At 64.1% G+C, this 230686-nt stretch carries 186 protein-coding genes, 8 other RNA genes and 6 pseudogenes (2 of these 200 running past the window's edge); 133 read left to right on the forward strand and 67 right to left on the reverse strand.

Annotated elements, in window-relative coordinates; translation table 11 throughout:
* A protein-coding gene (glnE, locus tag VC212_RS03800; RefSeq protein ID WP_323514437.1) for a bifunctional [glutamate--ammonia ligase]-adenylyl-L-tyrosine phosphorylase/[glutamate--ammonia-ligase] adenylyltransferase crosses the window boundary here: on the forward strand, positions 1-1188 show its final stretch. Its footprint begins 1638 nt before the window's first position; 1188 of the gene's 2826 nt are visible here — the last part of the coding sequence; its start codon lies beyond the left edge, outside the window; the stop codon is at positions 1186-1188.
* Positions 1189-1381: 193 nt separating this feature from the next.
* Here glnE and VC212_RS03805 read toward each other — a convergent pair whose 3' ends face one another.
* The 6 genes from VC212_RS03805 to VC212_RS03830 all read right to left on the reverse strand — a co-directional run bounded on the left by VC212_RS03805 (position 1382) and on the right by VC212_RS03830 (position 6911).
* Positions 1382-1759: a cyclophilin-like fold protein gene (locus VC212_RS03805; RefSeq protein ID WP_236699303.1), complete on the reverse strand. Its 378-nt coding sequence runs from the start codon at positions 1757-1759 to the stop codon at positions 1382-1384.
* Between the two features lie 141 nt (positions 1760-1900).
* Positions 1901-2929, reverse strand: a complete 1029-nt coding sequence (locus VC212_RS03810; RefSeq protein ID WP_323514436.1) for an alpha/beta hydrolase — start codon at positions 2927-2929, stop codon at positions 1901-1903.
* A 522-nt stretch (positions 2930-3451) separates the two neighbouring features.
* Positions 3452-4009, reverse strand: a complete 558-nt coding sequence (locus tag VC212_RS03815; RefSeq protein ID WP_323514435.1) for a VUT family protein — start codon at positions 4007-4009, stop codon at positions 3452-3454.
* Positions 4010-4550: 541 nt separating this feature from the next.
* Positions 4551-5054 (reverse strand): hypothetical protein, encoded by a 504-nt coding sequence (locus VC212_RS03820; protein WP_323514434.1) that lies wholly within the window; start codon positions 5052-5054, stop codon positions 4551-4553.
* Entirely contained in the window at positions 5051-5914 is an 864-nt protein-coding gene (locus VC212_RS03825) for a DUF2145 domain-containing protein (RefSeq protein ID WP_323514433.1), read from the reverse strand. Before VC212_RS03825 ends, VC212_RS03820 begins: the two co-directional genes overlap by 4 nt.
* A 49-nt stretch (positions 5915-5963) precedes the next feature.
* Positions 5964-6911, reverse strand: a complete 948-nt coding sequence (locus tag VC212_RS03830) for an ELM1/GtrOC1 family putative glycosyltransferase (RefSeq protein ID WP_323514432.1) — start codon at positions 6909-6911, stop codon at positions 5964-5966.
* Between the two features lie 134 nt (positions 6912-7045).
* On the opposite strand from VC212_RS03830, the gene VC212_RS03835 reads away from it, so the two are divergent.
* The 3 genes from VC212_RS03835 (at position 7046) to VC212_RS03845 (ending at position 8854) form a co-directional block, all read left to right on the forward strand.
* Positions 7046-7636 carry a malonic semialdehyde reductase gene (locus tag VC212_RS03835; protein WP_323514431.1) on the forward strand — a complete coding sequence of 197 codons (591 nt, stop codon included), beginning with the start codon at positions 7046-7048 and terminating at the stop codon, positions 7634-7636.
* Positions 7637-7934: 298 nt separating this feature from the next.
* Positions 7935-8012, forward strand: a non-coding RNA gene (locus VC212_RS03840) — sX9 sRNA.
* A gap of 125 nt (positions 8013-8137) precedes the next feature.
* Positions 8138-8854 carry a YceI family protein gene (locus tag VC212_RS03845; RefSeq protein ID WP_082473606.1) on the forward strand — a complete coding sequence of 239 codons (717 nt, stop codon included), beginning with the start codon at positions 8138-8140 and terminating at the stop codon, positions 8852-8854.
* A 94-nt stretch (positions 8855-8948) separates the two neighbouring features.
* Here VC212_RS03845 and VC212_RS03850 read toward each other — a convergent pair whose 3' ends face one another.
* The 3 genes from VC212_RS03850 to VC212_RS03860 form a co-directional block, all read right to left on the reverse strand.
* Positions 8949-9377, reverse strand: coding sequence for a hypothetical protein (locus VC212_RS03850; RefSeq protein WP_323514430.1), 429 nt, complete (start codon positions 9375-9377; stop codon positions 8949-8951).
* Between the two features lie 585 nt (positions 9378-9962).
* Positions 9963-10751, reverse strand: coding sequence for a siderophore-interacting protein (locus VC212_RS03855; RefSeq protein WP_323514429.1), 789 nt, complete (start codon positions 10749-10751; stop codon positions 9963-9965).
* A 647-nt stretch (positions 10752-11398) separates the two neighbouring features.
* On the reverse strand, positions 11399-11941 hold the full coding sequence (locus VC212_RS03860) for a PadR family transcriptional regulator (RefSeq protein WP_323514428.1): 543 nt from the start codon (positions 11939-11941) through the stop codon (positions 11399-11401).
* Between the two features lie 188 nt (positions 11942-12129).
* Between VC212_RS03860 and mdcA the strand changes: the two genes are divergently transcribed.
* The 11 genes and pseudogenes from mdcA (at position 12130) to VC212_RS03915 (ending at position 21085) form a co-directional block, all read left to right on the forward strand.
* On the forward strand, positions 12130-13776 hold the full coding sequence (mdcA, locus tag VC212_RS03865) for a malonate decarboxylase subunit alpha (protein WP_323514427.1): 1647 nt from the start codon (positions 12130-12132) through the stop codon (positions 13774-13776).
* Between the two features lie 9 nt (positions 13777-13785).
* Positions 13786-14103, forward strand: coding sequence for a malonate decarboxylase acyl carrier protein (mdcC, locus tag VC212_RS03870; RefSeq protein WP_323514425.1), 318 nt, complete (start codon positions 13786-13788; stop codon positions 14101-14103).
* A gap of 122 nt (positions 14104-14225) precedes the next feature.
* A pseudogene (locus VC212_RS03875) lies at positions 14226-14303 on the forward strand (malonate decarboxylase acyl carrier protein); the annotation flags it as partial.
* A gap of 119 nt (positions 14304-14422) precedes the next feature.
* Positions 14423-14500 (forward strand): annotated as a pseudogene (locus VC212_RS03880) (malonate decarboxylase acyl carrier protein); the annotation flags it as partial.
* A gap of 136 nt (positions 14501-14636) precedes the next feature.
* The gene (locus VC212_RS03885; RefSeq protein ID WP_323514572.1) at positions 14637-15539 is read left to right on the forward strand and encodes a biotin-independent malonate decarboxylase subunit beta; all 903 of its coding nucleotides are present in this window, start codon (positions 14637-14639) and stop codon (positions 15537-15539) included.
* Positions 15530-16234, forward strand: coding sequence for a biotin-independent malonate decarboxylase subunit gamma (gene mdcE / locus VC212_RS03890; RefSeq protein WP_323514424.1), 705 nt, complete (start codon positions 15530-15532; stop codon positions 16232-16234). The genes VC212_RS03885 and mdcE overlap by 10 nt, the downstream gene beginning before the upstream one ends.
* A 2-nt stretch (positions 16235-16236) precedes the next feature.
* Complete coding sequence (mdcG, locus tag VC212_RS03895) at positions 16237-16878, forward strand: malonate decarboxylase holo-[acyl-carrier-protein] synthase (RefSeq protein WP_323514423.1); 642 nt, start codon at positions 16237-16239, stop codon at positions 16876-16878.
* Positions 16875-17744, forward strand: coding sequence for a triphosphoribosyl-dephospho-CoA synthase MdcB (mdcB, locus tag VC212_RS03900; RefSeq protein ID WP_323514422.1), 870 nt, complete (start codon positions 16875-16877; stop codon positions 17742-17744). The genes mdcG and mdcB overlap by 4 nt, the downstream gene beginning before the upstream one ends.
* Before the next feature lie 178 nt (positions 17745-17922).
* Positions 17923-18843, forward strand: a complete 921-nt coding sequence (gene mdcH / locus VC212_RS03905; RefSeq protein WP_323514421.1) for a malonate decarboxylase subunit epsilon — start codon at positions 17923-17925, stop codon at positions 18841-18843.
* Between the two features lie 87 nt (positions 18844-18930).
* Positions 18931-20286: an SLC13 family permease gene (locus VC212_RS03910; protein WP_323514420.1), complete on the forward strand. Its 1356-nt coding sequence runs from the start codon at positions 18931-18933 to the stop codon at positions 20284-20286.
* Positions 20287-20365: 79 nt separating this feature from the next.
* Positions 20366-21085: a GntR family transcriptional regulator gene (locus VC212_RS03915; RefSeq protein ID WP_115561158.1), complete on the forward strand. Its 720-nt coding sequence runs from the start codon at positions 20366-20368 to the stop codon at positions 21083-21085.
* Between the two features lie 215 nt (positions 21086-21300).
* Here the strand turns inward: VC212_RS03915 and VC212_RS03920 are convergent, their stop codons facing one another.
* The 5 genes from VC212_RS03920 to VC212_RS03940 all read right to left on the reverse strand — a co-directional run bounded on the left by VC212_RS03920 (position 21301) and on the right by VC212_RS03940 (position 25451).
* Positions 21301-21621: a hypothetical protein gene (locus tag VC212_RS03920; RefSeq protein WP_323514419.1), complete on the reverse strand. Its 321-nt coding sequence runs from the start codon at positions 21619-21621 to the stop codon at positions 21301-21303.
* Between the two features lie 157 nt (positions 21622-21778).
* The gene (locus VC212_RS03925; RefSeq protein WP_115552828.1) at positions 21779-22402 is read right to left on the reverse strand and encodes an HAD hydrolase-like protein; all 624 of its coding nucleotides are present in this window, start codon (positions 22400-22402) and stop codon (positions 21779-21781) included.
* 93 nt (positions 22403-22495) lie between these two features.
* The gene (locus tag VC212_RS03930; RefSeq protein WP_055853034.1) at positions 22496-22915 is read right to left on the reverse strand and encodes an STAS domain-containing protein; all 420 of its coding nucleotides are present in this window, start codon (positions 22913-22915) and stop codon (positions 22496-22498) included.
* A complete protein-coding gene (locus VC212_RS03935) occupies positions 22912-23343 on the reverse strand; it encodes an ATP-binding protein (protein ID WP_055853031.1) in 432 nt (143 codons plus the stop codon). The genes VC212_RS03930 and VC212_RS03935 overlap by 4 nt, the downstream gene beginning before the upstream one ends.
* Positions 23340-25451 carry a SpoIIE family protein phosphatase gene (locus tag VC212_RS03940; protein ID WP_161961571.1) on the reverse strand — a complete coding sequence of 704 codons (2112 nt, stop codon included), beginning with the start codon at positions 25449-25451 and terminating at the stop codon, positions 23340-23342. The genes VC212_RS03935 and VC212_RS03940 overlap by 4 nt, the downstream gene beginning before the upstream one ends.
* A gap of 136 nt (positions 25452-25587) precedes the next feature.
* Between VC212_RS03940 and VC212_RS03945 the strand changes: the two genes are divergently transcribed.
* The 5 genes from VC212_RS03945 (at position 25588) to VC212_RS03965 (ending at position 33766) form a co-directional block, all read left to right on the forward strand.
* Entirely contained in the window at positions 25588-26187 is a 600-nt protein-coding gene (locus tag VC212_RS03945) for a hypothetical protein (protein WP_161963000.1), read from the forward strand.
* On the forward strand, positions 26184-27506 hold the full coding sequence (locus VC212_RS03950; RefSeq protein WP_323514418.1) for an XVIPCD domain-containing protein: 1323 nt from the start codon (positions 26184-26186) through the stop codon (positions 27504-27506). The genes VC212_RS03945 and VC212_RS03950 overlap by 4 nt, the downstream gene beginning before the upstream one ends.
* Positions 27507-27893: 387 nt before the next feature.
* On the forward strand, positions 27894-28895 hold the full coding sequence (locus tag VC212_RS03955; protein ID WP_055853020.1) for an arabinogalactan endo-1,4-beta-galactosidase: 1002 nt from the start codon (positions 27894-27896) through the stop codon (positions 28893-28895).
* A gap of 601 nt (positions 28896-29496) precedes the next feature.
* Positions 29497-32184 (forward strand): pyruvate dehydrogenase (acetyl-transferring), homodimeric type, encoded by a 2688-nt coding sequence (gene aceE, locus VC212_RS03960; RefSeq protein ID WP_055853017.1) that lies wholly within the window; start codon positions 29497-29499, stop codon positions 32182-32184.
* A gap of 124 nt (positions 32185-32308) precedes the next feature.
* Positions 32309-33766 carry a hypothetical protein gene (locus VC212_RS03965; protein ID WP_323514417.1) on the forward strand — a complete coding sequence of 486 codons (1458 nt, stop codon included), beginning with the start codon at positions 32309-32311 and terminating at the stop codon, positions 33764-33766.
* Positions 33767-34387: 621 nt separating this feature from the next.
* Here the strand turns inward: VC212_RS03965 and VC212_RS03970 are convergent.
* The 4 genes from VC212_RS03970 to VC212_RS03985 form a co-directional block, all read right to left on the reverse strand.
* Complete coding sequence (locus tag VC212_RS03970) at positions 34388-34534, reverse strand: hypothetical protein (protein ID WP_323525942.1); 147 nt, start codon at positions 34532-34534, stop codon at positions 34388-34390.
* A 69-nt stretch (positions 34535-34603) separates the two neighbouring features.
* Positions 34604-35128, reverse strand: coding sequence for a DUF4411 family protein (locus VC212_RS03975; protein ID WP_323514416.1), 525 nt, complete (start codon positions 35126-35128; stop codon positions 34604-34606).
* Positions 35121-36233 carry an ImmA/IrrE family metallo-endopeptidase gene (locus VC212_RS03980; RefSeq protein WP_323514571.1) on the reverse strand — a complete coding sequence of 371 codons (1113 nt, stop codon included), beginning with the start codon at positions 36231-36233 and terminating at the stop codon, positions 35121-35123. The genes VC212_RS03975 and VC212_RS03980 overlap by 8 nt, the downstream gene beginning before the upstream one ends.
* A 591-nt stretch (positions 36234-36824) precedes the next feature.
* Positions 36825-37529 (reverse strand): transposase, encoded by a 705-nt coding sequence (locus VC212_RS03985; protein WP_323514415.1) that lies wholly within the window; start codon positions 37527-37529, stop codon positions 36825-36827.
* 333 nt (positions 37530-37862) lie between these two features.
* Here VC212_RS03985 and VC212_RS03990 point away from each other — a divergent pair, with 333 nt between their 5' ends.
* Entirely contained in the window at positions 37863-38342 is a 480-nt protein-coding gene (locus VC212_RS03990) for a hypothetical protein (protein ID WP_323514414.1), read from the forward strand.
* A gap of 140 nt (positions 38343-38482) precedes the next feature.
* Here the strand turns inward: VC212_RS03990 and VC212_RS03995 are convergent, their stop codons facing one another.
* The 4 genes from VC212_RS03995 to VC212_RS04010 form a co-directional block, all read right to left on the reverse strand.
* Positions 38483-38791, reverse strand: a complete 309-nt coding sequence (locus VC212_RS03995) for a hypothetical protein (RefSeq protein WP_323514412.1) — start codon at positions 38789-38791, stop codon at positions 38483-38485.
* A gap of 180 nt (positions 38792-38971) precedes the next feature.
* Entirely contained in the window at positions 38972-41446 is a 2475-nt protein-coding gene (locus VC212_RS04000) for an XVIPCD domain-containing protein (RefSeq protein ID WP_323514411.1), read from the reverse strand.
* A complete protein-coding gene (locus tag VC212_RS04005; RefSeq protein WP_323514410.1) occupies positions 41443-41874 on the reverse strand; it encodes a hypothetical protein in 432 nt (143 codons plus the stop codon). Before VC212_RS04005 ends, VC212_RS04000 begins: the two co-directional genes overlap by 4 nt.
* Before the next feature lie 167 nt (positions 41875-42041).
* On the reverse strand, positions 42042-42767 hold the full coding sequence (locus VC212_RS04010) for a hypothetical protein (RefSeq protein WP_323514409.1): 726 nt from the start codon (positions 42765-42767) through the stop codon (positions 42042-42044).
* A gap of 376 nt (positions 42768-43143) precedes the next feature.
* Between VC212_RS04010 and VC212_RS04015 the strand changes: the two genes are divergently transcribed.
* The 8 genes and pseudogenes from VC212_RS04015 (at position 43144) to VC212_RS04050 (ending at position 47838) form a co-directional block, all read left to right on the forward strand.
* A complete protein-coding gene (locus tag VC212_RS04015; RefSeq protein WP_323514408.1) occupies positions 43144-43416 on the forward strand; it encodes a hypothetical protein in 273 nt (90 codons plus the stop codon).
* On the forward strand, positions 43413-43835 hold the full coding sequence (locus VC212_RS04020; RefSeq protein WP_323514407.1) for a SymE family type I addiction module toxin: 423 nt from the start codon (positions 43413-43415) through the stop codon (positions 43833-43835). The genes VC212_RS04015 and VC212_RS04020 overlap by 4 nt, the downstream gene beginning before the upstream one ends.
* 86 nt (positions 43836-43921) lie before the next feature.
* Positions 43922-44551 carry a hypothetical protein gene (locus VC212_RS04025; RefSeq protein ID WP_323514406.1) on the forward strand — a complete coding sequence of 210 codons (630 nt, stop codon included), beginning with the start codon at positions 43922-43924 and terminating at the stop codon, positions 44549-44551.
* A 14-nt stretch (positions 44552-44565) separates the two neighbouring features.
* Positions 44566-44778 carry a hypothetical protein gene (locus VC212_RS04030; RefSeq protein WP_323514405.1) on the forward strand — a complete coding sequence of 71 codons (213 nt, stop codon included), beginning with the start codon at positions 44566-44568 and terminating at the stop codon, positions 44776-44778.
* A gap of 362 nt (positions 44779-45140) precedes the next feature.
* Positions 45141-45548: a hypothetical protein gene (locus VC212_RS04035; protein ID WP_323514404.1), complete on the forward strand. Its 408-nt coding sequence runs from the start codon at positions 45141-45143 to the stop codon at positions 45546-45548.
* 36 nt (positions 45549-45584) lie between these two features.
* Positions 45585-46115 carry a hypothetical protein gene (locus VC212_RS04040; protein WP_323514403.1) on the forward strand — a complete coding sequence of 177 codons (531 nt, stop codon included), beginning with the start codon at positions 45585-45587 and terminating at the stop codon, positions 46113-46115.
* Positions 46116-46316: 201 nt separating this feature from the next.
* Positions 46317-46739: pseudogene (locus VC212_RS04045) on the forward strand (XVIPCD domain-containing protein); the annotation flags it as partial.
* Positions 46740-47499: 760 nt separating this feature from the next.
* Positions 47500-47838 (forward strand): hypothetical protein, encoded by a 339-nt coding sequence (locus VC212_RS04050; protein WP_323525943.1) that lies wholly within the window; start codon positions 47500-47502, stop codon positions 47836-47838.
* Between the two features lie 114 nt (positions 47839-47952).
* Here VC212_RS04050 and VC212_RS04055 read toward each other — a convergent pair whose 3' ends face one another.
* Together VC212_RS04055 and VC212_RS04060 are read right to left on the reverse strand one after the other, a co-directional pair.
* Positions 47953-48753, reverse strand: coding sequence for a hypothetical protein (locus VC212_RS04055; RefSeq protein WP_323514401.1), 801 nt, complete (start codon positions 48751-48753; stop codon positions 47953-47955).
* 63 nt (positions 48754-48816) lie between these two features.
* Positions 48817-50946 (reverse strand): ankyrin repeat domain-containing protein, encoded by a 2130-nt coding sequence (locus VC212_RS04060; RefSeq protein WP_323514400.1) that lies wholly within the window; start codon positions 50944-50946, stop codon positions 48817-48819.
* A gap of 283 nt (positions 50947-51229) precedes the next feature.
* Here VC212_RS04060 and VC212_RS04065 point away from each other — a divergent pair, with 283 nt between their 5' ends.
* Both VC212_RS04065 and VC212_RS04070 read left to right on the forward strand, forming a co-directional pair.
* Positions 51230-52150 (forward strand): hypothetical protein, encoded by a 921-nt coding sequence (locus tag VC212_RS04065; protein WP_323514399.1) that lies wholly within the window; start codon positions 51230-51232, stop codon positions 52148-52150.
* A 143-nt stretch (positions 52151-52293) separates the two neighbouring features.
* Positions 52294-52611: a hypothetical protein gene (locus tag VC212_RS04070; protein ID WP_115512671.1), complete on the forward strand. Its 318-nt coding sequence runs from the start codon at positions 52294-52296 to the stop codon at positions 52609-52611.
* Positions 52612-52946: 335 nt separating this feature from the next.
* Here the strand turns inward: VC212_RS04070 and VC212_RS04075 are convergent, their stop codons facing one another.
* A complete protein-coding gene (locus tag VC212_RS04075; protein WP_323514398.1) occupies positions 52947-54536 on the reverse strand; it encodes an SDR family oxidoreductase in 1590 nt (529 codons plus the stop codon).
* Positions 54537-54931: 395 nt separating this feature from the next.
* Here VC212_RS04075 and VC212_RS04080 point away from each other — a divergent pair, with 395 nt between their 5' ends.
* The 4 genes from VC212_RS04080 (at position 54932) to VC212_RS04095 (ending at position 58662) form a co-directional block, all read left to right on the forward strand.
* Positions 54932-55576 (forward strand): hypothetical protein, encoded by a 645-nt coding sequence (locus VC212_RS04080; protein ID WP_323514397.1) that lies wholly within the window; start codon positions 54932-54934, stop codon positions 55574-55576.
* Positions 55577-55579: 3 nt separating this feature from the next.
* Positions 55580-56569 (forward strand): XVIPCD domain-containing protein, encoded by a 990-nt coding sequence (locus VC212_RS04085; protein WP_323514396.1) that lies wholly within the window; start codon positions 55580-55582, stop codon positions 56567-56569.
* Between the two features lie 182 nt (positions 56570-56751).
* Complete coding sequence (locus VC212_RS04090) at positions 56752-57543, forward strand: SPFH domain-containing protein (protein WP_323514394.1); 792 nt, start codon at positions 56752-56754, stop codon at positions 57541-57543.
* A 144-nt stretch (positions 57544-57687) separates the two neighbouring features.
* Positions 57688-58662, forward strand: a complete 975-nt coding sequence (locus VC212_RS04095; protein ID WP_323514393.1) for a glutathione S-transferase family protein — start codon at positions 57688-57690, stop codon at positions 58660-58662.
* 21 nt (positions 58663-58683) lie between these two features.
* On the opposite strand, the gene VC212_RS04100 is transcribed toward VC212_RS04095, so the two are convergent.
* From VC212_RS04100 to VC212_RS04120, 5 genes are all read right to left on the reverse strand, one after another.
* On the reverse strand, positions 58684-59145 hold the full coding sequence (locus VC212_RS04100; RefSeq protein WP_311240181.1) for a DUF4126 family protein: 462 nt from the start codon (positions 59143-59145) through the stop codon (positions 58684-58686).
* 288 nt (positions 59146-59433) lie between these two features.
* The gene (locus VC212_RS04105) at positions 59434-60363 is read right to left on the reverse strand and encodes a CPBP family intramembrane glutamic endopeptidase (protein ID WP_323514391.1); all 930 of its coding nucleotides are present in this window, start codon (positions 60361-60363) and stop codon (positions 59434-59436) included.
* A gap of 24 nt (positions 60364-60387) precedes the next feature.
* Positions 60388-60873 (reverse strand): helix-turn-helix domain-containing protein, encoded by a 486-nt coding sequence (locus VC212_RS04110; protein ID WP_323514390.1) that lies wholly within the window; start codon positions 60871-60873, stop codon positions 60388-60390.
* A gap of 287 nt (positions 60874-61160) precedes the next feature.
* On the reverse strand, positions 61161-62111 hold the full coding sequence (locus tag VC212_RS04115; RefSeq protein WP_323514570.1) for an alpha/beta hydrolase-fold protein: 951 nt from the start codon (positions 62109-62111) through the stop codon (positions 61161-61163).
* 277 nt (positions 62112-62388) lie between these two features.
* Positions 62389-63024 (reverse strand): YiiX/YebB-like N1pC/P60 family cysteine hydrolase, encoded by a 636-nt coding sequence (locus tag VC212_RS04120; RefSeq protein ID WP_323514569.1) that lies wholly within the window; start codon positions 63022-63024, stop codon positions 62389-62391.
* Positions 63025-63234: 210 nt separating this feature from the next.
* Here VC212_RS04120 and VC212_RS04125 point away from each other — a divergent pair, with 210 nt between their 5' ends.
* The gene (locus VC212_RS04125) at positions 63235-63570 is read left to right on the forward strand and encodes a DUF3817 domain-containing protein (RefSeq protein WP_161964603.1); all 336 of its coding nucleotides are present in this window, start codon (positions 63235-63237) and stop codon (positions 63568-63570) included.
* Between the two features lie 168 nt (positions 63571-63738).
* Entirely contained in the window at positions 63739-65709 is a 1971-nt protein-coding gene (locus tag VC212_RS04130; RefSeq protein WP_323514389.1) for a S9 family peptidase, read from the forward strand.
* Between the two features lie 58 nt (positions 65710-65767).
* On the opposite strand, the gene VC212_RS04135 is transcribed toward VC212_RS04130, so the two are convergent.
* The 3 genes from VC212_RS04135 to VC212_RS04145 form a co-directional block, all read right to left on the reverse strand.
* The gene (locus tag VC212_RS04135) at positions 65768-67024 is read right to left on the reverse strand and encodes a VWA domain-containing protein (RefSeq protein ID WP_323514388.1); all 1257 of its coding nucleotides are present in this window, start codon (positions 67022-67024) and stop codon (positions 65768-65770) included.
* 279 nt (positions 67025-67303) lie between these two features.
* The gene (locus VC212_RS04140) at positions 67304-69619 is read right to left on the reverse strand and encodes a DPP IV N-terminal domain-containing protein (RefSeq protein ID WP_323514386.1); all 2316 of its coding nucleotides are present in this window, start codon (positions 69617-69619) and stop codon (positions 67304-67306) included.
* A 392-nt stretch (positions 69620-70011) separates the two neighbouring features.
* Positions 70012-70087: non-coding RNA, sX9 sRNA (locus VC212_RS04145), on the reverse strand.
* A gap of 126 nt (positions 70088-70213) precedes the next feature.
* Here VC212_RS04145 and VC212_RS04150 point away from each other — a divergent pair.
* Positions 70214-71635, forward strand: a pseudogene (locus tag VC212_RS04150) (GAD-like domain-containing protein); the annotation flags it as partial.
* A gap of 5 nt (positions 71636-71640) precedes the next feature.
* Here VC212_RS04150 and VC212_RS04155 read toward each other — a convergent pair.
* Positions 71641-71716, reverse strand: a non-coding RNA gene (locus VC212_RS04155) — sX9 sRNA.
* 125 nt (positions 71717-71841) lie between these two features.
* Positions 71842-72933, reverse strand: a complete 1092-nt coding sequence (locus VC212_RS04160) for a DUF1615 domain-containing protein (protein ID WP_323514385.1) — start codon at positions 72931-72933, stop codon at positions 71842-71844.
* 647 nt (positions 72934-73580) lie between these two features.
* Between VC212_RS04160 and VC212_RS04165 the strand changes: the two genes are divergently transcribed.
* The 4 genes from VC212_RS04165 to VC212_RS04180 all read left to right on the forward strand — a co-directional run bounded on the left by VC212_RS04165 (position 73581) and on the right by VC212_RS04180 (position 77273).
* Positions 73581-75455: a GGDEF domain-containing protein gene (locus VC212_RS04165; RefSeq protein WP_323514384.1), complete on the forward strand. Its 1875-nt coding sequence runs from the start codon at positions 73581-73583 to the stop codon at positions 75453-75455.
* Positions 75456-75571: 116 nt separating this feature from the next.
* Entirely contained in the window at positions 75572-76051 is a 480-nt protein-coding gene (locus VC212_RS04170; RefSeq protein ID WP_323514383.1) for an Rrf2 family transcriptional regulator, read from the forward strand.
* Positions 76052-76162: 111 nt separating this feature from the next.
* A complete protein-coding gene (locus VC212_RS04175; protein ID WP_323514381.1) occupies positions 76163-77062 on the forward strand; it encodes an NAD(P)/FAD-dependent oxidoreductase in 900 nt (299 codons plus the stop codon).
* Positions 77063-77197: 135 nt separating this feature from the next.
* A non-coding RNA gene (locus VC212_RS04180) (sX9 sRNA) lies at positions 77198-77273 on the forward strand.
* 4 nt (positions 77274-77277) lie between these two features.
* Here the strand turns inward: VC212_RS04180 and VC212_RS04185 are convergent.
* Entirely contained in the window at positions 77278-77820 is a 543-nt protein-coding gene (locus VC212_RS04185; RefSeq protein WP_323514380.1) for a hypothetical protein, read from the reverse strand.
* A gap of 308 nt (positions 77821-78128) precedes the next feature.
* On the opposite strand from VC212_RS04185, the gene VC212_RS04190 reads away from it, so the two are divergent.
* Positions 78129-78467: a hypothetical protein gene (locus VC212_RS04190; protein ID WP_323514379.1), complete on the forward strand. Its 339-nt coding sequence runs from the start codon at positions 78129-78131 to the stop codon at positions 78465-78467.
* Between the two features lie 146 nt (positions 78468-78613).
* Here VC212_RS04190 and VC212_RS04195 read toward each other — a convergent pair whose 3' ends face one another.
* On the reverse strand, positions 78614-79147 hold the full coding sequence (locus VC212_RS04195) for a hypothetical protein (protein ID WP_323514378.1): 534 nt from the start codon (positions 79145-79147) through the stop codon (positions 78614-78616).
* Between the two features lie 66 nt (positions 79148-79213).
* Positions 79214-80065 (reverse strand): SAM-dependent methyltransferase, encoded by an 852-nt coding sequence (locus VC212_RS04200; protein WP_115512657.1) that lies wholly within the window; start codon positions 80063-80065, stop codon positions 79214-79216.
* Between the two features lie 479 nt (positions 80066-80544).
* Between VC212_RS04200 and VC212_RS04205 the strand changes: the two genes are divergently transcribed.
* Positions 80545-81420, forward strand: coding sequence for a DMT family transporter (locus tag VC212_RS04205; protein WP_055850474.1), 876 nt, complete (start codon positions 80545-80547; stop codon positions 81418-81420).
* A 154-nt stretch (positions 81421-81574) separates the two neighbouring features.
* Here the strand turns inward: VC212_RS04205 and VC212_RS04210 are convergent, their stop codons facing one another.
* On the reverse strand, positions 81575-82345 hold the full coding sequence (locus VC212_RS04210; RefSeq protein ID WP_323514377.1) for a transporter substrate-binding domain-containing protein: 771 nt from the start codon (positions 82343-82345) through the stop codon (positions 81575-81577).
* A 298-nt stretch (positions 82346-82643) separates the two neighbouring features.
* Between VC212_RS04210 and VC212_RS04215 the strand changes: the two genes are divergently transcribed.
* Entirely contained in the window at positions 82644-82859 is a 216-nt protein-coding gene (locus tag VC212_RS04215; RefSeq protein ID WP_323514375.1) for a hypothetical protein, read from the forward strand.
* Positions 82860-83294: 435 nt separating this feature from the next.
* On the opposite strand, the gene VC212_RS04220 is transcribed toward VC212_RS04215, so the two are convergent.
* On the reverse strand, positions 83295-85067 hold the full coding sequence (locus tag VC212_RS04220) for an expansin EXLX1 family cellulose-binding protein (RefSeq protein WP_323514374.1): 1773 nt from the start codon (positions 85065-85067) through the stop codon (positions 83295-83297).
* A 565-nt stretch (positions 85068-85632) separates the two neighbouring features.
* Here VC212_RS04220 and VC212_RS04225 point away from each other — a divergent pair.
* Positions 85633-86544: a CorA family divalent cation transporter gene (locus tag VC212_RS04225; RefSeq protein ID WP_055850483.1), complete on the forward strand. Its 912-nt coding sequence runs from the start codon at positions 85633-85635 to the stop codon at positions 86542-86544.
* A 159-nt stretch (positions 86545-86703) separates the two neighbouring features.
* Here VC212_RS04225 and VC212_RS04230 read toward each other — a convergent pair whose 3' ends face one another.
* Positions 86704-87399, reverse strand: coding sequence for an AIM24 family protein (locus VC212_RS04230; RefSeq protein ID WP_012437307.1), 696 nt, complete (start codon positions 87397-87399; stop codon positions 86704-86706).
* 238 nt (positions 87400-87637) lie between these two features.
* Here VC212_RS04230 and VC212_RS04235 point away from each other — a divergent pair, with 238 nt between their 5' ends.
* Positions 87638-89704 (forward strand): NHL repeat-containing protein, encoded by a 2067-nt coding sequence (locus tag VC212_RS04235; RefSeq protein WP_323514373.1) that lies wholly within the window; start codon positions 87638-87640, stop codon positions 89702-89704.
* Between the two features lie 501 nt (positions 89705-90205).
* Here VC212_RS04235 and treA read toward each other — a convergent pair.
* Positions 90206-91879 carry an alpha,alpha-trehalase TreA gene (gene treA, locus VC212_RS04240; RefSeq protein ID WP_323514372.1) on the reverse strand — a complete coding sequence of 558 codons (1674 nt, stop codon included), beginning with the start codon at positions 91877-91879 and terminating at the stop codon, positions 90206-90208.
* Positions 91880-92358: 479 nt separating this feature from the next.
* A pseudogene (locus tag VC212_RS04245) lies at positions 92359-92736 on the reverse strand (DUF72 domain-containing protein); the annotation flags it as partial.
* Between the two features lie 222 nt (positions 92737-92958).
* Here VC212_RS04245 and VC212_RS04250 point away from each other — a divergent pair.
* On the forward strand, positions 92959-93975 hold the full coding sequence (locus tag VC212_RS04250) for a hypothetical protein (RefSeq protein ID WP_323514371.1): 1017 nt from the start codon (positions 92959-92961) through the stop codon (positions 93973-93975).
* Between the two features lie 384 nt (positions 93976-94359).
* Here the strand turns inward: VC212_RS04250 and VC212_RS04255 are convergent, their stop codons facing one another.
* Both VC212_RS04255 and VC212_RS04260 read right to left on the reverse strand, forming a co-directional pair.
* Positions 94360-95277: a GAF domain-containing protein gene (locus VC212_RS04255; protein ID WP_323514370.1), complete on the reverse strand. Its 918-nt coding sequence runs from the start codon at positions 95275-95277 to the stop codon at positions 94360-94362.
* A gap of 777 nt (positions 95278-96054) precedes the next feature.
* Positions 96055-98934: a pitrilysin family protein gene (locus VC212_RS04260; RefSeq protein WP_323514369.1), complete on the reverse strand. Its 2880-nt coding sequence runs from the start codon at positions 98932-98934 to the stop codon at positions 96055-96057.
* Between the two features lie 518 nt (positions 98935-99452).
* Between VC212_RS04260 and VC212_RS04265 the strand changes: the two genes are divergently transcribed.
* Positions 99453-99526, forward strand: a non-coding RNA gene (locus VC212_RS04265) — sX9 sRNA.
* Between the two features lie 7 nt (positions 99527-99533).
* Positions 99534-102233 (forward strand): PAS domain S-box protein, encoded by a 2700-nt coding sequence (locus VC212_RS04270; RefSeq protein ID WP_323514568.1) that lies wholly within the window; start codon positions 99534-99536, stop codon positions 102231-102233.
* Between the two features lie 610 nt (positions 102234-102843).
* On the opposite strand, the gene VC212_RS04275 is transcribed toward VC212_RS04270, so the two are convergent.
* Together VC212_RS04275 and VC212_RS04280 are read right to left on the reverse strand one after the other, a co-directional pair.
* Positions 102844-104976 (reverse strand): methyl-accepting chemotaxis protein, encoded by a 2133-nt coding sequence (locus tag VC212_RS04275; RefSeq protein ID WP_323514567.1) that lies wholly within the window; start codon positions 104974-104976, stop codon positions 102844-102846.
* A gap of 359 nt (positions 104977-105335) precedes the next feature.
* A complete protein-coding gene (locus tag VC212_RS04280) occupies positions 105336-106811 on the reverse strand; it encodes a cellulase family glycosylhydrolase (protein ID WP_323514368.1) in 1476 nt (491 codons plus the stop codon).
* A gap of 211 nt (positions 106812-107022) precedes the next feature.
* On the opposite strand from VC212_RS04280, the gene VC212_RS04285 reads away from it, so the two are divergent.
* From VC212_RS04285 to hemC, 8 genes are all read left to right on the forward strand, one after another.
* Positions 107023-108510, forward strand: a complete 1488-nt coding sequence (locus VC212_RS04285; protein ID WP_323514367.1) for a SulP family inorganic anion transporter — start codon at positions 107023-107025, stop codon at positions 108508-108510.
* A gap of 246 nt (positions 108511-108756) precedes the next feature.
* Complete coding sequence (locus VC212_RS04290) at positions 108757-109737, forward strand: GGDEF domain-containing protein (protein WP_323514366.1); 981 nt, start codon at positions 108757-108759, stop codon at positions 109735-109737.
* Between the two features lie 151 nt (positions 109738-109888).
* Positions 109889-111538, forward strand: a complete 1650-nt coding sequence (locus VC212_RS04295) for a M28 family metallopeptidase (RefSeq protein WP_323514364.1) — start codon at positions 109889-109891, stop codon at positions 111536-111538.
* 748 nt (positions 111539-112286) lie between these two features.
* The gene (mdoH, locus tag VC212_RS04300) at positions 112287-114224 is read left to right on the forward strand and encodes a glucans biosynthesis glucosyltransferase MdoH (protein WP_055850522.1); all 1938 of its coding nucleotides are present in this window, start codon (positions 112287-112289) and stop codon (positions 114222-114224) included.
* Between the two features lie 250 nt (positions 114225-114474).
* Positions 114475-115143 (forward strand): alpha/beta hydrolase, encoded by a 669-nt coding sequence (locus tag VC212_RS04305; RefSeq protein WP_115561203.1) that lies wholly within the window; start codon positions 114475-114477, stop codon positions 115141-115143.
* 4 nt (positions 115144-115147) lie between these two features.
* The gene (locus tag VC212_RS04310) at positions 115148-116200 is read left to right on the forward strand and encodes a histidine kinase (RefSeq protein WP_323514363.1); all 1053 of its coding nucleotides are present in this window, start codon (positions 115148-115150) and stop codon (positions 116198-116200) included.
* 30 nt (positions 116201-116230) lie between these two features.
* Positions 116231-116968, forward strand: a complete 738-nt coding sequence (locus VC212_RS04315) for a LytTR family DNA-binding domain-containing protein (RefSeq protein ID WP_161961577.1) — start codon at positions 116231-116233, stop codon at positions 116966-116968.
* Positions 116969-116998: 30 nt separating this feature from the next.
* A complete protein-coding gene (hemC, locus tag VC212_RS04320; protein ID WP_323514362.1) occupies positions 116999-117913 on the forward strand; it encodes a hydroxymethylbilane synthase in 915 nt (304 codons plus the stop codon).
* 415 nt (positions 117914-118328) lie between these two features.
* Here the strand turns inward: hemC and VC212_RS04325 are convergent, their stop codons facing one another.
* The gene (locus tag VC212_RS04325; RefSeq protein ID WP_055850532.1) at positions 118329-119129 is read right to left on the reverse strand and encodes a DUF481 domain-containing protein; all 801 of its coding nucleotides are present in this window, start codon (positions 119127-119129) and stop codon (positions 118329-118331) included.
* Between the two features lie 277 nt (positions 119130-119406).
* On the opposite strand from VC212_RS04325, the gene VC212_RS04330 reads away from it, so the two are divergent.
* Positions 119407-120372, forward strand: coding sequence for a YafY family protein (locus tag VC212_RS04330; protein ID WP_104617524.1), 966 nt, complete (start codon positions 119407-119409; stop codon positions 120370-120372).
* A gap of 408 nt (positions 120373-120780) precedes the next feature.
* On the opposite strand, the gene VC212_RS04335 is transcribed toward VC212_RS04330, so the two are convergent.
* Entirely contained in the window at positions 120781-121146 is a 366-nt protein-coding gene (locus VC212_RS04335; protein WP_323514361.1) for an ankyrin repeat domain-containing protein, read from the reverse strand.
* A gap of 5 nt (positions 121147-121151) precedes the next feature.
* Positions 121152-121721 (reverse strand): lipocalin family protein, encoded by a 570-nt coding sequence (locus VC212_RS04340; protein ID WP_115552877.1) that lies wholly within the window; start codon positions 121719-121721, stop codon positions 121152-121154.
* A gap of 361 nt (positions 121722-122082) precedes the next feature.
* On the opposite strand from VC212_RS04340, the gene VC212_RS04345 reads away from it, so the two are divergent.
* The 4 genes and pseudogenes from VC212_RS04345 to VC212_RS04360 all read left to right on the forward strand — a co-directional run.
* On the forward strand, positions 122083-122394 hold the full coding sequence (locus tag VC212_RS04345) for a hypothetical protein (RefSeq protein ID WP_115552878.1): 312 nt from the start codon (positions 122083-122085) through the stop codon (positions 122392-122394).
* Between the two features lie 69 nt (positions 122395-122463).
* Complete coding sequence (locus VC212_RS04350) at positions 122464-124557, forward strand: prolyl oligopeptidase family serine peptidase (RefSeq protein WP_115552879.1); 2094 nt, start codon at positions 122464-122466, stop codon at positions 124555-124557.
* Positions 124558-124687: 130 nt separating this feature from the next.
* Positions 124688-125155 carry a hypothetical protein gene (locus VC212_RS04355; RefSeq protein WP_238691740.1) on the forward strand — a complete coding sequence of 156 codons (468 nt, stop codon included), beginning with the start codon at positions 124688-124690 and terminating at the stop codon, positions 125153-125155.
* 136 nt (positions 125156-125291) lie between these two features.
* Positions 125292-125567 (forward strand): annotated as a pseudogene (locus VC212_RS04360) (AAA family ATPase); the annotation flags it as partial.
* 304 nt (positions 125568-125871) lie between these two features.
* On the opposite strand, the gene VC212_RS04365 reads toward VC212_RS04360, so the two are convergent.
* Positions 125872-127056: a pyridoxal phosphate-dependent aminotransferase gene (locus tag VC212_RS04365; protein ID WP_115552881.1), complete on the reverse strand. Its 1185-nt coding sequence runs from the start codon at positions 127054-127056 to the stop codon at positions 125872-125874.
* Between the two features lie 109 nt (positions 127057-127165).
* Between VC212_RS04365 and VC212_RS04370 the strand changes: the two genes are divergently transcribed.
* The 8 genes from VC212_RS04370 (at position 127166) to hslU (ending at position 135725) form a co-directional block, all read left to right on the forward strand.
* A complete protein-coding gene (locus VC212_RS04370) occupies positions 127166-129277 on the forward strand; it encodes a S9 family peptidase (RefSeq protein ID WP_323514359.1) in 2112 nt (703 codons plus the stop codon).
* A 415-nt stretch (positions 129278-129692) separates the two neighbouring features.
* Positions 129693-130091, forward strand: coding sequence for a YbaN family protein (locus VC212_RS04375; RefSeq protein WP_115527006.1), 399 nt, complete (start codon positions 129693-129695; stop codon positions 130089-130091).
* Between the two features lie 39 nt (positions 130092-130130).
* Positions 130131-130382: a lipoprotein gene (locus tag VC212_RS04380; protein ID WP_115512632.1), complete on the forward strand. Its 252-nt coding sequence runs from the start codon at positions 130131-130133 to the stop codon at positions 130380-130382.
* The gene (gene dapF / locus VC212_RS04385; protein WP_323514358.1) at positions 130372-131223 is read left to right on the forward strand and encodes a diaminopimelate epimerase; all 852 of its coding nucleotides are present in this window, start codon (positions 130372-130374) and stop codon (positions 131221-131223) included. The genes VC212_RS04380 and dapF overlap by 11 nt, the downstream gene beginning before the upstream one ends.
* On the forward strand, positions 131223-131894 hold the full coding sequence (locus VC212_RS04390; protein ID WP_161961578.1) for a DUF484 family protein: 672 nt from the start codon (positions 131223-131225) through the stop codon (positions 131892-131894). Before dapF ends, VC212_RS04390 begins: the two co-directional genes overlap by 1 nt.
* 75 nt (positions 131895-131969) lie before the next feature.
* Positions 131970-132872, forward strand: a complete 903-nt coding sequence (gene xerC / locus VC212_RS04395) for a tyrosine recombinase XerC (protein WP_323514357.1) — start codon at positions 131970-131972, stop codon at positions 132870-132872.
* An 816-nt stretch (positions 132873-133688) separates the two neighbouring features.
* Positions 133689-134240 carry an ATP-dependent protease subunit HslV gene (gene hslV, locus VC212_RS04400; protein WP_005997221.1) on the forward strand — a complete coding sequence of 184 codons (552 nt, stop codon included), beginning with the start codon at positions 133689-133691 and terminating at the stop codon, positions 134238-134240.
* Positions 134241-134357: 117 nt separating this feature from the next.
* Positions 134358-135725, forward strand: coding sequence for an ATP-dependent protease ATPase subunit HslU (gene hslU, locus VC212_RS04405; protein ID WP_115512627.1), 1368 nt, complete (start codon positions 134358-134360; stop codon positions 135723-135725).
* Positions 135726-135954: 229 nt separating this feature from the next.
* Here hslU and VC212_RS04410 read toward each other — a convergent pair whose 3' ends face one another.
* The 5 genes from VC212_RS04410 to VC212_RS04430 all read right to left on the reverse strand — a co-directional run bounded on the left by VC212_RS04410 (position 135955) and on the right by VC212_RS04430 (position 139950).
* Positions 135955-136410 (reverse strand): nucleoside deaminase, encoded by a 456-nt coding sequence (locus VC212_RS04410; protein ID WP_008571705.1) that lies wholly within the window; start codon positions 136408-136410, stop codon positions 135955-135957.
* Positions 136407-136907 (reverse strand): GNAT family N-acetyltransferase, encoded by a 501-nt coding sequence (locus tag VC212_RS04415; RefSeq protein ID WP_115512626.1) that lies wholly within the window; start codon positions 136905-136907, stop codon positions 136407-136409. The genes VC212_RS04410 and VC212_RS04415 overlap by 4 nt, the downstream gene beginning before the upstream one ends.
* Before the next feature lie 150 nt (positions 136908-137057).
* A non-coding RNA gene (locus VC212_RS04420) (sX9 sRNA) lies at positions 137058-137132 on the reverse strand.
* Positions 137133-137215: 83 nt separating this feature from the next.
* Positions 137216-138304, reverse strand: a complete 1089-nt coding sequence (locus VC212_RS04425; protein ID WP_323514355.1) for an HlyD family secretion protein — start codon at positions 138302-138304, stop codon at positions 137216-137218.
* Positions 138301-139950, reverse strand: a complete 1650-nt coding sequence (locus tag VC212_RS04430) for an MFS transporter (protein ID WP_323514354.1) — start codon at positions 139948-139950, stop codon at positions 138301-138303. Before VC212_RS04430 ends, VC212_RS04425 begins: the two co-directional genes overlap by 4 nt.
* A gap of 87 nt (positions 139951-140037) precedes the next feature.
* Here VC212_RS04430 and ubiE point away from each other — a divergent pair, with 87 nt between their 5' ends.
* From ubiE to VC212_RS04485, 11 genes are all read left to right on the forward strand, one after another.
* Complete coding sequence (gene ubiE / locus VC212_RS04435) at positions 140038-140799, forward strand: bifunctional demethylmenaquinone methyltransferase/2-methoxy-6-polyprenyl-1,4-benzoquinol methylase UbiE (RefSeq protein ID WP_046965330.1); 762 nt, start codon at positions 140038-140040, stop codon at positions 140797-140799.
* A 196-nt stretch (positions 140800-140995) separates the two neighbouring features.
* Complete coding sequence (locus VC212_RS04440) at positions 140996-141886, forward strand: GGDEF domain-containing protein (RefSeq protein WP_055850582.1); 891 nt, start codon at positions 140996-140998, stop codon at positions 141884-141886.
* A 110-nt stretch (positions 141887-141996) separates the two neighbouring features.
* Positions 141997-143946, forward strand: a complete 1950-nt coding sequence (locus VC212_RS04445; protein ID WP_323514566.1) for a M1 family metallopeptidase — start codon at positions 141997-141999, stop codon at positions 143944-143946.
* 464 nt (positions 143947-144410) lie between these two features.
* Entirely contained in the window at positions 144411-145130 is a 720-nt protein-coding gene (locus VC212_RS04450) for a hypothetical protein (protein ID WP_115552941.1), read from the forward strand.
* A gap of 3 nt (positions 145131-145133) precedes the next feature.
* The gene (locus VC212_RS04455) at positions 145134-145763 is read left to right on the forward strand and encodes an HAD family hydrolase (protein ID WP_323514353.1); all 630 of its coding nucleotides are present in this window, start codon (positions 145134-145136) and stop codon (positions 145761-145763) included.
* An 841-nt stretch (positions 145764-146604) separates the two neighbouring features.
* A complete protein-coding gene (locus tag VC212_RS04460) occupies positions 146605-148620 on the forward strand; it encodes a methanol/ethanol family PQQ-dependent dehydrogenase (RefSeq protein ID WP_323514352.1) in 2016 nt (671 codons plus the stop codon).
* Complete coding sequence (locus VC212_RS04465) at positions 148617-150392, forward strand: quinoprotein dehydrogenase-associated putative ABC transporter substrate-binding protein (RefSeq protein ID WP_323514351.1); 1776 nt, start codon at positions 148617-148619, stop codon at positions 150390-150392. Before VC212_RS04460 ends, VC212_RS04465 begins: the two co-directional genes overlap by 4 nt.
* Positions 150393-150417: 25 nt before the next feature.
* Entirely contained in the window at positions 150418-151068 is a 651-nt protein-coding gene (locus VC212_RS04470; protein ID WP_323514350.1) for a c-type cytochrome, read from the forward strand.
* Entirely contained in the window at positions 151065-152135 is a 1071-nt protein-coding gene (locus tag VC212_RS04475; RefSeq protein ID WP_323514349.1) for a beta-propeller fold lactonase family protein, read from the forward strand. Before VC212_RS04470 ends, VC212_RS04475 begins: the two co-directional genes overlap by 4 nt.
* A gap of 35 nt (positions 152136-152170) precedes the next feature.
* Entirely contained in the window at positions 152171-153277 is a 1107-nt protein-coding gene (locus VC212_RS04480; RefSeq protein WP_323514347.1) for an S-(hydroxymethyl)glutathione dehydrogenase/class III alcohol dehydrogenase, read from the forward strand.
* A gap of 10 nt (positions 153278-153287) precedes the next feature.
* Positions 153288-155720 carry a TonB-dependent receptor gene (locus VC212_RS04485; RefSeq protein ID WP_323514346.1) on the forward strand — a complete coding sequence of 811 codons (2433 nt, stop codon included), beginning with the start codon at positions 153288-153290 and terminating at the stop codon, positions 155718-155720.
* 621 nt (positions 155721-156341) lie between these two features.
* On the opposite strand, the gene VC212_RS04490 is transcribed toward VC212_RS04485, so the two are convergent.
* From VC212_RS04490 to VC212_RS04500, 3 genes are all read right to left on the reverse strand, one after another.
* Complete coding sequence (locus VC212_RS04490; protein ID WP_115584715.1) at positions 156342-158315, reverse strand: sigma-54-dependent Fis family transcriptional regulator; 1974 nt, start codon at positions 158313-158315, stop codon at positions 156342-156344.
* Between the two features lie 226 nt (positions 158316-158541).
* Positions 158542-158618, reverse strand: a non-coding RNA gene (locus VC212_RS04495) — sX9 sRNA.
* Positions 158619-158940: 322 nt separating this feature from the next.
* A complete protein-coding gene (locus VC212_RS04500; protein WP_005990298.1) occupies positions 158941-159873 on the reverse strand; it encodes a carbohydrate kinase family protein in 933 nt (310 codons plus the stop codon).
* 275 nt (positions 159874-160148) lie between these two features.
* Here VC212_RS04500 and VC212_RS04505 point away from each other — a divergent pair, with 275 nt between their 5' ends.
* From VC212_RS04505 to VC212_RS04545, 9 genes are all read left to right on the forward strand, one after another.
* Entirely contained in the window at positions 160149-161195 is a 1047-nt protein-coding gene (locus tag VC212_RS04505) for a rod shape-determining protein (RefSeq protein ID WP_006452025.1), read from the forward strand.
* Between the two features lie 166 nt (positions 161196-161361).
* Positions 161362-162735, forward strand: a complete 1374-nt coding sequence (gene mreC, locus VC212_RS04510) for a rod shape-determining protein MreC (protein ID WP_115559689.1) — start codon at positions 161362-161364, stop codon at positions 162733-162735.
* The gene (gene mreD / locus VC212_RS04515) at positions 162732-163217 is read left to right on the forward strand and encodes a rod shape-determining protein MreD (protein WP_115512611.1); all 486 of its coding nucleotides are present in this window, start codon (positions 162732-162734) and stop codon (positions 163215-163217) included. The genes mreC and mreD overlap by 4 nt, the downstream gene beginning before the upstream one ends.
* 3 nt (positions 163218-163220) lie before the next feature.
* A complete protein-coding gene (mrdA, locus tag VC212_RS04520; RefSeq protein ID WP_055850609.1) occupies positions 163221-165281 on the forward strand; it encodes a penicillin-binding protein 2 in 2061 nt (686 codons plus the stop codon).
* Positions 165278-166396 (forward strand): rod shape-determining protein RodA, encoded by a 1119-nt coding sequence (gene rodA / locus VC212_RS04525; RefSeq protein ID WP_055850614.1) that lies wholly within the window; start codon positions 165278-165280, stop codon positions 166394-166396. The genes mrdA and rodA overlap by 4 nt, the downstream gene beginning before the upstream one ends.
* A 318-nt stretch (positions 166397-166714) precedes the next feature.
* A complete protein-coding gene (locus tag VC212_RS04530; protein WP_055850617.1) occupies positions 166715-168106 on the forward strand; it encodes a glycosyl hydrolase family 28 protein in 1392 nt (463 codons plus the stop codon).
* A 433-nt stretch (positions 168107-168539) separates the two neighbouring features.
* Positions 168540-169679 carry a lytic murein transglycosylase B gene (gene mltB / locus VC212_RS04535; protein WP_055850620.1) on the forward strand — a complete coding sequence of 380 codons (1140 nt, stop codon included), beginning with the start codon at positions 168540-168542 and terminating at the stop codon, positions 169677-169679.
* A complete protein-coding gene (locus VC212_RS04540) occupies positions 169676-171076 on the forward strand; it encodes a septal ring lytic transglycosylase RlpA family protein (RefSeq protein WP_055850623.1) in 1401 nt (466 codons plus the stop codon). Before mltB ends, VC212_RS04540 begins: the two co-directional genes overlap by 4 nt.
* Before the next feature lie 254 nt (positions 171077-171330).
* Positions 171331-172536 (forward strand): D-alanyl-D-alanine carboxypeptidase family protein, encoded by a 1206-nt coding sequence (locus VC212_RS04545; protein WP_055850627.1) that lies wholly within the window; start codon positions 171331-171333, stop codon positions 172534-172536.
* A 408-nt stretch (positions 172537-172944) separates the two neighbouring features.
* On the opposite strand, the gene VC212_RS04550 is transcribed toward VC212_RS04545, so the two are convergent.
* The gene (locus tag VC212_RS04550; RefSeq protein ID WP_055850630.1) at positions 172945-174006 is read right to left on the reverse strand and encodes a lipid A deacylase LpxR family protein; all 1062 of its coding nucleotides are present in this window, start codon (positions 174004-174006) and stop codon (positions 172945-172947) included.
* A gap of 304 nt (positions 174007-174310) precedes the next feature.
* Between VC212_RS04550 and VC212_RS04555 the strand changes: the two genes are divergently transcribed.
* From VC212_RS04555 to VC212_RS04575, 5 genes are all read left to right on the forward strand, one after another.
* Positions 174311-175300 (forward strand): CsgG/HfaB family protein, encoded by a 990-nt coding sequence (locus VC212_RS04555; RefSeq protein ID WP_055850633.1) that lies wholly within the window; start codon positions 174311-174313, stop codon positions 175298-175300.
* 267 nt (positions 175301-175567) lie between these two features.
* A complete protein-coding gene (locus VC212_RS04560; RefSeq protein ID WP_055850635.1) occupies positions 175568-175846 on the forward strand; it encodes a YbeD family protein in 279 nt (92 codons plus the stop codon).
* The gene (gene lipB, locus VC212_RS04565; protein ID WP_055850636.1) at positions 175834-176532 is read left to right on the forward strand and encodes a lipoyl(octanoyl) transferase LipB; all 699 of its coding nucleotides are present in this window, start codon (positions 175834-175836) and stop codon (positions 176530-176532) included. The genes VC212_RS04560 and lipB overlap by 13 nt, the downstream gene beginning before the upstream one ends.
* A 14-nt stretch (positions 176533-176546) precedes the next feature.
* Positions 176547-177560 (forward strand): lipoyl synthase, encoded by a 1014-nt coding sequence (lipA, locus tag VC212_RS04570; RefSeq protein WP_055850638.1) that lies wholly within the window; start codon positions 176547-176549, stop codon positions 177558-177560.
* Between the two features lie 359 nt (positions 177561-177919).
* Positions 177920-180079 carry a carboxy terminal-processing peptidase gene (locus VC212_RS04575; RefSeq protein ID WP_193552426.1) on the forward strand — a complete coding sequence of 720 codons (2160 nt, stop codon included), beginning with the start codon at positions 177920-177922 and terminating at the stop codon, positions 180077-180079.
* A 185-nt stretch (positions 180080-180264) separates the two neighbouring features.
* Here VC212_RS04575 and VC212_RS04580 read toward each other — a convergent pair whose 3' ends face one another.
* The gene (locus tag VC212_RS04580; protein ID WP_323514345.1) at positions 180265-181008 is read right to left on the reverse strand and encodes a sulfite exporter TauE/SafE family protein; all 744 of its coding nucleotides are present in this window, start codon (positions 181006-181008) and stop codon (positions 180265-180267) included.
* Positions 181009-181183: 175 nt separating this feature from the next.
* Between VC212_RS04580 and VC212_RS04585 the strand changes: the two genes are divergently transcribed.
* Positions 181184-182068 (forward strand): LysR substrate-binding domain-containing protein, encoded by an 885-nt coding sequence (locus VC212_RS04585; protein ID WP_115512601.1) that lies wholly within the window; start codon positions 181184-181186, stop codon positions 182066-182068.
* A gap of 54 nt (positions 182069-182122) precedes the next feature.
* Here VC212_RS04585 and VC212_RS04590 read toward each other — a convergent pair whose 3' ends face one another.
* A complete protein-coding gene (locus VC212_RS04590; RefSeq protein WP_323514344.1) occupies positions 182123-182989 on the reverse strand; it encodes an endonuclease/exonuclease/phosphatase family protein in 867 nt (288 codons plus the stop codon).
* Positions 182990-183156: 167 nt separating this feature from the next.
* Here VC212_RS04590 and VC212_RS04595 point away from each other — a divergent pair, with 167 nt between their 5' ends.
* From VC212_RS04595 to gnd, 8 genes are all read left to right on the forward strand, one after another.
* On the forward strand, positions 183157-184212 hold the full coding sequence (locus VC212_RS04595; RefSeq protein WP_055850650.1) for a bifunctional nicotinamide-nucleotide adenylyltransferase/Nudix hydroxylase: 1056 nt from the start codon (positions 183157-183159) through the stop codon (positions 184210-184212).
* Positions 184213-184337: 125 nt separating this feature from the next.
* The gene (locus tag VC212_RS04600) at positions 184338-185741 is read left to right on the forward strand and encodes a nicotinate phosphoribosyltransferase (protein WP_055850652.1); all 1404 of its coding nucleotides are present in this window, start codon (positions 184338-184340) and stop codon (positions 185739-185741) included.
* 22 nt (positions 185742-185763) lie between these two features.
* Positions 185764-186864, forward strand: a complete 1101-nt coding sequence (locus VC212_RS04605; RefSeq protein WP_055851390.1) for a hypothetical protein — start codon at positions 185764-185766, stop codon at positions 186862-186864.
* On the forward strand, positions 186857-187921 hold the full coding sequence (locus VC212_RS04610; RefSeq protein WP_055850655.1) for a DNA methyltransferase: 1065 nt from the start codon (positions 186857-186859) through the stop codon (positions 187919-187921). The genes VC212_RS04605 and VC212_RS04610 overlap by 8 nt, the downstream gene beginning before the upstream one ends.
* Before the next feature lie 73 nt (positions 187922-187994).
* Positions 187995-188777, forward strand: a complete 783-nt coding sequence (locus tag VC212_RS04615) for a DUF2242 domain-containing protein (protein ID WP_055850657.1) — start codon at positions 187995-187997, stop codon at positions 188775-188777.
* Between the two features lie 124 nt (positions 188778-188901).
* Positions 188902-189219 carry a glycine zipper 2TM domain-containing protein gene (locus VC212_RS04620; protein ID WP_323514343.1) on the forward strand — a complete coding sequence of 106 codons (318 nt, stop codon included), beginning with the start codon at positions 188902-188904 and terminating at the stop codon, positions 189217-189219.
* A gap of 153 nt (positions 189220-189372) precedes the next feature.
* Positions 189373-190776 carry a hypothetical protein gene (locus VC212_RS04625; RefSeq protein WP_236699268.1) on the forward strand — a complete coding sequence of 468 codons (1404 nt, stop codon included), beginning with the start codon at positions 189373-189375 and terminating at the stop codon, positions 190774-190776.
* Positions 190777-190797: 21 nt separating this feature from the next.
* The gene (gene gnd / locus VC212_RS04630) at positions 190798-191739 is read left to right on the forward strand and encodes a phosphogluconate dehydrogenase (NAD(+)-dependent, decarboxylating) (protein WP_055850661.1); all 942 of its coding nucleotides are present in this window, start codon (positions 190798-190800) and stop codon (positions 191737-191739) included.
* 335 nt (positions 191740-192074) lie between these two features.
* Here the strand turns inward: gnd and VC212_RS04635 are convergent, their stop codons facing one another.
* Complete coding sequence (locus VC212_RS04635) at positions 192075-193136, reverse strand: oxidoreductase (RefSeq protein ID WP_055850664.1); 1062 nt, start codon at positions 193134-193136, stop codon at positions 192075-192077.
* A 149-nt stretch (positions 193137-193285) separates the two neighbouring features.
* Here VC212_RS04635 and VC212_RS04640 point away from each other — a divergent pair, with 149 nt between their 5' ends.
* The 5 genes from VC212_RS04640 to folK all read left to right on the forward strand — a co-directional run bounded on the left by VC212_RS04640 (position 193286) and on the right by folK (position 198729).
* A complete protein-coding gene (locus VC212_RS04640; RefSeq protein ID WP_055850667.1) occupies positions 193286-193657 on the forward strand; it encodes a BON domain-containing protein in 372 nt (123 codons plus the stop codon).
* A 715-nt stretch (positions 193658-194372) separates the two neighbouring features.
* Entirely contained in the window at positions 194373-196184 is a 1812-nt protein-coding gene (locus VC212_RS04645; protein ID WP_055850670.1) for an ATP-binding protein, read from the forward strand.
* Positions 196181-196621, forward strand: coding sequence for a response regulator (locus VC212_RS04650; RefSeq protein WP_055850673.1), 441 nt, complete (start codon positions 196181-196183; stop codon positions 196619-196621). The genes VC212_RS04645 and VC212_RS04650 overlap by 4 nt, the downstream gene beginning before the upstream one ends.
* A gap of 3 nt (positions 196622-196624) precedes the next feature.
* Complete coding sequence (locus VC212_RS04655; RefSeq protein WP_115512591.1) at positions 196625-198127, forward strand: hybrid sensor histidine kinase/response regulator; 1503 nt, start codon at positions 196625-196627, stop codon at positions 198125-198127.
* A 92-nt stretch (positions 198128-198219) separates the two neighbouring features.
* Positions 198220-198729 (forward strand): 2-amino-4-hydroxy-6-hydroxymethyldihydropteridine diphosphokinase, encoded by a 510-nt coding sequence (folK, locus tag VC212_RS04660; protein ID WP_323514342.1) that lies wholly within the window; start codon positions 198220-198222, stop codon positions 198727-198729.
* Between the two features lie 147 nt (positions 198730-198876).
* On the opposite strand, the gene VC212_RS04665 is transcribed toward folK, so the two are convergent.
* Positions 198877-198952: non-coding RNA, sX9 sRNA (locus VC212_RS04665), on the reverse strand.
* Between the two features lie 61 nt (positions 198953-199013).
* Positions 199014-199751, reverse strand: coding sequence for a pteridine reductase (locus tag VC212_RS04670; RefSeq protein ID WP_323514341.1), 738 nt, complete (start codon positions 199749-199751; stop codon positions 199014-199016).
* Here VC212_RS04670 and VC212_RS04675 point away from each other — a divergent pair.
* Together VC212_RS04675 and VC212_RS04680 are read left to right on the forward strand one after the other, a co-directional pair.
* On the forward strand, positions 199750-201003 hold the full coding sequence (locus tag VC212_RS04675) for a class I SAM-dependent methyltransferase (protein WP_323514340.1): 1254 nt from the start codon (positions 199750-199752) through the stop codon (positions 201001-201003). The two genes, VC212_RS04670 and VC212_RS04675, sit on opposite strands and share 2 nt — an antisense overlap.
* On the forward strand, positions 200991-201404 hold the full coding sequence (locus VC212_RS04680) for a VanZ family protein (RefSeq protein ID WP_323514339.1): 414 nt from the start codon (positions 200991-200993) through the stop codon (positions 201402-201404). Before VC212_RS04675 ends, VC212_RS04680 begins: the two co-directional genes overlap by 13 nt.
* Before the next feature lie 235 nt (positions 201405-201639).
* Here the strand turns inward: VC212_RS04680 and VC212_RS04685 are convergent, their stop codons facing one another.
* Both VC212_RS04685 and VC212_RS04690 read right to left on the reverse strand, forming a co-directional pair.
* Positions 201640-203685: a TonB-dependent receptor gene (locus VC212_RS04685; protein WP_323514338.1), complete on the reverse strand. Its 2046-nt coding sequence runs from the start codon at positions 203683-203685 to the stop codon at positions 201640-201642.
* A 192-nt stretch (positions 203686-203877) separates the two neighbouring features.
* The gene (locus tag VC212_RS04690; protein WP_323514337.1) at positions 203878-204738 is read right to left on the reverse strand and encodes a 2OG-Fe(II) oxygenase; all 861 of its coding nucleotides are present in this window, start codon (positions 204736-204738) and stop codon (positions 203878-203880) included.
* A gap of 187 nt (positions 204739-204925) precedes the next feature.
* Between VC212_RS04690 and VC212_RS04695 the strand changes: the two genes are divergently transcribed.
* From VC212_RS04695 to VC212_RS04795, 21 genes are all read left to right on the forward strand, one after another.
* A complete protein-coding gene (locus VC212_RS04695) occupies positions 204926-206398 on the forward strand; it encodes a hypothetical protein (protein ID WP_323514336.1) in 1473 nt (490 codons plus the stop codon).
* Between the two features lie 78 nt (positions 206399-206476).
* Complete coding sequence (locus VC212_RS04700) at positions 206477-209131, forward strand: TonB-dependent receptor (protein ID WP_115527043.1); 2655 nt, start codon at positions 206477-206479, stop codon at positions 209129-209131.
* A 158-nt stretch (positions 209132-209289) separates the two neighbouring features.
* Positions 209290-210111, forward strand: a complete 822-nt coding sequence (locus VC212_RS04705; RefSeq protein WP_323514335.1) for a type II secretion system protein N — start codon at positions 209290-209292, stop codon at positions 210109-210111.
* On the forward strand, positions 210108-212183 hold the full coding sequence (gene gspD / locus VC212_RS04710) for a type II secretion system secretin GspD (protein ID WP_323514334.1): 2076 nt from the start codon (positions 210108-210110) through the stop codon (positions 212181-212183). The genes VC212_RS04705 and gspD overlap by 4 nt, the downstream gene beginning before the upstream one ends.
* Positions 212184-212187: 4 nt before the next feature.
* Entirely contained in the window at positions 212188-213681 is a 1494-nt protein-coding gene (gspE, locus tag VC212_RS04715) for a type II secretion system ATPase GspE (RefSeq protein ID WP_323514333.1), read from the forward strand.
* Complete coding sequence (gene gspF / locus VC212_RS04720) at positions 213668-214867, forward strand: type II secretion system inner membrane protein GspF (RefSeq protein ID WP_323514332.1); 1200 nt, start codon at positions 213668-213670, stop codon at positions 214865-214867. The genes gspE and gspF overlap by 14 nt, the downstream gene beginning before the upstream one ends.
* Before the next feature lie 27 nt (positions 214868-214894).
* Complete coding sequence (gene gspG / locus VC212_RS04725; RefSeq protein ID WP_323514331.1) at positions 214895-215359, forward strand: type II secretion system major pseudopilin GspG; 465 nt, start codon at positions 214895-214897, stop codon at positions 215357-215359.
* A gap of 66 nt (positions 215360-215425) precedes the next feature.
* The gene (locus VC212_RS04730) at positions 215426-215869 is read left to right on the forward strand and encodes a GspH/FimT family pseudopilin (RefSeq protein ID WP_323514565.1); all 444 of its coding nucleotides are present in this window, start codon (positions 215426-215428) and stop codon (positions 215867-215869) included.
* Positions 215853-216230: a type II secretion system minor pseudopilin GspI gene (gene gspI, locus VC212_RS04735; protein WP_323514330.1), complete on the forward strand. Its 378-nt coding sequence runs from the start codon at positions 215853-215855 to the stop codon at positions 216228-216230. Before VC212_RS04730 ends, gspI begins: the two co-directional genes overlap by 17 nt.
* Positions 216227-216829, forward strand: a complete 603-nt coding sequence (gene gspJ, locus VC212_RS04740) for a type II secretion system minor pseudopilin GspJ (RefSeq protein WP_323514329.1) — start codon at positions 216227-216229, stop codon at positions 216827-216829. The genes gspI and gspJ overlap by 4 nt, the downstream gene beginning before the upstream one ends.
* Positions 216826-217818, forward strand: a complete 993-nt coding sequence (gene gspK, locus VC212_RS04745; protein ID WP_323514328.1) for a type II secretion system minor pseudopilin GspK — start codon at positions 216826-216828, stop codon at positions 217816-217818. Before gspJ ends, gspK begins: the two co-directional genes overlap by 4 nt.
* Entirely contained in the window at positions 217815-218903 is a 1089-nt protein-coding gene (gene gspL, locus VC212_RS04750) for a type II secretion system protein GspL (RefSeq protein WP_323514327.1), read from the forward strand. The genes gspK and gspL overlap by 4 nt, the downstream gene beginning before the upstream one ends.
* Entirely contained in the window at positions 218900-219358 is a 459-nt protein-coding gene (gspM, locus tag VC212_RS04755; protein ID WP_323514326.1) for a type II secretion system protein GspM, read from the forward strand. Before gspL ends, gspM begins: the two co-directional genes overlap by 4 nt.
* Positions 219355-220071, forward strand: a complete 717-nt coding sequence (gene gspN / locus VC212_RS04760) for a type II secretion system protein N (protein ID WP_323514325.1) — start codon at positions 219355-219357, stop codon at positions 220069-220071. Before gspM ends, gspN begins: the two co-directional genes overlap by 4 nt.
* A 400-nt stretch (positions 220072-220471) precedes the next feature.
* Positions 220472-221194: a GntR family transcriptional regulator gene (locus tag VC212_RS04765; RefSeq protein WP_181113212.1), complete on the forward strand. Its 723-nt coding sequence runs from the start codon at positions 220472-220474 to the stop codon at positions 221192-221194.
* 43 nt (positions 221195-221237) lie between these two features.
* A complete protein-coding gene (locus tag VC212_RS04770; protein WP_055850720.1) occupies positions 221238-222512 on the forward strand; it encodes a sugar MFS transporter in 1275 nt (424 codons plus the stop codon).
* Between the two features lie 40 nt (positions 222513-222552).
* Positions 222553-223620, forward strand: coding sequence for a LacI family DNA-binding transcriptional regulator (locus VC212_RS04775; protein WP_055851407.1), 1068 nt, complete (start codon positions 222553-222555; stop codon positions 223618-223620).
* Between the two features lie 6 nt (positions 223621-223626).
* Positions 223627-224655 carry an SIS domain-containing protein gene (locus VC212_RS04780; RefSeq protein WP_323514324.1) on the forward strand — a complete coding sequence of 343 codons (1029 nt, stop codon included), beginning with the start codon at positions 223627-223629 and terminating at the stop codon, positions 224653-224655.
* A gap of 2 nt (positions 224656-224657) precedes the next feature.
* Positions 224658-225812 carry an N-acetylglucosamine-6-phosphate deacetylase gene (nagA, locus tag VC212_RS04785; RefSeq protein ID WP_323514323.1) on the forward strand — a complete coding sequence of 385 codons (1155 nt, stop codon included), beginning with the start codon at positions 224658-224660 and terminating at the stop codon, positions 225810-225812.
* Between the two features lie 321 nt (positions 225813-226133).
* Positions 226134-227498, forward strand: a complete 1365-nt coding sequence (locus VC212_RS04790; RefSeq protein ID WP_323514322.1) for a S41 family peptidase — start codon at positions 226134-226136, stop codon at positions 227496-227498.
* 903 nt (positions 227499-228401) lie between these two features.
* Positions 228402-230686, forward strand: the 5' portion of a protein-coding gene (locus VC212_RS04795) for a TonB-dependent receptor (protein WP_323514564.1). It continues 292 nt past the right edge of the window; the window shows 2285 of its 2577 coding nt (coding positions 1-2285); its start codon is at positions 228402-228404; its stop codon lies beyond the right edge, outside the window.

A 230686-nucleotide genomic window follows, 5' to 3' on the forward strand; every position in this document is an offset into this window, starting at 1 on the left:
CGCCTGGTCGATGTGCTCTCACGTAGTGCGCTGCTGGCCGAGCGCCTGGCCGCGTACCCGTTGCTGCTGGACGAGTTGCTCGACACCCGCATCAGCGGACCCTTGCCGGATCGCGCGGCCCTGCGTGCGGCATGTGCCGACACGCTGCAGATCGACGATACCGAAGCAGCCTTGCGTGAACTCAACGAGCGCCGGTTGGCGCTGAGCTTTCGCATCGCGCTGGCCACGCTCGATGGCCGTCAACTTGCGGTGGACAGCACCCGGCAACTGGCCTGGCTTGCCGAGGCGGTGGTGCAGACCGTCCTGCAGCTGGCGCGCGTCGAACTGGTCGCCGCGCACGGGCAAGTGCCCGGCGGCACGTTCGCCATCATCGGTTACGGCAGCCTGGGTGGGCTGGAACTGGGCTTCGGCTCGGATCTGGATCTGGTGTTTCTCTACGATCATCCGCGCGCGGTGGAAAGCTCCGACGGCAAGCGGCCGCTGGAAGCCGGGCGCTGGTTCGCACGGTTTGCGCAGAAGGTGATGGCGTTGCTCGCTGCCGAAACCGGCGCGGGCCGGCTCTACGACATCGACGTGCGGCTGCGTCCGGACGGCGGCAAGGGCGCGCTGGTGTCGTCGCTGGCCAGCTACCGCGAGTATCAGCGCGAACGCGCCTGGACCTGGGAGCATCAGGCGCTGGTGCGCGCACGTGCGGTCGCAGGCGATCCCGCGCTGTGCGAGGCGTTTGCACAGGTACGCCGCGAGACGCTGGCGCGCGTGCGCGACACTGCGCTGCTGCACGAAGACGTGCGCAAGATGCGCGCACGCATGCGCGCTGAGCTTGATCGCAGCGATGCTGGCCGGCTGGATCTAAAGCAGGGCGCCGGCGGCCTGGTCGATCTGGAATTCCTGCTGCAGGCCGGTGTGCTCGGCCAGGCGGCGCAGCATCCGCCGTTGCTGCAGGTCTGCGACACGCCCGCACTGATCGATGCACTGGTGCAGGCGCAGTGGTTGCCCGCGTCTGCCGCGCAAGCGCTGCACGACGCACATGCCACGCTGGTGGATGCCGGGCTGGCCTGCACGCTGGACCGGCGCCCGCGCCTGATCACGCCAACTGCCGCCATCCAGCAGGCCACCGGCAGCATCTTTGCGATTGCGCAGGCGCAAGGCCTGGCGTTCCCGCGTGGCAGGGACGCACCGCGTGGGTGAGGCATTACGCGCTGGTGTGCAGGTGATTCACAGTGCCACCTGCGTGCTGCCGCTGCCGCTGGCGCAAGACGCCAGGCGCAGGAGTGGCTCAGCAGGAGATTGAGGCCCGCGTCGGCAAGCGGGTCCGGCAAGGCCTGCAGCAGCGGCAGCAGGCCATGTGCAGCGCAGCTGATGCGTGTCGTGATCGGCCGCTTCAGTGCGGCGGCGGTGCCGCAGCCGCGGGCGCCGCACGTGCGATGGTCGCAGTGAAGCTGGCCGAGCGTGTCAGCGCCTGTGGGTTGGACACGATCCGCCCCAGCCGCACCAGATCGCGCGATGGCGTGTAGCCGCGGTAGAACACCGCCAGGTTGCCCCATGGCACGTAATACATCAGGTCGCCTACCTGTGCCGGGCCGGCAGGGCCAACCGCGCTCAGGTCGAGCTTGGACGGCAGGTAGCTGATCTTTTCGCTGCCATGGAAGTCTTCGAACGGCACGGTCATCGGTAACCGCGCGAGCAGGTCGCGCGTGGCCGAGTGATCGACCAGCTCCGCTTCGACGACGTCATCGCCGATGGTGAGGGTGATACGCATCGTGCGCTCCGGTGTATGTGGGGTGGCCGCTGCTGGTGGCGTTGCAGCCGAGCAGGCGGTGACCAGGAAAGCGCACCCCAGTAACAGGGTGCGCACGCAGGCGCTGGGGCGAAGGATCGGCATCGGCGCTGTCCTCGTGGATTACTGCAGGTGCTTGCGGAAGAACGCGGTGAGCGTGTCGAACGGAATCAGATCCATGCGATCGTACAAGTCCACGTGCCCTGCGTCCGGCACGATCACCAATCGCTTGGGCTGGCCAGCCAGACGGTACGCCTCTTCGCTGAACTCGCGCGAATGCGCCTTCTCGCCGGTAATGAACAGCATCGGCCGCGGCGAGATGGTCTCGATGTCGTTGAACGGATAGAAGTTCATGAACTTGACGTTGCTGGTCAGCGTCGGCCGTGTGGTGTGCTCGGGCGACTGGCCCTTGGGCGTGTACTGTCCGCGCGGTGTCCGATAGAAATCGTAGAACTCGCGTTCGATCGGGTTGGACTCCGGCGTCAGCGCCAGGACCGTGCCGCCGGTGTATTCCACCGGCTCGCCGCTGAATTCAACCGAGCGTTGTTTGGCGGCCGCGGCGATGATCTGCTTGCGCTGCGCCAGGCTGAGCCCATGACGCAGGCCGTTGCGGTTGGCCGCGCCCATGTCGTACATGCTCACCGTGGCGATCGCGTGCATGCGTGGGTCGATCTTGGCCGCGCTGATCACAAAGCTGCCACTGCCGCAGATACCCAGCGCACCGATCTGCTCGCGATCGACAAACGTCTGCGTTTCCAAGAAATCCACTGCCGCACTGAAGTCTTCGGCATAGATGTCCGGCGACACCGCGTTGCGCGGTTGCCCTTCGCTTTCGCCCCAGAACGACAGGTCCAGGGACAGCGTCACAAAGCCCTGTTCGGCAAGTTTGGTGGCGTAGAGATTGGCGCTCTGTTCCTTGGTCGCACCCATTGGATGCCCCACCACAATGGCCGGATGCCGCTTGCCGGTGTCCAGACCCTTGGGGACGAACAGGTTGCCGGCCACGGTCATCTGGTACTGATTCTTGAAGGTGACCTTTTGCACGGTCACCGTCTCGCTGGTGTAGAAGTTATCGGCACCGTTGGACATGTCTGCTCCTAGCGTTGGGAATGAAACAAGCAAGAGCACCAGAAGGAAGATGCGCAGTTGCATGGTGTGGCTCTCATGAAAGGTGCACGCCGCCCGCAGCTATGTGCCGCTGTGGTTGCGTTGGCCGGTGGATGAAGGGATGACGTGTGCGGCCAACGGGCGACGCCCGTGCGGGCAGTGGCATGGCTGCAGCAATGCCCTTTGCGATGTCACCGATGACCGCGCTGCATCACCGTGTGCGAGCGCTACGCCGCGATGCATGCAGCCTCACGCCGCTGGTATGGTTACTGCGCCTTTTTGCGTGCCTACCTGCTGCAGCCGGTGGGCGTTGCTGCCGCCGTGGTGCGTCTTGCGGTGGCCTAATGTAGGTCAAGCGATGCGCCAGAGCATTGCCGCCACGTGCATGCCTTCATGTGGCCGTTTCATGAGTGCTGCGATGTGCCGTGCGCATGGCAACGTGGGTCGCCTTGGCTGCCATGCACGCGGTATGTGCTGATGCGTACACAGACTGGGTGTCCGTGGCGGTGGCAAATCGTTTACAGCGCAGATGCCCAAGCGCGCAAGGCGCGAGAGCGCAACCGTAATTCAGCTATTCGCCCGAGGCGCACTGCGCCAGAGCAACGCGCGGAACGGCCCGAGCAAGAACACGCCCATGCCCAGTTTCACCGCCAGATCGCCCGCGGCCCAGCTCACCCACGGCAGCGATGCACCGGCAAAGGCGATGCTCCAGAAGAGTGCGGTATCCAGCGTGGCGCTGCAGGTGGTGGCCACGATCGGCGCACGCCACCAGCTACCGTTGCGCAACCGGTCGAACACGGTGATATCCAGCAACTGTGCCGCAATAAACGCCGTGCATGAGGCCGCCGCAATGCGCGGCGTCGCCAGCCAGATCGACAACAGCACCGCCAGCGCGAACCCGCACCAGGCCACCGTACGCGCTGCGCGTGGGCCAAAGCGGCGATTGATCAGGTTGCTGACCAAAAACGCCAATGGGTACGAGAACGCACCCCAGGTCAGCCAGTCGTTGATCGGGTACTGCACCAGGATGTTAGACAGCAGCACCACCGCGCCCATGGCCACTACCGCCCATGCCAATGCGCGCGCAGTGAGCGGGGTGTACGGCGTCGGCGAGGTGTTGGGCATGGCGGTGCGGCAGTGACAGAGCAACGCGGATTATCCGCGCGTTGGCGCAGGCGGACCAGTGCGCAGAGCCGCACGTAGAATCCACGGCGGCGGCTGCAGGTTGAAACCGTGTGTTGATGAGGGGATGGCCGCCAGCACGCTGGAGTGACGCCGTATGAATCGCTTGCGTTCGCGCGACCGCGATGCCTGATCGATCCACCGTGCCGCAGCACTGTCGTTTGACCGCATGCGGCGCGCCATCAGTGCCAGCAACGCCCGAACGCACACGCCACCAAGACATCGCCAATTCGCATACACACCGTTGCCACCTGCGGCGCGATTGGCACGCTGGCAACTGCGCACGTGCCAGGCATCGTGCGCTACGGGTCTGCGACTGCGCACGCTGTATGCATCGGTGACCATCAACACGTCTTCGCGCAGGTAGTTCGGCAGATGGTGGAAGATGCAGCGCGCACCGCGCGTAGCGCCGTAACCGCAGACGGGAGGCGTCAGTAACGCCCCATCCTGGCCGACGACAGCGTCTGCAAGCAGCTTGCCGGCATCACCAGGTCTTGCTGCTGTTCTGCGCAGCGGATTCTGCGGTCGGCACGAACGCCAGCGCCTGGCCTTGTGGCGACTGCACCGTCCAGCCGGCGCCGGCCGGGCTCGGCTGGAAGGTCACCGTCTCGCCAACGCGAAAGCCCGCAGCCGGGTCGTCCTCGCGCGCCGGCCAGCGCAGCAGGGCGGTGTTGTCCGCTTTTTCTGGATCCTGCAACTGCACTTCGCAACCGCCGTCGGTGGTTTTTTCCACCGACTTGACCCGCATCGGCGGCAACGGCCCTGCGGAGGCCTTGTTCGATGCATGATCGAGTGCTTGCGAGCCTGCCATCGCACTATGGCCCAGCGCCAACGACACGAAGTACGGTGCGGAGATCACCAGAATCGCCGACATCGCAGAGGCGTCGCCGCGGGTGATCGTGGTCAAGCCTGCGTTGGCCGGCATCGGCTGACCGAACAAGACGGCGAGCAACAGCCCGAGGACGGTAAATCGAGAAGGGATGTTCATGGAGACGCTCCGTGCGTGGCGACGCGATGTGGAATGGACTGGTCCTGCTGCAGCACCTGTTGTTGCTGCAGGAAATCGAACACCGACTCGACCGTGATCACCGAATAATTTCCGGAGATGCGTTCGCTGGCAGGATGGTCGGTTACCGCCGCATTGGCGACGAAAAAACGTGCGCCAATGCGCTTGCTCAGATCGAGATGCAAGCGGGTGGGTTGGTAACCGTTGTGCTTGAGCCAGGCTTGCGCGCTGCGTCGATCGCTCACCGGCGCAGGTGTCGCATCTGCTGCCGTGGTTGCTGCCATTGCCGCCGCCAGCACCTCGAGCACCCATTGGTTGGAGTTCTGATAATCGGTGGAGAACGGGTAGGCAATTATGCTGTAGCGCGCCTCATGCAGCGCATGCGCCAGCGTGGCCGGGTCCTGCAGCAAGGTACGTAGCTGCCGCTGCAGTGCCGGTGCCAGCACGCCGACGCGCAGATCTGCAGTGAGGGCAGTTTCGCCGATGAAGTTGCTCAGACCTTCGTGATATAGCGCGGAGTTGTCCGATTTGCAGTGATTGAGCAGGTGCTTCACCCGCCATGTGCCGTCGTCCTCGCGGAGTGCGAATGCCAGATGGCTGTGTTTCAACCCATAGCGGCTCAGATCCTGGCCGCCGCGTGCCAGCAGCACCACCTGCGCGCCGTCCACGGCGTCCAGCGTCTGCTGGGTGAATCTGGCCATGTCGAACATCGCCGCCAGTGTGGCGGGGGTCGGATAGTGCGGGGTGCAGACCGGCGCGGCAAAAGCGGGCAGTGCGCCCGTCAAGGCGATGAGCAACGACGCCGTCGCAAGCCACCTGCGCTGCTTGTGTTCGAATTGCATGGGGGTCGATCGTCCGTGTGGTTGCCCCGTGACAGCCACGGCTGAACCATCATACGTGCAGGCGCTCGCGCACCAGCGCGGCGATGCGCTGAGTTTCGCGCAGCGGTTGAAGGTGCGACGGCGTTACGAAGACATCCGCTGCATCGCATAAACGGCCATGCGACTGCAGTGCCCGCACGTACGTGGCAACCCGGCCTTGCGCCTGTTCGGCAAACGCCGCCGTTACCGGTACCCGCGTGGCGCAGGCTTCGGAGAGCAGGTTGACCGAGTCGGCGCTGGCCACGGTCGCATCGGCCCAGCCCAGCAGGCCGGCGTACGGGTTGGGGCCGTCGCGGTCGTCGCACCACAGCAAATGCGGTAAGCCGCTGCAGATCGCGCGCAACGGGGCGATCGCCTCCGGCGGCGTGCGGCGTGAGACGGTGATCAGCAGGCTGCCGCCGGCCGCGCGCAGTTGCTCTCGCAGCGGCGTGCACAGCGCGGTCAGCTCCTGCGTTGTCCATGGCACCTGCGCGGTGGGTCCGCCGACCAGCAGCGCCAGCCGCGGGCCGGGCAGGCGGCCCAGTGCCGGGAACGCGGCGCGCCCGTCCGCCAGCCAGGCATCGTCCACCGGATGCAGGCTGCCGAGCAGGGTGAGCACGTTACTGCCGCGCAGCGCGTCGTGCTCGGGCACGATCAGCAGATCCCAGTGGCGGGCATCCAGGCGCGGGTCCAGGATCTGCACGCTACGGCTGCCGCGCGCGCGCAGCAGCCGGGTGGCCAGCGCTGCCTGGCGGCCACAGCCGATGGCCAGGGCGGGGGGCTGCTGCAGTTGCTGGGCAAACGCTGCGCCAAACGCGCGTTTTGCGCCGGGTAGCAGACGCGGTGCCGCCCAGCGCCAGGGCGGCTGCGAGTGCAGATGGATCGGCTGGAAGGCCTCAGGTTGCAGTGCCCGCGCCAGTGCTTCGGCCTGGCGCGCATTGCCGGCGCGGCCGTCGCTCAGCGCCCAGGTCACCGCCATCGTTTCAGATCCGACATAGATTTGTTTCAGATTGAACGCGTGTGGCGGCAATCGCGCCACTCTACACTGCGGGTCTTCACACTGGTGCCGACGCCGCAGCTTACCGTCCCGCCACCCCTTCTTCTGGAGTGCTCATGTCCGACTCGCTCAACGCCACCGCACTGGATCAGCTGTTCCGTACCGCCCGCACGCAAAACGCGTTTGCCGACACGCCGGTCAGTCAGGACGTGCTGCGTGAGCTCTATGAGCTGGTGAAGTGGGGCCCCACCGCCGCCAATAGCTCGCCGGCGCGCTTTGTGTTCGTGACCAGCGCCGAAGGTAAGGCCAAGCTCAAGCCGGCGCTGTCCGAAGGCAATGCGGCCAAGACGCTGGCCGCGCCGGTCACGGTGATCGTGGCGCACGACGAAGACTTCCACGAAAAGCTGCCGTACCTGTTCCCGCATGCCGATGCCAAGAGCTGGTTCGACGGCCCGCGCGAGGGTCGCACCGAATCGGCGTTCCGCAACGGCTCGCTGCAGGGCGCCTATCTGATTCTGGCTGCGCGCGCGCTGGGTCTGGATGCCGGCCCGATGTCGGGCTTCGACAACGCCAAGGTGGATGCGGCGTTTTTCGCCGGCACGCCGATCAAGTCCAACTTCCTGATCAATCTTGGCTACGGCGACCCGGCCGGGTTGTTCCCGCGTTCGCCGCGCCTGAGCTTCGATGAAGCTGCGCGCTTCGAGTGATGGTCTGCATCACTGAGGCGCGCCGTGTGTGATGCATGCGGTGTGACATCAACGCTGCGGCGCGTCTGACGGCATCATCGCGCGTCGTCATGTGTGCTACCCGGTGCCGATCGCTTTTTTTCTGCATTGTTGTGTGTCGTCGATGAAGCGATTGCGCTCACCCTCAAGTGAGCGCGGCCGATGCTCGGAAACGGTGGATGCCACATGTCCACTGCGCTTTTGAGCCTGCGGTTCTTGGAGTCGTCAACAAAACCGCTGCGCTCGCCGCCAGACGGGCGCGGCAGGTGCTCGGTGCGGGATGTGCCACTCGGTACACTCCGGTTCCGAGCGCGCCGTCCACACCCACCTGACGAATGCTCGCTACGGTGTGTTGGCCGCTCTTCGTCGCCTGACCACTGTGTGCAAGATATGGTTGCCGCTTACAGTTTCCTGCAGTCCTCGTCCGTCTGCATCTGTCCCATCCGCGTTGATCCAACGCGTCTCTCATCACATGGAGTTCCAATGAAAACCACCCACAAACTGCTGCTGCCGCTCGCCCTGACCCTGGCCATCGCCGCCTGCTCCAAGCCGGCCGACAACGCCGCCGCGCCGGCCGCCGAAACCCCCGCCGCCACCGCGCCGGCCGATGCCGCTGCCGCCACTCCGGCTCCGGCTGCCTCGACCGCTCCTGCGGTGGAAGTGGCCTCGGGTACCTACACCCTGGACCCGAGCCACACCGACGTGCTGGCGCAGTGGAGCCACTTCGGCTTCTCCAACCCGAGTGCGCATTTCGGCAATGTCGACGGCACCCTGGTGTACGACGCGGCCGACGTGACCAAGTCCACCGTGCAGGTGACCCTGCCGCTGTCCGGCTTGAACAGCTTCACCGCCAAGTTCGACGAGCACCTGAAGAGCGGTGACTTCTTCGACGCGGCCAAGTTCCCGACCGCCACCTTCAAGAGCACCAAGGTCGAATCGGCAGGCGCCAACAAGCTGACCGTCACCGGCGACTTGACCATCAAGGATCAGACCAAGCCGGTCGTGCTGGACGTCACCCTCAACGGTGCCGGCGAGCACCCGATGAAGAAGGTGGCGGCTGCCGGTTTCGACGCCACCACCACGATCAAGCGCAGCGACTTCGGCGTGGGCCAGTACGCCCCGAACGTCAGCGACGAGGTCAAGATCCGCATCACCACCGAAGCCCTGCAGGCCAAGGCCGGCGACGCTGCTGCGAAGTAATTAAGCGGTTGCTTGCATTAGGGCCCGCCATTGGCGGGCCCTAATTTTTTCTGGCAAATTTCAAGTGTCTAAGCTTTGAGAGAGTCGTCTCTGATCAGATGGTTTGCTCGATTGGAAGTAGATAGATCTGAACGCTGTGATCGCCGAACGTCGCAGTCGTATTTCCCGCAATATTCATTTCCGCAAGGGTTTTCCCTTTTGCGTCTGCCAGAACAAGTGCGTAGATGTCCCCAAATCGTGGGTCGGTACGGATGATTGATGCTTTTACGCGGTATTTTCTGTTGTCGGGTAGAACCAAGATGGGCGAAATTTCGCCAGGACTTAGCTCAAGGTCAACGTCTCTTCCGCTCAAATCACCTCGTACCTTCACCTCTAATATCTGCTTCTTCGGTATTGCCCGATGAAGGGCGGTGGTGTCTTCTTGCTGAGCCGAGTAAGCAGCGATAGGCGATGCTGCAAAGAGCGCAATGCAAACGGCCCCTCTCAAATAGCGGCGACGTTGATCTGCCTTCATATCTTTCATGGGAAGCCTCTCGAGTGAGTAGGTCCATCCGGTGGCAGGCACCTATTAGATAAATATCTATGGGGTCCTGACGCTTGCGTTCTAGCAAGAGCACTTATGACTGTCAATGGCTGTTGTGTTCGCCTGCTTGACGTTGTGGTCGAATGTAAATTCGCACTTTTGATAATCGTGCTGGCCGGTGTTCTTTGCATCTCATGCCGTCTTCCAAGCCGCGTTCGTACGTATCAAGCCCCCACGTCATGCTCGAATATTTTTGAACAGCTTGAGCCTGTCGCGACTGAGCATCGATGCGTTATCAATCTTGAAAGTGTCACCGTGGATCGGTGCGCAACCGCGCGCGATGTCATCCGGAGGCCATGCTGCCAAACCAGGCGCGGAACCATCCCTGGTCATATCAAGGTGCATGCGCCGTACTACGCCTTGAAGGCGGTGATACGTCAGAACCGCCGCGATCAAGGCGGTTCTCGCAAGTCAGTCCAGTACTGATGCCTTGAGGTCTCTAACTCCGAACGTCGACAGCTCGCCAGAGGCGAATTAGTTTTTTGGCTACCCTCGATTGATCGCCAGAGGCGGGAACATTTGGCCTCACTCCCCGGCCGGATCCGCCTTCCAGTATCCCTTTGCGCGGATCCACTCCTTGTCCACGCCGATGTGCTCTTCCACAAACTTACGCATGGCCCGCGCGCGCATCGATTCGGCGCCGATCCAGTAGAAGGTGTCGCCGTCGTGCGGCTCGTAATCGCGCAGGCTGTCTTCCAGCAAGGTGCTGCTGGCCGCATCGAAGCCGTTGCGCTCCAGCCAGTACACAGCGACATCGGCGGCGCTGATCAGCTCCTGTCGCTCGTCTGCATCGGCCACTTCGATAAAGACCTCTGCCTGCATGTCGGCCGGCATCGACTCCAGCCAGCGACTGATCGCGGGCAGCGCGGTTTCATCGCCGATCAGCACGTAATGGTCGAAGTCGTCTGCCACCAGAAACGAGCCGCGTGGGCCGCCGATCTTCAGCGCATCGCCGGGCTGCGCCTGTGCGGCCCAACTGGATGCCACACCGTCGCCATGCAGCACGAAATCGATACTCAGCTCGCCGCTCTGCGGATCGAACGCGCGCGGGGTGTAATCGCGGCCGGGCGAGGGCAGTGCGCCTTCGGCGTAGCGCGGTCCTTCCGGGGTCATGGTCGGCAGCACGAAGGCGCCATCGGCATTGGGGAAAAACAGTTTGACGTGGTCGTCCGGCGCTTCGCTTTGAAAGCCGGCCAGTTCGCTGCCGCCAAAGACAATGCGGCGCATCTGCGGAGTGATCGACTCGCAACGGACCACTTCCACGGAGCGCAGGCGCGAGTCGCGACGAAGTTGGGTATTGGTGTGTGCAGCCATGGGGGTGCGATTCCTGATGGTGTCGCGCACAGAGGCGCGGCGTGGGGGTGGTAGCAGGTACGGCGGTGACACGATGGATAGTTAGGAGTGGCTAACAAGACGACTGCGCTCAGGGCCAGGCGGGGCCGCAGGTGCTCGGTGCGGTATGTAGTCCTCGTAGGCTCTGGTTCTCTGTGCGCTGTCCATGTCTAGTTGACGATTGGTTGCTGGTTTTTACGGCTCTGAAACTTGCTGAGTGCAAAGACACCGCTGTTTTTCTACCCGCTTCGAGGTGTTTCTTCCTGCAGGTGGAGAAGGTGACGCGTAGTTGTAGGTGGAGGAGGTTGAGCGACATCTTGTGTTGTTGGAATGTTCGTGAGGCTTCGCGCCGTACCCTCACCCCAACCCCTCTCCCGAGGGGAGAGGGGCTTTAGCAACGCTCGCAAACCGGGCGACGGAACGAACAGCCAACGGAACTTCCGATCAACAGAACAGCCACTCAACTCAACAGAACGCCCGATCAACAGAGCAGCCAATCAACTCAACAGAACGACCGATCAACAGCACCGGCCAGCAGACTCGCTGTTGCAACATCGCAACATCGCAACATCGCAACATCGCAACATCGCAACAACGGCCAACGGCTGCCGTCGACGCTGCAACACCCCTCAGTGCTCGTCCTGCTCCATGCCGTCGGCGGCGGCGTTGAGCAGTGCGGCAATCCGTTCGATGTCTGCTTCGTTCCATTGGCCGTGGCGTGCAAACAGGCCGTGCTTGATGCGGTGGATTGCCTCGCGGATGGGTTCGGGTGTCTGCGCCTTGATCAGCTCGCGTGCGCGGCGATGGGTGCGCGCCAGTGCGGCATCCAGGGCGTCGCGTTGATCGGCGGCGTAGCTGCGGCCGGCGTCGGTGATCCGATACTGCTTGCGGCCCTGTTCCAGATCGGTCTGCACCCAGCCGTCGGCTTCCAGCTGCGCCAGCGCCGGGTAGATCGCGCCGGCGCTGGGCGTGTACAGGCCTTTGAACAGCGCGGTGATCTGCCGCATCAACTCGTAGCCGTGGCGTGGGTGCTGTTCGATCAAGGCCAGCAGCAGCAGGCGCAGATCGCCATGCCCCAGCGGCCGGATGCGCGCACTGCCGCGCCCGGAGACGTTGCCGTCGGCGGCATCCAGATCGGCCAAGACCGCTTGGTGGCGGGTTTTCGGTTTCATTCGATATATCGAAGCATGCGAAAACGATATATCGAAGTGCGGGCGGCCGCAAGCACTTAGCTGTCGCATTGCTGACCGTTCGTCGTCTCCTCATCCACCGATGCTGCAACGCGTCTAGACAGCACCTCTTTCCATAATTACGATGTAATTACTTCGACATTACGGGCTCGGCCCGGTGAGGCAATGCGATGAGTCGACAGTGGGACACCCAGGCCGAAGGCCGGCGCAGGCGCTTGCAGCGTGCCGCCGCGCTGGCGCCGCAGGGCCGCGTGGTAGCCGCCACCGATGTGGTGGCGCTGCTGGAGGCGGTGATCGAGCCCGGCGACCGCGTGTGTCTGGAGGGCAACAACCAGAAGCAGGCCGATTTCCTGGCACGCTGCCTCACCGAGGTGGATCCCGCGCGCGTGCACGATCTGCACATGGTGCAGTCGGTTCTGTCGCTGGCCTCGCACCTGGATGTGTTCGAGCGCGGCATCGCCAAACGTCTGGATTTTTCGTTCTCCGGCCCGCAGGCCGCGCGTCTGGCTGGATTGGTGAGCGAGGGCCGCATCGAGATCGGCGCCATCCACACCTATCTGGAATTGTTCGGCCGCTATTTCATCGACCTCACCCCGCGCATCGCGTTGATCACCGCGCAGGCCGCTGACCGCCACGGCAATCTCTACACCGGACCCAACACCGAAGATACGCCGGTGATTGTGGAGGCCACCGCGTTCAAGGGCGGCATCGTGATCGCGCAGGTCAACGAAATCCTCGACACCTTGCCGCGCGTGGATATTCCGGCCGATTGGGTGGACTTCGTGACCGAAGCACCCAAGCCCAATTACATCGAACCCTTATTTACCCGCGACCCGGCGTTGATCTCCGAGATCCAGGTGTTGATGGCGATGATGGCGATCAAGGGCATCTACGCCGAGTACGGTGTGGACCGGCTCAATCACGGCATCGGCTTCGACACCGCCGCCATTGAATTGCTGTTGCCCACCTACGCCGAATCGCTGGGATTGAAAGGCAAGATCTGCCGGCATTGGGCGCTGAATCCGCATCCGGCGCTGATCCCGGCGATTGAATCGGGCTTTGTGCAGTCGGTGCATTCGTTCGGCTCCGAGTTGGGCATGGAAAACTATATCGCCGCGCGCCCGGATGTGTTCTTTACCGGCGCCGACGGCAGCATGCGGTCTAACCGCGCGCTCTCGCAGACCGCCGGCTTATACGCCTGCGACATGTTTATCGGCTCTACATTGCAGATCGATTTGCAGGGCAATAGCTCCACTGCCACGCGCGACCGCATCGCCGGGTTTGGTGGCGCGCCCAACATGGGCTCGGATGCGCGCGGCCGCCGCCATGCCAGCGCTGCCTGGCTCAAGGCCGGGCGCGAGGCCGCACGACCGGGCGAGATGCCGCGCGGTCGCAAGCTGGTGGTGCAGATGGTGGAAACCTTCCGCGAGCACATGGCGCCGGCGTTCGTCGACAAGCTTGATGCCTGGGAACTGGCCGAGCGCGCCAACATGCCGCTGCCGCCGGTGATGATTTACGGCGATGACGTCAGCCATGTACTGACCGAAGAAGGCATCGCCAATCTGTTGTTGTGCCGCACGCCGGAAGAGCGCGAGCAGGCGATTCGTGGCGTGTCCGGTTACACCGCCGTGGGTCTCGGACGTGACAAACGCATGGTGGAAAACCTGCGCGATCGCGGTGTGATCAAGCGGCCGGAAGATCTGGGCATCCGTCCGCGCGATGCCACGCGCGACTTGCTTGCCGCGCGCACGGTCAAGGACTTGGTGCGCTGGTCCGGTGGGTTGTACGACCCGCCGAAACGTTTCCGCAATTGGTAAGGGCTCAGCATGGAAACCCTGCGATATCGCTTTGACGGCCAGCACGGTGCGCGCACCGGTCTGGAGCATGCGCTGGTCGGCGTGGTCGCCTCCGGCAACCTGGAAGTGCTGGTCGAGCGCGTGCCGCTCGACGGCGCGATGGAAATCGAGATCCTCACCGCGGCCCGCGGCTTCGGCACGATCTGGCAGGCGGTGCTAGGCGACTTCGCCGCGCGCCATCCGCTGCGCGATGTGCGCATCAGCATCAACGATGTTGGTGCAACGCCGGCAGTGGTAAGTCTGCGTCTGGAACAGGCAGTCGATGTTCTGCAAGGAGATGCGGCATGAGCCTCGTGCATCGCACAGACACAGACACCTCCGTAGGAGCGCGCCCGGGCGCGACGGGCGTTCTCGGTAACGCCGCAATCGCGCCCAGGTGCGCTCCTACAGCACAAATCCGGAGGCGCGTAGATGTTGGCGCAACGCCGGCAGTGCTGCGTCTGCGTCTGGAGCAGGCAATCGATGTTCTGCAAGGAGATGTGGCATGAGCTGCCATGTCAGAGATACAGACAGCTCCGTAGGAGCGCACCCGGGCGCGACCGGCGTTCTCGGTAACGCCGCAATCGCGCCCAGGTGCGCTCCTACAGCACACATTCGGAGGCGCGTAGATGTTGGCGCAACGCCGGCAGTGGTGCGTCTGCGACTGGAGCAGGCAATCGATGTCCTGCAAGGAGATGCCGCATGAGCTCCCATGTCAGAGACACAGATACGTCCGTAGGAGCGTACCCGGGCGCGACGGGCTTGCCCGATAACGCCGCGGTCGCGCCCAGGTGCGCTCCTACAAATGCAATCCGGAGGCGTGTATGAGCACCACCATTCCCATGGCCGAGCGCAGCTATTACGAAGCCGATGCCCGCGAGCGTATCGACGGGCTGCTGGACGCCGGCAGCTTTCGCGAATTCGTCGGCCCGCGTCGCCGCCTGGTCAGCCCGCATCTGGCGCAGCTCGACGTGCCGGGCGCCTTCGACGACGGTATCGTTGTGGGCGAGGGCAGCTTGCGTGGCCGCAGCGTGTTGATCGTTGGCCAGCAGGGCGCCTTTATGGGCGGTGGCGTGGGTGAGGTGCACGGCGCCAAGCTCACCGGTTTGCTCGAACGCGCGGCAGCCACGCATCCGGCAGCAGTGCTGTTATTGCTCGACACCGGCGGCGTGCGCTTGCACGAAGCCAATGCCGGCCTGATCGCCATTTCCGAAGTCATGCGTGCCACGCTGGATACGCGCGCGGCCGGCGTGCCGGTGCTGGCGTTGATCGGTAGCGGCAATGGCGCATTCGGTGGCATGGGCATCGTGGCGCGCTGCTGCAGCGCCGTGATCATGTCCGAAGAAGGCCGCTTGTCGTTGTCCGGCCCGGACGTGATCGAAACCGTGCGCGGCGTAGAAGAGTTCGACGCCCGCGACCGCGCTCTGGTCTGGCGTGTGACCGGTGGCAAACACCGCTACCTGCTGGGCGACGCGCAGACCTTGGTGGCCGACCGCATCGTGGCGTTTGCCGATGCAGCGGCCAGCACGCTGGACGCACTTGTCGAACCCGAAGGCGATGCTGCATTACAGGCCTTGGAGCGCGCGCATCATCAACTGTCTGCGCGCATCGATGCTTATGGCGATTGCCGCGACGGCCTGGACATCTGGGCGCGCCAAGGCATCGCCGATCCGCAGCGGCTGCCGCTGCTGGACACCGACGCCTTCCTCGCGGCCACTGCAGATCGGAGCGCGCCATGGAACTGAGCCAACTGCTCGACCAGCTGTTTCCGCTCGGTCACGCCATCGCGCGCAATGAGGATGTGCTCACCGGCAGCGCGACCACGGCCGCAGGCGAGGTCACGGTGATCGGCACCGCCAACAAGCTTGAAGTGGGCGTGGACCACGCGTTGGCGCTGGCCGCCACCGTGCTGGCCAGCACCCGCGCGCATCCGCAGCGGCCGATCGTGATGCTGGCCGACACCGCCGGGCAACGTCTGGCACGTCGCGATGAATTGCTCGGCATCAATGGCTACTTCGCGCATCTGGCGCGTGCGCTGGATCTGGCACGCAGGCGCGGCGCGCGACTGGTCACGCTGGTGTATGGCGAAGCGGTGAGCGGCGGATTTCTGTCGTTCGGTTTGATGGCCGACCGCATCCATGCGTTGCCGGATGCGCAGGTGCGCGTGATGGATCTGCGTGCCATGGCTCGTGTCACCAAGCAATCGGTGGATACCTTGCAGGCGCTCAGCAAAAGTTCGCCAGTGTTCGCGCCGGGCGTGGAGAACTATGTGCGCATGGGCGCGGTGCAATCGCTGTGGGACGGCGATCTGGCGCAGGCGCTGCTCGATGCATTGGCTGCGCCCGTCGATGGCGATCAGCGTCGCGCACTGGGCGCGCAACGCGGCGGCCGCACGCTGGCGCGCGAGGTTGCCGCCGCCGTGGCAGCGGGCGAGGCCTGAGAATGGCCGGCCGCCACGCCCTGGTGTGGTTACGCGACGATGCGCACTGGCAGGCGCACACGCCAGGTGCCCACTCGCGTTTGCAGCAGTGGTTTGCCGCCGGCTTGCCGGCAGTGGTGGCGCGTGGCGACGGCAGCGAGGCGCCGGGCAATTTGCGCCTGGGCGTGCCGTTGCCGCCCAACGAAGGCAAGCAGCGTCTGGCATTGCGTGCCAACGTTGTGGAAATCGCACGCTGCAGTGAGCCCCTGTCGTTGGATGCCGTCATCGCGCACGCACCCGGCGAGGTGCAGCCCGCGTTGCAGGCATTGCGCGCGCACGCGCAGGCTGATGCGCTGCATCCGCGCGTGTTCGGTAGCTTCGCGTGGCAAGCGTTGACGGGCTTGACCTATGTGCACGCGCAATCGGATCTGGATCTGCTGTGGTCCATCGAGACGTCCGAGCAGGCGCAAGTAGTGGTTGCCTTGTTGCAGCGCTGGGAACAACGCCACGGCATGCGTGCCGATGGCGAGTTGCTATTCCCCCACGACATCGCGGTGAACTGGCGCGAGTACGCCAGTGACGCGCAGCAGGTGCTGGTGAAATCCGGCAACGGCTGCTGCTTGTTGCCGCGCGCTGCGTTGTTTCGGTTAAGGAGCGCGGCATGAGCGCGCAGGTCCAACACCTGCAGCATGTGGATGTGCCCGCAGTGCCGCGCGACGTTGCGCACCGGCTCGGCCGGCTCGCCGTCGGCGCGCTGCATGCGGAGTTGGCCTGCGCGCCCAAGCCCGGGCTGGTGACGCCGTTCGACAGCGGTAGCCACAGCGACATGGATGCCTCCACGTTCTTGCGCAGTCTGTTCGCATTGCGCGGCTATTTTATCGCCATCGCACAGGCCGGCAGCGACAACGCACCCTTTGCACGGCTGCGCGATCTGGGCATCGCGGCCGAGGCGGCCATGCTGCGCGCCACCGGCGGCATCAATACCCACCGTGGCGCGATCTTCAGCCTTGGCCTGCTCACCGCACAGGCCGCACGCCTGCGCGGCGCGCATGGCCAGCGGCCATCTGCCGATGCGGTCTGCAACGGGGTACAGGTGTGGGGCGCGGCGTTGTGCGCTGCGCCGCTGGACCCACGCAGCAATGGCCAGCGCATGCGCGCGCAGTACAAGGTGGCTGGCGTTCGCGAGCAGGCCGCAGCCGGCTACCCGCTACTGCGCGAGATCGCGCTGCCGAGCCTGCGCGCCGCGTTGGGCACTGGCGCCACGCAGGAGGCCGCGCTCGCGCAGACCTTGATGCAACTGGTCGCGCATGTCGACGATCTCAATCTGCTGCATCGGGGCGGCGCAGACGGTCTGGCCTATGCCAAAGCGCAGGCGCGGCGCTTTCTCGATGACGGCGGTATTGCGCAACCCTACTGGCGCGATCGGCTATCGTCGATCGGCAAACAATTCGTGGCGCGTCGGCTCAGCCCCGGTGGTAGCGCGGACCTGCTGGCCTGCGCGTGGTTCCTGCATCGGCAGGAGACGTTGTGAGCAGGCGCGCGTCCAGTGTCACTGTGGCTGCAGAAGCAGGTTGCGCGTGCACGCAACGCATCTGTGCCTCACTTCGCACAGCAGCGGTATTGAATGCTGCACCAGGAAACGTTGCCCGTAGCGCGCAGACGTGCAGTTCCTGCAGCAGTCGCGCCAGCGCATGCCCGCGGCCAACGCCATGACCCTGACCATTCTCTGCCCAGGCCAAGGCGGCCAGCACGCCGACATGTTCGCCCGCATTGCCGATGCGCCCGCTGCGGCAGCGGTGCTTGCTGCTGCCGGGCAGGTGCTTGGCGCCGCTCCGCAAACCCTTGCCGCAGATGCTGGCCGCTACGCCAATGCCGTCGCCCAGCCGCTGGTCTGCGCAGGCACCTTGGCGCAATGGCAGGTGCTGCGCGAGCATCTGCCGACGCCGCTGCTGGTGCTGGGTTATAGCGTCGGCGAGCTGGCTGCGCACGCGGTGGCCGGCAGCATCGACATCCAGACCTGCCTGCAACTTGCGGCCACCCGTGCGCGCGCGATGGATGCGGCCAGCCCCGAGGATGCCGGGTTGATGGCGGTGATCGGCCTGCCACTGCCCACGCTGGAATCGCTCTGCAACACGCATGGTGCAGCAGTGGCCATCATCAACGGCGACGACCATGCCGTGCTTGGTGGGCCGCGCACGGCATTGCAGCGGCTTGGCGATGACGCGCAATCGCGCGGTGCACGCGTCACCATGCTGCCGGTCACTGTGCCTGCGCATACGCCGTGGCTGCACGCGGCCGCCGATGCCTTCGCCGCCGCGTTGAACAAGGTGGTCATTCGCGCCCCCACGCTGCGCGTGCTTGCTGGCATCGACGCACGTGCCGTCGCCACGCCGCCGCAGGTGATCGACAGCCTGGCTGCACAGATCGCGCAGACCGTGCGCTGGCACGACGTGCTGGTGCAGGCCGCCGAACGCGGTGCGCGTGTATTTCTCGAACTCGGCCCCGGTAGCGCACTGGCGCGCATGGCGCGCGAGATCGTACCGGGCTGCGAAGCGCGGTCGGTCGACGATTTCCACAGCACCCAAGGGGTGGTGGAGTGGGTCAACGCCGCATGCGAACGCGCGGCATGACCATCAGGCAGGTGTCGTACACGGCGTGACCCTTGGATGGCGGGTGGCCATCCGTGCTGTACGCGTATCAGGTGTCTGGGAGGGCGCATGACCCCGCAAATTGCAACGATTCTTGGCTTGGTGATCATGTTCATCGTCGCCACCGCATTGCCCATCAACATGGGCGCGGTGGCTTTCGCGCTGGCATTCATCGTCGGTGGCGTGTGGGTGGGGCTGGACGGCAAGGAGGTGCTGGCCGGCTTTCCCGGCGACCTGTTCCTGACCCTGGTCGGCATCACCTATCTGTTCGCCATCGCGCAGAAAAACGGCACCATCGATCTGCTGGTGCATTGGGCAGTACGTGCGGTACGCGGGCACATCGTGGCGATCCCGTGGGTGATGTTCGTCATCACCGGCCTGCTCACCGCTTTCGGTGCGCTGGGGCCGGCGGCAGTGGCCATCATCGGGCCGGTGGCGTTGCGCTTTGCCAAGCAATACCGCATCAACCCGTTGATGATGGGCTTGCTGGTCATCCATGGCGCGCAGGGCGGTGGGTTTTCGCCGATCAGCGTGTATGGGGGCATCACCAACAAGGTGGTGGAAAAAGCCGGGCTGGATGTCACCGAGATGGCGGTGTTTCTCACCAGCCTGGGCTTCAACCTGATGATGGCGATCATCTGCTTCTGCGCCTTCGGCGGGCTCAAGCTGATGCGTCGGCAGGAGGTGTCGCTGGCCGATGCGCAGTACGTGCCGGTCAACGGCGATCAAGCATCGCAGCGACGCTTCTCTATCGAAGGCCATGGCGCACTGGTGGCGGCCGGCGGCGGCACTTTGTCCACCGACCCGCTGGCGCTGGAGGCCGTGTCCATCACCCGCGATCGCGTGATCACGCTTGTCGGCCTGTTGGGGCTGGGCGTTGCGGCGCTGGTCTACAACCTCAACGTCGGCCTGGTCTCGATCACCGTCGCCGTGGCGCTGGCGTTGATTTCGCCCAATGCACAAAAAGGCGCGGTGGATGGCATCAGCTGGTCCACGGTGCTGCTGATCAGCGGTGTGGTCACTTATGTCGCGGTGCTGGAAAAGGCTGGCGCGGTGGACTACATCGGCACAGGCGTGTCGCATATCGGCATGCCGTTACTGGGCGCATTGCTGGTGTGCTACGTGGGCGGCATTGTGTCTGCGTTCGCATCGTCTGCGGCCGTGCTGGGCGCCACCATTCCGCTGGCGGTGCCGTTCCTGATGCAGGGCCAGCTGGGTGCGGCCGGGGTGATCTGCGCGTTGGCGGTGTCGTCCACCATTGTGGATGTCAGCCCGTTTTCCACCAACGGCGCGCTGGTGGTGGCCTCGGCGGCCAAGGAAGAACGCGATGGGCTGTTCCGCCGTTTTCTGGTCTACAGCGGGCTGGTGGTGCTGTTGGGGCCGCTGGCGGCATGGCTGCTGTTCGTGGTGCCGGGTTGGCTGTGACGATGGCGCTGGTGGGCAGGGTCGGCGGGCGCGCCCGTAGAATGGGCGCCCCCGATCCACTGCCGATGACCTGCCCACCATGACCCTCGCCCCTGATTCGCGCAGTGCCAAGAAGCGCGTACCGCTGTACGAGGAAGTGGCCGAGCGCCTGCGGCAGAAAATCTACGACTACGCGTTGCCGCCTGGCGAATGGATCGACGAGCCGGCGTTGGCCGAGGAACTCGGCATCAGCCGCACGCCGCTGCGCGAAAGTCTCAAGCTGCTTGCGGCCGAAGGCCTGGTGCAACTGGATGCAGGCCGCGGCAGCCGGGTCACGCGGCTGACGCTGGAAGATCTCAATCAGCTGTTCCCGGTGATGGCGATGCTGGAAGGCCGCTGCGCGCATGACGCGGTCAAGCGTCTGGATGCGGCAGGCGTGCAGCGGCTGGAAGAGCTGCATGCGGCGATGGAAGCGTCTGCCGCCTCCGGCGATCTGGCCGAGTATTACCGCAACAATTACCTGATCCACGAAACGGTGCAGCATTACGCAGGCAATCCGTGGTTGATCCGGGTGACCCACGATTTGCATCGCATCTTGAAGATGCACCGCGGCCGGCAGTTGTTGACGCCGGGGCGCATGGCGCAGTCGCTGGCCGAGCATCGGCAGTTGATGGATTGCGTGCGGCGCGGCGATGCAGAAGGTGCGGAGAGGACGATGCAAGGGCATCTGTTGAGCCAGGGCCAGGCGCTGGCGGCCTACGTGGCGGCGGGCGGGATGTTGAATGTGCCGGCACCGTTGCCGAGCTCGGGTGGGGTATAGGCGTGCGCGCGTGGTTTCCCGCAGTCATGCGGCGCACGTTGCAGTGTTCAATGTTTCCTCCGTGCCACGCGCAGTACGGCTAAAAGCTCGCTGCATGCTCATCCTTCTCCCTCCGTGAGAAGGTGCCCGAAGGGCGGATGAGGGTACGGTTGCCGGTGATCTCCAACAGGTGCACCTGTAGACCATGCACGAATTTGAAGCACAGCTTTCAAGCGTCAGCGCTCAAGCCACAGCCAAGCCAAAAGCTTCCACGCCCTTCGGGCGCGGGTGACTTTTGTCTTGGCAAAAGTCACCAAAACCGCTGTCGCCTGACGCAATCCGGCGCGATACGGCCGCGCCGGTCCCCTGCGCTCCTCGTCATGCGCGGCACGGCGCCCAAACTCGCTTCGCTCAAACAAGGGCGCCTCTTCGGCCACACATGACTGCGGTGCTCGGCTTGCTTTAAGGCGACTTGGGTGAAGCGACAGCAAGAACAACAGCAAGAACAACAGCAAGAACAACAGCAAGAACAACAGCAAGAACAACAGCAAGAACAACAGCGCCTGCTCACCACGGCAAACACCAACATCAGCGAGCGCCCAGAGCTGGGCCGGGGAAGGAGGTGCCAGTGTGCCGATCGCCGCTCAGCGCAAGCAGGTGTTACGTCTCCCTCTGTGGGAGAAGGTTCACGAAGGCTGCTGCGCTTGGCCGTCGCTAACGCATGCCCAGCGCCAGTAAATCGTCCACCCGTTCGATCAGCGAGGTTCCGGCCAACCCGGCAAACACGTCCGGGTGGGCGTAGCCCCAGGCGACGGCGGCAAACGGCAGGCCGAGCACCTGCGCCGCTTCCCAGTCGGCGACCTGGTCGCCCACATAGACCGCCTGCGCTGGCGTGTGTGCGGTTGCGCGTAAGACGCGGCGCAGGGCGCGTTGCTTGCCCAGCAGATGCGCGCCGCCTTCGATGACGGCGAATTTCGCGCTCAGCTCCTCCCCCAGCGCGCGTTGCACGTTGTCCACCGCGTTGGACGACACCACCGCCAGGCGCGTGCCACCGGCGTGCAGTGCGCTTACGGTTTGCGCAATGCCAGGGAACAAGGCAGCCGGTGGCGCGCCGCGCATCAGCCGGATGAAGTCGGCCGCCACCAGCGGCACCCGCCAGGCAGGCAATCCCGATTGTTTGAGCAGTTCGCGCGTGGTCAGCCGGCGTGCGGCGTCCACCTCATGCGCTTCTGCCGCGCGGAAGCCATGTCGCGCAGCCAATGCGCGCTGCGTGCTCAGGAAGAAGCCGAACGAATCGGCCAGGGTACCGTCGAAATCGAAAATGATCAGTGCAGGCATTGCGACGCTGCGAATGGGGCGTCATAGCCTAACCAAGCCCGCGCACATGCCGCACGCGCACACGTCCCCACGTGTGCGCGCAGGCGATGCGGCTTACGCTTCGGCGAAATGCGACACGATGGGCGCATCGCTCTGCGCGCTTTGTTCGATGACCTTGCGCTGCATTGCGGCCAGGTAGGCGTCCAGTTCTTCGGTGGACGCGAACACATCGCTCAGCGGCACTGCCTTGACCATGTCGAAGACCTTGCGGATCTGCGGCTGCGGGTTGGTCACCAGCACCTTGCCGTGGTGCGCGGCCAGCGCCTTACGCGCCTTGAAGATGCAGCGGATGCCGGCGCTGGAAATGTATTCCAGTGCGGATAGGTCCAGCACCAGCGTGGTGATGCGGGTGCCCAGCAACGGCGACAGTGCCGCGTCCAGGTCCTGATAGGTGTGGGTGTCCAGCCGCCCGGTCAGGATGACGCGTTGGCGGGTGTCTTGCGGTGGGTCGATCTGGATGGCGAGCGTGGTCATGACAAAGCCTCGGGGACAGGGGCGTACGGGTGGAGCAGGGTGACGCGCACGATGTTGTATGCACCATCGCGGCGGTAGTCGATGTGATCGGCGAACTGATGCACCAGAAACAAGCCTAAACCGCCGATCTGGCGATCGTCGAGCTCGCTTGTCACATCGGGCATTGGCGCAGCGCACGGGTCGAACGCGGTGCCGGGGTCGTGCATTTCCAGCACCAGGGCCTGTTGGTCCAGTTGCAGCTGCAGCCGTAGCGGCTGTTCGGCGCACTGCCCGTGGGTGAGCGCATTGCAGCCCAGCTCTTCCACGATCAGCCGGATCTGGCCGATGCGCTCGGCATGCAGGCCTTCACGGGTGAGCGAGTCTTCCAGCGCGTCGTTGGCGCCGGCCAACTGGGCCAGCGACGGTGCAATGGCCAGATCGAACTTCATGGGCTGGTTGCCTCCCCGGGGACGCCCCGGCCGGTCTCCGCGACCCGTCCAGCATGCTCCTGGCGCAGCCGGATCGCCAGCAGGGTGATGTCGTCGTACGGATCGGCGTTGCCGGTGAAGCGGGCGATATTGGCGATCACCGCCTTGCACTGCGCCGCAGCACTGCGGCGTGGGTGCAGCGTGGCCAGCAGCCGCTCCAGCCCATAGCTGGCGCCGTGCTCGTCCATTGCCTCGATCACCCCGTCGGTATACCCCAACAAGGTCTGCCCCGCGGTCATACGGCCCTGCAGTACCGGAAACGATGTCTGCGGTTCGATCCCCAGCGGCGGGCCGGTTTCCAGCGGCAACGCATGCGTCTTGCCATCGATGTCGATCAACAGCGGCGGCTCGTGCCCGGCGCTGGCCAGCCAGTAATCGCCGCTCACCACGTTGATCAAGCCGCACAGCACGGTGGCGAACATGCAGGTGTCGTTGTTCTCGGCCAGTCGCGTGGAGGCGGCAATCAGGATGCCGTCCGGGCGCGTGTACCGGCGTGCGGCGATTTCCAGCACGCTCACCGCGCGCGCCATGAACAACGCCGCCGGCACGCCCTTGTCCGATACATCGCCGACCACGAACCACAGCAGCCCGGGTTCGGTTTCGACGAAGTGGTAGAAGTCGCCGCCCACCGCCTTGGCCGGCTCCAGCCAGGCGCAGGCTTCCAGGTGCGAACTTGCACGGTCGAAGGTGCGTCCGGACGGCAGCATCGCCTGCTGGATCTCGCGCGCAATCTGCAGCTCGCTCTGCATGCGTTCGCGCGCGGCGGTCATCTCGCCAATCTCGGCGATATGGTGACGGATCGCATCGCGTGCGCTGTCGAACGCGCGCGCCATCACTCCCACCTCGTCATCGCGCTCGATATGCCGCAATGGATACTCGAATTCGCCACGTCGGAAATGCTCGGCGGTGTCGGTCAACTCCTCGATCGGCCGCGTCAACTTGCGCGTGATCCGCCCCATCAACCACCACCACACGCCCGCACCCAGCAACGCGGCCGCTGCCACCCATGCCGCCAGCCAGTTCAGGCCAGCCAACACGTAGTCTTCCGAGGCGGACAGCACGAATGTCCAGCCACTGTGCCCAACTGCCGCACTATGGGTCAGGAAGCGTTCGCCATCCGGCGCCGTGTGCGAAAACGAGATCGGCTGGCCGGCCGCAAGTGCCCGCTGCAATGGCCGCAGATCCGGCCGCGAACGCGCCACATAAGCGTCCAGCGTGTGATGCAGATTGAGCGCCGGGTCGGGGCTGAATACCAGCATGCCTTCGGGCGACAACAGCATCGGCTGGATACCGATGTCGCGCGGTAATTGGTCGATGATCTCGCGCAGATGCTGCAGCGGAAGATCCACGCTCACCATGCCCACGGGCGCCGCATCGGATGCATCGCCCGGGCGCCGCAGCGGCAGGTTGTAGCTGGTGTACAGCGCACTGCCGCCATTGCTGTTGAGGTACGGCTCGGACCACCACGCACGGCCTTCGCGCTGCGTGCGCAGGTACCACGGCATCGCGCGATAGTCGTAGCCCAGCTCGGTCACCGATTTTTCAACGGTGCGCGTGCCATCGCGATGCACGTACCAGACAAACCCCGTATCGCGCGCTTTTTGCGTTCGCGGTTCGATGATCAGCCGCGCTGCGCCGATATCCGGGTCGCCACTGAGCGTGGCCAGCAACAACGCGCGCAGGTTGAACGGCTGCAACCCCACCGCGCCGCTGCTGGCTGCCAACGTGCGCCCGCTCACCTGCACCGAATCCAGCATCGCCGCCAGGCTGCGCGCGGTCTGCTCGGTCAACCCGTCCACCTCGTTGCGCGCGGCCTCCACCAGCTCGGCGCGAGCGCCCAGGTAGAACAGCGTACCCAGCACCGCCAGCAACGCCACCAGCACGCCGGTGGCCGCCAGCATCACCCGCATCCGCAAGCTATTGCGCCAGTGCACGCGCGGTGCGGCCGGTGCGGATGGCGTGGGCGCTGGTGGGCGGGTAACGATGGCGCGCACTCCCTGGCGATGGCTGTGCTCGATCATGGCAGCTTTGCGCCCACCCACAATCTCCGGCAGCGGCCTCATCCTCACGCCGCCGCGATTGCCCCCCGAGCGCAGGCGGACTAGATTGGCTGCCCAACTGCCACGGAGGCCGGCCTTGCGCCAGATTCTGACCCCAAGCCTGCTGGCCCTATTGCTTACGGCCTGTAGCGCCCCGGAGACCAGCATGACCCAGACCCAATCCCCCGCTACCGAGGCCGCTGCAGAAGCCAACGTCGAGGCGGGCGGCCGCGGCCTTGCGAAGCTGAACCCCAGTCCGCGCAAGGCGTTCGAGGTGACGCTCACCCTGAAGAACGCGCCTGGCGCGTTCGGCCTGGTGCAGGGCGCGGCGCAGTACGACGTCAGCAACGAAGCCGAGTGCGGAAAGATCCAGCCGGAGACCGGCACCGCCGGCCGCATCACCAGCCAGGAAGACTTCGCGCTGAAGAAGGTGTCCGATACCGAGTATCGCGGCACCGTCTATCTAGACCTGATGCAGGACGAAGACTATTACGGTCGCGGCGTCTGTCATTGGGAATTCAGTGGCGCCAGCGTGATGCTGAAGGCGACTGGTGCGGAAGAAGAGACGCGCTTCCAGTCGTTTATCGAAGCCAAAACGGTGACTGCGCAGCAGGCGTCTACGGAGTATTACTGGAGCGAGCGTTATCCACGCTCTGAAATGAGCAACTTCCCGGATATGGGCAAGCACGCTGCCGAGGAGTTCAAGCCAGAGATCCGCGACAAGCTCTTCACCATCACGCTGGCCGCCAAGGAAGTTGCGCCATGACCATCCCGTCTCCGCAATATGCCGGTCTGTCTGAAGACTCTTATAAGGACCGTGCAGTAGGCCGGCGTGCACCGGGGCAAGAAGAGATCGTCACGATCGAAGGGCAGCGCTACGCTGTTCTCGAACACGTCAATAACAAGGCGAATGGCTACCAGGGCACGATCTATCAACGCCAGGGCACTGGCGAGATCGTGGTTGCGCACCGCGGTACCGAGGGTGCAGCCAATGACATTCTCACCGATGCAACCATGGTCACCTCGCGGACCAATCCGCAGGCCGCTGATGCATTGGCATTGACCAAACATGCTTTGGATTATGCAAAGGAAATCGGCAAGGAAGAGGGGCGGACACCCCAAGTCACCGTCACGGGTCACTCGCTCGGCGGCGCACTCGCACAGATCTCCGCGCACCATTACGACCTCAAGGGCGAAACCTTCAATTCGTATGGTGCAGCCAGCCTGAGCTATCGCATCCCGGAGGGCGGCAACAGCGTGGTCAATCACGTCATGGCCTCCGACCCGGTCAGTGCGGCATCACCGCATTTTGGCCAAGTGCGCATTTATGCCAAGCCCACTGAAATGCTCGCCTTGAGCGCGAGCGGTTATAGCAATAGCAAGGCCAACTTCCTGATTCCCGACGATCCGCTGATGGCAGCTACCGCATCGTTGGGTGCGCACAAATTGGGCAATTTTTTAGGGGAGCATTCCGCGCTCACCGATCCCAACGCACGTCCGCTCGCCGAAAAGAACGCGCGGATGATTGAGGAATACCGCAGCGACGTGAACGGGTTGCGTACCGGTACGACCATCCTGACGCGCGGTGCACCAGGCCTTGGGCAGGATGTGGTCGACGCCGTTCGTGGCCCCCTCGCTCCAGGCGAGCCGGCCAAGCGCGATGCGCGCGATCACAGCAACGACCACACCTCGTTGCGCATCGATCAACCTGGGCACGTGGGTAACCCCTTGTTCCAGGACGCCCAACGCGGTGTGCATGCGCAAGACGTGCGTGCTGGCCGTGCGCCGGATCAGCACAGCGCGCAGCTGTCTGGCGCGCTCGCCTCGGAGATGCATGCCGCCGGCGGCCAGCGTATCGATTCGGTGGCAATGAGTCCCGATGCTGCCCGGACCTTCGCCGTGCAGGGGCGCGCCGATGATCCGGCGCAGTTGCGCGTCAGCGTCGAAACCATGACCGCGATCAACACACCGTTGGAGCAGAGCAGCCAGCGGGTGGCCGAAAATTCAGCGCGCCAGGCGGTGGCGCTGGAACAACAACAAACGCAGACCCAGCAACAGCAGCAGGGTGCACGCGCGATGGGCTGAGCACTCCGCGCGGTTGCAGGTGGCAGCCCGCCCTGCGCGCATCGCGTACATCCAGCACTTCCACAGACACGCCGGCTTGCCGGCGTTTTTGTTGCCTGTTTGCGCGCAGATGCAGCTGTTTCTTGCTGCAGCCGCACAACAGACACGCCGGTAACCAACGCGCATGTACGCCATTACCGTATTTTTTCGCATAGAGATATTCCGACATCACCGCTGAGCTATAGCGACCTCGAGCGATCGAAACGTCCATGTTTGAATCGCCAGCGTTTCGCAGTGCAGCTGGCCGTGTCTTGTACGACCCGTCACGCCACGCCACGCGGATCGAAAGCAGGGGGATCAGGCAGGGCGCCATTTGGCGCGACATCTATCGATCAAGGGAGAGGGTTCATGAGTGTGGTGAGTACGTGTTACAGCCGCCTGTTGTTGGTGCTGCTGCTGTCGTTGGTCAGCCTGAGCGCAGGCGCACAGGGCATCGCCAAAGGCGCCGATGTCAGCTGGCTCAATCAACAGGCAGCCAATAATCCGCCGCAGGTATTTCGCGACGCCTCCAACAAGACCACCGACTTCCTCAAGCTGTTCAAGGATGTCGGCGGCAACGCCGTTCGCCTGCGCGTGTGGGTCAACCCGTCCGGCGGCTGGAACGATGGCCGCGACACGCTCGACAAGGCCAAGCGCGCCACCGCGCAGGGCATGCGCATCATGATCGACTTTCATTACAGCGACAGCTGGGCCGACCCTGGCAAGCAGAACAAACCGGCTGCCTGGGCAGGGCATTCCGTGGCCCAGCTCAATACCGACGTCTACAACCACACCCAGGGCATCCTCAAATATCTCAAGGACAACGGCATCACCGTCACCTGGGTGCAGGTGGGCAACGAGATCAACAGCGGCATGCTGTGGGACCAGGGCAAGACCCCAAACTTCGCCAACTTGGGGCAGTTCATCAACAGCGGCTACAACGCGACCAAGGCGGTGTATCCCAATGCCAAGGTCATCGTGCATCTGGCCAACGGGTACGATAACGCCAACTTCCGCTGGTTCTTCGACAACCTGCGCTCGGCCGGCGGTAAATGGGACGTCATCGGCATGTCGCACTATCCGCCGGTGGGCAGCTGGCAGGACTACAACACCCGGCTGGACACCAACATGCGCGACATGATCAAGCGCTACGGCACCGACGTGGTGGTGGCCGAGGTCGGCATGGACTGGCAGCAGGCCGCCACCACCCGCGCCATGCTCACCAACCTGCTCAGCCGCAGCAACGCCATCGGCTCACGCGTGCTCGGCGTCTTCTACTGGGAACCCAACGCCTACCCGGGTTGGCAGGGCTACACCATGGGCGCAGTCAACAACAACGGCCAACTGACCGAAGCGCTGCAGGCGTTCTGACCGGCATCCCAGCGAACACGGCGGGGCCTCCAGCCCCGCCAAACCTCGCCCACCGTGTAGGGGCGCACCCGGGCCGACTGTGGCGTTACCGGTAACGCCACAGTCGCGCCCAGGTGCGCTCCTACGGGCTGGGCGGGCCTGCACGCGTACCCAGCTGAGCGGCGCAAACGCTGCACCGACGGTAGCTGCTCACCAATACCGATGGCCCAACGCTCTACCGACGCCAGCCTGCCGCACCAGCAGACCGCGGCCATCCCGCACACCCGTAGGAGCGCACCCGGGCGCGACGGTGGCGTTACCGGCAAAGCCCGTCGCGCCCAGGTGCGCTCCTACAAACACGTGCACCTGTGCGAGTCCATTCCGCCTGGACCCGAGCGGCAACGGCCGCGTGCGCATCACCCGCCCATGGCCCCTCATCCTTTGGTCGTACACCGGCCGCGCCCGTGTGCACAGCACCCGCCATCCCCCCACGCACGCACACACCATCCCATTCCATACGCACCCGTAGCGAGGAATGCCAACAGGTGCGTGCGGTACACTTGGGGGTTCACGAATTCACGATGTCGACACACCCGCGGGGTGTGTCCCCCCGGGAGCGCTAATGAACTGGTTGAACGAAGTGCTGCACAACGATCCGAACCCGCTAGAGACGCAGGAGTGGCTCGAATCGATCAAGGCCGTCATCGACGTCGAAGGCCCGGAGCGCGCCCATCAGCTGCTGGAAGGCATGGTCGAACAGACCCGCCGCGCCGGCGCTTACCTGCCGTTCTCGCCCACCACCGAGTACGTCAACACCATCTCTCCGGCCAACGAGGCCAAGAACCCCGGCGACTCCGCGCTGGAGTGGAAGATCCGCTCGATCATCCGCTGGAACGCCATGGCCACCGTCGTGCGGGCCAACCGCAAGCCGGGTGACCTGGGCGGCCACATCGCCTCGTTCGCTTCCAGCGCCACGCTGTACGACGTGGGCTTCAACCACTTCTGGCGTGCGCCCTCCGACAGCCACCCGGGCGACCTGCTGTTCGTCCAGGGCCACAGCGCGCCGGGCATCTACGCCCGCGCCTTCCTGGAAGGCCGCATCAGCCAGGCCCAGCTGGACAACTTCCGCATGGAAGTGGACGGCCAGGGCATCTCCTCCTACCCACACCCGTGGCTGATGCCCGAGTTCTGGCAGACCCCCACCGTGTCGATGGGCCTGGGCCCGCTGGCCGCCATCTACCAGGCGCAGTTCATGCGCTACCTGGAAAACCGCGGCCTCATCGAGAAGTCCGACCGCAAGGTGTGGTGCTTCATCGGCGACGGCGAGTCGGATGAGCCGGAAACCCTCGGCGCCATCGCGCTGGCCGGCCGCGAAGGCTTGGACAACCTCATCTTCGTTGTCAACTGCAACCTGCAGCGCCTGGACGGCCCGGTGCGCGGCAACGGCAAGATCATCCAGGAACTGGAAGGCGTGTTCCGTGGTGGCGGCTGGAACGTCATCAAGCTGCTGTGGGGCGGTTACTGGGATGCCCTGCTGGCCAAGGACACCGACGGCGTCCTCAAGAAGCTGATGATGGAAACCGTCGACGGCGAATACCAGAACTGCAAGGCCTTCGGTGGCGCCTACACCCGCGAGAATTTCTTCGGCAAGTACCCGGAGACCGCGGCCATGGTCGCCGGCCTGTCCGACGACGACATCTGGCGCCTCAACCGTGGCGGCCACGACCCGCACAAGGTGTACGCCGCCTACCACCAGGCCGTGAACACCAAGGGCATGCCCACCGTGATCCTGGCCAAGACGGTCAAGGGCTACGGCATGGGTTCGGCCGGTGAGGCGCTCAACCCCACCCACCAGACCAAGAAGCTGGACGACGCGGCGGTCAAGCACTTCCGCGACCGTTTCAATATTCCGGTTACCGACGCCCAGCTGGAAGACGGCCAGGTGCCGTTCTACCACCCCGGCGACGATTCCCCGGAAGTGCAGTACCTGAAGGACCGCCGCAACGTGCTGGGCGGCTTCCTGCCACAGCGCCGTCCCAAGGCCAGCAAGTCCTTCGTCGCGCCCACGCTCGACAAGTTCGAGCGCCTGCTCAAGGACAGCGGCGAGCGCAGCTATTCCACCACCATGTCCTTCGTGCAGAGCCTCAACATCGCCCTGCGCGACAAGGAACTGGGCCCGCGCATCGTGCCGATCGTGGCCGATGAAGCGCGCACCTTCGGTATGGAAGGCATGTTCCGCCAGATCGGCATCTACGCCCCGTTCGGCCAGAAGTACAAGCCGGTCGATGCCGACCAGCTGATGTACTACCGCGAAGACCAGACCGGCCAGGTGCTGCAGCAGGGCATCAGCGAACCGGGTGCGATTGCCTCCTGGATGGCCGCCGGCACCAGCTACTCGGTGTCCGACGTGCCGATGCTGCCGTTCTACATTTACTACTCCATGTTCGGCTTCCAGCGCGTGGGCGACATCGCCTGGCAGGCAGCGGACATGCGCACGCGCGGCTTCCTGCTCGGCGGCACCGCCGGCCGCACCACGCTCAACGGCGAAGGCCTGCAGCACGAAGACGGCTTCAGCCAGGTCATCGCCGGCTCGATTCCGAACGTGCGTAGCTACGACCCGACCTTCGGCTTCGAAGTCACCGTCATCATGCAGCACGGCATGAAGTCGATGATGGAAGACCAGATCGACGAGTACTACTACATCACCCTGATGAACGAGAACTACGCCCACCCCGGCATGCCGGACGGCGCAGCCGAAGGCATCATCAAGGGCATGTACCTGCTCACCGACGCCGGCAAGCCCAAGAAGGGCGAGCTGCGCGTGCAGCTGCTGGGCAGCGGCACCATCCTGCGCGAAGCCATTGCTGCGGCCGAACTGCTCAACAAGGACTTCGGCGTCACCGCCGACATCTGGTCCTGCCCCAGCCTCAACGAAGTCCGCCGCGACGGCTTCGACGTTGAACGCTGGAACCGCCTGCACCCGGAAGCCGAACAGCGCAAGCCGTACGTCACCCAGCTGCTGGAAGGCCGCCAGGGCCCGGCCATCGCCGCAACCGACTACGTACGCGCTTTCGCCGATCAGATCCGCGCCTTCGTCCCGATGACCTACACCGTCCTCGGCACGGATGGGTTCGGTCGTTCTGATACGCGTGCCAACCTGCGTCGCTTCTTCGAGGTCGACCGTTACTACATCGCGCATGCGGCGATTGCGGCGCTGGCGAAGGACGGGAAGATGACGGGCAAGGATGTGGCCCGGGCGATCAAGCAGTACAAGATTGATCCTGAGAAGGCGAATCCTGTTGGGGTTTGATATTACATAGGAGTGAAAAAAAGCGGCCTGCGGGCCGCTTTTCGATTATGCTCCCAGCTAAATTAAATCAAGCCCGATGTTTTGAGGTTATTTGGATTTAATCCCCGACAAGGAGTTTTTATTGATGCCTTACTTGAATCTTAAGGACAAAGATCTTTTTGGAAATGAGGCGGGGGAAGATGAAAATCCTGAAATTCTTAACTCGTACTTCGTTGAGCATGAGGATTTTAGTGACTTTTTTGATAAATCCCAGGCGCTCAGCATCGTTAGCGCAAGGAAGGGCATGGGAAAATCAGCGCTCCTAGCGAGATTGCAGCACAGGTTGCAAAGTGAGGCTTCGTACGAGCCGATTATAGTTCGTGCTAAGGGTAATGATCTCCTGGGTTTGGGGGATTTTGAGGGGAAAGATCAAGCGTATCTGGAGACATACTGGAAGCAGATCATATGTAAAAGAATAATCTTGGAAATTGGCAGGCGCATCGGTTTTGCCATGTCTAGCGACGAGATTTCTATTGTTGAGGCTTCCGAGCTCGAGGGGTTGAAAAGTAAAAATATTGTCGGTGGCTTGATAGCTCGAATTGTTGGAAAGTTACCGGGTCTAAGTGTGGAGCTTAGAAATTCAATCCCCCGTGATTTAAGCAATCTGCTGAAGAATTATCAAGAATCCAGCGGCAATTCGGATGTTTGGGTTTTGGTCGATGACATTGATGCGAAATATCAGAATACCCAAGCATATCAGGCTCGTGTGGGATCCTTTTTCAGTGCAATCAGGTCCCTAGCCTTCGAATTAAAAAATATTAGAATCAGAGCTACTGTTCGAAGTGATGTGTGGTCCTGCTTAAGGCATCTTGAGGATCTGGATAAAGCTGAGCAGTATATATTTGAAATATTCTGGACAAAGAAAAATATGCGAGACATTCTCGCAAATAGAATTCTCTCATACATAAAGAGAAGGCATCCAGGTTGCGATGAGGCGAAGTATAGTATCAAGGCTGATTACAATAAGATAATGGATCAGGCTTTTATTTCACCTATAGCGTGGGGAGGGGATCCTAGTGCAAGAATATTTGAGGCTATAGGTGCTTTTTCTAATAGGCGCCCTCGGTGGATGGGACAGCTTTGTCGGATGGCAGCCTCTGAAGCTCGCAAAAATAATGCAAGTACTAAAATTAACATGGAGCATATTAGATATAGCCTGGAAGAATTTGGTAAGCATAGGCGGGATGATCTAATAAAAGAACATTTACATCAGTTCTGTGAGCTTGAGCAGCTGATCGATGCGTTTAGGGCGACTGCGAAAGAATTCACATTTAGCGAAATATCTGCAGTGATTGAGGCTAACTTCATTAGAGGTCGGTCGCCTGAAAATATCCCCGTTGTGGACGGTCAGATGTATCGAGAGCCAATGGATTTGGCAAATTTCATCTTTAAGATTGGCATTATCTCATGCATAAAAGACGGAGGTAAAAACTTCACTCATTTCACCGACGATCCAGATCTTTTTAAGTCGATTGAAAATAGAAAGAGTAATATAAGATGGTCAATTCATCCGTCATATAGGAACTTCTTGAATATACGGTGAAATTGATTGGTGCATAACAACAGCTGTAGGTTGGCTTGACTAATCGGCTTGCAATTGATTTGCTACGCGGGTTAACGCGTTTGTGTTGATGGACAACTACCCGCAGCTGCCGGAATCGGCAGACAATGCCAGCGTGATGTACTAGGTCGCGCGGCTCAGAGGTCGGTTTTCGCGCTGCGTCTTGTGCTCGCGCATCAGCAAGCTCTGGCACCCTACCGTAGCCTGAAGTTTACTTAGGAAGTGAACCTGACCCCGTTAGCGCCGCCGTTAGCGCCGCCACCGCCGTGGCCTTCGCACCCAGCCAGCAGAGCTGAAGCTGCAATTCCTAGTAGCAGGCTTCTCACATATCCATCCTTGCTGGAGACCTACGTGGATCAAAGGGCATGGGGACGTACTGACTATAGGTAATCGTAGTACCTGTGGTTGACGTTACGACCGCAGCAGAGGCACTTGCGATATCTGCCGCCCCGATTCGCACGGCCAGCGCGCTCGGCGCCGAGAGGCCCGCCACACGCGTCGCATGGCAATCCGCGACCGTGATCGGCGCGCCACAACAGCACCTCAATGCAGTAGGCCACCAGCAGTCACCAGCGGCGCTACAGCGGCCACGAATGGGGCGAACTACGCCAAGTAGGGAGAAGCTCGCAGCGAGCCTACCAGCGGCGGCCCCAGCACGAACGCCAGCACGAACGCCAGCACAGCGGCGAAGCCAAGCAACAGTACGCCCGGCAGGTAGGGCCGTATGGCCCGAAAGTCGATGGTCCCCATTGCTCAGCTCCCCGGTTGCAAAGCGGATAGCCTCACCCGTGTGGTTTTCAGCAGCTGAGAACCTGGCGGTTAGGGCTTGAACAGGAACGTTGGTGCTGCGTGTGCGGTAAGAAGCTGATAAATCGTGATGGTTCGAATCCCGCCTAGCTTTATCGCAGCATCGGGAATGGGGATTTCCCGCCTCTTATCAGGATTAGACAGCTCCTGCGTAACGATCTCAAAGCCATGTGTCTTTGCATAGGCAAGCAAGAATGCATCAGCCAAATCAGCGCTTGCAAATTTAGCCTTTGCCGCTTGAAGGTAGTGCTTATCCTTAAGCGCCCATGCTTGAACATCGCCGTAGTTTTTCATAACCGCGGGATCGCCCGCATCGTCAAGGAAAAATCCTGTCGGCATGTTCATTGCCCAGTCACGACCTAAGTCGCCCTTCTTTCCTTTCAAAAGTTCTTCGCGAACTTTTTTAATGCTAAAGATTACGCCCGCATTGTACCCAGCTTCGATCCAATCCCAGAAGCCTGTACAGAAGGCGAAGTCATAGTGAAAGTTCTTACCTTGGATAAATACGTTCGAATCTACGATAAATTTCTTAGCCATTCTTGACGCGCCCCTTCGCCAAAGCTACAACCGTGTCTGGTCTAACATTAAGCAGGCTTGCTGCTTCTCGTAAAAGCGTATTTCCGCTCATTGCCTCAGACACGACCACCCGCGTAAATCGCTTGCTGTTTCTGATAGGGATGGTCACAAGTGCAGATGGTGTTCCCGCCGTTCGGGGCGGGCGCGCGGCATTAGCGATCATGTTGTAGAAGTCTTGATCCACCAACCCATGATCGAGAGCCCTCCTGGCAATGACCAAACGACTAACTCTGTAATGAGTGGCTAATACGGCCACGCTTTCTTCGCCTGTCCAGCGAGCTTTGAAGTCTGTGGACGGCACTAATAACTCACCAGCAACCGCGTTGCATACTCTTTCGGTGTTCGCAGTGGGCTTCGGCATGAGATCCGTGACACCAGATATCCCTAACCACAAATGCGCCAACTCGTGCATGAGAGTAAATACAGCGGCAACTTCCGCGTCTCGACCGTTAACAAACACAACAGGCGCGATGGGATGACTAAGAGCGAAGCCCCTAAATTCATTTTCAGAAAGGGACCTCCTCGTTGCACTCTTTACAAAGCTAGTCTTGATGACGAGTATGCCCGCTGCCTCGGCTTTCGCACTCAACTTCGAAAAGTAAATGGCCGCATCTGCGCTACCGCTACGATCCCGCTCTTTGAAATCCATAACAGCACGCATGTCTGCGACTATTTCGCCTACCTTGCGAATACCGGCGCCCGCGAATTTTCCAATGAATTCCAGCGCCTTGGCTCCGGACTCGCTCAAGTAATCCACATACCAAGCCTGTTTCGTGAGCACGTCCTCTAAAACTTCATAGAAGTCATCGCTGAGAGGAATTGCGTTTTGGACCTGCCGTAAGTCAGGAATAGAAGGACGCTTGAGCTCAGGTGGCTCGGGCAGGAACATGTAGCCGAAAGGAACCTTAGCTTTCTTCGCAAGCTTCGCCACTTGTGCGGAAGTAAGCTCGCCGCCCGCTATCCGTTTGCGTTCAGCGTCTCGACTAGCGATGGATTCAGCGAAGGATTGGAGGGTGAGGCCGGCCCGTTCTGTGGCCCAGTCCAGCACTTCCCGAGAGAGTTTCACGGGTTCCAAGGTGTAGGTTTCCGTACGTGTTGTATGCCGACGCATTAAATCACATTCCGACTCAGTTGCTGATACTCAGCGTGGCAGCTCGATCTTGATCGTCGTGGTCTCCACAAGCCGAGACAGCCCAAAGACCCCCAGCGCAAAGGCCAGGGCCAAGTCGTCATCGAAAAACGGGGTCCAAAAAAACGGAGTCAGGTTCACTTGTCTTTTGATATCAGTGACTTGTGTGGTCGGTGTGCGGATCTGACGCGGGCGAAGCGTTGGGTCTTGGCCTGGGCCATTGCTTGGAAGGCGCTGCTGCCAAGGACGCGCTGTTGTTGGAATAACGGGGTGGAATAACGGGGTCAGGTTCACTTATCAGTCGGTAGCGCTTGGCTTCCGTGGCCGATGAGCAGGTCTGACGCCGGCAAAGCGGCGGGTCTTAGTTTCAACCATGGCGCGGAAGGCATCGCGGCCCAGAACTCGTTGCTGCTGTAGATGAAGGCGGATGCTGGCGAGCAGTCCGTCGGACAGGGCTTCATCGAGCAGCGCGCGGTAGGCATTGCATCGCTCAACCGGGTCGCTGCCAAGGGAATAACGGGGTCAGGTTCACTTATCAGTCGATAGCGCTTGGCTTCCGTGGCCGATGAGCAGGCCTGACGCCCCAAAGCGGCGAGTCCAGGCTTCGATCATCGCGCGGAAGGCGTCGTGGCCCGGAGCTCGCTGCTGTTGTAGATGAAGACGAATGCTGGCGAGTAGTTCGTCGGACGGGGCTTGGTCGAGAAGTGCGCGGTAGGCGTAGGATCGCTCAATCGAGTCGGTGCCAAGCGCAAGCCAACACGGATGTGGCGTCAGTGCGGAGTGCCCGCGCTGTCCCAGATTGGCTGGGCAGCTGGACCAGCGATACGTTGCTGGGTCGTCAGTCAGGTGAGCGCGCACTGGGTTGAGCTCAATGTAGCGATAGCAACGAAAGACGTAGTCAGCACTGTCTACCAAACAAGCTTTGTAGCGCCCTTCCCATAGCGTGCCGGTGCGTCCGTGGCGGCCATTGAACAGCGCCACGTAGTTGCGCCCAAGCCGCTGCATCAGCTGCCCGATCCGTCCCGTTGCAGGTGGCGTGGCAAGCAAGTGCACATGGTTGTCCATCAACACATAGGCGTGCAGCTGGCAGCCTGTGGCATGTAGGGCCTCATGCAGCAGGTGCAGGTAGCGCAATCGGTCGCCATCATCCAGAAAGCACGGCAAGCGGTTATTCCCCCGCTGCACGATGTGCTGCGGGATGCCGGGAAGGTCGATACGCGCAAGTCTGACCATCCGGCAAGACTCGCAGCAAGGCATTGGTGCTGATAGCGAGGACACCCTCCTGAAAGACAAGGCCGCGGCCTGAAATTTGCGTAGGAAGTAAACCTCACCGCTGTTAGCTGTGTATAAATAAGCAGAGCCATAGACGCGCGGCTTGCTAGTCTTGCTTAAAGTGAAGGGATATATATGCAACGATACGGGCAACTACTGCTATGTGTTCTGGTCTGCGCAGGCATCTCGCTGCTGACAAGCTGCCAAGCACAGACAACCCAGACGCAGGACGTGCCAACGCGCGTTGTGGCTGATGGACAGGTTCCCATCGTACGACCGTTGCAGTTGGCGGAGATGACCAGTCCGATGGTGGTCGAATTCAACGTGCAGCCTCCTGGCAAAAATGCGACTGGCACACTCTTCCTGGGTATCCGTGTCGGTGACGAGGATGCTCTGAAGTCTCTTGAAGCTGCTCAAGCGCTCCGCAGATCTGGCTTGCACGCTAAGCTTGTTCTGAAACGGCTTGAACCAAGCGGCGCAACCAACATGCCATTGGTGCGTGTTGAATCGAGGCCAGGAGTTCCCACTCAGACCATCGCTGTGAGTGCAGACGGGCGTGTTCCAGGCGTGTGGCTGGACGATGTGGATAGCTCGTCCCTTCAATCTGCGGGTCTGGAATCTCCAGGGCGTCGCTACACGCAGCTTGCTTTCGCATGGGCGCAAGGAATTCAGCCTGGCAAGTATCAGTTGAGCATCAGGCTGCTTGGCCAGCCGCCGCGGTTGGCATCGATCCAATCCGAGTTGCTGGTCGCTTACCGACACAAATCAAAGTAGGTAATCTCATGGAAGATAAGTACGCTATCACCCTCCCAAACACTGAGGCTGTAGCCTGAAACTTGCGTAGGAAGTAAACCTGACCCCGTTAGCGTATGACGCCCCGCAAAAAACTGACTCCGTTAGCGCAGGCTTTTGAATTAAAGCGTGAAAATCTCTTCGGTGTCTGCGTAGAACACCAATACCTTTCCGCCTGCATACGGTACGGTGACTTTCCGTGTCCACGGCTCGGCTATTGGCATGACAGCTTTCGCCATGGCATCGCATTTATCACTGGTGCCACATCTGCGGATGGCAATGCGCAACACGCCGCGGTCCGTTGCGAAATCAACGCCTGGAGAATAAAAGAGACTTTCTGCCGGCATATGGTAAATGATGTTGAGTGAGTTGGATCCTAACTTTTCGACTTTTACCGGCTGTACATCGTTCTTCTTGTAGTCAGAACGCATGCTTCCTTCTGTATAAGCAGTCAAGGCTGATACTGCAAGCAACCATGTGCCAAAATGAGGCGAGATTTTAGATTGGTGTTCATGCCTATGATGATTTTTGTCTAGCAAGGTGCTGCCTACTACCTCGACACACGGGCGAGGCAGGACTGGTCAGATGCTAGGTCGTGGAATCCATTTCGATCAGAAACTCACACGCGGCGCTTGCTGAGTATCTTGTTGCTGGCTTCGCGCCAATTCCTGTTGTCGTATCTGCGTTTGCTCTTGGGCGATCGCTTGGTTGGCCGCTTGTAGCTTTGCGTCCGACTGCTCCAAAGGCATATGAATTGCTTGGTCGATAGAGACAGCTGCGCGCTTGTGTGTTGGGTCGTCGATGCGCCCTTCGATCGCGACGAGGTTGCCGTTCTTGCCCATCAGTACGTGGTCCACGCGTTGCAGCGCGTTGGCGGCGAGCGAGGTATTGCCGGCGTCTGGATAGCGCTCGCGATTGTCCTTGCATGCCGCCAGCAGGCAGCGGCTGACGCGCTCGCTCATCTCGTCATAAGGTTTGCCCACGCTCTCATCGATCTTGGCCACGCCTTCGCGGATCTGCCTCAACATGGTGTAATCCGGATGATCCGGATCTTGCGGGCCTGACGCTTGCGGTCGTGCTGGGGCGCCATGGCCGCGTACATCTGTGTCTTCCTGAGTCTTCTTCGAAGAGGTGCCCGCGTTGTGGTGGTTTTGCATCCTCGGCGCAGTGACATGGATCGTCTCTAGCGTTTTGATCGGTTCAGCAGCAGCATGGGCCACCGGCTGGGCAGCCGTACGCTGTGTGCCTATGGTCTGGGCCGCATAGGTTCCATCAAGCTCCTGCTTCAAATTACCCTTGGCCTGGCTGTCCCAGAGCATGCCGTCATGGGTCCATTGACCGTCTTTGCCACGTTCGTAGAGGTCGCCATCTGAGCCGACGATCCGGCCGGGATGCTTCAGCGCGTCATGGACTGCGGCGGGCATGTAGGCGTGACGCTCCCAGCCATTCTGCTCGTAGGTCTCTTTGTAGTGCGCGGCCATCGCTGCCGGCGTGTGCATCGCGTTCTGCTTGATGATTTGCTGCGAAGCTTCATCGAGTTGCGACGCACGCTGAGGGCTGGCCGTTTCGGTGTGTGTGCTCATCGTGCGATCGATCAAGCCATCGGCTACCTGGCGCGTCCACTGCTGCGTATTCGCGTTGTGCACCCACGGTGACTCGCGCAGGCTGCGCGTGTCGTGCTCGTTGGCGGGTTGGGTGTAGGGATCTTTATTCTGCGGCGGCGAGCCGAGTGCCAGCTCGATAGACGTACGAGATGCTTTGACGGTCAGTAAGTCCGCCACTTCCGGCGTGGCAACTTCGGTCCGAGTCTTGAAGAGCGGCAAGCCGGCCTCGCCAAAGGCGACTGCAGCGGGATCGACCTCACCAGTGCTGACGTCCCGCGCCCACCGTTCTCCGGCTTGGTGATTCTCAAGGCGCCACGTATTGCCTTGCGCATCTTGTTGATGGGAAATGCGATGATCATTGATCACATCGGCCAGCTTGTCGCCGCCCACCGCGCCAACGATGCCGCCAACCGCACCTGTGACTAGCAAGCCCGGGCCAGACTCCACGCCGAGCGCTGCGCCTACGCTACTGCCAAGCACTGCCCCGCCAAAGGTGCCCAGATTTCGTGTGGCGTAGCGAGTGACCTCTGCATCGGCCGCAGTGCTGTTGCCCTGCGCGTCCAGCCGCTCGGTGTTTCTTGCCGTACCGCCCAGGTCGTAGACCGCCGCCGCTGCGCCCACAACGCCCAGCCCACGTACGGTGCCGGGAGAGAGCCTGCGCGATGCCGCCACCTCTGCGCTGAGCGCGGTCTCTGCAATGCCTACGGTTGGCGCATCCAGCCCGGTCGGTGCGCGGACCATGCCGGAGGCACTGAGTTCTGCTGATGGCTTGAAGTGTGTTTGCTGCAGTTCTAAGCTTTCAGCGAACTCACGCGAAAATGTAACCTTTTCAATCTTTGAGCCGATGCTCTCTGGCGCTACAAAGATGCCCTTGGGTGCCGCCTGGATAAAGTGTGTTTGCACTTCCGGCAGTACAGCGCCTGCGCCACCTTGTGCGTACAGTGCCTGCAACTTGGGAATCGGTTGACCGCCCAGCGAATTGACATTTGGGTTGTTCAGCACAGCAGGCACTTCAACCTGACCGAAGACACGTTCCAGGTTGGCAGCAGAAGCCACTACTTTGATGTCTCCACGCAGCGAGCTTGCGAATTCGTGCGAGGCTTCTCCCCAGAGGCATTTCGACAAGGACGTTGGGCGCTGTGATGGAACGGCCGGGTCGCCGAACAAGAACGACGCAGCAGACTCCTTGGCCATCTTCGGAGGCAATCCCTGAGATCTGAAAATCTCGGAAGCCTTCTCCTCGATGGCAGTCCTGGCTTCCATGAGGAACTTGGCGCGCGGCGTATCGTTGATGATGGGAAGTCCAGTCTTTTCAGAAAGTTCAACCGCCATGACCTCGGATGAGACATCCCCGACCCAACGACTGTAAAGAATTCCGCCCTGATCAACCGATTTCGCCGGATACGACCTTGCAATTTCAGATATTTCATCTAGAGATTCTGCTTTGTCTATCAGAGAGATCGAGGCGGCGTGGTCGCTCATATCTGAACTCCGGGCTGATCAGTGGGCTTGATCAATGCCCAATTCTCATTAAAAATTACCCTCCCCGTGAATATCGCCCCTCCGCTTTCACTGATGATCAGCGGCTTTTTCGTAAAGGAAGTGCCAGCCTGGATTAACTGGATGATGATAGTCTTTATAGAATCAAGCTCTTCATCGGTGAAAGGGCGAACTGACCAGGCGGTAATTGGCATCCCAACCTGAAGCTCTACCGAAAATCCAAAAGAAACAACTGCTACGTCATAATGGGTTTGGTCTGGAAGCCAATCATTCTTTAGCTCTCCAAAATACTCCGTACCATCAATTTCAATGGCGAAGGTTTCGTGGCCAAGCTCGTCAGCACCCCGGATGCCACCTGAAAAACGGGCCCGACCTGCTGGCAAATCTATCCATTCAAATGTCGATGACATCTCAATTCCTTTGTTGCTGGATCCAAATGGTGTGGCTTATCGAATAGGACGATAGGCAATAGTAGTTATGATACATCGGTGCCAATGGCAGCCAGCAAAGGTGCGACATCGGCAAGCGTGGCTACTCATTATTGCACCACAAGTGGCATGTCGTTCTTGGTGGCCGCTTACTTGCTGGAAGCGCTATCTTGCCGGTTCGCCTCAGCCAATAATTGCTCGTACGACTGCACGCGTATACGTAGGCGAATGAGATGCCATGACATCGCAAAGGCAAACAGTAGCGTGAAGGCCAGCACGCCCTGGATAAGGGTGATCTTGCTCAGTACCGTCCAGTCGCCCAAGCGCCAGTCTTTCAGCTGCAGATACAGGGCAAGCAGGACGGGCATGAAGCCCAGCTTCTCGATGCCTCCGGTGAACAATCCCAGACGATCATGCATGTTGGTGCGACGGTCACGCATGAATGCCTCGCGTCGACGTCGTTGTTCCAACGGAAAACCTCGAAGCGACGCAACGATCGATTGATACTGGTGGAACTCCCGCTCCATCAGGTCTGCGTGATCCGCATAGGGGCGGCGGAACCCGGGCCATTCGCGCTTGACGGTTAGCGCTGCCGAGACCACAAAGCCTGTCAACTCAGTGACAAGACCGAAAACGGCCAAAGAAACGCCAGTTTTGCCATCTAGCAAAGTACCGGCCAAGATCCCGACGCCCGCACCGATCAAGCCAATCGCCAAGCTCCAGCGCTCGACTGGGCCGGCGCGGCTCTGTTCGGTTACCTGTGCGTAATGAGCCATCGCCGCAGATAGCGAGGGAAAGCTGGGGTCTGTGAGCGTGATTGCTTCCCCATCGATATCGGCGCTGCGTTCTGCCGCTACTTCATCCACTGAACTCATCTAGCCTCCCTCGGCGATCGCGCGTCCAACATACGTCTGTGATGGTCAGTATTCCTCAGCTGCCGACAGCGCGCCAGCGCTACTCAAGCGCGTCAAGTCTCTTCCATGGTTGCTATTGACACGCTACGCCTCGCGCTCGCAATCTAAGCCCAAGGAGCGTCGAAACTCCTCTAGTAGCGGTACCCACCTCCGTCAAACCGGTGGGTTTTTTGTGCCTGCATCCCGCAGGTACAACCGACGCGATGCCTGCGTCGGGAGGGCGGCTAATACAACACCCGCAAGGGAAATACGCCCGCCGGCTACTAGCGGTTTCGAACCTCCCGACATCCCGTCGCCGTTGGCGGCGGTGCTTGGGTTGTTCCAGGAGGGCGTTGCCATGTCTACCGCACCATCCACGCCGGCATCGGTGCCGGGTTATCTGTTGCCAGCCTCCGCACACGGCCTGCTGCGGGACGTGGGCGAGGTACTGCGCCGGCTGGCCGCACGCGCAGCCCTTGAGCAGGCCAGCGACGATCCCGCGCAGCAGCTGCTCAGCCAACCCGGTGTGTTGTCGCAGGCCTTGCGCAGCCTGTCCGCTCGCATCGACGTGGCGTTGCAGCAGTGCGTTGCTGCACCCATCACCAACACTCGCCATCCGGAGGCGCCATGACACGCCGCCGCCCACCCAACGCGTCCGCCACCGCCACCGCACGGCCCACCCGTCAACGTGCGCGCCCAGCGCCACCCAAGCGGGTGCAGTGGGTCATCGTCGAACCCGAGCGCACCAAGCTGCCACCGATGCTGCCGCCCGAGCCGGACACAACGCCGCAAGGCCCCGGCCGTTTGCATGCACCCCGCCGCGCCCGCCGCCCGCGCCAATGCACCGTCAGCTACACCCATTACCCCGGCGCCCACGACCACGCCGGCGACCAGCACGTGCCCCACGTCCGCCTCAGCGGCCTATGGCTGGAACAACTGGGCTTTGCCATCGGCACCAAGCTGCGTATCACTGCCAGCGAAGGGCAGTTGGTGATGGAGTTGTTGCCGCCGGTGGAGGTGCCCGCCAAGGCGCAAAGCGTACGGCGATGATGGTGCGGCTGCCAGAGGCCTTGCGATTGACCTCGGTGCCGGATGCCACTAGCGTCGCAGCCACACCAGCGCACAACGGACGCTTCATGATCGCGCGCGCCCTCTACGCCTTGCTCGCCACCCTCACTCTGGGCGCATGCGCCCATATCTCAGCCACCCCCGCCCCGGCAACCGTCACGGAGACATCTGCCATGAGTTCCTCAGCCGATCACGTACCTGCAGATCCTTCCAAAAGTGGACCACGGACCGCGCAGGAAGCATTGGAGCGGGTACTGGAGCTGATTCGCACAAGCGCCAGCATTGAGTCGTTCACTGCCGACCATGTGTCTCGAGCAATGGGCCAGTCGGTGCAGCATCGCGATGATGGTTCCGGGCGGTTCGGGGCTAGCGGAGTGCTCACCCGAGATTGGAACTACGGGTTTGGTGTCAACAAAACCGAAGTGAAGGGGGCATGGTTCGAGTTCCTGTTCCTGCCTAACCCGCCAGAAGCGTCTCCCTCTATGTCGGATATCTGCCAGATCGAATTCGAGACGTTTGCGGCACACCTAGAGAAAATGGGGTTTTCGCGGCAGCGCAACTTTGTCGAGGATGGACGATGGATGAGTGAGATCTTCCAGCGCCCAGGGATGCGCGTAGAGCTCTTCCCGCGTGGTGAAGCTGACGCACCCCCAGAGCGCGCCACTCATCAATGCGTCGAATGGGTCCAAATTCGCTAGTCCAAGGAGCGGACATGTTGAGCCAAGAAGCAAGTGCCGTGGTGGCATCATTTAGTCAGCAACCAGGTGTCACGCGTGAGCACCTGGACAACTTCAATCGGGTTCTGAACGATTCGCCCGAGTTGACCCGCCACATCAACGAGGCGGTTCAGAAAAAGGTGTTGAAAGGCTTCGCACCGTTAAATGACCCGCATGCGGGAGGCATCTATGATCCACGCGATCAGTAAATTCATTTGCCGCTCGCAGCGCTGGCGAATGATGCCAACGGCAAGCACGCCGCGGCAGGCGATTTGACCTTGCAGCCTCAGAACTACTTGAAGTGATTGCTGCCGATGCCTGATCCAAGATCATTGACGTGTTAGATTTCAGCGACACTCTTAGCTCAGGATCTAAAGAGATGGCCCTTCACCTTGGGGAATCCCTTGGCAGGCAAGGTAACAACGAGCGTAGTGACTCACCTCGGGCAACGTTGTTACCGATTACGCTGCTCGCCCTATGCACCTTTCATGCGGGGTGTGCCCCGAGCACTCCACGCGATCAGTTAGCCATAGCGGCTGCAAAGCCCTCCGCTGAAACCAGGAGCAAAGACGTGACGGAACGCCTTAAACAAGACGTCGATCGTTTGATCGCAACAGACTTCCAGGATGTCGCCGCCGTCAGTACTCAGCTTCAAGCTCAGTTCGGACCACGCCAGTTAGACGCAGAAAGAGAGCTTCGGGTAAGCGAGCAAGGCGTGCTGGCAGATGAAAAATTGCAGCGTGTTGAGTTCATTAATGCAACAGATGATCCATCACGTGGGAAGTTGGTTATCGACTTCTCGCCGCCTGGGCCGAGTTTTGTGGAGGCTCCCTGGGTGGATGCTATTCCTTACCCGCCTCGGCCAGATGCGCGAGATTCCAGAGCGTATTGGGAGATGACAGTTAACGGCACTAAAGTCATTTTTGGTCTGACGGAAGATCAGTCACACCTAAGCTATATTTCGATCAACAAACTTTGAGATAAAGTTTGATCAATCAAGCAAGGGAAATGCGTGATGGAAAGTAACGAAGAAGAAAAATTTCCACAGCCGCGACAGGTAGGTGCACCATCCAGTGGCGCGCTACCGGCTTCTCCGCTGAAGGATCCAGCATTAGCGCCTTTAATTAACTCTTCGCCTACACTCCAAGCGGGCCTTTCCCAGTTCAAGCGCGATGGCATAGGCGTTGATTGGGGTGGCGCGGGTGGAGGCACCTACCTGGAACCAGGTAAGAGAGTAGTGATTGATCAGAACGCAACTGGCAAAGGTGAACGAATCGCTAGATCACTATCACACGAGATTGGACACCATGGGTTCACCGAGCCTAAAGATTATTCTTCCAAGCAAGCTTATGTGAACAACATGCTTCGCGGCGAAGCAGCTGCAACGCTCAGTAACGCAGTAGTCCGACGTGAGATTCTGAATCATCAGGGGCCGGATATCGGTATTTCTGGGAGCGGCACGAGGCCGCAGCAGTACGAGGCAATTGCAGATCAGCAAATGGCAGGTCGCATCACACGCGATGCTGCACTGAACCAGATTGCCTAGGTCTTCAAGACGGAACAACCTTCGGTCGCTCCAAGTAAGACATACGAGCAATATTATGGCGATTACTACGACAAACACATCGTCCCCTGGAAGCTTAAACAGGGGCGACCGGAGCCCGGAGCCGTTGGCGACATCACTACTTCTGATGTGAAGCAGGGTGGACTTGGATCTGAGTCACATCCGGCATCACCGAAGACCGCGTTGTTGCCCTCACAGCCAGGCCATGCGGACCACCCGCTTTACCAGCAGATCAAGGGTGGCGTGACGCAGCTAGACGCCCAGCATGACAGGCAGTGGGATGCATCGAGCCAACGCATGACGGCCAGTCTGCTTGCGTTGGCAAAAGGGGAAGGACTGTCGCGGGTGGACCATGTCGTGCTCAACAACTCGACAACGCAGTTGGCCGGCGGCGAAAAGGTCTTCATTGTCCAGGGTGCTCTCAACGACCCGGCACACCAGCGTGCACATATGCCGACGGTGGACGCCGTGCAGGCGCCAGAGGCCCAATCGTTCGACCGCCTGCAGGCAATCAACCAGACTCAGGCCCAGGCGCGTGAACAGCAGCAGGGGCTTGAGCAGTCGCAGCAATCTGCTATCCAGACGGGGCCATCAATGGCACGCTGAGATATTTCATGTCGTCGGTATCGGCTTTCACTGAGTGCGACGGAGGCTGAGAAGCTGGTGAAAAATTCGCTGACGTACGTCGTGCTCTGGTTGCTCGCTACAACCGGTTGCACTTACAGGTTCGCTCAAATTGGTATGGATAAGCCGTCCGGCCCCTCGCTGTGTTCAGAGGTCCTGGACTGGGAGCGCATAAGCGCACCTCGGGCGCTGCGAGTGACGCCACAGATTGTCGAAGACGAGAACGGCCGGTCTTATCGCTTTGATCTCGGTGGGCGAAAGGGGCTGCGCCGTCTGGATTCCAGTTGTGGATTCGGTGCATATGCTGAATGTAGCTTTGAGGCAACTGATTCGAATGGACGAGTTTTTCGATTTTCCGAAATGTCGACGTTTAGTCTCTGGGAAAGTCGACAAGGGTTCTATCTTGTCTACCATGTCGTGGATCCTAAAGGAAAGTCTGATAAAGGATTGCGAAGAGTCGTCAAGGTGGATGATCCACTCTCAGAGATCTGTAATCAGATCGGTGACTACTCAAATTTAATGTAGTTGTCTGAGCAGAATGTCAATGAATCGCCCAGTAGCCTGGGTCTGGAGTTTGTTGGGTGCAAGAGTCGCGACTACTGCCAAGATGCGCGCGCCTTACGCTTCTGGTAAAACATCGCTCTACCGCAGGAAGGAGCCGCGCCGTATGCCATTCGCTATCTTCCGTTCTTACGTTTCGGCATCGGCCGTAGTGGTCGTTACCACCTTTGCAGGATGCGCCATGACCGAGCCGCCGATCTCAAAAAAACAGTTTTCCGAGCATGTTGTGACGCTGCTGGCCGGCAAGGATTCGGCTGTGGTCGAAGCCGGCAAGCTGACCGATTTCCCTTGGAAGACGCTGTGCTTCGAGCGCGATGACAGCCTGTTGCTGAAGTTCGATCGCGACGGAGAAACGTCCGTGCTGCCGTTGCCTTACAAGGAGTTTTTTGTGGATGAGGCACATGTGAGTAATTCCCTTGAGGGCAGCTGTGTCACGCCATCCGATCACATCCTGATCAAGAAGAAGTATCCGGGTTATCAAGGGCCTATAGAGTTTCAGAACGCAGCGCAGGGAGGATAAGCTGTGGTCGAATTTGCGGATTTGCGGACGCCAGACGTGAGATTGCGCCATGGGCGTTTTGGTATTGCGAAGCGTTGAGCCGCGCTCGAAGTAATGCCGGTTGAATTTAATGCTTTAGGTCTTTTGCCTGGCGAGCTCTTTCCTGCATAGGGCAAGATTGGTTCGCGCTGCGCGCACGATTGCCAGATAGCGGTCCGCAGGGATCGGTGGCCAGTTCTCCATCACCGCTTCGTCTTCTGTCGCTGCGTCTTCCGCGTAGGCATTCAAGGTCTCCAGACACTGCGCATAGAGCGCGTTCTTGTACTGGGTGATTGCCAGATCATTGCGGATATCTCCCTCTTCTTCCCATTCCAGTGTCGGCGCACATTGCGCCAGTACCGGGGACAAGGTGGCCAATGCCGTCTTGTAGTCCTTGCAGTCGTAATGCTGCTGAAATGCCGTGCGTGCGCGCGCTAGGGAGTTGCCGCTGCAGCCGTCTATGGCCCGCAGGTAGGGGGCTTCGAAACCGCCATTATAGCCGCACAAAGACTTGCATTCGACCGGCGTGGTGGTGGTCACGTCGATACCTTCGGCGTTGCCCGTAAACTGCACTTTGCAATCCGTGGGACCCATCTCGCTTGTGGCGATGTCTTGGCTTCCATCGATCACGCCTTCTAGAAAGCACATGGCTTGGCCGTTAGTGCTTTCCAAAGAAAACCGTAGCGATTGCTTGTGCCTGGTCAGTCGCAGATGCCCCCATCCCTTTTCGGTGATGTATTCGCCGGGCACAAGAGCGACGCTTGCTGCGGGGTGGTCCAAGATCGCTGCGGGTTCGGGCGCGCCGTCAGGCGGCTGCGCGAGGCAGATGGCGGTGGAAAATACCGTAGATGCAAGGCATGTCATTGTCCGAAGGGAGATCTTGTTTTTCCTGTCCATGCGTCTGCTGTGGCGTCCTGGAGGTTATGGAGCGATGTACATTGCCATCACCCTTGATGCACATCACCGCAACGCCGCCCGCACCGCCTGCAACGAGGTGGCAAGCAGATCGACGGCGCGCTTGCCGTCGTTGTCTTTGATGGTCTTGTCTGCACCCCTGGCCACCACGAGCGCGTAATTGGGCGCGCTCTCGTCATTGCTTTCCTGTTCGGCGGCGTAGTGCAGCAGGGTGCGGCCCCGCGCGTCGCGGGCGTTGATGTCGATGCCCCGGCTCAGCAGAAAGTCGAGAAAGGCCACTTCCTTTGGAAACGTGTGGCGTGGTAACCAGTGATGGGAGGTGAGGTTATGCAACAGGGTTTGCTGGCCCGGTTGCAGGGCGAGCGGGTCCAGCCCCTTGGCCATGATCAGGCGGACCAAGTCTGGCTGGAAACAATAGGCCAGCGACGAACGCCCATCGGCAGCGGTGCGGGTGGCGTCCGCACCCAGTTCCAGCAGCGCGGTGATGGGGCTATCGGCGTCGAGCGTGTGGGACAGCAAGGCCGATTGCAGCGGAGTGTAGTGCAGCGAGTCGTCGGGCTTCTGTGCGATGGCCTGCGCGTTGATGTCGGCGCCGCCGGCAACCAGCACACGCACTTTCTCGCCGGTGCTGGCGGTGTGCAGCGGAGTGGTGCCGTGGATGTCGCGCGCGTTGGGATCGGCGCCGTGCGCCAACAGCACACGTGCGGTGGCGACACCGCCCCAGTCGAGCATGGTGGTGCCGTTGTCCCAGCGTGCGTCGGGGTCGGCGCCGGCATCCAGCAGTGCTTCCAGCATGTCCAGATAGTCCTGCAGGCTGAGGTGGTTGCGCAGCTTGCTGTCCACGTCTTTCACCGCCTCCTTGCTGGCTTGCTGCAGGGCATGCTTGGCGGCGCGATAGCGCTCGCGGGTCTGTGCATCCTTGGCGTGGGCGATCGTGGCATCCAGCGAGTCGAGGCTGCCGATGCTGATGCTGTCGACCAGGTGCTGACGGTATTGGGCGCGGGTCATTGCGGCGATGGGCCCGCGGGTGACCACCAGATCGTGCAGCGGCCAATAGCGCTGATTAGCCCAGCCGTTGACGCGTGCGCCGTGGGCGATGAGCCAGCGCACGGTGGCCAGCGTGCTGTGTTTGACCGCCGTATTGAGCGGTAGCAACCGTGTGTTGAGCGTTGCGCCGGCCTTGAGCAGGCGCGCGATCATGGCCGTGTTGTCGTGCCGGGTGGCGTAGTTGATGGCGGTGGAAAATTCCTGGTCGGACGCGATGTGCTCGCTCAGCCAGTCGCTGTCCGGCGTGCAATTGGGCACGGCGCCTGCCAGCAATGCCGCCTCGATACCGACGAGCGAATTGGCGCGTGCTGCGTCCAGCAATGCGCGATCGGCCGCACTGCGCTCCAATACCGGCACTGGCGGTGTGTCGTTGTCGAGCTGTGCGGGGTCGCGCTCCAGCCAGGCAAGCCACGCCTTGGCGCCGTTGCTGCCGGCATCCAGGTAGAAGGTGTCGTTTTTCTGGCCATTGCCGAAGCGCATCCACGAGGCCCATTCGGTGCCGGCCATGCCTAACGCCGACATCTGGGTGATGAAGCTGAAGAAATCCGGGGCCAGCGCCAGGCCGTGCAGCATTTCCAGCTCGTGCGAAAAATAGCGCACCGGTTGCCTGGTGGGATCCGGGTGCGTGGTGTCGATGGTCAGCCAGTCGCCGTTGATGAGGGTGTAGAAGGCGAACTGGTGTTCCCACAGTGCAGGGCTGTTGGGTGCTTCGGACAGGTCGCGATCGGCCAGCTCCTGCTTCCAGTCCAGAAACACGGGCAGGGCCATCGTGTCGATGTGGGTCAGGCTCCACACCGCGTCGCGGTTGCAGCTCATGGACGGCAGGTCTTGCTGCTCCATCGCGCGCAGGTGCGAGGGCACGTACCAGCCGAAGCTCACCTCTGCCGACAGCTCGCGCAGCACGCGACGCAGCTGTGTCGGGATCGGCAGGTGGTGACGGCGTTCGAGCGACAGTAGCTGACGCTCGGTCGCAGGCGGGGCGATCAGCAGCGGCGTCACCTGCCAGTCGCGCTTGCGGGCGATGGCTTCCATCCAGCGCCATTTCGCCTGCCACTGGGTCCAACGTGTCTGCAGGGCGGTGTCCTGTGGTGTGCAGGCGCCGAGCAATGTGGAGGTGGCCAGGGCCATGAGGCCGGCCTCGAGAAGCTTGCGGCGTGAGAGCGTGATCAGAAGCGGTTCCTTGCGTCTGGCGACGGGGCGAGGCGTCTGCGAGCAAGGATGCACGCAGCAATGCTAAACGCGCGACAAGGCTTTGCCGCATCAGCTGCGGGCGCGGGTGGGGATGTCGGCCAGGCGGCCGCTGCAGGTGCTGCGTTGCGCTGGAACCCTGGGCGATCCCTGGCCGCGGGTGGGACAGGGGCGGCGCAGGTGTCGCACGGTTGCGTAGGATAGGCAGCACGGAGGCACCAGCATGGACCCGACATCCCACCACCAGGATCGCCTGGCTTCGCGCACACGGCTCTACGCGCTGTTGGCGCGAGAGGCGCGCACCGGCGTGATCTTTCGGCGTGGGCCCAGCAAGCAGGTGCAGCTCATCCGCTGGGATCGCGCCACCGACACCTTCGAGCACGGACAGTGGTTCAAGGGCCGCATCTACGAGCGGCGTTGCGATCTGTCGCCGTCGGGGCGGTTGCTGGTGTATTTCGCGGCCAAGCACAAAGGCTATTTCGGCACCTGGACGGCATTGTCGCGCCCGCCGTTTCTGACGGCGTTGGCGCTTTGGCCCAAGGGCGATGCCTGGGGCGGCGGCGGTGCGTTCGAAGATGAGCAGACGTTGCTGCTGAATCATCGCCCGCAGGAAGGTCGCGAGCCGTTTCCGCGACCGACAGGCTTTCAGCTGAAGCACACGATGACGGTACGGCCATTCGGGCAATGGTCTGGCGGTGGCGAAGACGAGCCGATCGACAGCGTGCTGCGGCAGCGCGATGGTTGGCGGGTGATCGACGCCGGTGAGGTGGAGCGGGGCGGCCTGCGGAGCGGGGTGCTCTACCGCTTCACGCGCCCGCGCGTGTGGGAGAAGGGCGGCAGTGGCGGGCGTCGGCTGCAATCGCGGCTGCATGCCGCGGGGCGTCAGAACGATGCGTGGTATGCGCTGGATCACCGCGTGCTGGATCGCGATGGTGCCGTGTTGGCGGACTTGCCCGGCACCGACTGGGCCGATTGGGATGGCGGCGACCTGGTGTTTGCGCGTGGCGGCGGCCTGTATCGGCTGTGCAAAAGCGATTTTCGGCGCTATCCGGAGGACGGCGAGCAGGTGGTTCGGCTGTTGTATGACTTCAGCAATGCGCGGTTTGCGCCGCTGCAACCGACGGTCGACGCGCTGCGGTATTGATCCAGCTGTGCATGAGAATGGCCATCTGGCCTGGGCTCTGGCGCGAGTGACGCTGTCGTGAAGTGCCTGCGATCACCCGGGCTTGCGCTCTGCGCGGTTCTGCGGATCACGGTACTGCGACAGGTCGAGCCTGATCATGCGGCATGAATAGTGGGAACCAGATCACGGCGCGAGCCGTCTCCGTCGCGCCCGGCAGTACAGGGCGCTCCAGTAGCAAGCTGATGGTCGAGTTGTCGAGCAATCCCGATCCACGGTGGTTGGCGTGCTTCAATTTCGTCGTTCAAGGACGGGACGGGTTTTTCATGCAAGCCAGGCCAGTCTTCGACCGAGGCAGCTTTGAAGGCGAGGTGCCTGCCGAGCAGGTGGATGCGTTCCGGCAGCAGCTGCATGAGGTCATCGCCGCCGCCAATGTGCTTGCAAGCGCACAGGCCAATAAGGATGCGTTGCGGCTGCGACGCTGAGCATTGCCGGCGCGATGCAAGCGATGCGGTTCGATCTATGCGGCAGCGCAATGGCGACGCCTGCACCGGCGCTGCACACAGCCGATTGCGGCGTTGGTTTGGGACATCGCGCCCGTCTGGATACCGGCGCCATCTGTGCGCGATGGACACTCGACGTGGCCGATGCGACACAGGCGCAAAGGCTGGGCGCAGTTACGGCGGCAGTGCTCTCCGCCCTATTACGGTGGATGCGCAATAGCAGAAACCGCAAGCGCGCTCGCTTCCAAACGATGTTGGCGAACATGACTCGCCGGCACGCATCACATCACTGCGACGCGTGCCTGTATTGCCACCACTCACCAATCCGTCGGCGCGTAATCCTTCAAAAACTGCCCCCACACATGCTCGCCGGTGTTGGCGCCGTGGATGATCGGGTCGACGATACGGGCGGCGCCGTCGACGATGTCCAGTGGCGGGTGGAAGCGTTCCTGCTGCACCTTGAGCGCGGCGATGTCGGCGGGATCTTCGTCGGTGACCCAGCCAGTGTCCACGCTGTTCATGTGGATGCCGTCGTTTTGATAATCGGCCGCCGAGGTGCGCGTCATCATGTTCAATGCGGCCTTGGCCATGTTGGTATGCGGGTGGCGGGTGGTCTTGAAGTTGCGGTAGAACTGCCCCTCCATCGCCGAGACATTGACGATGTGCTTGTCGCGCTCGGGCGTGCGCAGCATCAGCGGCTTGAGTCGCGCGTTGATGATGAAGGGCGCGATGGCGTTGACCAGTTGCGTTTCCAGCAGCTCGACCGACGGTACTTCGGCCATCAGCAGGCGCCAGGAGTTGCGTCCGCGTAGATCGACCTGCTGCAGATCCTGATCGAGACGGCCTTCCGGGAACAGGTGCTCCTGCCCGACCAGCTCGTCGTCCAGCAGTGCCACCTGCGACAGTTCGGCGGCGCGGGTGAGGCCATCGGCATCGGCCAGGCCGCGTCCATGCACGGCCGGCAGCGCGGTGGCCGAAGCTTCGCGCAATAGCTCGGGCGTGCGCAGGCCTTCGTAATGGCCCACGAGCTTTTGGATGGTGTCCGGCAGTGCATCCAGTGCGGCGGTTTCGTTGGCCATCATGTGCGCGTAGAACTGCGGCGGGCGGCGCACGGTCTGGCAGGCGTTGTTGATGATGAAATCCAACCGCTCGCGTGTGGCCAGCAACTGGCTGCAGAACGCCTCGACGCTGGGCGTGTGGCGCAGATCCAGGCCGAATACCTGCAGGCGGTGACCCCACTGCGCAAAATCCGGTTCTTCCGCGTAGCGCGCGGCCGAATCGCGCGGGAAACGCGTGGTGACGATGAGCTCGGCACCGGCACGCAACAGCTTCAAGCCAGCCTGATATCCGATCTTGACCCGTCCGCCGGTGAGCAACGCCACGCGGCCGCGCAGGTCGGCGGTTTCGGTGCGCTTGAAGAAATTCAGCTCGGCACAGGCTGGGCACATCTGATCGTAGAAGTGATGCAGCTGGGTGAACTTCTGCTTGCACACATAGCAGTGACGCAGCTCGGGCGAATGCATCGGCTCCGGCGTGTCGGATGCGTTCTCGCCGTTGTGGGCGTCGTGCAGTCCAGCGGCGTGCGGCGGGAAGACGTTCGGTGTGCTGAACACCGGCTTGCGCCGCAACGCACGGATACCACGCTGTTCGAGCAGCGCCTCTGCCTTGCGCACCTTCTCCTGATGCCGCTCGCGCTCGCGCTGCTTGAGCAGCTGCCGGCGCGCCTTCGGCTCGGGGTGATAGACCTTGGCCACCACCTGGTGCAGGCGCACGCGGTCGGCTTCGGGCAACGCGTCGAGCACGCTGCGGTCGGCCTCGATCGCCTCCAGCAGATCCAGCGCGGCGCGCAGGCGGTCGGTCAGGGGCAGGTCGTCGGTGGGCGGGGGTGCGGGAGTCGTGGTGTTCAAGGTAGATCCGGAAGAAGCGGCACAGGCCGTGGCAAGGACGGCGGGCAGCCGGGAATGCACAAAGGGACGCAGGTGAGGACGACAGCGGGCTGCCGGCTGGCGACCAGCCTCGGGCCGCCGCCTGGGCATTTTCGCCGATTGTGGGGCCGTGGCGCCAATCGACGGGTCGGAGGGGGGGCGATCCCTCTGCCGCGACGGATGAGGGGCTGCAGGCTGCGACAGCCCCAGACGTGCACGGAGTCGTGATTGGGGCTAGCCGAGCGGGTGTGCTGCCGCCGCATGCGGTTGCCAGTTCTCTCATCGACGCTGACAGCGCTTAGAATCGGGTCGCACGCAGGGCCGGCAACGCGGCTTTGTGGGATGCCCACACCACGTCCAGTCAGGAAGGACCTGCCATGCCAGCATTTGCGGTTCCATACTTTTGCCGGTTCACTCTTGCACTGGCGATGGCAGGTTTGACCGCGTGCGGCGCTGCTCCAGAGCAGTCGAAACCGGCGCCCCCGATCAGCCGCGAGGTGGCCGCGAAGCGAACTGTGGTCCCACTAACGCGCCCCGTCGCCCTGGACAAGGCCGGCATGATTGCGGATCTGGAGTTCGATCTTCCCCCGCCTCGACCTGGGGCATCTGCCGATCTGATGCTGGGCCTGCGTGTGTGGGCTGCGGATGCGACATCCATGTACGAGGCCAAGGATCTGATTAATGGTGGAGAGTTCCCGGCGAGATTGCATCTGACGCGCGTGGATGGTGCAGCCCCAGTGCAGATTGCGCTGACGAGTATCAGCAAAGACTTGAGTCGTCGACTTCCTGTTGCCGAAAGTGGTGAGGTGTCTGGTACCACATCGACCAGCGTAGACAGTGCAATGCTCAAGGATGCCGGACTTCTCGACCAGAGCTCGGTGTATGGCGTGTTGAGTCTGGCCCAGGTGGAAAGAACTGTGCCCGGAAGATATCGCCTTGTTGTTGAACTCAAGGATGATCGGCCGGATTTGAATGTAAAGAATGTTGAGTTGATTGTTGCTTATTTCAATAAAGGGAAATAGTTCATGGCCAAGGAAGATCCTTACCTTCTCACAATTTATCTTGCATCCCCCGGTACGCCGCTAAAGGAAGGGGGAACATCCTTCACCGGGCATATGTATCTGGAAACTTCCCACGCTGATATCCATGAAAGCTTCGGCTTTGCACCAAGCGGAGGATCAAGAGTCCAGGGGCGCGATTCGGACGAAGTCCCTGGTGAGGTGTCCGGAAAAGATGTAGAAAATTACAGGGACCCTCAGTACGCCAGGACGATGGAGATCACCAGGGAGCAATACGAGAAAATCCGCGAATTTTCCGCCGACCCTGCGAAACATGGCTTCGACATGAAGTACGATTCATTTTCCAACTCATGCGTCGATTTCAGCTGGGCGGCACTGAATCATGCCGGTCTTTATCGCCAGACCGTCCTCGGAGGCATAAAGGGCTATGAAGGCGAGCCGAAGGTGCTGCATAACGAGCCTGAAATTCAGAAGCTCAGGGCACCGTTTCCGGAGAGTGAGTTCAACAGGGAAGTGCGCAACCCGAAGCCCGAGCGAGACCTGTGGCAACTCATCTTGTCCGATAACCAAACACAGACCGATACCGGCCGCTTGGTTGCTGATGGCACGCCGACAGACCCGCTCCATCGCCAGGCCGAGGAGGCCGTAAGCCGCCTTGAGCAAGGGCTTGGCAGGGAGTACGACGAAAACAGCGCGCGCCTGGCGGCAAGTTCTGCGTCCCTGGCCAAGGAGCACGGTCTGTCGCGGATCGATCATGTTGTATTGAGCGAACACACGCCCTCCGCGCGGCAGGGTGAGAACGTATTTGTTGTCGAGGGAGCTCTGAACGACCCAGCGCACAAGATGGCACATATGAAAACGGGCGACGCGATCGCGCAGCCCGTCGCGCAATCCCTGGCACAGCTGCAGTCCTTGGGCGAGACGCAGCAGCAGTCACAGCAGCAGGAGCAGCAGCAGCGAGAGCAATCGATCACGCCGCAGCACAGGATGACGTGAGGTCTGCTCCATCTGGAAAGAGGTTGCGCTGCGATTGACGGAGCGGAGCGATGGTGGAGCGTTTCAGGGGGGCTGATCATTGACCAGGTTCCAGGCCGCGAGCGGGGATGCGATCGCCCGAATGATTCGGTAGTCTTTCACGCAACCGGGCGGATAGGCGCCCGGGCATTCAAGGGGCATCGATGAAAAATTCCACTCTGGCCATTGGATTGGCCGGCTTGCTCTGTGCGTGTACGGTGGTTTCGCCGGATCCAGGCCAGCAGGCGGTCCTTGTGGACAAGCCGCTGTTGTTTGGAAAAGGGGGAATCCGCCTGGACGATGTGCGTGATCCTGGTCGTACGTATGCGTGGTTGACCACGTCCGCTACCTATGTGGATGTGACGCCGCAGACCGTGCAGGTGGCCTTTGATGACTTTTCGTCCAGTGACAATATCCTGCTGGATTTCTCCACCCAGATTCAGTATCGGATCAGCGCACCGGCATCGTTGTTGTCCGGCTTCGGGCAGGATTGGTTCAAGAACAACGTCGCCAGCCAATATGCGTCCATCGTGCGCGACCAAGTCAAACGCTACGACATGACCAAGATGATGAGCGATCCCGACACCGCCAAAAAAATCGACGACTCAGTCACGCAGAACGTCCGTGCGTTGGTCAAGGAGCAGCGGCTGCCGATCGAGATTCAGAACATAACGTTGGGCCGTGCACGTCCCAATCCGGATGTTTTACAGCAGATGAACCTGACCGCTGCACAGCAGCAGCGGGTCAAGACGCTTGTCGAGGCCACCACGGCCGAGCGGCAGCGTGAACAGGAGCAGGTCGCCAAGGCTGATGCCGATAATGCCTATCGCAATCGCATGGGGCTGACCCCGGAGCAGTATCTCGCCAGCCAGATCGCCGAACTCAATGCAGATGCGTGCAAGAAAGCGCAGGCGTGCTACATGGTGCCGTCCGGCACATCCGTGATCGCGCGCTAGCAGGCAGCGCATCAGGGAGCGCGCTGCGACCTGCTGAAGCGACTTGCGCGGTAAGCACACGCGCTGTAATCGCAGGCCCGCTCACGTGTTTTCCAACATGGCTGGGCTACGGTGCTTGCCTGTTCTGCAGTGCAAGGAAACACCATGGGCCTGCTGGTCGATGGCAAGTGGCAAGACCGTTGGTATGACACCGATAAGAGCGATGGGCGCTTTGAGCGTTCGCAAGCGCAGTTTCGCAATTGGGTGACGTGCGACGGCGCAGCGGGGCCGCATGGGGACGGTGGATTTCAGGCGGCAGCGGGGCGTTATCACCTGTATGTGTCGTTGGCGTGCCCGTGGGCGCATCGCGCCTTGATCTTTCGCCGCCTCAAGGGGTTGGAGCCGCTGATCGATGTGTCGGTGGTGAATTGGTTGATGCGCGACCAGGGTTGGACGTTCGATCCCGGCCCTGGTGTGGTGGCCGATCCGATTCACCACGCCACGCGCCTGTACGAGGTGTATCTCAAGGCCGACCCGCATTACTCCGGGCGCGTGACCGTGCCGGTGTTGTGGGATCGCGAGCGCAACACGGTGGTGAGCAACGAGTCGGCCGATATCATCCGCATGTTCAATAGCGCCTTCGATGAAGTTGGTGCGGCCGAAGGCGATTTCTATCCGGCCCCGTTGCGCGAGCAGATCGATGCGCTCAACGCCCGCATCTACGACACCGTCAATAACGGCGTGTACAAGGCCGGCTTTGCCACCACGCAGGCTGCTTACGAAGAAGCGGTGGTGCCGCTGTTCGAGACGCTGGATTGGCTGGAGGCGCGCCTGGGTGAGCAACGCTATCTCTGCGGTGCCACGCTCACCGAGGCAGATTGGCGGCTGTTCACGACACTGATCCGGTTCGATGCGGTGTATGTCGGTCACTTCAAATGCAATCTACGACGGATTGCCGACTATCCGCAGTTGTCCGGATTTCTGCGCGAGCTCTATCAAATGCAAGGTATTGCAGACACCGTGAACTTTCAGCACATCAAGGGGCATTATTACCAAAGTCACGACAGCATCAACCCGACCGCTATCGTGCCGATGGGGCCGGTTCTGGATCTGCAAGCAGCGCATGGGCGCGGTGGTTGAGACGCAGCTGCCCGGTTTGGACTAACGCTTGGCGGCATCCCGAATGATCAACGTCGCCGCACCTACCGCGATGGTGTCTTCGACAACACCGGTACTGGTCTGGCCATAGCGTTCGATCGCACGCATGCGCGCATTGAAGGTGAGATAGGCCGCGGCAACCGCAGTTGTAGCGCCGAGCAATGCCGCGATGCCACGTTGTTCGCGCGGTGCCAAAGCGGTGCCGACGATGACGCCTGTGGCAATGCGGGCAATCATGCCGGGTAACACGATGCGGTCCGGGGCGGTTTTCATCTTGTCGCCGGCCAGCTCGCCGCCGGCCAGTGCCAGCATGCCAGCCGATGCCAGGGGATTGGCAAGCAACGCCGGCGCGCCGTTATCGGCAGGAAGCTTGCCGGTGCGTGCAGCGTTGGCCACTGCAGCCAGTGGGGTCATCGAGCGCATGCCGGCGACGGCGCTCATCAAAATGGAGTGGATCAACGCCATGTGCACCTCTGCAAGGGCGCGCCGACGGACTCCAACGTGGAGCCAGCAGGCGCGCATCAGGTTGTTGGTGCTCAGAGCCTAGGAGGCCGGATGTCTGCGCGATGACAAGGCGGCGCCATGGCGATGTGTGCTGGCGTCCAGGCGTGAGACCTTGCCCGACGTGTGGCATCACGCGGTGCGCGATGCATGCCGGGGGGGCGTGCCGCCGTGAAACGGCGATGCGGTGGGTGCACCATGACGCTGCCCGACCATGCAGACGCGACAGCGCGTTGCCATCGCCAAGACGGGTCAGGGTTGCTTTGCAAAGCTTCCCGCGCGCCACGCCATCCACAACACCGACAGACCCACCGCCAGGCAGATCAGCACGCCGGGTAGCGAGGCCTCCGGGCCGAAGGCGCCGCCGGTGAGCCATTCGGGAAATCCGAGACGGGCCGTGCTGCGGGCGATGGACGGGCCCATGTCGGTTCCGGAAACCGCTGCACCAAACAGATAGCCCTGGGTGAAGTTCCAGGCGATATGCACGCCGATCGACATCCAGATGCGGCCGGTCAAGGCATAGAACGCGCCGAGTAGGATGCCGGCTTCCAGTGCGATGCAAATCGCCGCAAACGCCGTTGCATGCGGGTTGGCGATATGGCCGAAGCCGAACAGTGCAGCAGAGGCGGCGAACGCCACCCACGGGCCGAACGCGCGCCATACCAGGCGCAGAAAGATGGCGCGGAACAACAGCTCTTCGATCACCCCGGCCTGCAAGGCCTTGCGCACCGCCGTCCAGGCTGGCGCCGGGCCCAGCGCTTGTATGTCGTACAGCCCGAACAGCGCCATGATGCCCATGACCGTGGCGAACATGGCCGCGCCGATGACCAAGCCGATGGTCAGCTGCGGCAGCATCGGGCGCAGCGCAAGCTCGCTGGCGCGTCGCCCTTCGGCCAGGTGCACCGCCAACACGTAGACCGCCAATCCAACCGCGACGCCGATCAGGCCGGCGACCAGTTGCAGGGGGCCGGAGTCCTTGGGCAGCAGGCTGCCGATGCCTCTGCCGGCCATGGGCGCCAGCGTGGCGACCACCACCAGCAGCAGGACCGCCCAGGCAATCGCTCGCAGCCAGCGTAGGCGGCCGGGATGCAGAAATTTGCGCTCGCCCAGCGCGATCCGGTGGGGCGTTTGGCTGTGCGTGGCCACTGCGCTACTGGCAACCGATGGCGTGGGTGCGTGCATGGGTGACGTCCTGTGGGGTGGTTGCTAGCGGGTGGTCGAACGGAATGACGCGTCTGAGGCAGCTGCGATACGGGTCGCGAATGAGCGGTGCTGCAACGCGGCGATGGCTTCAGCAAGGACAGCGGAGAGCGCAACGGACAGTTCCTGATCGAGCTGTGCGGCGGCTGCGTTGGTCGCGGCCCATTGCTGTTGCAACGCAGGCACCATCTTTTTTGCTTTCGGCGTCAGTGCCACGATGCGTTCGCGCGCGTCGGCACCTGGCTTCAACACGGTGAGCCGTTGCTTGGTCATCTGCGCCACGGTCTGGCTGGCAGCGGAGTGGGTGATGCCGATCTCCTGCGCTAGAGCCTTGATAGGCAGCGGCCCTGATCGCAGCAGAACGCGCAGGACGGGTGTGTAGCGCGGCCGCCAGTCCAGCCCTGCAGCGGCATAGACCGCTTCCAGATCGCCATCAAGCAGCTCGATCAGGTGACGGACCAGGGTGCCTAGGGTTGGAGATGCTGCGCTCATGACTCAAATGTATAAGCGCTGTTGTATTTGCGCCATGTGCCGGAAGTGGGGGGGCATCAACGTCAGCTGGGTGAGGTGGTCGGAGGTGCTGCCTAGGCTGCTGCGCTGTGTTCCGGAGAGTGCGGTGGTGGAGAGATCCGGGCGGAGTTGCACGTGATAGCGTTCGACCTCGAACCCTGCGCCCGGCAGTGTCGGCGCTGCGGCCATCAGCGAACACGGTGCGAGTGCCAGCAGCGCAATTGCCCTTAGCGAAATCAGGACCTTGCATCCAGCCAGCACCCGATGTTTTATCGCTCGCTCGGATCAGGAGTCTTTATCCCGAGCAAGGCCTTCAAGCCGTGGGTGGCGCCGCGTGGCCCGATGGTCAGGTGGTCCTCGTCATTGAGAACGTCCAGCTCGACCTGCAACGACGGATAGTGTCGCGCGCGCAGTGCCTGTGCCATGTGCTGTGCGTCGATGACCATGTCGTAATTCTGGTGATAGCGCACCTGCTCGTACTCGCCAACGTACATGTACACCTGTGCCGGCAGGTCGGTATGCGAGGCGGCAAAGCTTTTTTCCTGCGCCACCATCGCGTGCTCGCCGTACCAGTACGATGGGCTGCCCAGGATATAGCCGGCAAACATCTCCGGTGTGCTCAACAAGATCTGCGTGCCCAGCAGGCCACCGTACGAATGCCCCAGATACAGGCGGCGCTGTTCGTCGGTTCGGTAGCGGTTGGCAACGAACGGCAGCACGCGATCGCGCAGGTAGCGGATGTAGTCGGCGCTCTTTCCGTGGGTGGCAACGGGCGCTGCGGTTGGGCCATCTTCCGGTGTGGGCGTGTAATCGCGTCTGCGGCTCGGCATGGGCTCGTCGCCGACTGCGTAGGACAGCCCAACCAGAATGAAATCCTCGATGGCTGGGCCTTCGCCGTTCAAGCGACGCGCGATCTGCTTGACCAGTGGAAATGCATAGTCGCCATCGGTGGCATACAGCACCGGGTAGCGGCGCTGTGGATTGTCCGCATAGCCACGTGGCAGGGCGACGAAGACCTGGTAGGTGCGACCTGTCGCCGGATCGGGCACGTCCCAGACCTGCGTATCGGCCAGCTCATACGGTTGGCCCTCGCCACGCTGGCTACCGGGTGCGTGAGCGGGCTTACGCGCTGACACCGTTGGCTGTGGCGTCGCTGCAGTAGCCGGTGTTGGCGGTGGTGCTGGTGCTGGTGCCTTGCCGCAGCCAGCCAGAAGCAATATTCCCAATCCTGCTGATAACAGCTTATTCAAGACAGCCTCCTGTGTAGCGCTAGAGCGTAATGTTGTTGCAGTAGTGCAGATGACATCTAGACGAGGATACGCGGCGAACCGCGCGTACCTGCTCTGTCGCGTTGGACGCGTGTAGACATCGATGATGTCAGTCGACCTGAAAGAAGCGGTAGGCACCTGGTACCGCATACCACGCCTGGGTCCAAAGTCTTCGATGATCGAACGGCGCAGCGCTCCCAACCAGATAAAACCGCGGGAAAACATGCCTTCAGTTCAACGGACCAACCACGCGCAACGCCGCTGCCTTGGCCATATCGTTCGGATTGGTGCCGGGCAGGCCCTGCGGCACGGCCATGCCTCTGCTGCGATAGAAGTCGGTCCAGTACGGTGACACGTTGCCGGTCTGCAGGTTTTTGAAGTTCATGGGTTGCAGCGCAAACACCTGATGTGCGCGGAAGGCGCGCTCGATGAAGTCCGAGCAGTAGTAACTGTTGTCGTCCTGCACGTAGGTCTGGTTGTACGGTTTGCCGAGCATGCGCCGCGCCTGCGCGATGGCGTCGGCAATGGCGGGGCGATGCGCGGGGGTGAGCCGGTATACGACGATCTGCCGCTGCTTGGCGGTGGCCTCATCGATGAACGCCTGCAGCGGTTGCTCGCGCGAGCCTTGTTCGTCGGCATGCAGTACCACCTCGGTATCGCCTGCATGTGCCACCAGCGCGACATGGTCGAAGCTGGGTTCGCCCTGTGTGGCGGTGGCGTCGTCGATGGCGCCGCTCAGGCCGCTGCGCGCCGCGGTGACGAATAGCAGGTCGCCATCGTGCACCTTTAGTGCCAGTGCGGTGGCGGGTAGTAAGGCAGTGAGCAGTAAAAGCAGCAGAGCGATACGCATGGTGTGAGGCTTCAGGACGGCGGTGCCGGCATTATCGCCGGGATGCGCTTGAATGCGCCGAGCCGTAGGACGCTGCGTGCGTGCCGCAACTATCAGCAAGCGCGGGACGTGTACTGGCAGCGCCACGCGCCGGTTCACCTGGTCTGGCCTGTAAACTGGCGCTGCCAGCGGGCGTCGCCGCCGCCATCGCGTCGCGGCAATTCTTGGTGTTTACTGGAGTCTTGCATGCGTTCTGCTGCTGCGTTGTCGCCGATGGGTCGGCTGTTTGCGGTTGCCGCCTTGATCGAAGGCGTGACCTGGGCCGGGCTGTTGCTCGGCATGGTGCTCAAGTACGGCACACAAACCACCGAGGTCGTGGTGTGGCTGTTCGGTCGCCTGCACGGCGGCGCCTTTCTCTTCTACGTGGTGGTGAGCGTGCTTGCCGCACTGCGGCTGCGTTGGCCGTGGTGGGCCTGGGCGCTGAGCCTGCTGGCCGCGCTGCCGCCGTTGGTGACGGTGCCGTTGGAAATGTGGTTCCGGCGCATCGGCTTGCTCGGCCAGCGGCCGCCGTCTGTCGGTTGATGCGGAGCATGCGTTTAGGCCGCTTGCGGCATCGCCCGCAGTAGGTTCGAGCGCAGTAGGCCAGCCAGTCGCAGGTTTGCAGCATCACCGATTGCGCTGATGGGGGCATGGACGCGGCGGCAGTCGTTTGCCACCATGCGCCTCTCAAGGACAGGTCGTGGGGGCGATATGCGTGGTTGGACGATAGGCGTGCTGAGTGTGCTGGCATGGGGAGCGGCAAGCCCGGGAGTCGCGCAGAGCGCGCCGGAAACCGTGGATCTGGCGCCATATCTCAAGAGCGACCAGTTCGAGCGGATCAAGATCTCGCCGTCCGGTGCCTATCTCGCACTGACCATGCCGCTGGAAGATCGCACCGTGCTGGGCATCGTGCGGCGGCAGGATAAGGTGGCCACGGCCAAGGTCACCGGCGGCGTCAACAGCGTGGTGGACGATTTCTGGTGGGCCAGTGATGAGCGCATCGTGGTGTCGATGGCGCAGCGGCTGGGCTCGCGCGACGAGCCGGTGGCCATCGGCCAGCTGCATGCCATCGATGCCGACGGCAAGAACGGTCGCTTGTTGGCCAGCCCGTACGGCACCAATCCGGATATCAACGGCGCGCAGTTGAAGATGGACCTGGACCCGGCGACCTACATGCTGGATACCCTGCCGGGCGACGCGCGCAACATCCTGGTGTCGGCGGTTCCGTTCGTGGGCGATCCCAACGTCCGCATCGACAAGCTGGATATCCAGACCGGCCGGCGCACGACCGTGGCCACCTCGCCGGTCCGTCGGGCAGGGTTTGTGACCGACCAGCAAGGGCGGATCCGCTTTGCCAACGGCCTGGAAATCAGCAACATCAGCAAGCTGTATTACCGCGACAACGACGACGCACCGTGGCGGCTGATCAACGATGCGGCCACCAGCAAGCATCGCGAATTTCCGCTGGGTTTTTCCGCCGATGGCAGTCGCGCTTATCTGCAGGTGGAGCAGGCCGCCGGCACCGATGTGCTGGTGGCGTGGGACCCGGCAACCAGCAAGGCAACCCCGCTCTTGCACGACGATACCGTGGACCCGTACCACATCCTGCGCGATCTGGACGGCACCACGCCGATCGGCGCGTCGTATATGAGCGATCGCGTGCGCAATCGTTTCTTCGACGAAACAGCGCCCACTGCGAAGTTGTATCGCAGCCTGGAAAAAGCCTTCGACGGCAACGCGGTCTACATCACCTCAGCCACCAGCGACCGCCGCATGGTGCTGGCGTATGTGTGGAGCGATCGCAACAACGGTGATTACTATCTGTTCGACACGGTCAGCAAGAAGGCCGACCGCGTGTTTAGCCGTCGCGAATGGTTTCCGCCCGATGGAGTGCCGGCGACCAGGCAGGTGAGCTTCAAGGCGCGCGATGGCCTGGTGCTGCATGGCTACCTGACGCAGCCACTGCATGCGCAAGCCGGCACGCCGTTGCCGTTGATCGTGATGCCGCATGGCGGCCCGTTCGGGATCTTCGACAAGTGGGAGTTCGATGACGACACCCAGTTGCTGGCGGCAGCCGGTTACGCGGTGCTGCGCGTCAACTACCGCGGCTCGGCCAATTATGGCTACGCGTTTACCCAGGCCGGTGCCAAGGAGTGGGGCGGACGCATGCAGGACGATGTCACCGATGCCACCCGCTGGGCCATCGGCGAAGGCATTGCCGACGCATCGCGCATCTGCATCTATGGCGCAAGCTACGGCGGCTATGCAGCGCTGATGGGCGTGGCCAAGGAGCCGGCGCTGTATCGCTGCGCGGCCGGTTATGTAGGTGTCTACGATCTGGACATGATGGCGCGCGATACCGGGCGCTCCGCGCGTTGGGCCAAGAACTGGACGGTCGATTGGCTGGGCGCACGCGACACCTTGGCTGCGCGCTCGCCGGTGACCCTGGCACGGCAGATCAAGGTGCCGGTGTTTCTGGCGGCCGGCGGCAAGGACGAGCGCGCGCCGATCGAACATACCAAGGCCATGGAGCGCGCGTTGAAAGGCGCCGGCGTGCCGGTGGAGTCGCTGTACTTCCCCAACGAGGGCCACGGCTTCTACACCGAAGCGCATCGACGCGAGTACTACACGCGCTTGCTGGCGTTCTTGAGCAAGCAGCTGGGTGGCAGCACGGCCAAGTGAGCCGTGCTTGTCGCTTGCAGGCAAGGCGACCGGCGCCAGCCAGGCGTGACGCCTTGTCTTACAGGATGTTCTTCGCTCTCGCTGCGGTGAGCCACATGGGAAACTCTTCCATCAGCAGGTCGTAAAGTTTTTCTTCGGGAATCTGATCCAGCCGATCAAGTGCAAAGAAATTGCAGTTGTCCACGACACGGCCATGCATGTCATCGAGCTTCTCGAGGATGCCGTAGCCACGGCCACCCAGGCCGACAAACTGCCAGAAGATCGGCAGTGCAGCGGCTTCCTTCATCAGCTGGGTGATTTCGCGATCCTGATGCACACCGCCGTCACTGATAAACAGGATGTAGACCGGGGTACGGTCCTTGGATTGCTTGTAGTAGTCGATCACCATGCGCATGGCCTTGGGCTCATCGTTGATGCGCGGGCCGAGTGACCATTTCTTCCAGCCACCCGAATCGCGCTCGATATAGCCCGAAAAGTTATGAAGTGTCACAGGTGACAGCTGGCATGGAGTTGCACCGAATGCCCAGCAATCCAGTGCGCCGTCGTCATCGAAATGGACCGCCATCGGGATGAGGCGATCGACCACCTGTTGAACATGACCTCGGCTGTATTGAGCGCTCATCGAGCCGGAGGCATCCAGGACCAACCCGATCCGTGCCTTGACGTCGGTGAGCCGGGCTTTTTCGAGGCTGACCTGTGCCTTTTTCGCCAGGCTGACCAATTGCGGTGCCACATCGCCCACCCGCTTTTCCAGCGAGACTTTCGCTGCAGACGCGGGCGTACCTGCCGCTGCGGGCACTGCCGGCGGCTCGGAGACTTCACCGCCAAAGTGGGCCACCAATGCATCCAGCCCGGCATTGAAACCCTGCAGGTTGGCGACGATGCGCCACTGATCCTTGCTGCGGTAGATATCGGCGACCATGATCGCTTTTTCGTCGGCAAAGCTTGTGCCGGAGAAACTGCAGCGTGCAGTCTCCTGGCCACTGGCCTGGAGACTGAAATGGCTGGCGTCGATGTCGTGCATGACGCCCGGGCCGTCGATGGAGGCGGTGAAGACCAGGCGATCGATCGTCGTCGGCAGGCTTGCCAAGGACAGCTCGAAGCGCCCGTCCGCATGCTGTCGGACACTGCCGCATGGGCTATTAGGTTGATTGAAGAACACCATGTAACGGTCGTCGGACAGCTTGCCGGCTGCGTCGAGACCAAAGCACACGTAATCGATGGTGCGGTTTGAGGCGATCTGGGTGACGAAGTCGAACCTGGGCTGCTGGATCAGCGTAGACAGCGGGACGCGTTGACCTTGTGACAACTGCATTTCAGTTCCTTTGAAGATCGTTGGCCGAGTAGATTACAAGCTAAGCCTGCACCGAAACATCGGCATACCAGCGGATGCATGCGCTCAGCATGGCGGAGGCCTCGCACCTCCGGGTGGTGTTTGAGAAAGTGACGCGCGGTCGACAGACAGGGTGGACGAAATAGAAAGAAACCTGGAGCCGTCTGTCCGCCACGCCTTGAGATGGAATGCGCTCTGTCGGCTGTTTGTGACAGAGCGCCTGTGTGCTAAGCGCACTTCGTAGTTTCGCTTCCATCACCTCTACGGCATCGGCTTCATCTGGTATTGCGCTGGCGGCGTGGCACCGAGCAGGTATTGCACGAAATAATCCCAGCGGCGGCGGGTGACATATGGGGTCATCTCGCCGTAGCCGTGTTTGGCGTTGGGCAGCATCAGCATGTCGAAGTTCTTGTTGGCCTTGATCAGCGCTTCGGCCACCAGCAGGGTGAGATACGGCGGCACGTTGTCGTCCAGGGTGCCGTGCACCAGCATCAGTCTGCCTTTGAGCTTGCTGGCATGGGTGGCATTGGCTTGGTCGTCGTAGTTGGAGGTGCCGTCTTTGTTGACGATGTGCTCGCCGTGATACTTCTCCGCCCAGTCGTCTTCGTAGCCGCGGTTGTCGTGGTTGCCGCTTTCCGACCACGCCACCTTGAAGAAGTCGGGGTAGCGCAGCATCGCGCCGGTGGAGGCGTTGCCGCCGCCGGAGTGCCCCCAGATGCCGACACGGTTGAGGTCCATCCACTGGTAGCGCTGCCCCAGTTCCTTCAGTCCGGCCACCTGGTCGGGCAAGGTGTTGTCGCCCATGTCGGCGTACCAGGTGTCGTGGAAGCTCTTGGAGCGCCACGGCGTGCCCATGCCGTCGATAGCGATGACGATGAAACCGAGTTCGGCCAGCGATTGATTGTCGCCATGGCCGGCATAGAAGCGGCGATCGCGGACCGAGCCAGTCTGCGGGCCGGGGTAGATGTAATCGATGACCGGATACGTGCGGCTGGCGTCGAAGTTGCTGGGCTTGAACATCAACCCGTACAGCGTGGTCTTGCCATCGCGCGCCTTGACCGTGATCGGCTCCGGTGGCACCCAGCCGGCGGCCTTGAGGCGGGTGATGTCGGCAGTGGCTATCGTGCTGATGCTGCGGCCGTCGGCGGCATCGCGCAGCAGCGTGACCGGTGGCGTCAGCGAAGTGGAATAGGTATCGACAAAGCGCGCGCCGTCGGGCGATAGCACGACGCTGTGGTCGGCCACTTCCGGCGTCAGCAATACCGGCGCGCCGCCATCCAGGCTCACCTTCCACAGCTGCTGGTAATACGGGTCCACGCCCGGCGAACGGCCGACTGCCATGAACCAGGCGGTGCGTGTCGCCGGGTCTACGCGCAACAGCTCGGTGACGTTGCCTTCGCCAGTGGTGATGGCGTGCTTGGGCTTGCCGGTGCGCAGGTCGTAGAGAAACAGCTGACCCCAATCGCTGCGTTCGGAAAACCACACCGCTTCATCGCTGCCCGGCAGATACGCCCAGTTGGCGGCCACCTGCCCACTTTCGTAATAGGTCTTGGCGGTTTCGTCGAACGCGGTGCGGACCTCGCCGGTGGCGGCATCGGCAATACGGAACCAGGTCTGCTTGTGGAAGCGCGAGGTGGAGGCGAATGCCAGCGTCTTGCCGTCGGGTGCCCATTTCGCATCGTCCCAGGCACCGTCGCAGCTGACGTCATCGCACAAGGTGGAGCGGTGTTGGTCCGGCGGCATCTTCAAACGCACCATGCTGCGCGATGGCACATCGATGATGACGCGCTCGATCATGGTCACGTCTTTGTCGCCGGCCAGCGGGTATTTCCATGCCTGCAGCTCGGGGTGACCGAGCTTGGTGCTGACCAGGTACATGTCGCCGGTCTTGCGCTGGTCCTGCTGGAATGTCGCTATTTTGCGCGAGTCCGGCGACCACGCCACGATGGCGCGATCGCTGTGCTGCCAGCCGGCGTTGTCGGTGGCGTAGCCGAAATTTTCCACGCCATCGCGGGTGAGCTGGGTTTCCTGGCCGCTGGCCAGATCGCGTACCCACAGGTTCCAGTCGCGAATGAAGGCTTCACTGCGCTTGTCTGGCGACAAGACGCCAGGTTCCGGTTTGTCCTTGGCGTACAGCTTGCTGCACCGCGCACGCACATCGCAGACCACGGCGGTATCGCGCGCATTGAGGCGGTAACGACCATCGGCGGTGACCTTGACCACCGGCGCGAAGGTGTCGGCCTTGAGCGGTTTGTCGCCGGTCTTCAATAGCGTATTAAGCGAAGCGACCAGCGCGGACTGTTTGAAGATCGGTGCGGTCTTGCCGGTGGCGGTATCCAGCTGCAGCAGCCGGTCGCCCTTGGCATCGTGGTCGACATAGACCAGGTGGGTGGCGTCCAGCCAGTCGATGCGTGAGGCCGTGTGATCGACCAATGGCTGAGTGAGGTAGCCGATCAGACGTTCGGCGCGCGCATAGTCGGCCTCGGTGACGCTGGGTGCCTGCGCACTGGCGATGACCGGCAGGACGGCCAGGGCGAGGGCGGCGAACAGCTGCCGCATCGGCAACGGGGTGGGCATGTAGGACTCTCCGGGACGAAAGGAGCGCGCAATGCGGTCGGCGCGACCGTCCGATGCTACCCGCCACGTGGGCCGGGTGCCTCTGCCAGAAGTCGTGTCTGCGCCGTTGTCGACGGTGGCAGGCCGCACGCGTTTCGGCAACCGAGTGGGCGTGACCGACGCGGGGCGGACCTGTGATCGAGCGGTTGCCGAGCGGATCGTCCGGCCCGGCACCGGCACCGGCACAGCGTGACCGATGAGGTTCGTCGAGCTCGATGCCACCGAGGCAGATCACACCCGTGGACCGCACGCACGCCGGTGATCGGCCAGCCACTGACGACGGGACTGTCACGCTATGCACTACGCTTCTCGTCGTCCACACAGGATCATGCCGCACGATCTGGGTTTAGAGCGGCTAACAAAACGTAGCGAGCAGTCGTCAGGTGGGTGCGGATGGCGCGGAGGAACCGGAGTGTACGAGTGGACCATGCAGCACCGAGCACCGAGCACCGAGCACCGAGCACCGAGCACCGGCCGCGCCCGTCTGGCGGTGAGCACAGTCGTTTTGTTCGCTGCTCTTACTGACCGCACGCAACGTTGACTGGAGGCCGTCTGATGTCATGGTTCCGCCGCTTGGCACTGTCCCGCTTTATCAAGGCGCACCCGCCGCGCAAGACGCAGCCGGCCCCGGCGGATCTGATTGCCGCCTATGCGCCGCTGCTGCCTGCCAGTCTAATTGAGCTGTGGCGTCAAGAAGGGCTGGGGCACTACGGGAACATGCAGTTCGCGCTGATCGACCCCCGGCAATGGCAACCGGTGCTGGATCGCTGGATCGTCTCGCCACCCGATGCGGTGCGGCGTATTCCGATCGCGCTCACCCCCTTCGGCGCGCTGCTGTACTACCGCAAGCTGACCGCCACCGACGAAGACGTGGTCTACCTGGACCCGGTCTCCAAAGCCGCCGCTGACCTGAGCTGGAGCCTGGACGACTTCTTCAACCAGTCCCTGTGCGAGGCGGAATTCTGCGACTCCCTGATCCCATCGGCCCTGCTCGCCGCCGCGCGCAAAGAGTGCGGCGCACTGGCTGCGGGCGAGGTCTACGAGATCGATCAGATGCTGTTTTCGATGCAGATGTTGCGGGTCCAAAAGGTCGATGCGTTGGCGCTGCACACCCGACTTCGCGATGCCGTCGACGGCCCTGCAACCGTTGCCGATGCAGCGAGGACCAATGGTGAGGCATTGCCCGCAGCGCAGCGCTCCATGTTCGAGGGCCTATTCAACGAGCCACAGTCCGGCAACGACCTGCACGGCGTGTACCTGTCGTCGTATATCGATTGGCATCGCATGCTGGCGCTCGAGCCCAACGGCCAGTATCGCCTGCTGTTCTGGAAAATCGATCATCGCAGTCTTGCACGCACCGATGTGCGTGCGTATGCGGGCCGCTATGAAGTGACGCAGACCGAGATGGGCGACGAACAGGTGACGCTGGACATCCGGTTGCGGCCCGACTCCAGTGGTAGCGATGCCAACGACGCGCAGCTGGTGGTCATGCGCTCGGGTACCGACATGTTTCTGTTGCGTAGCGGCGAACTGGCAGACATGGCAACGGCCATGGATGGCTCGAACACGCTGGGCCGCAGCGAGTACTACTTTCGCAAGGTGAGGTTGAGTGATGCATTTGTCGAGGAGCCATCCGATGGACGCGCTGCGCCGCCGCTTGCCGACCTTCCACGCGCGTTACAGCAACGGGTGAATGCCGAAGCAATCATCGCCACCATCACCCATGTGGACGACGTCGACCCCGACGCTGAAGACGACGGCGCCGGCACCGTCATGTGCACACTGGACCGAGGCCAGGACGATGGGCTGCGCATGAACATGCCGCTGCGCTCGCCGCCAGACACGGGGCGCGCCCTGTATGGCTGGGTCTGGGAGATGCACCCTGCAGCCTGTCGGGTCGGCATCAACTATCAACGCGGTAGAGATGGCAAGGTGGAAGATGGTCCTGTTGTCGGCGATGTGTTGAGCAGTCGCCTAAGAGCGGCTAACAAAACGTAGCGAGCAGTCGTCAGGTGGGTGTGGACGGCGCGGAGGAACCGGAGTGTACGGGTGGTACATGAGGATTCCGAGCACCGGCCGCGCCCGCCTGGCGGCTGCACAGTAGTTTTGTTAGCTGCTCTAAGTGGGGAATGAGATGCCGGTGCGCAGCGCAGGCATTGCGCGCAGCGCGGCAAACCAGTCGCTTACTTGCTCATGCAGCGCGTCCAGCGCTCGTTGACCCGCTGCGCAAACCAGGCGGTGGTGAGCGTGCGGGTGATCTTGGGGCTATCCAGGGTGATGCCCGGCAGCACCGCGCGCGGCAAGGCCTTGCCGGCGCTGCGATCGGCAAGTGCGAACACCTGGCGATACAGCGCGCTTTGTTCGAACTCCGGTGTGTTGCCGGCTTCCAGCGCACTGCGGATCTGGCGGTCGCTCAGCGCCAGCTGGCTGCCCAGCGAGCGCACCGCGCGCTCGGTGCCGCCGGGTGACTCCAGGCTGGCGCCAGGCGTGAGCAGGTCGCCGTCCAGTGCGAGCGCGATGCCGCTGGCCTTGCTCAGTGCGGCCTGAAACGCGGCATTGCGGCTGGCATACCAACCGGCGTTGAAGTCGGCAAAGCGATACAGCAGCGCATCGTAGGTTGTGGGGTAGCCCAGCAGATGGGTGGTGCCGAACCATAGCCCGCCACGGCGGCTGAACACCTCGTGGCGGACCGAGCTGTCGGGCGGATACGGGTAGCGCGCGGCATGTTGTTCGGCAAAGGCGATGCTCACCTGCATCGGCCCGGCGGTATGCACTGGGTTGAGCCCGTCGAACAGGCGCGCGCCCAGCGGCACGCTGCCGGTGAAGTCTTCGAAGATGCGGCTCAGTTCCTGCTCGGTACGCGCCGCGGCGATACGGGTGGCGTAACTGCGGCCATCCGGCGAGGTGATGCGCAGGGCGGCATCGACCATGAAAGCCGGGATGTGGTGTGCGCTGGCGCGGCGGTCGATTTCCGCGCGCGAGATCTTGCCCAGGTTGGGCACCGCGGGATTGGCCTGGTAGGTCGACTCCTGCTCGGTCACCGCCAGCACGGCGCAGATGTGCTCGGCGCTGGTGTCCAGTGCCTGCGACGAGAGCGCGACATACACATCGTTGGCCCAGCCGCTGCGATCGGGCAGGTTGGCCGGCAGGCGCCGTGCGATATCGGCCTTGACCGCCTCCGGCGAGCGCTGCGGCGCACGCGGCGCCTGGGTGGCACATGCCGACAGCAGCGCGATGGCGATCAGGGTGAGCAGGCGGGGCAGGGGCAAGGTCACGGCGTCTCCAGACGATCAGGGGCGGCAGCTGCCGTGCCGGAGTTTACGTGGCCGCGCCGTGGCGTCCGTCATGTGGCTGCCAAGCGACAATGGCCGCGCGCTGTGGCGTGGCCATTGTCGTCAGACCGTGGCCGCCCGATCGTGGCGCCGGGTGTGGCATCGGCATCGCGTGCGGTAGCAAGCCCGTATCGATCCCAAGCGCTCGTCCCGCATCCACTGCGGCCCACGCAGCGCTTGCAGGCACGCAGCGCTGGCAGGACGGCGACCTGGGAGTGCGCGTCGCAAACCAACAGCGCGCCCACTCGCAACGCCGTTGCATCCCGGGCGCCGAACGCCTGCCCGCTCGGCCTGCCGGCCACCCCGCGCGCCCAACTGCGTCATCCAGCGGATTCAAGACTTGCGCATCCCGGCCGATAACGGGCTCGACCATCAAAAGCGATCACGGCGTCTGCCGTGTCCTCCGGTCACCCTTGCAGCCGTACGACATCGAGCGCGCGCATTGCCGCGCAGCTCACGCGATTCCACCGCTGTCCGACCACGGGAGTGTCTTCAGATGCCGCAGCAAACAGCTAGCCCCGGCCAGGTCAGGTGCAGTGCCGTGGAGAGCGTGCGCATGCAGTGTGGTCCACCCTCCCCGTGATACGCCAATGAGCATGCCTGCGATGGTCTGGCGCCGCCTGCTCGCTGCGTGCTTGTTGTTGTCGTTCGGCGTCGTGGCCTGGGCACAGCCGCAACCCTGGAAAACCATCGAATTGGCCACGATCGACGACCCGATGCGGGCGTTGCAGATGTCCCAGCGTGCGCTGCAACAGGCCCGCGTCGATGGCGACCGCGATGCGCAGTTCTGGGCGCTGTTGGCGCAGTCGCGCGTGTTGATCTCGCTGGAAGACAGCGAGGCGCGCCAGGCCGCGCTCACCGAGGCCCACGGCCTGCTGGACCAATTGCATGGCAATGTGGCGCAGGCGCAGTTGTGGCTGGACATCGTGCAGGCGCTCAGCGACGTGCGCGAAAACCCCAATCGCAGCATGGTGGCGCGGCTGAATGGCTTACGTCAGCAGGCGCGCGCACTACGGCGCAGCGATCTGTTGTGCGAAATCGAAGCGGTCGACATGTGGAGCATGCTGGCCTCCGGCAGCAGCGACGAGGCCTGGAGCGCCGCGCAGACCAGCTACCAATGCGCCGTGCGCGAACACCTGCTCAGCGTTGAGCTGGATGGCCTGACCCAGCTGGGGTCGTTGGCCAGCCGCGTCGCAGGCCGCGTGGCCGACGACAACGATGCGCAGGATTACCTGCAGCGCGCCCTGGCGCGCCTGCACGACCAACCAGCGCGCTTTCAGCGCAGCCTGATCGAATACGAATACGGTGCCACGCTGGCACTGCAGCAACCCGCCGCCGCATTGCTGCACTTCCGGCGCGCGCTGGCGCTCAGCCGCGAGCTGGGCGATCAGGCCGGCGTGGCGGCAGCGTTGACCAGCGCCAGCGAAGCCTTGATCAAGACTGGCGATGCCGCAGCGGCGCTGGCGATGGCGCGCGAGGCGCTGCCGTTGATGCAGGCGCAGGGCAATATCGGCCGGGTGGCTGCCTGCCACGCCATCCTGTTGCAGGCCCTGACCGCGCTGCAGTCGTCCAGCCTGGGCAGCGCGATCATCGCGGCCAAAGCGGCCGACGACCCGAACCTCACCTTGAGCGGGCGGGCGGAGCTGGTCGATGCCATCGCCCAGGCACTGGCGGTGGAAGGGCGTTATGCCGAGGCCTACCAGGAGCTGCAGCGCGCCAACGCGCTGCGCGCGCAGAACCTTGACCGCCAGCGCGACACGGTGATGCTGCGGCTGCAGGCCCGCTATGAAGACGCGCGGCGCGAGGCGGAAAATGCCGAGTTGCGCCGACGCAGCGAAACCGCGCAGCTGGCATTGCAGGCGCGCGAAGCCGGACAGCGCGCCTTGTGGATCGCGCTATGCGCTGCGTGTCTGCTGCTGGTGGGCGCGTTGATCGTGCTGGCGTTTGTCGCACGCCATCGCCGACAACTCTCGCGGCTGGCCATGCGCGATGAACTCACCGGCCTACCGAACCGACGCGCCATCCGCGCCGAAGCGCAGCAACAGATCGACCATGCCCTGCGCACCCACACGCCCTGCATGCTGGCGTTGATCGACCTGGATCACTTCAAGCTGATCAACGATGTGCACGGCCATGCCAGTGGCGATGCGGTGCTCACCGCGCTGGCCAGTGCCTCGCTGCTGGCGTTGCGCGTCCAGGATCGCCTGGGCCGGCTGGGCGGCGAAGAATTCCTGCTGGTGCTGCCGGGCTGCGGCGCGGACGAAATTCCGGCGGTGTTCGCGCGCTTGCGCACTGCGGTTGCGGCGATCCAGATCCCTGGCTTGCCCGCAGAACAGCCGGTGCGGTTCTGCATGGGTGCGGTGAGCGTGACCCCGGCGGCAGGACTGGACGTGCTGTTGAGCCAGGCCGATCTGGCGCTGTATGCCGCCAAGACCGCCGGGCGCGATCAATGGGCGGTGTGCTGAGCCTGCGGCGCACCGTTTGAATTTGCGCTGCGACAATTAGGTAACGCTACGGCACAATCCAGGCGTGACGACGGCATGCCGTCCCTCTGAACCGATCGAGCGAAGCCGAAGACCGCGTGCGAACCGATAGCCGCCTTTCCCGCATGTTGCATGTGCTGTTGCACATGGCCAGAAGCGCGCAACCGATGACCTCCGAGCAGATCGCCAGCATGCTGTCGACCAATGCGGTAGTGGTGCGCCGGACCATGGCCGGGTTGCGCAGCGCCGGTTACGTGCAATCGAGCAAGGGACACAACGGGGGTTGGCAGATCGCCTGCGATCTGGCCCAGGTGACGCTGCTGGATGTGCATCGCGCAGTCGGCGGCCCGCATCTGTTCGCGATCGGCGCCGATCATCCCAACCCGCAGTGCGCGGTGGAGCGCGTGGTCAACGCGGCGATTGCCGATGCATTGGCCGAAGCCGAGGCATTGCTGCTGCAGCGCCTGGGCAGCGTGACCCTGGCCGCACTGGCCAGCGAGTTCGACAGCCTGTGCAGCGCTGGCGCGCCACCTGCCGGCAAGGCCACCGGCAAGCGCAAGCGCACGCAGCAGCACTGAAGCACTGAACCACGGCAGCAGTGTGTCGCGCATCGGTGGGTGCGGTAGTGAGTCGCTTGTCTTTTCATGTAACATCTAAAAGTACATAAAGAGATGCAGCGGAGATACTCTATGCAGCATGAGGTCATCATCATTGGAGGTAGTTACGCGGGGCTGTCGGCCGCACTGCAATTGGCGCGCGCGCGGCGCACCGTCCTGCTGGTGGACAGTGGCCAGCGACGCAACCGGTTTGCCGCCACCTCGCACGGCTTTCTGGGCCGCGACGGGGCATCGCCTGCGCAGATCGCCGATGAGGCGCGAACCCAGGTGCTCGCCTATCCCAGCGTGCGATGGGCCGATGGAACGGTGGCGCAGCTATGCGGCCAGGCGGATGCATTCGAAGTCACGCTTGCCGACGGCAGCGTCCACGCCGGGCGGCGGCTGATTCTGGCGATGGGCATGGTCGACCGTTTGCCTGCGCTTGCAGGCCTGGCAGAACGGTGGGGTCGGCAGGCGTTCGTGTGCCCGTATTGTCATGGCTACGAGCTGCAGCAGGGACGCATCGGCGTCGTGGCGACAACGGCGTTTGCCGCGCACCAGGCCAGCATGTTGCCGGATTGGGGCGCAACCCAATTGTTCTTGAACGACACGCTGGTGCTGGATCAGGCCCAACACGCGCAACTCCAGGCGCGCGGCGTGCAGTTGGTGAACGGCGCGGTGACGGCGCTGCAAGGCGAGGGCGACACGCTTGAATTGGTACTGCGAGACGGACAGACCTTTGCGCTGGACGGGGTGTTCATCACCCCACAGACCGAGATCAGTCCGTTGGTGGCACAGCTCGGATGCGGCACCAGCGACGGGCCATTGGGCAGCCATCTTGCCGTGGACGCGATGCAAGCCACCACCGTGCCGGGAGTGTTTGGCTGCGGCGACATCGCAAGCCCGGCGGCATCGGTAGCATTTGCTGTTGCCAGCGGCGCCATGGCCGGTGGCGCGACCCATCGCACGCTGATGTTCGGTTTGCACCACTGATCGCTAACGCGACCATCGGTCACCTGCGCAGGCCATGCTGACCTGCGCGGTGAGCGATGGCCGTAGGTGTTCTTGGAGCAGCTAAAAAAATGACTGTGCAGTCGCCAGGCGGGTGCGGCCGGTGCTCGGTGCGGCATGTACGACTCGTACACTCCGGTTCCTCCGCGCCGTCCACACCCGCCTGACGATTGCTCGCTAGGTTTTGTCAGCCACTCTTAGCGGGATTCGCGCAGTGGAATCTTGTGCTCGGTGGAATACGCGCGCTGTGCGGTATTCAAGGCTTCCATATCGGTGTTGAGCTGAGTGGAGACCGCTTCCAGATCCTTGGCCAACGGCTCCAGTTCGGCGTTGGTGTAGCCATTGGGCAACGAGGCGACGCGCTCCAGCGCGGCCATCATCGCGTCGGCGCTCTTGAGATACGCCGACAGTTTGGTGTCCAGGTCCTTGGCGTTATCCGGCACGCCCGAGGCCATGGCGGTATTGGCCTGCGCATTTGCAGCCAATGCCTTGCGCTGGCTGCCCAGTGCGGTCTTGTAGCTGTCCAGCGGCTTGTGCGCGACGGCATCGGTGATCAGGCTCTGCCCGCGATCGCCCGACACCCACGGGTCGATGATGGTCACCGCGCCGTTCCAGACCGACACGTTGTGCAGCAGGTAATCGCTGGAAGAGAGCTTGGAGGCGCCGGAGGTGGCGCCGCCGCCGCACGCCGAAAGCAGCAGGCTGAGGGAGACAAGCAAAAGGGTGGTGAACGTCTTCAAAGGGAGATCCTTGATACAACGCGGTTGCCATGCAGTGGCAAACCCGCAGTAACTCAAGGAAGCGTCCGGACATCGGCATCGCGCTGTTGCAGGCCATCTTCCTTGAGACGAATGCAGCGTGGTGCGTTCCATGCACGCGGTCGCGTGCGCTGCGTCATCAGTATAGCGGCACACCTTGTGCAAGCGCGTTGTAACGATAGGTCAGTGGCGGCGCGTATCGCTGCCAACACGCACAGACAACCGTCAACGGACGCGTCGCCTGTGCTGCCCCACGTACACTGCGCGCCCCGCACTTGTCTGGAATCAGGGTGAAAAAGCGTCGCACTGTCTCGCCACCGGCGCCCACGCGTGCGGACTCGACCATCCAGACATGGCTAGTGCGCGCAGTGGTGCTGGCGGTGGCGATCGCTTGTGTTGGACGGCTCTGGCTACTGCTGGATGCGGTCTTCAAGCAGCGCTATGTCAGCGTCCTCCGCGGTCGCCCGACCAGGATCTTTTATGCCGACAGCGACCCGCAGCGATTCTGGATTTCCATCGGCTGGGATGCCGCGTTGACCGGCACGCTGTTGGCACTCATCGTCTGGTTCGCTTACGCGGGCTGGAAGTCGCATCGCCGTCAACGCCGTCACCGCCGGCGAGCGCGGTGATCGTCCCGCCAGCACGCGCCTGCACGTGACGTGTCGGATGCAGTGATGTGTTGCAGGGATGCATGCATCTGTTGGCGGTGGCAACCAGTGCGGCGTACGAACGCGGCAGGTGCGTTGCCGCAGCGCACACGTGCATGTCGCCGCCCTTAGGGCGTGCGTTGCCTGCGCGCAGGTTGTTGCGCGTCGCGTTTGGGCCAGATGTCGTAGCTGTAGACAAATTGCTTCTGGTCGGCGCCAGCGGTGGGATCGCAATGCCACGAGTTGGCAACGATGCCCGGCTCCAGCACCCCATCGACCTCCCGCACTGCTTGCGACTCGAATGCGCAGATGGGCCCATCGCGTGCGACATCCCAATCTGCGCGCACGGTCGGGCGCGCATGCTGCACCAGCACGATGTCGCTGCCATTGAAGTGGTGGACCTGCGCGCCGTGCTCGCGGTTGATGCTGAAGTAGCACGGGGCGTGCACGCCTAGTGGCAGCACCGCGTCGTCGCGCAACACGGCGCATTTGCCATCGCGCTCGCCCAGCCGGATCAGTCGCCCCGCCAACGTTGCGGTGGTCACCGGATACCGCGTGGTGACCTCCGACATGGGCTGTGCCGGCGCAGTCTGCGCGTAGGCCGGCGCGCACAGCGCCATCAACAACGCGGCCAAAGAGAGAGTACCGAGGTGAGTGCGCATGCAACGTCCGTGTTGAGGGCGGTGCAGTATCGCAGATCCGCCCGGCGGCAATGCCGGGCGAGGAGACTAGCGCCGCACAGGCAGGGTGGCGAGCACGCCATCCAGCGCGAGTTGGGCGGCGAAGCCGGCCTTGGTCAGGCGCTTGGCCACTTCATTGGGCACATCGCGCCCGCTGGTGAGTTTGTTGGGTGCACCGGTGTAATGAAACAGCCGCCCGCCACGGCGCAGCACGCGCGCCAGATGATCATAAAACACCTGCGAATACAGCTCGCCTGCGATACCGAAACGCGGCGGGTCGTGCAGGATGGCGTCGACCGAATCGTCCGCCAGCATGGCGATCTGCTGCGACACGTCGGCATGGGTGAGGTGCAGACGCCCGCCGGCATCGGCCGCCTCCGGATTCGGCGACCACGGGTTGAGCGTGCGTAACCACAGCACGTCGGCGTTCTTTTCGAAGGAAAGCAACTGCGCCACGCCGTCTTCCAGCGCGCAGGCCGCGAAATACCCAAGGCCGCCGCAGGTGTCCAGCACGATCTTGCCGCGCGGGTTCACCAGCGCCACCTTGCGGCGCGCATCCTCGAACGGCGAGATCTGCGCAGACGGCAGCATCTTGATGCCATCGATCTCGAAGGTGGGCGCCCCCCATTCGGTGGGCACCAGTTTGATCAGCGCACTGCCAAAGCGCGAGATCGGCGCAAAATCATCGCCTCCCCAGAAATACACCGTGCGGTCCTTGAGCTTGCCCGGATAGGGAAAGCCCATGCCGCGCCACTGCCAGGTCTGTGCATCGAGCTGCACGCTATCGCTGCTGCGGCCAAGATCCAGCGACCCGGTCCACGTGGCGAGACCGGCGCTGCGTGCAGCCAGCAGCGCCTGGGCATCGGGAAGGGTGAGCAACGGTCCGGAATAGTGGGTCACGTGGTCGCTATGTTGTCGCTTGCCGCCGATGGCGGCGTGTCGAATGAAGAGAGGATAGGCGCAAGGCATCGTAACCGACGGCGCCACGAGTTAAAAACGCAGTGGAGCATGCGCGATGCAGCCCCACGGTTGCCTGCGCTGGCCGGGGGAGTGGGCGACCCATGCGCCCGGCTTGGCCCCAGCGATGATGGGTCCGGCTTGCGATGACGGCCGTCGCGCGCAAGGACCTCGCGCCTGCGCAGCCCTGGCGCGAACTCCGCCCAGGATCTGTGAAACGTGGTCTTGCCAGCAGACCGCTGTCTGCCTGGCCGCGGGGTGCGGTGCGGCGCGTGAGCCAGGGGTGTTGGCAGGATCGAGCTTGGAGACGTTGTAAGCCGTGCGCGGGATTCTCCGGCCAGCAGGCTGCAGGCGCACTGCATAATGCGTCGGTTCCCCGCGCTCCTTCCGCGAGGGGTGTCATCGAATCCAAGAGGCGCGTGATGCTCAAAGGTGTGCTGCTCGGTTTTGCGTGTTATGCGGCTTATTCGATCAGCGATGCCTTCGTAAAACTGCTCGAAGGAACGCTGCCGGTCTACGAGGTGCTGTTCCTCGGCGCCTTGCTAATGCTGTTGGCGGTGCCCTTCCTGAAGAAGCCCGACGACCAGCTGCGCGAACTGGTCATGGCCAAGCAGCCGGCATTGTGGCTGCTGCGTGCGCTCACTGGCGCCATCGGCAATCTCACCTCGGTGATCGCCTTCACCACCTTGCCGATGGCCGAGGCATTCGCGCTGATCTTCTTGATGCCGATCTTCGTCACCGTGCTGTCGGTGGTGTTTCTCAAGGAAGAAGTGCGCTGGCGGCGCTGGACGGCGGTGATCATCGGCTTCATCGGCGTATTGATCGTGCTGCGCCCCGGCTTTCGGCATCTCACCCACGGACACGTCGCGGCCATCGTGTGCGGCCTGGTCGGTGCGATCTCGGTGATCACCCTGCGCATGGCCGGGCATAGCGAAAAACGCTTGACGCTGTATGGGGCCGGCGTGATCGGCCCGCTGGTGATGGGCGGCATCCTGATGCTGCCGAGCTTCGTATGGCCGTCGCTGTATCAGTGGGGCCTGCTGGCCGGCTATGGCCTGCTCGCGGGGCTGGCTGCCATCTGCATGATGTACGCCACGCGCCTGGCGCCGGTCAGCGTGGTGGCGCCCACGCAATACAGCCAGATGTTGTGGGCGATCGCGTTCGGCTACTTTCTGTTCCACGACCATCTGGACTGGCCGATGGGCGTGGGCATCGCGCTGATTCTAGGGGCCGGCCTGTTTACCTTGATCCGCGAAGAACAGGTATCGCGCTGGTGGCGCCGCACCAAGATTGTTTGAGGGCGGCGCGGTGCGCCGCGGGAATCGGGAATCGGGAATTGGGAATGGGGAATGGGGAATGGGGAATCGTAACGGCGTTGCTGCGCAAATTCTGGTGAGCTGAAGCTTGCTCTTGCGATTCCCAATTCCCGATTCCCAATTCCCGATTCCCGATTCAAGGCCTCCGCCAGGCCTCAACAAGACGAACATACTCGCCGCTGGCCTTGCTCAGATGCAGCCACTGGTCGACGTAGGCTTTCCATGCCGTGTCGTCGCGTGGAAGCAGGAAGGCTTTTTCGCTGTATTGCAGCGGTTGCTCGGGAGCGATGGCGCACAGGCCGGGGAGCCGGGCTTGCTGGTAGATCGCTTCTGACGCGTCGGTGATCATGACGTCGGCGCGCTGGTCCAGCAGCTCCTGGAAGATGGTGGTGTTGTCGGCAAACAGGCGCAGCTGCGCGCGCGGCAATTCGCGACGTGCAAAGGCTTCGTTGGTGCCGCCCGGCGGTTCGATCACGCGCACCTCCGGGCGATTGAGTTGCGCAACGCTGCGATAGCGCGCCTGGTCGGTGCAGCGCACCAGCGGGATCTTGCCGTCCACATCCAGCACCGCGCTGAAGCTGGCCTGGCGCTGCCGTTGCAAGGTCACCGAAATGCCGCCAACCGCAATGTCGCATCGGTCGGCCAGCAGATCCGGTAGCAGTTGTGGCCAGCTGGTACGCACAAACTTGGCCTGTACGCCGAGGCTATCGGCCAGCGAGTGCGCCAGCGCGATATCGCTGCCTTCGAAGCTGCCGTCTTCGCGCAACAAGGTGTAGGGGCGATAGTCGCCGGTGGTGCACACCCGCACTACGCCGGCGTGCAGCACTGCGTCCAGGCGCGACACCGGCGTGGCGGCATGCGCGACACCACAGGTCAGCAGGAATGCGAGCAAGATGCGACAGCGCATGGCATGGCCTCGAAGATGAGCGCGCATGATAGCGGTGGTCGTCAGGGCGGGGCGCTGGATCGTTGCGACGCAGACGGTGACACCTGGTGCGTCTGCGCCTGCGCGCTGCTTGCTGCCGGTTACCGCAGTATCCACAGAGACGAGAGGCGAACGCATTGCTGCCTGCGCTGTGCGTGGCCGCCGCGCCTCGTTGCTGAGCGACGTCAACACGGCGTTACGGCTACCGCCGTCTGGATCACAACCCGGTAGCGCCGCGCGGCCTAGCGTCGATGCATCACTCGAACGCACGGAGCCACCCATGCATCTCACTCCACGCACTGCACGCCCGATGAGCGCTTTTACGGCAGGCATGTCGGCCCATGGCACCCCCGATCCGGATACGAACGGGGACGAGATCCCGGTCGAAGAGCAGCCGCCGCAACAAGGCGGCTTGCGCGAGGAGGTGGGCAATCTCGAAGAGGATGACAACAACGCGCTGCCCGGACGTGTTGGCGGTGGCCTTGCTGGTGGGTGAGGGCGTGATGACAAGCTGCGTAGCCATGCTGATGGCAGGTTGAAGAGGGCCAGTTGTGCTCTGCCGGGCCAGTTGTGCTCTTGATGCGGCGCTTGCTCTGATGTCGCCAAATAAGAGGTTTTGCGTGGAAGGCGCCTTTGCGAAGTGAGCAGGGACGACTCCGGCCACCGGCGAAAGTGCAGATGCTTCGTCCTGACTCTTTACTGCACTCCCGCATGGGGCCCCAGCCCGCGTGTGGCGCGGGCGTTCCAACGTTTGCGAGTCAGCGGCGCAAGCAGTGCCCCTCGCCTCGGCTGGAGAGGGGCTTCGATCGCTTCGCCGCATGTAGGTCGTGGTGCGGAGCTATGGTGAGTCACGCATTTGCACGCGACCATAAGCGCGCCACGGGTTAGACACCGGTTACGTCACTACGAATCCCAACTCCGGACTCCCCAATCACGGAAACTGCACACTGCCAGGCTTGAAATATGCCGGGTGGCTGCCGTCTTCGTAGAGCGCGGGAATCGTGTCGAGGATCGCCTTGCCGCGGATATCGGTGATGCGGATGGACAGCGGCTGATTACCCAGTTGTTCGCCGAGGAAATGGTTGTAATCCATCTTCTGCAGGCTCTTCCAGGTGCTGCCCTGTTTCACTTCGAACTTGACCACCGGATAGGCATGGTTGCGTACCTGGATTGCCGCCCACCAGCGTGAGCTGCCTTCCTTGATGCGGTACTGCACATTGCCGGTGACCGGGGCGCGCACCATCTTCCAGCTGATCGGGATGCGCCCGTCCACCATGTTGCCGATCGCCGCAAAGGCGTTGTGCGACAGGTCCAGGCCACCGGAAGCGCCTTCTGGATACAGGTCGGTGACATACACGGTGGTCTTGCCCTTTGGACCGGTCACTTCCAGATAGGCGCCGGCCATCGCGGCTTTGACGCCGCCGAAGTTCAGCTGCGTCGGGTTGAGTGCGGTGATGAACGCGGTGCTCGGGATCGGATCCAGCAGCAGCGCACCGCCGGAGTAGCCGGAGCCGGTGTACGTCGCGGTGCCGGTGAAGGTGCTGTCCCACGTCGTCGCCTTGCTGACATTCTTTGCGCCAGCACGCGGTGCCGATGCAGCTACCGGCGCTGCAGGTGCGATGCCCCAGGCCTGCTGCAACACCTGCAGCTTGTCTGCACGCGGACTGCCATCTTGCGCCAGCAGGCCGCCATTGTTGGCGTTGCCCACCTCCCAGCTGCCGAGAAACGCACTGCGCAATCCGCTGTTGGCAAGATAGGCGCTGAGCGCGGTTTGCCATGCCGGGTCGCGCGGATCGCCATCGCCCAGACCACCGCCGATGCTGACCGGAACCACGGCGTGGTTGCGCGCAAATTGCCCGAAGTCGCGCTGCCACGTGGCAGGCAACGCCTGTGCAAAATCCGGCGCGGCAAACGCAGTGGCCGCATCGCGATCCGGTCCGGCCAGCTTGGGCATCAACACCAGGTGTTGCGATGCGATGCGCAGCGGTGCGCAGGCCAGTGGCTGCAGATTGCTGCCAGCGGCCTTGCGTGCGGAATCGCTGCACAGCGCATTGCTGCCGACACCTTCCACGCCCACCACCCAGCGCGGCGCCTGCGCCAGCACGGCGGTGGCTGCGCGCGCTGCAACGCGATTCCAGTCTGCTTCTGCGGCGTTTCCTGCCCAGTTGGCATTGCGATACCCGCTACTGCCAAGATCGATGCCGATGACACCCGCGGTGTCGCGGTAGTCACGTGCCAGTCTGGTCAGGCCGCGCATCCATGCCTGCTGCTGCGTGCCCAGCTGCGGTGCACTGTCATCGCAGCGGCCATCGGCAAACGCAAACATCACCTGCATGCCGCGCTGGGATGCGGCGCGCACCACCGCATCGAGCAGCTGCGATGCAGTGAGACCGCGTAATGCCGGGTCGCCGGCAACGTCTGCAGCCGCCACTGGCGTGGGCTGTAGCGCCGCCGCGCAGATTGGCAAGCGCACGGCGTTGATGTCGGCGGCCTGCATCTGATCGAGTACCTGGGCCAGCGTGCTGTCGCGCAAACCGGCAGCTGCCAGCGCAGTGCGGTCAAAACCGGGCCAGGTCACCCCGCGAATCTGCAGCGTCTGGCCTTGCGCATCGACAAGTCGGCCCTGCGGATCGACCTGCACGGCCAGCCCGGTCACGGGAGCCAGCAATGCGAGTGCGAGCAACAGATGGGTGCGAGTTTGCATGAAAGTCTCCTGGGTGGCGGCTGCGCAGGAGATCAGCAATTGCCACGCCCGGTCCGTGCGCGCAGTCAAGGAAGCGGACGGGAGTATGTATGCCACCGTGAGCAGACGGTCGCACTGGAATGGGGATCGCTGTTTGTGCGAGATGCCGCACCAATGTCATCTGGCTCGGCATAGTCGTACCAGATGGCAGGCGTATGACCGGCTGCTGCCGATTGCATGACAGCCACACGCTGTAATGCTTGGATGACAGTCGGTGAACCTGTGGACCGGCAGCGGAGTGCAGCGGCGGCGCATGGCAATGCCACTGACGCCGAAGGGTTCGGCGCTCGCATCGAAGCACGCCTACGGCACATGCAACATGCCGCGCACCGCCCGCAGGCAGCGAATCTGGTTGGCTCGCTCGATCTGTGCCGCAAAGCAGGCTTCGCAATGCGATTCCATTGCTTGAGTGGCTGCACGTCGCCGCGATGAAGGCTACTGTCAGCTGAGCGTGCCGGTGCGTTGGCGTTGACGCCGATGAGGCGGAGCCGGATGCTCGCGGCCATCCACTGCCACGGCCTGCCGCATGATCACGACCCACCCGATTGCCGGAACCCACCACGCACAAGGGTATTGGGTCGACCTGTGCCAGCCGAGTCCGCAAGAGTTGGCTGACGCCGCCAAGCAGGTAGGGTTTGCGCTGCCCGACCGTGCGGCCATCGGCGAGATCGAATTCAGCAGCCGGGTGCGCCGCCAGGGCGATGTGCTGTTTCTCAATGTGCCGCGTTTCCAGGACGACGATGGCCCGACCGCACCGCTAGGGTTTGCGCTGTCGCCGAGCATGCTGGTGACCCAGCGCGAGCAGCGCATCGGCTCGCTGGACGCGTTGGTCGCGCGGTTGGAGCACGAGCCCTGCCATAGTTCCGACGACTTGCTGCTGCGCATGTTCGATCAATTGGTCGGACGCCTGGCAGACCGCCTGGAAGCGCTCGAAGCCCAGGTCACCGAGACCACGCGGCAGGTGTTCGACAACCCGCATACCACCAAGGATCTGGAGCGCATGCTGCACCAGGTGGGCGGTATGGGCCGCCAGCTGGGCGGGCTGCACAACGCCGGGCAGGGCATGCTGCGCCTGATTACTTATCTGGACGGCGCCGCGCCGGACTGGTTCGCCGCCGATGCGGCCAAGCGCATCGGAATGCTGCACAAGGACCTGACCACCTTGAGCGAATTTCAGCAGCACATGGACGACCGCATCGAGTTTCTACTCGACAGCGTGCTGGGCATGATCAACATGGACCAGAACAATGTGATGAAGGTGATGGCGGTGGCGTCGGTGGTCGGCATCCCGCCCACCGTGCTGGTCGGCATCTGGGGTATGAACTTCGCCTACATGCCCGAGCTCAAGGGGCACGATGCGTATTTCTGGGCGCTGGGCGTCATCGCACTGAGCGTGGTGATTCCGCTGGCATGGTTCCGCAAGCGCGGCTGGGTGTGATGCACGACACTACCTCGTAGGAGCGCACCCGGGCGCGAGGGCAGTGCGATAAACCCACATCGCGTCCAACGCGCTTCATACAGCACATGCGCCACCAACGCACTGCGCATGCACATAGAGTGCCCAGCCACGCAACCGCGCGGCCGGGCACCAACACGATCAGCCCTTGGCCTGGAAACTTGCTTCTTCGTACGGCTGCACCACCACCCAGCCTTCGCCGGCGAAGCGCATCTGCAGGCTTTCGCCCGAGCCGCGACCGAACAGCGTGCCGATCGACACATCGGTCACCAGCTCCGGGGTCAATGTGCCGGACCACGCCACCGTGGCGTTGGGGTCGGTAAACACCGGGCCGCTGGCGGCAGTCACCGGCAGCGTCAGCGGCTCGTAGTGCGAGGTGATCGCCACGATGCCGTGGCCGCTCAGGCGCACGTTGAACAGGCCGCCGGAGAGCATGCCGGCCACTTTGCGCATCATCGTGATCTTGTGCTCTACGCCGGATTCGAACGCCAGCACATCGTTGCCGTTGACGAAGATTGCCTCGCCATTCAAACGCAGCAGCGTGACCAGCTTGCCGAGGTCGGCCAGATACACGCGGCCCTGGCCTTCGGCCTTCATCAGCTGCATGCCTTCGCCGCTGACGGCTTTTTTCAGCAGGTTGCCCAGCCCCTGTTCCAGCAAACCCTCGCGGGTGAACTTGACGTTGCCGGTGCGCGCGACCATGGCGCCTGCCTTGGACCAGACCATGCCATCCAGGCGCACTTCCAGCAGATGCGGGTTTTCCAGCTCGAACGGATCAGGGCTGACGTCCTTTTCCTTGGAGTGGGCGAGAAATTCGTTGAGCGTGCGTACGGCCATGGGTCCATCCCTAGTACGTGAAAGAGTGCGCATGATACGCGGCCTGCGTGTCGGCAGCGCCTGCGTGCGCACGCCTGCTGCTTGCGGTTGCCGCAGGTCGACGCAGCGTTGAGTGCGGTGCCTCGGCGCACGCGTGGCACTGCGCTCAACGCTCCAGGTTGCCGAACGCGTTTAAAGTGCGGTTCCTCTCACGCACGCGACTGGCATGGCAACACGAGGCAAGCTGTGGATCTGTGCAGTGCTGGTAGCAACCACGACCGCAGTGCTGGCGAGCTGGTGGTGGATGCCGGCGCCAACGGCAGTGCCGCAAGTAGAGGGTCCGGCTGCGACGCCATTGGGTTGGTCGGCACAGCTGCAGTGGGTGGCCGGCAACGGCGTGCGTGGCGCGCAGGATGGCCGCGCGGCCGACGCGCAGTTTGCCGACCCTTACGGCCTGGCGATCGATGCGCACGGCACGCTGTACATCGCCGACGGTGGCGACAACAACCGTGTCCGCACCGTGCTCGCCAACGGCAGCGTGCAGACTCTTGCTGGCGGGCGGGAAGGTTTTGCCGATGGCATGGGCGCGGCCGCAGCGTTCAATACGCCCTCGGGGATCGCTTTCGACACGGCAGGCAATCTGTATATCGCCGACACCGGCAATCACGCGATCCGCAAGCGCACGTCGCAAGGCGTGGTTACCACCCTCGCTGGCGACGGCAGTGCAGCGTTTCGCGATGGTGCGGCGGCGCAGGCGCGCTTCAATGGGCCGATTGGCGTGGCGGTGGATGCGCAGGAGCGTGTTTACGTCGCCGATACCTACAACGACCGCATTCGCGTCATCGAGCCTGGCGGTCAGGTGCGCACGCTAGCCGGTGGCGCCTTGCCCGGCATGGCCGATGGCGTCGGCGACCAAGCGCGTTTCGATACCCCGACCGATCTCAAGGTGGATGCCTACGGTGCGGTGTGGGTGGCGGACATGCGCAACGATGCGATTCGCCGTATCGACGCCGATGGCAGCGTCACTACCTTGGTCGGCGGCGATCCTGCCGACCGCAGCCCGCTGTTGTATCGACCGATGACGCTCGCCATCACCCACGACGGCGTGCTGTACGTGGGCGATGCAAGCGGTCGCGTGTTGCAGGTGACGCGCGCCGGGCATGTGGTGACGATGAGCGGCGAGAATGTGATGCAACGCCTGTCGCGCCCGGCGGGGATTGCGGTGGATGCGCAGGGCGCGGTGTATGTCAGCGACGCGGGAAGCGCACGCGTGCATCGGCTGGTGCCGGCAACGGCGACGAACGTTGACGACACGCCCGTGGTCGGGCCGGCCGACGCGCAGCCCTTGCCTGTCACCCAAGGCCGTTGGCCGTTGCAGCCGCAGACCGGCTGGCACGAGGTGGTCGGCACGCTCGGCGAAGTGCGCGGCAACTACCAGGGACTCAGCCGCGATCATCTGCATGCGGGCCTGGATATCCGCGGCGATGTCGGTCAGACGGTCTTCGCGATTGCCGATGCTAAGGTGTCCAGCCCCAATGCCAGTTGGGGGCTGGGGCAACTGGGCGAAGGCATGGTGCTGGACACCATCGGCTATATCCATCTGCGCGTGGGCCGCACCGCGCAAGGCAAGCCGCTGGACCCGCAACGTCTCCAGTTGATGAGCGATGTGGACGGCAAGCCCGAACGCATGCGCGTACTGCGCGGCACGCGATTTCGCGCCGGCGATGCGCTGGGTACGCTCAATGGCATGGCGCATGTGCATCTGACCGTGGGCGCCAACGGCTTCGAGCGCAATGCGGTGCAGCTGGGGTTTGTTGGCTACGCAGATCATGTGGCGCCGCGCATCGACAAGGTGAGCCTGCTCGATGCTGCGGGTCAGCCATTACCGGTGACCAACGGCGTGGTGCAGGTGCCGCGCGCGGCGGCGGTGCAGATCGTGGTGGAGGCCTGGGATCAGGTGGATCGCAATCTGCCGCGGCGCCGGCTGGGCCTGTACGCACTGGGCTACCAGGTGCTGGATGCGCAGGGCGTGGCATTGCCGGGCGAGGCCGCGCCGCGCATGACGATCGTGTTCGACCGCATGCCCGCCGATCCGGCTGCGGTACTCACCGCTTATGCGCCCGACAGCGGCATCACCGTGCATGGCAGCGCGGTGACGCGGTTCCGCTATCTGGTCAGCAACACGGTGCGCGATGGCCGTCTCGGCAGTGGGCAGTGGCAGGCCGGTGCGTTGGCACCGGGCGACTACACGCTGCGCATTACCGCACGCGATTACAGCGGCAATACAGCGACGACCAACCGCGATCTGCGCGTGCGGGTGGAATGATCTGCATCGATGGCGGCGGTGATCGTCGGCCACGCGGGATGCTGTGAGTGCAGTGCAGTGCAGTGCAGTGCAGTGCAGTGCAATTCAATTCAATGCTTGGCGCTGGTGTCTCGCCCCGCTCTGGTGTCGCCTCGTTGATGCAGTCGCCCTGAGCACGCAGTCGCCGACGCAGTTGCACCGCTGGCTGCCGGGTGCAGATGCTGCGTTGAACAGCACCCCGTGAAAGATGCATGTCGCTACTGCGGCCTGCGCCGGACGCATGCCGACAACAGCCGCTGCAAGGTATCGGCGCTCCGGCAAGCCTGCGTCTGATTGCTGGTTAGCGCCTGGGTATGCGGACTGATGCCGCGTGCAATCACCGTTTCAAGCGATGTTGCCGCATCAAGGCGGAGAGTAGGCGCGCGTGCAGGCTCGTTATGACAAGCATCTGCTGGCCTGCTTGCGATCCACAACCCGATAGCGCCGTCATGCCGAGCATTACCCGGCATGACGACGGCACACTCAGCGTGTCGCCGCTTCCGGCTTGCGCACGCGCTTTGCAGGCGCGGTCTTGCTGTCGGTACCCGGATACAGATTCAACAGCATCAAAGTCACGCCATTGGTCCAGCCGAAGCCGTCCTGCAGTGCGTATTCGCCGCCGCCGCCGCCAGCCGCAGCGGCGTCCAGGCCGTATTTTTCGACCAGCTTGTGTTCGCGTGCGAACAGCGCCTGCACCTGGCTGAGGAAACGCTCGCCGATGGTGCGCGCCAGCGCGTCTTCGCCGTAGCGACGCAGGCCGTCCACCGCCACCCATTGCAGCGGCGCCCAACCGTTGGGCTCATCCCATTGCTGCCCGGTCTTCACCGCGGTGGTGGCCAGGCCGCCGGGGCGCAGCAGACGCGCGCGCACCACGGTGGCGGTGCGCTTGGCATGCGCGTCCGACGCCAGGCCGGCAAACAACGGGTACAGCGCGGCGGCAGTGACCTGGTCGCTCAGCGTGCGGGTTTGCCAGTCGTAGTCGGCGTAGTAGCCGGCCGCATTCCACAGATGCGCGTCGATAGCCTGCTTGCGCTGCTGCGCCAATGCGGCGTAATCGAGCGTGCACTCGGCGCCCGGCTGCGCGCAGGCCTGGGCCAGGGTGCGCTCCAGGTGATACAGCAGGCTGTTGAGATCGATCGGAATGATGGCGGTGGTGCGGATGGTGCGCAGGTTCTGTCCATCGGCCAGCCAGCGGCTGGTGTAATCCCAGCCACTTTCGGCGCCGGCACGCAGGTCGCGGTAGACCTCGGCGGCCGGGCGGTCTTTCACTTCGGCGGCGGTGCGGGTGTCGTGCAGCCAGGCTTCCGGGCGCGGCGTGTCGCGCTCGTCCCAATAGCGGTTGAGCACGCTGCCGTCGGCCAGGCGCACCGCATGACGCGCGGCTTCGCCGGGCTTGAGCCCGTCGCTGCCCTGCATCCAGTACGCGTATTCCTTTTGCAGCTGCGGCAAGTACCGCTGATAGACCGCCTCGCCTTCCACGCCGGCCTGCAGTTCCACCATGTAGGAGAAAAACGGCGGCTGGGAGCGGCTGAGATAATAGGTGCGGTTACCGTTGGGAATATGCCCGTAGGTGTCGATCAGGTAGGCGAAGTTGTCCAGCATCTGGCGACTGAGCGTGGTCTCGCCGCTCTTCACCAGACCCAGCATGGTGAAGTAGGAATCCCAGTAGTACACCTCGCGGAAGCGGCCGCCCGGCACCACGTACGGGTGCGGCAGCGCCAGCAGGCTGCTGTGCGGCGGCACGTGGTTCTGGCTGCGCACCAGCTTCGGCCACAACAGATCGATGTGCTCGCGCAGCGCGGTGTCCTGGCGGATGGCGTCGGTCTGCACCGGCGGCGACTCTTCGAAATTGGCGTCCACGAACTTGCGCAGATCAAAGCCCGGGTGATCGTGCTGCGCCAGATAGTCGGCGTTGATCAGGGCCGGGTCGCGCAGCGGCAAAAAGTCGACGAAATGTTTCTGGTCGTCGAACAGCTCGCCGCTCTGCACCGCCTGGAACAGTTCCGGGTAGGCCACATCGGGCGTCGGCGGCGTGGACGCAGGCGCGTTGACGACCGGAGTATCCAGCGGCGCGGCAGTCAGCGTGCACGGCGCAACAAACATGCTCAGCGACAGGCCAAGCAGCGACGTGCAACACGGGGGCGCGGCAGAACTCATGGCATCTCCAGAACGGGCAGTGGCGTAGGGCATGGTAAACGACCAAAGTGGCGGGCGGGACTGCGTGAGATGCCGGAACGCCGACAGACTTCGCGCGGTGACAACGGGATTCAGCAAGGTGATCCGGCGCGCCGCCGCAACGAGCGCCAATCCAGGCGTATCGGCGCGGATCCAGGCAGCTTGAGTGCAGCGGCGGCGTGCTGAGTTAGGTGCCATCGCTGCAAGAAGCGCGCCAGTGCATGGCAGCGGCCAGGGTTACTGCGCCGGCATCGGGGGCGCCGTCAATGGAGACACTGGGGCATCCGCCGCACCCGTGGTCTGCGTGGCAGTGACCGGGCGCATGTAGGACCTGGGCGATGGTCACCCTGACGCGCAGGTCTGTGCGGCTGGGTCCGACGTGCGGACATGCAACAAGCATCGGCCGGCGACGACGCCGAAGCGTCGTGGCGGGTGACGCCCGGCATGCAGCGGGCACTGCCTCAGACCCACGCCCCCTGTTCTATCCCCAACAGCGCTTGCAGCCTGCGCGCGTTGGGCACGGCCAGGCCGGCGCCGGTGTTGTCGAAGATCACCCAGCGTTCGGCTGGCGGCTTCCGCGCAACGTGTGGCGCAGCGCACACCGCATCGTCCAGCGCCTGCAGCGCGCGCTCGTCGTAGCTCATGCAGTAGACGCGCGGGCTGCCATGCCAGCGCCATTAAGACGGGCCGACGCTCGTGTCCGGTACTGCTGCCTGGGGTACTTGCGCAGGGTCGGTGGCGCAGCGCGCGATGCGGTGGCGCGTCAGCAGCGCCACCGCGGGTGGCAGGAACAATCTGGCGTGGCGCGGCTTGCAGACCACAGCGCTCTGCCAGCGCCGCCACCCGTGCATCGAAGGTGACGCTGGGCGGCAATCGCGCACGCCAGCCGGTGAGGCGAATGGTTCAGCCCAGGCATGCGCTCAATGTGAATGGCGGCTGGTCCCTATTGAGCAGACAACGAATTTCAAACGCGCGTAAACGCCGCGCCGGCTAGATTTGCGCGCTCCGGACCGGGGTTGGTGGTGCGGTGCCCGTCTCTCCCCTTATCGGTCTCCCGCATTGTGATTACCCGCAGGAAGGAAGCGCTTGTCCCGCATGTTGCTGCAGCCGCATGCACGGGCGCCATCCTGTTTTTTCTTGCGTGTCTGTTGCTGTACATGCCGGCTCCGCGTCTGACCGTGCAGCAGGATGAAAGCCTGCAGGTGTATTTCCTGCCGCGTCCGCAGGTGACGCCGCCGGCGCCGGTCGAGCCGCCGCCGCAGAAGCAGCCCAAGCGGCAACAACGCGCCACCGCCGCCTCCGCATCGGCTGCCCATCGTGCGCCACCGCCCACGCGCACTTCGCCGCCGCAACGCCAGGTCGCCGCCGCCAATGCGCCGGCCGATGCATCGATGGCAGCGCAGCTGTATACCCGCGAAGGCCGTCTGCGCATGCCGCTCGACACCAAGGTCGACCCGATGGCGCAAGGCGACGCAGTGCCGCCTGGCATGACCGACGCGCGGGCGCAGGCCAAGGCGCGCAACGTGATGGAGCGGGTCAACCCGGTGCAGTACCAGGACACGCGCTTTGCCAAGGATTGGAAGAGCGACGGCACGCTGGGCGATGTGGCGATGCAGGAAATGAATCGCGGCATGAAAAAGTTCAACGACATGCTCAACGGGCCGCAGACGCAGGTAGCCAAGGCGCGGCCGCCGCCGGACGTACGCTTCAATCCTGCATTGGCCGGAAATCAGGCCGAAATGGGCAGCGAGGCCACTGGCGATGCGTACAAGGCCGCACCGATCGCGCACGAAACCTTGCCCGACCTCAAGGGCGAAGCCAGCCGCCGCATCCGCGAGGCATTGGCAACGTTGGAACAGCGCAGTGCACGCTGCGACGCGTCCAAGCGCAAATCGTTGCTGTCGCCGGTCCGCACGCATCTGTCCGACCTGGAGCGTGCCGAACACGCGCTCAACAATGGTGCCGACCCGGTATTGGCTGCGCAGCTGTTGCCACGTCAGGCCGACAGCGCCTACGACCTGGCACGCCGCGCGCTGTGGTATGCCGACCGGCAATTGAAGCAGTGCGCGGTGGGGTAGGTGGGGTGTTTGCGCCGCCCCATTCCGCGTTAGAGACCGTCACGCGCTTCAAGCCTCTTTCCCGCCTGCGGGAGAGATCTAAGGCGTCGGGGTAAGGGCACGGTGACAGACCGCCATCTGAGCACAGCGTAGGCATGCGCTGGAAACGCGCCAGGACGCCCCTCACCGCTCAAGCCGCGCACCCAACACTGAGTTTTACCTTGCAAAGGCGTTGTGCCCATCAGGGTGAGAACAGTTGGCTGGATCGGCCAACGGCTGGCCCCCATCCGCCCTTCGGGCACCTTCCCCCGCAGGCGGGGGAAGGCAGTCCGCTGATCGCTGCCGTGAAGCCCCTCTCCCGGCGGGAGAGGGGTGAGGGTACGGCTACGGCAGCGAAGCAGCGGCCTACGCCAGACTCTGCCGGTAGCGATCCTTCTCTGCGCTCAGCGCAATTTCCGCGCGTAAAAAGACCTGGCCGATCGGTTCGTCGGCGCGGGTGGCCTGTGCTTCGCCGAGTAACACCGTCAGACCCAGCGCATGTTGCAACTGCGCGACGTCGCGCAGGTGTTGCAACGTGCGTTCGGCATCGGGGTCGCGCAGGACGGCGATGAATTCCGCGCTGTCGGTGACCCGGTCGATGCTGTTGCCCGGCCCCTGCACCAGTGCGGCAAACGCCTGGTCGAGCTGTTGCAAGGTACGGCCGAGCAGCCGCTCGCTCTGGCGTTCTGCCAAGGCGGCCAGTTCCTGCACTTCCAGGATCACCAGCCGGTAAGGAGTCTGGGTATCCGCGGCAGCGGCCGGCTGCAGGATGGCGTTGCGTTCTTGTTGCAATGCTTCCTGACGCCCATCCAGCAGGTTCATGGTGACGCGAGCCAGCGCCTGCAATCCGGTGCGCTGGAGTTCGTTGAGCGTGCGCGGTTCGGTATCGAGCACGCACACAGTGCCTAGCGCCACGCCTTCGGTCGTCACCAACGGCATGCCTGCGTAGAAGCGTGCGCCGGTGTCGCCGGTGACCACGGAAATATCGCGGAAACGTGGGTCCTGGGTCAGGTCCGGCACTTCCAGCAGGTGGCCGGGGTCGCGGATGGCGTGGTCGCAAACGGCCTGGCTGCGGTCGGTCTGTTGCAACCCCAGGCCAAGTTGGGCCTTGAACCATTGGCGGTCGCGGTCTACCAACGACATCAGCGCGATAGGCGTATCGCAGAGCGATGCGGCCACCTGCACGATGTCCTGATACGTATCTTCGGGCAGGCTGTCGACGATGCGGTAACCATCGAGGACCTGCTGGCGGGAGGCTTCATCTGCCGTCGGCATCTCTTTCATCGGATCAGCCAAGCACCTGTCGAGGAGAGGGTCCAACCTTACCGGAATGGCCGATAACATGGCGTCGATATGAGAGTTGCCGCCGCCGGAAATTGACGTGCTGACGTGACGCGCGGGCTGCGGGCTGTTGATCAGGCCTAGCGAACTGTGTTGCCATCTGCCGATGGTTCAGTTGTTGCTGCGGCCAACCGTCAATCAACGATCAATCGACCAATCAAACAACCGGCCAGCCGTTGCGGTTTAGCGCGAACAACGGACCGAGCCGACTGCAAACCGTGGGCCGACCAATCAATCGGCCATGCGAACAGCCGGGCAATCGAATAACCGGATAACCAACATTCGATCTTCGTCTTTCGGCCAATCGGCGAGTTCACAGCCGGTCAACCAAACGCTCGACCACTCGAGCCGGCGGTCAGTCCGCAACGTGCATTCGGTCAACCAAGCGGTCAACTTGCCGACCGACCGACCGACCGACCGACCGACCGATCAATCAATCAATCAATCAATCGACCGGAGTACCGACCAAGCAAACGAACAACCGACCAATCGAACAATCGATCGGCGCATCACCCAAACCAACGCACACCCAGCAACGCGCCGCTGCCCTGCACCCACCTGCCTACGCATCGCAAGCAGGTGGGTGCAGGGCAGCCGCAAAAACTCAGCACTTGACCGGGTTGCTGTCGGTATCGAGCACGTGCACCTTGCCTGCACCCACCCACCCACCCCACCCACCTACGCATCGCAAGCGGGTGGGTGCAGGGCATTAGCGAAACCTCAGCGCTTGACCGGCTTGCCGTCGGCGTCCAGCACCTGTACCTCGCCCAGCTTGAGCGCGCGCACCGGGGCTTCGATCTTCTTCAGGTCGCCCACGATCACCCAGGTCATTGCGTCGGGCTTGATGATCTGCGCGATGGCCTTCTGCGCGGCCGGCTGGTCGATCGCTTCCAGGCGCGGCTTGAGCGTCTGCACGTAGTCGTCGGGGCGGTCGAACTGCACGATGCCTTCGATCGCGCTCAGCACGGCGGTGGTGGTTTCGTAGCTGCCGGGCAGGGCGCGGATGCTCTGGTTCTTGATCTTTTCGATCTCCTCGCCGGTCAACGGCTTGTCGCCGACGATGGCCCGGGCTTCCTTGAGGATCTCGTTGGCCGACTCGGCGGTCTTGTCGGTCTGCACCGGTGCGGAGAACAGATACGGCCGCTGGCCCTGCGCATCCATCAAACGAGTGCCGGCACCGTAGGCCCAGCGCTTGTTCTCGCGCAGGTTCATGTTCAATCGCGAGGTGAAGGTGCCGCCGAACGCATCGTCGGCCACGCCGATGGCCAGGTTGTCCTGGGTCTTGGTCGACGGTGCCAGCAGGCCGGCCAGGATCACCGACTGCGGCGCATCCGGCCGGTTGATCAGGTACACACGCGGCTTGGGCTGCACGGCCACGTCGACCAGGTTCTTCTTCGGCAGCGGGCTGGCCGGGGCCTTCCAATCGCCGAATGCGGCATCCAGCTGCGGGATGATCTGCGCCAGCGTGGTGTCGCCGGCGACCAGGATGCGCAGGTTGTCCGGGCGCAGCCACTGGCCGTGGAAGGCCTGCAGGTCCTTGGCATTGAGACTCTTGATCGCCGCTTCGGTGCCGCTGCCGGTGAGCGGGATGCCGTACGGATGCTTGTCGCCATAGAGCAGCGGCGGCAGCGCACGCAGGCCCAGGCTGGTGGGCTTGGTTTTTTCCTGCGCGATGCCGGCCAGCCACTGGCCACGGATGCGTTCGATGTCCGACGGTTTGAATGCCGGGTTGCGCACGATGTCGGAGAACAATTGCAGCGACGGCTGCAACTGGTCGTTGAGCGCATTGAGCGAGGCGCTGCAGCTATCCAGATCGCAGCCGACGCCGGTGATCGCGCCCAGGCGCTGCTTGCGCTGCGCCACTTCCACCGAATCCAGCGACGCGGTGCTCTCGTTCATCAGTGCGGCGCTGAAGCTGGCGGTGCCGAGCTTCTTGCCCTGGTCGGCGGCGTAACCGGCGTCGAACAGCAACTCGACCTGGGTGACCGGGATGGTGTGGCGCTCGGCCAGCACCACTTCGATGCCGTTCTTCAGCTTGCCGCGCTGCAGTTTGGGGAAGCTCAGGTCAGGGAACTGAGTGGTCTTGGGCACGCCGGTGCTGCGGTCCACGTTGGAAGCGGTGACCTTGTACTTGCCGGCGGCGGGCAGCTTGGGCGCCGGCTTGCCCGGTTCGGCGGCGCGTGCGACCACCGCCTTGTCTTCGGCAGCAGGGTCGAAGTCCTTGCTCGCCGGCAGCACGGTGAGCAGATAGTCGCCCTTGCCGAACCAGGTGGCGGAGGCCTGCTTGACGCTGTCCACGGTGGCGGCCTGACCGCGCTGCAGATCTTTTTTGTAGGCACCCGGGTCGCCGCGATAGACCTGGCCCTCGGCCAGGAGCACGGCCTTGCCGGTGAAGCCACCGACCTTTTCCAGCCCGCGGACAAAGCCGGCACGGTAGGCCACCTGCGCACGCTGCAATTCGTCGGCAGTCGGGCCTTGTGCGATGAATTTCTTGAGTTCTTCGTCGATCACCGCCTCGACCTTGGCCGGGTCCACGCCGTCCTTGACGTCGGCCTGGATCTGCATCTGGCTGGACAGCGCAAACGGCTGCACCGAGGCAGAAACGTCATCGACCAACTTGTCCTGATAGACCAGGCGCTGATACAGCCGCGAGGTCTTGCCGCCGCCCAGCACGGTGGTGGCCAGGTCCAGCTGGATCATGTCATCGGTGCCCAGCTGCGGCGCGGCCCAGGTGCGGTAGATGCGCGGCTGCGACACATGGTCGTGCTGCACGCCGCGCTTCTGCGCGGCCAGCGGCGTGACCCACGGCTGCTGACGCGCCACCGGCTTGCCGGACGGGATATCGCCGAAGTACTGCAGTGCCTTGGCGCGCGCCTGCGCCACGGTGATGTCGCCGGCCAGCACCAGGGTGGTGTTGGCGGCGCCGTAGTTGTCGTTGAACCACTGTTTGACGTCGCCCAGCGAGGCCGCGTCCAGATCTTCCATCGATCCGATGGTGTCGTGCTGGTACGGGTGGTTAGCGGGGAACAGGTTGGACAGGATGTTCTGGTCCACGCGGCCATAGGGACGGTTTTCGCCCTGGCGCTTTTCGTTCTGCACCACGCCGCGCTGGGTGTCGAGTTCTTCCTGGCCGATGGCGCCGAGCAGGTGGCCCATGCGGTCCGATTCCAGCCATAGCGCGGTATCCAGCGCGGTGGTCGGCACGGTTTCGAAGTAGTTGGTGCGGTCGAACCAGGTGGTGCCGTTCATGTCGGTGGTGCCGACCTGTTCCAGCGGCGCAAAGAAGCTGCCCTTGTTGTTTTCCGAGCCGGAGAACATCAGATGCTCGAACAGATGCGCAAAGCCGGTCTTGCCGGCCGGCTCGTCGCCGGAACCGATGTGGTACCAGATGCTCACCGCCACCACCGGCGCCTTGTGGTCTTCGTGCACCACCACGGTCAGGCCATTGGGCAGGGTGAAGCGGGTGTAGGCGATGTCCGGAATGGCGCTGCTGTCCGCGGTCTTGGACAGGCTGGCCGGGGCGGCGGCGACAGCGGGGGCAACGGTACCGGCGGCGACGCCGAGCACACCGGCGATCAACAGGGACAGCGGACGCAGCATGTGACACTCCAGAGCAGGGTAATCGGCCGAGGGTAGTGGCTGCTTGGCGAGGCCGCAAATGCTGTTCGGCATGGGGGTGGCGGGCAGCGCTGGCGGGCTGTCGGAACGGCGGACATGGCAACAGCAGGCCGTGCTGAGTTGAGTTGTTGGCGTGAGATCGGGCGCGTGCAGGCCGCAGCGGGCAGCCGTCTGGTTCGGGGGCGGGCAACGCTGGCATCGCAGGTGCTACGGACAGCAAGGCCGCACGGTGAGTGGCTCGCCTGGGCCGTGTTGGCTTCGCGCTACCGGCACGCGGAAACCACGGGATCCGGCGTGGACGCCACGACGGCTGGCGACCGAGCCCCGCCACGCGTCCGTACGGACGTAAACCCACGACGCACAGCTGCAGCGGCCAGGTGCACACGCCAGCATGATCGTTTCGCCACTGCGGCCCTCTCCCACAGGCCGCCAAGGGTTTGGAGCAGCTAACAAGGCGATTGTGCAGCCGCCAGGGGCGCGCGGCCGGTGCGCGGTGCGGCATGTACCACGCGTACACACCGGTTCTGAGCGCCACCTCCACACCCTGACGACTGCTCGCTACGTGTTGTTAGCCACTCTTAATCGGCCGCAAGCGGGCCCGACTGGGTGCACTCAAGTTGATCCTCGCCTCGCCGTTACCTGGTGCGACCTACCTTGCCCAAACGCCGCCCGCCCATCACGCCATGACCGTCCTGTTGCCGCCCGTGCCGATTCCCGCCAACGACGCCTTGCGCGTGGACGCGGTCCGCCGGCTGGGGGTGTTGGACACCGAGGCCGAGGCCGAGTTCGACGACATCGCCTGGCTGGCGGCGCATGTCAGCGGCGCCCCGATGGCACTGGTGTCGCTGCTGGATGCCGACCGGCAATGGTTCAAGGCGCGCTGCGGCACCGACCTGGAGGGCACGCCGCGTAGCGTGTCGTTCTGCTCCTACGCGGTGATGGGGACCGAGTTGATGGAGGTCCCCGACGCCGAGGCCGACCCACGCTTCGTCAACAACCCGTTGGTGACCGCCGCACCCGGTGTGCGCTCCTATGTCGGGGTGCCGCTGATCGGCCGCGAAGGCTATGCCTACGGCACCCTGTGCACGCTCAGCACCAGATCGCGCGTGCTCGACGAACATCAGAAACAGGCGCTGATCCGTCTCGCGCGGCAGGCGGTCAGCCAGCTGGAAGCGCGCCGCGATCGGCGCGATGCGCAGGCGCAGCGGCAGACGTTGAGCATGTTGCTGGAAGCCATGCCCGACGGCGTGGTGGCCTGCGGCACCGACGGCCTGCTGCGCGAGTTCAACAACGCCGCTAGGCAATGGCATGGCACCGACCTCCGCGTGCTGCCACCGGCGCAATGGGCGCAGCATTTCGATCTGTACAGCGCAGACGGCAACGCTCTGCTGCCCACCGAGGCCATTCCGCTGCTGCGTGCCTGGCGCGGCGAGCACGTGCGCAATGCCGAACTGGTGATCCGTGCCAACGGTCAGCCTCCGCGCAGCGTGCTATGCAATGCAGACCCGGTGGTCGGCGATAAGGGTACTGCGTTGGGCGCGGTGTGCGTGATGCACGACATCACCCAACTCCGGGGTGCGTCGGCGGCCTTGTCTGCCGAGCGCGCGCGGCTGCAGGCGCTGGTGGATGCCTCGCAGGACGTGGCGATAATCGCCTTCGACCCGCAGGGGCGCATCGAGCTGTTCAATCCCGGTGCCGAACAACTGCTGGGCTACGCGGCCGACGAAGTGCTGGGCATCTGCCCGTCGCGGTTCCATCTGCAGGCCGAGCTGGAGCGCCACATGGCCACATTGGCGTTGTCGCCGCCGGCATATGTGGAACTGGCTGCGGCCGCTGCCGGCAATGTGCTGACCGAAGAACTGTGGACGCTGGTGCGCAAGGACGGCGAGCTGCGCCGAGTGCGGCTGTGCTTCAACGTCATCCACGATGCGCAGCAAGGCCTGGCCGGGTATCTGGCCATGGCCATCGACGTCACCGCCGAATTGCAGGCGCAGGCTGCCGCGCAGCTGGCCGCCGAACGCTTCACCGGCGCCTTCGAAACCGCGCCGCAGGGCATGGCCATCGTCTCGCTGGAGGGCGCCTGGCGCGACGTCAATCCGTCCTTGTGCGGCATCCTCGGTTACCCGCGCGAGCAATTGCTGCGTACGACCTTCCAGCAGATCACCCACCCGGACGATCTGGAAATGGACCTGCAACTGGTGCAGGAACTCATCGCCGGCAAGCGCGATAGTTACAGCCTGGCCAAGCGTTACATCAGCCAGCAAGGCGCGGTGATCTGGGCGCAGTTGTCGGTGTCGTTGGTGCGCGACGGCAGCGGTGCACCGGTGCATTTTGTCTCGCAGATCCAGGACGTCACCGAGCGCCATGTCGCCGCCGAACGTCTGGCAGAAAGCGAAGCGCGGCTACGCGCGATCAGCGATGCCACACCCGCGCTGGTCAGCCAGTTCGATGCCAGCCAGCGCTGCCTGTTCGCCAACGAAGCGCACCGCGATTGGCTGGGCGCGGAGCCGGCCAGCCTGGTCGGCGCGCCGATCACGCATCTGCTCGGCGCGTCGCTCAGCGCGACCGCACGCACCGCATTGGCGCAGGTGGCCGACGGGCAACGCGCCAGTTTCGAGCATGTGTTGCATGTGGGTGGCAGCGCACGCGATGTGGAGATCACCCTGGTACCGGAAACCCGACGCCTGCTGGACGGTGCGCAAGGGTTTTTCCTGATGGCGCAGGACGTCACCGCGCACAAGACATTGCACCGCCTGATGCACGAGCGTGCCACCCGCGATGCGCTGACTGGCCTGCCCAATCGGCATGCCTGGACCGAGGCATTGCAGACCGCCGTGCTGCAGGCGCATCGGTTGCAGCGCGCGGTGGCGGTGATGTTTCTGGATCTGGATGGCTTCAAACGCATTAACGACACCTACGGCCACCGCGCCGGCGATGCGGTGCTGGTGGAATTCGGCCATTGCCTGCAGCGCGCGGTGGAAGGCCGTTACCTGGTGGCGCGTCTGGCCGGCGACGAATTCGTGGTGTTGCTGGACAATCTGCAGACGCCCGATGCCGACTGCGCCCGGGTTGCCGAGCGCATCCGCCACGCAGCGTCCGCTGGCGCCCTGTTCGGCGAGCAGCGGCTACCGATCCAACCCAGCATCGGCATCGCCTGGCAGCACGGCGACCAGGTTGAGGCGGCAAGCCTGATGCATGCCGCAGACAAAGCGATGTATGCCGCAAAGAATGCGCGCTTCAGCAAGGATGCAGCGATGAACGGCCGCGAGGCTGCGCGTTGAGGTAAACGGCAACCGCGGTTCCTTTATCGACCGATGTGGCACCCTCACCCCAACCCCTCTCCCTGTGGGAGAGGGGCTTGAACAGCGAAGCGTGTTGCGCTGTTCCTTCTCCCCTCGAGAGAAGGTGCCCGAAGGGCGAGTGAGGGGGCGTCAGCGAAGCGCAACCGCAAGCCATCCCGCTTACTACGCGGCTTGCTTGACGTAGTGGCATTGCATTACCACGCGGCCTGCTCCAGGCGGTGGTGTCGCATCATCATTCGGCTAATCGAAGTGATAGCGCTGCATCGCTAGGCAGCCTGTTCGACGCGGTAGCGCTGCATTGACGCAGAATGCGCCGGAGTTGATTCATTGAGTGCCGATGCCCATCTGATGATGTGACATGTATCGACCTCTGGGTTGATGATGCACGTGTGCTGATTGGCAATGCGCATCTTTGTTTGTCGACGTATATCGGCCGATGGGGCACCCTCACCCCAACCCCTCTCCCGGTGGGAGAGGGGCTTGAACAGCGAAGCGTGTTGCGCTGTTCCTTCGCCCCTCGGGAGAAGGTGCCCGAAGGGCGGATGAGGGTGCGTTGCGCGAAGCGCACCCGCACACGCTATTCCGTTTGCTACGCCGCTTGCCCGACGCCGTGGCGCTGCATCGACGCAGGCTGCGCCGGTGCCAGTTGGAACACGGCCACCGCGCGCGTCAGGTCCGCTGCCTGATCTTCCAGGCTGCGCGCCGCCGCAGTGGCTTCTTCCACCAGCGCTGCGTTCTGCTGGGTCATCTCATCCAGCTGCATCACCGTGGTGCTGACCTGTTCGATCCCGGCGCTCTGCTCGGTGCTGGCGGCGGTGATCTCGGCCATGATCTCGGTCACGCGCTTCACCGAACTGACCACCTCGGTCATGGTGCTGCCGGCCTGCTGCACCAGCGCCGAGCCTTGCTCCACCTTTTCCACCGAGTCGGAAATCAGCTGTTTGATTTCCTTGGCCGCACCGGCCGAGCGCTGCGCCAAGGCACGGACCTCGGTTGCGACCACCGCAAAGCCGCGGCCTTGTTCGCCGGCGCGCGCCGCTTCCACCGCCGCATTCAAGGCCAGGATATTGGTCTGGAAGGCGATGCCATCGATGACGCCAATGATGTCGGAAATGCGTGCCGACGATTGCGTGATCGCCTGCATGGTGGTGACCACTTGCTGCACCACGCGGCCGCCGCTTTCGGCGACATCGCCGGTGCCCTTGACCAGTTGATTGGCCTGGCGCGCGTTGTCTGCATTCTGGCGCACGGTAGAGGTCAATTCTTCCATCGATGCTGCGGTTTCTTCCAGGTTTGCGGCCTGATGTTCGGTGCGCGTGGACAGGTCGGTGTTGCCGCTGGCGATTTCGCCGGCCGCGGTATTGATCATCTCGGCCGAATGTTGGATGCCTTGCACGATGCTGGTGAGCTGGATCGCGGTGCGGTTGGCGGCATCGGCCAAGCGGCCAAAGGCACCTTCGTAATGCGATTCCACCCGCTGCGACAGATCGCCGTCGGCAATGGCGGCCATGATGCGGCCCACATCGTCCAGACCGGCATCGGCCTGCTGCATCAGACGGTTCAAGGCCTGCACCATTTCCGCAAACGCAAACTGATAGCGCGACTGCTCGCCGCGTGCGGAAAAATCGCCACGCGCGGCGGCGTCGGCCAGACGTGCGATGTCGCTGTTGATCGCCGACAGATTGCTCTTCACCGTATCCAGCGCTTCGTGCAATGCCGCGCGCTGGCCGGGCAGGCGGCGCATGTCGCGGCGCAGATCGCCACGGCCGTATTCGCTCATCACATCCATCGCCTCGTTGATGGCGTCCAGATGTTCGAACACCACCGTGTTCACGCCATGCGCCAGGCTGCCGTAGTCGCCGGGGAAATCCTCCGGGATGCGGTGCGCGATGTTCTCGCCCTGCTGCAGGCGGATCATGGTCTGCATCTCGCCGTTGAAGCGCTGCAGCTGGTTCTGCATCTGCTGCATGCTGTGCATCAACTGCCCGGTTTCATCGCGCGATTCCACCCGGATGTCGTTGTCGAAGCGGCCGGAGGCAATCGCCTCGGCGGTGCGTGAAGCGGCACGCAACGGTGCGGCCATCGCCGAGGCGATCAACCAGCACAGGCCGATCACCATCGCCACCAGGGCGCCGCCGATCAAGGTCAGCGTCCGCGTAAAGCCCCACGCCTGCACCTGGATGTCTTCGGCGTACACGCCCATCACCAGCACCCAGTTCCAGGCCGGAAATGTCTTGGCATAGCTGATCTTGGGCAGTTGTTCTTTCTTGCCCGGCTTGGGCGCGTCGTAATAGCTGAAGCCATCGCCGCTGTCGATGGCGGTCTTGATGTCGCGATACACATACTGCCCTGCATCGCTCTTGTAATCGGACATGTCGGTGCCGACCGGGCGCTTGGGATGCATCAGGATGCGCATCTGCGGGTCGACGATGAAAAAGTAATCCACGCCATCGTTGGTGCGCATGTCGGCCAGCGTCGTGCGTGCCGCTTCTTTTGCCTGATCTGCGGTCAGCTCGCCGGCTTTGACCTTGTCGGCGTAATGCTGCATCACGGTGAGGCCCATCTCGACCTCGGTCCTGACGCTGAGTTTGCGCGCCTCGACCAGATCCAGATATTGCAGGCGCGCCGCGGCAACGGCCAGTAGGATCACGCCCACCGTCAACAGTGTGCACAACAGGACGAACTTGCGGGTCAGCGGGAGATTGGCAACATGGCGACGCAACAGGGAGACAACGGGCATGGCAACAGCATCCAGAACGCGCCGCGCAGGGCGCTATGTCATGGATAACGGCTGATTCACATGCGGGTTGAATACTGATTGCGGCAGCGTCTGCTTATAAAAACCGCAGCGCCCATGCAACGTAGGAGCGCACCTGGGCGCGATGCGGCGTTACCGATAAGGCCTCATCGCGCCCAGGTGCGCTCCTACCAAAGGCCTGCTGTCTTTAGACAGATCGCAGGCACCACATGTCGATCAACTTGCTTGGTCGACATGTCGCGGCGTATCGCAATCTCCTGAACATCCAGGCGGACCGTCGCGCGATACGACGGCGGCCACGCAACGCGCGGCCGCCTTTCACATCAGCTTGCTGCGCAGAAGCCGAACTCGGCCGTTGCACCGGCGGCCAGCGTGCGGTTGAAATCCACACCGCTTGCGCGCAGGGTGCTGCCGCTCTGCGACCACACCACATTCCAGGCGTTGTTGACCGTGCCGGTCACCGGCACCGTCACCGACCAGGTGCCGCTGCCGGTACCGGTGTTGGTGACCTGCACGCGGTTGCACGCGCCGCCGCTCCAGCTGCTGTCCACGATGACCTTGGTGCTGAAGGTGCCAGTGCCAGTGCCCGGGGTCGGCGTGGGCGTAGGAGTCGGAGTGGGTGTCGGAGTGGGTGTCGGAGTGGGCGTGGGCGTTGGGGTTGGTGTAGGCGTCGGCGTGGTGCTGCCCACGGTGCCCCACAACGTGCGCAGCAGCGTCATCTTGTCCTGGCGCACCGTGGTCCAGTCGTCGCGCAGGATGCCGCCGGTATCGCCGCTGTTGGGGTTCCACGACCAGTAGAAGCCTTCGTTGATGCCCTTGCTGCGCAGGTACTTCACCAGCGCGTCCTGCCACACCTTGTCGCGCGCATCGCCTTCGCCGTACTTGCCGCCGAACTCGCCCAGCAGCAGCGCGTACTTGCCGGCAAACTGGCCGAAATGACGGTCCCAGATGGCCGGCATGTTGTTGGGGAAGTTGCTGTCGTTGAAGTACGACTGCACATAGACGTCCGGGCCGTACACATGCGGTGCCAGCAGCAGACGGTTGGCCGGAATGTTCAACGGGGTGCAGGCCAGCGGCTGCAGGTTGCCGCCCCAGTAGATGCCGCCGTTGGTCGAGCACACCGGGTTATCGGTGATGCCTTCCACCGCGATGATCCACTTCGGCGCCACTGCCAGCACGGCGGCCGAACCGCGCTCGGCGGCCTTGTTCCAGTCGGTAGCGGCGTTGCCGGTGCCCCAGGTGGCGGCGCCATGCGGCTCGTTCTTCAGATCCAGTCCGAGCACGTACGGCACGTTCTTGTAGCGGTTGGCCACAAAGCGCAGATCGGCCAGCCACTGCGCTTCGGTGTAGGAGCCGGTGTACCAGAGCTCGGAAATGCCGGCGCAATCGGGGGTGTGGTGATCCAGCAGCACGTACATGCCGCGCGCGTTGAATTCGTTGATCACCTTGTCGAGGATCTGCAGCGAGGTCAGGCCCTGCAGGTCGGCGTTGCGGCTGTAATCGATGCTGGTCGGCATGGTGTCGCTGCGCAGCGTGGCCGGGCAGAACGGCAGGCGCACGGCATTGAAGCCCAGGCCTTGCATCTGATTGATCATCTCTTTCCAGTTGCGCGCCCACAGGCCATGCATGACATGGTTGCCGGTTTCGAAGCCAAACACGTTGACGCCCTTGAGCTGCACCACCTTGCCGCTGTCGTCGACAACCCGGTTGTTGCTGATGGAATAGCTGAACGCCGGGGCGGCGGCCAAGGCCAGCGCGGTGGCCAGTGCGAGCGTACTTGCGGTCCTGAAAATGGACATGGTGATCTCCCTAGATAACCGAACTCGACACCCGAGCGCGGTGAGGGGGGCATCTTGGTCTGCGTCCGCGTCGCGCGGCGTGATCGCAGCCACAGAAAGGCGCATTGGCGCACAGATCACAGGTGGGCTGCGGGCGCGGTCGCTTTCCCGCACACTATCGTCGCTGCGCACTGTCCGCAGGCTGTCCTTTTTGTCCCCGGAGTGTCCCCCAATGTCTTTCCTGCGTGCCGAACTGGCGCAATGGCGCGCTTCACCTGCGCGCGAACTGATGGCCGGTGCGGTCGCAACATTTGCCCTGATTCCCGAAGTGATTGCGTTCGCCTTCGTGGCGGGCGTCGACCCGCAAGTCGGCCTGTTCGCGTCCTTCGTTATCGGTATCGTGATTGCATTTTGCGGTGGACGCCCGGCGATGATTTCTGCCGCGGCCGGATCGGTAGCGCTGGTGGCCGCACCGCTGGTGGCGGCACACGGGCTGCCGTATCTGTTGGCGGCCGGGCTGCTGGCCGGAGCGGTGCAAATCCTGTTCGGGCTGCTGCGCTTAGGCGTGCTGATGCGTTTTGTCAGCAGCTCGGTGCGCACCGGGTTTGTCAATGCGCTGGCGGTGCTGATCTTCGCCGCACAGCTGCCGCATCTGCTGGGCGCCAACCTCACCAGCTGGGTGATGCTCGGTGTTGGCCTGGCGATCATCTACGGGCTGCCGCGCTTGCGCGTGCCCGGCCTGTCGGCGATTCCCTCGCCGCTGTTGTGCATCCTGCTGCTGACCATCGCCGGCAGCGCCCTGCACCTGCCGCTGAAGACCGTGGCCGATCTGGGCAAGCTGCCCAATGCGCTGCCCTTCCTGCAATGGCCGGCCGTGCCGATGACGTTGGAAACCCTGCGCATCATCGCGTTGCCGGCGTTGGCCATCGCCATGGTGGGTCTGCTCGAATCGATGATGACCGCGCGGGTGGTCGACGAACTCACCGATACCCCCAGCAACAAGAACCGCGAGTGCACCGGGCTGGGCATCGCCAATACGGCCGCCAGCCTGTTCGGCGGCATTGCCGGCTGCGGCATGATCGGCCAGACCGTTGGCAACGTGAAGTACGGCGGCCGTGGCCGGCTGTCGACGTTGTTCGCCGGCGTGTTTCTGCTGATCCTGATGGTGTTGCTCAAGCCGTGGGTATCGCAGGTGCCGGTGGTGGCATTGGTGGCGATCATGGTGATGGTGTCGGCCGAGACCTTCGACTGGCGTTCGCTGCGCACCGTGGTCACCCATCCGCGTACCTCCAGCGTGGTGATGTTGGCTACCGTGGCGGTGACCCTGGCTACCCACAATCTGGCTGCCGGCGTAGCGGTGGGCGTGGTGCTGAGCGGGGTGTTCTTTACCTTCAAGGTGGCCGGGCTGCTGCAGATCGCGCACAGCGATGGCGCAGATGGCGTGCGCACCTACAACGTGCGCGGGCAGGTGTTCTTCGCCTCGGCCGATGTGTTCATCGACGCCTTCGACGCGCGCGAGGTGCCTGGCCGCGGCGTGGTGATCGACGTGAGCCGCGCGCATTTCTGGGACATCACCGCCGTGGCGGCGTTGGACAAGGTGGTGCAGCGGCTGCGGCATCACGACCTGGACGTACAGGTCAAGGGCCTGAATGCCGGCAGCCGCCGGCTGATGCAACGGCATGCGCTGGGCGAAGACGCGCTGGAATCCGCGCTGCCCTGAGCATTCCAGGGCAGCCGCCCCCAGCGGTGTCGCGGGCGGGCGTGTCCGCTGCCAGGCGGCGGCTGGCCGCGCGCTGAGCCTTGGCGGCCGCCGACCTCAAGTTTGCGGGTGGGGCGCCGATGAACCGGCATCCTGATTGCCGGTCGTTGTCGTGAAGCCTGCGCATTGCCACTCCAGTTGTCCGCCAGCCCGCCGTGTCCGGCAAGGCGGGCCTGCGTCTGCATCTGCGTACCGGCCGAGCCGCCAATGAGCGCCACGCCGTTGCTGGAACGGATGGTGGACATGACCGCCATCCGCGATGCCGATCTGCTCGATCTGAGCCTGTTGCGCACCATGCGCGAGCTCTGCACCGCCGAAGAGCTGTCGCTGCTGCGCATCGCCCCGGATGGCCGCACCATGGCCGAAACCCGCCTGCACGACGACGGCCGCTTGTCGTTGACGGTGGCTGAGCTCAAGGATGCGCAGATGCGCGCCCAGCTGGTCGACGTGCATGGCCCCGGCGATGTGGTGCACCTGCACCAGGATGGCCAGGCGCTATTGGTCTATCCGATGATGGAAGCGCGCGGTATCCGCACCTGCCTGCGGGTGGGCGGTGCACGCGCGCCCGGTGCCGCCGAACAGGCGATGCTGCAGGGCTTTGCACGCTTCTTCCAGAATTACCGCAGCCTGCTCGACGATGCGCAGCGCGACGCGTTGACCGGCCTGCGCAATCGCAAGACCTTCGACGATGTGATCCTGCGGCTGTTCGCAGGCGGGGCAGAGACGCCGGCAAACGAAAGCGTCTGGCTGGGCATCGTGGATATCGATCATTTCAAGCGTGTCAACGACACGTTCGGTCATCTGTATGGCGACGAAGTGCTGTTGCTGGTCGCGCAATTGATGCAGCGCGCGTTCCGTCAGGACGATCTGCTGTTCCGCTTCGGCGGCGAAGAATTCGTGATCGTGCTGCGTGGCGTGGAGCGCGATGTTGCGATCAGCCTGTTCGAGCGGTTTCGTCTTGCCGTTGCCGAGCATGTGTTCCCGCAGGTCGGGCAGGTCACGCTCAGCACCGGCATCGTGGAGCTGACGCACGGCCGCTTGATCAGCCAGCAGCTGGACGAAGCGGACAAGGCGCTGTATTGGGCCAAGCAGCACGGCCGCAATCGCGCCGTGGTGTACGCCGAGCTGATCGCCAGCGGGCAATTGCTGCAGACCATGCAACAGACCGGCAGCGTGGACCTGTTTTAAGCGCGCGCATCGCCCTCGTCCTACCGCGTGTCGACGTGCCGACAGCCGGTCCGGCGCAGCGCGGCCATCGCAGGCGCCAATCCCGCGGCATGCCGCCGCTTGCACGCGCGGGTGGCTACACTCCAGGGCTGTCTGATATCTGGGGTATGCAATGAAGCGACTTGCCGTGGGACTTTTGGCAATGGCGGTCTCGACCGCAGTGATGGCGCAGGCGCCGACGTTCGATGGCGCGCGCATCTCGCGCGACGTCAAGGAGCTGGCCTCCGATGCCTACGAAGGCCGCGGCCCGGCCACTGCCGGCGAAGAAAAAACCATCGCCTACCTGAGCAAGCAATTTGCCGACGCGGGCCTGCAGCCTGGCGGCGATCTCAAAGATGGCAAGCGCCTGTGGACCCAGGCGGTGCCGTTGCGCCGCGCCGATATCGTCGGTGCACCGACGCTTGCGCTGGCCAATGCCGGCAAGCCGCAGGCGCTGACGCAAGGCAAGGAGATCGCTATCCGCGCTGCGCTGGATGGTTCGTCCAAGGTCGACATCGCCAACGCGCCGCTGGTGTTCGTCGGCTATGGCGTCAAGGCGCCGGAGCGCGATTGGGACGACTTCAAGGGCGTGGATCTGAAGGGCAAGATCGCGGTGGTACTGATCAACGACCCCGACTTCGAAACCGGCAAGGGCGCCTTCGATGGCGCCGGCATGACCTATTACGGCCGCTGGACCTACAAGTACGAAGAGGGCGCACGGCAGGGCGCGCTGGGTGTGCTGGTGGTGCACGAAACCGCGCCGGCCTCCTATGGCTGGGACACCGTAGCCAGCTCCAATACCAACACCATGTTCGACGTGGTGCGCGACAACCCGCGCGCCGCGCATCCCACCGTGGAAGGCTGGATCCAGCGCGATCTGGCCGCCGCGATGTTCAAGCGCGCCGGGCTGGATTTCGATGCGTTGAAGAAGCAGGCGCAGACCCGCGGCTTCAAGCCGGTCGAGCTCAAGGGCCAGGGCCTGAGCGCCAGCTACCAGGTCAAGTCCGACGTGATCACCTCGCACAACGTGGTGGCACGCCTGGAAGGCAGCAAACGTCCCGACGAGACGCTGATCTACAGCGCGCATTGGGACCATATCGGCGTGGGCAAGCCGGACGCGCGTGGCGACACCATCTTCAACGGCGCGCTGGATAACGCCAGCGGCACCGCGGCGTTGCTGGAACTGGCGCGCGGTTTTGCCAGCGGACCCAAGCCGGAGCGCTCGGTGGTGTTTCTGGCCGTCACTGCCGAAGAAAAGGGCTTGCTGGGCTCGGAGTTCTACGCCTCCAAACCGTTGTATCCGCTGGACACCACGGTGGCGGTGATCAACATGGACGGCATGAACCCGTTCGTGCCTTCGCGCGATTTCGGCATCTACGGTACCGCAAAACTCGAGTTGCTCGATCAGCTCAAGACCGTGGCGGCGCAATCCAAGCTGCGCTACACGCCCGACCCCAAGCCGCAGGCGGGCTATTTCTTCCGCTCCGATCATTTCTCCTTCGCCAAGCGTGGTGTGCCGGCGCTGTCGTATGCGGCCGGGCAGGATTGGGAAGTGGGCGGCATTGCCGCAGGCAAGGCGGCATCGGACGACTACACCGCCAAGCGCTATCACCAGCAAGGCGATGAGTGGAAGCCGGATTGGACCTTCGCCGGTGCCGCGCGCGATCTGGGCCTGCTGTACACGCTGGGCCAGCAGTTGGCCGATTCGCGCCAGTGGCCGAACTGGAGCAGCGACTCGGAATTCCGCGCCACCCGTGATGCCAGCGAGACCGCGCGCAAGTAAGCCATGTTGACGGGGCGGGGCAGGAGCGTGCGACCAAGCATCGCCGCTCCCATCCTTGCCGCAGTCGTCTTTCACGCGGCACGCAGAAGACCGCGCTGCGGTGAATTTGTCGCACGCGATACCTGGCGTGGGGCAGGCCGCAGCGCAGCGCGAGATTGGATACGCAGCATCGTCGCAGCGCACTGCGCGTCATGGCTCCAGCGCAAGCCGTAAGAGCGGCCGAACAACCGCCGCGCCGGTGCCATACAGCTCAAAGCGAGATCGCGCCACGCGGCATGATCTGCGCAGCACGTCACTTCGATAGTCCGCTTCATCGCGTTTCCGGCACGCCCGACATCCTGCAACCGGTTGCACTGCTGTGTGCCACGGATGGCACAACGCTTGCATCGATAGCGGTCATTGCGTGATTTGCAGGCCGTGACAGCACGCGCCCCAGGCTGCAATCTGTTGGGGTTGCGTTCGGTCGTTACCGCGTAGTCTGCCGCGCGGTCTTCGTCGGGAGGGGCGAAGACTGCACGATGGCCTTCGTTTCCTTTAACGGTCGATTCTTTAGGATGAGCCGCGACGTTGCGTCGCCGCCAGGAGAGTTTGTGCATCGGAGTGGTTTCATAGCTGCCAATACCGCGACCTGGTCGCACGCCGCCGGGCACCTTGCCCGTGCGACGCGCTTTGTACGCTCGCTACGCGTGGCGGGGATGGATCTCCCGCTGCAGACCGCACTGTCGCACGCGTGCGACAGGCAGCCTTGATGGACGGCACCGTGACCCTTCCCCCTGCACCAACTGCAATCCCCCCCTTATCCGCCCTCGACGCCGGCCAGCCCACGCTGCCACCGGAAGCGCCGTTGGCGATGCCCGAACAGAGCCTGCGCGAAGGCAGCCTGCAGGTGCGCCATCAGCGCACCTCGCCGGTCGGCATCGGCGTGCGCCGTTTCTATTTGATCGGCGGCACCTTCGTCACTACCTCCATCGCGGTGTGGGTGATGCTCAGCGTGCTGTGGCCCGACGGCGTCAGCGTGCTGGAAGGCTGCCTGCTTGGCCTGTTCGTGTTGCTGTTCGCATGGATCGCGATGTCCTTCGCCAGCGCCGTGGCTGGTTTCATCACCGTGGTGGCGCGTGCCGGGCGCAAGCTCGGCATCGACCCCGAGCAACCGCTGCCCACGCTGCGCTCGCGTACCGCGTTGTTGATGCCAACCTACAACGAAGACCCGCGCCGCCTGCTGGCCGGCCTGCAGGCGATCTACGAATCGGTGGCCGAAACCGGCCAGCTGGAGCACTTCGACTTCTTCGTGCTCAGCGACACCACCCGCGATCACATCGGGCGTGCCGAAGAACTGGTCTACAACGAGCTGTGCGACCGCGTCGACGGACATGGCCGCATCTTCTACCGCCGCCGCGCCGACAATGCCGCGCGCAAGGCCGGCAATGTGGCCGACTGGGTGCGCCGCTTCGGCGGCAGCTACCCGCAGATGCTGATCCTGGACGCCGATAGCGTCATGACCGGCGACACCATCGTGCGGCTGGTCGCCGGCATGGAAAACAACCCGGACGTGGGCCTGATCCAGACCCTGCCGGCCGTGGTCAACGGGCAGACGCTGTTTGCGCGCATGCAGCAGTTCGGCGGCCGTGTGTATGGGCCGATCATCGCCTTCGGCGTGGCCTGGTGGCATGGCGCCGAAAGCAATTACTGGGGCCATAACGCCATCATCCGCACCCAGGCGTTTGCCGATCACGCCGGCCTGCCGTCGTTGCGCGGGCGCAAGCCGTTCGGCGGGCACGTGCTCAGCCACGACTTTGTGGAAGCGGCGCTGATGCGACGCGGCGGCTGGGCCATGCACATGGTGCCGTACCTGCAGGGCAGCTACGAAGAAGGCCCGCCCACGCTCACCGACCTGTTGATCCGCGACCGCCGCTGGTGCCAGGGCAACCTGCAGCACGCCAAAGTGGTGAGCGCCAAGGGCCTGCACTGGATCAGCCGCATGCACATGCTGATCGGCATCGGCCATTACTTCACCGCGCCGATGTGGGGCCTGCTGATGCTGATCGGCATCGGGATTCCGCTGGCCGGCGGCGGCATCGACCTGGCCGGCGACCTGCCGTTCTCGCCTGCGCGCTACTGGCACGGCAGCAGCCAGGGCAATGCGATCTGGATCTTCATCTGCACCATGTTCGTGCTGCTCGCGCCCAAGCTGCTCGGCTACATCGCACTGCTGCTCAACCCACGCGAGATGAAGGCCTGCGGCGGCGCCATTCGCGCGCTGCTGAGCATCCTGCTGGAAACTGTGCTGGCCGCGCTGATGGCGCCGGTGGTGATGTACCTGCAGTCGCGCGGCGTGTTCGAAGTGCTGGCCGGCAAGGACTCCGGTTGGGATGCGCAGGTGCGCGACGACGGCAAGCTGTCGTGGCCGGCGCTGTTGCGCAGCTACGGCGGGCTGACTGTGTTCGGCTTGTTCATGGGAGCGGTGGCGTACACCGTCTCGCCGTCGCTGGCGGCCTGGATGGGGCCGGTGATCGTGGGCATGGCGGTGTCGATCCCGGTGGTGGCGCTGACCTCGCTGCGTCGCAGCGGTCTGGCGCTGCGACGTGCCGGCATCTTCTGCATCCCCGAAGAGCTCGACCCGCCCAAGGTGCTGGTGCGTGCGTCCGAACTGCGCCGCGCCGCCGCGCTGGAACCTTCGCTGATCTGAGCGGCTGGGCCTGCTGGCCCGATTGGACCCAGCGTGCTGCGCCGCTGCGCGCCGGCCACGCTGTGTCGCCGTTACCGGTGCTACACCGGCAGCGTCTGCATTGCCGAAGGGCGCGGCCCGCGCGCAGCACATGGCCACTGCGCGACGGCAAATCGCCGCACGCGCTCCGGGTGACCGGCGCGTTCGAGCCCACGTGATCGGGGCAGGGCCGGTGCGCAAGGCATAATGCCCGGCCCCCAAGCGGAGCTGGATGATGCTGGAAGTGATCGAACGCGAGACCGGACCCAACCCGCAGTGGACCGTGCTGTGGTTGCATGGCCTGGGCGCCGATGGCAGCGACTTCGCGCCGATGGTGCCGGAACTGGTGCGCCCGCAGTGGCCGGCGCTGCGCTTCGTGTTCCCGCATGCGCCGATCCGCCCGATCACCATCAACAACGGCGTGCGCATGCGCGGCTGGTACGACATCGTCGGCATGGATTTCGCCAGCCGTGCCGACAAGGTCGGCATCGCCGAATCGGTCGCCCAGGTCGAAGCCCTGATCGCCCATGAGCAGGCGCGCGGCACGCCGCCCGAGCGCATCCTGCTGGCCGGCTTCTCGCAAGGCGGAGCGGTGACATTGGCCGTGGGCCTGCAGCGCAGCGTGCCGCTGGCCGGGTTGATCGCGCTGTCGACCTACCTGCCGGACCCGGCGGCGGCCGCCAGCCAGTTGCAGCCGGCCGCCATCCGCCAACCGGTGTTCATGGCGCATGGCAGCGCCGACCCGGTGGTGCCGTTCGCCGCCGGCCAGGCCAGCATGCAGGCCCTGCGCACGCTCGGCTTCGCCCTGGAATGGCAGACCTACCCGATGGGCCATCAGGTCTGTCTGGAAGAAATCGAAGCGCTGCGCAACTGGATGCAGGCGCGCTTCACCGCCGCCTGAGCCCATGGCCACCAGCGCCCCGCAGATCACCTGGATGCCGGACCTGTGCCGGCTACCGCGATTGGGCGCCATGCTGGGCTTGGCCGAGCTGGTGGTGCTGGTGGTGACCCTGGTGCCCGATGCCGGCGCCGCGCGCAGCCTCACCTTGTCGCGCTTCGTCTCGGCCAGCGGCCTGGCGCTGTGGCTGGCGCTGGCGGTCACCGTGTTGCTGTGCGTGCTGCGGCCGGGGCTGTCGCGGTTGCCGCCCAAGCTGGGTGGGCTGGCCGCGCTGCTGATCGCCGCGCTGGTGGCGATGCTGGGCGCCGGCATCGTGCACGCGCTGTATGCCGTGCTGGAGCAGGCGCCGCTTGGCCCATTGGTCGGCTTCTGGCGCTTCACCCTGGGCAGTGCGGCCACGGTGGTGCTGATCACCGCGCTGGCGCTGCGCTATTTCTACGTCAGCGACCGCTGGGAAGCGCAGGTGCAGGCCAACGCGCGTGCCGAGGCCGATGCCTTGCAGGCACGCATCCGCCCGCACTTTCTCTTCAACAGCATGAATCTGATTGCCAGCCTGCTGCGGCGCGACCCGGTGGTGGCCGAGCAGGCGGTGCTGGATCTGTCGGATCTGTTTCGCGCCGCGCTCGGCGCCGGCGAAGGCCTCTCCACCCTGCGTGCCGAATGCGAGCTGGCCGAGCGCTATCTGGCCATCGAGTCCTTGCGCCTGGGCGAGCGCCTGCAGGTGCGCTGGCACCGGCAGGAGCCGTTGCCGTGGGAGCTGCCGATGCCGCGCCTGGTGCTGCAGCCGCTGGTCGAAAACGCGGTGCTGCACGGGGTCTCGCGGATGCCCGAGGGCGGCACGCTGTATCTGTCGCTGCGTCAGCGCGGCAGCCAGTTGCAGATCCGCATCGTCAACCCGGCTCCGCAACCCGGAACCCAGTTGCCGCTGCTTGCCGGCGCCGGGCATGCGCAAGCCAGCATCTCGCACCGGCTGGCGTTTCAGTTCGGTGCCGGAGCACGGATGGCGGCCAGCTGGGCTGAAGGCTACTATGCCTGCGAGATCACATTGCCGCTGCCGTGACGGGGAGTTACTGCAGCGAGGGGGATGTCCATGACGGCCACGCAAGTGCGGGTGCTGATCGCTGATGACGAGCCACTGGCGCGCGAGCGCCTGCGCATGCTGCTGGGCGAGCATCCGCAGGTCGAGGTGATCGGCGAGGCCGAAAACGGCCAGCAGGTGCTGCAGCAGTGCGAACACCTGCACCCGGATCTGGTGTTGCTGGATATCGCCATGCCCGGCGTCGACGGCCTGGAAACCGCGCGGCTGCTACGCCAGAGCCAGCCGCCACCGGCGGTGGTGTTCTGCACCGCCTACGACCAGCATGCCTTGTCCGCCTTCGACGCCGCCGCGCTGGATTACCTGATGAAACCGGTGCGCCCGGAACGCCTGGCCTCCGCCTTGGAAAAAGTGGCCACGTTCCTGGCCGGGCGCGCACCCGGCGCCGCACCGCGGCCATTGCGCACCCATCTGTGCGCGCGCCTGCGTGGCAGTCTGCGGCTGATCGCCATCGGCGATATCCGCTATCTGCAGGCCGAAGAGAAGTACGTCATCGTCCACCACACCCGTGGCGAGGACTTGATCGAAGAGTCGCTGAAATCGCTGGAAGACGAATTCGCCGACCGCCTGGTGCGCATCCATCGCAATTGCCTGGTCGCCCGCGACGAGCTGGTGGAGCTGCGCCGTAGCGGCGATGGCCAGGTGCACGCCGTGCTGCGCAACGTGCCGCAGACCCTGGAAGTGAGCCGGCGTTGCGTGGCCAGCCTGCGCGATCAACTGCGTCATGTATGAGTTACCGGTCCGGTCCGCGATAATGGCCGGATGACCACGCTCCGCATCGCTACCCGTAAGAGCCCGCTCGCCCTTTGGCAGAGCGAACACGTCGCCGCCGTGCTGCGCCAGCACCATCCCGGCCTGGAGGTCGTGCTGGTGCCGATGAGCACTCGCGGCGACGAAGTGCTGGACCGCTCGCTGGCGGCAATCGGCGGCAAAGGCCTGTTTCTGAAGGAACTGGAGCTGGCCATGCTGCGCGGCGAGGCCGATTGCGCGGTGCATTCGCTCAAGGACGTGCCGATGGAACTGGACGATCCGTTCGTGCTGCCGGCGATCCTGGGCCGCGGCGACCCGGCCGATGCGCTGGTGTCCAATCTCTACGCCAGCCTGCAGGCGCTGCCGCTGGGCGCGCGGGTGGGCACCTCGTCGTTGCGGCGTCAGGCGCAGTTGCGTGCCGCGCGCCCGGATCTGGAGCTGATCGACCTGCGCGGCAACGTCAACACGCGTCTGGCCAAACTCGACAACGGCGGCTACGACGCCATCGTGCTGGCCTGCGCCGGCCTGCAGCGGCTGGGTTTTGACGCGCGCATCAGTGCGCGGCTGGACGCGCCGGAGTGGTTGCCGGCACCGGCACAGGGCGCGGTAGCAGTGGAATGCCGTGGCGACGATGCGCGCATCCACGCGTTGCTGGCCGTGCTGGATGCGCCCGCCACCCGCGTCTGCGTGGAAGCCGAGCGGGCGATGAATCGCGCGCTGCACGGCAGCTGCCACGTACCGGTGGCCGCGTTCGCCACCTGGGAAGGCGAGAGCCTGTACCTGCAGGGCATGGTCGGCAGCGCCAGCGATGGCCGCCTGATCCATGCCGATGCGCACGGCAGCCCCGACGACACCGAAGAATTAGGTCGCCGCGTTGCACAAGGGTTGTTCGACAAGGGCGCCGCACAGCTATTGGCCGAGCTGTAACGCCGATCCGCCGCCGCATCGTAGGAGCGGCCCAGGCCGCGAGGGCGTTACCGAGGAAGCCCCGTCGCGGCCAGGTCCGCTCCTACGAGAGCGCAGTTGCGTAGTCGCCAGCAGCCGCCACTCACTGTAGGAGCGGCCCAGGCCGCGAGGGCATTACCGGGAAAGCCCTGTCGCGGCCAGGTCCGCTCCTACGAGAGCGCAATTGCGTAATCGCCGGCAGCCGCCACTCACTGTAGGAGCGGCCCAGGCCGCGAGGGCGTTACCGAGGAAGCCCCGTCGCGGCCAGGTCCGCTCCTATGAGGGCCCAATTGCGTAATCGCCAGCAGCCGCTGCATCGTAGGAGCGGCCTAGGCCGCGAGGGCATTACCGATAACCCGCCCCCGCTACCAATCCCGCCCCACAACCGCCCAATCGCTTACTTGAACGTGTAAACCAGGTTTACCGTGGTCAGCGTGTCGGTCTTCTTGTCGCCGTCGCTGACATCGCTGTTGTGACGCATCTGCCATGCGGCCTTCAACGCGAAGTGCGAGTTCATGCTCACCTGCACGCCAAAATCGTTCTGCGCGTAGGTGTTGTACTCGCCCGATTCCACCAGCAGCGTGTTGATCAGATCGGTGTTGTCGGTGACGGTGTACTTGAGGTCGAACAGGCCGCGCCCGATCAGGCCGGTCTCGTTGCGGTCTTCGTCGCTGTTATGCGCGCGGCGGATACCCGGGCCGACCTGCGCGTCCAGATAGAACCGGTCGGCGTTGATCAGACGCGTGCCGTAACCGATACCGAAGGTGGCCAGCCGATCGTAGGTGGCGAAGTCGTCGTGCTCGTAGCGGCCGGTGGCGGTGAGCTGGCGGTGCTCGCCCAACTGCAACGCGCTGCCGGCGCTGCCGGTGTAACGCTCGGCGGTGGTCTGGCGCTCGCGTTCGGTACTGCCGTCGTCGTTGGTATTGGTGTACTCCGAGCTCGAACGCAGCGCGGTGGCATCCAGGCTGTGGATCCAGTCGCCATCGGTGTAGCGCAGGCGCACGCGACCATTGAGGCTATCGGTGGTGCTGTTGCCATGGGCAGCAGCATAGCCCAGCTCGCCGCTACTGCCGCCCCAAGGGGAGGGCATCAGCGCAGCTGCAGGGTCCACTGGCGTCGGTGCAACTGCCTGGGCCCAGACGGCAGGCGTGATCAATAACAACGGCAGCAGGGCAGACAACGGGGCACGGCGGGACATGGGCAGCTCGCTTGAGGGCAGGGCGGGAGGGTGAAAGCGATTTCATGATAACGGACTGTGCGGCACGTCATAACCAAGTGAATGCCGCGCTTCATTGGCGGTTCCGGCGCTGGCCCCGGGGGGTGTGCTGTCGCGTCCGGTCGCGGGCACCGCGCAGGCCTGGCGCGCGGCGTCTTCGCAACCAGCGCAACCCGACCAACGCGGACGGGCCTTGTTCTGCACGGGAGTGCATAGCGACGCTCACCCCGCGGCACGAAGAACCGGACATAATCGGGGCATGGACCGCTATGAACGTATCAACTCCCTGCATCGCCTGCTCAAGTCGGCGCGCTACCCGGTCACGGTGGCGCGGCTGCAGGATGAGCTGAGCTGCTCCCGCGCCACCGTGTATCGCGACCTGGCGTTTCTGCGCGACGCGCTGATGGCGCCGGTGGAAGGCGACGGCGAATCGGGCTTTCGCTATCTGTCCGGCGAAAGCGATCGCTTCGAGCTGCCCGGCCTGTGGCTGAGTTCGGAAGAACTGCATGCCCTGCTGGCGTCCCAGCAATTGCTCGCGCGTACCGGCGGCGGGGTGTTGTCCTCGATGCTGGCGCCGTTGCAGCAGCGCATCGAAGGGCTGCTGGCGGCGCAGGCCGGCGTCTCGCAATGGCCGGTGGACCGGGTGCGGGTGATCCCCCATCGCGGCCGCAAGCTGGACGAAGCCAGCTTCCGCACCGTGGCCTCCGGTGTGCTGGAGCGCAAGCAACTGAGCTTCGATTACCGCGCGCGTTCTACCGACGAGTCGACCAAGCGCACCGTGTCCCCGCAGCGCATCACCCATTACCGCGACAACTGGTACCTGGATGCCTGGGACCATGGCCGCGATGGCGTGCGCAGCTTTGCGGTGGACCGCATCAATCATGCGCGCCTGCTCGATACCGCCCCGCGCGATGTGCCCGACAGCGAGCTGGATGAGCAACTGGCCGCCAGCTACGGCATTTTTTCGGGCGCGCCCAAGGGCTGGGCGACCATCGTGTTCAGCGCCAAGGCCGCGCGCTGGGTGGCCGACGAACACTGGCATTCCAAGCAGCAGGGCCGCTTTCTGCCCGACGGCCGCTACGAACTCAAATTGCCATACAGCAATTCGCGCGAGCTACTGATGGACGTGCTGCATTATGGCTCGGATGCGGAAATCGTCGAACCCGTCTCGCTGCGCGAGCAGACCAAGGCACTGCTGTCGCTGGCGCTGAGCAATTACGACTGAGCGTGGCCGACCGTTGGGCCGTTGTGCGTGGGGATGCGGTCCATCACGCCCAACACTTGAATTAAGCCGACCTGCGAAGCGGGTTCGGCTTGAATGAATTGTTAGGCCGACGGTCCGTGAGAAACAAACTGCAAAGGCTCATTTTGCAAGGACCATTCTGTCAGGTAGACGCGTCCGAATGGTGGGGAAAGCAGCATGACGCCTGGCTCCTCGACACCAATGCTCTCCATCTCGGCGGTCGTGAGGACGACTAGCACAACGGTGCCTGGAGTCTGACCATGCTCCAGCAGAACCGAGTCTCCGACTTGGATTGGCGATCCGTCAGCATAAGTGAGCACTGAGTCTTTCCATCGGGCCTAACGCCTGAATTAAGCCGCGTGCCGCAGGCGCGTCGGTTTGAATGAATTGTTAGAGCCCATGCTTCACCAGATAGGCCGCTAATTGATTGTTGCCGCCTACTTGTGCGTATTCGCTCGGCAGCTGCCCATGGTCGTTGCGCAAAGGCTCTGCACCCAATGAGATTAGTAGTGCCGCTGCCTCTTGGTGATCTTGAGCGACAGCCTCCATGAGCGGAGTGAACCCATGCTCGCCACGCTGATTGATGCGAGCGCCTGCACTCACAAGCAATTGAATGGCTTCGCAGTCGCCCCAAACGGCCGCAACGTGCAACGGATAGTTGTTGAACAGGCCGCGTGTGTTTGCGTCGCCGACTTCAATCTCTGCGAAGTCGGCGACGTTTTCGATCCCTCGAAGCAATTGCGGCAATGTTTTCATGGGCTCTAACGCTTATTCGGCACCTCAAAACCCAGACGATCCACCTGCTCGCGCAGCTGCGGCACGCGCTTGATTTTGTCGGTGTAGATGGAATAGTCGTCGCGCATCTTATCGACCAGCGTGCGGTACTGCTCGCGGCTCATGTCCGGCTTGCGCGAGAAGATCCAGGCCAGGTCGCGGCCGGGGTAGGAAATCAGCATCCAGGAGCCATCCGGTGCGATTTCCAGGATGCGCTGCTTGGCCGGGATCACCTTGTAGAACCACACTCGCCAGTCGCGGTTGCCGCTTTCCGCATCCACCGACGCGCGCGCGCTCACTTCCTTTTCCGGCTCGCCGAAACCATCGCGATACAGATAGCGCACCGTCACCTTGCCGTCTTCGTCCAGGGTGTACTCGTCGCGGCTGGTGACGTGCCCGCGCTCGACCGGATTGGGCATGCGCGCAATCACGTACCAGGTGCCCATGATCTTTGACAGATCGATCGCCGGCTCGGCGGTGGATGTGTCCTTGGCGTGTGCCACAGGCAGGCCAAGGACGAGCAGAAAAGCGAGGGCGATCGTAACGGTCAGGCGCATCGCAACATCACAAAGGGGCAGTAGGAGCAGCACACTACCGCATGCAGGGGGCAAGTTCGCGTCAACGGCCCGGTCTGGCGTCGGCGACAGCGTCATCGGCAGGAGATCGTTGCTGGTCGGAGCGCGACGGACGTTGGTCTGGCGCGGCCGGTGCGGCGCAAGGCGGTATTGCAGAGGGTTGAACGCCGGCGCGGCTCACTCCCAGCCCTCGCTCCCCAATCCTCAATCCCCACCCCAAAGCACATCCCGCAGCGCCGGACCCCGCACGGCTCAACCTTTCGCCGGCCAGGTCGCAATCGGTGAGATGGACACAGGCAATTCTGCCGGCCTGTCCTGATTCCTTCTGCCACGGAGTGCCGCCATGTCGCATCGTTCTTCCTCTCGTTCCGAACGTCCCGATCCGCGTGTGCTGCGCCCGGTGCGGCAGATCGCCCTGGCTGGCCTTGCCCTGGTGCTGGTGTGGCCGGCGGCGCGTGGGCACAGCGAGTGGATCGGCTGGCTGCCGCTGTGGCTGGTAGGCATGCCGATGCTGGCCTGGTGGAGCTTGCACCGCTTCGCGCTGCCCACGCTGACCCGACCGGGCTCGCGGCCGGCCTTGCCGCGTCGGCGCGGTCCGCAGGCGCAGCGTCGGCGTGTCGCTTCGCGGACAGCGACACCGGCGCGGGCGGCCTGACCTTCGGCAGGGGAGGCCGGGCAAGGGGCTGTGGTAGGTTTTCCGGCATTGGTTTTTCCGGAAAAATACATGCCCAAGTTCGCCTCGATCTGCCTGGTTGCCGGCCTGATCACCGCTGGCGCCGTCTCTGCAGAGGAAACCGCCGTGTCCAACGACCCCCACGCCTGGCTGGAAGATGTCACCGGCGCCAAGCCGCTGGACTGGGTCAAGGCCCAGAACGCCAAGACCGAAGCCCGCCTGGCCACCACGCCGGCCTTCAAGCAGATGGAAACCAGCATCCGCGAGGTGCTGGACTCGGACGCCAAGATTCCCGGCGTGCAGAAGATCGGCGAGTTCTATTACAACTTCTGGAAGGACAAGCAGCACGAGCGCGGCCTGTGGCGGCGCACCACGCTGGACGAGTACCGCAAGGCCTCGCCCAAGTGGGAGACGGTGCTGGACCTGGATGCGCTCAACAAGGCCGAGGGCGAGAACTGGGTCTGGCACGGCGCCGACTGCCTGCGCCCGGATTACCAGCGCTGCCTGATCGCGCTGTCGCGCGGCGGCGCCGATGCCGACGTCACCCGCGAGTTCGATCTGGCCGGCAAGCAGTGGGTCAAGGACGGCTTCTTCCGTCCCGAATCCAAGGGCGGGCTGGGCTGGATCGACCAGGACACCGTCTACGTCTTCACCGATTTCGGTGCCGGCAGCATGACCAGCTCCGGCTACCCGCGCATTGCCAAGCAGTGGAAGCGCGGCACCCCGCTCAGCGCCGCTGCGGTGGTCTACGAAGGCAAGCCGACCGATATGTACATCGCGGCCATGCACGATGACACCCCCGGGTTCGAGCGCGATTTCGTCAGCCGTACGCTGGCCTTCTACAACGACGAGCTGTATCTCAAGGGCGCCGACGGCAAGCTGGTCAAGGTGGATGTGCCCAACTCGGCCAGCAAGTCGGTCAAGCGGCAGTGGCTGACGCTGGAATTGCGCGAGCCGTGGACGGTGGGTGGCAAGACCTACACCGCCGGCTCGCTGCTGGCCACGCGTTTTGACGATTTCATGGCCGGCAAGCGCAGCTTCGATGTGCTGTTCGAGCCCACCGACACCACCTCGCTGGCCGGCGTGGCATGGACCAAGTCGCACCTGGTGTTGAACGTGCTGGAAGACGTCAAGAACCGGCTCAGCGTCATCACCCCAGCGCAAGACGGTTGGAAAAAGAGTGCGTTTGTCGGTGCGCCTGCATTCGGCACGGTCGATGTCAGCGCCGTGGACAGCGACGACAGCGACGCACTTTGGCTGACCGTCACCGATTACCTGACGCCCACCACACTGGCCTGGGTCGAGGTAGGCAGCGCTCCGCAGCCGCTCAAGACCATGCCGGCGTTTTTCGATGCCGACAAGGACAGCATCGAGCAGCACTTTGTCACCAGCAAAGACGGCACCCGCGTGCCGTATTTCCTGGTGCGTCCCAAGAACCTCAAGCTCGATGGCAGCGCGCCGACGCTGCTGTATGGCTACGGCGGGTTTGAAATCTCGATGACGCCGAACTATTCCGGCGCGTTGGGCCGCGCCTGGTTGGACAAGGGCGGCGTCTACGTGGTGGCCAACATCCGCGGCGGTGGCGAATACGGCCCGCGCTGGCACCAGGCCGCGCTCAAGCAGAACCGCCACAAGGCCTACGAAGACATGGCCGCAGTGGCCAAGGATCTGGTCGCGCGCAAGATCACCTCCACCAAGCACCTGGGTGTGCAGGGCGGCAGTAACGGCGGTTTGATGACCGGCAACATGCTCACCCAGTACCCGGAGCTGTTCGGTGCGGTGGTGGTGCAGGTGCCGCTGCTGGACATGAAGCGCTATAGCCATCTGTTGGCGGGCGCCTCGTGGATGGCCGAATACGGCAACCCGGATACCGACGACTGGAAATTCATCCAGACCTTCTCGCCGTACCACCTGTTCGACCCGAAGAAGACCTACCCGCCGGTGATCTTCCTGACCTCTACACGCGACGACCGCGTGCACCCGGGCCACGCACGCAAGATGGCGGCCAAGATGATCGAGGCCGGCAAGGACGTGACCTACTACGAGAACATCGAAGGCGGCCACGGCGGCGCGGCCAATAACGCGCAGGCAGCGCATATGTCGGCACTGGCGTATAGCTTCCTGTGGGAGCGGTTGGCCGACTGATCGGTTGGCACAGCCTGCATGATGCGCAGCGCGACACGAGGCCGCCGGCACGATGCAGCGGCCTCGTGGCGTTTGCGATCAAACGAAAGTAAACGTGGACAATGCGGAGTCGTGATCGATGTTGGGCGTGATGATGACTTTGGCGGTCGGCGCGTGCGCAGTCGAGAATGCACGCTACGTGCTGCGCGACGATGCCGACGTGCAAGCCAACTTTCTGGCGGTTGCCAGCGGTCCGCACTGGCCGGCGCAGGTGGCCTTGCGGCTACATTCGTCGCGCACCGGAGGGGAAGCCTGGTTTTTGCCCTGGAGCGGCGGCAGCGATGACAGCCAGCACCTGGCGTCCACCACCGATGTGACCGTGCCGGGTTGGCAGCCTCCCGATCCCGACGGTGGGCCGCGCCCTTTGGGCGATGTGGGCTACATCGGCACCGATGCGACCTACCGTGTCCTGAGTGAGATTCCCCGCGCCGGCATGCCGGCGCCTGCGCATTTCCTGTTGCCCGACTTACGTGAAGCGCTGTGGTACCGAGCGGCGCCAAGCCAGCGGCAAGCGATTGCACGGCAGTTCTTCGATCTGGACAGCTGCGCTACGCAGTGAGACGGTGCAGCACGTTCGTGCCAAGTCTTCGCCGCTGCGATTGGCCGCGAGCGCTATCAGGAGGGGCGAAATGAAGCTGGACGATCTGGGTCCGCGAATCTGCATTCTCGGACCGTCCAACAGCGGTAAATCGACCTTGGCGCAGGCGATTGCGCGCAAGTGCGGGTGCACATGCGTGCATCTGGATCAGCTGCATCATTTCCCAAACACTGCCTGGCTACCTCGTCCCAGGCAGGACTTTTTCGCGCTTCACGATGCGGCCATTGCCACAGAGCAGTGGGTAATGGATGGCAATTACCTGGGGTGCCTGTCGCAGCGTTTGGCGCGTGCAACGGGCGTTGTTCTATTGGACATCCCGATGACGACCAGCCTGGTGCGCTATCTGCGCCGAACCTGGTTCGAGCAGCACCGTTGCGGCGGCCTGGATGGCGCCAAGGAGCAGGTGAGGTGGGAGATGCTGCGCCACATCGCGGCTGTCGAGCGCAGAAAACGCAAAGACCTCGCGAGGGTGTTCGAGCGCAGCAGCTTGCCGAAGATCGCACTGCTGACGGTGCCGGCAATCGATCAGTTCTATCGCTTTGAAAATTTGAGCCGGCAAGGTCTGCGCGAGTGATAGTGGTTCTCAGCGTAGCGTCTTACAAGGAGGCGATTGACCGAGAGGTCGCGCTCACAACGCTTCCTGGATTGCAGTGCTCTTGGCGTCATGCAAGATGCGTCTACAGACTACGTAACCCACGCGCAATACGCTCCACTGCCTGTTCCAGCCGCGGCAGGCTTTGGGTGTAGGCGATGCGCACGTGTTGATTGGCGCGGTGGAAACCGAAGTCGATGCCGGGGGTAAAGGCGACGTGCTCGGTTTCCAGGAAATGCGCGCAGAACGCCTGCGCGTTATCCGAAAACGCGCTGATATCGGCGTAAAGATAGAACGCGCCTTGCGGTTCGACGGCGATGTCGAAGCCAAGCTGGCGTAGCGCGGGCAGCAGATAATCGCGACGTTGCTGGAACTCGGCGCGACGCGCTTCGAAGATGGCGATGCTCTCTGGCGTGAAACATGCAAGCGCCGCGTGCTGCGCGATGGTCGAGGCGCTGATGTAGAGATTTTGCGCGAGTTTTTCCAGCTCGGGCACCGCGTCGGGCGGGGCGATCAGCCAGCCCAGGCGCCAGCCGGTCATGCCGAAGTACTTGGAAAAACTGTTCAAGACGAACGCGCTGTCGTCGACTTCCAGCACGCTATGCGCGTCCAGGCCATAGGTCAGGCCGTGGTAGATCTCGTCCACCACCAGATGCCCGCCGCGCGCACGCAGGGTCTGCGATAACGCAGTCAGTTGCGCGCGCGACAGCACGCTGCCGGTGGGGTTGGCCGGCGACGCCACCAAGGCGCCGACGCTGTCGGCGTTCCAGCACGCGTCCACCAGTGCCGGGGTCAGTTGATAGTCGGTATCCGGCCCGACCGGCACCAGCTGTGCGGCACCTTCGACCAGGCGCAGGAAGTGCCGGTTGCACGGATACCCCGGGTCAGCCAGCAGCCAGTGTTTGCCCGGGTCCACCAGCAGGCTGCTGGCCAACAGCAGCGCGCCCGAGCCGCCCGGCGTGACCAGGATCCGCTCCGGGTCGACGCTGCGGCCATAGCGTTGCGCGTAAAACCCGGCAATCGCCTCGCGCAGTGCGGGCAGCCCGCGTGCGGCGGTGTAGCGGGTATGGCCGGCGGCCAATGCGGCCTGCCCGGCGGCCACGATCGGCGCGGCAGTGGTGAAATCGGGCTCGCCGATTTCCAGGTGGATCACATCGTGACCGGCCTGTTCGAGCGCGTTGGCGCGGGCCAGCAGCGACATCACATGGAACGGCGCGATGTCCTGGCTGCGGCGGCTGTAGCCCGACGCGGGCGAAAGCAAGGAGTCCATTACGAAGATGATAGACCAGCATGACCTAGGACACATGACGCATGGCGGCGGGCTCTTCCACACTCGGTGGCTGGGATGGCATTGCGTTCATCCAACGGACCCCAATCTGATGAAGCCTGTCCTGACCTTGTTGATCGCCAGCCTGATGACCACATCCGCACCTTCTTTTGCCGCTCCCCCGTCGCCGCCAGACGTCGCCAAGCACCCGCATGTGGTCAAGACGCCGTTTGGCGCCACCCGCAACGACGACTACTACTGGTTGCGCGACGACAAGCGCGAAGACAAGGCGATGCTGGCCTATCTCAACGCCGAGAACGCCTACACCGACCAGGTGATGGCGCCGCTCAAGCCGTTGGAAGACACGCTTTACACCGAGATCGTCGGGCGCATCAAGCAGGACGATGCCAGCGTGCCGTATCGCAAACGCGGCTATTGGTATTACACCCGCTTCGAAGCCGGCAAGGATTACCCGATCCAGGCACGTCGCAAGGGCAGCATGGAGGCGCCGGAAGAGATCCTGCTGGACGTCAACCAGATGGCGCAGGACAAGGGTTACTTCAACGTGGGCAAGGCGGAGGTCAGTCAGGACAACCGCATTCTTGCCTGGGCCGACGATGCCGTCGGCCGCCGTCAATACACGATCCGCTTCAAGAATCTGGACACTGGCGAGATCTATCCGGACACCGTGGAGGGCGTCTCCCCGAGCGTGGTCTGGGCCGACGACAACAAGACGGTGTTCTACATCGAAAACGACCCGGAAACGCTGCTCACCGTGCGCGTCAAAAAGCATGTCCTGGGTACTGCGTCCAAGGACGACGTGCTGGTCTACGAAGAGAAGGACGACAGCTTCTACATGGGCATGGGGCGTACCCGCGATGACAAGTACATCGTCATCGGCGTGGAAAGCACGGTGTCGTCGGAGACGCGGTATGCGCTGGCCGCCAAGCCGGACAGCTTCAAGCTGCTGGCCAAGCGCGAGCGCGACGTGGAGTATAGCGTGGAACATTTCGATGGGCGTTGGGTGATCCGTACCAATGCCGATGGCGCCGAGAACTTCAAGCTTGTGACCGCGCCCACCGATGCCACCACGCGCAAGCAGTGGACCGACTGGGTGGCGCACGACGACAACGTCTACATCGAAAACTTCGAGATGTTCGATGGATTCACTGCCATCGAAGAGCGCTCCGGCGGGCTGGAGCGCGTGCGCCTGCTCAAGCGCGATGGCAGCCACGAGTACGTCAAGGCCGACGAGCCGGCGTATTCGATGGGCTTGTCGACCAACCCCGAACCGGATACCGCCTGGCTACGCTATAGCTACACCTCGCTGACCACACCGGCCACCACCTACGAACTCAACACCCAGACCGGCGAGCGCAAGTTGCTCAAGCAGCAGCCGGTGATCGGTTACGAGGCGAGCAAGTATGTGACCGAACGTGTCTGGGTCACGGCCCGCGACGGCGTCAAGGTGCCGGTGTCGTTGGTTTACAAGAAAGGCTTCAAGAAAGACGGCACTGCCGCGTTGTTCCAGTACGCGTACGGCAGCTACGGCATGTCGATGGACCCGGCCTTCAATCTGTCGGCGATCAGCCTGATGGACCGTGGCGTGGTGTACGCCATCGCGCACATCCGCGGCGGCCAGGAACTGGGTCGCAAGTGGTACGACGACGGCAAGCTGCTGCACAAGAAAAACACCTTCAACGATTTCGTCGACGTCACCCGTGGGCTGGTCGCGCAGGGCTACGCCGCGAAAGACCGTGTGGCGGCGTCCGGCGGCAGCGCAGGTGGCTTGTTGATGGGTGCGGTGGCCAACATGGCGCCGCAGGACTATCGCGTGCTGGTGGCGCAGGTGCCATTCGTCGATGTGGTCACCACCATGCTGGACGCCAGCATTCCGTTGACCACCAACGAATACGACGAGTGGGGCAACCCGGAAACCAAGGATTACTACGACTACATGCTGTCGTATTCGCCGTACGACAACGTGCGCAAGCAGGCCTACCCGGCGATGTTCGTCGGCACCGGTCTGTGGGATTCGCAGGTGCAGTATTGGGAGCCGGCCAAGTGGGTGGCCAAGCTGCGCGATGACAACACCGGCAAGGCCCCGATCGTGTTCCGTACCAACATGGAAGCCGGGCATGGCGGCAAGTCCGGCCGTTTCCGCCGTTACCGCGAGCTGGCGGAGTCGTACGCGTTTGTGCTGGATCAGCTGGGTGTCAAGTAGCTGAGGGGCGGGGATTGGGGAGTCGGGAGTTGGGATTCGGCAAAGCGGATGGCTGAGGGTTTGGTGGTTGGTGCAGTGCGTTGGGGTGGGGCGGTTGGTTTCCATTCTCCGTCCTGTCCTTCTGCCTTCTGACCTTTTGTCTTCGCTTTCCGTCTTCCGCCGTTGCTTCCGCTTGGGTTCGTTGCTGTCGCTTTTGCTCCCCAGTCGTTTGAAAGCACGCTGATTCCCGCAGCCACGCGTGGCTGAAGAGGCGCGCTTTCCGGAGCGCAGAGAGTTTGGGTGCCGTGCTGCCTTTGGCGAGGCGCGCGCGGAGCGGTGCAGCTAGATCGCCAATGCCTCCAGCGGCCCCCGCAGTGCTGCACTAGCAACGCGCAGTTCAGACCACCTCACCCCGCTCTGGTCGTATCATTTGCGCATGACGCGACCGAACCGATTTCGCTGGGCTTGGTGGTTGCTGGCGTATGCCAGCCTGGCGACCGGCATTGTCGGGATCTTTGTGCCGGGGTTGCCGACCACCGTGTTCATCCTGATCTCGGCCTGGGCGGCGTCGCGCGGGTCCGAGCGCTTGCATGGGTGGCTGCTGTCGCATCCGCGCTTCGGGCCGGCGATCGTGGAGTGGCAGACCTATCGGGCGGTCAGTCGCAAGGCCAAGTGGATGGCGACGCTGACGATGACCATCTGCGCCGGCATCATGCTGTGGTGCGTGCCGGTGTTCTGGGTGAAATGCCTGTCGATCGGCAGCATGGCGGTGGTGGCGATCTGGTTGTGGCTGCGTCCGGAGCCGCCACCGCGCGCGCTGCAAACGCCGCACTGAGCGCACGGCAGTCAGGGTGTTCTGGCTATACTTCGCTCCATGAGCATCATGTCCCGACCTTCCGTTCGTCTCGCACTGGTTGGTGCGACCTTTGTCCTGCTTGCCGCCTGCGGTAACAAGGGCCCGCTGGTGATGCCGCAGAAGCCGGTGCCGGTGGAAGCCCAGCCCGTGCCGCAGCCGGATGCGCCGCAACCGCTGGATGAGTCCACGCCTGCGCCTGCGCCGGTGGAGACCGACACCAAGCCCGCATCCACTACCGACCAGCCCGCTAGCAGCGGCAATGAGCGCTGACGGTCGCAGCGAGCGCCTGCGTTTCACCAAAATGCATGGCGCCGGCAACGATTTCGTAGTGCTGGACCTGCGCGATGGCACGCCCCCACCGGACGCGGCGCTGGCAGCACGTCTGGCCGACCGCCACTTCGGGGTCGGTTGCGATCAGATCCTGACCATCGAGCCCCCGCGCAGCGAAGGCGCCGTGGCCGCCTATGGCATCTGGAATTCCGATGGCTCGGCCGCGCGTCAATGCGGCAACGGCGCACGCTGCGTCGCCGCCTGGCTAGTGCGCGATGGAACCGCGCAAGGCGAGCGCTTTATCATCGACAGCCCGGTCACCGCACATGCGGTGGAACACGTGGATGCAGGAACCTATTCGGTGGCCATGGGCGTGCCGCAGTTCGAGCCCACGCAGATTCCGCTGGCCGGGTTTGCGCATGCGCGCGACGAATACGCACTGCCCGTGCATGGCGAGACGGTGCGCTTTGGCGCAGTGTCGATGGGTAACCCGCATGCCGTGCTGGAGGTAGCCCGTGTCGACGCCGCCCCGGTGGAGCGTGTGGGTACCTTGCTGCAACAAAACGCCGCGTTCCCCAATTCGGTCAATGTGGGGTTTGCGCAAGTCGTGGACCCCACGCATGTGCGTTTGCGCGTATTCGAGCGCGGTGTCGGCGAAACGCTGGCCTGCGGCAGCGGTGCGTGCGCGGCTGCGGTGGTGCTGATGCAGCGCGGCCGTGTCGAGCGCGACGTACGCGTGTCGTTGCCCGGCGGCGAGTTGCGGATCCGCTGGCCCGCCGATGCACAGGACGTGGTGATGTCTGGTCCTGCGGTGTTCGTCTTCGATGGAGAGTGGAACTGATGAGCGACAACACGGACAAGTTCGGTGCCCACGAGGTCGCAACGTGGTTGCGTCGCCATCCCACCTTTCTCAAGCAATTCCCCGATCTGGCGGTGAGCCTGTTGGTGCCGCGCGACGACGGCCCCACCGCGTCGCTGGCGACCTATCAGCTGGAAGTGTTGCGCGACAAGAACCGCGAGTTGTCGCGGCGCCTGCACGAGCTGGGCAGCAATGCGCAGGTCAATGAACGGCTGGCGGTGCGCACCCATCAACTCACGTTGGCATTGATGCGCCAGACCACCGTTGCCGACACGCTCAAGGCGATGGCCGCCTCGTTGGCGGAAGATTTCAACGGCGAGCTGGTACGGCTGGTATTGCTCGCACCGGTCGCCGGGCTGGAAGCCGACTGGCTACAGGTGATTGCCGCCGACGATGCGCGCCTGGCACCGTTCCGCGATTGTTTGAGCGATGGCGAGCCGATCTGCGGCCGGCTGCAGGCTGAAAAACATGCACTGCTGTACGCCGACCAGGCCGACGTTGTGCAGTCGACGGCGTTGCTGCCGTTGCCGGGGATTGGCTTGATTGCGGTCGGCAGCAGCGATGCCAACCGGTTTTATCCGGGCATGGGCACCTTGTTCCTGCGCATGATGGGCGAATCGCTCGGCGTGGCGCTGCAGCGTTTCGCAGCGTGATGATGGCGGCAGGCCATGCAGTGCGCGGCCTGCTGCGCACCGCAGTGTGGATGCCACCGCAGCAGGACAGCTGAGATGTCGACGGTCGAAGGCTTTCTGGCGTATCTGCAGGTCGAACGTCAGGTGTCGGCGCACACGCTGGATGCGTATCGACGCGATCTTGCCGCGCTGCTGAGCTGGGCGGCCGAGCCGCAGGACGCGACTGGCGTTCCGTTGGATGTCGCGCAACTGGACAGTGCGCAGCTGCGCCAGTTCGTCGCGTCGGAACACCGGCGCGGGCTGTCGGCCAAGAGCCTGCAGCGGCGCTTGTCTGCATGCCGCAGCTATTACGCCTGGTTGCTCAAGCACGGCCGTATCGCCGCCAGCCCCGCGGCGGCGTTGCGTGCGCCCAAGGCCCCGCGCAAGCTGCCGCAGGTGCTAGACGCCGATGAAGCCGTACGCTTGGTCGAGGTGCCGACCGATGCGCCGCTGGGGTTGCGCGATCGCGCATTGCTGGAACTGTTCTATTCGTCGGGGCTGCGCTTGAGCGAGCTCTGCGCGCTGCGCTGGCGCGATCTGGATCTGGCCAGCGGATTGGTGATGGTGCTGGGCAAGGGCGGCAAACAGCGTCTGGTGCCAGTGGGCTCGCATGCGATTGCAGCCTTGCGCGAATGGCAGCGCGACAGTGGCGGGCGTGCGGAAACGCATGTCTTCCCCGGGCGTGCCGGCGGTGCGATTTCGCAGCGTGCGGTGCAGATCCGCATCAAGCAATTGGCGGTGCGCCAAGGCATGTTCAAGGACGTGCACCCGCACATGCTGCGGCACAGTTTTGCCAGCCATATCCTGGAATCGTCCGGCGACCTGCGTGGCGTGCAGGAGTTGCTCGGTCACTCGGACATCGCTACCACGCAAATCTACACGCACCTGGATTTCCAGCATCTGGCCAAGGTCTACGACGCCGCGCATCCGCGTGCCAAGCGCAAGAAGGTTGCCGAGTGAGCGTTTGCGTGAGCGATGTAATCAGCGTGATTGCATGATTTTCTGGCTGATGTAATCGAGGTAGTGGTGCTGCTGGTCCAGCCATTGCAGCTGATGAAGCGAGTGCAGTGGAGCCCTTGCAGCTGGTAAAGCCATTGCAGCTGATAAGGTCATTGCCGCTGATAAGGCAATTACAGCTGCAATGGTCATTGCAGTTGATAAAGCCACTACAGTCGATAAAGCCAGTCCAGCGCTAAGGCGCGGGTTGCCTAGATGGCAAATAACTCGTGGAAATGCTGCTCTAGCCCCTCTCCCCTCGGGAGAGGGGTTGGGGTGAGGGTTCCTGTGCAGATGCTGCTGGGCGTCTTGGGAAGGGTATTGGAGAGCGTCAGAGCTCGCGGGCGCCCCAGTAAGCTTTTAAAAGCGGCGTGTGAAGTAACCGCGGTTAAACACGGCGACGTTTAAAAGGTGGCTAGAAACGCAGGTGCTCCGAGACATTCCTGCATGTAGAGCGTGTTGACGCTGCGGCGTGCAATCAACGGCGGCGGCCGTACCCTCACCCCAACCCCTCTCCCGCCGGGAGAGGGGCTAAGGCGGGTGGCGTCCGATCACCAGGTTGTGTGGCGATCGGTGTATCCCGCTCGTATCGTGTGCGCAGTGCGCAGTGCGCACTTCGTGCCTTGCACCTTGCACTTCGCACCTTGCTCCTCGCCCGTTCACCCAACGGCCCAATGACCAACTCCTCTCTGCACCACTCTCATCGCTGCGTCCCATCGTCGCAGCGCGCTTGAACCCGGCAAGGGCGTCCCCACCTCTTTGGAAACCCCCGGAGGACCCATGGACCCCAGCCAGAATCCCAACATCGTTCACGCCACCACCATCATTTCGGTTCGACGTGGTGGGCATGTCGCCGTCGCGGGCGATGGCCAGGTCACGCTCGGCCACACCGTCATGAAGGGCAACGCGCGCAAGGTACGCCGGCTCGGTCGCGAGGGTCAGGTGCTGGCCGGGTTTGCCGGTGCTGCGGCCGATGCGTTTACGCTGTTCGAATTGTTCGAGGCCAAGCTCGACAAGCACGGGCAGTTGACCCGCGCCGCCGTGGAACTGGCCAAGGATTGGCGCACCGAGCGCCGCCTTGGCAAGCTCGAAGCATTGCTGGCGGTGGCGGATAAAGAGACCTCGCTGATCATCAGCGGCACCGGCGATGTGATCGAGCCGGAAGACGGCATCATCGCGATCGGTTCCGGCGGCTCCTACGCCTTGTCGGCCGCACGCGCGCTGCTGGCGCACACCGAACTGGATGCCAAGACCATCGCCACCGAGGCGATCAATATCGCTGGCGATATCTGCATCTATACCAATCGCAACGTGGTGGTCGAAGAGCTGTGAATCGGGAGTGGGGAATCGGGAATCGCAACAGCGGTTTCGTCTCCACTCCAACGACATAGGCTGCTGATTTTTGCTCCCACGATTCCCCATTCCCAATTCCCAATTCTCGATTCCCCAATGCCAAATCCCGATAGCTCAACCATGACTCCGCGCGAAATCGTGCAGGAGCTCGACCGTCATATCGTTGGCCAGCACGACGCAAAGCGCGCGGTTGCCATTGCGCTGCGCAATCGCTGGCGGCGCATGCAGTTGCCCGAAGAACTGCGCAACGAAGTGATGCCCAAGAACATCCTGATGATCGGCCCCACCGGCGTCGGCAAAACCGAGATTGCGCGACGTCTGGCAACCCTGGCCAACGCGCCGTTCGTCAAGGTGGAAGCCACGCGCTTTACCGAAGTGGGCTACGTCGGCAAGGACGTGGAGCAGATCATTCGCGATCTGGCCGACACCTCGGTCAAGTTGTATCGCGAGCAGGCCAAGGTGCGCGTGCGCAACCAGGCCGAAGAGCGTGCCGAAGATCGCATTCTGGATGCGCTGCTGCCGCGCCGCGCGGCCGGTATTGGTTTTGATCCGGAAGCCGCACGCAACGAGCCGTCGTCGCAAGATAACGAAACCCGCATCAAGTTCCGCCGCATGCTGCGCAATGGCGAGCTGGACGAGCGCGAAATTGAATTGGATGTCGCGATCAACGCCAGCATGGACATCATGACCCCGCCGGGCATGGAAGAAATGGGCCAGCAGCTGCGCCAGATGTTTTCCAATCTGGGCAGCGGCAAGTCGCAAAAGCGCAAGCTCACCATCAAGGCCGCGCGCCCGCTGTTGATCGAAGAAGAAGCCGGCAAGCTGGTCAACGAAGACGACGTGCGTGCAGCGGCGATCGAAGCCTGCGAGCAGCACGGTATCGTGTTCATCGATGAGATCGACAAGGTCGCCAAGCGTGGCGAAGCCGGCTCCAATGGCGGCGATGTGAGTCGCGAAGGCGTGCAGCGCGATCTGCTGCCGTTGGTGGAAGGTTCCAACGTGTCAACCAAGTACGGCACGGTCAAGACCGACCATATCCTGTTCATCGCTTCTGGCGCGTTCCATCTGGCAAAGCCCAGCGATCTGATTCCGGAGTTGCAGGGGCGCTTCCCGATCCGGGTGGAATTGACTGCGCTGACCAAGGCCGATTTCGTGCGCATTCTCACCGAGCCCAAGGCCGCGCTGATCAAGCAGTACGAAGCCTTGTTGCAGACCGAAGGCGTGACGCTGACCTTCGGTGCGGACGCGGTTGACCGCCTGGCCGAGATTGCGGCACAGGTCAACGAGCGGCAGGAAAATATCGGCGCGCGCCGTCTGCACACCGTGCTTGAGCGGCTGCTCGATGTGCTGAGTTACGAAGCGCCGGATCGCGACGGCCAGAGCGTGACTGTCGATGCGGCGTATGTCGATGCACAGCTCGGCGAGCTGGTGCAGGATCCGGATCTGAGTCGCTACATCCTCTGATCGCAGCGCACGGCAACCTGCGCGCTGGATGAGACGCACCAAATGGAAAAAGACCCGCCAGTTGGCGGGTCTTTTGTTTCTAGCAGTGCACCTAGATCAACGTACGCCTTGGCGCTGGTTGGCGCGATAACTACGGATCAACACAGCACCCAGGTGCGCTTCGGCATGACAGCTGGATTGCCCACTGCCTGTCACCGCGTGCTGCCGCGCAATCGATTGACCGGTGCGCTCAGTCCTCGCCGATGTCCTCGTTCCACACATCCGGGTTGGCGGAAATATAGCCGCCCAGCAGGTCGATGCATTCCTGGCTTTGCAGGTCGATGACGTTGACGCCGTGCTCGCGCAGCCAGGCGATGCCACCCTGGAAGGTGACCGACTCGCCGACCACCACGGTGCCGATATTGAACTGTCGCACCAGTCCGCTGCAGTACCAGCATGGCGCCAGCGTGGTGACCATGATGGTGTCTTTGTAGCGGCGCTGACGGCCGGCCTTGCGAAAGGCATCGGTTTCGCCATGCACCGACGGGTCGTTTTCCTGCACGCGACGATTGTGGCCGCAGCCGAGCAGGCGCCCGTCGTTGTGATACAGCGCCGCACCAATCGGGATGCCGCCTTCGGCCAGGCCCTGGCGGGCTTCGGTGATGGCGGTGTCGAGCAATGCGCGGTAGTCGGGGGTGGTGATCATGCGGACTCCAAAGTGGCCGCGCCGGCAGGGCGCAGCATGTCGAGATGCGGGATGCCGTCTTCCAGATACGGCGCGGACGATGGCGCGAAGCCATGCGCAGCGTAGAACGGTTGCAGGTGCGCTTGCGCACCGAGTTGAATCGCGCTGCCCGGCCAGTGCGTGTGCACCAAGCGGATGCCTTCGCGCAACAGCGCATGGGCCAACCCGGTGCCGCGATACGCGGCAGCGACCACCACACGGCCGATGCTGGGTTCGGCATAACGCAGGCCCGGCGGTAGCACGCGCAGGTAGGCCGCCAACGCAGTGGTGTGGGTGGTGCCCAGCACATGCAGTACGCCGGGATCGGTGTCCTTGCCATCCAGTTCCGGGTAGGCGCACTGCTGCTCCACCACGAACACATCCGTGCGCAGTTGCAGCAGCGCGTACAACTGCATCGTGCTCAGCTGCGTAAAGCGCAGTTGCTGCCAGTGCAAGGGATGCGTTGGTGTAGAGGGCATCGGCGCATGATAACGGCATCGCCCGCGCACGGCAGACAGAGAAGCGCTACGCGTACAAGAAGCACTCCTGGCGAATGGGGGCATCAGCGCTGAGGCACAAAAGGACCATCCTCGATGTTGTCCGCGTCTGCCGCCCAGGTCGCGTGGAGCGCCTAAAAACGTAGCGTGCAGTCGTCAGCTAGGGGTGGACGACGCACTCGGAACCGCAATGTACGAGTGGCCCATGCTGCGCGGGGCACCGGCCACGCCCGCTGGCAGGTTGCGCAGTCGGTTTGTTAGCCGCTCTTGGCGCGTGGCGTCGGCAGCGCTCAATCGGCCGCGCTGTCGGTATCGACCGCCACCACGACCGACATGCCCGGGCGCAGACGCGGCGCCAGCGATTGGCCGGGATCGACGCTGATGCGTAGCGGAATGCGCTGGGCGATCTTGACGAAATTACCGGTGGCGTTGTCGGCCGGCAGTACGCTGAATTCCGAGCCGGCGGCCGGAGAGATTTCCTGCACGCGGCCATGCAGGCGCGCGTTGTCCAGCGCATCCACGGTAAAGCTGGCGCGCTGCCCGATGCGGATCTTCGCCATCTGGGTTTCCTTGAAATTGGCCACGATCCACAGTGTGTCCGGCACCAGCGACATCAACTGCGTGCCGTTGGTGACATAGGCGCCCTGACGCACGCCGAGCTGGCCGAGCTGACCATCGCGCGGGGCCACGATGCGCGTGTTGTCCAGATTGATCTGCGCCAGTTGCACCGCCGCCTGCGCATTGGCAACGGCCGCTTCCAGCGCTGCGCGATTGACGGTGACGCTGCGCGCATTTTCTTCGGCGGCCTGCACCGACGCACGCGCCTGCGCCACGCCAGCGTCGGCTTGCGCGCGCGCGGCAAAGGCGGTGTCGCGGTCCTGTTCGGATACCAGTTTCTGGTTGGCCAGCTGTTGCGTACGCGCATATGCCGAGCGGGTGCGATCGCGCAGCGCCTGATTGCTGCTCAGCGCTGCGCGTTGTTCGGCAATGGTCGCGTCCGCGCCATGGCGTTGCTGCTCCCAGTTGGCGAGATTGGCCTGCGCGGTCTGCACTTGCGCCTTGGCCTGTTCGAGCTGCTGGGCGTAGATGCGATTGTCGATGGTGGCCAGCAGCTGGCCGCGTGTGACATGCGCAAAGTCCTGCACCGTGACGTCGGTGACATAGCCGCTGACCTGCGGAGCGATCACGGTGATCTGTCCGTGCACCATGGCGTTTTCGGTGCGCTCGGTCGCGCTGACGAACGGTGGCAGCCGCCATGCGTACAGCACCAGCGCCACGCCGATCAGGGCGAGCCCGCCAAAGCCAATCGCGCCGGTGATGCGACGGCGGCGACGACGGGCGCGCTCGGAGGCGGCAGTGTGATCGGTAGATGTGTTCATGGGCGCGCAGTGGAAGCAGGAGGAGAGGGTGACACGGAAGGACGCAGATAGCGTCGCCACACCAGCACGGACAGGATCCACACCCCGGTGGCGATGGCGATACAGCCGATCAGCAGAAACACGTCGTTATAGGCCAGCACATTGGCTTCGCGCGTGGCCACGCTGCCGAGTGCACGCACGCCCTGCGCCTGGCGCAGCGTGGGGTCGCCGATGCTGCGGCCATACAGGCTGGCATACGCCTGCACGCGCGCGGCCACCTGCGGGTCGGTCAAGACCAGATGCTCGACCAACTGACTGGAATGGTATTTCTCGCGCAGGATCTGCACGCTGCCGAGCAGGGCGCTGCCGAGCAGCCCACCCATGTTCTGCGCCATGCCGAACAGCACGATGAAGCTGATCAGATTGCCGGGTTGCGCAATCACCCGGCCAAGCCCGGCCACCATTGCCGGGCCGATAAAGAACGTGCTGCCGAAGGCGAGCAGGAACTGGCTGACGTACATCTGCTCCGGGCGGGTGAGGCTGGTGGCATCGGCATCCATGAAGCAGCCGAGACAGATCGCCGCCACGGCGATGATCAGATGCTCGGCGATGCGCGCCGGATTGATCAGCCATGCGCTGGCGGCCACTCCAGCGACCGCGCCCAGCAACATCAGCGCGAACAACGTCTGCAACTGATCGTTGGCCAGGCCCAGGGTCTGGAAGAAGCCGATCGCGCCGGTGCTTTGTTCCGACAGCACCAGCCGAATCAGCAGAATCGCCAGTCCCAACCGCAGCATGTCCGCGCTGGCCAGCCAACGCGTGTTGATCATCGGGTTGCGGCGGTTGTGTTCGATCCAGGCCGCCATGCACAGCAGCACGATGGACAGCGCCAGCACCACGCCCAGCCATGGCGTGCTGGTCCACCACAGCAGCCGGCCCAGCGACAGCACCGCAGCCAGCCCGGCCGCGCCGGCCGCAAACAAGGGGAAGGTGACGAAATCCAGCGGTTCGAACACCCGGTAGCGGTCGCTTGGCGGCAACTTGAGCGCCAGCACGCAGGCCAGCGCGAAGATCGCCAGCCCGAATTCGAACAGGTACAAGCCCTGCCACTGCCCGAATTCCAGCAGGTCGGTGGAGAACACCCGCGCCAGCGGCAACGCCAACTGGGTCACACCCAGGCCCAGCACCACTGCCTTGAGTCGATACTTGCTGGGAAATGCCTGGATCACGTAATACAGGCCCAGCGAGCTGAGTGCCGCGCCAACCAACCCATGCGCCGCGCGCACGGTGATCGCCGAGCTCAGGCTGTGCACGAACAAGTGCGCCAGCGCGATGGCCGCATACAGCGCCAAAAAAATCTCGGTGAAGCGGCGCAGCCCGTACTGCTGGCGAAACTTCACCAGCAACAGATTGGCCGACATGTTGGTCATCACGTAGGCGGCCGGCAGCCAGGCCATTTCGGTGGCGTAGGCGCCCAGGGTGCCCTGCAGATACGGCAGGTTGGCGGTGACCAGCGCATTGCTCAGCCCGCCGGTCAGCGCCACCACCACGCCGACCAGGCCGTACTGGATGCGGCGCCAGGTCGGGTGCAGCGGCGTGGACGCCGACCCCGGCAGGGTGGGCTTTTCGTGGGGCTGCCAGTCGCGTGGGGCGTACTTGTCGGGCACGCAATGCTCGCAGGGCCGGTTGCGGAAGAGTTCGCGATTGTGGTCCCGTTGCGGTCATGGCGGCGTCAGCAGTGCGATAATCCAGGCATGAGCGAATCTCCCTATACCTCCGGCACCACCCATTTCGGCTTTCGCGATGTCGCTGCCAAGGACAAGCAGAAGCTGGTCGGCGAAGTGTTCACCTCGGTCGCGCGCAACTACGACCTGATGAACGATCTGATGAGCCTGGGCGTCCACCGCGCATGGAAACGCTACTTCGTGGCGACCGCGCAGGTGAAGCCGGGCGACCGTGTGCTGGATCTGGCCGGCGGCACCGGCGACATCGCCGTGCTGCTCAAGGAGCGCGTCGGCGATGAAGGCGCCGTGGTACTGGGCGACATCAACGCCGGCATGTTGTCGGTGGGCCGCGACCGCCTGACCAATCGCGGCCTGGTGGCGGGCTTCGACTACGTGCAATGCAACGCCGAAGCCCTGCCGTTCCCGGATCAGAGTTTCGATCTGGTGACCATCTCCTTTGGCCTGCGCAATGTCACCGACAAGGACGCCGCACTGCGCGAGATGTATCGCGTGTTGAAGGTGGGCGGCCAGGCGCGCGTACTGGAATTTTCCGAAGTCACCGCCGAGTGGTTCAAGCCGATCTACGACTTCCACTCGTTCAAGATTCTGCCCAAGCTGGGCCAGTTGTTCGCACGCGATGCCGACAGCTACCAGTATCTGGCCGAAAGCATCCGCAAGCACCCGCCGCAGGATTCGCTCAAGGGCATGATGGGCGAGGCCGGGTTTGCACGCTGCCACTACAAGAATCTGACCGGCGGCATCGTGGCGATTCATTCCGGTTACAAGATCTGAATCCCGCCCGCGGCTGATGGCCGACGTGGCGCGTGCATCACGTGCCACTTCTTGTAATTCAGGGGCATCGCTTGTGTTCGCTTGATACGGCCTCGCTACTCGCAGGCACGTGCGCACCAACGAATTTCTGAGACTTTCGTCGCGTTGGCTCCACCATCTGTCGGCGACACTAGGCGCTCTTTTGTCGGAGAGTTGGATGCGCTTATACGCCGGGCTCTCGCGCGTGTTTCCCCGTTCCTTCAGCGCCAAGTTGCTGGCGGTGACCTTTGTCGGGATTCACCTGCCGCTGCTGTTGTTGATCGCGTGGCTGGCATCGCAAAGCGAGCTGGAAGGGCAGCTGTTGTGGTCAGTGATCATCGTCGCCCTGCTGGCCACGCTGGCGGGCACCGCCTTGACGCTGTCTGCCTTGTATCGCCTGCTGGCGCCGTTGCGCATCGCCGCCGATGCGCTGGATACCTACTACGCCGATCAACGTCTGCCCAGCCTGCCGGAGCATGGCGACGATGAGCTGGGGCGCCTGCTGCGCGGGATCAATCGCAGCCTGCGCGGGATCGACGCCGGTATGCGCGATCTCAAGAAGCATGCCCTGTTCGATCCACTCACCGAGGCGCTGAACCGGCGCGGCTGCGAACAGGCAATGCGCGATTCGGTCACCGCCTCCCAACGCGAAGGTTGGCCGTTCGTGTTGTTCGTGCTGGACATGGACAACCTCAAGCAGATCAACGACCGCTTCGGGCATCTGGCCGGCGACCGCGTGCTGGTGCGTTTGGTGGAGTCGGCCTACGGCTGGCTGGGCGCGCAGGACTGGATCGGACGCTGGGGCGGCGATGAATTCCTGATCGGCGTGCACGCCAGCGAAGACGAGGCCACGCTCAAGCTCAATCAGTGGCTGTCGATGCTCGAACGCGAAGACGGCGAAGAAGCGCCGTTGCATCTGAGCGCCGGCAGCGCGGTCTGCGAGCAAGGCGTGGACGCCACCGAGCTGTATCGGCGCGCGGATGCGGCGATGTATCGCGCCAAGTTTTCTGGCGGCCGGCGTTTGGTGCGCGACGGCCACGACACCTCGCGCATTCATCCGGTGACGTAAGCGCCGACGAGGCGGTACAGCGGCAATCTGCAAGCGGTTGTTGCCGACTGCACGGGCAGGCATCGGCGCGGAGCGCTAAAATGTCCGATTCCCTTGCTGCGGTGCCGTCGATGCGCTTCCCGTACCTGTCGCTGTCCCTGGCCGTCTCCATTGCGCTGGCCGGCTGTTCCAACGAATCCACATCGCCGGCTGCCACCACCGCTGCGCCGGCCGCCACCGCCAAGGCCCCCGTGAAAGCAGACGCCCGCAACCACGACGAAAGTTCCTACGCCCAGCCCGACCAGGTGGTCATCAAGGACCTGGCGCTGGACCTGAAGCTGGATTTCGACAGCAAGCAGATCGGCGGCACCGCGACCTACACGCTGGAGTGGAAGAACAAGTCCGCCAAACAGCTGGTGCTGGATACGCGCGAACTGAGCATCGCGCAGGTGCAGGCCGACGATGGCAAGGGCGGCTTGTCGCCATTGCAATTTGCGCTGGCGCCGGTCGACAAGACCTTCGGCAGCAAGCTCACCATCGAAACCCCGAACCAGCCAGGCAAGGTCGTGATCACCTATCACACTGCGCCGACCGCGTCGGGCCTGCAGTGGCTGGAGCCGTCGATGACCGAAGGCAAGCAGCTGCCTTTCATGTTCAGTCAGTCGCAGGCGATCCACGCGCGCAGCTGGGTGCCGCTGCAGGACACCCCGAGCGTGCGCTTCACCTATAGCGCGCACGTGACCTCGCGCCCGGACGTGATGGTGCTGATGAGCGCCGACAACGACCCCAAGGCCGCGCGCGATGGCGATTACAGCTTCAAGATGCCCGAGCCGATTCCGTCCTATCTGCTGGCCATTGCCGCCGGCGATGTGGTGTTCAAGCCGATTTCCGCGCGCTCGGGCGTGTGGGCCGAGCCGTCGATGGCCGACAAGGCCGCCAAGGAATTCGAAGACACCGAAAAGATGATCGGTGCCGCCGAAAAACTCTACGGCCCGTATCGCTGGGGCCGTTACGACATGCTGGTGCTGCCGCCGTCGTTCCCGTTCGGCGGCATGGAAAATCCGCGCCTGACCTTCGCCACGCCCACCGTGATCGTCGGCGACAAGTCGCTGGTGTCGCTGGTCGCGCATGAGTTGGCGCATAGCTGGTCCGGCAATTTGGTGACAAACGCCAGCTGGAAGGACATCTGGCTCAACGAAGGCTTTACCACTTACGTGCAGGGCCGCATCACCGAAGCGTTGTACGGCGCGGAAATGGCCGAGATGGAGCGCGAGATCGACCAGGGCGATCTGCTGGCCGAAGTGAAAGACATGCCGCCAGCCGACCAGACTCTGGCCCTGCCGCCGCTGGCGCAGCGCGACCCCGACGAAGCCTTGAGCCAGGTGGCCTACGTCAAGGGCGCGTGGTTCCTGCAGTTCCTGGAGCAGCGTTTTGGCCGTGAGGTGTTCGACCCGTTCCTGCGTGGCTGGTTCGACGATCACGCGTTCCAGAGCGCGACCACCGACCAGTTCGTCGATTATCTGCAGAAGAACCTGCTCGCCAAGCATCCCAACACGGTCAGCGCTGCTGAGGTGGATGCCTGGTTGAAGCAGCCGGGCATCCCGGCGTTTGCGGCCAAGGCACGCTCGCGCAGCTTCTCGATCGTGGACACCGCGCGTATCGCCTGGAGTGGTAGCGCCACGCTGCCCAACAAGCAGGTCACCAGCGAATGGGGCACGCAGGAATGGGTGCATTTCCTCAGCGGCATGGGCGCCACCTTGAAGCCCGAACAGCTCAAGCAGCTGGACGATGCCTATCACTTCACCGGCACGCCGAACGGCGAGATCGCGATGCGCTGGTATCCGTTGGCGATCCGCAGCGGTTACACCGACGCACGTCCTGCCGCCGGTGAGTTCATCGAGCGGGTGGGCCGCCGCAAGTTGGTGTTGCCGATCTACGCCGAACTGTTGAAGACCCCGGATGGCATCGCGTTTGCCGAACAGGCCTTCGAAAAAGCCAAGCCCAGCTATCACCCGATCACCACCGCCTCGGTGGCCGAGATGATTGCCAAGGCCAAGGCAGCACCGCCAGCGCAACCGTGATGGCAGGGGAGGGCGTTGCGGACGCCCTCCCGTCGCGGCCCAAACCCCGCCGCGTAGGAGCGCACCCGGGCGCGATGAGGCATTACCAGTAAAGCCCCGTCGCGCCCGGGTGCGCTCCTACGTTTGCCGATTGATGCCGAAGTGCTGAAGACCCCGGACGGCAGTGCATTCGCCGGACAGGCCTTCGAAAAAGCCAAGCCAGCTATGCCAGCGCAGCCGTGATGGCAAGGGAGGACGTTGCGGACGCCCTCCCGTCGCGGCGCAACCCCGCCGTAGGAGCGCAACCCCCGCTGTAGGAGCGCACCTGGGCGCGATGAGGCATTTACCGGTAAAGCCCCATCGCGCCCAGGTGCGCTCCTACGGGTCCGGTGGTGGTGCGGTCACTGCGACATCTATCGCCCTGCCGATCTATCGCACATGGACAGGCTGGTATCGTTGCCGCTGAATTCGCCCTGGAGTCGACGATGAAGTATCTGTTGAGCGCGGTCTTGTGCGTCGCGGCCCTGAGTGGCTGTACCGACCGCGAGGCGCAACGCAAGGCGCAGGAAACCGCGCAGGCGCAGGCAAAAGAAACCCAGGCCGATGCGCTCGCCAAGCAATACGACGAAGCCGTCCAGGCGCAGAACTGGGACATGGCGCGCGCACATGGCGCGGCCTTGCTCGAAGGCTATGCCGGTACGGCGGCCGCAACGCGCATCGAACCCGGGTATGCCGACATCAAGGCCAAGGGCGAACAGGCGCGCGAGTTGCGCCGCATGCAGGCGCTTTGGCAGTACTCGCAGGTGCCCGCAAAGGGCGGCACGCAGCGCTCGGCCATGATCGATGCCAAGGAGCGCGTGGATGTGGATGGCAGCGGTCCCAAGCCGGTGAGCCTGGTGTTCCGCGATCATCCGCAGTGGAAGCGTCACAGCTATCTCGTGCTCAAGGCCGGCGACTTCAATTGCTACGGCGGCTGCAAGGTGCAGGTCTCCGCCGATGGCGGCGCACCACGCGCGATGGCCGCGCATCGCCCCGACACCGACGAGGCGATCGCCATGTTCATCGACGACGACAAGGCGTTGTGGAAAGTGGTGCGCAACGCCAAGCGCATCAGCATCGCTTTCCCGGTCAAGGCCGGCGGCACGCGGACTGCGGAGTTCGACGTGGGCGGGCTGGATACCGCCCAGATGCCGGGCTGGAAATAATTCATGGATGGCGCAAGCGCAGCCCGACTACCGTTGTCCGCCTACCGGCATTGGGTGTTCGACATGGATGGCACGCTCACTGTGCCGGTGCACGATTTCGCGTTGATCCGGCGCGAGCTTGAGATCCCGCCCGATGCCGACATCCTGCACCACCTGGCCGCATTGCCCGCCGAGCAGGCGCAGGCCAAGCACGCCTGGTTGCTGGAGCACGAGCGCGTCCTGGCTGAAGCGGCCCAGCCAGCGCCCGGCGCGCAAGAAGTGGTGCGCGCGCTGCACGCCAATGGCTGCCGCCTCGGCGTGCTGACCCGCAACGCACGCAGCCTGGCGCAGATAACGCTGGAGGCGATCGGCCTGGGCGATGCCTTCGCCTGGGACGACGTTGTCGGCCGCGACGAGGCCGCGCCCAAGCCCGCACCCGACGGCCTGCAGTATTTCCAGCAGCGGTGGGCAGTGAGCGCCACTGCATTGCTCATGATTGGCGACCACCACAACGACCTGGCCTGCGGCCGCGCCGCTGGCGCAGCGACCGTGCTGGTCAACACCCCTGGCGACCCCTGGCCCGGCCTGGCCGATTGGCGCCTGCGCGATTGCAGCGAACTGTTACAGCGCTGGCAGGCCCGCGTAGACGGCTGACGTTGGATCAGTCGCGTCTCGGCGCCGGGAGAGCAAGGACGCTTGACCGCCTTGTACACGTCGATAAACCAATCGCCCCTCTCCCCACGGGCGAGGGGTTGGGTGAGGGTGCAGGGGCGAAGCCCTGGTGCCGCTTCAACTGCATGGGCTACGCCCGTACCCTCATCCGCCCCTTCGGGGCACCTTCTCCCGAGGGGAGAAGGAACAGACGTGTGCTCCCGAGGGTAGAGGAATAAATGCGTGGCGCCGCGCTCTAGCCCCTCTCCCTGCGGGAGAGGGGTTGGGGTGAGGGTACGGACCAAGCGCAGTCCGTCAGATCCCCAGGATCTCGCTTCAAAAGCGCACGACGGCAAACGCATCGACGGCGGTAGCAGGGCACCCCTCGTCCGCCCTTCGAGCGCATTCCTCCAACGGCAAAACAAACGCAGGTGTCGGCGTGCTCGGCTCGTTGTCGTTGTCGTTACTGGTGCAGCAACGTCGCCAATTCGATGCCATCTCATTCGCCGCCATCTCCAGAAACCCCTAGGCTCCGGAAAACGTCTGGCGTCGTACCGACCAGGTGTCTCTACCGCGTACCACCGAAGCGCCTCCGCCCAATCTGTTCCATCGCTGCTACAGCACGCTCGGCGCAAAGTGTGCCAAATCCGATACAGCTCTCGCGCGGCATTCACTGCGTCCATACAAAGCCCTGACACAGCAAGGTGCTGCGACGCAACAACGCACTGGCACGCGCTGTGCTCTGTCCTATCGCGGTACCCACCCGTTTGCGCCGTCGTTGCGTGCATCAAACGCCAGTGGCTGTTCGTTCGATTGGATTGTTCACCGAGAGGGGTAGACGCATATGCACCAATCTTCCTGTCGCAGCGTCCGCAGCGGCGCGCTGCTGATGCTTGCGCTGAGCGCTGTGTTGGCCGGTTGCAAAAAAGAAACGCCGGCAGAAACCGCCGCGCCCGCACCTGCAGCCACACCCGCCGCGGCGCCAGCCGCCGCCGTGGTCGATACCGATAGCGAATTCACCGCCAACGCCAGCAATGCCGACAACTGGGGTGGCGTGGGTCGCGATTTCGCATTAACCCGGCACAGCCCGCTAGCCGAAATCAATCGCGACAACGTCAAGAATCTGAAGATGTCGTGGGAAATGAAGACCGACGCCACGCGCGGCCACGAAGGCCAGCCGCTGGTGATCGGCAGCATCATGTACATGGTCAGCGCGTATCCGAACAACGTATTCGCGATCGACCTGGCCGCGCAGGAGGACGGTGGCAAGGTGTTGTGGAAATACACCCCGCAACAGGACGAACGCTCAGTGGCGGTGGCCTGCTGCGATACCGTCAACCGCGGTGCGTCGTATGCCGATGGCAAGCTGGTGTTCGGCAGCCTGAGCGGCGATGTGATTGCGCTCGATGCCAAGACCGGCAAGGAAGTGTGGAAGCAGAAACTCGCGCACCCGGACAAGGGCGAAACCATCACCATGGCTCCGATCATCGCCGATGGCAAAGTGGTGGCCGGCATCAGCGGTAACGAGTTCGGCGTGCTCGGGCGCGTGGCGGCTTACAACCTGTCCGATGGCAAGCAGTCATGGTCCTGCGATGCCGCCGGTACCGACAAGGCGATCTGCCTGGGCCCGGACTTCAATAAGGCCAATCCGCAACACGGCCAGCTCGGCGATCTGGGTATCAAGACCTTCCCGAACGACGAATGGAAGCGCGGTGGCGGTGCGGCCTGGGGCTGGTACAGCTACGACCCGAAGTTGAAGCTGGTCTATTACGGCACCGGTAATCCCGGTCTGTGGAGCCCGTCGTATCGCTGCGGAAAGACCTCGCATGAGGAGTGCAACAACGGCGAGCACGACAATAAGTGGTCGATGACGCTGTTCGCGCGCAAGATCGATACCGGCGAAGCGGTGTGGGGCTATCAGAAGACCCCGTTCGACCAGTGGGATTACGACGGCATCAACGAGCCGATCCTGGTCGATCTGACCATCGACGGCAAGGAAGTTCCATCGGTGGTGCAGTTCGATCGCAACGGCTTTGCCTACGTGCTCGATCGCCGCGACGGCACCTTGCTGCGCGCGCACAAGTTCGTGCCGGCCAACTGGGCCGAACGCATCGACATGAAGACCGGTCGCCCGGTGAAAGTGGCGGCGCATTCCCCGCTGGAACGCGGCAAGAAAGTGCAGGCATTCCCGTCGGCAATGGGCGGCAAGGATCAGCAGCCGTGCTCGGTGGATCCGGCCAATACGGCGGTGTTTTTCTGCGGTACCAATAACTGGCACATGGAACTGGAACCGCAGGAACGCGGCAACACCATGATGGGCCTGCCGTATGTATTCGCCAACGTGATGATGAAGCCCAATGAGCCGGGCGCTCTGGGTATCGTCAAGGCGTTCGACGTGGTGGAAGGCAAGTCCAAGTGGGAGATCAAGGAAAAGTTCCCGGTGTGGAGCGGCACCCTGGTCACCGATGGCGGGCTGGTGTTCTACGGCACGCTCGACGGCTGGTTCCGTGCGGTGGACAAGGACACCGGCAAGAAGCTGTGGGAGATGAAGCTGCCGTCCGGCATCATCGGTAACCCGATCGCGTACAAGGCCAATGGTCACCAGTACGTGGCGGTGTTCTCGGGCATTGGTGGCTGGATCGGTCTGCCGGTGGCTGCCGGTCTGGATCCGGCCGATCCGTACGGCGCGCTGGGTGCTGCCGGGCTGGCGTTCGGCGCCGGCTTCGACAAGATCCCGCTCGGTGGCATGGTGCACACCTTCCGTATCGATGGCGCCGGCAAGACGGTGACCGCCACGGCAACCGCTACTGCGGCCGCCGGTGGTGGCACCGCAAATGCAGCAGCGAAGACTGCACGATGAGATCCACGCAAGGCGTTGGACGCACACGTCGGCAGGTCACTGCCGGCGTGTGCGGCATGACCCGGCACCTGCGCAAGGTGCTGGTGGTTTGCAGCCTCGGACTCGTCGCCGCAGGTTGCACACGCGAGCCGTCTTCACCGACGGCTCGCGCTTCTGATTCCGATGCGGCGCCCGCAGCGGCGCCTGCATCCACTGCAGCGCCAACCTCCGCGCAGACGCCTGCAAACACGCCGCCGCCTGCGCCCGATCCGACGGTGCTGCGTGTGTGTGCCGATCCGGGCAACATGCCGTTGTCCAACAAGGCTGGCGAAGGCTTCCAGAACAAGATTGCACAAGTCGTCGCCGATGCGATGGGCCGTCGCCTGGAATACGAATGGCGCACCTATTACCAGCGCGGGCTGGCGCGCAGCACCATCAACGCCGGCCGCTGCGATCTGCTGATGGATCTCAACAGCGACTTCGAGCAGGGCCTGACCACACGCCCGGTGTATCGCTCGGCCTATGTGCTGGTGACGCGCAAAGGGTTGAATCTGGTGCCGACGTCGCTGGACGATCCAGCGTTGAAAAAACTGCGGCTGGGTGTGTTTCAGAGCTCGCCCGCGCGCCAGGCCCTGTACGAGCACGGCATCAGTGGCGAAGTGCAATACCTGTTCTACGACTCGGCCACCGCACCGGAAGAACATCCGGGCAAGCTGGTGGAGCGAGTGGCCGCCAATGAACTGGATGCAGCCGAATCCTGGGGCCCGGTGGCCGGTTACTACGCTGCGCGTAGCAATCTGGGCGTGGTGCCGTTGAACACCATCGACGACGCGGTACTGGAATACTCGATGGCGTGGGCGGTGTCGCGCAAAAACGCCGCATTGCGCGATGCGCTGAACACTGCGCTGCAAGACAATGCGGTAAAGATCGCCGAGATCTTGCGCAGTTATCACGTGCCGCTGGTGCGTTGCAGCGAGTGCATCGTGGCTGGCGATCTGCCGTCGCATGGGCCGTACGCCACACCGACCTCCGCCTCGACTGCGCCGAGCCCTGCTGCGTCGTCGCAGGAGCTGGCGCAGTTGCAGTTACGCATCGCCGATGGTGCTGACCCCAACCAGGAGCTGGCGCATGCGCTGGATGCCGGCGACGCAGTGCGTGCGGCCTGGTTGTTGCGGCATGGCGCCGATGCCAACACGCCCAACCTGCTCGGTGAGCCGCCATTGCATCAGGCCATCCGCAATCAGGAACCGGATCTGGTCGGCCTGTTACTGGATGCCGGCGCGCGCCTGGATGCGCGCGATGCCAGCGGTTGGACTGCGCTGATGAAAGCCGCATGGGCCAACGATGCCGATAGCGTGACCCGGCTGGTGGGCAAACGCGCGCCTGTCGATACGGTGTCCGGCGATGGCTGGAGCGCACTGGATCTGGCGGTCTCGTATGCCGACGCCAGCGTGGTGCAGGCACTGCTGGCCGCGGGGGCGAATGTGAAGCGTGCCAATCCCACCGGATTCACCCCGGTGATGTTCGCAGTGGCGCGCGACGACCCCGCCATTCTCGATGCGCTGGTTGCACGCGGCGCCGACGTGGGACATGCCAATCAGGCGGGTGTCACCGCCTTGATGCTGGCCGCAGCCGCCGGGCGCGAGGACGTAGCCAAGCGTCTGCTGGCGGCCGGTGCCGACCCTGCGGCGCGCAACCGCGATGGCAAGACCGCCGCGACATTGGCGAAGGACCGCGGCGATGCCGCGTTGTCTGCACTGCTCAGCGAGGCCAAGCGCCCTTCCAGACGCTGAGCGTTTCATCCACCGCGTGCACGGGGTGCGCGGTGTTCCCTCCGATCAGAAAGGTTCGTTCATGCGTAAGTCCACCGTGGGTTGTATCGATCGTTCCATGCGCGCAGCGCTCTGCGCGTTGTTGCTGAGCACACTGCTGGCCGCTTGCGGAAAAGAGACTCCGCCGGCACCGGCACCCGACGCGGCGCCATCGCCCGCCGCCAGCGCGCCGCCTGCCGATGCCGCCGCGCCACCGCCGCCCGCAACTGCCTCCGCAGCGATGCCCAATCCGGCCGCAGGCCCTGCGCCGGATCCGGCTACGCCGGCTGCACCCCCGGCCGCGGTGACGCCGATCCCGAAGGGACCGGAGGTCAAGGTCACTCCCGAGTTGATCGCCGAAGGCAAGAAGATCTATTTCTCTGCCGGCTGCAATGCCTGCCACGGCGGCACCGGTGGCGGCGGCATGTGCCCGCCGCTGACCAACGACATCTGGGTCTATGGCAGCGATGACGACACCCTGCGCACGCTGATCAGCGAAGGCACCGCAGCCATGATCACGCACGGCAAGACGCGGGTCGGGCATGAAAGAGTGGTGGGGCAGATGCCGCCGTTTGCGCCGGTGCTCAAGCCGGGCGACACCGAAAAACTGCTGGCCTTCATCCATTCGATCAACAAGACCGCGGGCAAGGCGCAATGAAGCAAGGCGCACCGCGCTCGCCGATCGGTCGCTGGCGGCGCACCTGTGCAGTGATTGCATCGGGTGCGTTGCTGTTGGTCGCCGGTTGCCAGCGCGATGCTGCCGCACCGGATGCTGCAGCCACTGCATCGCCTGCTGCGTCCACCAGTGCGGCACCGGCGCCGGCAGCATCGCCGGTGTTGGCGTACGTGCCCAACCAACGCAGCGGCACGGTGTCGGTGATCGACACCGGCACCGATACGGTGGTGCGCACGCTCAGTGCGCAAGGCCAGCTCGGCAAGCGTCTGCAGCAGGTGTTGCCCGGCCCGCAGGGCCATTTGTACTTGATCGATGCCGAGCATCACCGGTTGATTGAACTCGACACCGCCAAGGACACGGTATTGCGGCAAGTGGACATCGGCGAAAACGCCGAAGGCATCGCGTTGTCGCCCGATGGCAAGCAGTTCGCCGTGTGCGTGGAAGGGCAGAACCAGGTGATGTTGATCGATGCGGCGCAGTTCCGTGTGCAGCAGGTCATCGCCACGCGTGGGCAGGCGCCGGAGCATTGCGCATACACGCCCGACGGGAAGTGGCTGCTCACCAGCAACGAAGGTTCCAACGACATGGACATGATCGAGCTGGCCACGCGTCAGTCGCGCGGCGTGGTCGCCACCAGCGGCCATCCGCGCGGCATGGCGTTCGCGCCCGATGGTCGCAGCGTTTATATCGCGCAGGAGACTGCCAACGTGGTGGATGTGATCGACCTGCAGACCCGTACGCGCCGCGCCAGTTTGCCGGCCGGCGTGCGCACTGCCGGTGTGACACTGTCGGCCGACGGCACGCGGCTGTACGCGTCCAACGGTGGTGCCGGCACGGTCAGCGTGATCGATACCACCACTGCACGCAGTCTGGCCGAGATTCCGGTCGGATTACGGCCCTGGAATCCGGCGCTCACGCCCGCCGGCGACAAGTTGTACGTGGCCAATGGCCGCTCCAATACCGTGAGCGTGATCGATACCGCGAGCATGCGCGAACTCAAACAGATCCCCGTCGGCGAACTGCCGTGGGGCGTGGTCATCGCGCGCTGAGTGCCGGCCATGCCGATACGCGCCGGGGAGGCGGGATGAAGACACGCGCTGCGGTCGCCTGGGGCCCGCATCAGCCGTTGACCATCGAAGAGGTGGACCTGCAGCCGCCGCGCCCCGGCGAAGTGCTGGTGCGGCTGGTTGCCACCGGCATCTGCCACGGCGATGCGCATGCGCTGGCGCACGGGCATGCGAGCAGCTTTCCGGCGATTTTGGGCCAGGAGGGCGCGGGAATTGTGGAAGACGTGGGCATCGGCGTGACCAGCGTGCGTGCCGGCGATCATGTCATCCCGCTGTACATGCCCGAATGCGGCGTCTGCAAGTTCTGCCGCTCCGGGCGCACCAACCTGTGCCAGGCGATTCGCAGCAGTCAGGAACGTGGCTTGATGCCCGACGGTAGCAGCCGGTTTTCATTGAACGGGCGTCCGATCCTGCACCACATGGGCACCAGTACGTTTTCCGAATACACCGTGTTGCCGGAGATCGCAGTGGCGCGTATCCATCCGGATGCGGCGCTGGATCAGGTCTGCCTGCTCGGTTGCACGGTCACCACCGGCGTTGGCGCGGTCCTCAACAGCACGCATGTGCGGCCGGGCGATTGCGTGGCGGTCTTCGGGCTGGGCGGGATCGGCCTGTCGGTGGTGCAGGGCGCGGTGCTGGCGCGGGCCGGGCGCATCATTGCGGTGGATATCGACCCGGGCAAGTTCGCATTGGCGCGGGCGCTGGGCGCCACCGATTGCCTGGACCCGCGCGACTACGGTGCACCGATCCAGCAAGTGATCGTGGACCTCACCGATGGCGGCGCCGACCACAGTTTCGAATGCGTAGGCGATGTCGGTGCGATGCGTGCGGCACTGGAGTGCTGCCACAAGGGCTGGGGCGAGAGCGTCATTCTCGGTGTGGCCGACGATGCGCAAGAGATCAGCACGCGGCCGTTTCAGTTGGTGACCGGCCGGGTGTGGCGTGGCAGCGCGTTCGGCGGGGTGAAAGGACGCAGCGAGTTGCCAGGCTATGTGGAGCGTTATCTGCATGGCGAGATCCAGTTGGCACCGCTGATCACCCGTACCCTGGCATTGGACGACATCAATCAGGCGCTGGCGGATCTGTGCGCGGCGCGCGGCATCAAATCGATCGTGCTGTATTGAAGGAGACGACATGACGTCGACGCATGACCTGCTGGGCCACCGCAGTACCTCGCCGCTTCGCACCGCTCGCCCTGGATCCGATGTACTGCAACGCCATCGGCTTACCTGCGCCTGTGCAGCGCTGCTGTGCGCTGGCACGATCGGCCCCGCACTGGCTGACGGCACCCCGCAAGTCACCTGGCTGGATCGCATAGAAGTCACTGCCACGCCCATCCCCGGCACCACCATCGACGCGGCGCAATTGCCGTACATGGTGCAATCGGCGACCAATGCGGAGTTGTCGCGTGGGCGCAGCAACAACATCAGCGATCTGCTGCAGCGGCGGTTTGTCGGTGTGGATGGCAACGATGTGCAGGGCAGCGCATTTCAGAACGACCTTACCTTCCATGGCTTTCGCGCATCGGCCTTGCCGGGCGCCTCGCAAGGTGTGTCGGTGTATCTGGACGGCGTCCGCGTCAACGAACCGTTCGCCGATATCGTCAGCTGGGACATGCTGCCCGAATCCGCCATCACCGCCGTCACCCTGATGCCCGGTTCCAACCCGTTATTCGGGCCGAATACGCTCGGCGGCGCTGTGGTGCTGTCCACCGCATCCGGACTCACCGCACCGGGACTGCAAGGCGAACTGAGCATCGGCAGCGGCGCGCGCAAGCGGCTGGATGCCAGTTATGGCATTGCCGGCGGCGATGGCTGGCATGGCTTTATCGCAGTGACCGGCTTCGACGAAAACGGCTGGCGCGATGCCTCCGAAGGACGTCTGGGCACGGTGTTCGGCAAGCTCGGTCGGCAAGGCGATGACACCGACTGGAGTCTGTCGCTGCTGCACGGGCGCAGCCGCCTGATCGGCAATGGACTGTTGCCCGATACCAGCTACACCGACGAAGGACCCGAGCCAGGCCTGTACCGTGCCGACCGCCGTGCGGTGTATACCTCGCCCGATCTCACCCGCAATCGCAATACGCTGCTGACAGCGCAGTTAGACCACCGGTTCGATGCGGATACCGCGCTGCATGCGCTGGCGTATTCGCGCGTTGGCCGGCGCGACACCGTCAATGGCGATATCGGCGAGGACTACGAAGAATTCGTCGAAGAATGCGCCTCCGGCTACGCCGCCGACGGCAGCGCGCTGGATGCCGATTGCGAGGTGGCGCGCGCCGACGCCGATGCGCTGCATACCGGCGCCCTCAACACCACCCAGATGCGTCAGGAAGCGCAGGGGCTTGCGATCAATCTGAGCAAGCAATGGGGAGCGCATGCGCTCAGTGCCGGTGTCACCTTCGACCGCGGCCATGTGCGTTACCGGCAATTCGCCCGCGATGGTTGGGTGCAGCCGGATCGGTCGGTGTTGGCAGATCCCGATGTCGAGCGTGCGTTCTTCTCTGGCGTGCGCGGCAGCACCAAAACGTTGGGTGCCTTTGTCGCAGACACCTGGGAGCTGGACGCGGCCACCCATCTCACCGCCGCAGTGCGCTGGAACCGGGTGGTGGTCGACAACATCCTGTCCACCGCCGAGGACGGCGACCGCCCGCGCGAGCGCTTTGTCTACGCCAAGGCGAACCCGTCGCTGGGGCTCACCCATCGGCTCGACTCCGGCCTCACCGTGTACGGCTCGGTGGCGCAGAACACGCGCGCGCCGACCGCGATCGAGTTGGGGTGCGCCGACCCCACCCAGCCGTGCCGGCTGCCGACCGGCTTGCAGGCCGATCCGCGCCTGGAGCAGATCGTGTCGCGAACCTATGAGTTGGGCGCGCGCTGGTCGCCGTGGGCCGACAGCAACGCCACCGTGTCGGTGTACCGCGCCGACAATCGCGACGACATTTTGTTTTTGCGTGCGCCGGACACGCAGCTAGGCTACTTCGATAATGTGGGACGCACCCGCTATCAAGGCGTCGACGCTGCGCTGCACCTGCGCAGCGGCGATTGGCAATGGTCGGCCGGGTACAGCTACCTGGACGCGACCTATCGCAGCGACGGCGAACTGCTGTCCGGCGAGCGTGTGATCACGTTGCGGCCCGGTTTGCGGATCGCCGCGCTACCCCGGCATAACCTCAAGCTCGGGGTGGAGTGGCAGCGCGATGCGCTGACGCTGGGCGCCGGCGTGCGCGCGGTGTCCGGGCGCGTGGCCAGCGGCAACGAAGATGGGCAGGTCGACAATGCCGAAGCGGGCGAGCCCGCACCGCAGCGCATCGATATCGGTACCGCCGGCTATGCGCTGGTGGATCTGCAGGCGCGTTGGGCCATCAGCACGCGCGTGTCGGTCTTTGCGCGTATCGACAACCTGTTCGATCGCCAGTACGCCACCTATGCCGCGGTGGCCGAAGATGTGTTTCCCGATGGCGAACTTGCCCGCCCGCAGGACGCGCCCGTCGAAACAGGTCCGGCACGCTTTCTGGCGCCGGGCGTGACCAGGCAGTATCTGATCGGGCTGCGCTGGGCGTTGTGAGTTTGGGGCGGTGATTCGGGATTGGAGATTCATGAGGCGTCAGCACCAACCGCGCTCCGCGTTATCTGGAGGGTCGCGCGTCGCGCTGGTCGGGCGCGCGTGCCCTCACCGCTCGCGGGACACGCCGTGAACCCGTCCCTGGGGGCTCGGTGGCGGCATCCATGCCGCCACACGGTCCCGCAAGCGGCGAGGGCACCGCACCAGAACGTTGGTCGGTGGTCGCGTGAAAGCTGCTTGTAGCGCGTTGCACATCAAACGTTGCGCCGGCACGTGATGACCCGACAACGCGCATCAAGCACTGCTCCTACCATGCACACCGACCATCTCCACTGGTCCTTGCCCGCCAACTGACGCGGGACCTTACGCGGCATGGATGCCGCGTAAGAGCTTACAAGGACGTACTTGCAGCATGCCCCGCGAGGGTGGGCGGGCAAGGACCCTGCAGCCAAGCCACAGATCATCCGCTCCGTAATCGCGGCACGTAGCGTGCCACATGGCGCACCAAGCCACAGCGGTGCCGCCTGATGGCGAAAAAATAATTGTGTTAATCGCTCTAAATAGCAGCGCCAAGCCACCGCTTTGGCTTTGACGTATTCCCAATCCCAAATCCCCGCCCCTCCATCAGCCCGTATCCAACCCATGTTTGCGCAGCTTGCGATATAGCGTATTGCGGCTGATCCCCAGTGCGTCGGCGGTGCGGCTGACATTCCAGCGATGGCGTTCGAGTTGTTGCTGCAATACCAGGCGTTCGGCTTGATCCAGCGCAACCCGGCCCGGCATGTCGTCGGCGGCCACGGCACGGCCATCGACCAGGCATGGCGCGCTGCCGGCATCGACGATTTCCTGCGGCAGGTTCGGCAGGCGGATGACGCCGTCGCTGCATAACACCGCTGCGGTGCGCAGCACATTGCGTAACTGGCGCAGGTTGCCTGGCCAGGCGTAGCTGAGCAATTTGTGCATCGCCTCTTCGCTGATGCGCACGCTGCGCTCTGCGTTTTCTTCGCGCAGCAAGGTACGGATCAACTCCGCTTTATCGCTGCGCTCGCGCAGTGGGGGCAGATGCAACACCACGCCGTTTAGTCGGTAATACAAGTCCTCGCGAAACTCGCCTGCGGCCACGCGTTGCGCCAGGTCGCGATGGCTTGCGCTGATGACGTGCAGCTCCAGCGGCACCGCACGTTCGCTGCCCAGCGGGGTCACGCATTGTTCTTCCAGCACGCGCAGCAGGCGGCTTTGTAATGGCAATGGCATATCGCCGATTTCATCCAGAAACAGCGTGCCGCCGCTGGCCTGCAGCAATTTGCCGTGCCGTCCTTCGCGCGCCGCGTCGGTGAAGGCACCGCGTGCGTAACCGAACAACTCGCTTTCGATCAGCGCCTCGGGAATGGCGGCGCAATTGATCGCGACAAACGCGCCGCTGGCCCAGGGCGAGCCACGATGCACCGCCTTGGCGAACTCTTCCTTGCCGGTGCCGGTGTCGCCACGCAGCAGGATCGAGACGCGGTGCGCGGCCAGTTTCAGCGCATTGGCCAAGTTGTGGCGCATGCGCGGATCCGAACCGACGTGCTCGCTTGGTTGCAATTCGGAATCCGGTGCGGCCTGCGCCGGCCCGCCGACCGCCGGTAGCGCCGGGCGGGCGCGTGGCGGGCGCACCAGCGCATAGAAGCGCCGCCCGTGGCAGGCGCAGCGGATCGACCACAGGGTGCCCGCGTCGCTGCCGGCCCGGTGTTCGATGGTGTCGAAGTCCAGCTGCATCACCTGCGAGATATCGCGACCCACCAACTGGCTGCGATCGATCTTGCCCAGTTGCTCCAGCACCGCTTCGTTGACCGCCAGCACGCGGCCATCGGCACCGATGGCGATCAATGCCTCGTGCAACAAGCCGGCAAATTCGGGGCGGCTGTGAAAGCGCAGGATGAACGCATGACCAAACTGATTGAGGAAATGCGAGCGCGAAATCTGTGCGGCCGACATGCTCACCAAGGCCACGGTATGGCGCTGGATCTGCTTGCTGTCCTGCGCATTGGGGGTGGACGCATCCAGCACCGCCAGCAGCCCCCCATGCGGGTCCAGGATCGGTGCGCCGCTGCACGACAGCGGTAAATGCCGGGTCAGATAGTGTTCGCCGCGATGCACGCTGACCGCCGTGCGCTCGGCCGCGCAGGTGCCCAGACCGTTGGTGCCCTGATGGCATTCGGCCCAGCTGGCGCCACAGAACAGCCCCGCCTGGCGGAACTCGCGCAGCAGGGTGGAGTCGTGCACGCTGTGCAGCACGGTGGCGTCGGCATCGCCAAAGATCACCGCATAGCCGCTGCCGGCGATCTGCTCGTACAGGTTTTCCATTTCCACCTTGGCGATGCGCAGCACCTCGCCAAGCCGCTGCTGGCGCTCGCGCACGTGCAGGGCGTCGTGCACTAACGGTTCGGGCGTTGCCTCGGGCAGCAGCGCGTAGTCGTCCAGGCAACGCCGCCACGACCGCGACAGCGGCGGCGCCAGCGGCGCAATATCGCGCAGCCGTCTGATCTGCCGGAGTACATCCGGTTCGATCTCCGGCAGCGTGATGGAAGGAGCGGCGACAACGCTTGGCTCGGACATGGGCCAGCGTTCCTCAGTGGGCGCGAAACGTCAGTAGAGGCACAAACTGCTCCTATGCTCAAACCGCATTGCAACAAACTGCGCCGCGCTGCTCGCAATACGTGCATCGATGAGGGGCCGAGGATGCCTGAGGCCACGACGGCGTTTTGGGGGATAAGGGTCGAGCTCGGTCGACGCGCAGCTTGCTCGGCGGGGCGAGGGAGCGTGCGCATTTAGCGCTGAGAGCGGCTAACAAAGGGCAGCGAGCGGTCGTCAGACGGGTGTGGAGGGCGTGCTTAGAATCGGACTCTACGAGCGGTATAGCGCGCACCGAGCGCTGGCCGCGCCAGCCGCCTGGCGGCTGCGCAAGCAGTCTTTAGGGGCGCCCGCGTCGCAAAGGCCGCCTTGGGGCGGAGTACGGGCCGGCGCGGTGACGCTGTTCGAAGCGAGTGTGTCGTTCGAGCTGCGCGCGGCATCGCGCAGACCGGCATCTGCCGCTGCGAGGCCCCTTCTCCCGAAGAGAGAAGGGGGGCCTAGCCAGCGCCAGCGCCGGCATCGCAGGTGCGGGCCGGGCGCGGAGCAAGCGCTGGAGTGGGAGCTGACGGTGCGCAGCCGAGGTGTCGCACCGATGCCGCTGCGGGCATTTCTACAGCGCGTAACCGAACTGCTGTTTGAACTGATCGTTGAATTCGGCGAAGTCGAAGCGTTGGTTCTGGGTGCCGGGGTGTTCCACCTTCAATGCGCCCATCAGATTGCCCATGCGCCCGATCGTCAGCCAGTCGTAGTTGTGCTGGATGCCGTAGATCAGGCCGGCGCGGAACGCATCGCCGCAGCCGGTGGGGTCCACCACGCGGCGCTCATGCGCCGGCGGAATGTCGTAGGTCTTCTCGGGCGTGTGCACCAGCGCGCCCTTCGGGCCCTGCGTGGTGATGTAGGCCTGCACGCGCGACACGATGTCTTTCTCGTTCCAGCCGGTGCGTTCCTGCAGCAGGTTGGACTCGTAGTCGTTGACCACCACGTAGTCGGCCTGCTCGATGAATTCACGCAGTTCCGGTCCGTTGAACAACGGCATCGCCTGGCCAGGATCGAAGATGAAAGGAATGCCGCCGGCAGCGAACTCTTCCGCATTCTGGATCATGCCTTCGCGCCCGTCCGGGCCGACCAGGCCCAGGGTCACGCCCGGCACGTCGCGCACGTGGTTCTCGTAACTGCGCATCATCGCGCCCGGATGGAAGGCGGTGATCTGGTTGTTGTCGTGATCGGTGGTGATGAACGCCTGCGGGGTGAACAGGTCATCGATGATCTTCACGCGCGACAGATCGATGCCCAGCGTTTCGAAATGTTCGCGGTACGGGCCGAAATCCTGGCCTACGGTGCCCATCGGAATCGGCGCGCCGCCGAGCAGATGCAGGTTGTAGGCGATGTTGCCGGCGCAGCCGCCGAACTCGCGGCGCATGCGCGGCACCAGGAACGACACATTCAGGATGTGCACCTTGTCCGGCAGGATGTGATTCTTGAACTGGTCCGGGAACACCATGATGGTGTCGTAGGCGAGGGAACCACAGATCAGTGCGGACATCGAGTCAGGCCTTTGCGTAAGGAAATACCCGCCAGTTGCCGGCATGGCGGCGGGACGGCGCCAACGCCGCGGCGCAAAGGGTAACGGCTGCGACCGATCAGAGCCACAACCGCGTGCCATGCCCGGCGTGACCGCCACATGAAAACCGGGCCGGAAACACCGATTTTTCCTTGCCCGCACCGGGGGGGATTGCTAGGCTAGTGGACTTCGTTTTCTGCCCAAAATTTCGCCAGTCTGGCGGCGGGCACGCGACTTACCCAGGAACAACTCCCTCGATGTTCAAGAAACTGCGCGGCATGTTCTCCAACGACCTGTCCATCGATCTGGGCACGGCCAATACGCTGATCTACGTGCGCGGACAGGGCATCGTGCTGAACGAGCCATCGGTGGTTGCGGTGCGTCAGGACCGCGCAATCGGCGGGACGCGCTCGGTGGCTGCCGTCGGCGCGGAGGCCAAGCAGATGCTCGGTCGTACCCCCGGCCACATCACCACCATCCGCCCGATGAAAGACGGCGTCATCGCCGATTTCACCTACACCGAAGCAATGCTGAAGCACTTCATCAAGAAGGTGCACAAATCGCGCTTCCTGCGCCCCAGCCCACGCGTGCTGGTGTGCGTGCCGGCCGGTTCCACCCAGGTGGAGCGTCGCGCTATCAAGGAATCTGCGGAAGAGGCCGGTGCGCGCGACGTGTACTTGATCGAAGAACCCATGGCCGCTGCCATCGGTGCCGGCATGCCGGTGACCGAAGCGCGCGGCTCGATGGTCATCGACATCGGCGGCGGCACCACCGAAGTGGCGGTGATCTCGCTCAACGGCATCGTCTACTCGCAGTCGGTGCGCGTGGGCGGCGACCGCTTCGATGAGTCGATCACCAACTACGTGCGTCGCAACCACGGCATGTTGATCGGCGAAGCCACGGCCGAGCGCATCAAGTTGCAGATCGGCTGCGCCTACCCGCAGGACGAGGTGCAGGAGATGGAAATCTCCGGCCGTAACCTCGCCGAAGGCGTGCCGAAGATGATCAAGATCAACTCCAACGAAGTGCTCGAAGCGCTGCATGAGCCGTTGTCGGGCATCATCTCCGCAGTGAAGCTGGCGCTGGAGCAGACCCCGCCGGAACTGTGCGCCGACGTCGCCGAGCGCGGCATCGTGCTCACCGGTGGCGGCGCGCTGCTGCGCGACCTGGACCGTCTGATCTCCGAAGAAACCGGCCTGCACGTGCAGGTGGCCGATGACCCGCTGACCTGCGTGGCCCGCGGCGGCGGCCGCGCGCTGGAGCTGGTGGACATGCACGGCAACGAGTTCTTCGCGCCGGAATAATGGAGCTGGGAATGGGGAATCGGGAATGGGGAATCGTCGCGCGGCTCCCCGCCTCCGGCCTTGCGTGGTCACTGCGCATTCCCGTCCGTGTATCCCTTAGCCCTTCCGTGGGCAGCACATTGCCCACCGATTTCCCATTCCCGACTCCCCAATCCCGGCCCTGAAAGTGCCCTCCTACGCCGGTCCTCCCGTCGCCTCCCGTCCGGGCGAAGTCACCTCCACGCTGCGGCTGCTGGTCTATCTGGTGCTGGCGATCACGTTGATTGCGCTCGATAGCCGCGGCAGCTGGCTGAGCCAGGTGCGAATGCAGGCCAATCTGCTGATCCAGCCGATCTGGGCAGTGGCCGGGTTGCCAGGGCGCATCGGGTCGCAGGTGCGCGACAACGCCGCCACGCACGCGCAACTGGTGGAAGAAACCCGCGACCTGCGCAATCAGCTGCTGGTCGCCAACGCCCGCCTGACCCGGCTGCAGACCGCTGCGCTGGATAACGCCCAGTTGCGCGAGCTGCTCAACGTGGCCGAGCGCCGTGGCCTGGACGTGCAGCTGGCGCCGATCCTGGATATCGACCTGGACCCGACCCGCCAGCGCTTGCTGCTGGACGCCGGCAGCCGCGATGGCGTGCTGATGGGCCAGGCGGTGATCGATGCTGGCGGCCTGATGGGCCAGGTGATCGAAGTGACCCCGCTGCATTCGACCGTCTTGCTGCTGACCGACCCAGACCACGCGGTGCCGGTCAGCGTGGCGCGCAACGGCGTGCGCCTGATCGTCTACGGCCGCGGCGACCGGCTCGAATTGCGCGACATCCCGCTGAGTGCCGGCGTGCAGGTGGGCGACGAGATCGTCACCTCCGGCCTGGGCGGCCGCTTCCCGGCCGGCTTCCCGGTGGGCAAGGTCTCCGAGCTGCATCCCGACGACACCCACGCCTTCCTGGTCGGCGAGCTGACCCCGGCCGCCAAACTCGACCGCGGCCGCGACGTGCTGTTGTTGCGCGCCGGCAAGCCGTTGCGGGTGGTGCCGGGAATGGGGAATGGGGAATCGGGAATGGGGAATGGCAACGTCAATGGCAACGGCGCTGCGGCAGCTGCCGCTGCGGCGCCAGCAAACGCGCCGGTGATCGCAACGCCACGCACGCCAGCGAGCGGAGTGTCCGGCGCGGCGATGGATACCGCACGCCCGACGGCGGGCGCAGCATCGGGCACCGGCACCGGCACCGGCACCGGCACCGGCACCGCTCAGGGCACCCAGTCCGCGCCGACACCTGCCGCGCCCGGCACGCAGCCGTCCAGTGCGCCAGCGTCCGGCCGCCCGGCCAGCACGCCCGCGCGCGCGACTGCGTCGAATGCATCCAACATCCCGATGCCTGATTCGCGTCCTGCTTCGCCGCAGGGCTTGCGGGCAGCCGGAACGAGGAATGGCAACGGCACGCAGTCGCCAGCTGGCCGTGCGAACGATGCGCCGCCGCCGCAAGGCACCGCTCCTGCCGATTCCCGACTCCCGATTCCCGATTCCCGTGCGTCTCCACCGGAGACGGACCAATGACCCGCATGCGCAACACCTGGATCCTGCCAGTGAGCCTGCTCATCGCGCTGGTGCTGGGTCTGCTGCCGTTGCCGGAGGTGGTGCAGCCGCTGCGCCCGTACTGGGTGGCGCTGGTGCTGGCCTACTGGGTGATCGAGGAGCCGGATCGGGTGGGGCTGGGTGTGGCCTTCGTGGCCGGCGTGCTGGCCGATCTGCTGTACGGCGGGCTGCTGGGCGAGCAGGCGCTGCGGTTGGTGATCATGACCTTCATCCTGCAGCGCTTCCGCGCGCGGATGCGGTTTTTCCCGGTGTCGCAGCAGGCGCTGGCGATCGGCGGGCTGCTGCTCAACGACCGCATCGTGTCTTCGGCGGTGCATCTGGCGATCGGCGAGCCGACCCTGCCGTGGAGTTACTGGTGGGCGCCGCTGCTGGGCATGGCGCTGTGGCCGCCGCTGTTCGTGTTGCTGGATGCGGTGCGCCTGGGCAAGCGGGGCAAGAAGTAGCCCATGCACGGTCGGCGCCAACCCAAGAACCCGCATGCCGAGGCCGAGCAGTTCCGCCGCCGGGCGGTGCTGGGGTTTGTGATGGTGGTGATCTGCCTGGTCGGCCTGGGCGGGTGGTATTTCAAGCTGCAGGTGCTCGACCACGAGGTCTACGCCACCCGCTCGGAAGCCAACCGCATCAAGCCCAAACCGGTGGTGCCCGGGCGCGGCATGATCTACGACCGCACCGGTCGGTTGCTGGCCGAAAACGTGCCGGCGTTCCGGCTGGACGTGACCCCGGACAAGGTCGCCGACATGGGCGCCATGCTGGCCGCGCTGGGCAAGGTGATCCCGATCGCGCCGGAGGATCTGGAGCGCTTCAACCGTGAGCGCCGCGCGCGCCGCAGCTTCCTGCCGGTCACCCTCAAACTGCGCATGAGCGATGAAGAGATGGCGCGCTTTGCGGTGGAGCGCTGGCGCTTCCCCGGCGTGGAGCTGGAGCCGTATCTGACCCGGCGCTACCCGTATGGGCCGTTGTTCGCGCACATCATCGGCTACGTCGGCCGCATCGACGAAAAAGATCTGGCGGTGCTGGGCGAGGGCAACGCTGCGCTCACCCATATGGGCAAGTCCGGCCTGGAGCGCTATTACGAACAGGACCTGCGCGGGCAGGTCGGCTACGAGCAGGTCGAGACCAACGTGCAGGGGCGGGCGATCCGCACCGTCGGCCGGGTCGCGCCGCAGTCGGGTGCGGATCTGCGGCTGTCGGTGGATGCCGATCTGCAGCGCGCAATGGTGGCGGCGTTCGGCGAACACGAAGGTGCAGCCATTGCGATGGACCCGCGCACCGGCGAGATCCTGGGCATGGTCAGCCTGCCCAGCTACAACCCCAATCTGTTCGTCAACGGCATCTCGCATACCGATTTCAAGATGCTCAACGACAACCCGTCGCGTCCGCAGTTCAACCGGCTGGTGCTCGGTGGCGTGGCGCCGGGCTCCACGCTCAAGCCGCTGATCGCCCTGGCCGGCCTGGATAGCGGCCTGCGCCGGCCGGAAGACCGGGTGTTGTCCACCGGCATGTTCTATCTGCCCGGCGTCAGCCGCGGCTGGGGCGACTCGCACCGTGGCGGCCACGGCTGGACCGATCTGCGCAAATCCATCGCCCAGTCGGTCAATACCTACTACTACCGCCTGGCGGTGGACATGGGGGTCGAGCGCTTCGACCATTACATGGGCGGATACGGCTTCGGGGCGCCCACCGGGGTGGATCTGTTGGGCGAAATCGGCGGCATTCTGCCGTCGCCGGCCTACAAGTACAAGAGCCGCAAGGAGCGTTGGTACCCCGGCGACACCGTCAACATCGCCATTGGCCAGGGCGACTGGAAGGTGACTCCGTTACAGCTGGTGCGCGGCGTCTCGGCGATCGCCAGCGGCCTGCTGCTGCGCCCGCATCTGGTGCTGGAAGAACGCACCGGCTTCGATCACCCCTGGCAGCCGATGATCCAGCCGCCGGGCAAGCCGGTCAGCCCGAATCCGGCGCATCTGCAGGTGGTGCGCGAGGGCATGATGGACACCATGCGCCCGGGCGGTACCGGCTACGCCATCACGCCCGGCGCGCCCTACCAGATGGCCGGCAAGACCGGCACCGCGCAGGTGGTCAGCCGCAAGGGCGTGGCCGCCGTGGACCCGCGCAGCCTGCCGATGCACCTGCGCCACCGTGGTCTGTTCGTCGGCTTTGCGCCGGCCGACAACCCGGTCATTGCGGTGGCGGTGGCGGTGGAGGGCGGTGGTTTTGGTACCAGCTCGGCAGCGCCGATTGCGCGCAAGATTTTCGACGCCTGGCTGCTGGGCAAGATGCCTGCGGGCATCCTGCCGCTGGACAGCGAACTCGGCATGACCGCCGTTGGCGTCAACCAGTTCGAAGCCGGCGCCACCGATGCACGTGCGGCCGGCGATGCGGCTGCCGCCACGCTGGAAGAATTGCCGGTGGTGATCGGCCAGGCCGCCGTTGCGCTGGATCCCAGCACGCCCGCGCAGCCGGTGATACCGGATGTGCCGGATGCGGTGCAGGAGACCGATCATTGAGTGACATCCTGCGCTGGTTGGCGGACATGGCCGCGCGTTTTACGCGCAGCCTGGACTGGGTGCTGTGCCTGGCGCTGGGCGCGTTGATGGTGATCGGCCTGTCGGTGCTCAAGAGCGCCGGCGGCACGGCCAACGGCGATCATCTGGTGATGGCGCAAGGCATCCGCTTCGTCATCGGCGTGGCCGCGATGTGGGGCATCTCGCGCATGTCGGTGCTGCGCCTGCGCGCCTGGACCCCGTGGGTGTATGGCTTGTCGATGCTGCCGCTGCTGGCGGTGTTCGCGCTAGGCACCGGCAAATACGGCCGGCAGTGGCTGGATCTGAAAGTGTTCTATCTGCAGCCGGCCGAGCTGCTCAAGATCAGCCTGCCGATGATGGCGGCCTGGTATCTGCACCGCATGCCGTTGCCGCCGCGTATCTCCACCGTGTTGGTCACCTGCATGATCATCGGCGTGCCCACCGCGTTGATCATGTTGCAGCCGGACTTCGGGACCGGCGTGCTGATCGCCGCCAGCGGCGTGTTCGTGCTGCTGCTGGCCGGCCTGCCGTGGTGGTGGGTAGCCGTGGGTCTGGGCGGCGTGGCGGCGGCGGCGCCGATCGCCTGGTTCTGGCTGCTGCGGCCGTACCAGAAGGACCGCATCATGATGTTCCTCAACCCCGAGAACGACGCGCTCGGCGCCGGCTGGAACATCATCCAGTCCAAGATCGCGATTGGCTCTGGCGGGTTGGATGGCAAGGGCTGGGGGTTGGGCTCGCAATCGCATCTGAACTTCATTCCCGAACAGACCACCGACTTTGCGTTCTCGGTGCTCAGCGAAGAATTCGGCTGGATCGGCGTGGCCACCGTACTGACGCTGTATCTCATCGTCATCGGCCGCTGCCTGTGGATCGCCTCGCAGGCGCGCGACACCTATTCGCGCCTGGTCGCTGGCGCCACCGGTCTGGCGTTCTTCGTCTACGTGCTGGTCAACGGCGGCATGATCTCCGGCCTGCTGCCGGTGGTCGGCGTGCCCATGCCCTTGATGAGTTACGGCGGCACCTCGGCGGTGTCGTTGCTGGCCGGATTGGGCCTGGTGATGGCAGTGAAGGCGCACCGGCCGGTGCACGGGTACTGACGCATAGCGTCATGCCGTTGGCGCGTTGCATCGCGTCAACCCACGCGCAAGCGGCATGCTCCGCATTGCAACGCCGACTGATGCGACACGCGTGTGTCACCGCGTCGGCAATGTAGCGATGGCATCGCGTTTTTGCGCGCTGCGTTGCAATGACGACACCTCGACGTAGGGTGGCTTCGCTCGGGCGGCATCCGGTTCGCTCGCGTTCTGCATGTGCGATGTGTGCTCCGTAGAGTCCGCTATGCCGCTGCAGTGATGGCGGCCGCGTCGCGTTGCCTATGCAGGCGCGCGCCATTCCTCTTTCGGGTGCCTGTTTCCATGAAATTGCTAACCGCCGCCATCGGCGGTGTTTGTCTGATGCTTGCCACGCAGGCCAGCGCTGTCACCTTCGCCACGGGCGATGCCCGCGCTGTCGCGCAACCGGCAATTCCGCCCACGTGTCCGCCCTCCTTGAAGGCCGGCCTGACGCCGAGCGGGCGTCAATTCGATGATGCATTGGAGCGCTCGCCGCCTGATACCAAGACCATCCAGGCCGCGCTCAATGCCTGTAAAAACGGCAGCGTGCTGTTGACCAGCGGCAGTGGCAACGCGTTTCTGACTGGCCCGCTGACCATTCCCAGTGGCGTCACGCTGGTGGTCGACCAGGGCGTCACCTTGTACGGCTCACGCAATCCGGCCGACTACGGCAGCGGCTGCGGCGTGGCCGGTTCCAAGAGTGGCGGCTGTGCGCCGCTGATCAGCGTCAAGGGCGCCAAGTCGGGCGTCATGGGCATCCGCATCGGCGGGCGTCAGGGCACCATCGATGGCCGCGGCGATCTGACCATGCTGGGCAAGAGCACCACCTGGTGGCAATTGGGCGAAGACGCCAAGGCGGCCGGCCTGGTGCAGAACAGCCCGGATCTGATCAAGGTGCAGAATTCAACGGCGTTTACGCTGTACGACATCAATCTGATCAACGCGGCGTACTTCCATTTCTTCGCGCATATCGTTGATGGCCTGACCATCTGGGGCGTGCGGGTGAAGTCACCGGCCACCAGTCCCAACACCGATGGCCTGGATCTGGACAGCGTGGTCAATGCCACTCTCCACGACAACGATGTGATGGGCGGCGACGATTGCGTGGCGATCAAGACCATCGCTTCCAAGTCGGCCAACATCACCGTGCGCAATACGCGTTGCTACGGCACGCATGGCATCTCCATCGGCAGCGAAGTGATGTCTGGCGTCAGCAATGTGCTGGTCGACAACAACGCGCTGGTGTCCACCGACGATGCAGGCAATCGCAGCACCGACAACAACGGGTTGCGCATCAAGACCAGCATCGTCAAGGGTGGGCCGGTCAGCCTGGTTACGTATCGCAACACGTGCCTCTACGGCGTGACCAGCCCGCTGGTGATCAACCCGTTCTATGCCGGCGGGAGCAGCGGCACCAAACCGACCTTCCACGACATCGTCGTCGACGGGCTGCGCAGTGCGAACGATGCCGGCGGCAAGGGCTGGATTCTGCGTGGCTACGATGCGCAGACGCGGCTTGATCTGGTGCTGGCCAACGTGGCGACCAGCAACACATCGGTCAATGCGAGCAACGCGCAGATCGGGCTGAGCAACAGCGCGCTGACTCCGACCGGGAGCGGTGTCACCACTGCGCCGGTGCAAGTCGGCGGCGGCATACCGACCTGCTCGAGCGCACCGCACTTCCCGGCGCTGTGAGGCTACAGGCGCGGCCGATCCTAGCGGCCGCGCCTGGTTTTCTGCCACGGCTGCTCAGTCGATGCAGCCGCCTGGCAGTGGGCTTTGATGTCCCATGAGCTGCCAAGCCGGCTAGCTGTCTTCGGTTCTTTCCAAGGGGGCAACGGCCGCCTTCGCGTCACTGACATCAGCGCGGCGATCTCGCCCGCGATCAGCTGATCGCAATCACCGTCGAGCACCCAGTTGTTAGCGCGGCACCCACATGCCAGTGGTGCATATCGCGCTAGCGCGCCCTGTGGCCGGACTCCCGCTCCTGCCAGCCGCCGCTCCCAATCCCGATTCCCCAGCCACCAAACTGCCCCACCTGCTGCGGCAGACCTTGACTTTGGCTAAAGTCTTTTCGTTTCATGGTCTTATTGCCAGAAGTTCATCTGATGTCTGTTACCCTCGGCCGATGATTCGACGCACTCTGACCTGCCTGCTCACCCTCGGCCTTGTCGCCTGCGCGACCCAGCCCAGCCCTCCGTCCCCGCCGCCGGCTGCCAGTGCGCCTCCGGCCAAGCCGCCCGTGGCTCCGGTCGCGCCTGCAAGTGCCGCCGCCGAAGCGCCTGCACTACCGCCGGTCGATCTGACTCCGGTGCCGTTCGAGATCGCACGTGCCAACTTCGTGCGCGACACCGCCGCCAAATACGGCATCGACGCCGCACAGATCGAAGCGGTGCTGGCGCAAGCGCAATTCAAGGACGCCATCGTCACCGCGATGTCGCGCCCGGCCGAGCGGGTCAAGCCATGGAACGAATACCGGCCGATGTTCATCACCCAGGCACGCATCGATGGGGGCCGCAAATTCCTGGCCGAGCACCGCGCCGAGCTGAGCAAGGTCGAAGCCGCCACCGGCGTGCCGGCGCAGGTGATCGTGGCCATCATCGGGGTGGAAACCAGTTACGGCAGCAATGCCGGCAAGTACCGCGTGTTGGATGCGCTGTACACGCTGGCGTTCCGCTACCCGCGCAGCGGCGACCCGGCCAAGCTCGAGCGCGAAGTGCGTCGCGAGCTGTTTTTCCGCGATGAACTCGGCCAATTGTTCGCGCTCGGCAAGGAAGAGCAACTCGACGTCACCAGCCTGATCGGCAGCTACGCCGGCGCGATGGGCATGGGCCAGTTCATGCCTTCCAGCTACCGCCAGTTCGGTGTCGATGGCGATGCGGATGGCAAGCGCAATCTGTTCACCGATTACAACGACGTGTTCGCCTCGATCGCCAATTACTTCGTCAAGAAGGGCGGCTGGGTGCGCGGCGGTGAAGTCGCCGTGCCGGCCACGCTGGCTGCCGGCCGCGAAGAATTCAATCCCACCGACTGGTCGCCGGTGTACACGCTGGCCGATCTGTCTGCGCGCGGGTATCACCCTGGCGCGCCGGTGGTGGCGGGTAGCACCGCCACGCCGATCAGCCTGGACGACGCCAACGGCAAGCAGTACTGGCTGGGCTTCCAGAACTTCTACGCGATCACCCGATACAACATTTCCAAGATGTATGCGATGGCCGTGTTCCAGTTGTCCGAGGCCATCGCCGGCAAGGAGTTACCCCCGGCATGAACAGCATGACAGGCCCCAAGTGGCTGATCCCGATGGCGCTGATGCTCGGCCTGGCGGCCTGTAGCAGCGCACCGAAGAAAAGCGTCGCTGCCAAGGGCGGCGGCGCCATCAAGGGCGTCAAGATCGACGGCAAGGGGCCGGCGTACGTCGCCACCGGATGCCCGTCGACCTCGCCGTATGCGGCCGCCAAGGAAGACCCGTCCACGCGCGGCGACTACACCGCCGGCGGCCTGTACAAACCCGGCGTCAAGGACACCACGCCCGACCACGTGCCCAACGTGGCCTGCATCCCCGAACCGCTGGTCACCAACGAGCCGCGCTCGGCGGTCGGCAATCGCTCGCCCTATGAAGTGCTGGGCAAGCGTTACGTGGTGATGGACGACCCGGGCGACTATGTCGAACGCGGCACCGCCTCGTATTACGGCAGCAAATTCCATGGCCGGCTCACCTCCAACAAGGAGGTCTACGACATGTACGCCTTCACCGCTGCGCACAAGACGTTGCCGCTGCCCAGTTTCGCGCTGGTGACCAATACCGACACCGGCGATTCGGTGGTGGTGCGCGTCAACGACCGCGGCCCGTTTCACGATGGCCGCGTGATCGACCTCAGCTACGCCGCCGCGGTCAAGCTCGGCATCACCGGCAGAGGCACCGGCAATGTCGAAGTGCGCGGGCTGACCGAAGCCGATAACGGCAACCTGCTGGCCAAGCGCAATCGTGGCCAGGTGCCGGTCACGACGGCGGTTGCCACCGCGCGGCCGGCGTCGGGCAGCAGCCAGATCGATGGTCTGGTGCAGCGTCTGCCCACGCGCACGGTTCCGCCGCGCACGGTGACGACAGGCGCGGGCACAGCGGTTGTCACGTCTGCAGTAGCGATTGCTGCAGCACCGGTCACTGCGGCCGGCGAGCGTTGGCGCTATCGCGTGGCCGATTCGCGCCAGCCCGGCAATGCCGACAACTTCGATGCCTGGATGAAGACGCAGGGCGTGCGTGTGGCCACCGGCAAGCCTGCCGCTGCCGTGCAGCGACCGACCGGCGCGACAACCACAGCTGCCGCCGCACCGGTCGCCGTTGCCGTGGTCAAGGCATCGGAAAGCGTGGCTGCGCGTCCGCTCAAGCCCGATCCGATGCCGGCCAAGGCACCCAGCGTGGCCGAGGCTGCGCTGGGCGACATCCTGTTGCAGGTCGCCAGCTTCGCCAGCCGCGAAAATGCCAACCGCGCGCTGTCGCAGCTGGCCTCGGCCGGTATCGCCGGTGCCAGCGTCAGCGACATCGTCAGCGGTGGCCGCACCCTGTGGCGCTTGCGCGTCAACGCACGCGACCACGCAAACGCATCGGAGATTTCCCAGCGGATTGCCGGCCTGGGCTTTGGACGTCCGCAGATCGTCGCCAACTGAGCACAGACCGTTATGCCGTGGTTAGCCGCCATCCAGCGAGCGGGTCTGATACACGGCGCTTGCGTCCAACCGCGCGACAGCGTGGTTCCGCTAGGCGCGCTGCGGCGTCGGTGCGGCGCGCGTCCCGCGCGGTACGCCAGCAGTCACGCTGAACTGTGGAGGCGCGCCGGTCCCTGCGCGCGTCGCTTGAATCTTCATCGCACCTTACAATTTCGTATTACCCAGCCTTCGGGCCCGTCAGGAGTCGTTCTTCAATGAAATTCCGCTTCGCCGCCGCTGCCGTGGCCACGTTCGCCTTCGGCCTGGTCTGCGCCCAGACACCTGCGCCGCAGCCGACTCCCGCTGTGGCTGCCGCGCCGGCTGCACTGCCGGTTCCGCCCGCACCCGCGCCGGCCGTGTCCAAATCCTGGATCCTGATGGACTACGCCACCGGGCAGGTGCTCGCCGGCGACAACATCCATCAGCAGTTGGCACCGGCCAGCATCACCAAGGTGATGACGTCCTACGTGGTGGCCGCGGAAATCAAGAACGGCAAGGTCAAGCGCGACGACCAGGTCATGATGAGCGAGCGCGCCTGGCGCGAGGGCGGCGCCGGCACCGATGGCAGCTATAGCGGCTTCCCGGTCAACCAGACCGCGCGTCTGGAAGACATGGAAAAGGGCATGGCCATCCAGTCCGGCAACGATGCCGCGATTGCGCTGGCCGAGCATGTGGCCGGTAGCGAAGAAGCCTTCGCCTCGCTGATGAACAGCTACGCCGCCAAGATCGGCATGAAGAATTCGTACTTCGTCAATGCGCATGGGTTGAGTGCCGAAGGCCATCATTCCACCGCCTACGACCTGGCGATGCTGGGCCGCGCGATGGTGCGCGATTACCCGGAAACCTACGCCTACAACAAGATCAAGGAATTCCAGGTCGGCACCATCAAGCAGAGCAACCGTAACCGGCTGCTGTGGCGCGACCCGGCGGTGGACGGCATCAAGACCGGCCACACCTCCGAGGCCGGCTACTGCCTGCTGAGCTCGGCCAAGCGCGGCGACCAGCGCCTGATCGCGGTGGTCATGGGCGACACCTCTGAAGAACAACGCGCCACTGACAGCCTGGCTCTGCTCAACTGGGGGTTCCGCTTCTTCGAAACCCACAGCCTGTACGCGCCCGGCAAGGTCGTGACCAAGCAGAAGGTCTGGAAGGGCGAGCAGGACGAAGTGCAGCTGGGCGTGGCGCAGCCATTGCTGGTCAGCCTGCAACGCGGCCGCTACAACGACCTCAAGCCCAGCATGGACGTGGCCAAGAATCTCGAAGCGCCCATCAAGAAGGGCCAGCAGGTCGGCACCGTGAAGGTCAGCCTCGACGGCAAGATCATCGCCCAGGCCCCGCTGGTCGCCATCAACGCGGTGGAGGAGGGCGGCTTCTTCAAGCGCCTCTGGGATTCGTTCTGGATGTGGTGGGAATCGGAATAAGTGCAGCAAAAAGCCGGCGAAAGCCGGCTTTTTGTTTCTGGGATTAGGGATTTGGCATTCGGGATTCGCAACAGCCAGAGCAGATGCAACGCAACCGCAGCCGCTCGGACTAATCCCAATCCTGACTCCCTAATCCCTGACCAGACGCATCTGCTTAAACGAGAAGCTGGCTATGTGGATGCGGCAGCAATCCGAATGGTTCAACCAAAAAAGCTGGCTTTTTGTTGGCGGTGATTAGGGATTCGAGATTGGCAAGAGCAAAAGCAGGTGCAAATCCCCAGCGGCCCGCTTCGGCGAATCCCCAGTCCCAACTCTCCAATCCCCGCTCTCGATCAGGCTGCCGACCATCGCAAAGCCCCAGCAGCCCGCTCTAACGAATCCCCAATCCCGACTCCCCAATCCCAGCCCTCAAAGCATCCGACTGATCGTGAAGCTGCCGTACACCGGGGTTTCGCGTTGGGTCTCGAATTCGCGGGTGCGGTGGTAGCGGGCGAGGGCGAACTTCCACCGGCCGTACATCACGGCCAGGCCGTAGCCGACATCGCCCACGAACGGGCGCTTGTCCACGCTGTGGCTGTTGCGGAAGGTGTTGCCGTCCAGGGTGATATCGCGGATCACCCAGCGCGCGTCGGTGGTCACGAACAGATGGCTCGACCAGCCACTGGAACGTCCCAGCCGGCTCGGCGCAGTGTTTTCGCCCGCCGGGCGGGTGGGGGTGCTGCCGAAGTCGTCCGGCAGTTTCCAGCCAAAACGCGCTTCGCCACCGGCGTTCAGATGCGTGGCCATGTTGCCGACCGCCCCGCCCCAGTGCGAGATGAAATCCCAACCGAATCCATCGGCGTTGCCGCTGGCATCGGCCGGCCACCGGCGCATACGTTCGTGCACCAGATTGATCAGCGGCTCGTTATGCAGCTGATTGTCCCAACCCTGGAATTTCTCGTCGCCCAGCGCATCGTGGATCGCATCCTGCGCCTCCTCGGCAAGGGCCCACGGGCCGACCACGCCAATCTGCAGCTGCGTGGTCCGCAGGTGCGCATCGTTGCGCGCGTTGTAGCCGAAGCTCGCCAACAGGATGCCCGCATACGGGCGGTCCTCCGGGATCACGTCGCGACGGGTGTAATCGGTCGGCGTAAAGATTGCCTGGCCGATCGAAAACACCATGTTCTGCTGATCGAACTCGCCTGGGTGCAGCCGCTCCAGGTAGCTGTTGACCCAGCGCGCGGTGCGCGGCAGGCACGGGTCGTCGGTGTAGTCGACCAGGTTGGGCGAGACCAGCGTCAGCACCGCACCGTTGGAATATCCCTGGTCCTGGTCCTCCCCGCCGAACAAATCGTTGTCGACCCGGAAATTGACCGCTGGCGGCGTGCGCCCCAGTCGGCTGGAATCGCACTGATCCGCAGCGATGGCCGGCATCGACAGCCCGGTGAGAGAGAGCAGCAAGGCAGCAGACAACGCGCGCGGTCGGAGCATGGAAGGCCTGGGGGAGTAGGAGGGACGGGATGGTGCAAAGGTGCCTGCGCCAGCGGCTGCGCCGCGTGAACGTACCGGTCATGATGCCCCGAGGGCTGCACTTGGGCGACGCTATCCCAGGCAGCGGTCCGTTCTGTCTGAGACATGCCGACACTGCGACCTGGTAGCGATGAAAAGCGCGCGCGAATAGCATATGATCCGCCCCCGGGGAAAGAAGCCCCAAGGAACGGCGGCCCTCACAGGCCATTTCATCACCAACGGATCGCGTTCGCCGACGGCAGCGCAGGTGTCAGGGGGAATAAACATGAGCAAGACGATTTCTGTGAGCGCAGCTGTACTGTCCGGCGTGCTGGGCATTGCATTGGCTAGCGTCAGCGCGCCGGCATCGGCCGGCTTCAAGGATGCCTTCAAGGGCAAGGGCTCCGCGCAGGACCAACGCAAACAAGGCGTTGCGGAGATCCCGGTGTGCACCAAGCCGCTGGGCAGCCTGTCGGTCATCGAGCCGGAAGACGCAGTCAACTGGTGGACGGGGCAGCAGCTGCCGGCGCCATCCAAGTTGATCAAGGTGTTTGTCAACAAGTCACGCTGCTTCACCCTGGTGGACCGCGGCGCGGGCATGGCTGCATCGCAGCGCGAGCGCGAGATGGCGGCCAGTGGCGATCTGCGTGCGCGTTCCAACATCGGTAAAGGTCAGATCCGCGCGGCCGACTATGTGATGACGCCAGACCTCATTTCGCAGAACAGCAATGCTGGCGGCAGTGCGGTTGCAGGTTTGCTGGGCGGCCTGGTGGGCGGTAATGCAGGCGCTCTGGTGGGAGGGTTGAATTTCACCAAGAAGACTGCTGACGTAGCGCTGACCGTCACCGATGTGCGCTCCTCCGAACAGGTCGCCATGGCCGAAGGTAACGCCAAGAAGACCGACATGGGCTGGGGCGGGGCGGGCGGCCTGTTCACTGGCGGCGGTTTAGGCGCGGCTGGCGTTGGCGGTTATGCCAATACCGAAATTGGCCAGGTCATCACGCTGGCGTATCTGCAGGCCTATACCGACATCGTCACCCAGCTGGGCGGGCTGTCCGGCAATGCGGCGGCGTCCAACACCCAGCAGGCGGTCACCGTGACCCGCGCAGGGCGTCTGTTGGCTAACGCCAAGGGCTCCGGCGCAGCAGTGCGCACGCTGGAGCCGGGCATGATGCTGTATCCCACCGGCACCAAGGAAGGCGTCATGTGGGAAGTCGAAGACGAGATGGGGAACCGTGGCTGGGTGTCGTCGGCCATGCTGGAACTGTCCAAGTAAGCACAGGCCTCGGCCGGATGTGTTCGGCTGTGTCAGAAAGTCAGGCGAGCGTTAAAAATCCAGGTGCGCCGCGCGCGCATCTGGCCTTCGGGCGCAGTCTGATTTAGCGGATGTCTCGCTTCGCTGTCGAACGCCATCGTTGAACAACCCCGCCAGTCGCTCACTGTCTGGCGGGACGAGCGGAGCCCGTGCCATGCACGTGGCTCCGCTTATCGTTTCGGGGAACGCACACTTGGGTTTGCCCTCCACCGGCCCGATAATGGGGCGATGGATATCAGCACCGACAACCCCGATCACGGCTTCCAGTTTCCCGGTACCTTCGAGCTCAGCGCTATGGGCGCAGCCGAGCGCGGTCTGGAAACCGAATTGCCACGTCTGCTCGCTGCCACCGGCGTGGAGCTGCTGCAGGAAAGCATCAGCTGGAAGCACTCTTCCAGCGGCAAATACGTCTCGGTCAAGATCGGCTTCCGTGCCGAGAGCCGGGAGCAGTTCGACGCGGCGCATCAGGCACTGCGCGATCACCCGGAAGTGAAGTGGACGCTTTAGCGGCCGAACCTGCGGTGCTCGCTGCCTCGATCCCGCCCGCACCGTTGCGCGACCTCGGGCAGCAGGACTATCTGCCGGTGTGGCGTGCAATGCAGCGTTTCACCGATGCGCGTGACGTGCACACCGCCGACGAGGTGTGGGTGGTCGAACATGCGCCAGTGTTCACGCTGGGCCAGGCCGGCAAACCGGAGCACGTGCTGGCACCCGGCGACATTCCGGTGCTGCAGGTGGATCGTGGCGGTCAGGTGACCTATCACGGCCCTGGCCAGCTGGTGGTCTATCCGCTGCTGGATCTGCGCCGGCTCAAGATTGGCGTGCGCGATTACGTGTGCAAGATCGAGCAGGCACTGATCGACACGCTGGACGAGTGGAATATCGTGGCCGAACGCCGCGATGGCGCGCCGGGCGTGTACGTCGGTGACGCCAAGATTGCCGCGCTTGGTATCCGGGTGCGGCGCGGCTGCACCTTCCATGGGTTGTCGTTCAACGTGGCCATGGACCTGGAGCCGTTCCACCGCATCAACCCGTGCGGCTACGAGGGCCTGCAGGTGACCTCGGTGCTAGACTTGGGCGGCCCCTCAGGGATGAACGCCGTCAAGGCAGTGCTGCTCGATCAGCTGGCCCGCCAGTTCGGCCTGACGCTGCACCCCGCCTCCGCAATGCCCGACCTTTCGCTTCCGGCCTGAGCGCCCGTACCGTCATGACCCAGCCTATCGCCCGTTCCATCCCCTTGCAGGTCGTCTCCGGCGACACCGCCGCGCCTGCGCCGCTGCAGACCGGCGTCAAGCAGATCGGTGGCGACAAGATCAACCGCTCGCCGGTGCAGTTTGTGGACGCGCCGGTACTGCGTAAACCGTCGTGGATCCGCGTGCGGATTCCGTCCGGCAACGCGGTGCAGAACCTCAAGGCCAAGTTGCGCGAGAACCGTCTGGTCACGGTGTGCGAAGAGGCCAGCTGCCCGAACATCCACGAGTGCTTCAGCCATGGCACCGCGACCTTCATGATTCTGGGCGAGGTGTGCACGCGGCGGTGCTCGTTCTGCGATGTGGCGCACGGCCGGCCCAAGCCGCCGGACGCCAGCGAGCCGGCAAGCCTGGCCACCACGGTTGCCGATATGGGCCTGAAGTATGTGGTGGTGACCAGCGTTGACCGCGACGATCTGCGCGACGGCGGTGCCCAGCATTTTGTGGACTGCATCACGGCCATCCGGGCCAGTTCGCCCAAGACCCGTATCGAGATCCTGACCCCGGATTTCCGCGGCAAGGGCCGCATGGACCGTGCGCTGGAAATTCTGGCGCTGAGCCCGCCGGACGTGTTCAACCACAACATCGAAACCGTGCCGGACCTGTATCCGAACGTGCGCCCCGGTGCGGATTACCAGTGGTCGCTGACGCTGCTGCAGCGCTTCAAGGCGCAGCATCCGTCCATCGCCACCAAGTCCGGCATCATGCTCGGCCTGGGCGAAACGATGGAGCAGGTGCAGGCCACCTTGCGCGATCTGCGTGCGCACGATGTGGACATGATCACGATCGGTCAGTACCTGCAGCCGACGCCGCACCATCACCCGGTGATGCGCTACTGGACGCCGGAGGAATACAAGGCGCTGGAAGACTACGGCAACGCACTGGGCTTCAGCCACGTGGCCTCCGGCCCGATGGTGCGCTCGTCGTATCACGCCGATCGGCAGGCTGCCGGCGCCGGCGTCGCTGCCTGAGCGACACCGGGCGCTCGACGCGCGCCCGGACAGCGCAGCAGGTGACCGCAACAGCACCCGAAGCTGCGAAGGCATCAGGGCGCTCGCTTGCGCGGGTGTTGCCCTAGCGGCCCCAGACAACTATTTCATCGCCGGCCCTGTGCATTGCACGGGGCCGTGTCGTTTCCGACTGCGGGGCTGCCAGCACAAGGTACGGCCGCGTTCACAATCCGATACAGGCCCGGCGCTAGGCTGATTCAGCCAGCGGATGACAACGCCAGCAACTTTGGGCACTGTCATGCTGTCTGATCCGTTCACCGCCTTTCTTTCGTCGGCCTTGTGCCGAGAGCCATTCGATGACCTACAACGTTTCTGCGTCCATGAAGGCCGGCCTGCTGGCGCTGGTGTTGACCACTCCGATGGCCTTGCTTGCACGCGCCGATACAGCGCTGCCGGCCGCCGCCACGCCCGATCAGGCGACGGCGACCAAACTTGTCTACGGCCTGCTGTCCGACAGTCGCTATGCCTACCGTCCGCGGACGCTGGACGAGGGGATGTCCAAGGACGTCTTCAAGCGCTATCTGGAATCGCTGGATGGCGGCAAACAGTTCTTTACCCAGGCCGATATCGATGGCTTTGCGCCGCTGCAGGCCGGCGTGGGCGACGCGTTGCGCGGCGGCAACCTGGAGCCGGCGTTTCAGGTGTTTGCGGTCTACAAAAAGCGCGTCGATCAGCGCGTCAAATACGCGCGCGACCTGCTCAAGCAGGACTTCGATTTCAACGGTAGCGACAAGTTCGAGTACGACCGCAAGGACGTGCCGTGGGCGTCGGACGACAAACAGCTGGATGTGCTGTGGCGGCAGTCGGTGATGAACGACTGGCTGCGTCTGAAGCTGGCCGGCAAGAAGCCTGATGAGATCCGAAAGACCCTGGACAAGCGCTATGCCGCGCTCGCCGATTCGGTGAAGCAGCTGACCGGCGAGAATGTGTTCCAGTCCTTCGTCAACGCGTACACCAACGCAGTCGACCCGCACACCGATTACTTCACCCCGCGCACTGCAGAGACGTTCAACCAGCAGATGTCGCTGTCGCTGGAAGGCATCGGCGCGCAACTGCAGAAGCAGGACGACATGGTGGTGATCCGCGAGGTGATCCCGGGTGGTCCGGCGGCGGTGGATGGCACGCTCAAGCCGGGCGATCGCATCGTCGGCGTGGGGCAGGCCAAGTCCGGCGCGATCGAAGATGTGATCGGCTGGCGCATCGACGATGTGGTGGCCAAGATCCGCGGCAGCAAGGATACCCAGGTGCGCCTGGAGTACATTCCGGCCGAGTCGGGCATCGACGGCAAGCACCGCATGGTGACCCTGACCCGTCAGAAGGTGCGTCTGGCCGAACAGGCGGCCAAGGGCGAGACGATCACCCTGCCGGCCAAGGGCAGCGAACCGGAACGTCGCATCGGCATCATCAAGCTGCCGGGCTTCTATCAGGATTTCGAAGGCCGCCGCCGTAACGCGACCGATTACGCGTCCGCAACGCGCGATGTCGCCAAGCTGCTGGCTGGCTTCAAGACCGACAAGGTCGACGGCGTGGTGCTGGACCTGCGCAACAACGGTGGCGGTTCGCTGGACGAAGCGATCGAGCTCACCGGCCTGTTCATCGAGCAGGGTCCGGTAGTGCAGGTGCGCGAATCCGGTGGCCGCGTGACCGTCAATGGCGACAGCAATCCCAAGGTCGCCTGGGATGGTCCGCTGGGCGTGTTGATCAACCGTGGCTCGGCCTCGGCATCGGAAATCTTTGCCGGTGCGATCCAGGATTACGGTCGCGGCCTGGTGATCGGCGAAACCAGCTTCGGCAAGGGCACCGTGCAGAACATCGTCGACCTGGACCGTTGGCCGGCTGCCGAAGGCCAGCGCTATGGACAGGTCAAGCTGACGATTGCGCAGTTCTTCCGTGTCAGCGGCTCCAGCACGCAGCACAAGGGCGTGGTGCCGGACATCGCGTTCCCGGCTAGCGTGGATGCCACCGAGTTCGGTGAAAGCACCTACGACAACGCGCTGCCGTGGACGCGTATCGCTGCCGCACCGCACACCCAGTACGGCAACTTCGCACCGCTGCTGCCCAAGTTGCAGACGCTGCACACTGCGCGCATCGCTACCGACAAGGAGTTCCAGTGGTGGGAAGAGGACGTCAAGCAGTTCCGCGACGAGAAGGCCAAGAAGTACATCTCGTTGAACGAAGCCGAGCGTGTTGCCGAGCGTCAGAAGCAGGACCAGCAGCGCAAGGATCGCCAGCAGGTGCGCAAGCAGCTGGGCTTGCCGCTCGATCCGCTTGCCGATGACAGCGATGACGGCCTGACCGGCAACGAGCGTGACATCGTCAAGGACACGGCACGCGAGAAGGCGGCGGAAAAGCGTCCCGATCCGCTGCTGCACGAATCTGCCGCGATTCTCGCCGATGCGCTGGGCCTGCTCGTGCAGGATCAGCCGCTGTCGGCGCAGGTGCTACCTCAGTCCACAGCGCCGGGACGTTGGGCTGACTGATCGTTCCCTGAGCACCTGGCGACAGCATTGGGTTGAAGTAAAGAACGCCACCGCACTGCGGTGGCGTTTTTGTTGGCCACCCCTTGCATATCGGGCACGGCACCGCAGGCGGGTTTGACAGCTGATCGATTGGCTGGCTACCGTGCCGGTGTGTCGTGCAACGCGTCATTGCCTCCGAGGTGGCTTTACGCCAATGCCTGCCAAACGCCTTGCAGGCCGAGCACCAGCAACGTGGCGAAAAAAAAGCGCCGAAACGTATCGGCGGAAATGCGATTGCGCACCCAGGCGCCCAGCCACATGCCGATGGCGGTGGGCAGCAGCGCCCACATCGACGGAGCGATCGCCGTGCCGGGAAGCGCGCCGTGCCAGGCAAGGGCACTGGCCAGCGCCAGCGTCGCCACTCCGAAGCACCAGCCAAGAGACCGGATCAACAGCTCGCGCGGCAGTTGCAGTGCGGTGAGGTAGGGCAGCGATGGCAGCACGAACACCCCGGTGGCGCCACTCAACAGACCGGTGGATAGTCCGGCCAACGGTCCTGCCCAGCGTTCGTGATGCGCCTGCATCGTCCAGTGTCGGCGCGCCAGCCCAAGCAAGGCATACAGCGCCAGCAGCACGCCCAACCCGGCGCGGACTAGAGTGGGATCAGCGCCTGTCAGCACCCCCGCGCTCAGCCAGGTACCGAGTGTCACGGTTGCCAGCAATGGCCACAGACGTCGCAGCAGGGTTGGCGTGTCTGGCCCCCAGGCTTGCTGCACATTCGTCACAAGCGAAGGCAGTGCGAGTAATGCCGCTGCCTCGGCAGGCGTCAGCCAAAGACCCAGCAGCCCCATTGCAACAGTCGGCAAGCCCATCCCGGCCACGCCCTTGACCCAGCCAGCCAGCAAAAAAATGCCTGCGATCAGATACCAGTGGGAGTGCAAGGTCTGCATGCAGGCAAGGATCCGGGCGTGTTTTGCGCCACACAATGCGTGATTGTTTGATGCAGGCTTCGGTTGAGGCGAAGGCTGAGGCATAAGATGCCCACCGTAGAAGGATCAATGGGCTGGCCGGCTTCGTCGGCGGCGAGTGCACTTCGATTGACGTACACGTGCTTGGGGAGCGGTCATGCATCTGGAATTTGTGGATTTACGGTTGTTCATTGCGGTGGTCGAGGCGGGCAGCATCACTGCCGGTGCGCAGCGCGCGGCGTTGTCGTTGGCGGCTGCCAGCGCACGGATTCGCGCGCTGGAGGTGCAAGTGGGCGCCGCCCTGCTGGAACGCGGGCGCCGCGGTGTCAGCCTGACCCCGGCCGGTGGCGTGTTGCTGCGGCACGCACGGCAATTGCAACGCCAGACCGAGGCGTTGCAGCTGGAGCTGGGCGGCTATGGCGGCGGCGGGCAGGTGACGCTGCGGCTGGCGGCCAATACTGCGGCGCTGTCGGCATGGCTGCCCGAACGGCTGGCGGAGTTTCTCATCGCACATCCACAGCTGGATCTGGCGCTGACCGAGCAGGGGAGCGACGAGGCGGCCGATGCGGTGCGCGAGGAGCGCGCCGACATCGCCGTGGTCGCAGGCCATGCCGACGTAAGTGGGCTGCAGGTGCTGCCGTTCCGTGAGGATCGGCTGGTGCTGGTGATGGCTGCCACTCATCCACTGGCCGGCGCCTCGACGTTGCGATTGAGCGAACTCGCGGGAATGGACATGCTGGGGCTGGCTGGCGACAGCGCATTGCAACGGCATCTGCGCGTGCAAATGAACCGGGCCGGCGCGCAGGTGCGCATGCGTGCAAAGGTACAAGGGATCGACGCGTTGTGCCGCATGCTCGCGCAAGGCATGGGCATGGCAATTCTTCCGAACGCCGCAGTGCAGCGCTCATGCGTGCGCGATCAGCTGGGCACGGTGCCCTTGGATGAAGCCTGGGCACCTCGGCAACTTTCGATCGTGCTGCCTCACGCGTCTGCGTCGTCGCCCATCCTGCAAGCGCTGGTCGATTGTCTGCAACGCGACTGACCTGCGTACCGTCAGACAGGCCGGCATCGTGACAGTGTCACCTTGCCGGCGCGATCAACGCGGCCAGGCGAATTCGGCCAACACCGGGTAGTGGTCCGACGGCAGGACACCGCCAGGACGTGCGTCCAGCGTGGTGAAGCGTGTCGGTGTCAGACCGCGAAACAGGATCCAGTCGATGCGCCGAGTCGGGCGGGTGCTGAAGTCCTGGAACGTCTTTTCGGGGCCTTGCGGCGTCGCCACGCTGGCGCGTGCGTCTTTAAGCGTTGCGGTGAGCGTGCGGTAGGTGCCCTGATCGGGATTGCTGTTGAAATCGCCGGTCAGCACCACCGGAACATCTGCCGGCAAGCTTGCGATACGCGACAGGATCATGCGCGCACCTTGTTCGCGCGCTGCCTCATCCTGGTCGCGGTGCGGCAGATGGGTGTTCAACAGATAAAAACGGTGCTTGTCGCTGCGGCGCTCGAACAAGGCCCAGGTGACCATGCGCGGCAGGTCGGTGTTCCAGCTGCTGCTGCCGGGCACGTCGGGGGTGTCGGACAGCCAGAAATCGCCCGATTCCACGACCGACAGCGCGTGGCTATCGTAGAACACGCCCATATGCTCATCGCTGCCATCGGCGCGGCGGCCCTTGCCGAACCAGCGGTAAGCAGGCAACTGCGACGCCAGATACTGCGCCTGATCCTGCACCAACTCCTGGGTGCCGAAGACATCGGGATGGGTGTGCTTGATCAGCTCGACCATGGCCGTGCGTCGTACCGACCAGCGCTTGTCGCCGTCGGTGTCTACCGGCACACGCACGTTGAACGACATCACCCGCAATGGCGCAGGTGCAGGTGCAGCCCATGCAGACAGCGTCATGCACAGCAGGGCGATGACAGCGAGCAATGGCCGAGAGACAGCGCGAAGGGACTGCTGTGGCATGCGATGGATTCCGGAATGGCCAGCCGCCAAGTCTAGTCCGCGTGCATGACATAGTGTGTCGGCGCGCGATTGAACAAACACGCTTGACGCGGCCATCTATCGGCGTAGCATTTGCAGCAAGCCAGCGGAGAGACCGCTGACTGACCACTCAACCGTGAGGGATTCTCATGGCAGCACAGTACGACTATCTTGTGTTTATCGGGCGTTTCGAGCCCTTTCATAACGGCCACGCTGCCGTCGCCCGCCACGCGCTGGGCAAAGCGAGCAAGCTCATTGTGTTGATCGGCTCGGCCGACACACCACGCACCATCCGCAACCCCTGGACCGTTGCCGAACGCGCAGTGATGATCGAGTCCGCATTGCCGGGCGAGAGCGAGCGTTTGATCCTGCGTCCGTTGCGCGACCATCTGTATAACGAAAGCCTGTGGATTGCCGAAGTGCAGCGCCAGGTTGCCGAAGTGGTGCACGCCGATGGTGGCACGCTCGATGCGCGCATCGGCCTGATCGGCATGGACAAGGACGCCAGCAGTTATTACCTGCGTGAGTTTCCGCAGTGGCCGCTGGAAGACGTGCAACATACCGCCACGTTGTCGGCCACCGAGTTGCGCCGTTATCTGTTCGAGGCTGGCGACATCGGTTTTCATGGCGGGTTGCTGATGCTACGCGGCAATGTGCCGGCGCCGGTGTACGAGATGCTGGAAGCGTTCCGCCGCAATTCGCCCAGCTACGCGCAACTGGTGGCGGAATACCGCTTCATCGAGCAGTACCGCGCGGCCTGGAAGGATGCGCCGTATGCACCGACCTTCGTGACCACCGATGCAGTGGTGGTGCATTCCGGGCACGTGCTGCTGGTGCGGCGGCGCGCCGAGCCGGGCAAGGGGTTATGGGCACTGCCGGGCGGTTTCGTTGCCCAGGAAGAAGGGCTGCTGGACAGCTGCTTGCGCGAGCTGCGCGAGGAAACACGGCTCAAGGTCCCTGTGCCGGTGCTCAAGGGTTCGTTGCGCGGACGCCAGGTCTTCGATCACCCCGAGCGCAGCCTGCGCGGGCGCACCATTACCCACGCATTCCATTTCGAATTTCCGGCCGGTGAGTTGCCCGCGGTGCGCGGTGGCGACGATGCCGACAAGGCGCGCTGGATTCCGATTGCCGAAGTCATGGCGATGGGCCCGCGCCTGTACGAAGACCACCTGCATATTCTTGAATTCTTCCTGGGTCGTGGCTGAGCGCGACGTCATCGCCTGCGTGCCGCTGCCGACCGGCGTCGGTCACGTCGATGCGTCTTGCTTGAATCACGACCTCCCACCGGCGGACAGACCGCTGGTTTTCCCGACGCGAAGGAGCTTCCGTCATGCATTACCTCGATAACCTGCTGCTCAATACCGATAGCTACAAGGCCAGCCACTGGCTGCAGTATCCGCCCGGCACCGATGCCTCGTTTTTCTATGTCGAATCGCGCGGCGGCGTGTACGACCAGACCGTGTTCTTCGGTCTGCAGTCGATCCTGAAAGAAGCCATCAACCGTCCGGTGACCCACGCCGACATCGACGATGCCAAGGCCTTGCTGGCCGCGCATGGCGAGCCGTTCAACGAAGTCGGCTGGCGCGATATCGTCGACCGCCTTGGCGGGCAGTTGCCGATCCGTATCCGTGCGGTGCCCGAAGGTGAGGTGGTGCCGACGCACAACGTGTTGATGACGATCGAATCCACCGACGCCAAGGCGTTCTGGGTGCCGTCGTATCTGGAAACCTTGTTGCTGCGCGTGTGGTACCCGGTGACGGTGGCCACGGTGAGCTGGCAGGTGAAGCAGATCGTGCGCGATTACCTGGAGCGCACCAGCGACGATCCAGAAGGCCAGTTGCCTTTCAAACTGCACGACTTTGGTGCGCGCGGTGTGTCCAGTCTGGGCTCGGCGGCCCTCGGTGGCGCCGCGCATCTGGTGAACTTCCTCGGCACCGATACCCTGTCTGCCTTGCTGCTGGCACGCGCGCATTACCACACGCCGGTTGCGGGGTTTTCGATTCCCGCCGCCGAACACAGCACCATCACCAGTTGGGGCCGCGAGCGCGAGGTGGATGCGTACCGCAACATGCTCACGCAATTCGCGCACCCGGGTTCCATCGTGGCCGTGGTGTCCGACAGCTACGACATCTATCGCGCCATTCGCGAGCATTGGGGCACCACCTTGCGGGAAGAGATCATCGCCTCCGGCGCGACGGTGGTGATCCGCCCCGATTCCGGCGACCCGGTGGATGTGGTCGAACAGTGCCTGCTATTGCTGGACGAGGCCTTTGGGCATCAGGTCAACGGCAAGGGCTACAAGGTGCTCAACCATGTGCGCGTGATCCAGGGTGACGGCATCAATCCGCAGTCGTTGCGCGCCATTCTGGAGCGCATCACTGCAGCCGGTTATGCCGCCGACAACGTCGCCTTCGGTATGGGTGGTGCATTGCTGCAGAAGGTGGACCGCGATACGCAGAAGTTTGCGTTGAAGTGCTCGGCAGTGCGTGTAGATGGGCAGTGGATCGACGTCTACAAGGACCCGATCACCGACCAGGGCAAGCAGAGCAAGCGCGGCCGGCTGACCCTGCTGCGCGACCGTCGCGATGGCAGTTACCGCAGTGCGTTGCTCGACGAGGTAGCCGCCAGCACCGACAGCGACGATGCGTTGGTGACGGTGTGGGAAAACGGCGCGATGCAGCAGGAATGGACGTTGCAGCAGGTACGCGAGCGTGCCGATGCCGCCCGGCGCTGACGGGTTGCACGCAGGCATGCCGATGCCCGCTTCCATCGATGCTGTGCCGCTGCTGCCTGCCTCACCGCTGTTGGCGCAGTTGCGCGCCACGGCGCCCAACCTGCAGCGGCGCGTGCCGCTGCAGGACGACAGCAACCGATGGCATGCGTTGCAGATCGGCGCACGCCGCTATCGGGTTGCGCTGCCGATCACGTTGACGCCGTACGCCTCGGTGCGGCCCTGTTCGGCGCGTTGTGGGTTTTGTTCGGAGAATCTGCGGCAGCACGCGGGCGGTCTGGCGGGGTCGATGCTGCGTCCGGGCCCGGACTATTTCGCGCAGTTGCGCAGCGCACTGCAGCTGCTGCATGCGGTGCCGTTGTCGTATTCGCTGTCGGGCCTGGAAATGACCGACGACGCGCAGTGGCTGCTGACCTTGCTGCACACCTTGGCGACCACGCCCAATGGCCCGCGCGTCGAGCAGCGCGTGCTGTACAGCAATGGTGCAGGCCTGGCGCGAGCGCACGCTGAGCGTCTGCTCGATGCGCTGGTCGATTTCGGCGTGTCCTGGATCGAGCTGTCGCGTCACCACCCGTTGCAGGCGCATAACGACGCGATCATGCGCTTCCGCGCGGACGAGCCCATCGCCGATGCCACGACGTTCGTGCAGACCGCACGTCGCATTGCTGCACGTCTGCCGGTGCGGCTGGTGTGCATCGTGCAACGGGGCGGGGTGTGCAGCGCCGAGGAGATCGCGCGGTATATCGCGTGGGCGCGCAGCTGCGGCGCAGGTCAGGTGATCTTCCGCGAGTTGTCGCGGCTGGATGATGCGTATCGCAACAACGGCACGTTGCGTTACATCGAGCAGCACCGCATCGGTGTGGAGCATCTGCTGGCCGAGTGCATGCAGCAGCCGTGGTGGTCGCGTTGGCAGCTGGACGGCATGACGGAAGGGTATTACTTCTGGAATGTGCGGATGCGCAGCGACGATGGCATGCAAGTAGTGTTCGAAAGCGCCGATTACGCGGCGATGCACGCGCGCCATGCCACCGGCGATGTGTACAAGCTGGTGTTCTTCGCCAACGGCCGGTTGTGCGCGGGATGGGACCCGGATGCCGATGTGCTATGGGACGCAGCAGATGGATGAGTTCGATCAGCGCAGCTGGTGGACGCCGGCAGCCGATGATGCGGCCTGGGCACTCCCCGACGACCTGCGTGCGCGCGACCCGCTCAACGGGCGCGACTGTGGTTGGGTCAATCAGATGCGGCCGTTCGTGCGCCATTTCAGCCAGCCGGGCGAGCAGGTGTTCGACCCGTTCTGCGGGTTCGGCAGTACGTTGCTGGCTGCGGCCATTGAAGGCCGCAACGCGCACGGCATGGAGATCGACGAGGCGCGTGCGCAGCTGGCACGCACGCGGCTGCAACGGCACGGCGTGGATGCGCCGATCGTGGTCGGTAGCCTGGTGCAGACCGCGCCGGCTGCGCCGATCGATCTGTGCCTGACCAACGTGCCGTATTTCGGTTGCCAGTGGCGCGGTGCGTCCGTGGCTGGGCAGCTGTATGCCAGCGCCGACTACGCGGGGTATCTGGCAGGCATACGCGCGGTGTTTCACGCGTTGCGGCGGCAGTTGCGTCCGGGCGCATTCGGCGTGGCCATGGTCGAGAATGTGCGTGTGGGCGGGCACATGATCCCGCAGGCCTGGGAGTTGGGCCGGATCCTCGGCAGCCTGTTCACACTGCATGACGAGCGGGTGTTGTGTTATTCGCGTGCTGCGGCTGGGTTGGACCATGCAGGCACCGCCAGCAATCGCAGCCACGAGTACGCGCTGATCTTTCAGCACTGCCGCGCCCGCTTGGATGTACAGCAGGCGGCGCAGCTGCTGCAGGCCGTGCAGGCGCTTGGCGTGCCGGTGGTAGTGCACGGCAGTTATGCGCGTTGGCTGCAATCGCCTGCGCTGGTGCCGCAAGGCCCGGCGGATCTGGACCTGATGCTGCGCGCCGAGCAGCCGCTGTGGGACCGCCTGACCAGCTGGCTGCAGGTGCAGGGTTTCAATCTGAGCCTGTGGGGCGAGCCCTGTCGCGCGCCGGTGGCGCTGGCAACGGTACGTGCGCATCACTACCTGCGCGCCGAGCGGATCGGTGCCGATGGCAGCCGCCTGCAGGTCGACCTGCAACTGCCAGCGGATGAACCGCCGATGCCCTGAGCCGGCAACACGACGCCGCGCGCACATCGGTTGCAGCTATGCTTTGCCCGGTTTTGGATGCCGGAGTCTTCTCATGTCGTGTACTTCCCTGATCGCGCGTGGCGCGCTGCTTGGCGCGTTGGCAACCTTGGTGGGCTGCGGCGGCAGCAAGGGCGACACCATGCTGATGCGCGAGTCGTTCAATTCCGACGATACGTATTCGCGCAGCGTGGCGGCCAGCTCGCCACAGGCCTGCGAAGCCGCACGGCGCGTGCTGTTGAGTCAGGGCTACGCCGTGACGCGTGCCGATGCCGCGGCGGTGGAAGGCAGCAAGAACTTCCAGCTGAAGGAAGCCGACCAGAGCGAGCAGCTCAATCTACGGATTTCCTGCGCCACGCAGGACGGTGGCAAGGCGCAGATCTTCGTCAGCGCGCTGCAGGATCGATACGCATTGAAGAAGAGCTCCACCTCGGCCAGCGTGGGTGTGGGCGTGCTCGGCTCGTTGTCGTTGCCGGTGGGTAGCAGTGGCGACTCGCTGGTGCGCGTGTCCAGCACCACGGTGCAGGACGCGGCCTTCTACAAGCGCTTTTTCGAACGACTGAACTCCTATCTGCCCAAGGTGACCGAAGCGGCGCCTGCTGCTGCCGCCGCGATGCCTGCGCCGGTACCGGCAGCCCCGCACCCGCCGGCGGCACCAGCCGCACCGCCCGCCGCGGCGCCGACACCGGCGGTCAGCGCGCCTGGTGCGCCAACCGCTGCAGCACCGAGCCCAACCACGGTCGAGCAGCCGCCCGTCGCACCGTTGCCGGTCGAAGCGCAGGACCCGCCACCAGCGCCGGCCAACGTGCCGCAGAGTGGACCCGCCACTCAACCGTGACGCGCGATTCACGCACCGCTCCAAAGCCTGAATAGAGGGTTTTGCGCTTCACGTTGTGTTCTCGACCCAGTGGCCAGAGTGCAGCCATGGCTCGCCGAATGGGCGAGAACGATGGAGACGTACGATGAAAATGCGCAATTCCCTGATGGGTATGTCCCTGATCGCTCTGATGGCGACGAGCACCTTCGCGCAAGCGCAGAACTACTCGCAGCACCGTTACACCACGGCAGACGAAGGCCGCAGGTTCAATGACGGTACGCGCGTGCGCTGCAAGAACGTCGAGGTGCAGAAGAATTCCACCGACCCGAATCGCATCGGCGGCACGCTTGCCGGCGCAGCCATCGGCGGTCTGCTTGGTAACCAGGTTGGCGGCGGTAACGGCAAGAAGCTCGCCACCGTGGCAGGCGCGGTTGCCGGTGGCGCGGCAGGCCGCACCATCTAGGGCAACCGCCAGCAAGCTAACGGCAATCGCCAGGTCGAGCGCGTCTGCGAACGTCGCTGAGCGTGATGCAGTGAATGTCATGAGCCCCGGTCCTGCCGGGGCTTTGTTTTGGTCCAGGAGCAGCGCTGTGCTGCCAATCCACTTCTCCGCTCGATGAGTGCATTCCAGGTGCAGAGCAGACGCTGGGCGGTGCGATCCACGCCTGCAGCGCACACACGCGTGCGGCACGTCGCGTGGCGCCGCGTGGCTACGCTGTTCTGTGCAGTGGCGCTGTGCGGTCTGCAGCTGCTGCACGTGGCCGCTGCTGCACCAAGTCAAACGGCCAGCACGGCCGCACCCGATTGCGTGGAAGCGTTATTACGGCGATTGGGTTGGAGCATCAACAGTGCGTCGATCAGTGCGCCAATCATCCAGCGCGGCGCGCCCTGTACGCGGGCCTCGCTTGCGCAGGCGCGCGCAGCGGGCGATCTGCAGATCACATTGCCGGCGGGCTGGGACGCGCAGCAACGCGGCGTAGCGCTGACAGCACTGTTGGACGATTCCGCTACCCAATGCGCCTACGGATTCGACATTGGCGCCGCCACACGGCGCGCCGTCACCCAACTGCAAGACAATCCGCATTACCGGTTTTCTGCGTTGCAACTGGGCTGGATCGGCTTCGGCTGGCGTGGCGCCGCTGCGCAGGGCTGGAGTGGATTCAAGAGCTTTGGCCGCGGCTATCAGCCACGCGGCAGCAATGCGCAGGCGCTGGACGCGTTCTATCGCGGACAGGTGCGTTCCGAATGCGGCGTTGGGCGGCAGGTGGCCCAGCTCGCCACGCAGCGCGAACTGTATGGCGATGCCGGATTCGATCAGGTATTTACGCCGGGCGAACTGTCGATCGGTACATTTTTGACCTTGCACGACACCGACAGCATTCTGCTTGGCGCACACGCCGGCGAATTTTTTGCCGACGGTAAAGCGGTGAAGACCGCGCAACTGGGGCGCCAGGCGTTTGTCGGTGCGCCAGGCTTCATCGCGCATGTGTTCGACAAGGCGTATCTGGACGATATCCATAACCAGGCCGAAAACTTCGTGGTGGTGGATGTCAGCGATGCGGCGGCGCAGGCGTTGGCGCGGCACGGCGGCTTTGCGCATTACGACACGATCAACCGGCAGATTTGGGAACTCTCCAGGCAGCTGCATGGGCCCGGCAAGCGACGGTTCGAGCGGTTGCTGTACGAGCGCGACGCGGCGTTGCGGGCAACGCTTGATCCGCAGCAGCAGGCGCGGCTGCAGGAACTGCAGACGTTGCTGGACGATCCGTTCTACCAAGGCTTTCTGGTGTATGTGCATCCCAAAGGCACCAAGCCGATCGGCTATCACGTCGCGCGCCTGCTCGATCGCAACCCGCGCACCCCATATGCGATCGACCTGACCTTGCACAATCTGCGCACCACCTTGTACTGGCGATGGATCGATTGGCAGCTGCAACAGTGCGGCGCCAGCACCGTCACGGAACAATCCATTGAAAATTCCGCCACGCCGGCGTACGCCCGGCGTGGCACCCTGCACTGATCAGATCATTGAGGAGTGGTTATGGAACTGGGTATGGTGGGTTTGGGCCGCATGGGCGCCAACATGGCCGAGCGTCTGGTGCACGGCGGGCATCGTGTGCACGGCTACGATCCCGGCGATAGCGCGCGTAGCAGCGCACAGGCCAAGGGCATTGTCACTGCCGATGCGTTGGCAGCGCTGGTGTCTGCGCTGCCGAGCCCGCGCGTGGTGTGGCTGATGGTGCCGGCAGGCAAGATCGTCGACGACACGCTGGCACAACTGCTGCCGTTGTTGCAGGCCGGCGACATCGTCATTGATGGCGGCAATTCGTATTACAAGGATTCGCAACGTCGCGCGGCGCAACTGCAGGAAAGCGGTATTGCATTCGTCGACTGCGGCACCAGCGGTGGCGTCTGGGGCCTGAAAGAAGGCTATAGCCTGATGGTTGGCGGCGAAGAGTCCGCAGTGACCACGCTGCATCCGATCCTGGCCACGCTGGCGCCTGCGGCGGACAAGGGCTGGGGGCGGGTGGGCCCGAGCGGTGCTGGCCACTTCACCAAGATGGTCCACAACGGCATCGAGTACGGAATGATGCAGGCCTACGCCGAAGGCTTCGCACTGATGCAGCACAAGACCGATTTTGCGCTGGATTTGCACCAGGTCTCGGAGATCTGGCGCGACGGGAGCGTGGTGCGTTCGTGGTTGCTGGACCTGACTGCCGATGCGCTGCAACACAACCCGACCATGTCCGGTATCGCGCCGTTCGTAGCCGACTCGGGCGAGGGCCGCTGGACGGTGGCTGAGGCGATCGACCTGGAAGTGTCTGCACCCATCATCACGTTGTCGCTGATGGAGCGGTTGCGTTCGCGCGACAAGGATTCGTTCACCGACAAATTGCTGGCGGCAATGCGCAACCAGTTCGGTGGGCATGCAGTGAAGACCACCACCGCTGCAGCGCCGGCGATCGGCAGCAAGGACGCGTAAGCGCGTCGCTGACACGGCCGCGGTTGCCGAACGGCGGCGCGGTCGTTGCTCGATTGGAATTCGCTCGATCCGCGTACGCGTTCTACGCGTGGGCGATGCTGCTCACGATGTGGGTCGCTCGACCCTCAGCGGCCACGGTTTTACTTCGGTCTGCGTGCCTGATGTAGCGCGTGTTCGGCAGCTAAGAACTACGGCGCGGTGCGCCAGATCGATGCAGCGACGCTGCGCATGCATGCATCACGCGCATGGCACGCCTTTAAGCGGCAGTGCACGATGGCCAGACATTTTCCTGCATCGGCTGCACGCTTTAACTGCGCAAGCAGCCGATGCCTGCGTCATCGGAGCGTGCGCTCACCATCCAGCCATTGCACCTGTCCGGTCGCAGCGCTGTGCTGCGCCAGTTCCAGCAAGCGCATGAGTTGCACCGCGTCTGCGCCATCGACCGGTGCCGGGCCGTTGCCTGCCAACGCATCGCGGAAGGCGGCATAGCATTGCCGATAATCGCCGGGCAGGTTGTCGGGTTGATGGGTGTGTACGCGGCCCTCTTCGTCCACGCGGGTGAGCGTGCCCGGTAATGGGTCCACGCCCCAGCCAACCGTGCCAGGACGACGCCCGGCGCGCAGCTGGTCTTCCTGCGTGTCCAGGCCGTGCTTGAGATAACTGCCGCGCGTGCCGTGCACGGCAAACCGCAGGCGGTTGTCGGCGACCAGCGAGCCGGCATGCAGGATCACCCGCAGCCGCGGGTAATGCAGGGTGACGTGAAAATAATCGTCGCTGCGCGCCTGGCTGCGCTGGCGCTGCAAATCCGCAGCGATCGCCTGCGGTGCGCCGAACAGTTGCAATGCCTGGTCGAGCAGGTGCGGGCCCAGGTCGTACCACAGGCCTGCGCCCGGGATATCGCTTTCGCGCCAGCGGTCGCGGACCTGCGGCCGATAACGGTCGAAGTGCGAATGAAACTCCACCACCTCGCCCAGTTGGCCTTCGTCGATCAGGCGGCGCACGGTCAGAAAGTCTGCGTCCCACCGTCGATTCTGGAACACGCTGATGACGCGGCCGGCTGCCGCGGCAGCGTCGACCATGGCACGCGCCTGCGCGGCATCCAGCGCAAAGGGTTTATCGACCAATACGTGCTTGCCCGCAGCCAGTGCCTGCAATGCGAATGGCGCATGGGTCTGATTGGGTGTGGCAAGCACAACGGCGTCGAGTGCCGGGTCGGCCAGGGCACTGTCGAGGTCGGCAACGACGCTGATCTCCGGGAAATCGGCTTGCGCCTGTTGCGGTTTGGACGACACCACGCTGTGCAAGCGCAGGCCCGGCGTGCTGGCGATCAGCGGCGCATGGAAGGTGTGGCCGACATAGCCGTAGCCGACGACGGCCAGATTGAACGGTTTAGCCATTGAAAACGGTTCATCGCAACGAACGAGGGAATCTGCATGGTATTGCACCCACCCGTGTGCGCGGGGTTCACAACCTCTGCATGCAACGGTCACGTGTACGCGACGACCGCCGCCGCAAGCTGCAGCCACATTCAACGGGAGTGATTCGAATGAAGAACATGATGCATGCACGCAAGCTGTTGGCGCTGTCGTTGTCGCTCGGTCTGACCCTGGGTGCTTCGCAGGCATTTGCTGCGCCGCAGGACATGGGCGCGCACAAGGACCACGCCGCCGGCATGAATGAATCCAAGAAGCCGGTCACCGATACCTGGATCACCACCAAGGTCAAGGCCGATCTGCTCGCCACTGACAACGTGTCTGGCACCGACGTCAAGGTCGAGACCAAGAACGGTATCGTGATGTTGACCGGTTCGGTTGCGACCCAGGCTGAGCACGACAAGGCCGTGGCTGTTGCCAAGGGCATCGAAGGCGTCAAGAGCGTCAAGTCGACCGGCCTGAAGGTCGTCGCTGCGAAGATGTAATTGCAGCGGCAGCGAATGCTGGGCCAGCTGCGGCGAGGCAGTTGAACCGGGCACGAGGCGCACTCTACGGAGTGCGCTTTTTTTTGTGCGTCGTCAGGGAAGCCACTTGTCGGCATGCTCGCGCGATCAGCGCTGGAACGGTGGCTTGCTGTGCGGTGCTGGCAGGCGCTGATTCGCTTTACTGCCCAGCATCTGCTCGCTACGTTTTGTTGGCTACTTTGTTGGCGTAGCTTGTCGTCGTTAGATGCTCTGTGTGCCGGTGACGGACATCGACGCTTCGGTCACTGTCTACGGCGACGCATTGATTGGTATCCGATCATGCCGTCGACTTGGGATCATTGCAGCGGACCTTGCCGTCTTCTGATGTGGATGGCGATGCCTTCGGTAGTGGCGGGGATCCGTACCTATCGACGCGCGATCGCATCAGGTGAGCGTCTATGCGTGGCAGCGCTCAGGATCGAACGTAGGCATGCAGCTGCTCAGTAGTGGTGTGGTGCGCCCCGTTGGGCTCGCCCAGGGCCCATCGGTCACCACGGCGCCGACAAACGGCGGCCTTCTCGCGCCATTTTCACCTTTGCTGCACTTATGATATGCCCATTCAGCTATGTCACGATGGCGGTGTCATGGGCTGAATCATTCATCTCGCTTGGGGTGTGATCGGAGACAATACCGACGCGTCTTTAGGCACGTGCAGCGAACGGATACAGACCTAGCAATGCAGACAACGGTCCAAGCAGACAGATGGGATCGCTGGCGCCTGCCCTTATTGGCGGTTGCCGTGTGCCTCATTGTGGTGGTGCCGTCGTTGCTGCTGCAGCAGATGGCGCGCAACGCCAATCAGGCGGCAGTGTGGGTGTCGCATAGCCAGGAAGTGCAGGAGACCGCGCAGCGGTTGGAAGCGGCAATGCGCGATACCGAATCGGCCGCGTTGATGCGCTCGCACGGCGTGGAGCGCCCGGCGTTGCTGGAACGCATGCGGCGTGGCCGTCGCGAGTCGCTGGCTGCGGTCGAGCGATTGATCGAACTGACCAAGGACAACCCGGCGCAGCAAGTGCGCATGGGGCGTATCCAGAGCACCATCGAGCGTCGGCTGTTGCTGGCCGAGCGGATTGCGGTGACCACCGGGCAGGCACAGATTCGCGCGCTGATCGACGATATGACCTTGAACAACCCGATCCGTGTGCTGATCGATGAGTTGCAGGGTGCCGAGGGCCGGTTGCTGACCCTGCGCAACGCGCGCGCGGACACCGAGCGCCTGCACTACGCGGTGCTGAGCTGGGCCGCGCTGGCCGTGCAGTTGCTCTTGCTGGCGACAGTGATCTGGTTGCTGCAGCGGCAGATCCGCCGCCGTCTCGCCGCCGAGCAGGAATATTTGCGTGCCAGCGGCCGTGCCAGTTCGGTGCTGCAGACTGTGCGCGAGCCGATCGTGTTGCTGGATACCAATCAACGCATCGTGCTGCACAACCCCGCCTTCGCCGAGTTGTACGGCCTGGAGGAGCGCGGCAACGAATTGATGGCGCTGGAAGATGTGGGCGAGGGGGTCTGGCGCGATCCGCTGTTCCATCAGCGCCTGGCCGACGTATTGCTGCGTGGCCGCGAGCTGTGGGACTTCGAGCATGAGCAGCGCGCCGCCGATGGCGTGTTGCGCACCATGCTGATCAACGCCCGCCGCATGCCGCTGCCCGACACCGTCGACGAAGACGTGGTACTGATGACGGTCAGCGACATCAGCCTGCAAAAGGCCTCGCAACTGCGCATCCAGGAGCTCAACCGGCAGATGGAGGGCAAGGTGGAGCAGGTGTCTGAGGTCAACCGCGAACTGGAAGCCTTCAGCTATTCGGTATCGCACGACCTGCGCGCGCCGCTGCGCCACGTGGCCGGTTTTTCGGACAAGCTGGCGCGTCACCTGGGCGATGCGGCGGACGAAAAATCGCGTCACTACATGGAAGTGATCAGTTCCTCGGCGCGGCGCATGGCGTCGCTGATCGACGACCTGCTGGTGTATTCGCGCCTGGGTCGCAGCGCGTTGCGGCTGCAGGCGGTGGATATGCAATCGCTGGTGGCCGAGACGCGTGCGATCCTGGATTCCAACGTGCAGAGCGAAAATACCGGCCACCGTGTGGACTGGCATGTCGCGCCGTTGCCGGTGCTGGTGGCCGACGAAAACATGATGCGCCAGCTGTGGATGAATCTGCTGGGCAATGCGGTCAAGTACAGCGCCAAGCGCGAGGTGGCCAGGATCGAGGTCAGCTACACGCCGATGGCCGACGGCGGCCATCAGTTCAGCGTGCGCGACAATGGCGCGGGCTTCGATATGGAGTACAGCGGCAAGTTGTTCGGCGTGTTCCAGCGCTTGCACAAGGCCAGCGAATACGCTGGCACCGGCATCGGTCTGGCCAGCGTGCGGCGTGTGTTGGCGCGTCACGGTGGCCGCATTTGGGCTGAAGGCGTCGTCGATGAAGGCGCCACGTTTTATTTCGAGCTTCCTCCCGCGCTTGAAGCGCCCAACCAAGAGTTCAGTGTATGACCGCCATCCGTACCATTCTTCTGGCAGAAGACAGCCCGGCCGATGCCGAGATGGCAGTCGACGCCCTGCGCGACGCCCGTCTTGCCAACCCCATCGTGCACGTCGAAGACGGCGTGGAAGCCATGGATTACCTGCTGCGCCGCGGCGCCTATGCCAACCGCGAGGAAGGCCTGCCGGCGGTGCTGCTGCTGGACATCAAGATGCCGCGCCTGGATGGGCTGGAAGTGCTCAAGCAGGTGCGCAACGATGAGGCACTCAAGCGCCTTCCGGTGGTGATCCTGTCGTCCTCGCGCGAAGAGAGCGACCTGGCCCGCAGCTGGGACCTGGGCGTCAATGCCTACGTGGTCAAGCCGGTGGATGTCGATCAGTTCTTTACCGCGGTCAAGACGCTCGGCACGTTCTGGGCGGTGATCAATCAGGCACCGGAGCTGGACTGACCCATGCCGCATGAGGGTGGCAAACTGGAGCAGCTGAAGATCCTTCTGGTGGAAGATTCACCGGAAGATGCCGAGCTGTTGTCCGATCAGTTGCTCGATGCCGGCATCGATGCGGCGTTCGAGCGCGTGGACAGCGAGCCATCGCTGCGCAGCGCGCTGGAGGCGTTTCAGCCGGACATCGTGTTGTCGGATCTGAGCATGCCCGGATTTTCCGGCTACCAGGCACTGCGCCTGGTGCGTCAGAACGGCGCCACCCCCTTCATCTTCGTCTCCGGCACCATGGGGGAGGAGACCGCGGTCAAGGCGCTGCAGGACGGTGCCAACGACTACATCATCAAGCACAACCCCACCCGGCTGCCGAGCGCGGTAATGCGCGCCATCCGCGAGGCGCGTGCGGAGCTCGAGCGCCAGCGTGTGGAAAGCGAGCTGATGCGTGCGCAGCGACTGGAAAGCCTGGCGATGCTGGCGGCCGGCCTGAGCCACGATCTGCGCAACATCCTGCAGCCGCTGCTGATCGTGCCCGACCTGCTGGCCGGGCGGACCGACGACCCGCAGCTGCGTCAGCTGGCCAATGTGGTGGCCGAATGCGGCCGGCGCGGGCATGACATGGCCGAGTCGATGCTGTCGTTCGTGCGTGGCTCCAACAAGCCGCGCGAGCAGGTGTCCATTGCCAAACTGTTCCAGGCGGTGCAGATGCTGCTGCGGAGCAGCCTGCCCGATGGCGTGCGGCTGCAGATGGACATGATCGCCTCGGATCTGACCATCGAAGCCAACTACACCGAATTGCAGCAGTGCTTGCTCAACCTGGGCTTGAACGCGATCCAGGCGATGCCCGGCGGCGGCACCCTGGTGCTGTCGGCCGATCGCTTTGATGCCACGCGCGTGCGCATGAGCGTGGCCGACACCGGCGTGGGCATGACCGATGAAACGCGCGCACGCCTGTTCAGTCCTTTTTTCACGACCAAGGCCGATGGCACCGGGTTGGGGCTGATTTCGTGCAAACGCATCGTGGAAAGCTACGGTGGCAACATCCAGGTCGACAGCCGGCTGGGCGAAGGCACGCGCTTCGACATGATCGTGCCGATGCGCGCGGCCTCGGTGACCATTGCCGATACAGAACCGCCGCTGGCGCTGGGCCAGGGGCAGCGCATTCTGCTGGTGGATGGCGAAGCCACGCGGCTGTCGTTGCTGGGTAATGCGCTGTCCAGCCAGGGCTATCAGCCGCAGCTGGCCACCGATGGCGCCGCTGCGCTGCAACTGGTGCAGCAGCACGCGATGCCGGATCTGGTGATCATCGACAGCGACATCATCTTGCTATCGGCGGTGAGCGTGCTGCTGAGCATGCAGGAGCTGGGCTACCAGGGTCCGGCGATCGTGCTGGAAGACGTCGGCGCGCCGCTGCAGCGTGCGCATTTTCCTCCCGACATCCCGGTGCACGTGTTGCGCAAACCGCTGGAAATGCGCCGTGTATTTCGCGCGGTAGCGCATGCGCTGGAAATGGCCTGAGCCACGCACGCACGCGCGCTGCGCGTGCGCTGATGTACCTGCAGCGCGCAGCAACAGTTGACGCTGACGCCGGCCGCATGCGCGAATACCGTATGACCACCGTGCTCCTCAGCCTCGGCAGCAATGTCCAGCCGACTCACTACCTGCGCTTGGCCGTCGCCGCCTTGCGCGCGCGCTTCGGCCAGCTCGACGTCTCCCCGGCGTATCGCACGCCGGCGGTGGGCTTCGATGGGCCGGACTTCGTCAACAACGCCGTGGCCTTGCAGACCGATCTGGACCTGCATGCCCTCGACCAGTGGCTGCATGCGCTGGAAGACGCGCATGGTCGCGATCGCAGCGGACCGCGTTTCAGCGACCGTACGCTGGATGTGGATGTGGTGTTTTTCGGCGATTGCATTGTCGAAGGCCCCGGGCATCTACGCATCCCGCGTCCCGAGCTCAAGCATGCCTTTGTGCTCAAGCCGCTGGCCGATATCGCGCCGGACTTTGTCGACCCGCTGAGCGGACGCACGCTCGCCGCGCTGTGGCAGGCGCATCCGCAGTACGGCAGCGCATTTGCGACAGTGCCGCTGGATGCGCCTGCGCTGAGTGCCGCGCAGTAGCGCAGGTGTGCAGTGCGGCTGGTCGTGCTGCAATGTGGTGGTGAGGGGAAGTCAGTTCGGCGCGGATCGGCCTATGCGCTTCGCACGCCGATCGCTGACGATGCGCTTCACGTAGCGCGTGCGTTCGTGCGACGTCTGCTCTAGAGCGGCTAACAAAACGTGGTGAGCAGTCATCAGGCAGCTGTGGGCGTCGCACTCAGAACCGCAATGTACGAGTGGCACTACCGCACCGAGCATCGGCCGCGCCCGCCTGGCGGTTAGCGCAGTCGTGCTGCTAGCCGCTCTCAGCTGAGTTGACGGCCGCCATCCACATGCAAGGTCTGGCCAGTGATGAAGCTGGCATCGTCCAGCAACCAACGCACCGCCTCGGCGATTTCTTCCGGCGTGCCGATGCGCGCCAGCGGCGTGCGGGCGAGCAGCGCCTGCTTGGCGTCGGATGATTTGCCTTCTTCCGGCCACAGAATGGCGCCGGGCGCGACGGCGTTGACGCGGACCTGCGGTGCCAGGTCCAGCGCCAGCGAGCGGGTCAGCATCTCCAGCGCGCTCTTGGAGGCGCCGTATAGCGGGTGGTTGCGCATCGGCTGCTGTGCATGCAGGTCGGTGAGATTGACGATGGCGCCGCGGTGCTGGCGCAGCTGCGCAGCAGCGGCCTGGGCAATGAAGAACGGCGCGCGTGCATTGACCGCGAACAGCTCGTCCCACTGCGCCGGCGTGGCTTCGCCCACAGCGGTGGGGTAAAACGCCGAGGCGTTGTTGACCACGCCATCCAGGCGGCCGAACGCGTCGATGCACGCGGCGACCAGTTGCGCAGGTGCGTGCGGCAGGCGCAGATCCGCGTGCAAGGCCTGCGCGCTGCCTGCGCGTTGCGCGCACAACTCGGCCACGCGTGCGCGCAGCGCGTCGGCGGACTGATGCGCATGCAGGGCAACGCGGTAGCCGGCGGCGTGCAGCGTGGTGGCGATCTGCGCGCCGATGCGGCGGCCTGCGCCGGTGATCAACACCACCTTGGAACTGTCTGTCATGACGTACTCGCTCGGCGTTGCAAAGGGCTCGGCTATCCTGTGCATTGTCCCCGCAACCGGTGCCCGCATGCACGCCGACCTCCCCAACCCCGATTCGGACGCGCTGGCGCACAGCGACCGACTGGCTGCGCATGTGCGCGCCGAAATCCAGGCCGCCGGCGGTGCGATCCCGTTTTCGCGTTTCATGGAGCTGGCGTTGTATGCGCCGGGCCTTGGCTATTACAGCGCCGGGTCGAGCAAGTTTGGCGAGGCCGGCGATTTCGTCACCGCGCCCGAGCTGGGCCCGTTGTTTGCGGCGACCGTGTCTGGTGCGCTGGCACCGGTGCTGCAGCAGCTGGGGCCGCAGGCGCGCATGTTGGAAGTGGGGGGCGGCAGTGGCGCATTTGCCGAAGTCATGCTCAAGCGGCTGCTGGAGCTGGATGCATTGCCCGAGCGTTACGCGATTCTCGAACCCAGTGCGGACCTGCGCGAGCGTCAGCGCGAGCGCCTGGGGCGCAGCCTGATCCCGCCGGTGTTCGATTTGGTCGAATGGCTGGATGGCCCGTTCCCGGACGATTGGGACGGCGTGTTGTTCGCCAACGAGGTGATCGATGCGCTGCCCACGCCGCGCTTTGCGATCCGTGAGGGCGAGGTCTACGAAGAAACCGTGGTGCTCGATGCGCAGCAGCAATTTGCGCGTGGCGAGCAGCCGGCCGATGCGTTGTTGAGCGCGGCGGTGCGGCATCTGGAGCGCTATCTCGATCAGCCCTTCGCCGATGGCTATCGCTCCGAGTTGTTGCCGCAGCTGCCGTACTGGATCCAGGCGGTGGCCGGCGGCCTGAAGCGCGGTGCGATGGTGTTTGTCGACTACGGCTATCCGCGCGGCGAGTTCTATCGCGCGCAGCGCGAGGACGGCACCTTGCGTGCGTTCTATCGCCATCGCATGCATGAGGACCTATATCGCTGGCCCGGCCTGCAGGATCTGACCGCGTCGGTGGATTTCACCGCGCTGGCGGAGGCGGGTACCGGTGCTGGTTTTGAGCTGGCGGGTTACTGCACGCAGGCCAGTTTCCTGCTGGGCAACGGCCTGGATGCGTTGCTGACGCAGGCCGATACGCGCACCGATGAAGTGGGGCGCATGCGTCTGCGTGAGCAGATCAAGCGGCTGACCTTGCCCAGCGAGATGGGCGAGCGTTTCCAGGTGATGGGCTTCGCGCGCAATGTGGATATTGCGCCCGCATTTCTGGCCGGCGATCTCACATGGCGGCTGTAACGCAGACGCTGCGCCCGTTTCATCGGCCGCGATTGTGGGTGGGGTTGTGGATCGCTGCGATCGTGGTGGTGATTGCGGTCTGTCTGGGCCCGCCGCCGGAGATTCCGGAACTGCCGGATAACAGCGACAAGGCCGAGCATTTTTTGACCTTCGCATTGTTGTGCTGGGGCGCGGTGCAGTTGTTTGCCACCCGTCGCGCGCAGATCGTTGCAGCCATCGGTTTGGTGGCCTTGGGAATCGGCATTGAGATCGCGCAGGGCGCACTGACGACCAATCGAAGCGCCGACCCATACGATGCGCTGGCCGACACGCTGGGTATCGTTGCCGGCCTGTGCCTGGCATGGACGCCGCTGCGCTTTGTGATGTTGCGGATCGATCAGCGGCTGTTTGCGCGGCGTTGAGTTGCGTGCGCGTGTTGGGCATGCGGACGCAGTCACGCGTGCAGCGTTATCGGCAACGCAACGGTGTTGCTTCCGATCGCGCAGTGATGCGCTGGTATGACCGCAAGCACTGAATCGCTGCAGGAGCCGACTGCAGTGCCTGACATCGCAGATCCGTGGCATGGCTGCTGCGTTGTGCAGCAGCCATGCCGTCATCGCCGAATGAGCTACTGGTCCCGGCCTGCGGATGCCGGAGTTACAGCTTCATGTTCAAGCCGAGATAGAGCTGGCGTCCTGCCGCTGGCGAAAACATCGGCTGCGCCTGGGTCCAGAAGAAACTGTCGTACCACACGTAGGCATACTCGCGACCGGTGGCATTGCGGACCTGCAGATCCACGCTCCAGGCAGGATTGATGGTGTATCTGGCGGTGAGATCCAGGGTGGCAAAGCCACCGTATTTGCCGGCTACATTGCGTTCTTCCAGATAATAATCGCCTTGCGCACGGCCCTGCATCCCCAAGCGCAGCGCATCGGTTGGCCGGTACTCGACGCCGATGTTGCTGATGTAACGCGGCGTTGCCGCCACCTCGCGGCCGACCAGCGACACGCTGGCATCGCGGTCGTCGCGTTCGATCTTCGCTTCCTGATACGCGTGCGATGTCCATAGCGTCCACCTGTCGCCCAGCTGCGCATTGATCTGCGCGTCTACGCCGCGTCGGCGTGTCTTGCCCAGGGTGACGGTGGTGCCGGTGGCGGGCATGTTGGAGACTTCGTTGGCCGCGTCCTGCTGCCACACCGCGATGCGCGCCTGGCTTCCGTGGAACGGGCTGAATTTCATGCCCAGCTCCATGCCGGTATTGGTGGACGGGCGCACGTCCGGTTGCCCGGCGGTGAGGTAGGCCGGTGCGGTGGACCCGGTCAGTACCTGGAAAGTACGGCCCCAGTTGGCATAGACGTTGGTGGTCGGGGTGAAGGCGTAGACCAGGCTCAGTTTGGGCTGCTCGATGGTGCCGTAGCGCTGCAGCGGTGCACGCACGCCGCCCGGCAGTTGGGTGTCGCCATCGAAGCGATCCACGCGGTAGGCCGGCACGATCTTCAGCGCCTCGATGGGCTGATAGATCGCCTGCACGTAGGCGCCCCAGTTGTCGAAGGTATGGCGGTCGTCGTTCTGGATGCGTGCCGGCGTGGCGTTGAAGTTGGTGGGCTCGGCATAGCGGAAGCGTTCGCGTCGGTAGGCGTTGTCCTGATGCTCGTAGTTGACGCCGCCTTCCAGGGTGAGCGTGTCGCTGCTGCGCCAGGTCAGCGTGTTGAGCATGCCGATCTGCGTCTCGTCCCAGCTGCGGCGCTGGCGTGGTGCATTGCCGGTGGGCAGGTCGCTGAAAGTCACCTGGCGGTCGTCCAGATAACGGTTGTAGTACAGCTTGGTGCCCAGAAACAGGTTCTCGGCCAGCTTCAAATCCATGTGGATGCCGACCTGACGCATGTCGCGGTCGTCGCCGTCGTTGCGGTTGCGCAGGTCCGAGCTGCGACGGTCGGCCCGCATTTCCGCTGCGGTCATGAAGCCGGGTTCGTCGGCTTCGTTGTGATAGACGCGAGCGGTCAGGCCGATGCGCATGCCGTCGTCGAGGTTGCCGTAGAACCATTTGCCGCCCAACGAATATTTGCTGGAGGTGTCGTGGTCGCGGTAGCCATCGGAGGCCTGCACGCCGATGAAATAGTTCTGCGCGAACCCGTCGCGCTCGCGGCCCACGGCCAGCTGCGCATCGCGGGTATTGAAGCTGCCGTAGGTCAGACGCGCGTCGGTGTAATTGCCGCCCTGTCGCGTGCCGAAATTGATGTTGCCACCGATATTGTGCAACCCGTAGCGCGGATCGTTGGTGCCGCGCACCACCTCGATGTAACTGATTTCCAGCGGGAACAGCATGTCGATGAAGCGCTGGTTGCCGCTGTTGACGTTGCTGGGGATGCCATCGATCAGCGTCTTGATGGCATTGAGGTAGCCCTCGCCATTGAACGCGCGAAAGCTGACCTTGCCCGATTCGGCGCCTTGCCGGGTTTCGGTGAGTTGGATGCCGGGCATCTGCCCGAGCAGCTCCCAGCTGTAGGACACGTTCTTGTCTTCGATCTGGTCGGCGCCCAGCACGTCCACCGAGGTCAGCACCTGATGTGCGGTGAGTTGGCCTTCGCCATGCTGGTGGACATCGACCTTGCCGAGCGTCAGTGCCGAATCCGACGACTGCGCACGCGACTCGGCGACAAACAGGACGGCAGCCACTGCCGCCACGAGAATATGGATCTTCATGGATCGAACGACACCGATGCGAGGAGGAGCTGATCACCCCATGTGTCAGCTAATGCAATATTATAACATATGTGATGCACGTCTCTAGCGGCGTGCTGGAGCGGGTGGCATGACGGGACGCGGTGCGCGCCGCAATGGGCGCGCCGGGCGCTGTGTTGTGCGACGAAGCTGGGTGTTGGGCGCGTTGCGCGATCAGTCCGGCAGGCACGCCGCGCGCTCGCGCAGCCACTTGGTCGCTACCCACTTTTCGCCGGCCAGGACTGGGGCGCCGGCATGCAGGCTGCGTGTCATCGGATGCGGGCGGTCGTAGCTGAAGAACACCGCGTTGCCCTTGATCGCGGCGATGTCCAGCTGCACATCGGGAAAGCGCGTCGCCCCGCCGCGGTCGGGCGTGTTGAGGTACATCACCAACGAGGCAACGCGTTGCCCGCCGGCTTGCAGCAACACCGGCGTGCCGGCTGCGTCGGGGTCGAAGTAATCGTAGTGCGGCTGATATTCGGCGCCGGTGGTGTAGCGCAAGACCTGCAAGCCTTCGCCGTGATCCACCGGCCAGTCGAGCAGACGGGCGATACGCGACTCGATGCGTTGGCAGAGCGCATCCTGCCCGAGTTGCAAACACATGCTGTCGCTGGTGCGTGCGGCATGCACCACATGTGCGCCGTTGGCGTTGTCTACGGTGCGCGAACGTGCAAGGCGCGGCTGCGCGAGGGCGATCACTGCATCGCATTCGGCATCGGATAAAAAACCACCCAGCACCATCACGCGCGGCAACTGCATGCGCATCAACACGCTCACCTGGCGATCACCCAGATCCAATAGCGACGCATCGCTGTCCTGCAGTAGCGCCGGCACGCGCACCGGCATCGGCAATCCATGTGTTTGCGCGTGCTGTTGGATGTGCGCACGCACCAGCGCTTCGACTGCATCGATGGCGTCCTGCATGTTCCAGCCACGATCCAGCAGCGGTTGCAGCGCGTGCTCGGGCGGTTGGCCGGCCAAAGCCTGCGCCACGATCCAGTCGGCCAGAGCGCTGGGAATATCGGTGAATGTCATCCCGCTACAGTGCATGCCAACGTGTGGCAGCTATGTGTCAAATGTGTCGTGGTAAGACAAATGCAACAGACGGCCCCTATAAAGGTGACGGGGATCTTGAACGTGCTCGCCACTGCAGTGAGCGGAACGCAACCAATTCTTGACGACTCCTCTTCATACCGGACCCTTTGACCTGGAGATCAGCCGCATGTCCGTTCGCAACAGCAGCAAGACACTTCTCATGACCTTTAGCACCGCACTGGCGTTGTCTGCCTGCGGTGGCGGTGCCGACCGTGTCGCTTCGCCTGGCGAAGGCGCGTTTCCGCCCGCACCGGCACCGACCCCGGCGCCCACGCCTGCACCAACCCCGGCTCCGACACCGACGCCGACCGGCCCGGCTGCGGATTGCCCCACCGGTTTTTCCAACGTCGGCACCATTGCCAGCAACACGCTGCGCGCCTGCCAGTTGCCGGAGACCATCACTGGCAATCTGGTGGTGCCCGCGCGCGCCGGCACCGCGTATTCGATCAGCGGCCGCGTCAACGTCGGCACCGATCGTGGCGGCAACGCCATTGCGCCGGCGGCCGGCAGCACGCAGGGCGTGTTGACCATCGAGCCGGGTGTCACCTTGTATGGCTCGGCCGGTAGCGACTACATCGTGGTCAATCGCGGTTCGCAGATTTTTGCCGAAGGCAGCGCGACTGCGCCGATCGTCTTCACTGCACGTCAGGCGCTGGATGGCACGGTTAGCGCCAACACCATCGGCCTGTGGGGCGGCATCGTGGTGCTGGGTCGTGCAGCGATCAACAACTGCCCGGGCGCCACCGTGTCGGGCACGCCGGAATGTCAGGCGCAGGTCGAAGGCACCAACGCGTTCTACGGCGGCAATAGCGCCACCGATAACAGCGGCTCGATGCGCTACCTGCGCGTGATGTATTCGGGTTTCGAAATCTCGCCCAACAACGAGCTGCAGGGAATCACCCTGGCCGGCGTGGGCAGCGGCACGCGTCTGGATTACATACAGATCCACAACAGCTCCGACGACGGGATCGAATGGTTTGGCGGTACGGTCAACGGTAGCCACGTGGTCATCACCGGCGCCGACGACGATTCGCTGGATACCGATGCCGGTTGGAGCGGCGCATTGCAGTTCGGCATCGTGGTCCAGCGCGCTGGTGGCGGCGACCGCATGAACGAGTGGAGCAGCCTGCGTCGCCAGCCGTATTCGCGTCCGAAGGTGGCCAACTTCACTTACGTGGGCAATGCCCGCACGGGTGCGGCGATCATGCTCAACCAGGGCACGCAGGCCGCGTTCTACAACTCGGTGTTCACCCGTCCGGCCGGTGGCACCGGCGATGGTCTGGTGTGCTTCAACCTGGCCGATACCGATACCGTGGGAACGTTCAACTCGGTGTTCTTCGCCTGCCCGACCGCGTTCGGCAGCGACCCGCGTGCGGCCAGCCAGTTCGCCGCCGGTACCAACAATGTCGCCAACGGCGTGTCCACGCTGCAGAACACCTTCATCAATGGCGCCAACGAAACTGCAGTGCCGGCGTTCCAGGGCTTGAACGGCGTGAGCAGCTTCTTCCAGCAGGTGAACTACATCGGTGGCGTGCGTGATGCCAACGACACCTGGTGGCAGGGCTGGACCTGCGGGCTGACCGCCGATCGCCCCTGCTGAGGCACGGCATCGCACGGCGGCCATCGCGTCGCCGTGTGATGCGTCCAGCTTCATTTTTCTGTTGTCAGGGCCCCCACGATGCGAACCTTCGCTGTTGCCCGTCTTTCGCGGACGGGCCTGTCTCTTTCCATTTCCACCTTGCTGCTGTCCGGCGCCGCCATGGCGCAGTCGACCAGCAGCGATGCCGCTGGCGGTAGCAGCAGTTCCAGCGCTGCTGCCATTGCGCCCAAGCAACTCGATCAGGTCGTGGTACGCGGCGAATACATTCCCGAACCGATGCTGCAAACCTCCGAAGTGGCCTCGTTCATCACCCGCGAGGACATGGAGCGCACCGGCGACAGCAGCGCTGCGGTAGCGCTGACGCGTGTTACCGGGCTGAGCCTGTCGCGCGGCAAATACGTGTACGTACGCGGCCTGGGCGAGCGCTATTCGTCGGCCTTGTTCAACGGCTCGCCACTGCCCAGCCCGGAGCCGATGCAGCGCGTGGTGCCGCTGGATCTGTTTCCCAGCGATGTGCTGCAAAGCGTGACCGTGCAAAAGACGTATTCGGCCGACTATCCTGGCGAATTCGGCGGCGGTGTGATCGATCTGCAATCGATGACGGTGCCGGACAAACCGTTTCTGTCGCTCACCGTGGGCGGCGGCGCCAATAGCGTCAGTACCGGCGAGAAGGGCCTGACGTACTACGGTTCCGGCGATGACGAGTGGGGCTATGACGATGGCACGCGCAAGCAACCTGCCGCGTTGCGCGATGCGATCCGCACCGGGCGGCGCGTGGACCTGGGCAGTTTTTCGCGCGAGGACATCCGCCGCATCGGCCGCAGCATGAACAACGCCAACCTGTATGTGCTGCAGGAGAAGGACAGCATTGACCCGGACGTCAATGTCGGCGGCAGCGCCGGCTACAGCATGGACATCGGCGAGGCCAAGCTGGGCATTCTGGCCGTGGCCAGCTACGACAACGAGTGGCGCACGCGTACCGGCAAGCAGCAGGACGGCATCTTTGTCGGCGACAGCGTGGAGTTCAATTCCAACTACGACTTTGCGACCACGCGCAACAACGTGCGCACCAACGGCATGCTCGGCCTGGGCTGGGAATATGGCCGCCACAAGATCGGCTGGACCACCTTGTATGTGCACGACACCCTGAAGGTGGCGCGCAGCCGCGCCGGCCGCGACGAACTGGCCGGGTTCGATGTGCGCGACGACAACACCGAGTGGTATGCGCGTCAGTTGATCAATAACCAGCTGCTTGGCTCGCATGCGTTTGGCGAATACGACGATCTCAAGATCGAGTGGCGTGCCGCGGTGGCCAACGCCAGCCGCGATGTGCCGTACGAAACCGGCATCCGATACGAGTTGCTCGATGGCTACTGGGCGCACGACGCCTCGCGCGTGCAGAACTACACACGCTTCAGCAAGGTCGATGACAAAGTCGCCAGTGGCGGCGTGGATGTGACCTGGCGGCTGCCGATCGAACACGACCTCACCGTCAAGGGCGGCTTGGCCTATCTGGATAACGACCGCACTGCGTGGAGCCGCGAATTCCGCTTTCTGGCGCTGGACGGCCCGTTGCCGTTCCTGAACCAGTATCAGCGCGTGGATTATCTGATCTCCGACTACAACCTCAGCAACGATCTGCTGCGCTTACGTGAAACCACCGGCAGTTTCGGTGCGGCTGCGTACGACGCGACGTTGAAGGTCAAGGCGGCGTATCTGCAGGCCGAAGGCGAAATCGTGCCGACCCTGCGTGCCACCGTTGGCGTGCGTTACGAGGACGCCACCCAGGCGGTGCATCCGTACGACATCTTCAGCGGTGCACGCCAGGACAGCGTGGCGCCGTTGCAGAACAGCTATGCGTTGCCATCGGCCACGGTGACCTGGAACTTTGCCGACAATCAGCAGCTGCGCTTCGGTGCGTCCAAGACGATTGCGCGGCCACAATTCCGCGAAATGGCACCGCAGCAGTATCTGGACCCGGATATCGACCGCCAGTTCTTCGGCAACCCGTTCCTGATCGACAGCGAACTGGTCAATCTGGATGCGCGCTACGAATGGTTCTTCGAGCCGGGCCAGTACGTCACCGTCGGTGCGTTCTACAAGGACATCGACAAGCCGATCGAAGCCATCGTCAACGATGCACCCGGCGGCGGCATCGTGCAGAGCTTCATCAATGCGCCCAAGGCCACGCTGTACGGCATTGAGCTGGAAGCCAAGAAGTATCTGGACGTGCCGGTCGCGGCCGATTGGTGGGGCGACAAGCGCCTGTTCGTGTCCGGCAACTACACGCGCACCAAGTCCGAGGTGAGCGCGAGTGCCGGCGATACCGTGCAGCCGTTTGGCTTCAGTGCACCGGTGCAGGCCAACCTGTTCATTCGCGACGGATCGGCACTGCAGGGGCAATCGGACGATATCGCCAACCTGCAGATCGGTGTGGAAAGCGAGAGCACGCATAGCCAGGCGACCTTGATCGCCAACTACGTGGGCGAGCGTATTTCTGCGCGTGGTCGTCCGGGTCAGCCGGACTACATCGACAAGCCGGGTACTTCGCTGGATCTGGTGATCAAGAAGGGCCTGGTGTGGTCGGGCGATACGCTGTCGGTGAACTTTGCTGCACGCAATCTGCTCAAGACCAAATACCAGGAATTCCAGCGCGTGGGCAGCAACCGGGTGGATCTGTACACCTACCAGCCCGGCATCAGCTATGACATCAGTGTGACAGCGCGTTTCTGATCCCTCAGACGCCTGCAGGAACGCAAACGCCCGCTGTGCTTCGCATGGCGGGCGTTTGCGTTTTGCCGCATGTCGGAGTGTGTCGGCTTGTGTCATCGATTTCTTCGAACTGACACATTGCTGCCGCATTCTGTCATCCGATCGCAATCCTGAGACGGATGTCCGCTTTGCACCGCGCCTTGCCCCCGTTGACCACCGTCATGTCGTCGCATGCCGCACGCACGGCACTGGTCTGTGCGCTGGTCGCGTTGCTGGCACTGCAAGGGCTGCGATTGCTTTGGTTGGTGCTGACGCCGGTCGGTCCGGTGGGTCATGCACCGCCGAGCGCTGCCACGGCATCCGACCTGTCTGCATTACGCCGCGACGTGTTCTATCGCAGCGTTGCCGACAGCACTAGCAATAGCGACGGTGTGGTGCTGCACGGTGTGCGCGCGGGTGCTGCGCAGGCAGCGGCCTACCTGAGTCTTGGCGATGGCCGGCAAGGTGCCTACCGCGTCGGCGATACGGTGGTGCCCGGCGTGGTGTTGCAAGCGGTCGCTGCTGACCATGTGCTGTTGCGCACCGGTAGCGGCGTGCGCCGCCTGGCACTGCGCGATGCGGCAGCGCCGGCGCTTGCAACAACGCCATCGTCAGCGAACACAGCGGCAGCAGGCAGCGCATCCGGCGTGATGTCCAACGTAGGCAATGCGACGGCAGCAGCAGGCGCAACCGCGGTCGACCCGCAACAGCTGCTGAGCAGCGCCGGGCTGCGCGCAAGCGCGGACGGCAGCGGTTTCACCATCATGCCGCGTGGCGATGGCGCGCTGTTGCGCCAGGCCGGGCTGGCAGCAGGCGATGTGCTGACCCAGATCAACGGCCGCACGCTCGATGCAGAACACCTGCGCGAGTTGCAGGACGAACTACGCGATGGCCAGGCGGCCACGCTGACCTATCGCCGCGACGGCCAGACCCACACCATGACCTTGAAGCGCCCGCAATGACCGCTGTTCGCCCCTTATGGCTGTTGTCGGCCACGTTGCTGTGCATGTGTGCCGTCGCACCGGTGGTGTCGCTGCAGGCCGCCGATGCGCCTGCCGTGCGCCTGCAGGACGTGGACCTGCGTGCCTTCATCCAGGATGTCTCGCGCGCTACCGGCATCACCTTCATCGTGGATACGCGCGTGCAGGGCACGGTGAACGTGGCGCGCGCGCAGGCGATGAGCGAAGCCGATCTGCTCGGCATGCTGCTGGCGGTATTGCGCGCCAACGGCTTGATTGCGGTGTCCAGTGGTCCATCGACGTATCGCATCATTCCCGACGACACCGCTGCGCAACAGCCGGGCAGTGCCGTCAGCGGCAACCTGGGTTTTGCCACGCAGGTGTTTACGCTGCAGCGCGTGGATGCGCGTAGCGCGGCAGAAATCCTCAAGCCGCTGATCGGACGTGGCGGCGTGATCATGGCGCTGCCGCAGGGCAACAGCTTGCTGATTGCCGATTACGCCGACAACTTGCGCCGCATTCGCGGGCTGGTGGCGCAGATCGATACCGACCGTGCGGCCATCGACACGGTGACCTTGCGCAATAGCTCTGCGCAGGAGCTGGCACGCACATTGACCTCGCTGTTCGGCCAGGCAGGCGAACGCAGCGCGGTGTTGTCGGTGTTGCCGGTGGAGAGCAGCAACTCGTTGATCGTGCGTGGCGACCCGGCGCTGGTGCAGCGCGTGGTGCGTACCGCGATGGATCTGGACGGGCGCGCCGAGCGTCGCGGCGATGTCAGCGTGGTGCGGTTGCAACACGCCAGCGCCGAGCAATTGCTGCCGGTGCTGCAACAGTTGGTCGGGCAGACGCCGGGCAATGAGGCGCAAGCCGGGCAGGACACGCGCTCCACTGCCGTTGATGTGGCAGCAGCCGGCACCGCGCAGACCCAGGTGATTGCGCCAGCCGCCGGCAAGCGCCCGGTGATCGTGCGCTACCCCGGCTCCAATGCCTTGATCATCAATGCCGACCCGGAAACCCAGCGCGCCTTGATGGATGTCATCCGCCAGCTGGACGTGCATCGCGAGCAGGTGCTGGTGGAGGCGATCGTGGTGGAGATTTCCGACACCGCAGCCAAGCGCTTGGGCGTGCAACTGCTGCTGGCCGGTCGCAATGGCACCGTGCCGTTGATCGCCACGCAGTACAGCGGTGCATCGCCGGGCATCGTACCGCTTGCCGCCGCAGCGGCCGGTACGCGCAGCGGCAATGACGACGACGATTCGGTGCTGGAACAGGCGCGCAATGTGGCCGCGCAATCGCTGCTGGGGTTGAGCGGCGGCCTGATTGGTCTGGCCGGGCAAAGCAACGATGCGGTGTTCGGCATGATCATCGATGCGGTCAAGAGCGATACCGGCTCCAATCTATTGTCCACGCCGTCGATCATGACGTTGGACAACGAACAGGCGCGCATTTTGGTGGGCCAGGAAGTGCCGATCACCACCGGCGAAGTGCTGGGCGCGGCCAACGACAACCCGTTCCGCACCATCCAGCGCCAGGACGTGGGCGTGGAGCTGGAAGTGCGCCCGCAGATCAATACCGCCGGCGGCATTACGCTGGCGATCAAACAGGAAGTCTCGGCCATTGCCGGGCCGGTGAGCGCGCAGTCCTCGGAGCTGGTCTTCAATAAACGCCAGATCGAAACGCGGGTGGTGGTGGAAAACGGCGCCATCGTCGCGCTCGGTGGGCTGCTGGATCAAAACGACCGCCAGACCGTGGAAAAGGTGCCGCTGCTGGGCGACGTGCCGGGCTTGGGCGCACTGTTCCGGCACAAGTCGCGCAACCGCGACAAGACCAACCTGATGGTCTTCATCCGCCCCACCATCATTCGCGATGCGGCCGATGCGCAGCGCATGACCGCACCACGCTACAGCTATCTACGCGACCGCCAGCTGGCCGACGGCGACCCGGAAGCGGCGCTCGATGCCCTGGTACGCGACTATCTGCGCGCCCAGCCGCCCCAGTTGCCGGCCGGGCCATCGCCGGTGGCGCCGGCACCTGCAGCCACGCCTGCACCCAGCGCACGCCCCGTGCAGCGCTGATGCCATGAGCACTGCGCACGCCAGCATTTCCTACGCATTCGCCAAGCGCCACGGCGTGGTGCTGCTTGGTGCCGACGACATTGCACAGATCGGGCTGCGTGATGGTGCCGACGTGCACGCCTTGATCGAGTTGCGTCGGGCGCTGGGCATGCCGTTGCAGGTGCGCACGCTGGCACCGGCGGTGTTCGACCGGCATGTGTCGGAGATCTACGCCGATGCTGGCATGGAGCAGGGCGTGCAGGTCGAAGCGCTGGATCTGCATGGCAGCCTGGATGCATTGATCGACGATATTCCCACCGCCGATCTGCTCGACAGCCAGGACGATGCGCCGATCATCCGCTTGATCAACGGCATCATTGCCGAAGCCGCACGCCTGGGCGCGTCCGACGTGCATCTGGAATCCTACGAATCGCGACTGCGCGTGCGCCTGCGCGTGGATGGAGTGATGCGCGAAGCGGCTACGTTGCCCGGACGCATCGCACCGCTGCTGGTGTCGCGCGTCAAGGTGATGGCCCGCCTGGATATCGCCGAAAAACGTGTCCCGCAGGATGGCCGGGTGTCGCTGGTGATGGGCGCAAAGGCGTTGGACGTGCGCGTGTCCACCTTGCCCACGCGCAACAGCGAGCGCGTGGTGCTGCGTATCCTGGACAAGGAGCAAGGCAGCTTGTCGTTGACCCAGTTGGGCATGCCCGCGGCAGTGATGCACACCGTGCAGCGCGCATTGCAGGTGCCCAACGGCATCGTGCTGGTGACCGGCCCCACCGGCTCGGGCAAGACCACCACCTTGTACGCCGCGTTGAGCCTGCTCAACGATGGCTCGCGCAATATCCTCACCGTCGAAGACCCGGTGGAATACGCCATCGACGGGGTCGGCCAGACCCAGGTCAACGCGCGTGTGGGCATGACCTTCGCCGCCGGCTTGCGCGCCATCCTGCGACAGGACCCGGACGTGGTGATGATCGGCGAGATCCGCGATGCCGAGACCGCGCAGATCGCGGTGCAGGCCAGCCTCACCGGCCACCTGGTGCTGTCCACCGTGCACACCAACGATGCGGTGGGCGCGGTCACGCGTCTGCGCGACATGGGGATCGAACCGTTTCTGCTGGCATCGAGCCTGCGCCTGATTCTGGCGCAGCGGCTGGTGCGGCGGCTGTGCCCGCAGTGCTGCACGCCGCGGCCACTGGATGCAGCCGCGCGGCAGCTGCTTGTAGTCGACGACGATGGCAGTGCAACCGTCTATGCAGCGGTGGGCTGCGCGGTGTGCCATCACAGCGGTTATGCCGGACGCGTGGGCATTTACGAAGCCATTGCGGTGGACGATGCGCTGCGCCGCCTGATCGGCGACAACGCCGATGAAGATGCGCTGGCGGCAGTCGCGTTCGCACGCGCGCCGCGGTTGGGCGATGCCGCACGCGCTGCGGTGCTGCAGGGGCTGACCACGCTGGAAGAAGCCTTGCGCGTCACCCGCCAGCAGGACGATGCGCATGCCGCGCTTTGATTACACCGTGCTCGATCTGCAGGGGCGCAGCCGCCAGGGCGTGATCAGTGCCGACAGCGTGCACAGTGCGCGCGCGCAGCTGGAGCGGCGCCAATGGGTACCGGTGCGGATCGCTGCCGCAGCAGCTGCATCGACCGCCGTGCATGCGGCACGCTTCAGCGGCAAGGATCTGGTGTTGTTCACACGCCAGCTGTCGACGTTGGTGGAAACCGCGCCGTTGGAAGAAGCCTTGCGCACCATCGGCACGCAATCCGAACGTCGTGGCGTGCGCCGCGTCACCAGCCAGACGCATGGCTTGGTGGTCGAAGGCTTTCGCCTATCCGATGCAATGGCACGCCAGGGCAAGGCGTTTCCGCCGTTGTATCGCGCCATGGTGGCCGCAGGCGAAAGCGCTGGCGCGTTGCCGCAGGTGCTTGAGCGGTTGGCCGATCTGCTCGAGCGGCAGGCGCAGGTGCGCAGCAAGCTGCAGTCCGCATTGGTCTACCCGGCCGCGTTGGCGTTGACTGCCGGTGCGGTGGTGATCGTGTTGATGACCTTTGTCGTGCCGAAGGTGGTGGACCAGTTCGATTCGATGGGCCGCGCCTTGCCATGGCTGACGCGCGCGGTGATCGCGGTGTCGAACTTCCTGCTGCATGCCGGCATTCCGCTGCTGGTTGCGCTGGTGATCGCGGTCATCGCCGCGCTGCGGTTGCTCAAACGCCCGGCGTTGCGGCTGGCTGCGGATCGCGCACTCTTGCGCGCGCCTTTGCTTGGCCGGCTGCTCCGCGACCTGCACGCCGCGCGCATGGCGCGCACTTTGGCGATCATGGTCAACAGCGGCCTGCCGCTGATGGAAGGCCTGATGATCGCCGCACGCACCGTCGACAACCGTGCATTGCGGCTGGCCACCGACAGCATGGTCACCGCCATTCGCGAGGGTGGCAGCCTGGCTGCGGCGATGAAGCGCGCCGGCGTGTTTCCGCCCACGCTGCTGTACATGGCGTCCAGTGGGGAAAACAGCGGGCGCCTGGCGCCGATGCTGGAACGCGCCGCCGATTATCTGGAGCGCGAGTTCGAATCGTTCACCACTGCGGCGATGAGCCTGCTGGAGCCGGCCATCATCGTGCTGCTCGGCGGCGTAGTGGCGGTGATCGTGCTGTCGATCCTGTTGCCCATCCTGCAATTCAACACCCTCGCGCTTGGCTGAGCACGGCCGCTTTCTTCGGAGATCCACATGCAGTCCACCCAATGTCGTGCACTCGCCGGCCCGCTTGTCTCGCGCAGTGGCGTGCGCGGTTTTACCCTGGTCGAGTTGATGGTGGTGATCGTCATCATCGGCCTGCTGGCCACCGTGGTGATGATCAACGTGATGCCCAGCCAGGACCGCGCCATGGTCGAAAAGGCACGCGCCGATGTCGCGGTGTTGGAGCAGGCACTGGAAACCTACCGCCTGGACAACCTGACCTATCCGACCACCGAGCAGGGCTTGCAGGCCTTGCTCAACCCGCCGAGCGGCCTGACCCGGCCGGAGCGCTATCGGCAGGGCGGTTACATCCGCCGGTTGCCGGAAGACCCGTGGGGCCACGCGTATCAGTACCGTCGCCCGGGCCGAAACGGCGGCTTCGACGTCTACTCGTTCGGTGCCGACGGCGCCGAAGGTGGCGATGCCGACAATGCCGACATCGGCAACTGGCGCTGAGGTGCCGCTGTGCTGACTGCGTCACCCAGCGAGCAATGCGTGTCGTTACGCAGCGTGCGCGCACGCATGCGCGGCTTCACCCTGCTAGAGCTGCTGGCGGTGCTGGTGATTACCGCCCTTGCCAGCACCCTGGTGGTGATGACGTTGCCTGACACGCGTCAGGATCTGCACGATCAGGCGGACATGCTGGCCAGCGCGCTGGCCAATGCCCGCGACGAAGCGATCCTGAGTCTGCGCATGGTGGAAGTCACCATCGATGCGGGTGGTTATGCATTCCGTCGGCAGGCGCAGCAACGTTGGGCGGCACTGGACGACACGCCGTTTGCCGCAACGCGCTGGCCTGCCGGCGTGCAGACGCAGTTTCCGGCTGGCGGCACCCAGTTGAGCGTTCGCTTCGACCCGACCGGTGCGGCCACGCCGCAACGCATCGCGCTGGCCGATGGGCAGCAACAGGTACAGGTGACGGTGGATGCCGCCGGTGTGGTGCAGGTCGATGCGCCGCATCGATAATCACCGCGCCTGTGCCGGATTTTCGCTGCTTGAGTTGATGGTCGCCTTGGCCATCTTCGGCATGGCCGTGGTCGGCTTGTTGAATCTGTCGGGCGAGAGCACGCGCACCGCGGTAGTGCTGGAAGAACGCATGCTGGCTGCGTTGGTTGCAGAAAATAAGGCGATCGAGGCGATGCTGGCGCCGGCCAACGCCGCAGTGGCGCCTGCGCAAGGCCAGGACACACTGGGTGGCCGTGGTTGGGACTGGCAACGCCAGGCGGTGCCGGCAAGCGCCGGCATGGTGCGTATCGAGGTGCGCGTGCGCGCCGCAGGACAAGCGCAGCAGATTGCCAGCCTGAGCATGTTGCGGAGTGTGCAATGAGCCGTACGCGCCGCATGCAGGGCTTCACCTTGATCGAACTGCTGGTGGCGCTGGCGGTCTTCGCGCTGGTGGCCAGCGCCGCAGTGGTGGTGATGCGGCAAAGCATCGATCAGCGCGATGCGGTGCGCGCGCGCCTGCAGCAGGTGCGCGATCTTCAACTGGCCCATGGCCTGCTGCGCAGCGATCTGCAACAGGCTGCGGTACGCCGCACCCGCAACAGCGATGGCAGCGCCGCGCGCACTGCGTTCGTTGCGCGTGCGCCCGGAACGCAAGGGCCATTGTTCGGCTTTGTTCGGCGTGGCTGGAGCAATCCGGATCAGGCGCCGCGTGCGTCGCTGCAATATGTCGAATACCGCATCGTCGATGGACGCCTGGAGCGCACTGCGCGGCCGGCGCTGGATGGCGCGGTGGCCGGGGCGCCGCAGGTGCTGCTGCGAGGGGTGCGCTCGGCCGAGGTGGCGTTTCACTACCGCGCGCAGTGGAGCGATGGCTGGAGCGGCGGGCTGGAAGCACTGCCGGATGCGCTGTCGCTGGAACTGGATCTGGAACACTGGGGCCGCGTGCGTCAGCTGTTCCTACTGCCGGAGGGACGCGCATGAAAACGCTGCAGGCGCCTGCGCAACAACGCGGCGTCGCGTTATTGACGGTGTTGTTGCTGGTGGCGATGATGACGCTGCTGATGGTGGCGGTCTTGAACGACCTGCGCTTTGGTCTGCGCCGCAGCGGTAACGCAGAGGCGATGACGCAGGCGCAGTGGTATGCGCTGGGCAGCGAAACCCTCGCGCGGCAACGCTTGCAGGCGTTGGCCAGTCGCGACCCGTTGCGCACCACGCTGGAGGGCGGCTGGAACGATCAACCGATCACCTTCCCGTTGGACGATGGGATGGTGAGCGTGCGGCTGCGCGATCGCGGCGGCTGCTTCAACCTCAATAGCGTGGTGATGGGTGCACCCGAGCAATGGCAACGTAGCGACGATGGCGCCAACCAGTATCTGGCTTTGCTGGAAGCGTTGGGCATCGCGCCGCAACAGGCACAGGCGCTGACCGATGCGCTGGTGGACTGGATCGATAGCGATGCACAGCCGGGCGCGCAAGGTGCCGAAGACGACCGCTATCTGCAAGCGCCGGTACCGCTGCGCACTGGCGCGACCTTGTTGGCGGGCGTCAGCGAGCTGCGCGCCATCGCCGGTTACGCGCCGGCGCTCGTCGCGCAGCTGCAGCCCTATGTGTGTGCACTGCCCGAAGGGCGGTTGTCGCCGATCAACATCAATACGCTGCGCGCCGCAGATGCACCGGTGCTGGTGGCTTTGACCGAAGGCGCCGTGGAGTTGCCGGCGGCACGCCGCATCATCGCCGCACGGCCGGTCGGCGGTTGGAGCGATGCAGCGGCGTTCTGGAAGCAACCCGCACTGATGCAGGCGCAATTGCCCGACGCGGTGTTTCAGCAGATCGCATTACGCACGTCCTATTTTGCCCTCTACAGCCAGGTCGACCATGCCGGTGCGCAGATCCTGCTGGAGGCATTGCTACAACAGGACCCTGCCGGCCGTGTGCGGCTGGTTGCACGCCAATGGAGCCCCGACCAATGAGTAGCACCCTGGTGTTGTTGCCGGCCGATGCCACAACGCAGCCCACCACCGTACGCGTAGATGCACACGGCCAGGTGCTGGCGCAGGACGCGTTGAATGAGCGCCCCGCGCAAACAACGCAGACCGTGCTGGTGGTGCCAGGCGTGGATGTGCATCTGCGCTGGATGGCCTTGCCTGGGCGCAGCGTCGCGCAGTCGCTGGCTGCGGCGCGGCTGCAGCTGGCCGAGCATCTGGCGGGCGATGCCCAAGCGCTGCATGTGGTGATCGCCGACCACGCAGAGAGCGATGGCATGCGCTTGGTCGCTGCAGTGGATGCGTCGGTGATGCGACAGTGGCTAGACCGCGCAGCAGCCCTGGGCATCGTGCCCGATGCACTGGTGCCCGACTGTCTGCTGCTGCCCGACGCGGCGGCGGATCAACCGCCGACGCTGCTGTACTGGGATGGCCGCTGGGTGGTGCGTGGTACACGCATCGCCTGCAGCCTGGAGCCGCAGCTTGCGCAGGTGCTGATCGCAGCACTCCCGGTCGCACCGGCACTGCCGCCGGATCCGGATCCAATGCGTGCCATCGCGCAGTTTGCGCGGCATGCCGCCACCGCGCCGATCAATCTGCGCCAGCAAGGCTTCGCCGCGCCAACGCGCCAGCGTGCACAGCTGAGCGCACGCACGCTTGCGTGGTTGCTTGCGCTGCTGATGCTGTCGCTGGTGTTTCTGATGGTGGCGCAGAGCCTGCGCTACGAGATCGGCGCGCAGCTCCTGCAGCGGCGCAGCGCACAGTTGATGGGTAAGAATGTCATGACGCCCGGCGCAGACAAAACCCGGCAGACCGCCGCCTCGCAGAATGCATTCGCACCGCAACTGGCCGCACTGTTCGCTGCAGTCGAAGCAGTGCCGGGAGCAGAACTGGACGCGCTCGCTTACCAGCAACAGGGTCCGCTGCGTGTCACCTTGCTACACAACGACGCCGCACAACTGGAACACTTCTCCGCCCAGCTCAGTCGCGCCGGTTGGCAGGTGCGCGCAGGCGCAGGCCAGCCCCGCGACGACAGACTCGCCACCGCATTGGAACTGGAGCCGCCGCAATGAGCACGCTGCAACGTTTACCGGTGTGGTGGCAGAGCCGCGCACCACGCGAGCGCCTCATGCTGTCGGTCATGATGGTCGCCATCGCTGCATTCATCGGCTGGTACGCGCTGCTGGTGCCGCTGCGGCACTGGCGCAGCAGCGCGCAGGCGCGCTATGACCATGCTGCGGAGGCGCTGCTCATTGCGCGCGCAGCGCAAGCCGGCAGTACCGTGGCCGCCATTCCGCTGGCGCGCATCGCGCAAAGCGCGCGCGATGCGACTATCAGCATCACTCACCAACAGCGCAGTTCGACAGGAACACTCGCATTGCAGATCGACACCGTCACTAGCCCCGTCTTGTTCGCCTGGCTGGAACAGCTGCGCCAGCGCCACGGTCTGACGCCTTCGGCGCTTGAAATCAGCCGCCGCGACGGGCAACTGCAGGTGCGCTGCACGTTCTCGGGTATCGCGCTATGAGGGCAGTGCGTTGGTTGCTGCTGGGCAGCGTGTTGCTGGTCATCGGCGTCATCGCCACCTTGCCGCTGCGGTGGGTGCTGCCGATCGACACGCTGCCGTTTGCCGCGCTGGAAGCGCAGGGCTCGATCTGGAACGGCACCCTGCGTGGCGTGACCTGGACCAGCATGGACGTGGGCGATGTCGGCGTGCGTCTGCGTCCGCTGCCCTTGTTGCGCGGGCAACGCCAGGTGCAGCTGCGCTCGGCCACCGCGCAGCTGGTGGCGTTGCAAGGCGCGCAGCAGGGTGTGGAGCAGGCCAACGGTCGCCTGTTGCTACGCAAGCCGGGTGGGGTGGCTTTGCTGGACCTGTCGATCGACCTGCGCGAGGTACATGCGGTTTTCGATGCCACACGCTGCACGCAGGCCGGCGGCGATGTGGCCGTGCAGGTGTTGCCTAACGCCGGTGGCGAAGCCGCCGGGCTGCTGCCGCTGCGTCTGCGTGGCAGCCCGCGGTGCGTGGACGATGCGGTGGTGCTGGCACTGACGCCCGATGGCGGCCTGCCCGAAGGCGTCAACCTCAGCGCCGAGCTGCGTGTGCAGCGTGATGGCCGCTGGCAGTGGCGCACCCAGGTCGAGCCCGGCAACGACACTGCGCTGCAGTTGGGCCTGCAACTGCTCGGCTTCGTCCAGACGCCGGAGCGTTGGCTGGTGCGTGTCGATCAGGGGCAGCTGTAGCGCAGACGCCTGATGCCTTTGCCGTTGGGCCGGGTTGCTGCAGTTGGGCATGGCCCAATCTTTCGACCTGCGCAACGGAACTGCTCGGCTGCCGACCTCGGCACCGACGAAATTGGTCTGATCTACCCGGCCACACATCGGCCGGTCGCCACCGCGCCTTGTCAGGGCCGTTGCCGATAGGACGCCCCATCCGATGCGGATCAGTCCTTGCCGTGCCGACATTCATCGGCCAATCCGCAGGTACACCGGCAGGCCACCCCAGTGCCCGCCAGACCAGTCCACTCGCGCCGACACAGCACAGGGCTGGTGCGTCGCCGTCGATTGGTACTATATTGGACCTATCGAATTCGGGCGGGCGGGACTAACGATGGTCAAGGCCAAGGCGGACGCCGACAAGCGACTGGACGACCTGCACCTGGACGCGTCCGCGCCAACCCCGCTGTACCTGCAGCTGGCCGGCAAGCTCACCGATGCCATCCGTGGCGGTCAGTGGAAGGCAGGCGAAGCGCTGCCGGCCGAGCGCCAGCTGTGCGAGCGCCTGCAGATCTCGCGGGTCACTCTGCGGCAGGCAGTCGATGTACTGGTCGAACAAGGCCTGGTCTCGCGTCGCCAGGGGGCCGGCACCTTCGTCACCACCCAGATCCAGCACCAACTCAGTGGTCTGACCAGTTTCAGCGAAACGCTGCGCATCAAGGGCTATGAGCCCGGCACGCGCTGGCTGGAGCGGCGTCTGCGCCCGGCGCATGGCGAAGAAATCCTGCGGCTGGGCCTGTCGCCGGATGCGGCGGTGGCCTCGCTGACGCGCCTGCGTAGCGCCGACGACCGCGTCATGGCCTACGAGCATGCGGTGTTGCCGCAGCGTATCGTCGCCGACCCGCAGCAGGTGGGCGATTCGCTCTACAGCTATCTGGATGCGCAGGGGACGCCGGTGGTGCGCGCATTGCAGTACTTCCGCGCGATCAATCTGCCGGCGCGTCTGGCCGAACATCTGCGCATGAAAACCGGCGAGGCGATTTTGCACGTGGTGCGCGTGGGCTACACCCGCGACGGCAGCGCAATCGAATTGACCGACACCTATTGCCATAACGATTTCTACGACTTCGTCGCCGAACTGCGCCGCTGACGCCAACGGCATTCCTTACGACAACCTCAGAGCCAGCCGATCCATGACTACCGCCAGGCCCGCAAATCCCGTTGTCTCGATCGCCATCGTCGGCGTGCTGTTTTTCATCATCGGCTTTTTCACCTGGATCAACGGGCCGCTGATCACCTTCGTGCGGCTGGCGTTCGACCTCAACGAGGTCAACGCGTTCCTGGTGCTGATGGTGTTCTACCTGTCGTACTTCTTTCTGGCGCTGCCGTCGTCGTGGATTCTCAAGCGCACCGGCATGAAGAAAGGCCTGGCCTTGAGCCTGGTGGTGATGGCAGTGGGCGCGGCCGCGTTCGGCCAGTTCGCCACTCAGCGCTGGTATCCAGGCGCATTGGGCGGGCTGTTCGTGATCGGTAGCGGCCTGGCCTTGCTGCAGACTGCGATCAACCCCTACATCAGCATCCTGGGGCCGATCGAAAGCGCCGCACGCCGCATCGCGCTGATGGGCATCTGCAACAAGATCGCCGGCATCCTGGCGCCGATCCTGATCGGCTCGCTGGTGCTGCACGGGATCGGCGATCTGTCCGCACAGGTGGCCAGTGCCGACGCCGCGACCAAGGAAACCTTGCTCACTGCGTTTGCCGCCAAGATCCACGCACCGTATCTGGTGATGTCCGGCGTGCTGTTGGTGCTGGCCATCGGCGTGCTGTTCTCGCCGCTGCCGGAACTCAAGGCCTCCGAAGCCAACGCAACGCCTGGTGCTGCCGGCGTGCAGAAATCCAGCATCTTCCAGTTCCCGCATCTGTGGCTGGGCGTGCTGTGCCTGTTCGTCTATGTGGGCGTGGAAGTGATGGCCGGCGATGCCATCGGCACCTACGGGCATGGCTTCAACCTGCCGCTGGACAGCACCAAGCTGTTCACCTCCTACACGTTGGGCGCGATGCTGCTGGGCTACATCGCCGGCCTGGTATTGATCCCGGCGGTCATTTCGCAGGCGCGTTACCTGAGCATCTCGGCGGTGCTGGGTGTGGTGTTCTCGCTGGGTGCGTTGTTCACCCATGGCTACGTGTCGGTGGCCTTCGTGGCCGCACTCGGCTTCGCCAACGCCATGATGTGGCCGGCGATCTTTCCGCTGGCCATTCGCGGGCTCGGCCGCTTTACCGAGATCGGCTCGGCGCTGCTGGTGATGGGCATTGCCGGCGGCGCGATCATTCCGCAGCTGTTCGCCATTCTCAAGCAGCATTACGACTTCCAGGGCGTGTTCGCTGCGCTGATGGTGCCGTGCTATCTGTACATCCTGTTTTATTCGCTGCGCGGTCATCGCGTGGGCCTGCCGGCCCAGGCTAAGTGAGCGACGCGGCATGATGCGTTCCGACGAACAAGGCACTTCCATGCGCAGGCCCACTATCAAAGACGTCGCCGAGCGCGCCAAGGTCTCGTTGAAGACCGTGTCGCGGGTGATCAACAACGAGCCATCGGTGATGCAGGCCACGCGCGCGCGCGTGCTGCGCGCCATCGCCGATCTCGATTACGAACCCGATCCGTCCGCACGCAATCTGCGTAGCGGTACGCCATTCGTGATCGGGCTGGTCTACGACAACCCCAACCCGTATCACATCATCGGCATCCAGAACGGCGTGCTGGCCGCCTGCCGCGAAACCGGCTTTGGCCTGCAGATCCATCCCTGCGATTCCACTTCGCCGTTGCTGGCCGAAGAACTGGCCGAGTGGGTGCAGCGCTCGCGTCTGGCCGGGGTGGTGTTGACCGCGCCGATGTCCGAACGCCCCGAACTGCTCGCCGGCCTGGCCGCGCGCGGCATCAAGAGCGTGCGCATCATCGCGTCCACCGAAGATCCCGGCGACGGCCCGTGCGTGTATATCGACGACCGCGATGCCGCATATGAAATCACCGAGCATCTGATCCAGCTCGGTCATCAACGCATCGGCTTTTTGTGGGGCGGCCCGCAGCATCGCTCCAGCGGCGAGCGCTACGCCGGCTACGAAGCGGCGTTGAAGGACTACGGCATCCCGCTGGACAAGCATCTGGTGATTCCCGGCGATTACACCTTCGACGATGGCTTCCGTGGTGCGCGCCGGTTGCTGTCGCTGCGCGAGCCGCCCACTGCGATCTTCGGCAGCAACGACGAAATCGCCGCCGGCGTGCTGGCCGCGGCCAAGTCCACCGGCATGAATGTGCCGTATCAGTTGTCGATCGCCGGCTTCGAAGACAGCCCGTTCTCACGGCAGTCCTGGCCGGCGTTGACCACCGCAAAGCAGGCCACCGAAGACATCGCGCGGCACGCGGCACGCTTGTTGATCAGCCAGCTGCGCAGCGATGCCTACGACGACCAGCCGGCGCAATTGCAGAACCGCGGCTTCGTACCACAGCTGGTGGTGCGCGGTTCCACCGCACCGGCGCAGACACCGGCCGCCAAATCCCTTCCCCCCGAATCCGCCTGAGTACCGATGACTCTCCCCCAGGAAACCGACACCTTGATGTTCCGCGAGGCGGCGCAAACCGCCGACGTGGTCGCCGCACAGTTCGCGCGTAATGCCGGCACCATCGCTGCGCTTGCGCAGTCGTTGCGCGACAACCCGCCGCCGTTCGTGGTGACCTGCGCGCGCGGCAGCTCCGATCACGCCGCGACGTATGCCAAGTACCTGTTCGAGACGCAGCTGGGCATCGTCACTGCCTCTGCATCGCCATCGGTGGGCTCGGTGTACGCCGCGCCGCTGCAACTGCGTGGCGCGCTGTATATCGTGATTTCGCAATCGGGCAAAAGCCCCGACCTGCTGCGCAATGCCGAAGCCGCCAAGGCCGCCGGTGCGCGCGTGGTGGCCCTGGTCAATGTGGAAGATTCGCCGCTGGCGCAGCTGGCCGATGTGGTGATTCCGCTCGGCGCCGGCCCGGAAAAAAGCGTCGCTGCCACCAAGAGCTACCTCGCCTCGCTCGCTGCGGTGCTGCACCTGGGCGCGGTGTGGAAGAACGACCCGGCCTTGCTCGCCGCAGTGGATGCGTTGCCGCAACAACTGCGCAGCGCCTGGCAGGCCGACTGGTCTGCACTGACCACCGGTTTGACGCCTGCGCACAACCTGTTCGTGCTCGGTCGCGGCCTGGGCCTGGGCGCGGCACAGGAAGCGGCATTGAAGTTCAAGGAAACCTGCGGCCTGCATGCCGAAGCCTATAGCTCGGCCGAGGTCAAACACGGGCCGATGGCCTTGGTCGGCCCGGGCTTTCCGGTGCTGGTCTTCGCGCAGCCCGACGAAACCGGCGCCGGCACGCGTGCACTGGCAGAAGAATTTCGCGCGCGTGGCGCGCAGGTGTGGCTGGCTGCGCCCGATGGCGATCTGCCGCTTGCCGATGCCGCACACCCGGCGTGCGCGCCGCTGCTGACCGTGCAGAGCTTCTATCGCGCCATCAATGCGCTGGCGCTGCAGCGTGGCCACAATCCCGATTTACCGCCGCATTTGAACAAGGTTACGGAAACCGTTTGAACATGGATGCTTCCCGCACTCAGGCATTGTGCAACGCACGCGTATTCACCGATGACGGCTTGCAGGAGGGCCTGGTCGTGCTGCTGGATGGTGCGCAGATCCAGGCGGTCGTGCCGGCCGACGACGCGCGCGTTGCACAGGCGCACACGCGCGTGGAGTTGGGCGGCGCCACCTTGTTGCCGGGCTTCATCGACATCCAGGTCAATGGCGGCGGCGGGGTGTTGTTCAACAACGCACGCGACCCGCAGGCACTGGCCAAGATTGCTGCGGCGCATCGCCGCTTCGGCACCACCGGCATGCTGCCGACGCTGATCAGCGATACCGCGCAGGTGATGGCCGAAGCGATCGACGCCACCCGCGCGGCCATCGCACAAGGCGTGCCCGGCGTGCTCGGCATCCATCTGGAAGGCCCGTACCTGAGCCCCGCGCGCAAGGGCACCCACGACGCGCACAAGTTTCGTTTGCCGGACGCGCACGAAATTGCCGTCGACACCTCGCTGGACAATGGCGTCACCCTGATCACGCTCGCGCCCGAGCGCGTGCCGCTGGATGACATCCGCGCATTCGTGACCGGTGGTGCGATCGTATTCGCCGGCCACACTGCGGCCACTTACGAGCAGGCGCGCGATGGCATTGCTGCCGGCGTGAGCGGCTTTACGCACGTCTACAACGCCATGTCGCAACTGGCCGGGCGCGAGCCCAACGCCGTCGGTGCCGCACTGGAAGACCCGCAGGTGTGGTGCGGCGTCATCGTCGATGGCGTGCACGTGCACCCGGCCAGCCTGCGCGTGGTGCTGGCAGCCAAACCGCGTGGCAAGGTGCTGCTGGTCACCGACGCCATGCCGATGGTCGGCGCCGACAGCCCCAGCTTCGATCTGTACGGCGAAACCATCACCGCCGTGGATGGCGTGGTGCGCAACGCCGACGGCGCACTCGCCGGCTCCGCCCTGGACATGGCCACCGCGGTGCGCAACAGCGTGCAGTGGCTGGGCGTGGATCTGGCCGAAGCCGCACGTATGGCCTCGACCTACCCCGCGCAATGCATCGGCCTGGGCGACCGCCTGGGACGCATCGCACCCGGCTACCAGGCCGATCTGGTGCTGGTGGATACGAACGTGCAAGTGCTGGGCACCTGGGTTGGCGGGCAGCGCGACTGAGGGCGTCAGCACATTTGGTGCGGCGTGCTATGAGGTAAGTGCAGCCGATGGGATGGCAGATGGCCACGACGTGTCGCGTATCCGGGTGCAATGCCGAGGTTTGCGGAGGCATGCTTGTCGCAAGCATTGCGTGGACCAGTCGCTCTCGTGACGGTTAGGTGATCCCTTCCATGCCGCCAGTCCGGAACGTCTGGTTGTAGCTCCGCTTTTGGCGGCGCAGCAGATGCGTCATCGTCGCCGATGCGGACGTGGCACTGCGTTGCGAGCGGGCAAGGGGCCGCTGCTAGACTCGCGGCTGACTCAGGGACTACGGTGTTGCCGATGAGAAACGCATGGAAGCGGTGGTGGTTGGCGGTTTGTTTGCTGTGCGTCGCGCATGCAGCTGCAGCGGCAGCCAGTTGGCAACTGATCGCCGGCGGGGCGGATTATCAGCTGGATGCGGCCCACGGTGATGTGCAGACGCCCGAGGGTGCACGGCTGCGTCTGACTGCTGGCGCCAAGCGCACGGCTGCGTTTGGTACAGTCGCTGTGCAACTCGATGCCGTCCCGCTGCGCGGTCAGTCGCTGGCGCTGGACGGCCTTCTCCACGCCTCCCGAGCGATGCAGGGTGCGAACCTGTGGATGCGCGCAGTCGATGCGCAGGGCAAGGTCCTGGCATTTGAAACCTCGCAGGCTGATCGGGTGAGTGGCAGTGCTCAGGCACACCGTCGCATTGCGATGCAGATTCCCTCTGAAGCAAGTCGATTGGCAGTCGGCGTGGTGCTGGAAGGGGATGGTGCGGTCGAGGTGACCGGCTTGCGGCTGATGGCGCAAGCCACCGTTGATGCCGCATCGGCGTCCGCGATTTTCGATATCGCCATCCCGGCCATCCGTGACCACGCATTGCAGCGCACCCGGATCGACTGGGCCACCCGCGAGCCACAGCTGCGCGCACAGGCCGCAAGCATGCGCGAAGCTGACGCGTATGCCGCCATTGACGCGCTGATCGCCGAGCTCGCTGACGGCCACAGCTTCCTGATACGCCCCACCGCGCTGCGCCAGATGGAGGCGCGCGCCGCCGAGCGACCCGCAGTGCAGGCACGCTTGCTGCAGCCGGATGTGGGCTATGTCGAGGTCACCGGCTTGTCGACTTCGTCCAATGACGTCAGGGGCGCCTATCAACGCGCCCTTGCCGCCGCGCTGGACAGCAAGGCATCGCAGGCGCGCTGCGGATGGATCGTGGATCTGCGACAGAACACCGGCGGCACGATGTGGCCGATGGTCAACGGGCTGCAACCGTTGCTGGGTGACGAGTTACTCGGGTACTTCGTCGACTCAACGGGCAGGCAGACACCCTGGCATGCGAGGCCGGCTTCCGGTGCGCATGCGTCGCAAACCGAGCGCGCGGTGGCCGTCCTGATCGGGCCAAGCACGGCAAGCTCGGGCGAGATGGTCGCCATCGCGATGCGTGGCCGCCCGGCAACGCGCAGTTTCGGCCAGCCGAGTGCGGGGCAGACCACCAGCAATCGCGCGGTCGATCTGCCCGGTGGTGGCGTTCTCGCAATTGCCAGCAGTGCCACGCAAGACCGCAATGCACGGCAGCTGGACGGCGCACTGCATCCGAACGTCGTGCTTGCGCTGCAGGACGATGCCATCGACGCGGCGGCGCAGTGGTTGCGCACCCAGCGATGCGTAGAGCTTGAGTGAGACACGCAGCGCGTCGTTTTTGATCGCGTTGCTATGCTCTATACGAAGTATGGCGTGCGGGCTGGGATGACACCTTCTGGCCACAGTGCGGCTAACGAAGCCGATGCCGTATTGGAGTGGGCGTGTCGTCATGTCGCAGAGATCGCTATTCCCATCGCGCAACACCGTGCCTGCGCGCGAGCACAGATCACGTGGGTTGCATCAGTAACGATGCGCTTACTTCAACTGCACCAACGCAGCACTCTGCATTGCAACATTTCGCTGCGCAGCCTTGTAGCGTCGGCTCGCGGGCGCATTGGTCTGCATCGGTTGATGCCCAGACTGCGATAGCGATCACGCTGTCATTCCGCAATCGGCAGCAGAAATAGCGCATTCCGCACAAAACCCGGCAATTCTGATGTCGGGTTGACAGTGCAACTTGCGGAAGGCACCTTCGCTGATAACGTTGTCAGCGAACAGGAGCCTGTTTCACTCGATCACATCACTGTAGCCAGCCGTGCATCGGCGTGGCCTTTCGATCCGTGCGCTGTATAGAGCTGCGCGGATCGCCGCTCGCGATCCGGCACAGGGGACGGACCGCAGCATGGCGCGCGCAGCGCGCTTTAGTGCAACCCATCGGTTGCGACCTGACGTATCTGCCACGAGGTCAATGTAATGCTGTTTCCCCGTCTGTTCCCGTTGTCTGTTTCCGCAACAAGCCAACCCGCCGCGCAGTCAATCGACGTGCGCCATCATCTCTGCGCAGCGACGCAGGCCCGTTCTAAATCGCGCTTTACGACGGCTGTTGAAGCCAATCCCGCGCAGTCGCGTAGCGCTTCCTTGAGTACTGCTGCAGCCAGGCATTGGCCGCAACGCGCGCGATTGAGCGCGGCGGTGCGCGGCTTGCTGATTGGTGGCGCCGCAATGAGCGGCGTACTGGCGCTTCCCGCTTCTGCGCAGCAACAATCCGAACCTGCGCCCGCACAACAACAGCCCGTCGCTGCGCCATCGCAAGAACAGGCGCCAACCAATCCTTCGGTTTCCACCCTGGACGAAATCAAGGTGGTGGGCTACCAGGCCAGCCTGGGCAAGGCGCTCAACGTCAAGCGCAATGCCGATGCGATCGTCGATGCGATCAGCGCAGAAGACATCGGCAAGTTTCCGGACACCAACGTCGCCGAGTCGCTGTCGCGGTTGTCTGGCATCACCGTGGACCGCCAGTTCGGCGAAGGCGAAAAGGTCAGCATCCTTGGTACCGACCCGGCACTTAATCGCGTGTTGCTCAATGGCCAGACTATTGCATCGACCAGTTGGGGCGGCGACCCCAACGACCCGGACAGCCGCTCGTTCAACTACAGCACGCTGGCGCCAGAAGTTGTGGGGCTGATGGAGGTCTACAAGACGCCGGAAGCGCGCATCGACGAAGGGTCCATTGGCGGCACGGTGATCGTGCATACGCGCAAGCCGCTGGATCTGGAGCGCAATACGCTGACCGGCACGGTGAGCTACGGTTACAACGACCGGTCCGAGGAAGGCAAGCCCAACGCATCGGCGCTGTACAGCTGGAAGAACCAGGACGAAACCCTGGGTGTGCTCACCTCGGTGATGCATTCCCAGCGCGTGCTGCGCCGCGATGGTGTGGAAATCTTCGGTTACGACAACGTGGCCGGCGCGGCGTTTCCGCCTGCGGTGGTTGGCAACAACACCGGCGTGTTCCCCACCTCGATCAACACTGCGTTGTTTCAGCAGACGCGCAAACGCGATGGCATCAGTGCAGCGCTGCAGTGGAAACCCGACGCCGACTTCGAGCTCAACCTGACCGGCCTGTACGTCAAGGAAAGTTTCGACAACTACAACCAGAGCCGTTACGGCTACTGGGGCTCCAATCCTGGCGACGCGCAGGCATTGGGCTTCGAAAACGGCGTGGCCACCTCGGGGACGTTTGGTGATCAGTCCACCACGTTCCTGGACGGTTACCTGCGCAACAGCGACGTCACCACCGGCAGCATCCACTTGCGTGCCGACTGGCATGGCGATGGCTGGAATGCATCGAGCCAGGTTGGCTACACCAGCTCGCAAGGCGGTGCCGAGCGCATCTACGGCATCCAGTTCCGCAATCTTGCCGGCTACAGCTACAACATCGACGGTCGCCGCACCGCGATGGACTACAGCACCGACCCCACCAACGCAGCGGCGATGCAACTTAACAACGCCTCGGCCAGCCATAGCCCGCAGTACGACAAAGAGCGTTACCTGCAGCTGGACTTCGACCATGCGGTGGAGTGGGGCCCGTTTACGCAGATCATGACCGGCATCAAGCTCACCAATCACGCTACCGGGCAGTCGTCCTACAGCCGCACCTGGGCCCCGAACGATGGCAGTACTCTGGCGGATTTCTCGCCGGGCACCACACCCTCCGGTTATCTGGACGGACTATCGACCAGCGCCGACATGCAGCGCTGGTCCACCATCAATCGCGGTGCCATCGGTCAGTACATCGGTGGCCTGGAGGGCGATGACGGCTTGCCGATCAGCTACGCCGGCAACTACAGCATCGAAGAACAGAATCGCGCTTGGTTCCTGCAGGCCAACTTCTCCGGCGAGCGCTATCGCGGCAACATCGGCGTGCGCTATGTGCACACGCGCGATTCCACCGATGGTTTCAGCTATGCGCCGGGCGGCAGCTACACGCCGGTGAACTTTCTCAGCAGTTACGGCAAGTGGTTGCCGGCCTTCAATATCGCCTACGACCTACGCGATGATCTGATGCTGCGCTTTGCCGCCTCCAAGGTCATCGCGCGGCCGCGCTACACCAACATGACGCCGTACGTTGCCACCGACGACACCACGTTGACCGCGTCCACCGGCAATCCCGGGTTGAGTCCTTACGAGTCGACCAATCTCGGTGCGTCGGTGGAGTGGTACTTCTCCGACAGCAGCTTGCTCAGCGGCGAGTTCTTCTCGCGCGATATCTCCAACTACATCCTGACCACGGTGCAGGACCGCGTGTTTTTCAATAACGCCACCGGTGGGCCGAGTACGTATCAGACCTCGGTGCCGACCAACGCCGGCGACGCCAAAGTGCAAGGCGTGGCGCTCAATCTGCAGCACAACTTCGGCAACGGTTTCGGTCTGGTCGCCAACTACACGTACTCCGATTCCAACACCGACGGCGATTACAGCCTGCCGTACAACTCGCGCAACGCCTA

The sequence above is a fragment of the Xanthomonas sp. WHRI 8932A genome (assembly GCF_035012785.1).
Taxonomy (GTDB): domain Bacteria; phylum Pseudomonadota; class Gammaproteobacteria; order Xanthomonadales; family Xanthomonadaceae; genus Xanthomonas.

Bases quoted from the DNA above. Each gene is read 5' to 3' on its own strand.
- mdoH (WP_055850522.1), top strand. From the start codon at position 112,287: ATGGACGGCACCGTGACCCTTCCCCCTGCACCAACTGCAATCCCCCCC.
- VC212_RS04595 (WP_055850650.1), top strand. From the start codon at position 183,157: ATGGCAGCACAGTACGACTATCTTGTGTTTATCGGGCGTTTCGAGCCC.
- VC212_RS04230 (WP_012437307.1), bottom strand. From the start codon at position 87,399: ATGGCCGTACGCACGCTCAACGAATTTCTCGCCCACTCCAAGGAAAAG.
- VC212_RS04555 (WP_055850633.1), top strand. From the start codon at position 174,311: ATGAGCAAGACGATTTCTGTGAGCGCAGCTGTACTGTCCGGCGTGCTG.
- gspE (WP_323514333.1), top strand. From the start codon at position 212,188: ATGAGCACTGCGCACGCCAGCATTTCCTACGCATTCGCCAAGCGCCAC.
- VC212_RS04165 (WP_323514384.1), top strand. From the start codon at position 73,581: ATGAGCATGCCTGCGATGGTCTGGCGCCGCCTGCTCGCTGCGTGCTTG.
- nagA (WP_323514323.1), top strand. From the start codon at position 224,658: ATGGATGCTTCCCGCACTCAGGCATTGTGCAACGCACGCGTATTCACC.
- mdcG (WP_323514423.1), top strand. From the start codon at position 16,237: ATGGCCGGCCGCCACGCCCTGGTGTGGTTACGCGACGATGCGCACTGG.
- VC212_RS03855 (WP_323514429.1), bottom strand. From the start codon at position 10,751: ATGGCTGCACACACCAATACCCAACTTCGTCGCGACTCGCGCCTGCGC.
- VC212_RS04280 (WP_323514368.1), bottom strand. From the start codon at position 106,811: ATGTCCATTTTCAGGACCGCAAGTACGCTCGCACTGGCCACCGCGCTG.
- VC212_RS03810 (WP_323514436.1), bottom strand. From the start codon at position 2,929: ATGCAACTGCGCATCTTCCTTCTGGTGCTCTTGCTTGTTTCATTCCCA.
- VC212_RS04460 (WP_323514352.1), top strand. From the start codon at position 146,605: ATGCACCAATCTTCCTGTCGCAGCGTCCGCAGCGGCGCGCTGCTGATG.
- VC212_RS04100 (WP_311240181.1), bottom strand. From the start codon at position 59,145: ATGGCGTTGATCCACTCCATTTTGATGAGCGCCGTCGCCGGCATGCGC.
- VC212_RS04410 (WP_008571705.1), bottom strand. From the start codon at position 136,410: ATGATCACCACCCCCGACTACCGCGCATTGCTCGACACCGCCATCACC.
- VC212_RS04110 (WP_323514390.1), bottom strand. From the start codon at position 60,873: ATGAGCGCAGCATCTCCAACCCTAGGCACCCTGGTCCGTCACCTGATC.
- mreD (WP_115512611.1), top strand. From the start codon at position 162,732: ATGACCCGCATGCGCAACACCTGGATCCTGCCAGTGAGCCTGCTCATC.
- mdcC (WP_323514425.1), top strand. From the start codon at position 13,786: ATGGAAACCCTGCGATATCGCTTTGACGGCCAGCACGGTGCGCGCACC.
- folK (WP_323514342.1), top strand. From the start codon at position 198,220: ATGACCACCGTGCTCCTCAGCCTCGGCAGCAATGTCCAGCCGACTCAC.
- hslU (WP_115512627.1), top strand. From the start codon at position 134,358: ATGCCAAATCCCGATAGCTCAACCATGACTCCGCGCGAAATCGTGCAG.
- gspG (WP_323514331.1), top strand. From the start codon at position 214,895: ATGCAGTCCACCCAATGTCGTGCACTCGCCGGCCCGCTTGTCTCGCGC.
- VC212_RS04305 (WP_115561203.1), top strand. From the start codon at position 114,475: ATGATGCTGGAAGTGATCGAACGCGAGACCGGACCCAACCCGCAGTGG.
- VC212_RS04125 (WP_161964603.1), top strand. From the start codon at position 63,235: ATGCGTTCTGCTGCTGCGTTGTCGCCGATGGGTCGGCTGTTTGCGGTT.
- VC212_RS03930 (WP_055853034.1), bottom strand. From the start codon at position 22,915: ATGACCACGCTCGCCATCCAGATCGACCCACCGCAAGACACCCGCCAA.
- xerC (WP_323514357.1), top strand. From the start codon at position 131,970: ATGTCGACGGTCGAAGGCTTTCTGGCGTATCTGCAGGTCGAACGTCAG.
- VC212_RS04560 (WP_055850635.1), top strand. From the start codon at position 175,568: ATGGATATCAGCACCGACAACCCCGATCACGGCTTCCAGTTTCCCGGT.
- VC212_RS04080 (WP_323514397.1), top strand. From the start codon at position 54,932: ATGCCAGCATTTGCGGTTCCATACTTTTGCCGGTTCACTCTTGCACTG.
- VC212_RS04650 (WP_055850673.1), top strand. From the start codon at position 196,181: ATGACCGCCATCCGTACCATTCTTCTGGCAGAAGACAGCCCGGCCGAT.
- VC212_RS04380 (WP_115512632.1), top strand. From the start codon at position 130,131: ATGAGCATCATGTCCCGACCTTCCGTTCGTCTCGCACTGGTTGGTGCG.
- VC212_RS04625 (WP_236699268.1), top strand. From the start codon at position 189,373: ATGAGTGCATTCCAGGTGCAGAGCAGACGCTGGGCGGTGCGATCCACG.
- VC212_RS03935 (WP_055853031.1), bottom strand. From the start codon at position 23,343: ATGAAGTTCGATCTGGCCATTGCACCGTCGCTGGCCCAGTTGGCCGGC.
- VC212_RS04780 (WP_323514324.1), top strand. From the start codon at position 223,627: ATGACTCTCCCCCAGGAAACCGACACCTTGATGTTCCGCGAGGCGGCG.
- gspJ (WP_323514329.1), top strand. From the start codon at position 216,227: ATGAGCCGTACGCGCCGCATGCAGGGCTTCACCTTGATCGAACTGCTG.
- VC212_RS04140 (WP_323514386.1), bottom strand. From the start codon at position 69,619: ATGCCCACCCCGTTGCCGATGCGGCAGCTGTTCGCCGCCCTCGCCCTG.
- VC212_RS04325 (WP_055850532.1), bottom strand. From the start codon at position 119,129: ATGTCCCGCCGTGCCCCGTTGTCTGCCCTGCTGCCGTTGTTATTGATC.
- VC212_RS04685 (WP_323514338.1), bottom strand. From the start codon at position 203,685: ATGAAGATCCATATTCTCGTGGCGGCAGTGGCTGCCGTCCTGTTTGTC.
- VC212_RS04540 (WP_055850623.1), top strand. From the start codon at position 169,676: ATGAACAGCATGACAGGCCCCAAGTGGCTGATCCCGATGGCGCTGATG.
- hemC (WP_323514362.1), top strand. From the start codon at position 116,999: ATGACCACGCTCCGCATCGCTACCCGTAAGAGCCCGCTCGCCCTTTGG.
- VC212_RS04260 (WP_323514369.1), bottom strand. From the start codon at position 98,934: ATGCTGCGTCCGCTGTCCCTGTTGATCGCCGGTGTGCTCGGCGTCGCC.
- VC212_RS04015 (WP_323514408.1), top strand. From the start codon at position 43,144: ATGTCTACCGCACCATCCACGCCGGCATCGGTGCCGGGTTATCTGTTG.
- VC212_RS04450 (WP_115552941.1), top strand. From the start codon at position 144,411: ATGAAGTATCTGTTGAGCGCGGTCTTGTGCGTCGCGGCCCTGAGTGGC.
- VC212_RS03925 (WP_115552828.1), bottom strand. From the start codon at position 22,402: ATGCCTGCACTGATCATTTTCGATTTCGACGGTACCCTGGCCGATTCG.
- VC212_RS04505 (WP_006452025.1), top strand. From the start codon at position 160,149: ATGTTCAAGAAACTGCGCGGCATGTTCTCCAACGACCTGTCCATCGAT.
- mdcA (WP_323514427.1), top strand. From the start codon at position 12,130: ATGAGTCGACAGTGGGACACCCAGGCCGAAGGCCGGCGCAGGCGCTTG.
- VC212_RS04255 (WP_323514370.1), bottom strand. From the start codon at position 95,277: ATGAAAGAGATGCCGACGGCAGATGAAGCCTCCCGCCAGCAGGTCCTC.
- VC212_RS04135 (WP_323514388.1), bottom strand. From the start codon at position 67,024: ATGCAGTTGTCACAAGGTCAACGCGTCCCGCTGTCTACGCTGATCCAG.
- VC212_RS04770 (WP_055850720.1), top strand. From the start codon at position 221,238: ATGACTACCGCCAGGCCCGCAAATCCCGTTGTCTCGATCGCCATCGTC.
- VC212_RS04040 (WP_323514403.1), top strand. From the start codon at position 45,585: ATGGAAAGTAACGAAGAAGAAAAATTTCCACAGCCGCGACAGGTAGGT.
- gspL (WP_323514327.1), top strand. From the start codon at position 217,815: ATGAGTAGCACCCTGGTGTTGTTGCCGGCCGATGCCACAACGCAGCCC.
- VC212_RS04050 (WP_323525943.1), top strand. From the start codon at position 47,500: ATGACCGAGCCGCCGATCTCAAAAAAACAGTTTTCCGAGCATGTTGTG.
- VC212_RS04175 (WP_323514381.1), top strand. From the start codon at position 76,163: ATGCAGCATGAGGTCATCATCATTGGAGGTAGTTACGCGGGGCTGTCG.
- VC212_RS04090 (WP_323514394.1), top strand. From the start codon at position 56,752: ATGAAAAATTCCACTCTGGCCATTGGATTGGCCGGCTTGCTCTGTGCG.
- VC212_RS03860 (WP_323514428.1), bottom strand. From the start codon at position 11,941: ATGAAACCGAAAACCCGCCACCAAGCGGTCTTGGCCGATCTGGATGCC.
- VC212_RS03915 (WP_115561158.1), top strand. From the start codon at position 20,366: ATGACCCTCGCCCCTGATTCGCGCAGTGCCAAGAAGCGCGTACCGCTG.
- dapF (WP_323514358.1), top strand. From the start codon at position 130,372: ATGAGCGCTGACGGTCGCAGCGAGCGCCTGCGTTTCACCAAAATGCAT.
- VC212_RS04065 (WP_323514399.1), top strand. From the start codon at position 51,230: ATGGACCCGACATCCCACCACCAGGATCGCCTGGCTTCGCGCACACGG.
- VC212_RS04355 (WP_238691740.1), top strand. From the start codon at position 124,688: ATGATGACTTTGGCGGTCGGCGCGTGCGCAGTCGAGAATGCACGCTAC.
- VC212_RS04605 (WP_055851390.1), top strand. From the start codon at position 185,764: ATGCCCGCTTCCATCGATGCTGTGCCGCTGCTGCCTGCCTCACCGCTG.
- VC212_RS04290 (WP_323514366.1), top strand. From the start codon at position 108,757: ATGAGCGCCACGCCGTTGCTGGAACGGATGGTGGACATGACCGCCATC.
- VC212_RS04310 (WP_323514363.1), top strand. From the start codon at position 115,148: ATGGCCACCAGCGCCCCGCAGATCACCTGGATGCCGGACCTGTGCCGG.
- VC212_RS04375 (WP_115527006.1), top strand. From the start codon at position 129,693: ATGACGCGACCGAACCGATTTCGCTGGGCTTGGTGGTTGCTGGCGTAT.
- VC212_RS04425 (WP_323514355.1), bottom strand. From the start codon at position 138,304: ATGAACACATCTACCGATCACACTGCCGCCTCCGAGCGCGCCCGTCGT.
- gspF (WP_323514332.1), top strand. From the start codon at position 213,668: ATGCCGCGCTTTGATTACACCGTGCTCGATCTGCAGGGGCGCAGCCGC.
- VC212_RS04445 (WP_323514566.1), top strand. From the start codon at position 141,997: ATGCGCTTCCCGTACCTGTCGCTGTCCCTGGCCGTCTCCATTGCGCTG.
- VC212_RS04480 (WP_323514347.1), top strand. From the start codon at position 152,171: ATGAAGACACGCGCTGCGGTCGCCTGGGGCCCGCATCAGCCGTTGACC.
- VC212_RS03945 (WP_161963000.1), top strand. From the start codon at position 25,588: ATGACCCAGACCCAATCCCCCGCTACCGAGGCCGCTGCAGAAGCCAAC.
- VC212_RS04205 (WP_055850474.1), top strand. From the start codon at position 80,545: ATGCTCAAAGGTGTGCTGCTCGGTTTTGCGTGTTATGCGGCTTATTCG.
- mltB (WP_055850620.1), top strand. From the start codon at position 168,540: ATGATTCGACGCACTCTGACCTGCCTGCTCACCCTCGGCCTTGTCGCC.
- VC212_RS03815 (WP_323514435.1), bottom strand. From the start codon at position 4,009: ATGCCCAACACCTCGCCGACGCCGTACACCCCGCTCACTGCGCGCGCA.
- treA (WP_323514372.1), bottom strand. From the start codon at position 91,879: ATGAGTTCTGCCGCGCCCCCGTGTTGCACGTCGCTGCTTGGCCTGTCG.
- hslV (WP_005997221.1), top strand. From the start codon at position 133,689: ATGGACCCCAGCCAGAATCCCAACATCGTTCACGCCACCACCATCATT.
- VC212_RS04580 (WP_323514345.1), bottom strand. From the start codon at position 181,008: ATGCAGACCTTGCACTCCCACTGGTATCTGATCGCAGGCATTTTTTTG.
- VC212_RS03975 (WP_323514416.1), bottom strand. From the start codon at position 35,128: ATGGCTAAGAAATTTATCGTAGATTCGAACGTATTTATCCAAGGTAAG.
- lipA (WP_055850638.1), top strand. From the start codon at position 176,547: ATGACCCAGCCTATCGCCCGTTCCATCCCCTTGCAGGTCGTCTCCGGC.
- VC212_RS04370 (WP_323514359.1), top strand. From the start codon at position 127,166: ATGAAGCCTGTCCTGACCTTGTTGATCGCCAGCCTGATGACCACATCC.
- VC212_RS03835 (WP_323514431.1), top strand. From the start codon at position 7,046: ATGTCCGACTCGCTCAACGCCACCGCACTGGATCAGCTGTTCCGTACC.
- VC212_RS04615 (WP_055850657.1), top strand. From the start codon at position 187,995: ATGTCGTGTACTTCCCTGATCGCGCGTGGCGCGCTGCTTGGCGCGTTG.
- gspI (WP_323514330.1), top strand. From the start codon at position 215,853: ATGCGCCGCATCGATAATCACCGCGCCTGTGCCGGATTTTCGCTGCTT.
- VC212_RS04335 (WP_323514361.1), bottom strand. From the start codon at position 121,146: ATGAAAACATTGCCGCAATTGCTTCGAGGGATCGAAAACGTCGCCGAC.
- VC212_RS03985 (WP_323514415.1), bottom strand. From the start codon at position 37,529: ATGGTCAGACTTGCGCGTATCGACCTTCCCGGCATCCCGCAGCACATC.
- VC212_RS04455 (WP_323514353.1), top strand. From the start codon at position 145,134: ATGGATGGCGCAAGCGCAGCCCGACTACCGTTGTCCGCCTACCGGCAT.
- VC212_RS04010 (WP_323514409.1), bottom strand. From the start codon at position 42,767: ATGAGTTCAGTGGATGAAGTAGCGGCAGAACGCAGCGCCGATATCGAT.
- VC212_RS03885 (WP_323514572.1), top strand. From the start codon at position 14,637: ATGGCCGAGCGCAGCTATTACGAAGCCGATGCCCGCGAGCGTATCGAC.
- ubiE (WP_046965330.1), top strand. From the start codon at position 140,038: ATGAGCGAATCTCCCTATACCTCCGGCACCACCCATTTCGGCTTTCGC.
- VC212_RS04415 (WP_115512626.1), bottom strand. From the start codon at position 136,907: ATGCCCTCTACACCAACGCATCCCTTGCACTGGCAGCAACTGCGCTTT.
- VC212_RS04550 (WP_055850630.1), bottom strand. From the start codon at position 174,006: ATGCTCCGACCGCGCGCGTTGTCTGCTGCCTTGCTGCTCTCTCTCACC.
- VC212_RS04005 (WP_323514410.1), bottom strand. From the start codon at position 41,874: ATGTCATCGACATTTGAATGGATAGATTTGCCAGCAGGTCGGGCCCGT.
- VC212_RS04130 (WP_323514389.1), top strand. From the start codon at position 63,739: ATGCGTGGTTGGACGATAGGCGTGCTGAGTGTGCTGGCATGGGGAGCG.
- VC212_RS04365 (WP_115552881.1), bottom strand. From the start codon at position 127,056: ATGGACTCCTTGCTTTCGCCCGCGTCGGGCTACAGCCGCCGCAGCCAG.
- VC212_RS04350 (WP_115552879.1), top strand. From the start codon at position 122,464: ATGCCCAAGTTCGCCTCGATCTGCCTGGTTGCCGGCCTGATCACCGCT.
- VC212_RS04315 (WP_161961577.1), top strand. From the start codon at position 116,231: ATGACGGCCACGCAAGTGCGGGTGCTGATCGCTGATGACGAGCCACTG.
- VC212_RS04345 (WP_115552878.1), top strand. From the start codon at position 122,083: ATGTCGCATCGTTCTTCCTCTCGTTCCGAACGTCCCGATCCGCGTGTG.
- VC212_RS04610 (WP_055850655.1), top strand. From the start codon at position 186,857: ATGGATGAGTTCGATCAGCGCAGCTGGTGGACGCCGGCAGCCGATGAT.
- VC212_RS04645 (WP_055850670.1), top strand. From the start codon at position 194,373: ATGCAGACAACGGTCCAAGCAGACAGATGGGATCGCTGGCGCCTGCCC.
- VC212_RS04500 (WP_005990298.1), bottom strand. From the start codon at position 159,873: ATGTCCGCACTGATCTGTGGTTCCCTCGCCTACGACACCATCATGGTG.
- mdcE (WP_323514424.1), top strand. From the start codon at position 15,530: ATGGAACTGAGCCAACTGCTCGACCAGCTGTTTCCGCTCGGTCACGCC.
- VC212_RS04105 (WP_323514391.1), bottom strand. From the start codon at position 60,363: ATGCACGCACCCACGCCATCGGTTGCCAGTAGCGCAGTGGCCACGCAC.
- VC212_RS04390 (WP_161961578.1), top strand. From the start codon at position 131,223: ATGAGCGACAACACGGACAAGTTCGGTGCCCACGAGGTCGCAACGTGG.
- VC212_RS04055 (WP_323514401.1), bottom strand. From the start codon at position 48,753: ATGGACAGGAAAAACAAGATCTCCCTTCGGACAATGACATGCCTTGCA.
- mdcB (WP_323514422.1), top strand. From the start codon at position 16,875: ATGAGCGCGCAGGTCCAACACCTGCAGCATGTGGATGTGCCCGCAGTG.
- VC212_RS04545 (WP_055850627.1), top strand. From the start codon at position 171,331: ATGAAATTCCGCTTCGCCGCCGCTGCCGTGGCCACGTTCGCCTTCGGC.
- VC212_RS04790 (WP_323514322.1), top strand. From the start codon at position 226,134: ATGAGAAACGCATGGAAGCGGTGGTGGTTGGCGGTTTGTTTGCTGTGC.
- gspD (WP_323514334.1), top strand. From the start codon at position 210,108: ATGACCGCTGTTCGCCCCTTATGGCTGTTGTCGGCCACGTTGCTGTGC.
- VC212_RS04465 (WP_323514351.1), top strand. From the start codon at position 148,617: ATGAGATCCACGCAAGGCGTTGGACGCACACGTCGGCAGGTCACTGCC.
- VC212_RS03955 (WP_055853020.1), top strand. From the start codon at position 27,894: ATGAGTGTGGTGAGTACGTGTTACAGCCGCCTGTTGTTGGTGCTGCTG.
- VC212_RS04590 (WP_323514344.1), bottom strand. From the start codon at position 182,989: ATGCCACAGCAGTCCCTTCGCGCTGTCTCTCGGCCATTGCTCGCTGTC.
- VC212_RS04340 (WP_115552877.1), bottom strand. From the start codon at position 121,721: ATGCGCCTGACCGTTACGATCGCCCTCGCTTTTCTGCTCGTCCTTGGC.
- gspM (WP_323514326.1), top strand. From the start codon at position 218,900: ATGAGCACGCTGCAACGTTTACCGGTGTGGTGGCAGAGCCGCGCACCA.
- VC212_RS04730 (WP_323514565.1), top strand. From the start codon at position 215,426: ATGCGCGGCTTCACCCTGCTAGAGCTGCTGGCGGTGCTGGTGATTACC.
- VC212_RS04775 (WP_055851407.1), top strand. From the start codon at position 222,553: ATGCGCAGGCCCACTATCAAAGACGTCGCCGAGCGCGCCAAGGTCTCG.
- VC212_RS04195 (WP_323514378.1), bottom strand. From the start codon at position 79,147: ATGCGCACTCACCTCGGTACTCTCTCTTTGGCCGCGTTGTTGATGGCG.
- mdcH (WP_323514421.1), top strand. From the start codon at position 17,923: ATGACCCTGACCATTCTCTGCCCAGGCCAAGGCGGCCAGCACGCCGAC.
- VC212_RS04295 (WP_323514364.1), top strand. From the start codon at position 109,889: ATGAAGCGACTTGCCGTGGGACTTTTGGCAATGGCGGTCTCGACCGCA.
- VC212_RS04060 (WP_323514400.1), bottom strand. From the start codon at position 50,946: ATGGCCCTGGCCACCTCCACATTGCTCGGCGCCTGCACACCACAGGAC.
- VC212_RS04635 (WP_055850664.1), bottom strand. From the start codon at position 193,136: ATGGCTAAACCGTTCAATCTGGCCGTCGTCGGCTACGGCTATGTCGGC.
- gspK (WP_323514328.1), top strand. From the start codon at position 216,826: ATGAAAACGCTGCAGGCGCCTGCGCAACAACGCGGCGTCGCGTTATTG.
- VC212_RS03965 (WP_323514417.1), top strand. From the start codon at position 32,309: ATGCCTTACTTGAATCTTAAGGACAAAGATCTTTTTGGAAATGAGGCG.
- VC212_RS04085 (WP_323514396.1), top strand. From the start codon at position 55,580: ATGGCCAAGGAAGATCCTTACCTTCTCACAATTTATCTTGCATCCCCC.
- VC212_RS04700 (WP_115527043.1), top strand. From the start codon at position 206,477: ATGCGAACCTTCGCTGTTGCCCGTCTTTCGCGGACGGGCCTGTCTCTT.
- VC212_RS04475 (WP_323514349.1), top strand. From the start codon at position 151,065: ATGAAGCAAGGCGCACCGCGCTCGCCGATCGGTCGCTGGCGGCGCACC.
- VC212_RS04690 (WP_323514337.1), bottom strand. From the start codon at position 204,738: ATGACATTCACCGATATTCCCAGCGCTCTGGCCGACTGGATCGTGGCG.
- VC212_RS03830 (WP_323514432.1), bottom strand. From the start codon at position 6,911: ATGGCGGTGACCTGGGCGCTGAGCGACGGCCGCGCCGGCAATGCGCGC.
- VC212_RS03850 (WP_323514430.1), bottom strand. From the start codon at position 9,377: ATGAAAGATATGAAGGCAGATCAACGTCGCCGCTATTTGAGAGGGGCC.
- VC212_RS04440 (WP_055850582.1), top strand. From the start codon at position 140,996: ATGCGCTTATACGCCGGGCTCTCGCGCGTGTTTCCCCGTTCCTTCAGC.
- VC212_RS04030 (WP_323514405.1), top strand. From the start codon at position 44,566: ATGTTGAGCCAAGAAGCAAGTGCCGTGGTGGCATCATTTAGTCAGCAA.
- VC212_RS03970 (WP_323525942.1), bottom strand. From the start codon at position 34,534: ATGGGGACCATCGACTTTCGGGCCATACGGCCCTACCTGCCGGGCGTA.
- VC212_RS03820 (WP_323514434.1), bottom strand. From the start codon at position 5,054: ATGAACATCCCTTCTCGATTTACCGTCCTCGGGCTGTTGCTCGCCGTC.
- VC212_RS04490 (WP_115584715.1), bottom strand. From the start codon at position 158,315: ATGTCCGAGCCAAGCGTTGTCGCCGCTCCTTCCATCACGCTGCCGGAG.
- gnd (WP_055850661.1), top strand. From the start codon at position 190,798: ATGGAACTGGGTATGGTGGGTTTGGGCCGCATGGGCGCCAACATGGCC.
- VC212_RS04600 (WP_055850652.1), top strand. From the start codon at position 184,338: ATGCATTACCTCGATAACCTGCTGCTCAATACCGATAGCTACAAGGCC.
- VC212_RS03910 (WP_323514420.1), top strand. From the start codon at position 18,931: ATGACCCCGCAAATTGCAACGATTCTTGGCTTGGTGATCATGTTCATC.
- VC212_RS03990 (WP_323514414.1), top strand. From the start codon at position 37,863: ATGACCAGTCCGATGGTGGTCGAATTCAACGTGCAGCCTCCTGGCAAA.
- VC212_RS04695 (WP_323514336.1), top strand. From the start codon at position 204,926: ATGTCCGTTCGCAACAGCAGCAAGACACTTCTCATGACCTTTAGCACC.
- VC212_RS04675 (WP_323514340.1), top strand. From the start codon at position 199,750: ATGACGTACTCGCTCGGCGTTGCAAAGGGCTCGGCTATCCTGTGCATT.
- VC212_RS04070 (WP_115512671.1), top strand. From the start codon at position 52,294: ATGAATAGTGGGAACCAGATCACGGCGCGAGCCGTCTCCGTCGCGCCC.
- gspN (WP_323514325.1), top strand. From the start codon at position 219,355: ATGAGGGCAGTGCGTTGGTTGCTGCTGGGCAGCGTGTTGCTGGTCATC.
- VC212_RS04020 (WP_323514407.1), top strand. From the start codon at position 43,413: ATGACACGCCGCCGCCCACCCAACGCGTCCGCCACCGCCACCGCACGG.
- VC212_RS04285 (WP_323514367.1), top strand. From the start codon at position 107,023: ATGTCTTTCCTGCGTGCCGAACTGGCGCAATGGCGCGCTTCACCTGCG.
- VC212_RS03995 (WP_323514412.1), bottom strand. From the start codon at position 38,791: ATGCGTTCTGACTACAAGAAGAACGATGTACAGCCGGTAAAAGTCGAA.
- VC212_RS04640 (WP_055850667.1), top strand. From the start codon at position 193,286: ATGAAGAACATGATGCATGCACGCAAGCTGTTGGCGCTGTCGTTGTCG.
- mrdA (WP_055850609.1), top strand. From the start codon at position 163,221: ATGCACGGTCGGCGCCAACCCAAGAACCCGCATGCCGAGGCCGAGCAG.
- VC212_RS03805 (WP_236699303.1), bottom strand. From the start codon at position 1,759: ATGCGTATCACCCTCACCATCGGCGATGACGTCGTCGAAGCGGAGCTG.
- VC212_RS04575 (WP_193552426.1), top strand. From the start codon at position 177,920: ATGAAGGCCGGCCTGCTGGCGCTGGTGTTGACCACTCCGATGGCCTTG.
- VC212_RS04095 (WP_323514393.1), top strand. From the start codon at position 57,688: ATGGGCCTGCTGGTCGATGGCAAGTGGCAAGACCGTTGGTATGACACC.
- VC212_RS04215 (WP_323514375.1), top strand. From the start codon at position 82,644: ATGCATCTCACTCCACGCACTGCACGCCCGATGAGCGCTTTTACGGCA.
- VC212_RS04485 (WP_323514346.1), top strand. From the start codon at position 153,288: ATGACGTCGACGCATGACCTGCTGGGCCACCGCAGTACCTCGCCGCTT.
- VC212_RS03950 (WP_323514418.1), top strand. From the start codon at position 26,184: ATGACCATCCCGTCTCCGCAATATGCCGGTCTGTCTGAAGACTCTTAT.
- VC212_RS03825 (WP_323514433.1), bottom strand. From the start codon at position 5,914: ATGCAATTCGAACACAAGCAGCGCAGGTGGCTTGCGACGGCGTCGTTG.
- VC212_RS04705 (WP_323514335.1), top strand. From the start codon at position 209,290: ATGTCCGCTTTGCACCGCGCCTTGCCCCCGTTGACCACCGTCATGTCG.
- VC212_RS04655 (WP_115512591.1), top strand. From the start codon at position 196,625: ATGCCGCATGAGGGTGGCAAACTGGAGCAGCTGAAGATCCTTCTGGTG.
- VC212_RS04000 (WP_323514411.1), bottom strand. From the start codon at position 41,446: ATGAGCGACCACGCCGCCTCGATCTCTCTGATAGACAAAGCAGAATCT.
- VC212_RS04585 (WP_115512601.1), top strand. From the start codon at position 181,184: ATGCATCTGGAATTTGTGGATTTACGGTTGTTCATTGCGGTGGTCGAG.
- VC212_RS04225 (WP_055850483.1), top strand. From the start codon at position 85,633: ATGATCACGACCCACCCGATTGCCGGAACCCACCACGCACAAGGGTAT.
- VC212_RS04680 (WP_323514339.1), top strand. From the start codon at position 200,991: ATGGCGGCTGTAACGCAGACGCTGCGCCCGTTTCATCGGCCGCGATTG.
- aceE (WP_055853017.1), top strand. From the start codon at position 29,497: ATGAACTGGTTGAACGAAGTGCTGCACAACGATCCGAACCCGCTAGAG.
- VC212_RS04620 (WP_323514343.1), top strand. From the start codon at position 188,902: ATGAAAATGCGCAATTCCCTGATGGGTATGTCCCTGATCGCTCTGATG.
- VC212_RS04330 (WP_104617524.1), top strand. From the start codon at position 119,407: ATGGACCGCTATGAACGTATCAACTCCCTGCATCGCCTGCTCAAGTCG.
- VC212_RS04670 (WP_323514341.1), bottom strand. From the start codon at position 199,751: ATGACAGACAGTTCCAAGGTGGTGTTGATCACCGGCGCAGGCCGCCGC.
- VC212_RS04530 (WP_055850617.1), top strand. From the start codon at position 166,715: ATGAAATTGCTAACCGCCGCCATCGGCGGTGTTTGTCTGATGCTTGCC.
- VC212_RS04025 (WP_323514406.1), top strand. From the start codon at position 43,922: ATGATCGCGCGCGCCCTCTACGCCTTGCTCGCCACCCTCACTCTGGGC.
- VC212_RS04210 (WP_323514377.1), bottom strand. From the start codon at position 82,345: ATGCGCTGTCGCATCTTGCTCGCATTCCTGCTGACCTGTGGTGTCGCG.
- VC212_RS03845 (WP_082473606.1), top strand. From the start codon at position 8,138: ATGAAAACCACCCACAAACTGCTGCTGCCGCTCGCCCTGACCCTGGCC.
- VC212_RS04220 (WP_323514374.1), bottom strand. From the start codon at position 85,067: ATGCAAACTCGCACCCATCTGTTGCTCGCACTCGCATTGCTGGCTCCC.